This is a genomic window from Bacillus sp. YP1 (assembly GCF_000877815.1).
GTDB classification, from domain to species: domain Bacteria; phylum Bacillota; class Bacilli; order Bacillales; family Bacillaceae; genus Bacillus; species Bacillus subtilis.
Map to the genome: position 1 here is coordinate 2519313 of NZ_CP010014.1, position 230686 is coordinate 2749998.

General features: G+C 44.7%; 224 protein-coding genes, 1 pseudogene, 2 riboswitches and 3 other annotated features (2 of these 230 only partly in view). Of the genes and pseudogenes, 49 read left to right on the plus strand and 176 right to left on the minus strand.

What is annotated here, in order from left to right:
- The 3 genes in view from sdhB to sdhC are tightly spaced (at most 33 nt apart) and all read right to left on the minus strand, a layout consistent with a single transcriptional unit that may run on beyond the window.
- A protein-coding gene (gene sdhB / locus QF06_RS12420) for a succinate dehydrogenase iron-sulfur subunit (RefSeq protein WP_014477584.1) crosses the window boundary here: on the minus strand, positions 1-348 show its beginning. The gene continues 414 nt to the left of window position 1, outside the view; the window shows 348 of its 762 coding nt (coding positions 1-348); it begins with the start codon at positions 346-348; the stop codon falls past the left edge of the window.
- Between the two features lie 2 nt (positions 349-350).
- On the minus strand, positions 351-2111 hold the full coding sequence (gene sdhA / locus QF06_RS12425; protein ID WP_003229567.1) for a succinate dehydrogenase flavoprotein subunit: 1761 nt from the start codon (positions 2109-2111) through the stop codon (positions 351-353).
- 33 nt (positions 2112-2144) lie between these two features.
- Positions 2145-2753 (minus strand): succinate dehydrogenase cytochrome B558, encoded by a 609-nt coding sequence (sdhC, locus tag QF06_RS12430; RefSeq protein ID WP_003222512.1) that lies wholly within the window; start codon positions 2751-2753, stop codon positions 2145-2147.
- 292 nt (positions 2754-3045) lie between these two features.
- Here sdhC and QF06_RS12435 point away from each other — a divergent pair, with 292 nt between their 5' ends.
- The gene (locus QF06_RS12435) at positions 3046-3492 is read left to right on the plus strand and encodes a YslB family protein (RefSeq protein WP_003222508.1); all 447 of its coding nucleotides are present in this window, start codon (positions 3046-3048) and stop codon (positions 3490-3492) included.
- A gap of 43 nt (positions 3493-3535) precedes the next feature.
- On the opposite strand, the gene QF06_RS12440 is transcribed toward QF06_RS12435, so the two are convergent.
- The 14 genes from QF06_RS12440 to zapA form a co-directional block, all read right to left on the minus strand.
- The gene (locus QF06_RS12440) at positions 3536-4762 is read right to left on the minus strand and encodes an aspartate kinase (protein WP_024572581.1); all 1227 of its coding nucleotides are present in this window, start codon (positions 4760-4762) and stop codon (positions 3536-3538) included.
- Positions 4763-4887: 125 nt separating this feature from the next.
- A riboswitch (Lysine riboswitch) is annotated at positions 4888-5067 on the minus strand.
- A gap of 64 nt (positions 5068-5131) precedes the next feature.
- Entirely contained in the window at positions 5132-6904 is a 1773-nt protein-coding gene (uvrC, locus tag QF06_RS12445; RefSeq protein WP_032726341.1) for an excinuclease ABC subunit UvrC, read from the minus strand.
- A 135-nt stretch (positions 6905-7039) separates the two neighbouring features.
- A complete protein-coding gene (gene trxA, locus QF06_RS12450) occupies positions 7040-7354 on the minus strand; it encodes a thioredoxin (protein ID WP_003222500.1) in 315 nt (104 codons plus the stop codon).
- Positions 7355-7676: 322 nt separating this feature from the next.
- The gene (abfB, locus tag QF06_RS12455; protein WP_015483534.1) at positions 7677-9164 is read right to left on the minus strand and encodes an alpha-L-arabinofuranosidase AbfB; all 1488 of its coding nucleotides are present in this window, start codon (positions 9162-9164) and stop codon (positions 7677-7679) included.
- 218 nt (positions 9165-9382) lie between these two features.
- The gene (etfA, locus tag QF06_RS12460) at positions 9383-10360 is read right to left on the minus strand and encodes an electron transfer flavoprotein subunit alpha (protein ID WP_041851065.1); all 978 of its coding nucleotides are present in this window, start codon (positions 10358-10360) and stop codon (positions 9383-9385) included.
- A 35-nt stretch (positions 10361-10395) separates the two neighbouring features.
- Positions 10396-11169 carry an electron transfer flavoprotein subunit beta gene (gene etfB, locus QF06_RS12465; protein ID WP_014477591.1) on the minus strand — a complete coding sequence of 258 codons (774 nt, stop codon included), beginning with the start codon at positions 11167-11169 and terminating at the stop codon, positions 10396-10398.
- A 14-nt stretch (positions 11170-11183) separates the two neighbouring features.
- Positions 11184-11960, minus strand: a complete 777-nt coding sequence (locus tag QF06_RS12470) for an enoyl-CoA hydratase (protein ID WP_041851066.1) — start codon at positions 11958-11960, stop codon at positions 11184-11186.
- Positions 11961-11974: 14 nt separating this feature from the next.
- Complete coding sequence (gene fadR, locus QF06_RS12475) at positions 11975-12559, minus strand: fatty acid metabolism transcriptional regulator FadR (RefSeq protein WP_014477593.1); 585 nt, start codon at positions 12557-12559, stop codon at positions 11975-11977.
- Between the two features lie 105 nt (positions 12560-12664).
- Positions 12665-14347 carry a long-chain-fatty-acid--CoA ligase LcfA gene (gene lcfA, locus QF06_RS12480; protein ID WP_041851067.1) on the minus strand — a complete coding sequence of 561 codons (1683 nt, stop codon included), beginning with the start codon at positions 14345-14347 and terminating at the stop codon, positions 12665-12667.
- 188 nt (positions 14348-14535) lie between these two features.
- Positions 14536-14940, minus strand: a complete 405-nt coding sequence (locus QF06_RS12485; protein ID WP_003237674.1) for a DUF350 domain-containing protein — start codon at positions 14938-14940, stop codon at positions 14536-14538.
- A gap of 14 nt (positions 14941-14954) precedes the next feature.
- Positions 14955-17312 carry an endonuclease MutS2 gene (locus QF06_RS12490; protein WP_041851068.1) on the minus strand — a complete coding sequence of 786 codons (2358 nt, stop codon included), beginning with the start codon at positions 17310-17312 and terminating at the stop codon, positions 14955-14957.
- Between the two features lie 20 nt (positions 17313-17332).
- Positions 17333-19045, minus strand: a complete 1713-nt coding sequence (gene polX, locus QF06_RS12495; RefSeq protein ID WP_015384310.1) for a DNA polymerase/3'-5' exonuclease PolX — start codon at positions 19043-19045, stop codon at positions 17333-17335.
- Positions 19046-19118: 73 nt separating this feature from the next.
- Positions 19119-19652 (minus strand): CvpA family protein, encoded by a 534-nt coding sequence (locus QF06_RS12500; protein ID WP_003229537.1) that lies wholly within the window; start codon positions 19650-19652, stop codon positions 19119-19121.
- A gap of 6 nt (positions 19653-19658) precedes the next feature.
- Entirely contained in the window at positions 19659-19916 is a 258-nt protein-coding gene (gene zapA, locus QF06_RS12505; protein WP_003229534.1) for a cell division protein ZapA, read from the minus strand.
- Positions 19917-20049: 133 nt separating this feature from the next.
- Here zapA and rnhC point away from each other — a divergent pair, with 133 nt between their 5' ends.
- Positions 20050-20988 carry a ribonuclease HIII gene (rnhC, locus tag QF06_RS12510; RefSeq protein WP_014480506.1) on the plus strand — a complete coding sequence of 313 codons (939 nt, stop codon included), beginning with the start codon at positions 20050-20052 and terminating at the stop codon, positions 20986-20988.
- Positions 20989-21023: 35 nt separating this feature from the next.
- Here rnhC and pheT read toward each other — a convergent pair whose 3' ends face one another.
- Positions 21024-23438 carry a phenylalanine--tRNA ligase subunit beta gene (gene pheT / locus QF06_RS12515; protein ID WP_041851069.1) on the minus strand — a complete coding sequence of 805 codons (2415 nt, stop codon included), beginning with the start codon at positions 23436-23438 and terminating at the stop codon, positions 21024-21026.
- A 15-nt stretch (positions 23439-23453) separates the two neighbouring features.
- A complete protein-coding gene (gene pheS / locus QF06_RS12520; RefSeq protein WP_004398818.1) occupies positions 23454-24488 on the minus strand; it encodes a phenylalanine--tRNA ligase subunit alpha in 1035 nt (344 codons plus the stop codon).
- An 82-nt stretch (positions 24489-24570) separates the two neighbouring features.
- Between pheS and QF06_RS12525 the strand changes: the two genes are divergently transcribed.
- Positions 24571-24777, plus strand: a complete 207-nt coding sequence (locus QF06_RS12525) for a hypothetical protein (RefSeq protein ID WP_004398812.1) — start codon at positions 24571-24573, stop codon at positions 24775-24777.
- A gap of 66 nt (positions 24778-24843) precedes the next feature.
- Here the strand turns inward: QF06_RS12525 and QF06_RS12530 are convergent, their stop codons facing one another.
- Positions 24844-25590: a TrmH family RNA methyltransferase gene (locus QF06_RS12530; protein WP_015714484.1), complete on the minus strand. Its 747-nt coding sequence runs from the start codon at positions 25588-25590 to the stop codon at positions 24844-24846.
- Positions 25591-25708: 118 nt separating this feature from the next.
- Here QF06_RS12530 and sspI point away from each other — a divergent pair, with 118 nt between their 5' ends.
- The 4 genes from sspI (at position 25709) to QF06_RS12550 (ending at position 29945) form a co-directional block, all read left to right on the plus strand.
- A complete protein-coding gene (gene sspI, locus QF06_RS12535) occupies positions 25709-25924 on the plus strand; it encodes a small acid-soluble spore protein SspI (RefSeq protein ID WP_021480275.1) in 216 nt (71 codons plus the stop codon).
- A 68-nt stretch (positions 25925-25992) separates the two neighbouring features.
- Positions 25993-27099 carry a CdaR family transcriptional regulator gene (locus QF06_RS12540; protein ID WP_041851071.1) on the plus strand — a complete coding sequence of 369 codons (1107 nt, stop codon included), beginning with the start codon at positions 25993-25995 and terminating at the stop codon, positions 27097-27099.
- A gap of 102 nt (positions 27100-27201) precedes the next feature.
- On the plus strand, positions 27202-28614 hold the full coding sequence (glcD, locus tag QF06_RS12545) for a glycolate oxidase subunit GlcD (protein WP_041851072.1): 1413 nt from the start codon (positions 27202-27204) through the stop codon (positions 28612-28614).
- Entirely contained in the window at positions 28611-29945 is a 1335-nt protein-coding gene (locus QF06_RS12550) for a (Fe-S)-binding protein (RefSeq protein WP_041851073.1), read from the plus strand. Before glcD ends, QF06_RS12550 begins: the two co-directional genes overlap by 4 nt.
- 38 nt (positions 29946-29983) lie before the next feature.
- Here QF06_RS12550 and QF06_RS12555 read toward each other — a convergent pair whose 3' ends face one another.
- The 14 genes and pseudogenes from QF06_RS12555 to QF06_RS12615 all read right to left on the minus strand — a co-directional run bounded on the left by QF06_RS12555 (position 29984) and on the right by QF06_RS12615 (position 45323).
- On the minus strand, positions 29984-30352 hold the full coding sequence (locus QF06_RS12555; RefSeq protein ID WP_015384319.1) for a VOC family protein: 369 nt from the start codon (positions 30350-30352) through the stop codon (positions 29984-29986).
- Positions 30267-30454, minus strand: a pseudogene (locus QF06_RS22155) (hypothetical protein). The gene QF06_RS12555 and the pseudogene QF06_RS22155 overlap by 86 nt, the downstream one beginning before the upstream one ends.
- Positions 30397-32193, minus strand: a complete 1797-nt coding sequence (cstA, locus tag QF06_RS12560; protein ID WP_041851074.1) for a carbon starvation protein CstA — start codon at positions 32191-32193, stop codon at positions 30397-30399. The pseudogene QF06_RS22155 and the gene cstA overlap by 58 nt, the downstream one beginning before the upstream one ends.
- Positions 32194-32344: 151 nt before the next feature.
- On the minus strand, positions 32345-33847 hold the full coding sequence (gene abfA, locus QF06_RS12565) for an alpha-L-arabinofuranosidase AbfA (RefSeq protein ID WP_041851075.1): 1503 nt from the start codon (positions 33845-33847) through the stop codon (positions 32345-32347).
- Positions 33848-33865: 18 nt separating this feature from the next.
- Positions 33866-34711 (minus strand): arabinooligosaccharides ABC transporter permease AraQ, encoded by an 846-nt coding sequence (araQ, locus tag QF06_RS12570; protein ID WP_003229508.1) that lies wholly within the window; start codon positions 34709-34711, stop codon positions 33866-33868.
- On the minus strand, positions 34712-35653 hold the full coding sequence (locus QF06_RS12575; RefSeq protein ID WP_014480514.1) for an arabinooligosaccharides ABC transporter permease AraP: 942 nt from the start codon (positions 35651-35653) through the stop codon (positions 34712-34714).
- A gap of 35 nt (positions 35654-35688) precedes the next feature.
- Positions 35689-36990, minus strand: a complete 1302-nt coding sequence (locus QF06_RS12580; protein ID WP_041851076.1) for an arabinooligosaccharides ABC transporter substrate-binding protein AraN — start codon at positions 36988-36990, stop codon at positions 35689-35691.
- Between the two features lie 30 nt (positions 36991-37020).
- Positions 37021-38205, minus strand: a complete 1185-nt coding sequence (gene egsA / locus QF06_RS12585) for a sn-glycerol-1-phosphate dehydrogenase (protein ID WP_041851077.1) — start codon at positions 38203-38205, stop codon at positions 37021-37023.
- Entirely contained in the window at positions 38202-39020 is an 819-nt protein-coding gene (gene araL / locus QF06_RS12590) for a sugar-phosphatase AraL (protein WP_077671574.1), read from the minus strand. Before araL ends, egsA begins: the two co-directional genes overlap by 4 nt.
- Positions 38998-39687 carry an L-ribulose-5-phosphate 4-epimerase gene (gene araD, locus QF06_RS12595; protein ID WP_003229501.1) on the minus strand — a complete coding sequence of 230 codons (690 nt, stop codon included), beginning with the start codon at positions 39685-39687 and terminating at the stop codon, positions 38998-39000. Before araD ends, araL begins: the two co-directional genes overlap by 23 nt.
- A 16-nt stretch (positions 39688-39703) precedes the next feature.
- Positions 39704-41386 carry a ribulokinase gene (gene araB, locus QF06_RS12600; RefSeq protein ID WP_043940174.1) on the minus strand — a complete coding sequence of 561 codons (1683 nt, stop codon included), beginning with the start codon at positions 41384-41386 and terminating at the stop codon, positions 39704-39706.
- 13 nt (positions 41387-41399) lie between these two features.
- A complete protein-coding gene (gene araA / locus QF06_RS12605) occupies positions 41400-42890 on the minus strand; it encodes an L-arabinose isomerase (RefSeq protein WP_041851079.1) in 1491 nt (496 codons plus the stop codon).
- A gap of 177 nt (positions 42891-43067) precedes the next feature.
- Complete coding sequence (abnA, locus tag QF06_RS12610) at positions 43068-44039, minus strand: arabinan endo-1,5-alpha-L-arabinosidase AbnA (protein ID WP_015251497.1); 972 nt, start codon at positions 44037-44039, stop codon at positions 43068-43070.
- Between the two features lie 198 nt (positions 44040-44237).
- A complete protein-coding gene (locus tag QF06_RS12615) occupies positions 44238-45323 on the minus strand; it encodes a M42 family metallopeptidase (RefSeq protein ID WP_024573509.1) in 1086 nt (361 codons plus the stop codon).
- 183 nt (positions 45324-45506) lie between these two features.
- Between QF06_RS12615 and ysdB the strand changes: the two genes are divergently transcribed.
- A complete protein-coding gene (ysdB, locus tag QF06_RS12620) occupies positions 45507-45899 on the plus strand; it encodes a sigma W pathway protein YsdB (RefSeq protein WP_029318219.1) in 393 nt (130 codons plus the stop codon).
- 15 nt (positions 45900-45914) lie between these two features.
- Here the strand turns inward: ysdB and QF06_RS12625 are convergent, their stop codons facing one another.
- The 4 genes from QF06_RS12625 to infC are packed head-to-tail and all read right to left on the minus strand — an operon-like array spanning position 45915 to position 47366.
- Positions 45915-46184, minus strand: a complete 270-nt coding sequence (locus QF06_RS12625; protein ID WP_003229490.1) for a DUF1294 domain-containing protein — start codon at positions 46182-46184, stop codon at positions 45915-45917.
- 56 nt (positions 46185-46240) lie between these two features.
- Positions 46241-46600 (minus strand): 50S ribosomal protein L20, encoded by a 360-nt coding sequence (gene rplT / locus QF06_RS12630; RefSeq protein WP_003222420.1) that lies wholly within the window; start codon positions 46598-46600, stop codon positions 46241-46243.
- Positions 46601-46631: 31 nt separating this feature from the next.
- The gene (gene rpmI / locus QF06_RS12635; protein WP_003222418.1) at positions 46632-46832 is read right to left on the minus strand and encodes a 50S ribosomal protein L35; all 201 of its coding nucleotides are present in this window, start codon (positions 46830-46832) and stop codon (positions 46632-46634) included.
- A 12-nt stretch (positions 46833-46844) separates the two neighbouring features.
- Positions 46845-47366, minus strand: a complete 522-nt coding sequence (gene infC, locus QF06_RS12640; RefSeq protein WP_010886591.1) for a translation initiation factor IF-3 — start codon at positions 47364-47366, stop codon at positions 46845-46847.
- 58 nt (positions 47367-47424) lie between these two features.
- Positions 47425-47555, minus strand: a sequence feature (ribosomal protein L20 leader region).
- Positions 47556-47812: 257 nt separating this feature from the next.
- Here infC and QF06_RS12645 point away from each other — a divergent pair.
- Positions 47813-48475: a hypothetical protein gene (locus tag QF06_RS12645; RefSeq protein ID WP_043940175.1), complete on the plus strand. Its 663-nt coding sequence runs from the start codon at positions 47813-47815 to the stop codon at positions 48473-48475.
- Between the two features lie 31 nt (positions 48476-48506).
- On the opposite strand, the gene lrgB is transcribed toward QF06_RS12645, so the two are convergent.
- The 4 genes from lrgB to lytS all read right to left on the minus strand — a co-directional run bounded on the left by lrgB (position 48507) and on the right by lytS (position 52282).
- The gene (lrgB, locus tag QF06_RS12650; RefSeq protein ID WP_003229482.1) at positions 48507-49202 is read right to left on the minus strand and encodes an antiholin-like protein LrgB; all 696 of its coding nucleotides are present in this window, start codon (positions 49200-49202) and stop codon (positions 48507-48509) included.
- Positions 49203-49223: 21 nt separating this feature from the next.
- The gene (gene lrgA / locus QF06_RS12655; RefSeq protein ID WP_041851082.1) at positions 49224-49664 is read right to left on the minus strand and encodes an antiholin-like murein hydrolase modulator LrgA; all 441 of its coding nucleotides are present in this window, start codon (positions 49662-49664) and stop codon (positions 49224-49226) included.
- 133 nt (positions 49665-49797) lie between these two features.
- Entirely contained in the window at positions 49798-50523 is a 726-nt protein-coding gene (lytT, locus tag QF06_RS12660; RefSeq protein WP_019712907.1) for a two-component system response regulator LytT, read from the minus strand.
- On the minus strand, positions 50501-52282 hold the full coding sequence (gene lytS / locus QF06_RS12665; RefSeq protein ID WP_041851083.1) for a two-component system sensor histidine kinase LytS: 1782 nt from the start codon (positions 52280-52282) through the stop codon (positions 50501-50503). The genes lytT and lytS overlap by 23 nt, the downstream gene beginning before the upstream one ends.
- A 166-nt stretch (positions 52283-52448) precedes the next feature.
- Here lytS and QF06_RS12670 point away from each other — a divergent pair, with 166 nt between their 5' ends.
- Positions 52449-53231, plus strand: a complete 783-nt coding sequence (locus tag QF06_RS12670; RefSeq protein ID WP_032726370.1) for an HAD family hydrolase — start codon at positions 52449-52451, stop codon at positions 53229-53231.
- A gap of 39 nt (positions 53232-53270) precedes the next feature.
- Here the strand turns inward: QF06_RS12670 and thrS are convergent, their stop codons facing one another.
- The 9 genes from thrS to QF06_RS12715 form a co-directional block, all read right to left on the minus strand.
- On the minus strand, positions 53271-55202 hold the full coding sequence (gene thrS / locus QF06_RS12675; RefSeq protein WP_014480529.1) for a threonine--tRNA ligase: 1932 nt from the start codon (positions 55200-55202) through the stop codon (positions 53271-53273).
- Between the two features lie 395 nt (positions 55203-55597).
- The gene (gene ytxC / locus QF06_RS12680; protein ID WP_021480288.1) at positions 55598-56443 is read right to left on the minus strand and encodes a putative sporulation protein YtxC; all 846 of its coding nucleotides are present in this window, start codon (positions 56441-56443) and stop codon (positions 55598-55600) included.
- A 78-nt stretch (positions 56444-56521) separates the two neighbouring features.
- Entirely contained in the window at positions 56522-57163 is a 642-nt protein-coding gene (locus QF06_RS12685) for a TVP38/TMEM64 family protein (RefSeq protein WP_032726573.1), read from the minus strand.
- 33 nt (positions 57164-57196) lie between these two features.
- Entirely contained in the window at positions 57197-58132 is a 936-nt protein-coding gene (dnaI, locus tag QF06_RS12690) for a primosomal protein DnaI (RefSeq protein WP_014480531.1), read from the minus strand.
- A gap of 27 nt (positions 58133-58159) precedes the next feature.
- Entirely contained in the window at positions 58160-59578 is a 1419-nt protein-coding gene (dnaB, locus tag QF06_RS12695) for a replicative helicase loading/DNA remodeling protein DnaB (RefSeq protein ID WP_015251489.1), read from the minus strand.
- 114 nt (positions 59579-59692) lie between these two features.
- Positions 59693-60151, minus strand: coding sequence for a transcriptional regulator NrdR (nrdR, locus tag QF06_RS12700; RefSeq protein WP_003223586.1), 459 nt, complete (start codon positions 60149-60151; stop codon positions 59693-59695).
- Between the two features lie 273 nt (positions 60152-60424).
- Positions 60425-60805, minus strand: coding sequence for an adenosylmethionine decarboxylase (speD, locus tag QF06_RS12705; protein ID WP_003223584.1), 381 nt, complete (start codon positions 60803-60805; stop codon positions 60425-60427).
- Between the two features lie 238 nt (positions 60806-61043).
- Positions 61044-62066: a glyceraldehyde-3-phosphate dehydrogenase gene (locus tag QF06_RS12710; RefSeq protein ID WP_003229459.1), complete on the minus strand. Its 1023-nt coding sequence runs from the start codon at positions 62064-62066 to the stop codon at positions 61044-61046.
- Between the two features lie 205 nt (positions 62067-62271).
- Positions 62272-62652 (minus strand): winged helix-turn-helix transcriptional regulator, encoded by a 381-nt coding sequence (locus QF06_RS12715; RefSeq protein WP_021480292.1) that lies wholly within the window; start codon positions 62650-62652, stop codon positions 62272-62274.
- Positions 62653-62835: 183 nt separating this feature from the next.
- On the opposite strand from QF06_RS12715, the gene QF06_RS12720 reads away from it, so the two are divergent.
- Together QF06_RS12720 and ytbE are read left to right on the plus strand one after the other, a co-directional pair.
- Positions 62836-64026, plus strand: a complete 1191-nt coding sequence (locus QF06_RS12720; RefSeq protein ID WP_015483547.1) for an MFS transporter — start codon at positions 62836-62838, stop codon at positions 64024-64026.
- 24 nt (positions 64027-64050) lie between these two features.
- Entirely contained in the window at positions 64051-64893 is an 843-nt protein-coding gene (gene ytbE, locus QF06_RS12725; protein ID WP_015714498.1) for an aldo/keto reductase YtbE, read from the plus strand.
- A 40-nt stretch (positions 64894-64933) separates the two neighbouring features.
- On the opposite strand, the gene coaE is transcribed toward ytbE, so the two are convergent.
- From coaE to QF06_RS12775, 10 genes are all read right to left on the minus strand, one after another.
- Positions 64934-65527, minus strand: a complete 594-nt coding sequence (gene coaE / locus QF06_RS12730) for a dephospho-CoA kinase (RefSeq protein ID WP_015714499.1) — start codon at positions 65525-65527, stop codon at positions 64934-64936.
- 15 nt (positions 65528-65542) lie between these two features.
- The gene (gene ytaF, locus QF06_RS12735; RefSeq protein ID WP_003229449.1) at positions 65543-66175 is read right to left on the minus strand and encodes a sporulation membrane protein YtaF; all 633 of its coding nucleotides are present in this window, start codon (positions 66173-66175) and stop codon (positions 65543-65545) included.
- 166 nt (positions 66176-66341) lie between these two features.
- Entirely contained in the window at positions 66342-67172 is an 831-nt protein-coding gene (gene mutM, locus QF06_RS12740; protein WP_015714500.1) for a DNA-formamidopyrimidine glycosylase, read from the minus strand.
- Between the two features lie 22 nt (positions 67173-67194).
- Positions 67195-69837, minus strand: a complete 2643-nt coding sequence (gene polA, locus QF06_RS12745; RefSeq protein WP_015714501.1) for a DNA polymerase I — start codon at positions 69835-69837, stop codon at positions 67195-67197.
- A gap of 243 nt (positions 69838-70080) precedes the next feature.
- A complete protein-coding gene (phoR, locus tag QF06_RS12750; protein WP_015714502.1) occupies positions 70081-71820 on the minus strand; it encodes a sensory box histidine kinase PhoR in 1740 nt (579 codons plus the stop codon).
- The gene (gene phoP, locus QF06_RS12755; protein WP_015714503.1) at positions 71813-72535 is read right to left on the minus strand and encodes a two-component system response regulator PhoP; all 723 of its coding nucleotides are present in this window, start codon (positions 72533-72535) and stop codon (positions 71813-71815) included. The genes phoR and phoP overlap by 8 nt, the downstream gene beginning before the upstream one ends.
- 211 nt (positions 72536-72746) lie before the next feature.
- A complete protein-coding gene (gene mdh / locus QF06_RS12760; protein WP_003237775.1) occupies positions 72747-73685 on the minus strand; it encodes a malate dehydrogenase in 939 nt (312 codons plus the stop codon).
- A gap of 43 nt (positions 73686-73728) precedes the next feature.
- Positions 73729-75000: an NADP-dependent isocitrate dehydrogenase gene (icd, locus tag QF06_RS12765; protein WP_014477637.1), complete on the minus strand. Its 1272-nt coding sequence runs from the start codon at positions 74998-75000 to the stop codon at positions 73729-73731.
- Between the two features lie 164 nt (positions 75001-75164).
- Positions 75165-76283, minus strand: coding sequence for a citrate synthase (citZ, locus tag QF06_RS12770; protein WP_004398810.1), 1119 nt, complete (start codon positions 76281-76283; stop codon positions 75165-75167).
- Between the two features lie 334 nt (positions 76284-76617).
- Complete coding sequence (locus QF06_RS12775; RefSeq protein ID WP_015251478.1) at positions 76618-77082, minus strand: DUF441 domain-containing protein; 465 nt, start codon at positions 77080-77082, stop codon at positions 76618-76620.
- A 96-nt stretch (positions 77083-77178) separates the two neighbouring features.
- Between QF06_RS12775 and ytvI the strand changes: the two genes are divergently transcribed.
- Positions 77179-78294 (plus strand): sporulation integral membrane protein YtvI, encoded by a 1116-nt coding sequence (gene ytvI / locus QF06_RS12780; RefSeq protein ID WP_004399115.1) that lies wholly within the window; start codon positions 77179-77181, stop codon positions 78292-78294.
- 32 nt (positions 78295-78326) lie between these two features.
- On the opposite strand, the gene QF06_RS12785 is transcribed toward ytvI, so the two are convergent.
- The 7 genes from QF06_RS12785 to dnaE form a co-directional block, all read right to left on the minus strand.
- The gene (locus QF06_RS12785; protein ID WP_015251477.1) at positions 78327-78710 is read right to left on the minus strand and encodes an FxsA family protein; all 384 of its coding nucleotides are present in this window, start codon (positions 78708-78710) and stop codon (positions 78327-78329) included.
- 92 nt (positions 78711-78802) lie between these two features.
- Positions 78803-80560: a pyruvate kinase gene (gene pyk / locus QF06_RS12790; RefSeq protein WP_004398560.1), complete on the minus strand. Its 1758-nt coding sequence runs from the start codon at positions 80558-80560 to the stop codon at positions 78803-78805.
- Between the two features lie 42 nt (positions 80561-80602).
- Complete coding sequence (pfkA, locus tag QF06_RS12795; RefSeq protein ID WP_003229420.1) at positions 80603-81562, minus strand: 6-phosphofructokinase; 960 nt, start codon at positions 81560-81562, stop codon at positions 80603-80605.
- 183 nt (positions 81563-81745) lie between these two features.
- Positions 81746-82723, minus strand: a complete 978-nt coding sequence (accA, locus tag QF06_RS12800) for an acetyl-CoA carboxylase carboxyl transferase subunit alpha (RefSeq protein WP_003229417.1) — start codon at positions 82721-82723, stop codon at positions 81746-81748.
- The gene (accD, locus tag QF06_RS12805; protein ID WP_003223544.1) at positions 82708-83580 is read right to left on the minus strand and encodes an acetyl-CoA carboxylase, carboxyltransferase subunit beta; all 873 of its coding nucleotides are present in this window, start codon (positions 83578-83580) and stop codon (positions 82708-82710) included. The genes accA and accD overlap by 16 nt, the downstream gene beginning before the upstream one ends.
- A gap of 334 nt (positions 83581-83914) precedes the next feature.
- Complete coding sequence (gene maeB / locus QF06_RS12810; protein ID WP_014664951.1) at positions 83915-85147, minus strand: NADP-dependent malic enzyme; 1233 nt, start codon at positions 85145-85147, stop codon at positions 83915-83917.
- A gap of 136 nt (positions 85148-85283) precedes the next feature.
- Positions 85284-88631 carry a DNA polymerase III subunit alpha gene (gene dnaE / locus QF06_RS12815; RefSeq protein ID WP_043940176.1) on the minus strand — a complete coding sequence of 1116 codons (3348 nt, stop codon included), beginning with the start codon at positions 88629-88631 and terminating at the stop codon, positions 85284-85286.
- A gap of 139 nt (positions 88632-88770) precedes the next feature.
- On the opposite strand from dnaE, the gene ytrH reads away from it, so the two are divergent.
- From ytrH to QF06_RS12830, 3 genes are all read left to right on the plus strand, one after another.
- Positions 88771-89112 carry a sporulation membrane protein YtrH gene (ytrH, locus tag QF06_RS12820; protein WP_003229410.1) on the plus strand — a complete coding sequence of 114 codons (342 nt, stop codon included), beginning with the start codon at positions 88771-88773 and terminating at the stop codon, positions 89110-89112.
- Entirely contained in the window at positions 89109-89612 is a 504-nt protein-coding gene (ytrI, locus tag QF06_RS12825; RefSeq protein WP_003229408.1) for a sporulation membrane protein YtrI, read from the plus strand. Before ytrH ends, ytrI begins: the two co-directional genes overlap by 4 nt.
- A gap of 101 nt (positions 89613-89713) precedes the next feature.
- The gene (locus tag QF06_RS12830; RefSeq protein ID WP_003229407.1) at positions 89714-89905 is read left to right on the plus strand and encodes a YtzJ family protein; all 192 of its coding nucleotides are present in this window, start codon (positions 89714-89716) and stop codon (positions 89903-89905) included.
- Between the two features lie 17 nt (positions 89906-89922).
- Here QF06_RS12830 and nrnA read toward each other — a convergent pair whose 3' ends face one another.
- Entirely contained in the window at positions 89923-90864 is a 942-nt protein-coding gene (nrnA, locus tag QF06_RS12835) for a bifunctional oligoribonuclease/PAP phosphatase NrnA (RefSeq protein ID WP_004398971.1), read from the minus strand.
- 130 nt (positions 90865-90994) lie between these two features.
- Between nrnA and QF06_RS12840 the strand changes: the two genes are divergently transcribed.
- Complete coding sequence (locus tag QF06_RS12840; RefSeq protein WP_003229401.1) at positions 90995-91297, plus strand: YtpI family protein; 303 nt, start codon at positions 90995-90997, stop codon at positions 91295-91297.
- Between the two features lie 18 nt (positions 91298-91315).
- Here QF06_RS12840 and QF06_RS12845 read toward each other — a convergent pair whose 3' ends face one another.
- From QF06_RS12845 to snaA, 13 genes are all read right to left on the minus strand, one after another.
- On the minus strand, positions 91316-92635 hold the full coding sequence (locus QF06_RS12845; RefSeq protein WP_004398641.1) for a CBS domain-containing protein: 1320 nt from the start codon (positions 92633-92635) through the stop codon (positions 91316-91318).
- Between the two features lie 175 nt (positions 92636-92810).
- Positions 92811-93713 (minus strand): sulfite exporter TauE/SafE family protein, encoded by a 903-nt coding sequence (locus QF06_RS12850; RefSeq protein ID WP_041851084.1) that lies wholly within the window; start codon positions 93711-93713, stop codon positions 92811-92813.
- Between the two features lie 18 nt (positions 93714-93731).
- On the minus strand, positions 93732-94982 hold the full coding sequence (sndA, locus tag QF06_RS12855; protein WP_041851085.1) for an S-alkyl-N-acetyl-metabolite deacetylase SndA: 1251 nt from the start codon (positions 94980-94982) through the stop codon (positions 93732-93734).
- Positions 94983-94999: 17 nt separating this feature from the next.
- A complete protein-coding gene (ribR, locus tag QF06_RS12860; RefSeq protein WP_043940177.1) occupies positions 95000-95692 on the minus strand; it encodes an RNA-binding riboflavin kinase RibR in 693 nt (230 codons plus the stop codon).
- Between the two features lie 46 nt (positions 95693-95738).
- Positions 95739-97067 carry an LLM class flavin-dependent oxidoreductase gene (locus QF06_RS12865; protein WP_041851087.1) on the minus strand — a complete coding sequence of 443 codons (1329 nt, stop codon included), beginning with the start codon at positions 97065-97067 and terminating at the stop codon, positions 95739-95741.
- Entirely contained in the window at positions 97064-97345 is a 282-nt protein-coding gene (locus QF06_RS12870) for a glutaredoxin family protein (protein ID WP_041851088.1), read from the minus strand. Before QF06_RS12870 ends, QF06_RS12865 begins: the two co-directional genes overlap by 4 nt.
- Before the next feature lie 14 nt (positions 97346-97359).
- The gene (locus QF06_RS12875; protein ID WP_041851089.1) at positions 97360-98364 is read right to left on the minus strand and encodes an LLM class flavin-dependent oxidoreductase; all 1005 of its coding nucleotides are present in this window, start codon (positions 98362-98364) and stop codon (positions 97360-97362) included.
- A complete protein-coding gene (tcyN, locus tag QF06_RS12880; protein ID WP_004398701.1) occupies positions 98361-99140 on the minus strand; it encodes a sulfur-containing amino-acid ABC transporter ATP-binding protein TcyN in 780 nt (259 codons plus the stop codon). The genes QF06_RS12875 and tcyN overlap by 4 nt, the downstream gene beginning before the upstream one ends.
- Complete coding sequence (gene tcyM / locus QF06_RS12885; RefSeq protein WP_017695743.1) at positions 99137-99844, minus strand: sulfur-containing amino acid ABC transporter permease TcyM; 708 nt, start codon at positions 99842-99844, stop codon at positions 99137-99139. The genes tcyN and tcyM overlap by 4 nt, the downstream gene beginning before the upstream one ends.
- 29 nt (positions 99845-99873) lie before the next feature.
- A complete protein-coding gene (gene tcyL / locus QF06_RS12890) occupies positions 99874-100593 on the minus strand; it encodes a sulfur-containing amino acid ABC transporter permease TcyL (protein WP_004399112.1) in 720 nt (239 codons plus the stop codon).
- A gap of 21 nt (positions 100594-100614) precedes the next feature.
- On the minus strand, positions 100615-101427 hold the full coding sequence (gene tcyK / locus QF06_RS12895) for a sulfur-containing amino acid ABC transporter substrate-binding protein TcyK (RefSeq protein ID WP_041851090.1): 813 nt from the start codon (positions 101425-101427) through the stop codon (positions 100615-100617).
- Between the two features lie 13 nt (positions 101428-101440).
- Positions 101441-102250 (minus strand): sulfur-containing amino acid ABC transporter substrate-binding protein TcyJ, encoded by an 810-nt coding sequence (gene tcyJ, locus QF06_RS12900; RefSeq protein ID WP_004399114.1) that lies wholly within the window; start codon positions 102248-102250, stop codon positions 101441-101443.
- 13 nt (positions 102251-102263) lie between these two features.
- Complete coding sequence (gene snaA / locus QF06_RS12905; protein WP_003245971.1) at positions 102264-102800, minus strand: N-acetyltransferase SnaA; 537 nt, start codon at positions 102798-102800, stop codon at positions 102264-102266.
- Positions 102801-102952: 152 nt separating this feature from the next.
- Here snaA and ytlI point away from each other — a divergent pair, with 152 nt between their 5' ends.
- The gene (ytlI, locus tag QF06_RS12910; RefSeq protein ID WP_041851091.1) at positions 102953-103879 is read left to right on the plus strand and encodes a LysR family transcriptional regulator YtlI; all 927 of its coding nucleotides are present in this window, start codon (positions 102953-102955) and stop codon (positions 103877-103879) included.
- Between the two features lie 50 nt (positions 103880-103929).
- Here the strand turns inward: ytlI and QF06_RS12915 are convergent, their stop codons facing one another.
- The 14 genes from QF06_RS12915 to sppA all read right to left on the minus strand — a co-directional run bounded on the left by QF06_RS12915 (position 103930) and on the right by sppA (position 115061).
- Complete coding sequence (locus QF06_RS12915; protein ID WP_003245964.1) at positions 103930-104613, minus strand: metal-dependent hydrolase; 684 nt, start codon at positions 104611-104613, stop codon at positions 103930-103932.
- Positions 104614-104674: 61 nt separating this feature from the next.
- Complete coding sequence (locus tag QF06_RS12920; RefSeq protein WP_041851092.1) at positions 104675-105442, minus strand: SDR family oxidoreductase; 768 nt, start codon at positions 105440-105442, stop codon at positions 104675-104677.
- 126 nt (positions 105443-105568) lie between these two features.
- A complete protein-coding gene (locus QF06_RS22255; protein ID WP_004399018.1) occupies positions 105569-105703 on the minus strand; it encodes a hypothetical protein in 135 nt (44 codons plus the stop codon).
- Between the two features lie 61 nt (positions 105704-105764).
- Positions 105765-107150 (minus strand): argininosuccinate lyase, encoded by a 1386-nt coding sequence (argH, locus tag QF06_RS12925; RefSeq protein WP_017695740.1) that lies wholly within the window; start codon positions 107148-107150, stop codon positions 105765-105767.
- A complete protein-coding gene (locus QF06_RS12930; RefSeq protein ID WP_041851093.1) occupies positions 107147-108358 on the minus strand; it encodes an argininosuccinate synthase in 1212 nt (403 codons plus the stop codon). The genes argH and QF06_RS12930 overlap by 4 nt, the downstream gene beginning before the upstream one ends.
- Before the next feature lie 169 nt (positions 108359-108527).
- The gene (locus tag QF06_RS12935; protein WP_004398479.1) at positions 108528-109040 is read right to left on the minus strand and encodes a MogA/MoaB family molybdenum cofactor biosynthesis protein; all 513 of its coding nucleotides are present in this window, start codon (positions 109038-109040) and stop codon (positions 108528-108530) included.
- A gap of 84 nt (positions 109041-109124) precedes the next feature.
- Positions 109125-110312, minus strand: coding sequence for an acetate kinase (locus QF06_RS12940; RefSeq protein ID WP_003223511.1), 1188 nt, complete (start codon positions 110310-110312; stop codon positions 109125-109127).
- Positions 110313-110484: 172 nt separating this feature from the next.
- Positions 110485-110688: a hypothetical protein gene (locus QF06_RS21410; protein WP_123372909.1), complete on the minus strand. Its 204-nt coding sequence runs from the start codon at positions 110686-110688 to the stop codon at positions 110485-110487.
- A complete protein-coding gene (locus QF06_RS12945) occupies positions 110660-111649 on the minus strand; it encodes a class I SAM-dependent methyltransferase (protein ID WP_015714514.1) in 990 nt (329 codons plus the stop codon). Before QF06_RS12945 ends, QF06_RS21410 begins: the two co-directional genes overlap by 29 nt.
- A gap of 60 nt (positions 111650-111709) precedes the next feature.
- Positions 111710-112213, minus strand: a complete 504-nt coding sequence (gene tpx / locus QF06_RS12950) for a thiol peroxidase (RefSeq protein ID WP_003223506.1) — start codon at positions 112211-112213, stop codon at positions 111710-111712.
- Positions 112214-112322: 109 nt separating this feature from the next.
- Positions 112323-112778 carry a GerW family sporulation protein gene (gene ytfJ / locus QF06_RS12955; protein WP_004398631.1) on the minus strand — a complete coding sequence of 152 codons (456 nt, stop codon included), beginning with the start codon at positions 112776-112778 and terminating at the stop codon, positions 112323-112325.
- Positions 112779-112791: 13 nt separating this feature from the next.
- The gene (locus QF06_RS12960; protein ID WP_004399127.1) at positions 112792-113472 is read right to left on the minus strand and encodes a DUF2953 domain-containing protein; all 681 of its coding nucleotides are present in this window, start codon (positions 113470-113472) and stop codon (positions 112792-112794) included.
- A 74-nt stretch (positions 113473-113546) separates the two neighbouring features.
- Positions 113547-114041 (minus strand): RDD family protein, encoded by a 495-nt coding sequence (locus tag QF06_RS12965; RefSeq protein WP_014477652.1) that lies wholly within the window; start codon positions 114039-114041, stop codon positions 113547-113549.
- Positions 114042-114053: 12 nt separating this feature from the next.
- A complete protein-coding gene (sppA, locus tag QF06_RS12970; RefSeq protein WP_041851094.1) occupies positions 114054-115061 on the minus strand; it encodes a signal peptide peptidase SppA in 1008 nt (335 codons plus the stop codon).
- A gap of 185 nt (positions 115062-115246) precedes the next feature.
- On the opposite strand from sppA, the gene QF06_RS12975 reads away from it, so the two are divergent.
- Positions 115247-116050 carry an NAD kinase gene (locus QF06_RS12975; protein WP_041851095.1) on the plus strand — a complete coding sequence of 268 codons (804 nt, stop codon included), beginning with the start codon at positions 115247-115249 and terminating at the stop codon, positions 116048-116050.
- A gap of 31 nt (positions 116051-116081) precedes the next feature.
- Here the strand turns inward: QF06_RS12975 and QF06_RS12980 are convergent, their stop codons facing one another.
- The 5 genes from QF06_RS12980 to QF06_RS13000 form a co-directional block, all read right to left on the minus strand.
- Positions 116082-117671, minus strand: coding sequence for an amidohydrolase (locus QF06_RS12980; protein ID WP_041851096.1), 1590 nt, complete (start codon positions 117669-117671; stop codon positions 116082-116084).
- A gap of 19 nt (positions 117672-117690) precedes the next feature.
- Positions 117691-119280, minus strand: a complete 1590-nt coding sequence (mbcS, locus tag QF06_RS12985) for an acyl-CoA synthetase MbcS (RefSeq protein WP_038827971.1) — start codon at positions 119278-119280, stop codon at positions 117691-117693.
- A 178-nt stretch (positions 119281-119458) separates the two neighbouring features.
- A complete protein-coding gene (gene sspA / locus QF06_RS12990; protein WP_003223491.1) occupies positions 119459-119668 on the minus strand; it encodes an alpha type acid-soluble spore protein SspA in 210 nt (69 codons plus the stop codon).
- 93 nt (positions 119669-119761) lie between these two features.
- On the minus strand, positions 119762-120967 hold the full coding sequence (gene thiI, locus QF06_RS12995) for a tRNA uracil 4-sulfurtransferase ThiI (RefSeq protein ID WP_003229326.1): 1206 nt from the start codon (positions 120965-120967) through the stop codon (positions 119762-119764).
- Between the two features lie 3 nt (positions 120968-120970).
- Positions 120971-122116, minus strand: a complete 1146-nt coding sequence (locus QF06_RS13000) for a cysteine desulfurase family protein (protein ID WP_038827967.1) — start codon at positions 122114-122116, stop codon at positions 120971-120973.
- Positions 122117-122310: 194 nt separating this feature from the next.
- Here QF06_RS13000 and brnQ point away from each other — a divergent pair, with 194 nt between their 5' ends.
- The gene (gene brnQ / locus QF06_RS13005; RefSeq protein ID WP_003229322.1) at positions 122311-123648 is read left to right on the plus strand and encodes a branched-chain amino acid transport system II carrier protein; all 1338 of its coding nucleotides are present in this window, start codon (positions 122311-122313) and stop codon (positions 123646-123648) included.
- Positions 123649-123743: 95 nt separating this feature from the next.
- On the opposite strand, the gene ezrA is transcribed toward brnQ, so the two are convergent.
- Positions 123744-125432, minus strand: a complete 1689-nt coding sequence (gene ezrA / locus QF06_RS13010; RefSeq protein ID WP_032726414.1) for a septation ring formation regulator EzrA — start codon at positions 125430-125432, stop codon at positions 123744-123746.
- 196 nt (positions 125433-125628) lie between these two features.
- On the opposite strand from ezrA, the gene hisJ reads away from it, so the two are divergent.
- A complete protein-coding gene (gene hisJ, locus QF06_RS13015) occupies positions 125629-126435 on the plus strand; it encodes a histidinol-phosphatase HisJ (protein WP_029318252.1) in 807 nt (268 codons plus the stop codon).
- Here hisJ and refZ read toward each other — a convergent pair.
- Positions 126432-127055 (minus strand): transcriptional regulator RefZ, encoded by a 624-nt coding sequence (gene refZ / locus QF06_RS13020; protein ID WP_014477663.1) that lies wholly within the window; start codon positions 127053-127055, stop codon positions 126432-126434. The genes hisJ and refZ overlap by 4 nt on opposite strands.
- 126 nt (positions 127056-127181) lie before the next feature.
- Here refZ and QF06_RS13025 point away from each other — a divergent pair, with 126 nt between their 5' ends.
- Positions 127182-127673, plus strand: coding sequence for a GAF domain-containing protein (locus QF06_RS13025; protein WP_041851097.1), 492 nt, complete (start codon positions 127182-127184; stop codon positions 127671-127673).
- Between the two features lie 37 nt (positions 127674-127710).
- Here QF06_RS13025 and QF06_RS13030 read toward each other — a convergent pair whose 3' ends face one another.
- Positions 127711-129450 carry a diguanylate cyclase domain-containing protein gene (locus QF06_RS13030; protein ID WP_041851098.1) on the minus strand — a complete coding sequence of 580 codons (1740 nt, stop codon included), beginning with the start codon at positions 129448-129450 and terminating at the stop codon, positions 127711-127713.
- Positions 129451-129744: 294 nt separating this feature from the next.
- On the opposite strand from QF06_RS13030, the gene rpsD reads away from it, so the two are divergent.
- The gene (rpsD, locus tag QF06_RS13035) at positions 129745-130347 is read left to right on the plus strand and encodes a 30S ribosomal protein S4 (protein WP_003229304.1); all 603 of its coding nucleotides are present in this window, start codon (positions 129745-129747) and stop codon (positions 130345-130347) included.
- A 21-nt stretch (positions 130348-130368) separates the two neighbouring features.
- Here the strand turns inward: rpsD and sr7p are convergent, their stop codons facing one another.
- From sr7p to acsA, 3 genes are all read right to left on the minus strand, one after another.
- On the minus strand, positions 130369-130497 hold the full coding sequence (gene sr7p, locus QF06_RS22260) for a small protein SR7P (RefSeq protein WP_015714524.1): 129 nt from the start codon (positions 130495-130497) through the stop codon (positions 130369-130371).
- A 129-nt stretch (positions 130498-130626) separates the two neighbouring features.
- Positions 130627-131895, minus strand: a complete 1269-nt coding sequence (gene tyrS / locus QF06_RS13040) for a tyrosine--tRNA ligase (protein WP_014480566.1) — start codon at positions 131893-131895, stop codon at positions 130627-130629.
- A 50-nt stretch (positions 131896-131945) separates the two neighbouring features.
- Positions 131946-132182, minus strand: a binding site (T-box leader).
- Between the two features lie 54 nt (positions 132183-132236).
- Positions 132237-133955: an acetate--CoA ligase gene (gene acsA / locus QF06_RS13045; protein ID WP_004399030.1), complete on the minus strand. Its 1719-nt coding sequence runs from the start codon at positions 133953-133955 to the stop codon at positions 132237-132239.
- A 160-nt stretch (positions 133956-134115) separates the two neighbouring features.
- Here acsA and acuA point away from each other — a divergent pair, with 160 nt between their 5' ends.
- From acuA to QF06_RS13060, 3 genes are read left to right on the plus strand one after another with little or no spacing between them, the layout of a single operon-like run.
- A complete protein-coding gene (acuA, locus tag QF06_RS13050; RefSeq protein WP_014480567.1) occupies positions 134116-134748 on the plus strand; it encodes an acetoin utilization protein acetyltransferase AcuA in 633 nt (210 codons plus the stop codon).
- A 26-nt stretch (positions 134749-134774) separates the two neighbouring features.
- The gene (locus QF06_RS13055) at positions 134775-135419 is read left to right on the plus strand and encodes an acetoin utilization AcuB family protein (RefSeq protein ID WP_003229294.1); all 645 of its coding nucleotides are present in this window, start codon (positions 134775-134777) and stop codon (positions 135417-135419) included.
- Positions 135416-136579 carry an acetoin utilization protein AcuC gene (locus tag QF06_RS13060; RefSeq protein ID WP_015714526.1) on the plus strand — a complete coding sequence of 388 codons (1164 nt, stop codon included), beginning with the start codon at positions 135416-135418 and terminating at the stop codon, positions 136577-136579. The genes QF06_RS13055 and QF06_RS13060 overlap by 4 nt, the downstream gene beginning before the upstream one ends.
- A gap of 10 nt (positions 136580-136589) precedes the next feature.
- On the opposite strand, the gene motS is transcribed toward QF06_RS13060, so the two are convergent.
- The 13 genes from motS to QF06_RS21890 all read right to left on the minus strand — a co-directional run bounded on the left by motS (position 136590) and on the right by QF06_RS21890 (position 148690).
- On the minus strand, positions 136590-137318 hold the full coding sequence (motS, locus tag QF06_RS13065) for a flagellar motor protein MotS (protein WP_015714527.1): 729 nt from the start codon (positions 137316-137318) through the stop codon (positions 136590-136592).
- The gene (motP, locus tag QF06_RS13070; protein WP_015714528.1) at positions 137308-138126 is read right to left on the minus strand and encodes a flagellar motor protein MotP; all 819 of its coding nucleotides are present in this window, start codon (positions 138124-138126) and stop codon (positions 137308-137310) included. Before motP ends, motS begins: the two co-directional genes overlap by 11 nt.
- Positions 138127-138188: 62 nt before the next feature.
- Positions 138189-139193 carry a catabolite control protein A gene (gene ccpA / locus QF06_RS13075; protein ID WP_003229285.1) on the minus strand — a complete coding sequence of 335 codons (1005 nt, stop codon included), beginning with the start codon at positions 139191-139193 and terminating at the stop codon, positions 138189-138191.
- A gap of 275 nt (positions 139194-139468) precedes the next feature.
- Positions 139469-140545 (minus strand): bifunctional 3-deoxy-7-phosphoheptulonate synthase/chorismate mutase, encoded by a 1077-nt coding sequence (locus tag QF06_RS13080; RefSeq protein ID WP_003223454.1) that lies wholly within the window; start codon positions 140543-140545, stop codon positions 139469-139471.
- A gap of 235 nt (positions 140546-140780) precedes the next feature.
- Complete coding sequence (gene ytxJ, locus QF06_RS13085; RefSeq protein ID WP_015714529.1) at positions 140781-141107, minus strand: bacillithiol system redox-active protein YtxJ; 327 nt, start codon at positions 141105-141107, stop codon at positions 140781-140783.
- A 23-nt stretch (positions 141108-141130) separates the two neighbouring features.
- Positions 141131-141586 carry a YtxH domain-containing protein gene (locus tag QF06_RS13090; protein ID WP_004398549.1) on the minus strand — a complete coding sequence of 152 codons (456 nt, stop codon included), beginning with the start codon at positions 141584-141586 and terminating at the stop codon, positions 141131-141133.
- A 30-nt stretch (positions 141587-141616) separates the two neighbouring features.
- The gene (locus tag QF06_RS13095; RefSeq protein WP_003229276.1) at positions 141617-142039 is read right to left on the minus strand and encodes a DUF948 domain-containing protein; all 423 of its coding nucleotides are present in this window, start codon (positions 142037-142039) and stop codon (positions 141617-141619) included.
- A 161-nt stretch (positions 142040-142200) separates the two neighbouring features.
- Positions 142201-143499 carry a UDP-N-acetylmuramate--L-alanine ligase gene (murC, locus tag QF06_RS13100; RefSeq protein ID WP_015714530.1) on the minus strand — a complete coding sequence of 433 codons (1299 nt, stop codon included), beginning with the start codon at positions 143497-143499 and terminating at the stop codon, positions 142201-142203.
- A 249-nt stretch (positions 143500-143748) separates the two neighbouring features.
- Positions 143749-146607 (minus strand): DNA translocase SftA, encoded by a 2859-nt coding sequence (sftA, locus tag QF06_RS13105; protein WP_015714531.1) that lies wholly within the window; start codon positions 146605-146607, stop codon positions 143749-143751.
- A 159-nt stretch (positions 146608-146766) separates the two neighbouring features.
- Positions 146767-147372 (minus strand): YtpR family tRNA-binding protein, encoded by a 606-nt coding sequence (gene ytpR, locus QF06_RS13110; protein ID WP_003229269.1) that lies wholly within the window; start codon positions 147370-147372, stop codon positions 146767-146769.
- A 15-nt stretch (positions 147373-147387) separates the two neighbouring features.
- Entirely contained in the window at positions 147388-148197 is an 810-nt protein-coding gene (locus QF06_RS13115) for a DUF1444 domain-containing protein (RefSeq protein ID WP_009967991.1), read from the minus strand.
- 14 nt (positions 148198-148211) lie between these two features.
- Positions 148212-148535 (minus strand): thioredoxin family protein, encoded by a 324-nt coding sequence (locus QF06_RS13120; protein WP_003229265.1) that lies wholly within the window; start codon positions 148533-148535, stop codon positions 148212-148214.
- Between the two features lie 38 nt (positions 148536-148573).
- Positions 148574-148690 (minus strand): hypothetical protein, encoded by a 117-nt coding sequence (locus QF06_RS21890; RefSeq protein ID WP_004399150.1) that lies wholly within the window; start codon positions 148688-148690, stop codon positions 148574-148576.
- 78 nt (positions 148691-148768) lie between these two features.
- Here QF06_RS21890 and QF06_RS13125 point away from each other — a divergent pair, with 78 nt between their 5' ends.
- The gene (locus QF06_RS13125; RefSeq protein WP_003229263.1) at positions 148769-149215 is read left to right on the plus strand and encodes a YtoQ family protein; all 447 of its coding nucleotides are present in this window, start codon (positions 148769-148771) and stop codon (positions 149213-149215) included.
- A 54-nt stretch (positions 149216-149269) separates the two neighbouring features.
- Here the strand turns inward: QF06_RS13125 and QF06_RS13130 are convergent, their stop codons facing one another.
- The gene (locus QF06_RS13130) at positions 149270-150343 is read right to left on the minus strand and encodes a M42 family metallopeptidase (protein WP_014480574.1); all 1074 of its coding nucleotides are present in this window, start codon (positions 150341-150343) and stop codon (positions 149270-149272) included.
- A 158-nt stretch (positions 150344-150501) separates the two neighbouring features.
- On the opposite strand from QF06_RS13130, the gene QF06_RS13135 reads away from it, so the two are divergent.
- Positions 150502-150819, plus strand: coding sequence for a PepSY domain-containing protein (locus tag QF06_RS13135; RefSeq protein WP_014477682.1), 318 nt, complete (start codon positions 150502-150504; stop codon positions 150817-150819).
- A 52-nt stretch (positions 150820-150871) separates the two neighbouring features.
- Here QF06_RS13135 and QF06_RS13140 read toward each other — a convergent pair whose 3' ends face one another.
- The 3 genes from QF06_RS13140 to trmB all read right to left on the minus strand — a co-directional run bounded on the left by QF06_RS13140 (position 150872) and on the right by trmB (position 154211).
- Positions 150872-152572, minus strand: coding sequence for an NAD-dependent malic enzyme (locus tag QF06_RS13140; protein ID WP_014480576.1), 1701 nt, complete (start codon positions 152570-152572; stop codon positions 150872-150874).
- Between the two features lie 82 nt (positions 152573-152654).
- Positions 152655-153500, minus strand: a complete 846-nt coding sequence (locus tag QF06_RS13145; RefSeq protein ID WP_032726424.1) for a YtnP family quorum-quenching lactonase — start codon at positions 153498-153500, stop codon at positions 152655-152657.
- A gap of 69 nt (positions 153501-153569) precedes the next feature.
- Positions 153570-154211, minus strand: a complete 642-nt coding sequence (gene trmB, locus QF06_RS13150; protein WP_021480321.1) for a tRNA (guanosine(46)-N7)-methyltransferase TrmB — start codon at positions 154209-154211, stop codon at positions 153570-153572.
- Between the two features lie 206 nt (positions 154212-154417).
- Here trmB and QF06_RS13155 point away from each other — a divergent pair, with 206 nt between their 5' ends.
- Positions 154418-154696, plus strand: a complete 279-nt coding sequence (locus tag QF06_RS13155; RefSeq protein ID WP_041851100.1) for a YtzH-like family protein — start codon at positions 154418-154420, stop codon at positions 154694-154696.
- Here QF06_RS13155 and QF06_RS13160 read toward each other — a convergent pair whose 3' ends face one another.
- The 5 genes from QF06_RS13160 to thpR all read right to left on the minus strand — a co-directional run bounded on the left by QF06_RS13160 (position 154697) and on the right by thpR (position 160325).
- The gene (locus QF06_RS13160; RefSeq protein WP_009967993.1) at positions 154697-155494 is read right to left on the minus strand and encodes a phosphotransferase family protein; all 798 of its coding nucleotides are present in this window, start codon (positions 155492-155494) and stop codon (positions 154697-154699) included. It lies immediately after the preceding gene.
- A 179-nt stretch (positions 155495-155673) separates the two neighbouring features.
- Positions 155674-157830, minus strand: a complete 2157-nt coding sequence (gene pulA, locus QF06_RS13165; protein ID WP_041851101.1) for a type I pullulanase — start codon at positions 157828-157830, stop codon at positions 155674-155676.
- A 25-nt stretch (positions 157831-157855) separates the two neighbouring features.
- The gene (locus tag QF06_RS13170) at positions 157856-158785 is read right to left on the minus strand and encodes a YegS/Rv2252/BmrU family lipid kinase (RefSeq protein WP_021480323.1); all 930 of its coding nucleotides are present in this window, start codon (positions 158783-158785) and stop codon (positions 157856-157858) included.
- A gap of 48 nt (positions 158786-158833) precedes the next feature.
- Positions 158834-159748: a hypothetical protein gene (locus QF06_RS13175; RefSeq protein WP_003229241.1), complete on the minus strand. Its 915-nt coding sequence runs from the start codon at positions 159746-159748 to the stop codon at positions 158834-158836.
- 25 nt (positions 159749-159773) lie between these two features.
- Complete coding sequence (gene thpR, locus QF06_RS13180) at positions 159774-160325, minus strand: RNA 2',3'-cyclic phosphodiesterase (protein ID WP_014480581.1); 552 nt, start codon at positions 160323-160325, stop codon at positions 159774-159776.
- Between the two features lie 148 nt (positions 160326-160473).
- Here thpR and cysK point away from each other — a divergent pair, with 148 nt between their 5' ends.
- Positions 160474-161409 carry a cysteine synthase A gene (gene cysK, locus QF06_RS13185; protein WP_003229237.1) on the plus strand — a complete coding sequence of 312 codons (936 nt, stop codon included), beginning with the start codon at positions 160474-160476 and terminating at the stop codon, positions 161407-161409.
- Positions 161410-161442: 33 nt separating this feature from the next.
- On the opposite strand, the gene pepV is transcribed toward cysK, so the two are convergent.
- A complete protein-coding gene (pepV, locus tag QF06_RS13190) occupies positions 161443-162834 on the minus strand; it encodes a dipeptidase PepV (RefSeq protein ID WP_029318264.1) in 1392 nt (463 codons plus the stop codon).
- 96 nt (positions 162835-162930) lie between these two features.
- Here pepV and pbuO point away from each other — a divergent pair, with 96 nt between their 5' ends.
- On the plus strand, positions 162931-164229 hold the full coding sequence (pbuO, locus tag QF06_RS13195; protein WP_003229234.1) for a hypoxanthine/guanine permease PbuO: 1299 nt from the start codon (positions 162931-162933) through the stop codon (positions 164227-164229).
- 38 nt (positions 164230-164267) lie between these two features.
- Here the strand turns inward: pbuO and QF06_RS13200 are convergent, their stop codons facing one another.
- Complete coding sequence (locus tag QF06_RS13200; protein WP_041851102.1) at positions 164268-165425, minus strand: ABC transporter permease; 1158 nt, start codon at positions 165423-165425, stop codon at positions 164268-164270.
- On the minus strand, positions 165422-166132 hold the full coding sequence (locus QF06_RS13205) for an ABC transporter ATP-binding protein (RefSeq protein ID WP_041851103.1): 711 nt from the start codon (positions 166130-166132) through the stop codon (positions 165422-165424). Before QF06_RS13205 ends, QF06_RS13200 begins: the two co-directional genes overlap by 4 nt.
- 289 nt (positions 166133-166421) lie before the next feature.
- Between QF06_RS13205 and QF06_RS13210 the strand changes: the two genes are divergently transcribed.
- Positions 166422-166643, plus strand: coding sequence for a DeoR family transcriptional regulator (locus tag QF06_RS13210; protein WP_003152337.1), 222 nt, complete (start codon positions 166422-166424; stop codon positions 166641-166643).
- A 121-nt stretch (positions 166644-166764) separates the two neighbouring features.
- Here QF06_RS13210 and QF06_RS13215 read toward each other — a convergent pair whose 3' ends face one another.
- On the minus strand, positions 166765-167484 hold the full coding sequence (locus tag QF06_RS13215; RefSeq protein ID WP_014480587.1) for a pseudouridine synthase: 720 nt from the start codon (positions 167482-167484) through the stop codon (positions 166765-166767).
- Between the two features lie 68 nt (positions 167485-167552).
- Entirely contained in the window at positions 167553-169187 is a 1635-nt protein-coding gene (gene murJ / locus QF06_RS13220; RefSeq protein WP_041851104.1) for a lipid II flippase MurJ, read from the minus strand.
- Between the two features lie 203 nt (positions 169188-169390).
- Between murJ and QF06_RS13225 the strand changes: the two genes are divergently transcribed.
- Both QF06_RS13225 and opuD read left to right on the plus strand, forming a co-directional pair.
- Positions 169391-170653: a BaiN/RdsA family NAD(P)/FAD-dependent oxidoreductase gene (locus tag QF06_RS13225; RefSeq protein WP_072173641.1), complete on the plus strand. Its 1263-nt coding sequence runs from the start codon at positions 169391-169393 to the stop codon at positions 170651-170653.
- 188 nt (positions 170654-170841) lie between these two features.
- On the plus strand, positions 170842-172380 hold the full coding sequence (gene opuD, locus QF06_RS13230; protein ID WP_003229220.1) for a glycine betaine transporter OpuD: 1539 nt from the start codon (positions 170842-170844) through the stop codon (positions 172378-172380).
- Between the two features lie 36 nt (positions 172381-172416).
- Here the strand turns inward: opuD and QF06_RS13235 are convergent, their stop codons facing one another.
- The 6 genes from QF06_RS13235 to rmgP form a co-directional block, all read right to left on the minus strand.
- A complete protein-coding gene (locus QF06_RS13235; RefSeq protein WP_003223398.1) occupies positions 172417-172599 on the minus strand; it encodes a sporulation protein Cse60 in 183 nt (60 codons plus the stop codon).
- A gap of 67 nt (positions 172600-172666) precedes the next feature.
- Positions 172667-173335: a YesL family protein gene (locus QF06_RS13240; RefSeq protein ID WP_038828869.1), complete on the minus strand. Its 669-nt coding sequence runs from the start codon at positions 173333-173335 to the stop codon at positions 172667-172669.
- A gap of 22 nt (positions 173336-173357) precedes the next feature.
- A complete protein-coding gene (locus QF06_RS13245; protein ID WP_021480330.1) occupies positions 173358-174644 on the minus strand; it encodes a Gfo/Idh/MocA family protein in 1287 nt (428 codons plus the stop codon).
- A gap of 11 nt (positions 174645-174655) precedes the next feature.
- Positions 174656-175159 carry a rhamnogalaturonan transport/degradation protein RmgS gene (gene rmgS / locus QF06_RS13250; protein WP_080332618.1) on the minus strand — a complete coding sequence of 168 codons (504 nt, stop codon included), beginning with the start codon at positions 175157-175159 and terminating at the stop codon, positions 174656-174658.
- Complete coding sequence (gene rmgQ / locus QF06_RS13255; protein WP_120363491.1) at positions 175156-176277, minus strand: unsaturated rhamnogalacturonyl hydrolase; 1122 nt, start codon at positions 176275-176277, stop codon at positions 175156-175158. Before rmgQ ends, rmgS begins: the two co-directional genes overlap by 4 nt.
- A gap of 7 nt (positions 176278-176284) precedes the next feature.
- Positions 176285-177250 (minus strand): polygalacturonan/rhamnogalacturonan ABC transporter permease, encoded by a 966-nt coding sequence (rmgP, locus tag QF06_RS13260; protein ID WP_043940178.1) that lies wholly within the window; start codon positions 177248-177250, stop codon positions 176285-176287.
- A 215-nt stretch (positions 177251-177465) separates the two neighbouring features.
- Between rmgP and QF06_RS13265 the strand changes: the two genes are divergently transcribed.
- Complete coding sequence (locus tag QF06_RS13265) at positions 177466-179784, plus strand: helix-turn-helix domain-containing protein (RefSeq protein ID WP_041851107.1); 2319 nt, start codon at positions 177466-177468, stop codon at positions 179782-179784.
- Between the two features lie 40 nt (positions 179785-179824).
- Here QF06_RS13265 and QF06_RS13270 read toward each other — a convergent pair whose 3' ends face one another.
- The 10 genes from QF06_RS13270 to QF06_RS13315 form a co-directional block, all read right to left on the minus strand.
- Positions 179825-181321 carry an extracellular solute-binding protein gene (locus QF06_RS13270; protein ID WP_041851108.1) on the minus strand — a complete coding sequence of 499 codons (1497 nt, stop codon included), beginning with the start codon at positions 181319-181321 and terminating at the stop codon, positions 179825-179827.
- A 24-nt stretch (positions 181322-181345) separates the two neighbouring features.
- Positions 181346-182206, minus strand: a complete 861-nt coding sequence (locus tag QF06_RS13275) for a carbohydrate ABC transporter permease (protein ID WP_010886597.1) — start codon at positions 182204-182206, stop codon at positions 181346-181348.
- Positions 182207-182412: 206 nt separating this feature from the next.
- Positions 182413-183174 carry an NAD-dependent epimerase/dehydratase family protein gene (locus tag QF06_RS13280; protein ID WP_041851109.1) on the minus strand — a complete coding sequence of 254 codons (762 nt, stop codon included), beginning with the start codon at positions 183172-183174 and terminating at the stop codon, positions 182413-182415.
- A 76-nt stretch (positions 183175-183250) separates the two neighbouring features.
- Positions 183251-184438: a biotin biosynthesis cytochrome P450 gene (gene bioI, locus QF06_RS13285; RefSeq protein WP_041851142.1), complete on the minus strand. Its 1188-nt coding sequence runs from the start codon at positions 184436-184438 to the stop codon at positions 183251-183253.
- 68 nt (positions 184439-184506) lie between these two features.
- Positions 184507-185514 carry a biotin synthase BioB gene (gene bioB, locus QF06_RS13290; protein WP_004398967.1) on the minus strand — a complete coding sequence of 336 codons (1008 nt, stop codon included), beginning with the start codon at positions 185512-185514 and terminating at the stop codon, positions 184507-184509.
- 2 nt (positions 185515-185516) lie between these two features.
- Entirely contained in the window at positions 185517-186212 is a 696-nt protein-coding gene (bioD, locus tag QF06_RS13295; RefSeq protein ID WP_041851110.1) for a dethiobiotin synthase, read from the minus strand.
- Positions 186209-187378, minus strand: a complete 1170-nt coding sequence (bioF, locus tag QF06_RS13300; RefSeq protein ID WP_041851111.1) for an 8-amino-7-oxononanoate synthase — start codon at positions 187376-187378, stop codon at positions 186209-186211. Before bioF ends, bioD begins: the two co-directional genes overlap by 4 nt.
- Positions 187368-188714 (minus strand): adenosylmethionine--8-amino-7-oxononanoate transaminase, encoded by a 1347-nt coding sequence (gene bioA, locus QF06_RS13305; RefSeq protein WP_021480339.1) that lies wholly within the window; start codon positions 188712-188714, stop codon positions 187368-187370. Before bioA ends, bioF begins: the two co-directional genes overlap by 11 nt.
- The gene (gene bioW, locus QF06_RS13310; RefSeq protein WP_041851143.1) at positions 188704-189480 is read right to left on the minus strand and encodes a 6-carboxyhexanoate--CoA ligase; all 777 of its coding nucleotides are present in this window, start codon (positions 189478-189480) and stop codon (positions 188704-188706) included. The genes bioA and bioW overlap by 11 nt, the downstream gene beginning before the upstream one ends.
- A 208-nt stretch (positions 189481-189688) precedes the next feature.
- The gene (locus QF06_RS13315; RefSeq protein WP_041851112.1) at positions 189689-190588 is read right to left on the minus strand and encodes a dienelactone hydrolase family protein; all 900 of its coding nucleotides are present in this window, start codon (positions 190586-190588) and stop codon (positions 189689-189691) included.
- A gap of 217 nt (positions 190589-190805) precedes the next feature.
- Here QF06_RS13315 and QF06_RS13320 point away from each other — a divergent pair, with 217 nt between their 5' ends.
- Genes QF06_RS13320 through melA form a run of 5 tightly spaced genes read left to right on the plus strand, consistent with a single transcriptional unit; the run spans position 190806 to position 196203 of the window.
- The gene (locus QF06_RS13320) at positions 190806-191840 is read left to right on the plus strand and encodes a LacI family DNA-binding transcriptional regulator (RefSeq protein WP_041851113.1); all 1035 of its coding nucleotides are present in this window, start codon (positions 190806-190808) and stop codon (positions 191838-191840) included.
- Between the two features lie 33 nt (positions 191841-191873).
- Entirely contained in the window at positions 191874-193154 is a 1281-nt protein-coding gene (locus QF06_RS13325; protein ID WP_041851114.1) for an ABC transporter substrate-binding protein, read from the plus strand.
- Positions 193147-194058, plus strand: coding sequence for a carbohydrate ABC transporter permease (locus QF06_RS13330; RefSeq protein WP_015251409.1), 912 nt, complete (start codon positions 193147-193149; stop codon positions 194056-194058). The genes QF06_RS13325 and QF06_RS13330 overlap by 8 nt, the downstream gene beginning before the upstream one ends.
- A complete protein-coding gene (locus QF06_RS13335; RefSeq protein ID WP_014480612.1) occupies positions 194055-194885 on the plus strand; it encodes a carbohydrate ABC transporter permease in 831 nt (276 codons plus the stop codon). Before QF06_RS13330 ends, QF06_RS13335 begins: the two co-directional genes overlap by 4 nt.
- A gap of 19 nt (positions 194886-194904) precedes the next feature.
- Entirely contained in the window at positions 194905-196203 is a 1299-nt protein-coding gene (melA, locus tag QF06_RS13340) for an alpha-galactosidase MelA (protein WP_003246000.1), read from the plus strand.
- A 21-nt stretch (positions 196204-196224) separates the two neighbouring features.
- Here the strand turns inward: melA and QF06_RS13345 are convergent, their stop codons facing one another.
- The 3 genes from QF06_RS13345 to QF06_RS13355 form a co-directional block, all read right to left on the minus strand.
- The gene (locus tag QF06_RS13345; protein ID WP_041851115.1) at positions 196225-196536 is read right to left on the minus strand and encodes a rhodanese-like domain-containing protein; all 312 of its coding nucleotides are present in this window, start codon (positions 196534-196536) and stop codon (positions 196225-196227) included.
- Positions 196537-196651: 115 nt separating this feature from the next.
- Entirely contained in the window at positions 196652-199066 is a 2415-nt protein-coding gene (gene leuS / locus QF06_RS13350) for a leucine--tRNA ligase (protein WP_041851116.1), read from the minus strand.
- Between the two features lie 109 nt (positions 199067-199175).
- Positions 199176-199390: a binding site (T-box leader), on the minus strand.
- 102 nt (positions 199391-199492) lie between these two features.
- Positions 199493-199828, minus strand: a complete 336-nt coding sequence (locus tag QF06_RS13355) for a DUF4257 domain-containing protein (protein ID WP_003246114.1) — start codon at positions 199826-199828, stop codon at positions 199493-199495.
- Positions 199829-200232: 404 nt separating this feature from the next.
- On the opposite strand from QF06_RS13355, the gene QF06_RS13360 reads away from it, so the two are divergent.
- Positions 200233-201018 (plus strand): YtvA family blue-light photoreceptor, encoded by a 786-nt coding sequence (locus QF06_RS13360; protein ID WP_014477717.1) that lies wholly within the window; start codon positions 200233-200235, stop codon positions 201016-201018.
- A gap of 236 nt (positions 201019-201254) precedes the next feature.
- On the opposite strand, the gene QF06_RS13365 is transcribed toward QF06_RS13360, so the two are convergent.
- Positions 201255-202448: an MDR family MFS transporter gene (locus QF06_RS13365; protein ID WP_041851117.1), complete on the minus strand. Its 1194-nt coding sequence runs from the start codon at positions 202446-202448 to the stop codon at positions 201255-201257.
- Positions 202449-202636: 188 nt separating this feature from the next.
- On the opposite strand from QF06_RS13365, the gene QF06_RS13370 reads away from it, so the two are divergent.
- Positions 202637-203383, plus strand: a complete 747-nt coding sequence (locus QF06_RS13370; RefSeq protein ID WP_014477720.1) for an LMBR1 domain-containing protein — start codon at positions 202637-202639, stop codon at positions 203381-203383.
- A 36-nt stretch (positions 203384-203419) separates the two neighbouring features.
- Here the strand turns inward: QF06_RS13370 and bceB are convergent, their stop codons facing one another.
- From bceB to QF06_RS13425, 12 genes are all read right to left on the minus strand, one after another.
- Positions 203420-205360 (minus strand): bacitracin ABC transporter permease BceB, encoded by a 1941-nt coding sequence (bceB, locus tag QF06_RS13375; protein WP_041851118.1) that lies wholly within the window; start codon positions 205358-205360, stop codon positions 203420-203422.
- Positions 205350-206111, minus strand: coding sequence for a bacitracin ABC transporter ATP-binding protein BceA (gene bceA / locus QF06_RS13380; protein ID WP_003229137.1), 762 nt, complete (start codon positions 206109-206111; stop codon positions 205350-205352). The genes bceB and bceA overlap by 11 nt, the downstream gene beginning before the upstream one ends.
- A 101-nt stretch (positions 206112-206212) precedes the next feature.
- Positions 206213-207217 (minus strand): two-component sensor histidine kinase BceS, encoded by a 1005-nt coding sequence (bceS, locus tag QF06_RS13385; protein WP_041851119.1) that lies wholly within the window; start codon positions 207215-207217, stop codon positions 206213-206215.
- Positions 207210-207905, minus strand: a complete 696-nt coding sequence (gene bceR, locus QF06_RS13390; RefSeq protein ID WP_041851120.1) for a two-component response regulator BceR — start codon at positions 207903-207905, stop codon at positions 207210-207212. The genes bceS and bceR overlap by 8 nt, the downstream gene beginning before the upstream one ends.
- Before the next feature lie 96 nt (positions 207906-208001).
- On the minus strand, positions 208002-209312 hold the full coding sequence (gene ytrF / locus QF06_RS13395; protein WP_041851121.1) for an ABC transporter permease YtrF: 1311 nt from the start codon (positions 209310-209312) through the stop codon (positions 208002-208004).
- Complete coding sequence (ytrE, locus tag QF06_RS13400) at positions 209302-209997, minus strand: ABC transporter ATP-binding protein YtrE (protein WP_014477726.1); 696 nt, start codon at positions 209995-209997, stop codon at positions 209302-209304. The genes ytrF and ytrE overlap by 11 nt, the downstream gene beginning before the upstream one ends.
- Positions 209998-210011: 14 nt before the next feature.
- Entirely contained in the window at positions 210012-210989 is a 978-nt protein-coding gene (ytrD, locus tag QF06_RS13405; protein ID WP_043940179.1) for an ABC transporter permease YtrD, read from the minus strand.
- 29 nt (positions 210990-211018) lie between these two features.
- Complete coding sequence (ytrC, locus tag QF06_RS13410) at positions 211019-212005, minus strand: ABC transporter permease YtrC (protein WP_015483589.1); 987 nt, start codon at positions 212003-212005, stop codon at positions 211019-211021.
- Complete coding sequence (gene ytrB, locus QF06_RS13415; RefSeq protein ID WP_003229123.1) at positions 211999-212877, minus strand: ABC transporter ATP-binding protein YtrB; 879 nt, start codon at positions 212875-212877, stop codon at positions 211999-212001. The genes ytrC and ytrB overlap by 7 nt, the downstream gene beginning before the upstream one ends.
- Entirely contained in the window at positions 212870-213262 is a 393-nt protein-coding gene (gene ytrA / locus QF06_RS13420) for a GntR family transcriptional regulator YtrA (RefSeq protein WP_003229121.1), read from the minus strand. Before ytrA ends, ytrB begins: the two co-directional genes overlap by 8 nt.
- 33 nt (positions 213263-213295) lie before the next feature.
- On the minus strand, positions 213296-213433 hold the full coding sequence (locus QF06_RS21895) for a hypothetical protein (protein ID WP_003229119.1): 138 nt from the start codon (positions 213431-213433) through the stop codon (positions 213296-213298).
- 155 nt (positions 213434-213588) lie between these two features.
- Positions 213589-213861, minus strand: coding sequence for a YtzC family protein (locus QF06_RS13425; protein WP_003229117.1), 273 nt, complete (start codon positions 213859-213861; stop codon positions 213589-213591).
- 161 nt (positions 213862-214022) lie between these two features.
- Between QF06_RS13425 and QF06_RS13430 the strand changes: the two genes are divergently transcribed.
- Entirely contained in the window at positions 214023-214991 is a 969-nt protein-coding gene (locus QF06_RS13430; RefSeq protein WP_024572829.1) for a tRNA modification radical SAM protein MnmL/YtqA, read from the plus strand.
- Positions 214988-215578: a tRNA 5-(aminomethyl)-2-thiouridylate-methyltransferase MnmM gene (locus tag QF06_RS13435; protein ID WP_041851123.1), complete on the plus strand. Its 591-nt coding sequence runs from the start codon at positions 214988-214990 to the stop codon at positions 215576-215578. Before QF06_RS13430 ends, QF06_RS13435 begins: the two co-directional genes overlap by 4 nt.
- On the opposite strand, the gene tbcS is transcribed toward QF06_RS13435, so the two are convergent.
- Positions 215563-216666, minus strand: coding sequence for a tetraprenyl-beta-curcumene synthase (gene tbcS, locus QF06_RS13440; RefSeq protein WP_004399076.1), 1104 nt, complete (start codon positions 216664-216666; stop codon positions 215563-215565). The two genes, QF06_RS13435 and tbcS, sit on opposite strands and share 16 nt — an antisense overlap.
- A gap of 20 nt (positions 216667-216686) precedes the next feature.
- The gene (gene ytpA / locus QF06_RS13445) at positions 216687-217466 is read right to left on the minus strand and encodes a phospholipase YtpA (RefSeq protein ID WP_041851124.1); all 780 of its coding nucleotides are present in this window, start codon (positions 217464-217466) and stop codon (positions 216687-216689) included.
- A gap of 48 nt (positions 217467-217514) precedes the next feature.
- Between ytpA and QF06_RS13450 the strand changes: the two genes are divergently transcribed.
- Entirely contained in the window at positions 217515-218030 is a 516-nt protein-coding gene (locus QF06_RS13450) for a gamma carbonic anhydrase (protein ID WP_032726461.1), read from the plus strand.
- 245 nt (positions 218031-218275) lie between these two features.
- On the opposite strand, the gene alaP is transcribed toward QF06_RS13450, so the two are convergent.
- The 3 genes from alaP to metK form a co-directional block, all read right to left on the minus strand.
- Positions 218276-219667, minus strand: coding sequence for an alanine permease AlaP (gene alaP / locus QF06_RS13455; RefSeq protein WP_003229105.1), 1392 nt, complete (start codon positions 219665-219667; stop codon positions 218276-218278).
- Positions 219668-219802: 135 nt separating this feature from the next.
- On the minus strand, positions 219803-221701 hold the full coding sequence (gene asnB / locus QF06_RS13460) for an asparagine synthase (glutamine-hydrolyzing) (RefSeq protein WP_004398625.1): 1899 nt from the start codon (positions 221699-221701) through the stop codon (positions 219803-219805).
- A 149-nt stretch (positions 221702-221850) separates the two neighbouring features.
- Positions 221851-223053: a methionine adenosyltransferase gene (gene metK / locus QF06_RS13465; protein ID WP_003229102.1), complete on the minus strand. Its 1203-nt coding sequence runs from the start codon at positions 223051-223053 to the stop codon at positions 221851-221853.
- Between the two features lie 167 nt (positions 223054-223220).
- Positions 223221-223359, minus strand: a riboswitch (SAM riboswitch).
- Positions 223360-223555: 196 nt separating this feature from the next.
- On the opposite strand from metK, the gene pckA reads away from it, so the two are divergent.
- A complete protein-coding gene (gene pckA, locus QF06_RS13470) occupies positions 223556-225139 on the plus strand; it encodes a phosphoenolpyruvate carboxykinase (ATP) (protein ID WP_041851126.1) in 1584 nt (527 codons plus the stop codon).
- 38 nt (positions 225140-225177) lie between these two features.
- Here the strand turns inward: pckA and QF06_RS13475 are convergent, their stop codons facing one another.
- Both QF06_RS13475 and QF06_RS13480 read right to left on the minus strand, forming a co-directional pair.
- Entirely contained in the window at positions 225178-225420 is a 243-nt protein-coding gene (locus QF06_RS13475) for a DUF2584 domain-containing protein (protein ID WP_004398611.1), read from the minus strand.
- Positions 225421-225471: 51 nt separating this feature from the next.
- Entirely contained in the window at positions 225472-226245 is a 774-nt protein-coding gene (locus QF06_RS13480; RefSeq protein WP_029318292.1) for an alpha/beta hydrolase family protein, read from the minus strand.
- Positions 226246-226396: 151 nt separating this feature from the next.
- Between QF06_RS13480 and QF06_RS13485 the strand changes: the two genes are divergently transcribed.
- From QF06_RS13485 to QF06_RS13495, 3 genes are read left to right on the plus strand one after another with little or no spacing between them, the layout of a single operon-like run.
- On the plus strand, positions 226397-227401 hold the full coding sequence (locus QF06_RS13485; protein ID WP_041851127.1) for an ABC transporter substrate-binding protein: 1005 nt from the start codon (positions 226397-226399) through the stop codon (positions 227399-227401).
- A 12-nt stretch (positions 227402-227413) separates the two neighbouring features.
- The gene (locus tag QF06_RS13490; RefSeq protein WP_003229092.1) at positions 227414-228196 is read left to right on the plus strand and encodes an ABC transporter ATP-binding protein; all 783 of its coding nucleotides are present in this window, start codon (positions 227414-227416) and stop codon (positions 228194-228196) included.
- Positions 228171-228983, plus strand: a complete 813-nt coding sequence (locus tag QF06_RS13495; protein WP_003229090.1) for an ABC transporter permease — start codon at positions 228171-228173, stop codon at positions 228981-228983. Before QF06_RS13490 ends, QF06_RS13495 begins: the two co-directional genes overlap by 26 nt.
- Positions 228984-229010: 27 nt before the next feature.
- On the opposite strand, the gene ytkD is transcribed toward QF06_RS13495, so the two are convergent.
- The 3 genes from ytkD to QF06_RS13510 form a co-directional block, all read right to left on the minus strand.
- Complete coding sequence (ytkD, locus tag QF06_RS13500) at positions 229011-229487, minus strand: RNA deprotection pyrophosphohydrolase (protein ID WP_003229087.1); 477 nt, start codon at positions 229485-229487, stop codon at positions 229011-229013.
- Between the two features lie 208 nt (positions 229488-229695).
- Positions 229696-230100 (minus strand): phage holin family protein, encoded by a 405-nt coding sequence (locus QF06_RS13505; RefSeq protein WP_021480358.1) that lies wholly within the window; start codon positions 230098-230100, stop codon positions 229696-229698.
- 166 nt (positions 230101-230266) lie between these two features.
- Positions 230267-230686: the 3' portion of a Dps family protein gene (locus QF06_RS13510; protein ID WP_003229083.1), read on the minus strand. 18 nt of this gene lie beyond the right edge of the window; 420 of the gene's 438 nt are visible here — the last part of the coding sequence; its start codon lies off the right edge, out of view; its stop codon occupies positions 230267-230269.

Below are 230686 nucleotides of genomic sequence, written 5' to 3' on the forward strand. Positions count from 1 at the left end.
CATTCTGCTGCGATCAACCTGCAAATCACGAACGACTGGGAATGTTTTCATTGGTTTTAAACGGATCGGCTGTTCAAGCTGGTCGATAAGCGCCGTGCAAGATTGGCGGGGTTTTCCGTTTATGACCATTGAACATGCGCCGCATACTTCCTCAAGACAGTTCATATCCCATGTGACAGGGGTTGTCTTCTCACCTTTGACATTAACCGGATTCCGGCGGATTTCCATCAGAGCGGAAATGACGTTCAGATTCGGGCGGTATGGAATCTCAAATTCTTCATCGTAAGGCGTGCTGTCGGCTGTATCTTGACGTGTGATAATAAATCGTATGGTTTTTTGTTCACTCATGATTATTTCGCCACCTTCTTCTTCGAGTAATCCCGTTTCCGAGGCGTTATCAGTGATACATCGACATCCTGATACTCAAATTCCGGCGCTTCATACGGGCTTACATGTTTAGCCATTGTTGTTTTGAGCCATTCATCATCATTACGTTCAGGATAATCCGGTTTATAATGGGCGCCCCGGCTTTCATTACGGTTGTATGCGCCAAGGGTAATCACCCTAGCAAGCTGAAGCATGTTTGAGAACTGGCGTGTGAACATCGCTCCCTGGTTGCTCCATTTTGTCGTATCATTGATGTTGATCTTTTTGAAGCGCTCCATTAACTCCTGAATTTTGTCATCCGTTTTCAAAAGCTTGTCATTATGGCGGACAACCGTTACGTTCGCCGTCATCCACTCACCGAGCTCTTTGTGAAGAACATAGGCATTTTCGGTTCCGTCCATACTCATAATATCAGCCCATTTTTCTTCTTCTTTCTTAACGTGAGCGTCGAATAATGATGAAGACATGTCTTCCGCTGAAGATTCTAAGCCGTTTACATATTTCACCGCATTCGGTCCGGCCACCATGCCTCCGTAAATCGCAGACAGCAAGGAGTTCGCTCCCAAGCGGTTGCCGCCGTGCATAGAATAATCACATTCCCCAGCCGCAAACAGTCCAGGGATGTTTGTCATTTGATCGTAATCCACCCATAAACCGCCCATAGAATAATGGACCGCAGGGAAGATTTTCATTGGAAGCTTACGCGGGTCGTCTCCCATGAATTTCTCATAAATCTCAATGATGCCGCCAAGCTTAATATCAAGCTCTTTCGGATCTTTATGAGACAGATCGAGATATACCATGTTTTCACCGTTAATGCCGAGCTTCTGGTTCACACACACATCAAATATTTCGCGTGTCGCAATATCACGCGGCACCAGGTTTCCGTATGCCGGATATTTTTCCTCCAGGAAATACCATGGTTTGCCGTCTTTATATGTCCACACGCGCCCGCCTTCACCACGCGCTGATTCACTCATCAGTCTTAGTTTGTCATCGCCCGGTATGGCTGTCGGGTGGATTTGAATGAATTCTCCGTTTGCATAATACGCTCCCTGCTGATAAACGATTGATGCAGCAGATCCTGTATTAATCATGGAGTTCGTTGATTTTCCAAAGATGATTCCCGGTCCGCCCGTCGCCATAATGACAGCGTCTGAACGGAAGGATTCAATTTGCATGTTTGTCAGGTTTTGTGCAACAATTCCACGGCAGGTTCTGTCATCATCTAAAACAGCGCCAAGGAATTCCCAGCCTTCGTATTTTGTGACCAGACCCGCAACTTCGTATCTGCGCACTTGCTCGTCCAGTGCGTAAAGCAGCTGCTGTCCCGTCGTCGCACCAGCATAAGCAGTTCTGTGGTGCTGTGTACCCCCGAATCGGCGGAAATCAAGCAGGCCTTCAGGCGTCCGGTTAAACATGACGCCCATCCGGTCTAATAAGTGGATGATCGAAGGCGCCGCTTCACACATCGCCTTGACCGGCGGCTGGTTGGCAAGAAAGTCTCCCCCGTATACCGTGTCATCAAAATGTTCCCACGGAGAGTCACCTTCCCCTTTTGTATTGACCGCTCCATTTATGCCGCCTTGCGCACAAACTGAATGAGAACGTTTGACAGGAACGATGGAAAACAATTTAACCGCCATTCCTGATTCCGCTGCTTTAATTGTCGCCATGAGGCCGGCAAGACCCCCGCCGACTACGATAATGCTTGATTGACTCATGATAGCCCCTCTCCCTCTAGTAATCTAGTACTCTTAAACAAATGCGAAAATCGCTTTTAAGCCTACGTATGACAGTGCAACAAAAATAATCAGCGTAACGTATGTCGAAATTCTTTGAGAACGAGGCGTTACCGTGATGCCCCATGTAACAGCGAAAGACCATAAACCGTTCGAGAAGTGGAAAATTGTTGATAAAACACCGACAATGTAAAAACCAAGCATAGCCGGAGAGCTCAAAATATTCGCCATCATGTCGAAATTGACCTCAGCACCCATTTGTGCGGCAATGCGGGTTTCCCACACGTGCCAGCTGACGAAAATGAGGGTGATGATACCGGTTACACGCTGCAGGACGAATAGCCAGTTTCTCATGTAGCTGTATTGGCCTGCGTTATTTTTCGCAGTAAACGCTATGTACACACCATAAACTGCATGATAAATTAATGGTAAGAAGATAATAAAAATTTCCAAGGCATACCTGAAAGGCAGACTATCCATAAAATGAGCAGCGCTATTGAATGCTTCAGCGCCCCTTGCGGCAAACTGGTTGACGACTAAATGCTGAATGAGAAAGATGCCGACCGGTATGACGCCAAGCAAGGAATGCAATCTTCGAAAATAAAACTCTCTGTTCCCAGACATTACTTTACCCCCTGTTTGATAAGTGCGAAATGTGCTAAATCTCTTCCCCCACTTCTTTCAATTGTAAGCACTTTATTAAGATTTATTGACAATTTCATTTTACTCCTCCCTCAAAAGGGCGTCAAGAAAACGCGTACATAAATTATAATTTTCCGAATTGATTAGTTGATTGAAAAATTTTATTTTATCAATATATATTTCTTGCTTAATTTTTCATAAGAATTACAGGATCATTCTGTAATCCTCCCCCCTGTTTGAGCTATAATATACGCAGGAGAGAGGGGAGACAGATATGAAGTCTAAATTTGAAGCATCTATTGACAACCTAAAAGAAATTGAAATGAACGCCTATGCCTACGAACTAATACGAGAGATCGTTCTCCCAGATATGCTTGGCCAAGATTACTCTTCCATGATGTATTGGGCAGGAAAACATCTCGCCCGTAAGTTTCCTCTTGAATCATGGGAGGAATTTCCGGCCTTCTTTGAAGAAGCGGGCTGGGGAACCCTCACCAACGTAAGCGCTAAAAAACAGGAGCTTGAATTTGAACTTGAAGGGCCGATCATTTCCAACCGGCTTAAACATCAGAAAGAACCTTGCTTTCAGCTGGAGGCTGGTTTTATCGCTGAACAAATTCAATTGATGAATGATCAGATTGCCGAATCATATGAACAAGTGAAAAAGAGAGCCGATAAAGTGGTTCTGACTGTGAAATGGGATATGAAAGACCCAGTGTAATCAAAAAGGCGGTGACTGCATAGTCCCGCCTTTTTGATTGTCATTACACAGCTGAAGGGTGTTTTGAAAGCTCAAATGCATCGTGAAGCGACTCGACTGCTTTCACCATGTCATTTTCGCTTACGACTGTTGACACTTTGATTTCAGATGTGCTGACCATTTTGATTAAAATATTTTTTTGCGCCAGTACAGCAAACATTTCAGCCGCTACACCAGGATTTGAGACCATGCCGGATCCAACAATGGATACTTTAGCCAATTTGCTTTCTGTCTCGATTTTCTCAAATTCTAGCGCGTCTTTATACTCTTCAAGCACTGCAACGGTTTGGTCTGCATCTTCTGTTTTGACAGAGAAGGAAATTCCAGTCTTGTCCTCGGCCTGCGTTTGGATAATGATATCCACATTTATGTTTCTTTTGGCAAGTGTCGTAAAAATAGTAGACAAAGTTGTCAGGCCGCTAGTCAGCCCGTAAATGGTTACTCTTGTGATTTGATCTTCAAATGCAATGCCTCTGACAATTAAATTCTGTTCCATGGATGATTCCTCCTCAATTAATGTTCCCGCTTCGGTTTCTGTACTTGAACGCACTTCTAACGGCACTTGGTAATTTTTCGCGAACTCAACTGCTCTCGGATGAAGAACACCGGCGCCTAAATTGGCAAGCTCAAGCATTTCATCGTATGAGATGCCCGCAAGTTTTCTCGCTGATTTCACATAGCGCGGATCGGTTGTAAACACGCCTGGCACGTCTGTGTATATGTCACATTTATCAGCTTTTAAAGCGGCAGCCAAAGCAACTGCTGTTGTATCTGAACCGCCCCGGCCCAATGTCGTAATTTCACAATCCTCTGTCATGCCTTGGAATCCTGCGACAATGACAATTTTTCCCTTTTCGAGCTGGTCTGCTAAAACCGATGTGTCGATATCTGTAATTCTGGCGTTTCCGTGAATGGCCTCTGTACGGATTCCCGCCTGCCAGCCAGTATAAGACACAGCGTCATAGCCTTTTTCCTGCAATGCCATTGAAAGGAGTGAAATCGTGACCTGCTCGCCTGTCGCCAGCAGCATATCCATTTCGCGTTTGCTGGGCTGGTCAGAAATAGCTTTTGCAAGGCTGACCAATTCGTCAGTGGATTTTCCCATTGCTGAAACGACGACAACGACTTGATGGCCTTTCTGTTTTTCTGCAATTGCGCGGTTTGCCGCATTTTGAATTTTTTCGACTGAGCCGACGGAAGTGCCTCCGAATTTTTGTACAATAAGACCCATGTATTACCACCCTTTACATTTTGGTTCGTGCGGGTGAGGAGAAAGAGCGCTTTGTCCACAATAAAAAAAGCAATGAGAGGAATACTCTCATTGCTTATCAATTAATCATCATAAATGATTATGAACAACGAGATAGCCCTCCAAGAAAATGATTTCTTGACAGCCTTACATTTATTCAATGCACGGCCAGCAAATAATACCGATGGGGTTTTATTTGCTTCGGCGACGCTCCCCTTTCAGCCTTTTTCACAGAATCCATCTTTCTCCAAAGGCATACTCTTGAAGTTCGCACCTCTATCTTCACCATATAACACGATCTAACTATGAAATTAGTTCACATTTTATCAGATCTTATTTAAAAGGACAACATTATTTTTGCAATTTGTCGTAAAGGAGCTGAGCCGCCGCTGCGGGAACACCGGCTTTTTTGATGTCCTCAAGGCTTGCTTCCTTCATTTTTTTAACGGAACCGAAATGCTTTAACAGCATTTTCTTTCTTTTCTCTCCGATACCCGGGATGTCGTCCAAAACGGATTGAAACGCGCTTTTTCCGCGGATTTGCCTGTGAAAACTGATTGCAAAACGGTGCACCTCGTCCTGGATGCGCTGCAGGAGGTAAAATTCCTGGCTGTTTCGTTCCAGATACACCACCTCCAGCGGCTCACCGATCAGTAAATTTGAGGTTCTGTGTTTTTCATCTTTCGCTAAACCGGCGATCGGGATATCCAAGCCGAGTTCATTTTCAATGACATCCCTTGCTGCGTTGATCTGCCCTTTTCCTCCGTCAATGATAATCAGATCAGGCAGCGGCAGATTCTCACGAAGCACTCTCGTATAGCGTCTTCTGACAACCTCTCTCATAGAACCGTAATCATCCGGCCCTGTAACGGTTTTGATTTTATATTTGCGGTATTCCTTTTTGTATGGTTTGCCGTCGATAAACACAATCATCGCGGAAACCGGGTTTGTCCCCTGTATGTTTGAGTTATCAAACGCTTCAATTCTGTGCGGCGTATAAATATTTAATGCCTCACCTAGTTTCTGCACAGCCCCGATTGAACGCTCCTCGTCGCGTTCGATTAAAGAGAATTTTTCTTTCAATGCGATTTTCGCATTTTTATGGGCAAGCATGAGCAGTTCTTTTTTCGGGCCTTTCTTCGGCTGGTGAACGTTTGTTTCCAGCAGCTGCTCGATCATGGATTGATCTACGCTGTCCGGAACTAAAATCTCCTTCGGAAGGAAATGGTTGTTTTTTGAATAGAACTGCCCGATGAACGTGAGGAACTCTTCATCTGCTTCCTGATAAAGCGGGAACATGCTGACATCGCGTTCAATGAGCTTCCCTTGGCGGATGAAAAAGACCTGCACGCACATCCAGCCCTTATCGTACGCGTACGCGAATACATCACGGTCGACTAGATCGTTCATCGTCATTTTTTGTTTTTCCATCGTTGATTCAATATGGGCCATTTGGTCACGAAGCTCTTTTGCTCGTTCAAACTCAAGATTCTCAGCAGCTTCATGCATTTTCTCTTCAAGCTCTTTTTTGACCTCATTATAGCCGCCCCTTAAGAAACGTGTAATGCTTTCAACCAGCTCTCTGTTCGTCTCTTCGGAAATATCCTTTACACACGGAGCGAGGCATTGGCCCAGATGATAGTAAAGGCACACTCTGTCCGGGAGCTTGGAGCATTTTCTGAGAGGATACAGACGGTCGAGCAGTTTTTTTGTTTCCCTTGCTGCCTGTACATTCGGATACGGCCCGAAATAGCGCCCTTTGTCTTTTTTGACATTGCGGGTGACAATCAGCCTTGGGTGGCGTTCATGGGTGAGTTTTATGAAAGGATAGGTTTTGTCGTCTTTGAGCATGACGTTGTATTTCGGATCATGCTTTTTGATCAGATTCATTTCTAAAATAAGCGCTTCAAGATTGGAGGACGTCACGATATATTCAAAATCCTCGATTTCCGTCACAAGCCTTTGGGTTTTCGCGTCGTGAGAACCGGTGAAGTAGGAGCGCACTCTGTTTTTCAGCACTTTTGCTTTCCCTACGTAGATCACAGTCTGCTGCCGGTCCTTCATGAGATAACAACCCGGTTGATCAGGAAGGAGGGCGAGTTTTTCTTTCAGTTGTTTGTTCATATGTTACCCTTCCTTATGTTTAATCCTTTATTTCCAGTTTAACACGAACGTTTGTTTTTCTCTATGGTTCACAATTGGCGAATAAAAAAAGCGATCCCTCAATCGGAATCGCTCTGGCATGTAAGCAGCGGAAAATTAAAGATGTTTGTTTACAAGCTCTTGAAGCGCTTCTTTTGGTTTGAAGCCGACTGAAGTTTCAACTACTTCGCCGTCTTTTAACACAAGAAGAGTCGGGATGCTCATAACGCCGTATTTTCCGGCAGTTTCTTGGTTTTCGTCTACATCGATTTTTACGATTTTCAGTTTGTCTCCCATTTCTTGATCCAATTCTTCAAGAACAGGTGCAATCATTTTACAAGGTCCGCACCAAGGAGCCCAGAAGTCTGCCAGTACGACGCCTTCGCTTGTTTCAGCTGAGAAAGATTGATCAGTTGCTTTTACGATAGCCATTATTGAATTCCTCCAATGTGAAATGATGATTTTTAGTATAGCATCTCCCATTCGTTCACGCTATTTTAATGCTTACAAATTATTTTTTCCTGATCACAGCCGGTTTACTCATTTTTATATGGTTGAATGGGATATGCTCTTTTTTTAAAACACAAATCTGATAATGGCCCCGATCACTACAATTGCCCCAATAATCATTAAAATGGTACGAAGCATAGGATCACATCTCCTCTTCACTGTCATGTACTTTACCATGCCCTGCCGGAGCTGTTTTAAAACCTGAAAAAGAGCGCCGGCATGAAGCTCCGGCGCTCTTGCGCGATTAAGAATCAGCACGCAGCGTAAGTAAGACGACTGACATTGGCGGGAGTTTTACTTTCAGTTTGTTTTTGCTGAGCGTGTATTGTCTGAAGGATTCCGGTTTGACATGATGAGGATCGTCAAACGTGTTATGCGCATTCATTTTTTCTGCCGTAAGAATGACTCCGGAATGGTCCGCTGCCTTGTGTAGGCCCCTCAGCTCGATTTCCGCCTCCGCTTTGTTTTGGTGATCGATGTTGCAAATTGTGATATTGATATCGCCTTCAGCTTGTTTCGACGCTGAAATGCTGATTTGCGGAAGCGTTTCACCGTTCCATTCATAGTCGGCAGACATTGTCTCTGTGGCTAAAAGAGAAGCGTCCTGGTGCACCTTAAACATATTGAATACATGGTACGTCGGTGTCAAAAGCATCCGCTCTCCCTCAGTCAAAATCATCGCTTGAAGAACATTTACTGTTTGGGCGATGTTGGCCATTTGCACCCGGCGGCAATGTTGATGGAAAATGTGGAAATGAGAAGCCGCCACCAGTGCATCACGAATGGTGTTTTGCTGATATAAGAAACCGGGATTCGTGCCTGGCTCGGGATCAAACCACGTGCCCCATTCATCAATAATCAGCCCGACCCGCTGCTCCGGATCGTACCGGTCCATAATCGTGCCGTGTTTTTGAATCAATTCATCGATGTATTTGGCTTTTTTCATCGTAATAAACCATTCATCTTCCGTGAATTCTGTGGCTGATCCTTTGCCCTTCCAAAAATCCCCCGGAATCGTGTAATAATGAAGACTCAACCCGTCCATCAGGCCAGCGGCTTTTTTCATAAGCACGTCCGTCCAATTAAAATCATCCACATTTGCGCCGCCTGCAATTTTATAAATGTCATTCCCGCTGTAATTGCGGACATAAGTCTGAAAACGCCGGTACAGATCTGCGTAGTATTCGGGATGCATGTTGCCGCCGCAGCCCCAGTTTTCATTGCCCACGCCGAAATATTTCAGCTTCCAAGGTTCTTCTCTTCCATTTTGCTTTCTCCAGTCTGACATCGGCGTGCCTTCTTCAAATGTCATATACTCAATCCACTCCGCCATTTCCTGAACGGTTCCGCTTCCGACATTGCCGCAAATATATGGCTCGCATTCAAGCAGCTCGCAAAGCATCATAAATTCATGCGTTCCGAATTCATTTGATTCAATTGTACCGCCCCAGTGAGTGTTCAGCATTGTCTTACGGTCACCGACACCGTTTGCCCAATGGTATTCGTCCGCAAAACACCCGCCCGGCCACCTGAGGACAGGAATGTGCAGCTGTTTGAGCGCCTCCAGCACGTCCTTTCGTATCCCGTTGATATTGGGGATGTCTGAGTCCGTTCCGACCCAGATCCCCTCATAAATCCCTCTTCCTAAATGCTCAGCAAAATGACCGTATATATTTTTGTTAATGGTTCCTTTTACGATATCTGTTTGAATCACTGCTTGATGTTCAGACATGCCTCTGATCATTCCTTTCATACGGATATGAAAAGCACCACAGTCAAATATGTGATCTGTCTTTTTGCCTGAGGAGTCAGCATGAATGTAAGCGCTTTTAAAGTAACCATATTATATATGTTCGTACATGTCAACGACATTTTCTATTGGTTTTATATTTGTACGTATGTATTTATAAATATGAAAAAATCCCGAACTTTTAAAGTCCGGGATTTCCTTTATGAGTGTATATTCAATTGTTTGAATTCCTCAGTTAATAACGGGACAACTTCAAATAAATCACCGACGATGCCGTAATCCGCTATTTTAAAGATATCGGCTTCAGGATCTTTATTGATGGCGACGATCACCTTGCTGTTTGACATGCCGGCCAAATGCTGGATGGCGCCGGAAATGCCGCATGCAATGTACAAATCCGGAGTGACGACTTTCCCGGTCTGCCCGATTTGGAGAGCGTAATCGCAATAATCAGCGTCACATGCCCCGCGAGAAGCCCCGACTGCGGCCCCTAGCACCTCTGCAAGCTTCTGCAGCGGCTGAAATCCTTCCATGCTTTTGACTCCTCGGCCGCCCGCAACGATAATTTTTGCTTCGGAGAGATCAACGCCGTCAGCTGTTTTTTTCACGACCTCTTGGATAACAGTGCGGAGGTCAGTAAGAGAAACATCAATGCTTTCGATGCTCCCCGATCTGCTGGTGTCTTTTTCTGAAGCTTGAATGTTATTGGGGCGAATTGTTGCAAAGATCATCGGATCGGTTGAAATGACGCGTTCAAAAGCTTTCCCCGAGTAAATCGGCCGTGTGAACACAACATTTCCTCCGGTAACGCTTACATCTATAGCATCAGAAATTAAGCCTGTTTGCAGCCGGGCAGCAAGCTTCGGTGAAAGATCCTTGCCCATTGCCGTATGCCCGAAGATGACTGAATCAGGATTTTCTTGCTCGATAACACCTCTCATGACCTGACTGTACCCGTCTGCCGTGTATGTTCTCAGCTTCGGGTCCTCAGCGGTAAGAACTTTATCTGCTCCGTAATGAATAAGCTCTTGTGCAATGCTTTGTACATTTTCACCGATGAGAACACCGATGACTTCCCCATCTCCTGATATGGTTCTTCCTGCAGCTATTGCTTCAAAGGTGACATTCCGCAATTCCCCATCGCGTATTTCTCCAAGCACGATCACTTTTTTTCCCATTCTAACATCCCCCTGTTTCTTTGAATGTCCAAGCTTTAAATGACTTTAGCTTCGCTGCGGAGCAATGAAACAAGCTCTTTTGCCTGTTCAGCAGGCTCACCTTGGAGAAGCTTCCCGGCTTCTTTTTTCGGCGGCAGAAAACGTTCAATGGTTTTCAGCTTTGGTTCAGCATCCTCTTCGTCCAGGTCAAGATCATCAAGTTCAAGCTCTTCAAGCGGCTTTTTCTTAGCCTTCATAATTCCCGGAAGCGATGGATAGCGCGGCTCGTTTAAGCCCTGCTGAGCTGTGACAAGCAATGGGAGCGTCGTTTTGATTTTTTCAACATCCCCTTCGACGTCCCTTTCTGCTTCTGCATCAGTGCCGTTGATTTCGAGTTTGGTGATCGTAGTGATACACGGAATGTCCAGTAGCTCGGCAAGCCGAGGCGCCACTTGTCCTGATCCTCCGTCAATGGCAACATTTCCGCCGAGAATCAAATCAAACTCCTGATTCTTCATATAGTGGTATAAAACTTGAGAAATGGAATATTGGTCGGGTTCTTCAAGATCATCTTCTATGTTGATTAAAACAGCTTGGTCACAACCCATGGCAAGCGCCGTACGCAATTCTTTCTCCGCTTCTTCACCGCCGACCGTGACGGCGGTGATCGTGCCGCCATGCTTTTCCTTCAGCTGGATGGCTTCTTCTATCGCGTACTCATCATATGGATTAATGATCCATTCCGCTCCGTCATCCTGAATCTTTCCTGTTTCAATGACGATTTTTTCTTCTGTGTCAAACGTCCGTTTCATCAGTACAAATAGATTCATGATCATATCCCCTTTTATTCGCCTTTGAACTGAGGCTTTCTTTTTTCGAGAAATGCCTGGATGCCTTCCTTGGCGTCCTCTGACTCAAATGCTTCCCCAAATCGCTTTGCTTCAAGCTTTAAGCTGCCTTCATAGGAATACACCTTGTTGGAATAAAGAAGTTCAAGCAAAGATGCCAGCGTTTGTGGGCTTTTCTCTGCAAACTTAGCGGCAAGTGCTTTTGCTTTTTCAATCACTTCTGCCTCATCTTTCGCTCCAATTGAGACAAGTCCGAGATCAAGCGCTTCTTTTCCGGATATCGGTTCTCCTGATCCGATAAGCTCTAATGCTTTGGCTGTACCGACATATCTCGGAAGGCGCTGTGTCCCCGCAAAACCTGGAATGATACCGAGATTAAGCTCCGGGAGCCCCAGCTTAGCATCTTCTGTTGCGATTCTGATATGACAGGCCATCGCAAGCTCCAGCCCGCCTCCGAGAGCAGCGCCGTGAATCGCTGCGATAATCGGTTTTGGAAAGCTTTCGATTCTCTCCATTAACTGCTGGCCGCGCTCAGCGAGCAATGAGGAATCCTCATTGCCTTTAAGCGATGTAAATTCTTTAATATCAGCGCCGGCTGAGAAAAATCTTCCCTCGCCGTGAATGATAATGCTTCGAACGCCTGCATCTGTCTCACATTGATCAAGACAGGAAGACAGCTCTTCTAATATCCGGCTGGAAAGCGCATTTGCCGGCGGATTGTGAATCGCCAAAACTGCCACAAATTGATCAACTGCCAGTGATATTGCATTCATAGGACAGAACTCCTTTACTTATTATGAATTCCGGACACCAATAATTCTAAAACGCTGTCTGAAAGCGCAGCAAGATCGTACTTTTGGTCATTCATCACCCAAGTTGTCACGGTTTCGTCAATCGTTCCAAAAATCATCTGCCGGGCGAGGCGGACGTCGAGGCCTTCTTTTAATTCGCCTGATTGTATGCCTTCCGTCAAAATGCCATCCAAAATATTTAAGTAGCCTTTTAATATTTCGTTGATTTTTTGGCGCAGCTCCAAGTTGGATTGGCGGAGCTCAAGCTGCGTGACAATTGCGAGATTATGGTCACCCGCTAAAAGGGAAAAATGCTTTGAAATCACAAGCGCCAATTTCTCTTTCGCTGTTGCTTTTTCTTTAATGTCCTCTTCCATCCGCTCAATAAATTGACCCATTTTTTCTTTGAAAAGAGAAATTAAAATATCTTCTTTGTTTTTAAAATAGAGATAGATGGTGCCGTCCGCTACCCCAGCTTGTTTGGCAATTTTGGATACCTGTGACTGGTGGTAGCCGTTTTCTGCAATGACTTCTACTGCTGCATCAATAATCTGCATATACTTTGGCCGTTTTTGCTTCAATGTTCATCGTTCCTTCCTATAGAAATGAATGACTATTCATTCATAATTTCATGATAAGAAGGATTTTCAGGTTTGTCAAGTTTATTCATAGGCGTTCTCTTTTTTTTATTTGATATGATGATTTTCGGTTTCTTCTTCAAGTAAACGCCTTCTTAAAATTTTTCCCACCGCCGTTTTCGGCAACTCCTTTCTGAAGTCATAGGCTTTCGGCACCTTATAGGGAGCTAGACGTGATCTCGCAAAAGCGTCCAGTTCTTCTGCATCGGCTTTTGCGCCTTTCTTTAATACGACAAATGCTTTTACTGTTTCTCCCCTGTAGGAATCGGGAACGCCTGCAACAACAATTTCCTGTATGGCTTCATGTTCATAAAGCGCTTCTTCTACCTCACGCGGGTAAATATTGTAACCGCCGGCAATGATGATATCCTTCTTCCTGTCAACAATATAGAAAAAGCCTTCTTCATCCATATAGCCCATGTCCCCGGTGAACAGCCAGCCATCTCTCAGCACTGCGGCTGTTTCCTCTGGTTTATTCCAGTATCCTTTCATGACTTGCGGACCTTTTACAATGATTTCTCCATGCTCATACGGAGCGGCAAGCTCACCCGTCTCTTCAGAATAGATCGCAGCGTCCGTACTTGGCCAAGGACAGCCGATACTGCCCGGCTTGTTTTTTCCCCAGATAAAATTGGCGTGCGTCACTGGGGATGCCTCAGACAAACCATAGCCTTCCACAAGCTTTCCGCCAGTCACCTTTTCAAATTTCTGCTTTACCTCCACAGGGAGCGCGGCTGATCCGCTAAGACAGCTTTTAATGGATGACAGATCATAATGCTGCAATTCGGGGTGATGCAAAAGGCCAATGTAAATTGTCGGTGCGCCAGGAAAGAGCGTCGGTTTGTGTTTGTCGATGATTTTAAGTGTTTCGAGCGGATCAAACTTAGGAAGAAGAATCATTTCGAAGCCTAGTTTAATCGAATAGTTCATGACTGCCGTCAGTCCGTAGACATGAAAAAACGGGACGATGCCCAGCACTTTTTCAGCGCCTTCTTTCACGTCATACATCCAAGCGGCGCACATTTCAGTATTTGCCAAAATATTTTGGTGCGTGAGCATGACCCCTTTTGGAGCTCCGGTTGTTCCTCCGGTATACTGGAGGACAGCGATATCATGCTCAGGATCGATCTTCGGGATTGTCAGGAGTTCAGTTTTTTCCTGCTTCATACTGGAAGCGAACGTGTGAATGTTAGCTGTTTTGTCAAAGTCGATATGCACTTTTTGTTTTTGCGTCAGCGGGTAAAGAATATTCTTCGGAAAAGGCAAATAGTCTTTTACGCTGGTTATCAAAATCTGGTCGACTATTGATAACGTTTTCATTTTTATTGCCTTCGGGAAAAGCAAATCTAAGGTGATGATTACACTTACCTGAGCATCTCTAAGCTGGTATTCAAGCTCGTGCTCGGTATAAAGCGGATTCGTCTGCACCACGATGCCACCGGCAAACAAGACGCCATAATAAGAAATCACTGTTTGCGGGCAATTGGGCAGCATAACAGCCACTCTGTCTCCTTTTTGCAGGCCATTGCACTGCAAAAAAGCTGCAAGTTTAAGAGCATCCGTCAGAATGTCATGAAAGGTGAGTTTTTTTCCATAAAACGATATTGCGGTTTTATCAGGGAATCGTGCGGCGGAGTCTGTCAGGATGGATTGCAGGGTTTTATTCGGCAACGGAAGCTCATGCGGGATATCGTTGGGATACTCGGCAAGCCACGGCTTTTGAGACTGCATAAAACCTCCCCTTTCGATTTTAGAGATCCACCTTATCATTATAGCAGATGGACGGCAAAAAAAAGAAAAAGAAAGGTAAATCTTTCTTTTTCTCATAATATGAACAGATATATAAGACCAATTAACAAAAAGATTCCCGCTGCGGCGAGCAGTATTTTCGCAAGCTTTTCCATCTATTCTCCGTCCCCTTATATTCCGGCTGCCACTACAAATGAAAGCCCGACAGAAATGACAAATGAAATAAAGCCGACAGCCCGGTTATCATTTTCGATTTCCTGATCAATTTTAAACCGCGGAGTCAAAAACTCAAAAATAAAGTAGCTGATCAGAAGCATAACAAACCCGTAAACGCCCCAGCCGATCATTTGCAGCAGCGAATTATGCTGGGAGATGGAATGCTGAAATACGTTTGCGATTCCCAAAATTTTTCCGCCGGTCGCCATTGCCACCGCAAGATTTCCTTTTTGAATCTCTTCCCAGTTTTTATAAGCCGTCACCAGCTCAAACACAGTCAAAAAGAGGACGAGGCAGAGAACCGCGACACTGTAATATGCCGCGATTTCCACAAGCTCGTTTTCCCAAAAATCACTCATGGCCATACTCCCTTTTATTTTAGTTCAACAACCGTAACGCCTGATCCTCCCTCACCTGCTTCACCGAAACGGGAACTTTTGACGCTGCGGTGGTTTTTCAGAAGATCCTGTACGCCTTTTCTTAAAGCGCCGGTTCCTTTTCCGTGGATGATTGACACTCTTGGATATCCGGCTAACACCGCATCATCCAAGTATTTTTCAACCCGGCTGAGGGCATTTTCATAGCGTTCGCCGCGGAGATCAAGTTCAAGAGATACGTGATAGTCCTTTCCCTTGACCGCTGTAATGATTTTTTCTTTTTTTGGCTCCGGAGCTGATTTGATAAACTCCAGATCTTTTTCTTTTACTTTCATCTTTAAAATACCGATTTGAACATTCCATTCATTGCCGCCTGTTTTTTCGAGCAATGTTCCTTTTTGCCCGAAAGTGAGGACTTTCACCTCGTCGCCAGGCTTAAAGTCGCGTTTTTGCGCTTTCGGCTTTTCCGGTTTCTTGGACTTTTCAAAAGCCGGCATAGCGCCTTCTAACCGTTTCTTCGCGTTAATCAGCTCGTGATCCTTGAAGGATTTGTGTTCTTCTTTTATGGAGCGCAATTCATGAATAATGTCCTCGGCTTCTTTCATTGCCGCTTTTACTTTTTCAGCAGCCTGCTGTTCTGCCTCTTCAAGCATTTTGTCTTTTTTGCTGTTAAGCTCGATGATTTGCTGCTGCAGCTCTTTATGCAGTTTTTCCGCTTCTTTTCTGATTGATTCTGTCTCAGAAAGCTCTTCTTCCGCACGTTTTTTGCTTTGTTCCAGCGACGCAATCATCGTATCGACTTCGTTATGCTCGGCCGTCATTTCTGACTTCGCCTGCCCGATGATATGGTCCGGGAGCCCGAGGCGTTTTGAAATTTCGAAAGCATTGCTTCGACCCGGCACACCAATTAAAAGTTTATAGGTCGGTGACAGCGTTTCGATGTCAAATTCAACGCTGGCATTCATGACGCCTTCTCTGTTATAGCCGTACGCCTTCAATTCCGGATAATGCGTCGTAGCTAACACTCGTGCATTGGTGCGATGCACGTCATCCAAGATGCTCATGGCGAGGGCCGCCCCCTCCTGCGGATCTGTCCCTGCACCAAGTTCATCGAAAAGCACAAGGCTGTTTTCATTGACCTGTTCTAAAATGCCGACAATGTTCACCATATGGGATGAGAACGTACTTAAACTTTGCTCAATCGACTGTTCATCACCGATATCAGCGAATACGTGCTCAAATACTGCCGCTTCTGACCCTTCATCTGCCGGGATATGAAGACCTGATTGCGCCATTAAGGTTAGCAGGCCTAACGTTTTAAGGGTGACTGTTTTCCCCCCGGTGTTTGGCCCTGTGATGACAATGGTTGAAAAATCGCGGCCAAGCTCGATGTCATTGGCAACAACCTGGTCAGGCGGAAGCAATGGATGGCGGGCTTTTTTCAAACGGATAAAGCCGGTGTCGTTCATAATCGGTTTTGTCGCTTTAACCGCTTTTGCATATCTAGCTTTTGCAAAAATAAAGTCAAGCGTCTGCAGCACTTGCAAATCTAGAAATAGCTCCTCTGTATACTCTGCCGTTTTCTCTGTCAGCACACGCAAAATCCGTTCAATTTCTTGCTTTTCTTTCACTTTCGCCTGCTGAAGGGAATTGTTCATATCTACAATCGCCTGCGGTTCAATGAATAATGTCGCACCAGAGGATGAGGTGTCGTGCACAATTCCTCCATAGCTGGATCTGTACTCCTGTTTGACCGGGATCACAAAGCGGTCATTCCGAATCGTAACAATCGTATCAGACAGCATTTTCGAAGCGGAAGAGGAACGCAGCATCGACTCTAACCGGTCTCTGACTCTTGATTCGAGTGTTCTGAGCTGTGTGCGGATTCCTCTTAATGTTTCCGATGCATGATCAAGCACTTCTCCGTGATCATCAATGCAGGAATTAATGTCCCGCTCTAAATCGGACAGCGTGATAAGCTGTTCAGCATGCTGATGGATCAGCGGAATGTCGACACCGTCTTCAGCCATTTGGGTGATAAAACGTTTCATTTGTTTAACTGCATAAAGCAGGCCTGAGATTTCAGTGAATTCAGAAGGACTGAGAACGCTGCCGATTTCCGCCCGTCTTAACGCTCCTCTGATATCTACAAGGCCGCCAAATGGCGCTTGGCCTCTCAGCCGGATAATGTCAGAAGCTTCGTCTACTTCATCCAGCTGTTTTTTGATTTCGTCTATAGAAGCAGAAGGCTTAAGCTCGAGAAGCATTTCTTTTCCGAGCGATGAAGCGGCATGCCCAATAACCTGTTCTTTCACTTTATGAAATTCAAGAGCTGATAATACTTTTTGCTGCACGATTGTGTGAGCCTCCTTACTTAATCGTTGCGCTTCAGAAATGCCTCTACGTCTTTAAGCGACCGGGCATTCAGAACGTTTTTCGTTTCCGTCCATCCTTTGCGCGCGGCAGTAACGCCAGTTTTCATATCGTCTAACATCTCAATATTATGGGCATCAGTATTAATCACCAATGTAACCCCTTGTTCGTTTGCTTTCATTAAATGCTCTGTGCGCAGATCAAGGCGCGCAGGGTTGGCGTTGAGTTCAAGCGCCGTATTTGTTTTCCTCGCAAGCTCAATCAGCTGATCAATATCGATTTCGTAACCGGCCCGTCTGCCGATAAGGCGCCCGGTCGGGTGTGCGATAATGTCAACATGCTTGTTTGTCAGTGCCGTCTCAAGCCGTTTCATAATCACGTGTTCCGGCTGATTAAAACTGGAATGAATCGATGCAATAACGATATCCATTTCCGCAAGCACATCGTCATCATAATCGAGCGTACCGTCAGGCAGGATATCCATCTCAACGCCTTTCAAAATACGGAAGTTTTCAAACTCTGCATTCAGTGCGTCAATTTCTTTTGCCTGCTGCTTAAGTCTTTCTGCAGTAAGGCCGTTGGCGACCTTTAAATATTGTGAGTGATCGGTGATCGCCATGTATTGATAGCCTTTTTTGATGCAGGCTTCAGCCATCTCTCTGATTGAAAATGCACCATCGCTCCACGTTGAGTGCATGTGGAGATCACCTTTGATTTGCCCGGGTTCTATCAGTTCAATGCTGTCGCTGTAGGTTTCCACTTCCTGTCCGCTTTCACGAATTTCCGGCGGAATCAGCGGCAGGCCGAAGTGCGCATAAAATTCACGTTCACTCGGAAATGTTTTGATCTCTCCGGTTTCAACTGTCTCAACGCCGTATTCACTGATCCGCTCGCCGCGTTCTTTGGCGATTTGGCGCATTTTAATATTGTGATCCTTTGATCCCGTAAAATGATGGAGTGTTGTCGGAAACTGCTCTTCCGTCACAAGACGGAAATCGACGCTTGTTTCATATTCAAAGGAAAGGATGACGGACACCTTCGTATCTCCGCTTGCGATCACGCTTTTGATGTTTGGCAGCTCAAGAAGCTGCTCTCTTACTTCAGCCGGATGATCTGTAGCAATGATATAATCCAGATCCTTCACCGTTTCCCGCGCTCTGCGGAGACTTCCGGCACGAGAAAATTTGATGATATGCGTAAATTGAGAAAGATGCTCCTCAATTTCCCGCGCGATCCGGAGGGCGTAGCCGATCGGGAACCGTTCAGGCTGTTTTCCGGCTTCCCCGAGCGCCTGTAATATTTTTTCTTCCGATTTTTTGCCGAAGCCCGCAAGACCTTGTACCTTTTGCTGTTCACAGGCTTCCTTCAGAGATTCTGCATCATGTACGCCGAGCTCTTTATATAGCTTTGCGATTTTTTTGCCGCCGAGCCCCGGCAGCTTCAATAAAGGCACGAGTCCTTCCGGCACTTCTTTCTGAAGCGATTCGAGCGTGCTTGACTTTCCTTCATCTATATACTCTTTAATGACGCTGTACGTTCCTTTTCCAATGCCGGACAGCGACATCATATCGTCCATTTCTGATAAGCTTCGGTCGTCCTGTTCCAGGGCTGCCGCCGCTTTTCGGAAGGCGGATACTTTAAACGGGTTGTCCCCTTTTAGTTCCATATAGACTGCAATGGTTTCAAGCAGCCGGATAATATCTTTTTTATGCATATCATAACCCCCAGACGTTCACATATGTTTCCATCATACTTGAAAAAAACTTCTCCGGACAAGAGAAGTTTTTTTATGCCCCGTACTGTGTCCACAGCTCTTGTAGGAGCCCTGACAAGTATGGTGTATGGTTAATGATCACATTTGCGAGGGACGATTGCCCCATCATTTGCTGCAGTGCATCTACCGGCAGAACGGATGCGACATACAGCAGCACAAATGTAAATAAATAGACTTCTAGAAAACCGAGAACGGCGCCCAGCATCTGGTTGATTTGTTTAATCACCGGAATGCCGGCTACAATACTCAGGAACGAGCCGATGATTCTCAGTAAGATTTTAGCAATGATAAATAAAACGATAAACGCAATCGCATTATAGTACGCTGCTTCCAAATTCCCCGTAAAAAAAGAAAGAGCCGGCTGTCCCGCTGAAAAATCGGGTGCGGGAATCCAATGTAAATGCGGTGCCACGTTTTTATAGAATAAAGCCGCAAAGGCAATTGATAAAATAAAGCTCGTCAAGCGGATAAACTGCAGGATAAAACCGCGTTTTAACCCCAGTAAAGTCCCCATCAGGAGCAAGATTAAGATGATGATATCTAGCATAGTTGTTCAATCCTTTTCTTTAAGCTGACGCTCCAGTTTTTCACATTTCTCTTGTAATTTGACATAATCGTGCACCACATTTACCGCTGTCAGCACTGCAAGTTTATTTATATCAAGGTATGGATTTTTTTCATTGATTTCTCTCATTTTATCATCAACAATTCCGGCGACATACCTCATATGGGCTCTGCTTTCTTCACCGACAATCGTGAAGTGCTGGCCGTAAATGTCAACGGTTGTTTTTGTTTTTTTGCCGTCAGACAACGTTTCTCCTCCATTCCGCGAGAATCCTAGTTCTTATCATAACACGTTTATTAAATGAATGGAAAGACGAGCCTCCCGCTGTTATGATACACTGGTATATACAGCGAAAAGTGTAAAAAAAGGAGATTATTACGTGTCCCATTCAGTGATAAAAGTATCGTTGTCTGCTATTGACCAAATGAAAATGACATACAGCGGTTCGCTTACAGCCTCTGTTCCGCAGGGAGCCGTTTTTCAGGCGAAACCGCCCGGCTGTACCATTACAGCATATAAATCAGGCAAGGTCTTGTTTCAAGGCAAAAACGCAGCGGCAGAATCCGCGCGCTGGGGAACAGCAGAGCCGGAAAAGAAGAAAATGGCCAAAAAGCCGGCTGATCCCCGCTATGCCCCTCCGGCAGATATCGCCGGAATGTCTGTTATCGGTTCTGACGAAGTCGGAACCGGAGATTACTTTGGCCCAATGACGGTTGTATGCGCGTACGTCGACAAAACCATGCTTCCTTTAATGAAGGAACTCGGTGTTAAGGATTCTAAAGATTTAAAAGATCCGCAAATCATCGAGATTGCCCGAAACCTGATCAAAACCATTCCATATAGCCTGCTGGTTTTAAAAAATGAAAAGTATAACAGCATGCAGGAAAAAGGCATGAGCCAAGGGAAAATGAAAGCTTTGCTGCACAATCAGGCGATCACACATTTATTAAGAAAATTGGATGGAGTAAAGCCTGAAGCCATTTTGATTGACCAATTCGCTGAGCCAGGCGTCTACTTCAATCATTTAAAGGGCAGAGACATTGTGAAGGAGCGGACCTATTTTAGCACAAAAGCTGAAGGTATTCACCTGGCTGTCGCCGCTGCTTCAATCATTGCAAGGTATTCGTTTTTAATGGAAATGGATAAACTATCACGCGAGGCAGGAATGACGCTTCCAAAAGGGGCCGGTCCTCACGTCGATGAAGCGGCCGCCAAGCTGATCCTCAAAAAAGGGGCATCTGCACTCAGGACCTTTACAAAACTCCATTTCGCCAATACGCAAAAAGCGCAGCGCCTTGCTGATAAAAAACGCTCATAGAAAAAAGCTTGCAGATTTCTCTGCAAGCTTTTTTATCAGCCTCTTAAAACAGCTTGATATGTGTCTTCTAACGCTTTCAGCACTTTGCTGTGCGCCTTTGTCACTTCTTCTTCAGTCAGTGTTTGTTCAGGGTTGACATACTGGAGTGAGAAAGCGACTGACTTCTTGCCTTCCTCCATATGTTCGCCTTCGTATACGTCAAAGACGGTTACCTCTTTCAGAAGCTTTCCGCCAGCCTCTTTAATGACGCTCTCGAGCTGTCCGCTTGTGACGGTTTTATCTGTTACAAGGGCGATATCACGTGTCACAGACGGATATTTCGGAATCGCCGTGTAAACAAGAGGTGCTGTTTCTGCCGCGAGCAACGCATGAAGATCGAGCTCAAATACGTATGTTTCCTTTATATCCAGTTCTTTTTCCAATGAAGGATGGACTTGGCCGATGAAGCCGATCAGAGAACCATTCAATAAAATGTTCGCTGTTCTGCCCGGATGCAGCTGTTTGCGTTCAGACTGTACAAATTCAATGCTGTCTAGGACGTTGAGTTTGTCTAACAGCCCTTCTACAATTCCTTTGACAACAAAGAAATCAACTGGTTTCTTTTCACCCTGCCATAGCTGCTTGCGCCATAATCCGGTAACAGCTCCTGCTACGCGTTCTGTTTCAACAGGTTTTGTGTCCTCTTCCTTCGTCAGGAAAACGGAGCCGACTTCGTACAGTGCAACTGAGTCAGTCTGCCTCGCGAGGTTGTAAGAAACAGAATCAAGCAGATTCGGAACAAGACTGTGTCTGAGAATGCTTCTTTCTTCACTCATTGGAAGCGCAAGCACAGTATTCAGTGATTTTTCAATCGCAAACGCTGCCGCTTTCTTCTCGTTTGTCAGTGAGTAAGTGATGGCTTGTGATAAGCCTGCGCCTTCAAGGAAGCGTCTGACTTTACGGCGTTTTGCCTGGTATGGCGTTAATCCGCCTGTAGTTCCCGCTGTCTCAGGAAGCGTAGACGGAATGTTATCGTAGCCGTACAGTCTTGCCGCTTCTTCGATTAAATCCTCTTCTATTGTAATGTCGCCGCGGCGTGATGGGACGGTCACAACGAGAAGTTCACCCGCTTCACCGACCGTAAAACCGAGACGTTTATAAATGCTGATCAGTTCTTCTTTACTGATCGTCAGGCCTAGAACGCTGCTCACTTTGTCAGCAGATACGTGAATGTTATTTGCTTCGATTGTCAGGTGATCTTCCTCAACTGTTCCTGCAAGCACCTCACCGCCGGCATACAGATGGATCAGCTGCGCAGCCCGTTCTGCTGCAAGACGTACGCGCGCCGGATCAATTCCTTTTTCAAATCTTACGCTTGATTCACTTCTCAAACCAAGGTCTTTGGAAGCCTTGCGAACCGTCTGCCCGTTGAAATACGCAGCCTCAAGCAAAATCGTTTTCGTATCTTCCTGAACCTCTGACTCTGCTCCTCCCATGACACCCGCAACGGCATGCGCTTTCGTTCCGTTTGTAATGACAAGGTGATCGGCGGACAGCTTACGTTCTTGATCATCAAGAGTTACGATCATTTCATTCTCAGCTGCTTTTCTTACTACGACTTCCTTAGAGCCAAATCTGTCATAATCAAACGCATGAAGCGGCTGTCCGTATTCCAACAGGACAAAATTTGTGATGTCAACGACGTTGTTGTGCGGACGAATGCCTGCATTCATCAGCTTTGTCTGCATCCAAAGCGGTGACGGAGCAATCGTGACATTTTTAATGATTTTTGCAGTGTATAGCGGGTTCGCTTCTTGATCTTCAATTTTGACTGAAATGTAATCAGACGCTTGTTCTGAAGCAGCCGGGTAATCCGTTTGCGGAAGCTTTACCTCAGTGTCTAAAATCGCGGCAACCTCGTAAGCAACACCAAGCATGTTCATGGCATCGGCGCGGTTTGGCGTTAAACCCAGCTCAAGAATCGCATCGTCAAGCTGTAAAGCCGCTAAGGCATCGCTTCCTGTTTCAGCGTCATTCGGGAATACGAAAATGCCTTCTGCATACTCCTTCGCCACAAGTTTGCTTTCAATACCAAGCTCCTGTAAGGAACAGATCATGCCGTTTGATTCTTCACCGCGAAGCTTAGCTTTTTTGATTTTGAAATTGCCCGGCAGCACCGCTCCGACTGTTGCAACCGCGACTTTTTGTCCTTTATCCACATTCGGCGCACCGCAAATGATTTGTACAGGGGCTTCAGCTCCAATATCCACAAGGCACTTATTCAGTTTATCAGCATTCGGATGCTGCTCGCGCTCCAGCACATGGCCGATGACAACGCCTTTGATGCCTTCTCCTTTGTATTCAATTCCTTCAACCTCAATACCGGCTCTTGTAATTTTTTCAGCAAGAACAGCCGGGTCCATGCCTTTTAAATCAACATAATCCTCTAACCATTTATAAGAAACAAACATCCTTGCATCCTCCTCTTACGCCTGTTTAAACTGCGAAATAAATCTGACATCGTTTGTATAGAAGTGGCGAATATCATCAATGCCGTATTTCAGCATCGCGATGCGCTCAACACCCATTCCGAATGCGAAGCCCTGATATTCCTTCGGATCAAAGCCAGCCATTTTAAGCACGTTCGGGTGAACCATGCCGGCGCCGAGGATTTCAATCCAGCCTGTTCCTTTACATACTGAGCAGCCGTTCCCACCGCATTTAAAGCATGTCACATCCACTTCTACTGAAGGCTCAGTAAACGGGAAGAAGCTTGGGCGGAGTCTGATCTCGCGGTCTTGCCCGAACATTTTTTTCGCAACGAGTTCAAGCGTTCCTTTTAAATCACTCATGCTGATGTTTTTGTCAACGACAAGCCCTTCAATTTGCATAAATTGGTGAGAGTGCGTCGCATCATCGTTATCACGGCGATATACTTTACCCGGGCAAATGATTTTAACGGGACCTTTGCCTTCATGCTTTTCCATCGTACGTGTTTGGACAGGAGAAGTTTGCGTTCTCATCAAAGTTTCCTCTGTGATGTAAAAGCTGTCCTGCATATCGCGCGCAGGGTGTTCTTTCGGAAGATTGAGCGATTCGAAGTTGTAGTAATCCGTTTCAACCTCTGGCCCTTCCTCGACTGTGTAGCCCATCCCGATAAATAAATCTTCAATTTCTTCAATGACAACAGTGAGCGGATGGCGGCCGCCGACTGCAACAGGGTTCCCCGGCAGCGTGACGTCAATTGTCTGCCCTGCAAGCTTCTGTTTCATTTCCTCTTCTTCAAGCTTCTCGTTTTTGTCAGCAATCGCATTGGCAATACGCTCCCTTACTTCGTTCGCGAGCGCCCCCATTTTTGGACGTTCCTCAGCAGAAAGCTTGCCCATTCCGCGCAGCACTTCTGTAATCGGCCCTTTTTTTCCGAGATATTGCACCCGAATATCATTGACAACCTTCAATGAGCTTGCCGCTTCTACTTGTTCTAAAGCTTCTTGTTCCAGCTGTTTTAGCTTTTCTTCCATTTTGCATCCTCCTTTTATGTAAACAAACCGTCATATGTCTTTGGAAAATAAAAAAAAACCCGTCCCTTGTACAAGGGACGAGTTGTGGCCGCGGTACCACCCTTATTTCAGACAGACTGATGCTGTCGTCAGCTTCATTGACATAACGGAATCAGATTCCGGTTCACCTTTACGCGCAGTGTACGCGGTCCCGGCGACAACTCAAGAGGTGAAGCCAATTTCCGGCTGCGTTAAAAATGCTCTCAGTCAGCGGCATTTTCTCCCTGGAAAGCAGTTGATCAGAAATTGAGGTCCTCTGTCACGGTTTTTGAAATATTATGTTCTATTATAGAGAAATCCAACACTTGGCGCAACACTATCCTCGCAAGTGATACACGAGGATGGCAGCCGCAACCGCAACGTTTAGTGATTCAGCCTGTCCGTAAAGCGGCACGTACAGGTTCAAATCCGTTTTTTCCAGCAATGCAGCATCCACCCCTGCACCTTCATTTCCTACAATGAGCGCAAAGGATTCAGACTGAGGAATCTCCTGGTAAGGCGCTCCGTTTTGCAGCGCCGTGCCGTATACTTTTACGCCCTCTGCCTTCAATTCGTCCACATATGAAGGCAGGTTTCTTCTCACAACAGGAATATGGAAGTGAGATCCTTGAGCAGATCGCAGTGTTTTTCCGTTAAAGGCGTCCGCCGTGCCGTCACCGAGTACAACCGCATCCAAACCGGCCGCATCAGCCGTTCGAATCATTGTGCCAAGGTTGCCCGGATCTTGAACAGCGTCAATCAGCAGCACCTTGCGTGCCGTTGCCAGCTTTTCTTCAGGCATATGGCACACAGCGGCAATCTGCTGCGGCGTTTCGGTTTCAGTCACAGCTGAAAACGCATCTTCACTCAGCATATAGCACTGGATACCAGTCTCAAGATCTGAAGGAATCTTCGTTTCATCCTTTACAAGGATTTCTTTCACAATGCCCGGGCTTTTCAACGCCTCTTCAACGAGGTGTTCTCCCTCTATCAGAAATGTATTTGTTTTTGTTCGTTCTTTTTTTGTGTGAAGCTTTTTCCAATCCTTCACTTTTTGATTTTTTGCCGATTCTATTTGTTTCACTGTCTATGTGGCGCTCCTTTTTTTAACATGATGTTATTATATCGCAAGAACAGCACATAATAAACCAGGTGCAGGGTTAGAATATACGTATTACATTTTAGAAAAAGGAGCGTTTTACATGGATCTTAATTTACGTCATGCCGTCATCTCCAATGTCACCGGCAATAATCAGGAGCAGCTTGAGCATACAATCGTAGATGCGATTCAAAGCGGTGAAGAAAAAATGCTTCCAGGGCTCGGCGTTTTATTCGAAGTCATTTGGCAGCACGCATCCGAAAGTGAGAAAAACGAAATGCTGAAAACGCTTGAAGGCGGATTAAAACCCGCCGAATAAGACATGAAACCGGGTGACAGCACCCGGTTTTTTTCTTATATAATAAAAACATGATGAGGGGGAACGCCATGTTTTTACAGCCGTTATTAGCGAAAAAAATTATTGCTGAAGTTAAAAAAATGTACGAACGTGAAGTCATTATTGTAAACACGGACGGTCTTATTATGGCAGGCACAAACGATGAGCGTGTCGGACAATTTCATGAGGGAGCGCTTATCTGCGCAAAAGAAAGACGCAGCGTGATTATTACAAAAGAAGATGAAACAAGGTTAAAAGGAGTGAAAGCAGGCATAAACCTCCCTGTATTTTTTGACCATGATGTGATCGCCGTCTTCGGGCTGACAGGTGAGCCTGCAGAGATTCAGCCATTCGGAGAACTGCTTCGAAAAATGACAGAGCTGTTCATTAAGGAATCGCGGCACTTAGAGCAATCCCAGTGGCGTGAGAGAATGCTGGAGTCCTTTATGATCGATTGGCTGCAACTAAAGGAGTGGTCTCCCAGTTTTCTTGAGAAAGCTCAACTTCTTGGTGTTGACCTTTCCTCCCGGCGCCAAATGATTCTTATTCAGGGGTATGAGTGGTCACGTCATGATATTGAAAAAATGGCACGCATATGGAAATCATCGTACCCTGCGGATTTGTTCATCAGGTGGGGAAATGAACGGATTTTGATTAATCATGAAGTGCCGCAGCATGAACAAAGGGATCGGCTTTTACGGAAAATCCTTCACATTTGTTTGTTTGCCAATACCGCAAGCAGCCAATATACAGCAGCTGGCGCCGGAAGGGCTGTCGCAAGCTCCAGCCTGACAGAGTCATACGAGCAAGCGGAAAAAGCGCTGGCTGTCAGCCTTAAGCGAAAAACGCCCATATTTGAAGAGGATCTGAAGCTTGATATGTGTCTGACGGAGATCAGCCCGGGAACCCGAAACGAATTTCCGCAAAGAGTATTAGGAGAGGCGCTAGAGCATCAGGAACTTATGAATACGATACGGACTTTCTTTCATCACGATTTGTCTTTGAAACAAACCGCTGAAGACATGCATATACACATCAATACATTGCGTTATCGTCTGTCTAAGGCTGAACAGCTGACGGGTTTACGTTTTGACCGTACCGAGGACGTCGTCACGATGTACGTCGCACTCTATTTTTTAGATCAAGATACAAAATAGAGAGAGTTTCAGTTTCATTTTTTGTATGTTTCTCCATGGAAGGCTTTGCTTTTTTTCTTTTACAATAGATTGAAAGCGTTTTTTGACAGGGGGATGGGTGAAATGATCACCAAGGATGTAAAGGAACAGCTGATTCGGGTCTCCGGACCAGAAAACTTTGATGACTCGAATGCCGGCCGTCTCGTCTATTCATATGATGCGACGCCTCAGTATCAGTCTATGCCTGATGCCGTGATTGCTCCAAGGAATACTGATGAAGTATCACGCATTTTAACAATTTGCAGCGAACATCGAGTGCCGATCGTTCCAAGAGGATCAGGGACAAACCTGTGCGGCGGCACGTGCCCGACTGAAGGCGGACTTGTGCTTCTCTTTAAGCACATGAACCGAATTCTTGAAATTGATGAAGAAAATTTAACTGCCACAGTTCAGCCGGGCGTTATTACGCTGGATATGATCAAGGCAGTTGAAAGCAAAGGTTTGTTTTATCCGCCCGATCCGAGTTCTATGAAAATCTCAACTATCGGCGGCAACATCAATGAAAATTCCGGCGGGCTCCGCGGATTAAAATACGGCGTCACCCGCGACTATGTTATTGGACTGGAGGTTGTGCTCGCAAATGGTGACATCATCCGCACCGGCGGAAAACTCGCAAAGGATGTGGCCGGATACGATCTCACACGTCTTTTTGTCGGCTCAGAAGGAACACTCGGCATTGTGACAGAGGCAATCGTCAAGCTCGTTCCAAAGCCTGAAACAAAAAAGACGCTGCTTGCCCTATATGAAAATATCGATGCCGCTGCTCAAACGGTATCAGACATCATTGCCGCAAAAATCATACCCGCCACGCTTGAATTTCTCGACCAGCCTACACTTTTGGTGATTGAGGATTATGCCAAAATCGGACTTCCGACAAGCGCAAAAGCAGTTTTGTTAATTGAACAAGACGGGCCATATGAAACTGTTGAACGGGATATGGAAAAGATTGAGGCGATCTGCAAAAAAGGCGACGCCGTATCCGTTCAGACCGCACAAACGGAGGAGGAGGCATTCGCCCTGACTGAAGCACGGCGATCTGCACTTTCTGCCCTAGCCCGCCTCAAACCGACGACGATTTTAGAGGATGCGACCGTTCCTCGCTCAGAAATCGCCAATATGGTTAAAGCGATTAATGATATTGCTGCTAAATATGATATTTCCATCTGCACCTTTGGTCATGCGGGAGACGGGAACCTTCACCCGACATGCACGACAGACATAAGAAATAAGGATGAAATGGAACGTGTCGAACAGGCTTTTGCCGAGATTTTTGAGAAAGCGATTGAACTTGGCGGGACGATAACCGGAGAGCACGGAGTCGGGGAAATGAAAGCGCCTTACTTGGAAATGAAGCTGAAAAAAGAAGGCATTGATGCGATGAAAGCGTTGAAAGCGGCATTTGACCCCCTGAACATATTAAATCCGGGCAAAGTGTTTGCGAAAGATGCCAGAAAACGTGTGGTGGCGGAAAGATGACAACAGAAAAAGAAATGAAACAGATCCAAAATGAATTTAAAGAGCGTATGGATGAAGGCGAGTTATTAAATTGTATGCGCTGCGGTTTCTGTCTTCCTTCCTGTCCGACCTATATCGAATCGGGATTTCAGGAAACACACTCTCCGCGCGGGCGCATCGCCTTAATGAAAGCCGTAGCCGACGGTATGATTGAACCGGATGAAGATGTCGAACGGTCGCTGTCACTTTGCCTCGGCTGCCGCGCCTGTGAGCCTGTATGCCCGTCTGGCGTGAAATACGGGCAGCTGCTTGAGGAAGCCAGAGATATTATCCACCAAAATAAAAAACACTCGCTTGGTGAACGTGTCATGCGAAAGACGGCTTTTCACGAGCTGTTTCCGCATCAAAACCGCATGTGCTCAGCTGTAAGCCTTATCGGTTTGTATCAGCGTTCAGGACTGCAAACCGCTGTGCGAAAATCAGGCATGCTTCGGGTCCTGCCTGAGCATTTGCGGACGATGGAAGCTGTTCTTCCTGATGTTCCAAAAAGCAAAGACATGAAACATCGGCCGCGTTTCCTGCCGTCCATTGGCCCCATGAAAAAACGGGTCGCCTTTTTTTCGGGCTGCTTAATGGATACAATGTTTTTACCGACCAACAACGCCACATTGAAGCTTTTACAGCTGGCAGGCTGCGACATTGTCATTCCGCCTGAACAGGCTTGCTGCGGGGCGCTTCATGGACACAGCGGTGAAAAAAACACAGGGAAAGAGCTCGCGAAACAAAATATCGCTGCTTTTGAAGCGTTAGACGTGGATGCTGTCATTACAAACGCAGGAGGATGCGGAGCCTTTCTTACCGAATATGATCATTTGCTGAAGGATGACCCGGAATGGTCGGAGCGGGCCGTCGCTTTTGTTCAAAAGCTGAAGGATTTTTCTTCAGTTTTGGTTGAACTCGATTTCCATCAAATGGACTTAGCGCTCGAGACACCTCAGGTCGTTACCTACCAAGATTCATGCCACCTAAGAAATGTAATGCATACGTCGCTTGAGCCCCGCCAGCTTCTTAAAAGCATCAAAGGGGCGGAATTCAAAGAAATGGAGAAAGCAGACAGCTGTTGCGGGTCAGCGGGAATTTACAACATCGTCGAAGCTGAAATGTCTATGAAAATACTGGACAGCAAAATGGCTGCCGTCAAAGCAACCGAAGCGATCCTCATTGTAACAGCAAATCCCGGCTGCCTGCTGCAGATGAAGCTCGGGATTGAACGCGAAGGACTAAGCGGTAAAGTCAGAGCCGTTCACCTGGCTGATTTGCTATTGGAAGCAGCCGGGCACAAAACATCATGAGAAAGCCCAAAACAGACATTGTTTTGGGCTTTTGTGCGTTATTCCATCGGACTGCAAATTTCGATATAATGTCCATCCGGATCAGCGATATAGGCGACCGTCTGCCCCCATGGTTTCACTTTTGGCTCCCCGATAATCGATACGCCTTGTTCTCTCATCCTTTTGATGACCGCTTCTACATTTTCAGTAACAAACCCGATTTCAAATGTGTTTGAAGCAGATGTATCCGGAATGTCCAGCGCCGTGATGTCTCTGGCGCTTTCCCGCGTATTAAGCGCCAATATCGTAGACCCTGTATCAAATTCGATATACGTTCCGTGTTCAGCACGAATCGGCAGTCCTAAAATATCCCGGTAAAAATGAATAGCCCGCTTGCTGTCCGATACGTATAGAATAAGATATTTCATTGATAGATTCATTGAAAACCCCCTCAACATTTTCAATAGTCCTTCTAGCCCGGTATAGACGCTTCCATCCTTAAGCTCGGATCTTTCCACATCTGCGCCCATTTTTTCACAGCCGCCACGATAATAATGAAGCCTAACACCAGCATGATGATAGATAATACGCCATTCAATACACTATATCCTGCTGCTTCAGGATTGAGATACACATTGCGCACCATCCAATAGCCCGCATAATTGACAGTGACATATAAATAGGCAAGCGGGATAAGGCAAGTCAGAATGTATCGGCGTTTATCAGCGATTTTCAGCACGATGGTCGCTCCGATAATCAGCCCCACTGAAGCCATCAGCTGATTAGAAACGCCGAACAGCGCCCAAATGGAACCGATATCTCCTGAATACAGCAAGTACCCCCACATCAAACAGGCAAGCGCGCTGGCAAATACAGAGCCCGGAATCCAGTCTGTTTTCTTCAGCGGCTTATACACCTCCCCGAAGAAATCCTGGATCAAATAACGGGCGACGCGTGTGCCGGCGTCAATCGCTGTTAAAATAAAGACCGCTTCAAACATAATGACAAATTGGAAAAAGTATGAGGCCAAATGGCTGAAAAACGGCATTCCGGTAAAAATATAAGTCATTCCCACCGCAAGTGTGACGGCTCCCCCTGTTCTTCCTTCTAAGTCCAAACCGATTTCCCTGCTCAATTCAGGCAAATGTACGACATTCATGCCAAGCGTACGGAAAACCTCAGGCGTGCTGTTAATCGCAAAGTAATCAGCAGGCTGTAAAGCGGTCGCTGCAATCAGCGCCATGATGCCGACAAGACACTCAACAAGCATTGCGCCAAACGCAACCGGCTTCATATCACTCCATTTATTCAGCATTTTCGGTGTCGTTCCTGAGCCGACAAAGGCATGGAACCCAGAGATCGCCCCGCAGGCGATGGTTATTGAGATGAACGGCCAGACAGGTCCTGCCAGCACCGGCCCGCCGCCTTTTACGAATTCTGTAAACGCAGGGAACGGAATGGACGGATTGACGACAAACACACCAACAATCAAAGCGATAAAAACACCGATTTTCATAAAGCTGCTTAAATAATCACGCGGAGCAAGAAGCAGCCAAACGGGAAGCGCAGCCGCAAAAAACGCATAAACAGGAAGCGCTATTGCAAGCGTTTTCGTATCTAGTGTTAAAAAGTCACCGAGCGCTGTAGTCTGTACCCATGGACCGATAAAGACTCCTGCCATTAAAAAGAGAAAGCCGACCGTTGAAGCGAGCTTTAAATTTCCCGTTTTCTTATAAAATAAGCCCACACCCATCGCAATCGGTATCGTAATCCCTACCGCAAATGTTCCCCATGGATTACGTTCAAGCGCATGCAAGACAACCATCGACAGGCCCGCCATTGTGATCGTGATGATAAACAGCATGGACAGTCCTGTACAAAATCCTGCAACAGGGCCAAGCTCATCCTTCGCCACTTCCGACAGCGATTTTCCGTTTTTGCGCATCGATGCAAACAACACCACAATATCATGGACGGCTCCCCCAATTACCGCCCCGATTAACAGCCACAATAATCCCGGCAAATAGCCAAACTGCGCCGCCAGAATTGGTCCAACCAGCGGCCCGGCCGCTGCGATCGCGGCAAAGTGGTGGCCGAACGAAACCCATTTATTTGTAGGCACATAGTCTTTCCCATCCTCAAGCGAATGAGCAGGTGTTGGCTTGTCATCATTCACTTTGAGAACCTTCACCATCATAAATGTTCCGTATAAACGATAGGCAATAGCCAAAATACACATTGATGCTATCACAATTGTAACCGCATTCATTTTCTCCCATCCCCTTTGCTGTTTTTCATAAATATATCATAATTTCATGGTGAAAAGCGGTCATTTTTTCCTATACAAAAAGCCGGCTTGAACGGGCCGGCTCGTGGCAGTTGAAAGACAAGCCGGAGAGAAATCTCCGGCTTAGCTTCTCTTATGACTGTTTTTTCAGGCGGATCACATTCCAGGAAAGCGGCGTGAAATGAGCAGTTAAGCCGTTTTCGCTGACAGACGATGTTCCGTTGGAATGCGGAACGACATTTTTTCTGTTATGCTGGTTTGTCGCTTTGATATCCTGATGCTCAAGTACGATGTGCTCTGCGATTTGGTAGGATTCAAAGCCTCTGAGCGAAATCTCCGTCTCCATCTGATCCTCAGCCTTGTTTACCGCAAAAATAGTGAGGGTTTCTTCCTCTTCAGAGTACACAACAGCAGCATCAACATATGGCACATCAGTGAAATCAGAACAGTCGTACTTCGGAGAAGAAATAAGCGGTTTCAGTGACTCGCCCCTTCCATAAACAGAAGCATGCATGTATGGATAGAAAATCGGCTGTCTCCATGCTTCACCGCCTTTTTCCGTCATGATCGGCGCGATGACATTGACAAGCTGTGCAAGACACGCAATTTTCACACGGTCTGCGTGCTGCAGCATCGTAATGAGCAGAGAGCCGACTAATAAGGCATCTTCAAAATTGTAAATATCCTCTAAAATCGGACGCGCAGTGATCCACGGTTCGACTTTTTTATCAGCCTCATTTGAGTGATACCATACGTTCCATTCATCCAGAGATAGATTGATTATTTTCTTGCTGCGTGTTTTTGCTTTTACATAGTCACAGGTCGCAGCGACTGATTTGATAAAATGATCCAAATCCATGGAACGGGCCAAGTAGTTTGGCAGATTGTTATCCCGGTTTCCGTAGTAGGTGTGAAGAGAGATATAGTCGACATGCTCATACGTATGCTCAAGCACCTTCGCTTCCCAATCGATAAAGGTCGGCATGCCGCTGTTTGAGCTGCCGCAGGCAACGAGTTCAATTGATGGGTCAACCCACTTCATGACCTTTGCTGTCTCTGCAGCAAGCCGTCCGTATTCATCAGCTGTTTTGTGGCCGATCTGCCACGGTCCATCCATTTCGTTTCCTAAGCACCATGTTTTGATGCCATACGGCTGTTCATAGCCATGCGATCTTCTTAAATCACTCCAGTAAGAGCCTTTCGGATGGTTGCAATATTCAACGAGATTACGAGCGGCATCTATGCCCCTTGTGCCAAGGTTGACGGCCATATTGACCTCAGTGTTCACCTTTTTTGCCCAAGATAAAAATTCATTTGTTCCCACTTCATTGGTTTCTGTCGTTTGCCATGCCAAGTCAAGCCGTCTCGGGCGGTTTTCGACTGGTCCGACACCGTCCTCCCAGTTGTATCCGGATAAAAAGTTTCCGCCCGGATAGCGGATGATGGGAACCTGTAATTCTTTGATCAGCGACTGGACATCTTTTCTAAATCCATCTTCATCCGCTTCAGGGTGATCAGGCTCGTATATGCCTTCATATACCGCACGACCCATATGTTCGATAAACGAGCCATAAATCCGTTTATCTACTTCACCGATTTTATATTCTTTGTCTACAATCATTCGCGCTTTTTTCATCACACGTTTCCTCCTTCATTAACCTTTGACTCCCCCTACCGTCAGGCCGGAGATAAAGTACTTTTGGAAAAACAAGAAAATGATAATCACCGGCAAAATCGCAAATACTGAGCCGGATATAAGCATGTCGTAATTATTTCCATAAGGGCTCAGCAAGCTGGACAGCCCTATTGGAAGCGTAAACATTTCTTTCGACCGAAGCACAATCAGCGGCCATAAGAAGTTGTTCCAGCTGTTTAAGGACTGGAGGATAATCATCGCGCCGAAAGCCGGTTTCATCAGCGGTGCCATAATCCTGAAAAAGATGCCGAATTCCGTACAGCCGTCCATCCTTGCAGAGTCCAGCAGATCTCTTGGTAGGCCAAGGGCATATTGCCTGAAAAAGAAAACGGCAACAGGTGAAACGATAAACGGCAATATGACACCCGTATATGAATCGATCAAGTGCAGTCCGACGGTAAGCTTAAACAGAGGAAGCATCATCACTTCCAGCGGAACCATCATAATAATCAGCACAAGAACAAAGATGATATTTCTGCCCTTAAAATCATAAACCGCAAGCCCGTACCCGATCATCGAAGAAAAAAACAGGGTGAGCACGGTTGTGAAAAGCCCGAGTACAAGACTGTTAAAAAACCATTTGAAATAAATGCTGCCGCCATTAAACAGAAATGTGTAGTTATCAAAACTCATCACTTTTGGATCAATATCAAGATTCAGCCCCACACGCAAAAGCTCAGATGACGGCTTTAATGATCCTAAAAGCAAACAGAAAATCGGAAAAAGATACAATAGGCTCAGCATCATAAAAAACAGGGTCAGCGCAATTCTATAAACGCTAAACTGAGGACTGTGCCGCAACATTTATCCCTCCCCCTTAAACGAGCCTGACAGCTTTAATGAAATCAGGCTGACAACAAGGATCACAATCAAAAGCACAATGCCGATGGCCGCTCCGTATCCCATTTCATTGTAGGCAAGTCCCTGCTGATACAAATATCCGACAAGCGTCAGACCAATATTACCCGGGGAATTATTCTGCCAAAGGACGTAGCTTTCCTCAAACATTCTGAAGCCGCCGATGATGCTGATGGTCAGCACATATACGGTTACAGGCTTGAGAAACGGCAGCGTGATGTGCAGAAATTTTTTCATTGTATTCGCGCCGTCTATATCAGCGGCTTCGTACAGCTCTTTCGGCACATTTTGCAAACCGGCTAAAAAGTAAAGGATGTTGATTCCCATCCATCTCCATGAAGCAAGCAGCACCATCAAAAACATGCCGGTATGTTCATTGTTCATCCAGTTCTGAGGTGAAAAGCCGAGTTTGAGTAGGATGGAATTGGCCAGAGACGTTTCCATTTCTCCGAAGATCAGCCGAAAAATGATCCCCGCGACAATGGTTGAGGTCAATGCCGGGATAAATAATGCTGATTTAAATATATTTCTAAATTTGACCAGCTTTGAATTCAGGAATATGGCCAGAAGCAATGGAACAGGAATCAGCACGATCAGCGTCCAAAAGGTGTATTCCAGCGTATTCCAAAGGGCGGTATAGAACGTCGGGTTGTTTAGCGCTGTATAATTAGACAATCCGACAAAGGACACCTCTCCCGGCAAAATTCTTTGGAAGCTCATGATGAAGACACTAATGATGGGGTATAGAAAAAATACGAGAAAGGATAAAACGAATGGTGCTGTAAACAGATAGGGCGCCGCTTTTTTCGAATAAAATACATCTCGCCAGCCTGATTGTTTCGCAGCTGAAGGAACGGGATGAACCGTTCCTGTTTTCACAGGTTTCATGAGAACCTCCCCGCTTTCACTTTTTGAATGGGATTCTATTTCTGTTTCAGTTCACCTGCCGCTCTGTCCAAGGCTTGTTTAGGCGTTTTTTGCTGAGATTTAAGTGCGTCGAACAACACGCTTCTGTTGACAAGGTCTGAAGCCTTGGCAAAATCCTCATGTAAATAAATCGGATTGATTTCATCCTTGATATCGAGCAGCACAGAAAAAATGCCTGTTCCGTTTTGGAAGTAATCCGTGTATTTGTTTTTCTCTTTCAATTCCTTGGAGCTCCAAACATCCCAGCGAAGCGGGTCAAAGCCGAGTACGCTCCAGAGTTTTTTATTTCCTTCTTCAGAGCCCTTCGCAAAGGCCAAAAACTCTTTTGCTAACTCAACATGCTTGGATTGCTTCGGTACAACAGTTGCCGTACCGCCCAAACCTGCCGAGCGGTCGCCCCCCTCTTTCCATGCCGGGAGCGGTCTGATGGCAATCTTCCCTTTCAGATCAGGCATATAATCGATAAATCTTCCCATATACCAAATCGGCATGAGGACTGAAGCAGCTCCTCCTTGGTTCATAAAGCCGTAGTATTCTTCACTGTGATGCCCGCCGCCCGGCGCAGGAATCATCGTTTTATCATTGATCATGTCTTTTAAATATTGAAGTGTTTTTACGTTGGTGTCATTATTGAGGATCAGCTTGCCGTTTTTATCATAATAGCCTGAGTTTTGCTGTGAAATCATAGATAAGAACGTTGCGGAATCATTTGTTTCCACCGTTCCCATCGGCTTCCCGGTCACTTTGCGCACTTTCTGTCCGGCTTTATGGTAATCATCCCATGTTTTAATATCGTCAGGATTGACGCCGGCTTTTTTCATCACATCCATGTTATAAAACATGACCGTTGTCCCTACATGTGTATCGAGTCCGTAAAGCTTTCCGTTTTTGCTGTACAATGTCAGCCGCGCCTCAACGAATTTATCGCGATCCTTTTCAATCAGCGGAGTCAAGTCGGCAAGCGGTATGTCAGAGCCCTTCAAAAAGTTTGAAAAACGGGCCAATTCGACATCTGCAATATCAGGAACGCCTTCTCCCGCTATTAGGGAGATAGATAAGTTATCGTGCATTTGTCCATATGGATAAACGACCGTATTCAGCTTAATTTTGCGGTCAGGATATTTTTTGTTCCATTCCTTCACCATTTCCACATAGAACTGCTCATGAAGCCCGTTAAATGTCCAAAAGGTCAGCTCGGTTTCACCCGACTTCCCGGATGATCTTTCTACTGAACACCCAGCAATGACTAATGTCAGCAGCATCATGAGCACAAGAAAACAGACAGTCATTTTTTTCATCTGCGTTACCCCTTCCATTCGAGGTGCGGGCTATTCATATAGACCATGGTTGATCAGCGTTTTGTTTTCATTAATGATTCTTAATCCGGTGCAGCGGTCTCTTAAGGTGTGCGCATGTCTGAAGGCATTCTTGACGGAATCCTGCCCGACACCGATTTCGTCAAAATTCGCAGGGCCTCCGGCTGATCTCAGCCAATCAGCCAGCACTTCTCCTTCCGGGAGAGTTTGATAAGCCGATTGGATGGCTTGCCGCCGGCTCGGTGAAAATTCGTTCAGCCCGTCATCCTGAGCGAGCTTTCTGTATGTGTCAGTTAATAAAACAGCTGCACAGCCCACCTTTGCCCCATGAAGAATCTGTGGCCGTTTTTTCTCCATTAATTCCATCTCAATCCAATGTGAAATATGATGCTCTCCGCCTGATGCCGGGCGGGAATGATCTAATGCCAGCATGACAAGCCCCGATACAAGTAAAGACTCCATCAAAACCCGTATGCCTGTTTCCGTTTTCATCGCAATGTCTTCTGTGTGTTCAATGCAGGCAGCAAGCGCCTCCTGAACGATCTTAGCTCCTGCAGGCGAATAAGGCTCACCGGCAAGATGCCGGGATATTTCCCAATCTGCTAAAGACGTGATTTTACCGAGCATGTCACCAAAGCCAGCCGCCACCATTGACTGCGGTGCCGCTTTTAATAGATCCAGATCAGCGAACAGCGCAGATGGGGCCTTCGTTTGAATGGTTGTTTTCGTGCCGTATAAAATAATCGGCGCCCCTGCTGATGTAAAACCGTCTACAGATGGAGCAGTCGGATAAGAAATAAACGGCAAATCTCTTTGAAACGCCGCAAAGCGGACGATATCATGAATCGTGCCCGAACCGACTGCGATCATGACATCCGTTGGTTGTTTCGTATGGATCAGCACATGAATGAGCGATCGTTCATCAGCTGTCACATCTCCGGCTTCATTTTCTGGAATGATCAGGCACTCGGCCTGAAATCCTGCTTGATTCAGTCGGTTTTCTAAATCAATTCCTGCAATGCAGTGTGTATTCGCGTCGCAGACAAGGACAATATGTTGATTGTTTTTTCGTTTTACATAATCCAAAAGCGAATCAGCTGCTTGCTTACCGAGAACAATTTCTTCAACTTTTATAGGTAACGTCTTTTCTCCGGCGTGTTCAAAAGCACGCTGAACGTCAGCTGCGATACGATTCATATCAGAATCCCCTCCTCAGCCAATTTGGTTACATCTTTAATAGAATCCAGCACATAATCCGGCGTGTACAAACGCTGTTCACCCTGTTTCGCAGAACCAGTTAGCACTAAGGCGCTTTTCATGCCATAAAGCTTCCCCATCGCAATGTCAGATTCAATGCTGTCTCCTATAATCATGCATTCATGTGCGGACAGCCCCATTGCTGTACAGGCAGCCTCCACCATCAGCCATGACGGTTTTCCGACAACAAGTTCAGTCTTCGCTTGTGCGGAAGCCTCTATCGCCCCAATCATTCCAGCCACATCAATGGCATTTCCGTCTTCGTTCGGAAAAGAGCGGTCTTTGTTTGTAGCGATAATACGAGCGCCGCCGGCAGCCGCTTGAAAGGCTTGATTTAAATCTTCGTACGTGAGCGTTTCATGAAGGGAGATCACGAGCCAATCCGCTTCCTTCGGTTCGTTCGCGTTCTGCACACCGGCCAGCCTCAGCTCGTCAACCAAGCCTTGCTCCCCAAGCACCCATACCTTTGAAAAACGATAATGTTTTTTCAGAAAAGCCGCTGTCACGCTTGATGACAGAACAATGTCGTTTACGTCCGTTTCAATCCCCGCGCCAAGAAGTTTTTTTCTGCACATGGCACGGGAGATATTCCCCCGGTTGCTTAAAAAGACGATTTTCTTTCCCATTCTCCTAAGCGTTTTGATCGCTTCTCTTGCTCCTTCGATCAACTCATTTCCTCTGAATACAGTACCGTCCAAGTCAATTAGAATGCCAGCCGGTGACACAGGCGTATCATGACTGGCCATAATACGCATTTGCTCCGTGTTTTCGATAAAAATGCTTTTCATGCAGGACTGTATTGATTGGGGTTACATCCTTGTTCAGCATAATGGAGTGATAGGCCATTTCGGCAACCGTTTCTAATACAACTGCGTTATGAATGGCATTTAAGGCGTCAGTGCCCCAGCAGAACGGTCCGTGATTATTCACGAGCACACCCGGCACCTGTTCGTAGTTATGATGCTGAAAGGTTTCCGCTATGACTTTTCCTGTATTCAGTTCGTAGTCATGAATGATTTCTTCATCGTACATTTCTCGAGTACATGGAATCGCACTGTCAAAATAATCAGCATGGGTCGTGCCTAACGGAGGGATGTCTCTACCCGATTGCGCCCAGCTTGTCGCCCATTGAGAATGGGTATGGACAATTCCCCCGATATTCGGAAAGGCTTTATATAAATAAACATGGGTAGGTGTATCTGAAGAAGGCTTAAGCGAGCCTTCGACGACCTCTCCATCAAGGTTCAAAACAACCAAGTCATCGGCTGTCAGGTCGCTGTATTCGACTCCGCTAGGTTTGATGACAATTCTTTCTTTTTCACGGTCAATGCCGCTGACATTTCCCCACGTAAAGGTTACCAGCTGATGCTCTTGAAGCTTCAGGTTGGCAGCCAGCACTTCTTTTTTTAATGTTTCAAGCATGCTCCATCACCCTTTTTCAATTCTTTTTGGCGGCAGATGAAAATTGAAGATTTTTGATCGTTTTCAGACGTTTCATGACATGGTTTTCTTTTCCGAAATAATGAACCAGCTCTTTATATTCAGCGTACAATTTTTCATAAATCGCGGCGTTTTCGGCATTTGGCGTATAAGTTATATCTTTCAGTTTTCCCATGTTCGCCGCTGCCTCTTTGATGTCATCGTAGCCGCCTTTTTCTTTGCCTGCTGCAAGCGCGCCGAAAATGGCAGATCCTAAGGCTGGTGCTTGCGGTGAACCAGAGATTTTAATGTCCATGTTTGTCACATCCGCATAAATCTGCATGACAAACGGGTTTTTCTCAGCTATTCCGCCGGCTGCGTATAGTTCCTCAATCGGAACACCGCTTTCTTTGAATGTTTCGATAATCATCCGGGTTCCGTAAGCTGTCGCTTCAACTAACGCTCTATAAATCTCTTCAGGCTTCGTCAGCAGGGTCATGCCAAGCAGCATCCCTGTTAAATCCGCATCGACAAGAGTTGAACGGTTTCCATTCCACCAATCTAAAGCAAGCAGGCCGCTTTCACCTGGTGCTTGATGGTTTGCTTTCTCACTCAGCAGCTCATGAACGCCAATGTTTTTTTCCTTTGCTTCCTCTTGATAAGCTGGCGGGACACATGTTTTCACAAACCAGTCAAAATGATCGCCGACACAGGACTGCCCGGCTTCATATCCCGCATAGCCCGGGAGAATTCCATTGTCCACAACGCCGCACATACCTGGAACGATATGCACCTCTTCACCAAGAAGAACATGGCACGTTGAGGTTCCCATAATCATCAGCATTTTCCCTGGCTCTGTAATGCCGACCGCCGGTACGGAAACATGAGCGTCCACATTGGCAACCGCAACAGCCGTTCCCGGGAGAAGCCCTGTCAGTTTTGCCATTTTTTCAGTCAGACTGCCGGCTTTTTCTCCTACCGAATGAATAGAACCTGCCAATTTGTCCTTTGTAATCGTTTTCATTGAAGGGTTTAATTTCTCAAAGAAATCATCTGACGGATACCCCGCTTTTTCACTCCACATCGCTTTATACCCTGCGGTACAATTGCTTCGCTTGAGCGAGCCGCACAGCTGGTACACGATCCAGTCCGCAGCCTCGATGATCCGGTCAGCCGCTTCATAAATGTGAGGCGCTTCCTCGGCAATTTGCATGACCTTTGGAATCATCCATTCTGATGAAATTTTTCCTCCGTACCGCTGTAAAAAAGCCTCTCCTTCTTCTTCCGCGATTTGATTGAGCCGATCAGCATGTTTTTGGGCCGCATGATGCTTCCAGAGCTTCACATAGCTGTGCGGCTCCTCTTCATATTCAGGCAGCATGCATAACGGCTGCCCGCTGCTGTCAATAGGAAGGATCGTACATGCCGTGAAATCAATTCCAATCCCGATAATGTCTTTCGGTTCAACGCCCGTCTGTTCGAGTAAAGACGGAATGGTTGTTTCCAAGACTTCGAGGTAATCAGCAGGGTGCTGCAGCGCCCAGTCGCGCGGCAGCTTTTGACCGGTTTTTGGAAGGACGGTATCAATGACAGCATGCCTGTATTCTTTTACAGCAGCCGCAAGTTCCTCCCCTGTTTGGACATGAACGAGCACTGCTCTTCCTGATAAAGTTCCAAAATCAACCCCTATTGTGTAAGCCATGTGACATCCCCCTCTACTTTTGAAGCCGGTAAAGCGCCTCGTTCCATTTTAACTCGTGTTTCAGTTTATGAATTGTCGTATCACGGGAAATGAGAACACTTTCGATCCCCGCCATTTCCGCCCAATCAAGCATTTGCTCCGCTGTCAGTTCATAAGACAGGCAGGTATGATGTGCACCGCCGGCTAAAATCCATGCCTCCGCTGCTGTTTTCAATGACGGCTCCGGCTTCCAGAGAACACGGGCAACCGGTAAATTCGGCATGTCTTTTTCAATTTCCTGGCCGTTGACTTCATTCAGCACAAGGCGGAAACGCCCGCCAATATCAACAATGCTAGCTTGAATGGCAGAACCGCTGATGCCGTTAAATACAAAACGCGCAGGGTCCTCTTTGCCGCCAATCGAAAGCGGATGAACCTCGATTTTCGGCTGATCCAAAGCGACAGTCGGACACACTTCAAGCATGTGAGAGCCCAGAATCATTTCATTTCCCGGTTCAAAATGGTACGTGTAATCTTCCATGAAGGAAGTTCTTTTTCCTTTAGCCATGATTTTCATCATCCGTACAAGGGCCGCTGTCTTCCAATCTCCTTCACCGGCAAACCCGTAGCCTTTCTCCATCAGGCGCTGAACGGCAAGTCCCGGCAGCTGTTTCATTCCGTGCAGCACTTCAAACGATGTCGTAAACGCTGTGTATCCGCCTTGCTCAAGAAAAGCGGTTAAGCCAAGTTCAATTTTCGCCTGTTCTTTAATGGACGCTACCTTTGCTTCGTCACGTTTTGTTTCCTCACTGATCACATATAGTCTGTCATACTCGGCATAAAGCGTGTCAACCTCGTCGTCCGTAATGCGATCCATCACTTCAACGAGATCCCCGATGCCATATCCGTCAACCTGCCAGCCAAATTGAATATGCGCTCCCACCTTGTCTCCGTCCGTTACCGCGACATGACGCATGTTGTCTCCAAATCTGGCAACCTTAATATGTCTGCTTTCATTTAATGCAGCCGCCGTATCCATCCACTGGGACATTTCTTTTTTCACTTCTTCATCATCCCAATAGCCGGCAATGACTTTTCGGCTAAGCCCCATTCTCGAGTTGATGTAACCGTACTCACGATCGCCATGCGCGGATTGGTTGCTGTTCATAAAATCCATGTCAATCGTACCCCACGGGATATCGCGATTATATTGGGTATGCAAATGCATAAGCGGTTTTTGATAAGAGGAAAGGCCTTCTATCCACATTTTTGCAGGGGAAAATGTGTGCATCCATGTAATAATGCCAGCACATGTCTCACTGTACTCCGCTTCTCTTAACAGCTCTCTAATGGTTTCCGGTGAAGTGACGACGGGCTTATGAGTGATTTTATATCTGGAAGAAATCCCGCTGAGCCCCTCACAAATGCTTTTAGCATGCTGATCTACGAGTTCCAGCGTCTCTTCCCCGTATAGGTGCTGGCTTCCTGTCACAAACCAGAATTCATAATCCTTTGTCTGAAGCATGTAAACTGCCCCTTTCTCATAAAATAAAACGCTTTCAAATACAAAAGATACGTACTAATAATAGAAAATAAACCTATAAATAAATATTTGTACGAACAATTTAATTATAGTAATTGACTATTATACTGTCAATCTTTTCTTTTAAAAAAAGCCGGGGGCAGAGCCCGGCTTTTTGATTCAATAGGACGGCCAGCCCGAACTCCAATTCAAATCATTGATAAGAAGCTTTGGAATGCCGTTGTCATTGGCATCATAGGCATGGCGAACAAGAATGTTTCCGTTCACAATATCCTGGCCTCCAGGTCCTTTCCATTGGTCATTGCCCGAATCCAAAATGGTGCCTCCGCCTTCAAGCATGCTTTTTCCGCTTTTATCAAGATAAGGGCCTGTAATGTTTTTGGACCTTCCGTAAGCAATTTTGTACGTACTGTTTACCCCGTCACAGCATTTATCAAATGAAACCATTAAATAGTAATACCCATTTTGATACGTAAGAGTAGGAGCTTCTAAGGCACCTCCATTATTCGGTCTAGCTGCAATCGAATAGAGCGAGCCTGTAGGCTTCATCGTACTCTTATCGAGCTTAGTCAGCTTAATGCCGCTCCAAAACGAGCCGAATGCAAGCCACGGGTTGCCATCCTTGTCGAATGTCAGCTCCGGATCAATGGCGTTATAATTATTTGAGCTTGTCGAACGAATCACCAAGCCCTCGTCCTTCCAGCTCCCCGAACTGATGCTTGTTGAAGATGCCAGGCCAATGGCAGATGTATTGCTTCCAAAAGAAGAAACGGAATAATACAGCCAGTACTTGCCGTTATAGTATTGGATGTCCGGCGCCCACTGGTTTTGGCCATAATTCGGCACATAATTGGACCACCACGATAGCGGTGTAGTGAAAATGGATTTTTGTACGGTCCAATTTTTAGCGTCTGAAGACTTCAAAACCCGCAGTCCCCGTTCTTCAGTAAGCCCTGTTCCGAGCGCATACCATGAGCTCCCCTCTTTAATCATAGTCGGGTCATGAAGCAGTTCATTGGATGCACCCCAAAACGCTGCCTCTGCGGGAGCAGCAGAAGTGAATATCAAACCTGCAGCCAGAGCTGCACTCGAAAAATGTAAGAAGCGTTTCCATGTTTTTTTCTTTTTCAATTTTGTTTAACCTCCTTTATATTAGAAAGCGCTTACAAATTAGATTGTTTATCCTCCCTTCCTATCAAATCGAGCTGCGTATCGTATATCGTCATGTTCAGGAAATTTTCGGTATCCCCTTTATTGTAGTCACTATGCTGTAATTTGTACAGACAAAAAAATAGAATCCGCCTCAATAGGCGGATTCTTCCGTATCTTTTATTGGTACGTAATTTCGTCAACCGTTTTTCGGTCTAACTTCTTAATGACTTCTGTAATTAACTTTACCGCGTTTTCATAATCATCACGATGCAGCATGGCCGCGTGCGTATGAATGTAGCGGGTTGCAATGGTAATGGACAGCGCAGGAACGCCATTTGCCGTCAAATGGATGGCACCCGAATCAGTTCCGCCGCCGGCAATGGCATCAAATTGGTACGGAATGCCGGCTTCCTCTGCAGTTGCCACAACTGCATCGCGCAAACCTTTGTGAGAGACCATAGATGCATCATAAACGATAATCTGCGGGCCTTTGCCCATTTTGCTCTGCGCTTCCTTCTCGGAAATGCCAGGCGTGTCTCCTGCTATCCCTACATCAACACCAAACGCAATATCAGGCTGAATGGTGTGTGCAGCCGTTTTCGCTCCTCTCAGCCCGACTTCCTCCTGCACGGTTCCGACGCCATACACTATATTTGGATGGTCTGTGTTTTGTAAGTTTCTTAACACATCAATTGCAATCGCACAGCCGATGCGGTTGTCCCAGGCCTTTGCGAGTAGGAATTTTTCATTGTTCATGACCGTAAACTCAAAATGCGGAACGACCATATCTCCCGGGAGTACACCCCACTCCAAGGCTTCTTCCCGGCTTGAAGCTCCAATATCAATAAACATGTCTTTTATTTCCACTGATTTTTTTCTTGCTTCAGGAGACAAAATATGAGGCGGCTTAGATCCGATAACCCCTGTGATTTCTCCTTTTTTTGTGACAATGGTGACGCGCTGGGCAAGCATAACCTGAGCCCACCAGCCGCCAACGGTTTGAAAACGGATAAAGCCTTTATCGGTGATTTGTGTCACCATAAAGCCGACTTCATCCAAATGTCCGGCGATCATAATTTTCGGGCCGTTTTCTGCACCAGTTTTTTTGGCAATTAAACTGCCCAGGCGATCTGTTGTCACCTCATCAGCAAATGGTTCTATGTATGATTTCATCACTTGCCTTACTTCTCTTTCATTGCCCGGTATGCCTTTTGCATCTGTTAAATCTTTCAGCATGGTCAATGTTTCATCTAATTTTGCCATGTTCCAAACCCTCCTTCATCAGTCCTGCATTCTTATTATACAAAACATAGCGCTAACCATACGACTATTTCACTTGAAAATCGGGTATATGTTTTTACAGCTTTCTTTTAGAAAAAGTGAAACCTTTTTCTATGCTTTTCGTATTACATCAGATCATCACCATAAGGGAGGTGCCTTCACACAATGTTTGTCATGGTTCTAAGGATTATTTTGCTTGCACTTTTTGCTTATTGTATTTATGCCGTGGTCAAATATGTCGCGAATCCTAAGAGAAGGCTTAAGCTGGCCCAATCAAAAGAACATTTTTATATTATTGATGAACAAAACAATACCCGGAAGAATTTTCAGCTGACGTATAAAGGCGTGCTTTTTGAGGGAGAAAAGCATATTCCTTCCAAGGATCATCCGCTGTTTATTCACACGATCTTTGTCTGGACAGAATCTCCTGAGAAGCTGAAGCATTTCTCTGCAAAAGATTTTGAGAGCATTGAAGAAAAAGTGCTGGAACGATATCCAAATTGTAAGATTGACTGGGACCAGCCCATTAAACTCGCAAAAAAAGCAGAAGAGCGTTAAACGCTTTTCTGCTTTTTATAAATCAAACGGGCTGTAGTAAATAGCGATGAGAATCGCTTCAATTACCAGAAGAAGCGGTACTCCGTACTTAAAAGAAGCGTGTTTCGTTTTATGTCTGAAGGTTTGCATGCCAAGCCAGACACCGAGCGCTCCAAACACGATGGCTATCAGCCACAGCCGGTCTTCAGAAATTCTCCACTTGTGCTGCTGCGCTTTGCGTTTGTCAATGCCCATCACCCAAAAACCGCACAGATTAATCAACACCAAATAAGCAGCAATAATCATGTTGCCTCATCCTTTATATAGAAAAAGCCGCTCTGCTGGAGAGCGGCTCTATATGATTACTTGTTTAATTGAGCTTTAGCAGCATCAGCAAGCTGATTGAATGCAGTAAGATCGTTTACAGCAAGATCAGCAAGCATTTTACGGTTTACTTCGATACCAGAAAGCTTAAGACCGTGCATTAAACGGCTGTAAGAAAGGCCGTTCATGCGAGCAGCTGCGTTGATACGAGTGATCCAAAGTTTACGGAAATCACGTTTTTTCTGACGACGGTCACGGAAAGCATAGTTTCCAGATTTCATGACCTGCTGGTTAGCTACTTTGTATAATGTATGTTTTGAACCGAAATAACCTTTTGCTAATTTAAGAACCTTTTTACGACGCTTACGTGTAACAGTTCCGCCTTTTACTCTTGGCATTGAATTTCCCTCCTAATTGTTCCTTATCCGATTACTTGATGTTAGCAAGCATTTGTTTGATACGTTTGAAGTCTCCTGCGCTTACAACAGCACTCTTGCGAAGCTTACGCTTTTGCTTTTGAGATTTGTTGGCGAATAAGTGACTTGTGTACGCGTGAGAACGTTTTAACTTCCCAGAACCTGTCTTTTTAAAACGTTTAGCAGATCCGCGGTGAGTTTTCATTTTTGGCATGGGATTTCCTCCTTATTGCTTTTCGTTTTTCGGTGCGAGCATTAAGAACATGCTGCGGCCGTCCATTTTTGGTTTTGTTTCGACTGTCGCAACCTCAGCACATGCTTCGGAGAAACGGTCTAATACACGCTGACCGATTTCTTTATGAGTGATTGCGCGTCCTTTAAAGCGGATAGAAGCTTTCACTTTATCGCCTTTTTCAAGGAATTTAATCGCATTGCGCAATTTCGTGTTAAAGTCATGCTCATCGATTGTCGGACTTAACCGAACTTCTTTTAAGTTAATGATTTTTTGATTCTTGCGTGCTTCTTTTTCCTTTTTCTGCTGCTCAAATCGGAACTTACCGTAGTCCATGATTCGGCAGACAGGCGGTTTTGCATTCGCTGCAACTAACACAAGGTCAAGATTTGCGCGGCCGGCGATTTCAAGTGCTTCCTGACGGGACTTGATTCCAAGCTGGTCGCCATTTTGTCCGATTAAACGGACCTCACGTGCACGGATACCCTCATTAACCAATTGATCTTTGCTAATAATGAGCCACCTCCATAGTTTCTTCGAATTGATTCACAACTCATTTTGAATGCATTTTGCAGGCAAACAAAAAGTGTGGGCATTATAAAACACCCACACTACGAACATCTGTATCAATAAAAATGTACGGTCAACCTGCCAACTACATGCATGTGTCAATCAGGTGAGAAGCGGGTGCTTCTGCTTGTGATTTATATTCAATTCAATAACTATTCTACACAATACCGGATCTTTAGTCAAGGACGACTTATCCGGAACAACTTTTACATTGTAACATGGGTTTTCTATGAGCGCAAGAGAGAAAAAGAAAATCTTTCATCCCCACCCAGAATGCAAAGAACCAACAATTCCCCCCTTATTTCGCAATTTACAACAAAACCACCGACAGGAAGAAATGTAAAACAAAGTTAATCTCTGACCGATATAAGAAGCAGAAAGGAGCCTGACACATGAACAAACTGATACAGCTTGCTTTATTTTTCACATTGATATTAACCGGTTGCTCGAATAGCAGCACATCTTCCGAATCAAAAGTCGAAACTGTTAAGACAACTGCAGCATTTCCTCAAAAGGGGCTGGAGAAAGAGCTAAAAAAACTAAAACCCGTTTCATTGGACATGAAGTTCGAGAGTCCACTTGCTACTGAGTTAGGAAAGCGGAAGGCAAAAGAAGAAGCTGAAAAGCAAAGACAAATCGCCGCAGAGAAAAAGCTTGAAAAAGAGCGGGAGGCGAAACGAAAGAAACAGCAGGAGGAAAAAGCAGAGAGACAGCGATTAGCAGAGCAGCAGGCGGCAGAGAATCAGCGATTAGCGGAAGCAAAAAGACAAGCTGAACTTGAAAGACAGCGGCAGGCAGCAATCCAAAAAGAGCAGAAAGCGAACGCTGAGAAAAAGCGGCAATCACAGACACAACGGCAGCAGACCGAGGCACCCTCATCTAATAGTAAAAATCCACCATCTTCCTCGAGTCAGACAGATAAAACCATTCAACAGCCAGCTTCAGAGCTTCCTGATGACGATGGTTATGGTTATGAAGAACGAAAAAAGTGGCATGACGATCAAGTAGAATGGGGCATTAAACAAGGGTATATCGATCCCGAAGACGCACCATAAAATAAAAAAAGCCAAGGCATTCAGCCTTGGCTTATCCTCCGATCAGCTGCACGAACACAGGGATGACCAGAACCGTTACCACTCCTACTACGACAACAGCAATACTTGCCATCGCAGCTTCAACTTCTCCCATCTCAATCCCGACCGCTACACCAAGTGCATGTCCGGATGTTCCAAGAGCCAATCCTTTAGAAATCGGATTTTTCACTTTAAACACCTTCAAGAACAATGCTCCGAGCGCATATACGATGACAGCGTTAAAGATGACCGCAAAGGCTGTGATGTCGCTGATGCCCCCGATGCCTTTTGATAAAGGAAGCGCAATTGCCGTTGTAGCCGCCTGCGGAAGCATGCTTTTCATTACGGCCGAATCGAGATGAATGCCTTTAGCGAGCAGATAAACAATCGTGACAGAGCAGATAGAGCCGGCAATAATGGAGGCCATGATTTGCCACCAGTATTTTTTAAGCTTATCTCTTTGTTTGTACAAAGGAATTGCAAATGCGATCGTTGCCGGTTCAAGGAAAAACTTAATGATCTCTCCCCCGTTATTATAATCCGCGTAGGAAAAACCGCCGATTTTTAAAAATGCGATCCCCAGCACCATGGCAACAAACAAAGGAGTGAAAAGGAAGAAGCCTTTTGTTTTCTTAAATAAAAAGGTGCCGATGCCGAATGCAGCAAGTGATACGACAATCCCAAAATAAGGACTCATTGTGCTTTCCATTTGAAGAACCTCCTGTTTCCCTTAATGGTGAACGAGTTCGTTATTGTTCTGCGGGCTTTGTACTGTTTTTGTTTTCATGTCCGCTGCGGTCTTGTGTTTTCCGCTCAGCGAAAGAATCAGCTGAGAAAACAATCCCGTAGCCCCCAGCAAAATAATCGTTGCGAGCAGAATGACAAGAACAATTTGCAGGCCGTATTGCTGCATCACACCAAGCGAATTCATAACAGATATACCTGACGGAACAAATAAAAATCCGATCAGAGAGGTTAAAGACGTTCCGAGCGTTTCCACTTGTTCCAGTTTAATGACTTTCAAACATAATAGGAGAAATAATAAGACCAACCCTACAACCGATGCCGGGATAGGTATTGGGACAATAGCGGCAATCATATTTGAAACCAGCATAATGACGGCAAAAATAAATGCTTGTGTTAAAAACCCGTACACTTTTTTAGCACTCATTTTCTTCACCTCTTTCTCTTTGGTACCCTCATTATAAATAAGAATCCCCTGTTATAAAGCGCTTACAAGATAACATGCCGAATAGCGGGGCTGAGTTGCAGAATCAAATGGCTGAAATGCAAAAAGCCGCCCATCAAATATGGAGCAGCTTTTTCAATTCCTTCGCATATGTCCGGCTGACCGGTATTTTCGATCCGTCTTTCATGATCAGATTATACGTTGAATTAAACCATGGCTGAATTTCTTTAATATATTCGGTATTCACGACAAAGCTCCGATGGACGCGGATAAAATCAGAATCCGGCAGCTTTTTCTCAATCACAACGAGTGTATCGCTGACCGTATAAGAATGATCGAAGGTTTTTACATTGACATGACCATCTTCTGTTCCGGCATAGATAATGTCCTTCGTATCCACAATCACAATCGATTCCCCCACAGATAGCGCGAGCTTGTGCTGGCCCGCATGGCTGTTTTGCTCTATTTCTACAATATCCCGATTGACTTTTTTATATTTTTTCAGCGTTTGCTGAATTCTTTCTTCATCGAAAGGCTTGGTTAAATAATCAAGAGCGTCCACCTCAAACGCTTTGAGCGCATACTGGTCATACGCTGTCGCAAACACAACAGCAGGAGGATGCTTCATTTTCTTCAATCGCTTTGCGATATCAAAACCGTTTTCTCCGGATAAATCAACGTCTAGAAACAGCAAATCAGGTTTTTGATCCATCATTTGGTCAAAAGCGGATTCGATATTTTCCGCTTCATTGATTTCCATTTCCTCATTGGTCCGCTTAAGCAAGTAAGCCAGTTCATCTCTTGCCAGCATCTCATCATCAACTATTAACACCCTGAGCATGTTCTTCTCCCTCTTTCATCTGTTGCATTGGCACTTGAAAGGAAACCTCTGTCCCTTTATGAACCTCACTGCTGATATGCAGTGCAGCCTGCTGTCCGAATAAACCGATCAGCCGCTGATTTAGGTTATAAAGCGCTGTACCGGTTCCCTCCTTAGACGGAAACGGTTTCTTTCCCAGTTCCGGCAAGACGTCCGGCGGAATTCCGCGTCCGTTATCCGCCACCTTCATATAGACGGATGCATCATCAGATAAGACACAGACTGTAACCTTGCATATGTCTTGTTTTTTCGGAAACGCGTGCCGAAGCGCGTTCTCGACAAGCACCTGCAAAACAAACGGAGGGATTTCAATCTGCTCCAGTCTTGTGTCGATCTTAAGCTCAATTTTATATTTCCCGGGAAAACGCGCCTGTTCTAATGACAAATAGGCGTTAAGATGGTTCAGCTCCTTTGAGAGCGGAATCAGCAGCTGTCTCGCTCCTTGAAGGTTTGAACGAAAATAAACACTGAGCTGCAATAGGAGCTTACGGGTTTTTTCAACATCTGTACGGCATAGCGCAGAAATCGTGTTGATCGCATTAAATAAAAAATGCGGATTCACCTGTGCTTGAAGCGCTTTAATTTCAGCATCCTTGAGAAGTTTGCTTTGCAGCTCTGCTTCCCCAAGCTCAAGCTGTGTCGAAAACAGCATGGCCAGCCCCTCGGCAAGTTCCTCCTCTACCTGACTCAGGCCTGCCGGGCTTTTAAAGTACATTTTCAAGGTGCCGATTGTATTGCCGTTCGATGTCAGCGGCAGAACAATTGCAGCGTGCAAAGGGCATTCAGCATGCGTGCATTCAATCTCTTCCTGCGAAATCGCCTTCATAATATGCCCTGTTTTAATCACCTTTTTGGACAGGCCGGTGATCAAACTTTTCGATGGGATGTGGTGATCCATTCCCGCACCGACATGCGCAAGGATCTTTTCTTTATCAGTGAGAGACACCGCATCTGTTCCTGTCAGCTTATGGATAATAGCCGCTACACTTTTACAGGAGTTTTCATTTAATCCTTGGCGAAAAAATGGAAGTGTCTGATCAGCAATCGTCAGCACTCGATGCGTTTCGAGAGCTCTTGCCTGTTCTTCCTTGCGAATGATCGCTTGAATAATAGACAGAAAAATAAAACTGCCTGTTCCATTGATGAGTATCATCGGAATTCCGATCATGCTGACAAGCTCCCAAGCGTCACTGAACGGCTTTGCCATCAGCAAAATAATGATCATTTGCAGTGACTCCATGCCGATTCCCACAAGAGCGGCGATACGCGGTGTCGGCATTCGATATCGCTTCGTAAAATACCGGCCGATCAAGCCTGCAAGAACACCCGCTAAAATAGATGATACGGCACAGCTTAAAGCCGTGCTGCCACCGAGTGAAAAACGATGCAGGCCCGACAGTATGCCGATCCCAGCCCCTACAAACGGACCTCCGAGAAGGCCCCCGATTTCCACGCCCAAAATACGGGTATTCGCGATAGAGCCCGATGGATCTATCGTAAACACCCAGTCATTGTTTACAATCATATTTCTTTGAATTTCGATGCCTGTATAATTGCTGATGATGCTGAAAAGAGAAAAAATTGAAATTAAAATCGCTTTTCCTTTATAGCCGTCCTGATTCTGAAGAGCTTGTCTGAAAAGTTTCGTATGGGCGAGAATAAACCCTAATATAACAATAATCCCCACTCTCTCCAGCATCATAATCATTAAATGAATCATTCATGTCACCTGTTCTTTCCGTTTTCATTCTAGCATGTTTTCGTTTTACGGCTGACTGTTTTTTTAAAATCGTCTGAAAACATATTTCACAAGGCTTTTATCTATTGTAAAATAAAACATGAGCCTTTTGGCAGAAAGATTTGAATCTGAAGCAGAGGAGAAGATCATGAAAGCCGTATTTTTTGATTTAGATGATACACTACTTTGGGACGAAAAAAGCGTCAGAACAACATTTGCAGAAACTTGCTTACAGGCGGAGAAAAAATATGGCCTTGACCCTGAGGAATTCGAAGCAGCTGTTCGCGAAGCGGCGAGAGAATTGTACATGTCATATGAGACGTATCCATATACAGTGATGATCGGCATTAACCCGTTTGAAGGACTGTGGTCCAATTTCTCAGAGCCAATCAGTGAAGGCTTTCAAAAGCTGAACAAGATTGTGCCGGAGTACAGAAGAAATGCATGGACAAACGGACTGAAAGCGCTTGGGATCGATGATCCTGCATATGGCGAATACTTGGGAGAGTTTTTTGCGGCAGAGCGCAGAAAACGCCCGTTTGTATATGATGAAACTTTTGCTGTACTCGATCAATTAAAAGGCAAGTATGAATTATTGCTTTTGACAAATGGCGATCCGAGTCTGCAAAAGGAGAAGCTTGCCGGCGTACCTGAGCTCGCTCCTTACTTCAATGAAATCGTCATCTCGGGCGCATTCGGCAAGGGCAAGCCGGATGTTTCAATTTTTGAACACTGCCTTAAGCTGATGAATATTGAAAAAGACGATGCCATCATGGTCGGCGATAATTTGAATACTGATATTTTAGGCGCTTCAAGAGCCGGAATCAAAACCGTTTGGATCAACCGGACTGATAAGAAAAACGAAACTGACGTAACGCCTGATTACATCATCAGCAGCCTTCATGATTTGTTTCCTATATTAGAGAAATAAAAAAGCATGATCTCTTCAAACGAGATCATGCTTTTTATTTTATTTTTTCGCTTCAGCTACTGCCTTTTTCACAAACTCATCAAGTGAAATGGTTTCAGAGTTCTGTTCTCCGTATTTACGCACGTTTACCGCTCCGTTTTCTGCTTCTTGGTCACCGACCACCAGCATGTACGGGATTTTTTGCATTTGCGCTTCACGGATTTTGTAGCCGATTTTTTCATCGCGGCTGTCGACTTCAACACGCAGGCCTTCACGTTGCAGGCGTTCCTGCACTTTTTTCGCGTAGTCTAAATGCACAGCCGGAGAAACCGGGATGACTTGGAACTGAACCGGTGCAAGCCATGTCGGCAGCGCGCCTTTGTGTTCTTCGATTAAGAAGGCAACAAAGCGTTCCATTGTTGAAACGACACCTCTGTGAATGACAACCGGACGGTGCTGCTTGCCGTCCTCACCGATGTATGTCAGGTCGAAACGTTCCGGCAATAAGAAATCAAGCTGAACCGTAGACAGTGTTTCTTCTTTTCCAATCGCAGTTTTCACCTGAACATCAAGTTTAGGGCCGTAGAATGCCGCTTCACCTTCTGCTTCGTAATAGTCGTGGCCGATTTCGTCCATTGCCTCTTTCAGCATGGATTGCGCTTTGTTCCACATTTCATCGTCATCAAAATATTTCTCTGTATCTTCCGGATCGCGGTAAGACAGACGGAATGTGTAATCACTTAAACCGAAGTCTTCATAAACATCCTGAATTAAACGGACTGTACGGATAAACTCATCCTTAATTTGATCCGGGCGCACAAAGATGTGTGCATCATTTAACGTCATTCCGCGTACCCGTTGAAGCCCTGACAGCGCACCTGACATTTCATAGCGGTGCATCGTTCCAAGCTCTGCAATACGAATCGGAAGCTCGCGGTAACTGTGAATGTCTTGTTTGTAAATCATCATATGGTGCGGACAGTTCATCGGACGCAATACAAGTGTTTCATTGTCCATTTCCATCGGAGGGAACATGCCTTCCTGATAATGATCCCAGTGTCCTGATGTTTCATACAGCTCTTTGCTGCCTAGCACAGGTGTGTATACGTGCTCATAGCCGAGGCTGATTTCTTTATCAACAATGTAGCGCTCGATGACGCGGCGGATTGTCGCGCCTTTTGGCAGCCAAAGCGGCAGGCCTTGTCCGACTTTTTGAGAGTTCGCAAACAGCTTTAATTCTTTGCCGAGCTTTCTGTGGTCGCGTTCTTTCGCTTCTTCTAGCATACGAAGATGCTCTTCAAGATCAGCTTTTTTGAAGAAAGCTGTGCCATATACGCGCTGAAGCATTTGGTTTTTGCTGTCACCGCGCCAGTATGCGCCTGCAAGGCTTAACAGCTTAAATTCTTTGATTTTTCCGGTTGAAGGAACGTGGACGCCGCGGCACAGGTCAAAGAATTCGCCTTGCTCATAGATCGAAACGGTTTCTCCTTCAGGAATCGCATCCAATAGTTCAAGCTTCAGGTCGTCGCCGATTTCCGCAAAACGGGCTTTCGCTTCTTCACGGCTGACTTCTTTTCGAACGATCGGAAGGTTCGCATTAACGATTTTTTTCATTTCTTTCTCGATTTTCGGCAGATCCTCCGGTGTAATCGCTTCGTCCATTTCTACATCGTAGTAAAACCCGTTTTCGATAACCGGACCGACGCCGAATTTAACATCCTTGTAGATGCGTTTAATCGCTTGAGCCAGCAAGTGAGCCGTACTGTGGCGCATAATTTGAAGACCTTCTTCTGAGCCTTCTGTAATGATTTCCACTGTACCGTCTTCATTGATCGGCGTTCTCAAATCGATTTCTTTTCCGTTCAGTTTTCCGGCTAATGATTTTTTCTTTAATCCCGGACTGATGGATGCCGCGATATCTTCTGTTGTTGTTCCTTTCGCAAACTCCTTGACTGCTCCATCAGGAAATGTGATTTTTACCATATCTGACATCTTTGTCACTCCTTTTTTTGCATATAAAAACCCCGCCCCCTATGAAAGGGACGAGGTTGAATAAACGGAATCGTGGTTCCACCCTTTTTTCCGCAAAGCCAATACGGCACCTGCGGCTCTAAGCTCTGTAACGGGAGTTCCCGTCAGCCATTACTGTTCCTTTTCAAGAGGTTCACAGCTGAAGTTCAAAGGCGGTAAAGCGAATGGTCCTTAGCTGGGAAGCTTGCAGCCAGGGCTTCCCTCTCTTTGAGCCGGTATCATTCCTTCGTGTCCTTATCAATACGTGTGTCTTTCTTAATCTCCTATGTATTATAAATTGTTCAATCCAAAAAATCAACACGATCGCGTTTCCTTTTTTTTAAACCGACAGCCTTATATAGACAGGCTGCCGGCCCTCATCCTTCCGAGTGCTTCACCGGTATTTCTGCATCTGTAAAAGCATGCAGCGGGAGCATTTCCACTCTCTCTTGAAATACGTTTTGAATGGTCCTTGCCATCATGTGCTCGGGCTGGTCGGTATAAAGCACGACTTCATCAGGCGCAATGGAAATCAGCGGCGCGAGCAAATGAGAATCAATATACATAGGATGATCCCGGACAAATCTTCTGTCTATGTATTTCATTTTTTCCCGTTCCGGCACATAGCGCAGCTCCCATAATGTAAAGGAACCATCATGGACAATATGCACTTTTTTGATTCGCGGCTGTTTGGCGTTCACATAGTCTCTGAGTGTTTGAATAAAGTTTTGATATTCCTGTTCCATCTTATATTCATCAATCGCTGCTTCTGTAATATCTCTCAGCTGCTTATAGTATGATCCAAGTCGGAAGGTCTGAAAGGAGCGAATGTAAAATACTCCTTCCTCTAAACAGATCGTTTGGAGTTCATCCAAAATAGATTGTTTCCGTGAAAGCTTCAGCGGCTCAAACGGAAGATCGTCTGCTTCACCTTCAATAATACTGTGTGCGAGCTGAAGGATTTGCTGCTGTTCATCCTGGTCCGTGAAACAATAAGTTTCCTCAATCAATGACAGCATATGCTCGTCTTCTTTGCATTCCAAAAAAAATTTGACCAGAATCGGCTCCATAAAACGCTGAATAGGAAAAGCCGGATTCGCTTTTTCAATCCCGATTTTTCGTATGCCTTCACGGACAATGATATTGTTCCGATCGTCCGAATGCTGAATGAGATGTAAAAAAGCGGCTGCATCATGGTCATCTTCAAAGATTATTTCAAGCATGTTTGTCCCCCCTTACGGCATCTGTTACAAGTATATGGGGGATGTTTTTAAAATAGACGTAAAGGTCATTGGCAAATCTTAATTTGATTCTTGGAACAAGTTTTGCATTTTCTTTCTGAGGATGAATGGCAGCGAGATAAACACGATATACAGAGCTAGGACAAGAAAGAAAGCGGGCAGATTGCCAGCCAAAAAGCTCGCACCCAGCACATTAAGCGCAATCGTCCCAGGAATGATACCCACAGCCGTCGCCGCAAAATACGGCAGCGCTTTGACATTGGAAAGGCCTGCCGCATAGCTGACGAAATCAAAATTGATCGGCAGGATTCTCAAAAAAAAGATATAGAAAAATCCGTTATCCTCCATTTGCTTCTGTATGGCTTCAAGCCTTTCGTAATGCCCGTTCTTTTTCGCCGAAAACAAACCGGCCGCAAAAAACGAAACAGCTGAAGCGCACATCGAACCGAATAACGTATAAAGCGTGCCGAGAAGCGGGCCAAACGCAAGTCCGCCAGCTATTGAAATAACAGACACCGGAAATAAAACAAGTGGCCTGACGATGGATATCCCGATAAACATCAGAGGTGCAAAGACTCCGAACGACAATACCCATACCCTGATTTCTTTCGGCGATACATTCAAATACGTTTTATTTCCCCAATAGAGTAAACCAGCACCTGCAAGCATTGCCAGCCATTTGACAGCGGTTTTTCGTTTCATACCCTCAGTTCCTTCCCCTTTGAACCACAGCAATTATGGATGTCGGCGGTTTTCTCCGTCAAGGCGGATCGGAGCAGCCAAATATAATATCCGCTCCATTAATCTTGCAGCTTTTACTTCTTCTTTTTCTCCCCTCTGCGAATACGTAAAATGATGCTTCAGCTCGTCAGGTGAGAAATTAGAAGAAAAGAACGTTGGCAGCTGCTGGGACATTCTGTGCTGAAGCACCGTTCCGATGACTTCATCCCTTACCCAGCTTGTCATTGATTCTGCTCCGATGTCATCAAGCATCAATACGGGTGTGGTCTTTACCATATTGAGCTTCTCTTCCAATGTCTGGTCTTGCAGCGAATTTTTAAGCTCTCTCACAAATTCAGGCACATAGACAATCATGGAGGAGTACTCTTTTTCCGCCAGCTCATTGGCAATTGCAGCGAGCATAAACGTTTTTCCTACCCCAAATTTCCCGTATAAATATAATCCTTTCCCTTTTCCCGTCTCATTATAGCTTTTCAGGAAGTCTGTAACATGCTGAAACATCGCGAGCCTGCTCGGGTCACTGATATCAACTTGTTGGAACGTCGCTCCGAGAAGATCCTGCTGGATATACATGCTTTTCATAAGAGACTTTTGTTTCTTCTGCTGGTCGAGCTTCCGTTTGACTGGACATTCATAATACTCGATATCAATAGACCGCCCATTGACAACAAGTTTCGGATGGTAGCCCTCCAACAAATTGTTGCAGTTTTCATCTTCCGAACAATAGGAGCAATTCTTGCTTTGTTCAATATATTCATAAAGCTTATTTAAGCTCTTTTCTATCATTTTTTGGTCAATCACTTCTTCGTTTTCCTTCAAAAATGCTTGAACATCTTGATCTTTCATGACTTTTTCCTTCATTTGTTCAAGACGTTTTTGGAAATCCGGCCTGCCGGTTACGCCCTGCAGGGAACGGCCGATTGGTTCCATCTATTCCTTCACCCCGCATCTCTGTCTTTAATAGGCAGAGTATTTTTTCAGTTTTTGCATTTCTTCCATCATCTTTTTCTTCTGTTCTTCCAAATCCTGCGGATGCAGCTTCTGCTGTCCGGATTCTGAGTCAGACGCTGTTTCCTTTTCTGTCATCCAATCAGGAAGCTTTTCTTCACGAATCACTTTTTGGTTTCGTTTCGAAGACTTTGTTTTTCCTTCAGCCCATTCAAGATACTGGCGGTTTTCTTCTATTGCGAGCTTCATCGCTTCCCTGACCGTTTTTACCTTTTTGCGTGCCCAATGCGAAGCGATTTTTTGGATATAGTTTTTCGACAGCTTCATGTCGGTTTTCAGCATGACATAATAAATTAACACATTTGTGACGCCTGGCTCGAGCTTCTGTTCGAACATAATTTCTTCTATGATCTTCAGATCAGCTTTTGACGGCTCTGTTCCGTCAGCAATGTCCTGCAGAAGCTTCTTCGGGGAAATCGCCTCCAGCAATGCGATCAGCTTCCCATCCAGAGAATCCTCTTCTGCCGGTTTTTCGCCTTCACGCAGATGCACCGGCTGTGTTTTTTCCACCAAATCGGGCAGCTGTCCGTTTCTTTCAATTTGATACCAGTCGCTCGCCGCTTTTCTTAATGCCTCCGTCGTAATGACGTCACGCTCATCAATTGCGCTCATTACAACATTTTGCATTTGCAAAGGGTCAATTCCGTACAGATAAGAAAGCTTTTTGATTGTGTCCCGCACCTGCTGGGTCATCGCTTTTCTCGGTATCATCGTCTCAGAAAGTCCCGCTAAAAACAAATCAAAATCAAATACATCCTCCGTTATGGTGTAGGACGGAGACTGTCCGACAGAAGTATACTCGGACCCCTCGGCAAGCCTTACCGTTTCCTCCATATCGGATGTGAGCTTCCATTCACTCGGCTGCAGCGATTCAAACGCATGATTAAACGGACGCGTAATGTCCTTCGCATCTTCTGAAATGGCCGGGTGCGTAAAAAATTGTTTTAATTGCTGATATTTCGTTTTTCCGACTCTATTATACAGAAAAACATTCAGCATTCCGTCTTCAAAAAATTCATTCGGTCTGAGCGGCGGAAGGAGTTCATATATAAAGAGGCGCTCCTGCCGCTCGGATTCTTTCATATATACTTTCAGCAATCCGATGCCCTCGAGCTTCCCCTGTTCCTGATGGATCGTTTTTAAGTTGGACTGTGTCATCCCCATCAGCTGTCTATGTGTGGACTCTCCGCCCCACAGACGGTTTTGTTCAAGCTCTCCCCACAATGTCATATAAAGAGAGAATGCAACAGGGCCGATTAAGGGCTGGTACAGTTGTGTAATAATTTGTCTGTCAATATCCTGCAGCATCGATCTGCTTTTAACCACATACGGGTCTACAGGCAGTACATCTTTCCAATAGTCAGCCATACATTCTCAAACCTTCCGAATTTGTTTCTACCTTTCATTTTACACCGTTTCTTATATCTATCAAATGCCAATTTTGCACATGAGAAAAGAGCTAGAAGAATCCTCTTAGCTCTTTTAACGCTCTTTCTTTATTAAGTCTTTTAATTCGTCGATAAAGACGTTTATATCTTTAAACTGCCGATAGACGGACGCGAACCGCACATATGCGACTTCGTCAATCTTAGCCAGCCGGTCCATGACCATTTCTCCGACGAGCTCACTCTTCACCTCAGAGCAGCCTTGATTGCGAAGCTCTTTTTCAATATCAAAGCACATGTCTTCAAGCGTTTTAAGTGAAACAGGCCTTTTTTCACATGCTTTTATGAGGCCGCGCAGCATTTTTTCTCTGCTGAATTCCTCACGCACACCTTCTTTTTTCACAACGATGAGCGGGGTTTCCTCCACTTTCTCAAAGGTCGTAAACCGGTAGTGGCAGGATTCGCACTCGCGTCTTCGGCGAATCGACTTTCCGTCATCCACAGGCCGTGAATCAAGGACTCGTGTTCCGTTATGCTGGCATGAAGGACATTTCAATAAAATCAGCTCCCAACTATATCGTTCCCTGCAATGTATTTTCGGCAGCCTCCGCCTTTTAAAAATAGATGTGACAGCATCTGTCGGGAGAGCCGTTGTTAAATTTGTTTCTATAGCATTAGGTGGTTTGTGAAAATCTCCTTCTTATTTTACAAAAAAAATGAAAAAAGAAAAAGCTGACACTCTCGTTTCTTTATAAAAATAAAAGGAGCATAAGCTAAAAAGCGCATAATGGCTTTCTAGCTTCAGCTCCCTTTGTGTTCGCAATTTACTTTATAGTACTTTCGCTTGCGCCTGTTTAATTTGCACAGGCCCCATTCCTCTTGGTATTTCAATGTTTTCTCTTGTATCAGCATGTAATGCCTCTGCAATGTAATCAGCAGCGACATTAGGATCTAAGTCTCCACAAGTATAAACATCAATGCTCGCATATCCGTGCTCAGGAAAACTGTGAATCGTTAAGTGTGATTCAGAAATAATCACAACTCCGCTTACGCCTTGCGGTGCAAATTTGTGAAATGCAACCTCGCGCACCTCAGCACCTGATTTTAGAGCAGCATTTACAAACGTTTTTTCAATAAAATCCATGTCATTCAGCTTATCAAAATCGCATCCCCATAGCTCGGAGATAACGTGACGCCCCATTGTTTCCATAGTCATGGACCCCCCTTAACAAGAATTAAAAAGTGAAATTCCAACAACTGGGTCGGCCATTTACCACGGGGGAAAGTTAGTCCGGAGAGGTCCTAACCCTTTAAGTAATTCCGAAACAGTCTCAAGCAAGAAGTTCACGAAAAATAGTATACTGTGTTTAAGTCTAATTTGCAAGGTGCGTTTTTTCAGAAATATGCTGTTAAGGGTTTTTTCTTTAAAATGTGTCCATGACCTTATTTTATACAGCAGACGGATGTTTCATTCGTGCCGCTACATGGCGGATCAGATCAACAACTCTGCAGGAGTAGCCCCATTCGTTGTCATACCACGCCAGCACCTTTACTTTCCTGTCTTCCATTACCATTGTTGTAAGCCCGTCAATGACCGCTGAATGCGGATTCGTATTATAATCAGTCGAAACGAGCGGTTCATCTGAGTAATCAAGTACACCGTACATCGACGTTTTGGCAGCGCGTTTAAATGCCTCGTTTACTTCTTCAGCCGTAACATCCGTTTTCAGATCAACAACGAGATCAACCAATGAGACGTTCGGAACAGGGACACGCAAGGCGAGGCCGTGAAGTTTTCCTTTCAGATGCGGCAGCACAAGCGAAAGCGCCTTTGCCGCTCCTGTTGTCGTCGGAATGATGGATTCACCGCAAGCCCGCGCCCGGCGCAAATCTTTGTGCGGGTTATCAATATTTTTTTGGTCATTCGTATACGCATGAACTGTAGTCATCAGACCACTCTCAATGCCAAACTCTTCATCCAGCACTTTTACAACAGGCGCAAGGCAATTTGTCGTGCATGACGCATTTGAAATAATGACATGGCGCTCAGCGTCGAATTGGTCCTCATTTACGCCCATCACAATGGTAACGTCTTCATTTTTTCCCGGAGCGGTCAAAATCACTTTTTTTGCGCCTGCTTCTATATGGCCCATCGCTTTATCTTTAGCATTAAACTTCCCTGTTGCTTCGACAACTATGTCAATATCATATTCCCGCCAAGGCAGCTGTTTTGGATCACGGCTGTTTAACAAAAGCACTTTCTTTCCATTTACGATCAGGCTGTCTTCACCAGCCACAACTTCTTTGTCGTATCTGCCGTGAATTGTGTCATACTTTATTAAATGAGCCAGCGTTTCTGCGGAATAGCTGGCGTTAATGGCCACTACTTGAATTTGATCGTCTAACATCGCTTTTCTAAAAACCATTCTTCCGATTCTTCCAAACCCGTTGATCGCTACTTTTACCTTCATGTTGGACACCCCTTATCAATTATGCCATCCTAATTTGTTACTATCTAAAATTAGTATAACACATTAAAACAAATTCGCCAGTACATATTGATAAAAATCAACGATTATAACGCTAATTTATGATGCATCTTATGTTTTCTTGCACAGAATATCAGGCGTAAGAACCAAAAAGCAGCCAGCGCTCCGCACTGACTGCCCTCATGCTTTATGATTCCTGTTTTAACTTATCATTGAGCACACTTTCTTCTAGCACAGAAAATGTATCCCCGTACACTCTGTTAATATGATTCGCTCCCCAAGCACACAGCATATCTAAAATTCCTTCTAAGCTGCGGCCGTATTCGCTGAGCTCATATTCCACTTTGGGAGGAACTTGATTATATACGATTCGTTTAATGACACCGTCCGCTTCCAGCTCGCGCAGCTGCTGAGTCAGCATTTTTTGCGTGATGTTGGGCATTAGGCGTTTTAATTCGCTTGTGCGTTTTTTTCCGTGCGTCAGATGGCATAAAATGACGCATTTCCATTTCCCACCGATCACTTCAAGAGTCGCTTCAACAGAAATGTTATATTTTTTCTTCTCCATACAATCCATTCTCCTCACAGGCACCAAAAAGTGACTATAGCACTTCAAAGTACGTACTTTTATTTCTTAACGATATGTTTCATAATCACATTTGCCGGCTGATTTGAATCTGCTCTTTTTTATTTATATAGCTTACTCGGCAGAATTTCAATCATACAACACATCTTACAAAGGAGGAACATCATGACTTCAGCCAATAAAAGTAGTATTCCTGCACTACTGGCTTTGGCCGTAAGTGCATTCGCAATAGGGACAACTGAATTTATCAGTGTCGGCCTTTTGCCGCTCATTGCTGATGACCTGGATATTCCCGTCACGACAGCAGGATTGACCGTTTCCCTTTATGCGCTCGGCGTTACATTTGGGGCACCTATATTAACTTCATTGACCTCAAGCATGTCACGTAAGACATTATTGCTTTGGATCATGTTTATTTTTATTGCCGGTAATACGATGGCAGCAACCGCTTCAAGCATCGGGATTTTACTAGCAGCACGTGTGATATCGGCATTTTCGCACGGTGTGTTTATGTCGATCGGTTCGACAATCGCAGCGGATATTGTCCCGGAAGATAAAAGGGCTAGCGCGATTTCAATTATGTTTACTGGCCTCACTGTGGCAACTGTAACCGGAGTTCCTTTTGGGACATTTATCGGCCAGCAGTTCGGCTGGCGTTTCGCCTTTATGGTCATTATCGCCGTCGGAATCATTGCTTTCATTACAAATGGCATTCTTGTACCGTCCAAATTACGAAAAGGGACGAAAACAACGATGCGGGATCAATTGAAGCTTGTGACAAACAGCCGGTTATTGCTTTTATTTGTCATTACAGCGCTTGGATACGGAGGAACATTCGTTGTGTTCACGTATCTGTCTCCCCTGCTTCAGGAAGTAACAGGCTTCAAAGCCGGGACTGTTGCAGTGATTCTGCTCGGATACGGAATAGCTATTGCTATCGGCAATATGATTGGCGGAAAGCTGTCAAACCGAAATCCAATTGCCGCTTTATTCTATATGTTTATCGTACAGGCAATTGTTCTATTCGTACTGACATTTACAGCCCCGTATCAAGCAGCTGGGCTCATTACCATTCTCTGTATGGGATTGCTGGCCTTTATGAACGTGCCCGGCCTTCAGGTGTATGTCGTCATGCTGGCTGAGCGTTTTGTCCCGAGTGCAGTTGACGTCGCATCCGCGATGAATATCGCTGCCTTTAATGCAGGGATCGCGCTTGGGTCATACCTTGGCGGTGTGATCACCGATTCAATCGGATTGATTCATACCGCTTGGATAGGCGGATTAATGGTGGTCGGTGCAGTCATTTTAACAGGCTGGAGCCGCTTGATGGAAAAACGAGATCGGCAGGAAGCCTGACAATTTTAAAAGGAGGAAATGAACATGACAACACATTTACAAGCAAAAGCAACACTTCATAATGGGGTAGAAATGCCTTGGTTCGGCCTTGGCGTGTTCCAAGTGGAAGAAGGATCTGAACTGGTAAACGCAGTTAAAACTGCCATTGTTCACGGGTACCGCAGTATTGATACTGCAGCAATCTATGGAAATGAAACTGGAGTCGGAGAAGGGATTCGGGAAGGCATTGAAGAAGCAGGCATTTCAAGAGAGGATCTGTTTATCACATCGAAAGTATGGAATGCGGATTTAGGCTACGAAGAAACACTCGCCGCGTTTGAAACAAGTCTGTCCAAACTCGGTCTGGATTATTTGGATCTATACCTCATCCACTGGCCTGTAGAAGGAAAGTATAAAGAAGCTTGGAGAGCGCTTGAAACGCTGTATAAAGAAGGCCGCATCAAAGCGATTGGCGTAAGCAACTTCCAAATTCACCATCTTGAAGATCTGATGACGGCAGCTGAAATTAAGCCTATGATTAACCAAGTGGAATTTCACCCGCGCCTCACACAAAAAGAGTTGATAAGATACTGCCAAAATCAGGGCATCCAGATGGAGGCTTGGTCACCTTTAATGCAGGGACAGCTGCTGGATCACCCTGTATTGGCTGACATCGCTCAAACATATAATAAATCTGTCGCACAAATTATTTTGCGCTGGGATCTGCAGCATGGCATCATTACGATTCCTAAATCAACGAAGGAACACCGCATTAAAGAAAATGCAAGCGTATTTGACTTTGAATTAACGCAGGATGACATGAACCGAATCGATGCACTGAATGAAAACTTGCGCGTCGGTCCTGATCCGGACAACTTTGATTTTTAATGGCAAAAAAACACCGTTCAATATGAACGGTGTTTTTTGATTATGCCCAGCTGTTCATGATTTCATCAAGCTGCCTTTTGGTCTCTTCAAACGTGCCGCTGTTATCAATGACTTGATCTGCTCTTGCTGTTTTTTCCTCTAAGGGCATTTGAGAGCGGATACGGCTGACTGCTTCTTCTTCCGTCAGCTGATTGCGCTTCATCAGACGTTCCAGTTGAAGATCTTTTGTCACACTGACCACAATAATTTTATCAACCAATGATTCCAATTTGCTTTCGAACAATAGCGGGATATCCAATACAACAAATGCCTCCCGATTTGCAACGGCTTCATCACGGCGATTGAGCATTTCCTGCCTGACTGCGGGATGAACAATTGCATTTAAAGCGAGACGTTTTTGTTCATTTGTAAATACCAGCGCTCCAAGCTTTTTTCTATCTATATCGCCATTTGAGAGCAGTATGTCTTCACCGAATTCGTCAATGATTTGCCGGTAGGCCGGCATCCCTTTTTCTACCGCTTGTTTTGCAATGATATCTGCATCTATAACTGTTATTCCTTTTTCAATCAGCATATTGGCTACCGTGCTTTTGCCGCTAGCTATTCCTCCCGTTAAACCAATGACTAAGGTCAAGAGATCCACTCCTTTTTACAATTTCCAGAGCCCAATCGTGATTAATAGAAGCCCCGGCAAAAACGCCATTTTATCGATCCATTTCCACTTAGACAGAAAATGGCCGGCATTGATTCCAATTGATACAAACAGCGAGCTCATGATTGCCACGGCGATGCTCATCACAATCGGCGAAAAACCAAGAATGGCTGCGCCTATACCTGCTCCAAAGGCATCAATCGATAAGGCAAATCCCAATAAGACCGCCTCAATTCCGTTGATCACACCCGATTTGTCGATATCCGCACTCATGGGTTTTCTCAAAATATGAATCACAATTCCTAATGACCGAACCTCTAAATTAAGCAGTGTTTTTTCATGCAATAGGTATTCTTTATCTTTTGCCGGTTTGAAAAATTGATACAGAACCCACGCACCGATTCCAACCAATATCAAACCGCCAAGCTTCTCCGTCACATATACAGGAAAAAACTTCGTGAGAAAGCTTCCGATCAGCATGGATATAAACATGACAGCACCGGAACAGCAGGCGATAACCAAAATCGCTTTAAACGGTATTTTCATTTTTCTCAATCCGTACGTAAATCCGACTGAAAAACTGTCCAAGCTGACAGCCAACGCCAGCAGCAGTATAGAAACCATTTGCATATCCGTTTCTTCCTTTCTGTTGGTGCTCTTGTATCAGATGTGAAATGCCCGGGATTCATCACAATCATATATATGGGAAAGTGAAAAATCCGTGTTTCGAAAATGGCATCCTCAATTACAGAGTTACTGATATATGCACCGACAGCTTGGACGATGAAGCATTATGCTACTTTTTTTTCTGGCACTTTGCGCAAAAATGCGTGCCTCTTCCTCCAACGACAATTTTCGAAATCATCGTTCCGCAATTTTTGCATGGCTCGTCTTTTTTTCCGTACACAAAATGCTGCAGCTGGAACATTCCGATTTCCCCTTGGGAGTTGATATATGAACGGACTGTGCTTCCGCCCGCATCAATCGCCTCCTGCAGAGTGTTTTTGATTTCAGCGTGAAGGGTTTTGATTGTTTTATCTGATAATTGATTTGCTTTTGTCTCGGGATGGACACCCGCTCTGAAAAGAGCCTCATCCACATAAATGTTCCCGAGTCCAACTACCGTTTTTTGATCCAGTAGGGCAGTTTTGACAGCGCGGTTTGTTTTCGCAAGCCGTTCTTTTAAATACGCACTTGTAAATTCTTCTGCATCCGGCTCCGGCCCTAACTGAGAAAGCGGGAGCTCGCCCGCTTCTTCTCCCGGTTTAAATAAGTGCATGGTTCCAAATTTCCGCACATCCCTGTACCGGAGCTGGGTTCCATCCGTCATCGTGAATATGACATGCACGTGTTTATCGTCAGGCTCCTCGGCTTGATGAAGACCGTATTTTCCTTCCATTCGAAGGTGAGAAACCATAACATAATGATCTAAATGAAACAGTAAAAACTTTCCCCGTCTTCCGATGGACTGTATCGTTTCTCCTGCTAGTTTTCGCGCAAATTCCTCCGGTTCGGCAGGCCGTTTGATGATATTCGGCCATCTGATCTCTACCGATTTGATTGTTTTTCCCTTTACAAGCCCGGTCAGAGTGCGCCGGACCGTCTCAACCTCTGGTAATTCCGGCACATCCATCACTTCCTATCTCTGTTTATTTCGCATCGTACCAAGATGGGCCTGATGCAAAGTCCACCTTTAACGGCACATCTAATGCAAGCGCATGCTCCATCACTTCAGGAACAAGCTTTTCAAGAATTTCAATTTCTTCCTTTGGCGCCTCAAAAATCAATTCATCGTGTACTTGAAGCAGAAGCCTTGCTTTCAACTGTTTTTCTTTCAGCTTGGCAGCCATGTCAATCATGGCTTTTTTGATAATATCAGCGGCGCTTCCTTGAATCGGCGTATTCATGGCCGTCCGCTCCGCAAAACTTCGGATATTAAAGTTCCGGCTCGTCAGCTCAGGGATGTAGCGGCGGCGATGCATAAGCGTTGTTACGTATCCTTTTTGTTTCGCTTCCTGTACTGAATCTTCCATGTACGCTTTTACGCCTTGGAAGCTTTCCAGATAGCGGTCGATAAATGCTCCCGCTTCCTTCCGGGTAATGCCGAGGTTCTGTGACAGACCGTAATCGCTGATCCCGTAAACAATGCCAAAGTTGACCGCTTTCGCCTGGCGTCTCATCGCAGATGTCACTTCATCCTTAGCGACATGGAACACATCCATTGCCGTTTTCGTGTGAATATCCATATCATTTGTAAAAGCTTCGATCAGATTTTCATCCTTTGAAATATGGGCAAGCACCCGCAGCTCGATTTGTGAATAATCGGCTGCAAAAATGAGCCAGTCTTTTTCAGACGGCACAAAAGCTTGGCGAATTTTCCGCCCTTCCTCAAGCCTGATCGGAATGTTTTGCAGGTTCGGATCAGTCGAGCTGAGACGGCCAGTTTGCGTTAAGGCCTGGTTAAATCGCGTGTGCACTTTATGCGAATCCGGTCTCGTCACCTTTAAAAGCCCTTCGATATATGTTGATTGAAGCTTGCCAATTTGTCTGTACTGTAAAATATAGTCGACAATATCATGCTTGTCAGCCAGCTTTTCAAGCACATCGGCAGACGTAGAATAGCCTGTTTTCGTTTTCTTTACGACAGGAAGGCCGATCTTTTCAAATAAGATGACGCCTAGCTGTTTCGGAGAATTGATGTTAAACGGCTCTCCCGCAATCTCATGGATTTTTTCTTCATATTCCTTCAGCTTCGTACCCAGTTCTTCACCCATCCGTTTTAAACGGTCAACATCGACTTTGACGCCAGTTGATTCCATTTCGCCGAGAATAAGCGCAAGAGGCATTTCCAGCTCTTCAAACAGTTCAAGCTGGTCGTTGTTTTCCAGCTCCTGAACGAGCTTTTCCCGAAGGCTTTGAATCGCTAACGCTTTGCGGCCAAGGTGCTCAGACAGTACGTCTTCTGACGGCACTGCTCGTTTTGCTCCTTTTCCATAAACTGATTCATCACTTGAAACGATATGCAGGCCGTAATCCTTAGCCACACTCGCAACGTCGTCATATGAATTGCCCGGGTTGATGATATAAGCCGCAAGGAGCGTATCAAACTCGGCTCCTTTCAGCTCAATGCCCTGCCAGCGCAAAGCGACAACAGCCCGCTTGCTGTCGAAGACCCATTTCTTCTGATCGTCATTTTCCACCCATTCTTTAAACACCTCAGACTCAACGGCAATGTCTTTCGGAATGAAATAAGCTCCCGTTTCATTTACGATCGAAAATCCGAGGATCGGCTCTTCATGATAATTATCGCCAATCTGTTCAACGACAAATGCGGATGGAGAAACCAATATATCGCTTGTCACGTCTGTGACTGTTTTGACATTAATGTCTTCCAACGATTGATCCTGTTCTGCTTCTGCACTGCCTTCTCCAAGCCGTTCAAGAAGCGTGTTGAAGCCAAGATCTTTAAAGATGGCAATGACCTGTTCACGATTAAAGCCCTGATATTCCAGGCCGGAAACAGATACCTCAATCGGAGCATCCGTCATAATTGTCGCAAGCTCCTTGCTCATCAATGCCTGATCCTTAAACTCCTCAAGCTTTTCCTTCAATTTCTTTCCGCTCACCTCGTCAATGGACTCCAGCAGCTTTTCAACCGAATCAAATTGTTTTAAAAGCTTAATCGCAGTCTTTTCTCCGACGCCGGGCACACCCGGAATATTATCTGAGGAATCGCCCATCAGACCCTTCATGTCAATGATTTGTTCAGGCGTAAGCCCATATTTCTCTTTGACATGCTCCGGTGTGTAAAATTCAACATCGGTAATTCCCTTTCTCGTAATGGCAACTGTCGTTTTGTCCGTTGCCAGCTGGGTTAAATCCTTATCTCCTGAGAAAACCTTAACTTCAAATCCGTCTTTTTCAGCCGATTTGGCCAGTGTGCCGATAATATCATCCGCTTCATATTGTTCCAGTTCATAGCGGCTGATCTGGTAGGCATCAAGCAGCTCGCGGATAAACGGCATTTGTTCGGAAAGCTCAGGCGGGGTTTTCTGTCTGCCGCCTTTATATTCTTTAAATGTGCCGTGACGAAATGTTGTTTTCCCGGCATCAAACGCAACCAGCATGTGCGTCGGTTTTTCATCCTCAAGCATTTTCATCAAAATCATCGCAAAGCCGTATACAGCATTCGTATGAACACCTTTATCATTGCTTAACAGCGGCAATGCAAAAAACGCCCGGTAAGCCAGACTGTTTCCGTCTACAAGCACTAATTTTTTTCGTTCCGTCATTCAATTTCCTCCTAAGAAGCCTCAGGCTTCCATTCATCTCTTACATAGTCATTAGCTCCTCTTATTTTAACAAAGTTCAATTTGAAAGGAAAATACGTGAACTATAAGAGAAGACACAAAAAAGGACGGGAACACAAATAGGTTCCCGCCGTCAAAATTGGCTCCTTGGATGAAGGGGTTCTACTACATCCTACCAGCATAGGTTTAACAGTGCATGAAGATATTGTTAAACCTTTGTAAACATTAGGCGGACTTTTCAGCGGCCCGTTTCAGCGTCACGGTAAAGACAGTTCCCCGTCCAAGCTCGCTTGTGACATCAATTTTCCCTTCATGAGCCTCTATTAAATGCTTGACAATCGCAAGGCCCAGCCCTGTTCCGCCCGAATTCCTGCTTCTGTCTTTATCTACGCGGTAAAAGCGTTCAAAGATTCGCGGAATTTCTTCTTTCTGAATTCCGATTCCAGAATCGGCAACCTCAATCTGAATGTCTTTTTCTCTGGGTTTTACATTGATAGCCACGGAGCCCCCCTCAGGCGTGTAGGTTAACGCATTGTTTACGAGATTAAGAAATACCTGTTTCAGCCTGTACGGGTCACCAGATACATATTGAGGGTCTTTCGGGACATTCAGGTGCAAGGAGATGCCTTTCTCATCCGCTTTATGCTTCAGAAGCGTTTCTATCTCACCAAGCATTTTGGCCGGTTCAAACGTTTCGATACTGAGCGTGAAATTTTGCTGCTCGATTTTTGAGAGATCGAGCAAATCCTGAACCAAAGACTGAAGCCTTTCGCTTTCCTTAAGAATAATAGAGAGAAATTCAGAAAGCGCCTCTTTGTCCTCCATCGCCCCATCCAATAACGTCTCCGTAAACCCTTTTATGGACGTAATCGGTGTTTTCAGCTCATGAGAAACATTGGCCACAAAATCCTTCCTCATCTGCTCTAATTTCTTTGTTTCCGTCATGTCATGGAAAACGAGCACAATTCCTTTCCATTCATCATCCGGCCCCATAATCGGAACGCCGTCCACTTCAAAATAACGCCGTTCTATTTTGATCGGCAGTCTTAACAGCTTGCATTTCTTTGTCTCCGTCATAAAAATGTCTTCGACAAGCTGGATCACTTCTTCATGTTCAAATGCATCGTGATAAAGACGGCGCAGCATATGATTCGGATTGATATGAAACTGCTTGGCGTAAGACCTGTTTACGAGATTAATAAAGCCTCTTCCGTCGATCATAATCAGCCCGGAGCCAATGTTTTCAATGACTGTCAGCAGCCGATCCCGCTGCATTTCCTGCGTTCGCGTCATTTCCATCAGATCAATGGCAAGGCTGTTCATCGCATGTCCTAGCTTATCAGAACGCCTAATATAGCCGCCGTACGTCCGTGCATCGTAGTTGCCCTTAGAGAGTTCTGTGGCTACATTTGTCGCTGACTTAATTGACCTTTTATAACGTGAGGTCATGCTGGAATAAAAATAAACAATGACGATAAATGCGGTACAAAGACTGGCCGTCAGCATTCCCCACAATTCGCCTTTTAAGCCGTCGCTTTTTTCAGAGGCGGAAAGCAGCACATATCCTGTTTTTTCCCCTTCGCTTCTAAGTGAAAGTCCGTAATAAAGCTTGTTATCTTTTGTTGACAGAATACCCTCATGGCCAGAAACAAGCGCCTGCACCTTTTGGGAATCAGCCGCTCTCCCGTTTGACCCATACAGCACCTTGCCGTCTGTATCGATAACGGATGCGCTCACATCAAGCGCGCCGCCTGCATCTTTAATGATTTTCTCATTTGCTTGATTATTCAGATTGCCGGCATCAAGAAGCGAAGCCAAGTATTTTGCTTCTTTTTCAATGTGTTCCTCTGCTTTCCTTTGATCAGATGTTTCAAAAAGCTGCTGTAAAAACAGCCCGAGGACACAAAACACCAGAATCATACAGACAACGAATACAGAAAAAAGGCGCACACGGTATTTATTCATTCATTTTTGGCTCCTCCAGTTTATACCCCAATCCCCTAATCGTTTTAATGTAGACCGGTTTTTTGGTATTGTTTTCAATTTTGTCGCGAAGATGGCTGATGTGCACATCAACAATTCTCGTATCTCCAGCAAAATCATAATTCCAGACTGCGCTCAGCAGCAGGTCTCTTGTCAGAACTCTGCCTTTATGTCTGCCTAAATAGAGCAACAGTTCGAATTCTTTCGGTGTCAGTTCAAGCTGACTTTCTTTAAAGTACGCTTCATAATGATCAGGCAGGATTTTCAGATCGCCGATTACGATCTGGCCTTCCATTTCATCGTTCTTCATCTCACTAGAGGGCGCAGCTATTTCCGAACGCCTTAAAATCGCTTTGACTCTCGCATTTACTTCCCTTGGACTGAACGGCTTGGTCATATAATCATCAGCACCGAGCTCAAGCCCTAATACTTTGTCGAATTCCTCATCCTTCGCTGTCAGCATTAAAATGGGAAACATCAGCTTTTGCTGTCTCAGCTGCTTGCATACTTCGATTCCGTCCAATTTTGGAAGCATCACATCAAGCACAATCAAATCAGGCTTCTCTGTTTCCGCTTTTTTGAGTGCTTCTTCCCCATCCGAGGCGGTAATGACATCATAGCCTGACCGTTCCAAATTGTACTGTAAAAGAGTAACAATAGATTCTTCATCATCCACAACTAAAATTTTCTTGTTCATGCTGTGCCTCCAGTATTATAATTCCCCGACATCCTATTTCTCTATTTTATGTCATCTTAACATGTTTCATGATTTTATTTTAGCGAAAGCAGGACATTCCGACAATTCGCCTTTTACATCATTTTTAAAAGAAATAAAGATGTGCATGATAGCGCTTTCATATATAGTAAAAAGAGAAAGGCTGTATTAAGCAAGCCTTTCTCTCTTTTTATTAGGATAATACTTTCATGACATTTTTGACAGATTCAACTGATTTATTCAGCTGCGCTCTTTCATAGTCTGTCAGTTCAAGTTCAATGATTTGCTCAAGACCGTTGCCGCCTACAATTGTAGGAACACCAAGGTAGATGCCTTCATAGCCGTATTCCCCTTCAAGATAAGCAATTGTAGGAAGAACGCGGCGCTGATCTTTCAAGATCGCTTCGACCATTTCAGTCAGAGAAGCCGCAGGCGCATAATACGCGCTTCCGTTTCCAAGAAGATTCACGATTTCGCCTCCGCCTTTTCTAGTGCGCTCCACAATTGCGTCAATCCGTTCTTTCGGAATAAGAGTTTCAAGCGGGATACCGCCAGCATAAGAATAACGCACAAGCGGAACCATATCGTCACCGTGTCCGCCGAGTACGAAACCAGTCACATCTTTCACTGACAGGTTTAATTCCTCTGCCACAAATGTTCTGAATCTTGCCGTATCAAGCACACCGGACTGGCCGATTACGCGCTCTTTAGGGAAGCCTGATTCTTTGTACACCGCGTATGTCATTGCATCAACAGGATTTGTCAGCACCACAATAATAGAGTCAGGAGAATATTTCACGATTTCCCGCGTAACGCTTCTCATAATCTTTTCGTTTGTAGAGACCAGATCATCTCTGCTCATACCAGGTTTTCTTGCGATACCGGCTGTAATGACAACAATGTCAGAGCCAGCTGTATCCTCGTAATTAGATGTTCCCGTAATTTTTGCGTCAAAGCCTTGAACTGGGCTTGCTTCAAGCATATCAAGCGCTTTTCCCTTTGTCGGGTTCTCCAATTGCGGAATGTCAACAAGAACAACGTCTGCCAGCTCTTTTTGAGCGATTAAAAATGCAGTTGTAGCTCCGGTAAAACCTGCTCCGATAACAGAAACTTTTTTACGAGTATTTCCCATGTCTCTCTTCTCCTTTATGGCTAGTTTTAGGCTTTTTCCTTGCTTAGTCCATGTTTTTGATCAGTTCTTCTCCGAACTCTGAGCATTTCACTTCAGTCGCCCCGTCCATTAATCTAGCAAAATCGTAAGTTACGACTTTGGAAGCGATTGTTTTTTCCATAGATTTGATAACCAAATCAGCCGCTTCGTTCCATCCTAAATGCTCAAGAAGCAGAACGCCTGAAAGAATAACTGAAGATGGGTTTACTTTATCAAGGCCTGCATATTTAGGAGCCGTTCCGTGCGTCGCTTCGAAAATCGCATGTCCTGTTTCGTAGTTGATGTTCGCTCCAGGAGCAATGCCGATTCCGCCGACTTGCGCAGCAAGAGCATCAGAAATGTAATCTCCGTTCAAGTTCATTGTCGCAACGACATCAAACTCGTTTGGACGCGTTAAGATCTGCTGAAGGAAAATGTCAGCAATGCTGTCTTTGATAATGATTTTTCCTGCTGCTTCCGCTTCGCTTTGCGCTTTGTTGGCAGCGTCTTTTCCTTCTTCTTCAGCAATGCGGTCATATTGAGCCCATGTGAAGACTTTATCTCCGTATTCTTTTTCAGCAAGTTCATAGCCCCAGTTTTTGAACGCGCCTTCTGTGAACTTCATGATGTTTCCTTTGTGAACAAGCGTTACAGATTTGCGGCCATGCTCGATCGCATAATCAATGGCAGCTCTGACCAAGCGGCTTGTTCCTTCTTCTGAAACAGGCTTAATGCCGATACCTGATGTCTCAGGGAAACGGATTTTGTTGACGTTTAACTCATTTTGAAGGAAGCTGATAAGCTTTTGCACTTCTTCAGAGCCTTTTGCATACTCGATGCCTGCGTAAATATCTTCTGTATTTTCACGGAAGATGACCATATCAGTATCTTCAGGGCGTTTTACCGGTGACGGCACTCCAGTAAAGTATCTTACAGGTCTTAAGCAGACGAATAGGTCAAGCTCTTGTCTGAGCGCTACGTTCAAAGAACGGATACCGCCGCCGACAGGTGTCGTTAACGGGCCTTTAATCGCGATGAAATATTCGCGGATCACATCTAATGTTTCAGCAGGGAGCCACTCACCTGTTTTATTATAAGCCTTTTCTCCGGCGTAAACTTCTTTCCATGTAATTTTCTTTTCGCCTTTGTATGCTTTTTCTACTGCTGCTTCCAAAACCTTCGAAGCCGCGTTCCAAATATCAGGACCGGTTCCGTCTCCTTCGATAAATGGGATAATCGGGTTGTTTGGTACGTTTAATACTCCGTTAGAGACTGTAATTTTTTCACCTTGTGCCACAATAAAAACCTCCCAGTATGTAATTCATATTTAGAAAACATTTTATTTTTCTTATATAGAAAATAAAATGATTTTTCCTAACATTCAATTTAAAGTGTAACCCAATTTTGATGTTCTGAACAAGAGGCTAACCTCATTGACGCAAGCCAGCCTCCAATGGTTCTTTAGGCTCTTTCTTCAATCGGAACGAATTTTTGTTTGTCAGGGCCTGTGTAATCTGCCCGCGGGCGGATCAGACGGTTGTTGTCATACTGCTCAAGAATATGAGCGAGCCAGCCGGACATTCTGCTTACAGCAAAAATCGGTGTAAACAAATCATGGTCAATACCGAGGCTGTGATATACAGAAGCCGAATAGAAATCAACGTTAGGCGGAAGCTTTTTCTCTGATGTGACGATGTCTTCTATACGAATCGACATCTCATACCATTTGCTTTCGCCTGTCAGGTTGGTCAGGCGCTTGCTCATTTCTTTCAGATGCTTCGCGCGCGGATCACCATGCTTATACACACGGTGGCCGAATCCCATGATTTTTTCTTTCTTTTCAAGTTTAGCGCGGATGTACGGCTCAGCGTTTTCCACTTCACCGATTTCTGTCAGCATTTTCATAACGCCTTCATTCGCTCCGCCGTGAAGAGGCCCTTTCAGCGCGCCGATTGCTGCAGTAATGCCTGAATAGATGTCAGAAAGTGTTGCGACGCAGACCCTCGCTGTGAACGTTGACGCGTTCAGCTCATGGTCAGCATGTAAAATCAATGCTTTGTTGAAGGCTTCAACTTCAATTGGTGAAGGCTCTTCACCGTTTAATGTGTAAAGAAAATTCTCCGCAATACCGTAATCTTCTCTCGGTTCAACAGGCTCAAGACCCTTGCGAATTCTGGAAAACGCTGCAACCAGGCCAGGCACCTTTGCCTGAAGGCGGATCGCCTTTCTGTAGTTGGCTTCCGGGTTCATGGTATCAGCCTCGCTGTCAAGCAGGCCTAGTAATGAAATTGCTGTCCGAAGAGCAGCCATGGGATGAACATTTTCGAGGGAATAAGATTTGAAGTGCTCAATAATTTCTTGCGGAACGGCAGCTTCCTTTGCAAGCTGCTGCTTTAACTCTTCAAGCTCTTTTTTGTTTGGCAGCCTTAGATGCCAAAGCAAGTAGATGATTTCTTCAAAACTTGCATTCTCTGTCAAATCATCGATATCATACCCCACATATGTAAGGGTATCATCAATAATAGAACTAACAGATGATGTTGTTGCTACAACCCCTTCAAGACCGCGTGTCGCTGTCATATATAACATCTCCTTTTCAATAAATTTCCCCTTTAAGAGTGTTGTAAAAACATGAGGCTTACTTAAAAAGCACGATGCAAGTATTTCTCTCCCCCAAAAAGAAAATGCTTACATTTTACTGGCTGCTGGAACTAAAACCCTTTGCTTATGAAAGAACATAACAAATTCTTATAAGCTTATTTAAGTTTAAGCCTATTCTCATTATAAACAATAATCAGACATTTGTTAAATGTTTACCTATAATTTTTTTTTTCATTCTGTGATTTCCCCGAAAAAACGCCTTTATTTGCGGGTTTTTGCATACAAAAAAAAGCGGCTTTAAGGCCGCTTTTTGTTATGAAGTGAACAGTTTTACGATCTGCATGGCTAAATAAGCAATCCCCGCTCCGATCAGCGGCCCCACCGCAACTCCTCCAAAAAGCGCGACTGCAAGAATGGTCCCGATCACGAGAGCAGTTGTAATATGCGGATCATTTTCAAGCAGGGCCAGGCCGTTTTTTGCAATCAGCGCCACTGCGATCCCCGCTCCAAGGGCGATCCATGCGTAGGAAGACCGCATTGCTTCTCCAAGCTGCTTAAATCCGATTTCTCCCGTGGCAATCGGGACAAGAACGGCGATGGTAATAATGGTCACACCCCAGTTAATGCCTTTTGACTGGATGGTCGGAAATAATTTCTGATCAAGCCCAACGATTTTGATGATCAAAAGGACGGATACAGCAAAGAGCAATGATTGGTTTTTTGCGATAAGTGCGATAGCCAAGAGTAAAATTAAAAATAAATTCGCTTGTGTAAACACATGCCATCCCTCCTTTAAGATGAATGTATTCATATTCAGCCGCAGCGTGAATACATATAAAAAATAGGACATGCTGACGAGAGGAGGACCGTTTTCGTGAATCAATCTTATATCACTATTTTTTTCAGAACCCTCTTTGTCATATCAATGACCGCAGGGTCGATAGCTGCGGCCTATTATTCGTTTCCGTTAACTTATCCGTTCCTGATCGCCCTTATTCTTTCTTCAGTGATTCATCCTGTTGTCGATTATTTGGACAAAGTGACAGGATTCCCCCGAACGATAAATGTTCTGGGCGTTCTTGCTTTTTTTCTGCTCGCAGCCTTCGGCGTCCTCACCATTCTGGTAGCCGAAATCGTAACGGGAACAGCCTATCTAGCAAAAACGCTGCCTCCGCATATCAGCACGTTTATTTCATATTGCGAAAAATTGTTTACAACTCATATTCAGCCGCTCTATAACGAGTTAACTCTTTTGTTTCAAGAATTGGAAACGAACCAGCAGGCTTCCATCGTCACTCATATCCAGACACTCGGTGATTCTGCCGCTAAAAATGCCGGGCTCCTGCTGTCCCACATTCTAGAGATGATCCCGAGATTTTTCGCTCTTCTTCCCAATACGGCGGCGGTTCTGATTTTTTCTCTTCTGGCAACCTTTTTTATGACAAAGGATTGGCACAAGCTGAAAGCCATGCTTGTTTTAATTCTGCCGGATCGTGTGACAGCTAACAGCAAAGCGATCAGCAGCGAATTAAAAAAAGCAATGACTGGTTTTATCAAAGCACAAGCCGTCCTCGTTTTCATCACGATGGTGATTGTATTTATCGGCCTTTCTCTCTTAAAGGTTGAACACGCCGCAACAATTGCTTTTTTAATCGGGCTTGTAGATCTTCTCCCTTACTTAGGTGCCGGCTCCGTATTTGTGCCCTGGATTTTGTATTTATCGATTACGGGCCAGCTGCCCCAAGCGATCGGAATTGGTATCCTGTACCTCGTCGTTCTTATTCAGCGGCAGCTGACAGAGCCCAAGATACTAAGTAAATCTATCGGGATCGATCCGCTGGCAACACTCATCGCCCTGTTTGCCGGCTTTAAATTATTCGGGTTTTTAGGACTGATTGCGGGACCGGCTGTACTCGTCATCATCCAAGCTTTCATCACAACAGGCGCATTAAAAGAAATATGGTCCTATATCACCGTTCAGCAAAAATAAAACGGCAGCCGTTTTTTCATGGCTGCCGTTTTTTATTTGATGATGATCCGCTTATTCTTCGACATACCTCTCAGCCATTTGAACAGAATCGGCTTACACCAGCCGCGGGTAAACGGGATAAGAAGACAGGCGCCGGCCAAATCTGATAAAAAGCCCGGAAGCATCAGCAATAGACCGCCAATGAAAATGCACAGACCGTCAGCAATCGCTTCTCCCGGCATTTTGCCATATTGAAGATCACGCTGAACCTTATAATACACTTCGGTTCCTTGTTTTTTTGCAGCTGCTGCGCCGATAATGCCAGTCAGAATCATGAATAGAACTGTCGGTAAAATGCCAATCAGCTTGCCTAAAAATAGGAATATACCGATTTCTATTGCCGGAAACACAATAAAAAGCAAAAACAAAAATCTCATATCCAAGCCCCCCACACGTGTAACACGTTCTGTTCAACAAAAGGCATGATAAAGAGAAAAGGAAGGGATTCCCCTTCCATTTTCACCTGTAATTAAAGAACGCTCGCACGGCCTTGATAGACTGCACCTCTGGAAGCGTCAACTGTAATATCCTGGCCATCTGTCAAAATAGATGTCGCATTTTCCAGACCCACGATAACCGGGATGCCAAGGCTTAATCCGACTACCGCAGCATGGCTAGTCAAACCGCCTTCTTCTGTAATAAGAGCAGACGCTTTTTCAAGGGATGCAATCATATCACGGTCAGTGCTTTTGGTAACAAGTACCGCACCGTCAGTCATTTTTTGCTCAGCTTCTTTTGCATTTTGTGCAACGACAACCGGACCGTAAGCTGATTTGCGTCCAATGCCTTGGCCTTTAGCGATGATATCGCCGACAGTATGAACCTTCATTAAGTTCGTAGTGCCGGACTCACCGACAGTGCCTGCTGTAATAACGATAAGATCGCCGTGTTTTACAATTCCGCTGTTCAATGATTTTTGGACAGCATCCTCAAGCATCTCATCTGTTGAGCTCGCATTTTGGCCGCTTTCCGCGAATACGCCAGATACGAGGGCAAGCTTTCTGGAAATAGAGTCATTTACAGTAACCGCAACAATCGGAGCCTGCGGACGGTATTTTGCAATCATACGTGCTGTATGGCCGCTTTCTGTCGGCGTTACGATCGCAGCAGCATTCAGGTTAATCGCCGTATGTGCGACAGATTGTCCAATTGCGTCTGTAATTGTCATACCCACTTGATCTCTGCGTTTTGAGAGAATTTCTTTATAATTTAAAGCTTCTTCAGAACGGGACGCGATGTTATGCATTGTTTGAACTGCTTCAACCGGGTAACTTCCGGCAGCAGTTTCACCTGAAAGCATGATCGCATCTGTTCCGTCGAAGATCGCGTTTGCAACGTCACTTGCTTCCGCACGAGTCGGACGCGGGTTGCGCTGCATGCTGTCAAGCATTTGTGTCGCTGTAATAACAGGTTTGCCCAGCGCGTTGCATTTTTTGATCAGTTCTTTTTGCACAAGCGGCACTTCTTCAGCTGGAATTTCCACACCTAAGTCTCCGCGTGCAACCATTAAGCCGTCAGACACTTCGAGAATCGCATCGATGTTGTCAACGCCCTCTTGGTTTTCGATTTTAGGGATGATTTGAATATCCTGAGCGTTGTGCTCTTCAAGAAGCTCACGGATTTCGAGCACATCCGTGGAACGTCGAATGAAAGATGGTGCGATGAAGTCTACTCCTTGCTCAATACCGAAAACGATGTCTCGCGCATCCTTTTCAGTAATCCCCGGAAGATTGACACTTACGCCCGGTACGTTAACACCTTTTTTATTTTTGAGTGTTCCGTTGTTTAATACTTTTGTTTTGATTTCGCGTTTAGCGGCATCTACATCAAGTACCTCAAGACCGATTAGGCCGTCATCTAACAGAATCGTTGAACCTTGTTCAACGTCATGGACTAAACCTTCATATGTCACTGAAATTTTATCTGTTGTTCCTACAACCTCGTCCATTGAAATAATGAGCTCTTTGCCTGTTTCAAGCTCAATACCGCCGTTTTCCATTGTATGTGTGCGGATTTCAGGACCTTTTGTATCAAGCAGAATTCCAACGTTCTTGCCAAGTTTTTTGCTTGCTTCGCGGATATTTTTAATTCTTGCACCGTGCTCCTCAAAATCTCCGTGAGAAAAGTTTAATCGAGCCACGTTCATTCCTGACTCCATTAATTTCGTAAGCATTTCAATACTTTCACTTGCCGGACCGATGGTACAAACAATTTTAGTTTTTCTCATTTGGTTCACTTCCTTCTGAAATCTTCAGCCTTCAGCTGTACATTAGATAGACAGTTCTTTTGAAAGCTGATACATGTTTTGCTCAACTGTGTGTTTTGTCTCAAGTATTTCTATAATATCATGGTCTACAAGCTTATTGTTTTGTATACCTACACAGCGTCCGCCTTTTCCTTCAAGCAGCAGTTCAACTGCATATGCGCCGAGACGGCTTGCTAACACACGGTCAGCAGCACTCGGAGAACCTCCGCGCTGGATATGGCCCAATACAGATACCCTAGTTTCAAGATTTGTTTCTTCTTCAATGCGTTTCCCGAATTCAACACCGCTGCCTACACCTTCGGCAACAATAATAATACTGTGCTTCTTGCCGCGTTCGTGGCCGCGTTTTAAGCGGGCAATGATTTCGTGCATGTCATAGTCTGCCTCAGGGATTAAGATCGATTCTGCGCCCCCTGCAAGACCGGCCCACAATGCGATATCGCCGGCATGACGGCCCATTACTTCGATTACATATGTACGTTCATGAGAAGTCGCTGTATCACGAATCTTATCAATTGCGTCAATTACTGTATTTAAAGCTGTATCGAAACCGATTGTAAAATCAGTGCCCGGAATGTCATTATCAATTGTACCCGGTACACCTACACATGGAAACCCGTGTTCCGTTAATTTTTTCGCACCCATATAGGAACCGTCTCCGCCGATAACAACAAGGCCTTCAATACCAAGCTTCTTCAAGTTTGCTATCCCTTTTTCACGGCCTTCAACTGTTTTGAATTCAGGACATCTCGCCGTATAAAGCTTAGTCCCTCCACGATGTATAATATCGCCTACTGATCCGAGTTCAAGCTTTTCAATCTTTCCGCTGATCAATCCCGCGTATCCGTTGTAAATACCGTAAACTTCAACGTCATGATAGATCGCTTTTCTGACTACTGCGCGAACTGCTGCGTTCATTCCCGGGGAATCCCCGCCGCTCGTTAATACCCCTATACGTTTCATTCTCCATTCACCTCAGCAACATATATGATTAAACATAACATGATCATTGCCCTAAAAACAATGAAAAGGGATCTCCATCCTCCCTATGAAACCTTACCTATTATACAATTAAATAAATTGTTTTTAAATAAAATTTAAGGAATGTCACAAAAAATAAACGTGAGCCAAAGGCTTCACGTTTATTTAGTTTACCCCGATATATTGATCTTCAACCGAGACTTTGCCAATTGCTTTATATTTTTCATAGCGCTGCTGAACTAATTCTTCTTCGCTCAGCTTCAGCAAAGTTTTTAACGATTGTTTAAGGGTTTCGTCCATATAGCTTGCCTGCAGCTTCACATCATGGTGCGCTCCGCCTTTTACTTCTTTAATCATATGATCTATAATACCTAATTCTTTTAAATCCGGCGCAGTGATTTTCATTGTTTCTGCTGCTTTTTTAGCAAGACTGGAGTCCTTCCATAAAAGTGCCGCGGCACCTTCCGGAGAAATAACAGAATAAGTAGAGTTTTCCAGCATATGCAAGTGATTGCCTACACCCAGACCAAGGGCTCCGCCGCTTCCGCCTTCACCAATGACGATGCAGATAACAGGCACTCGAAGGCCGGCCATCTCAAACAGGTTTTTGGCAATAGCTTCACTTTGTCCTCTTTCTTCAGCTGCTCGTCCAGGGTATGCCCCCTTCGTATCAATAAAACAGATAATTGGTCTGTTAAATTTGTCAGCCTGTTTCATCAGACGAAGCGCTTTTCTGTAGCCTTCTGGATGCGGCATCCCAAAATTGCGGACTAGGTTTTCCTTCGTGTCTTTGCCGCGCTGATGCCCGATTACCGTTACAGGGAGGCCGTGGAACTTCGCAATCCCGCCGACAATGGCTTCATCGTCCCCGTACGCTCTGTCTCCGTGACATTCAAAAAAGTCGGTAAACAGGTGTTCGATATAATCAAGAGTTGTCGGACGGTCCGCCAGACGCGCGATTTGAACCCGGTCCCACGGCTTCAAATTTTTGTAAATATCATCCTGAAGCTTAGCGAGACGGTCTTCGAGCCGTTCGATTTCCGCACTTAGATCCATATCGGAATCTTGGGTGAATTTTTTTAGTTCGGCGATTTTGGTTTGCAGTTCAATCACCGGTTTTTCAAATTCTAATCTTGGAGCCACTCAATGTCACCTCCTGTTTGATGCATATCCAGCAGATTTTCTAACGTTTTTTTCATATCGTCGCGATGAATAACCGCATCAAGCTGTCCATGTTTTAATAAAAACTCAGCCGTTTGGAAGTCCTCAGGCAGTTTTTCTCCTATTGTCTGTTCAATAATCCGTCTTCCAGCAAAACCGATCAGCGCGCCAGGCTCAGCGAAATTGTAATCGCCAAGGGATGCAAAGCTTGCTGATACGCCCCCGGTAGTCGGATGCGTCATTACTGAAATAATAAGACCCTGTTCTTCACTGAACAGTTTTAACGCAGAGCTTGTCTTTGCCATCTGCATCAAACTTAATACGCCTTCCTGCATTCTAGCACCGCCTGAAGCCGTAAAAATAATAAACGGAACTTTATCAGCTTTTGCTTTTTCAATCGCAAGCGTGATTTTTTCACCGACGACTGAACCCATGCTGCCCATTCTGAATGAAGAGTCCATGACGGCGACAACAGCCGGGTGTCCGCCGATGGTGCCCTTGCCTGTCACAACAGCCTCGTTTAAGGATGTTTTCTCGCGATCTTTTTCAAGCTTTTCCAGATATCCCGGGAAACCAAGCGGATTTTCCGAGAGCATTCCCTGATTAAATTCCTCAAAGGATTGTTCATCCATCAAGCTTTCGATACGCTGTTTTGCGTTCATTGGGAAATGATAATCGCAGTTCATGCATACCCGCATATTTTTATCCAACTCTTTAGTGAGCATGATTTTTTTACACTTAGGACATTTTGTCATAATGCCTTCCGGAACATCGTGCTTCGCTTGATCAGACGGTACGGAAGCATACTTTTTCTTTTTCGTGAATATATCCTTTAACAAATGATTACCTCCCTTTTGTGAAGGGTTCTCTTCACCGCATGTCATCAAACAGATAGACTTGCTAATAACTTTACCGAAACTATTGTACTTTTTTTGTCAAACGCTGTCATCCTCAATTCGACAACTTTTTATTCGATGACGTGCTCGGAAAGGCTTGTATGAAATCAGATAAGGTGTTGAAACGACAAGGTTGACAGCGTATTCAAAAATAATGTTAAACCCGGCTGAAATTTTTTTAAGGCTAACCCCCTAAAAAAATTTCAGCCGTCAGTTTAACTTGAGAACAGCGCGTCGGTCTCCGCCAACGCGCTGCCATTTTTGGAATGAATTAAAATTATTCACCAATAATCGTAAGTTTTCTTGTTTTTTCTGCGACTTCCTCAGGGTCAACAGTGATTCTTGCAACACCTGTTTCCATCGCAGCTTTTGCCACAGCCTTCGCAACAGCAGGCGCAACACGTTTATCAAACGGTGCAGGGATGACATAGTCTGCGCTAAGCTCATCTTCTGAAACCAGTGAAGCAATGGCTTCAACCGCTGCGATTTTCATTTCCTCGTTAATATGAGTGGCACGCACATCAAGCGCTCCGCGGAAAATACCTGGGAATGCAAGAACATTGTTTACTTGGTTCGGGAAGTCAGAACGGCCAGTTCCGATAACGCTTGCTCCGGCTTCACGCGCATCTTCCGGCATGATTTCCGGATTTGGATTTGCCATTGCAAAGATAATTGGATCTTTTGCCATGCTTTGAACCATTTCTTTTGTTAACGCGCCTGCTACAGAGACACCGATAAATACGTCAGCATCAACGATGACATCTTTCAGAGAACCGTCTTTGCGATCTTGGTTCGTGAACTTCGCCACTTCATTTTTGACATCGTTCATGCCGTTCGGGCGCCCTTCATAAATGGCCCCTTTGGAATCGCACATCACAATGTCGCGAACGCCATAATGATGAAGAAGCTTGATAATCGCAATGCCAGCCGCACCCGCGCCGTTTGCGACAACTTTAATGGATGACATGGATTTTCCAGACAGTTTCAGCGCGTTCACAAGACCTGCTACGGTTACAATGGCAGTACCGTGCTGATCATCATGGAAAACCGGGATGTTTGTTTCTTTTTTGAGGCGCTCTTCAATGATAAAGCAATTTGGCGCTGCAATATCTTCAAGGTTGACGCCGCCAAATGTCGGTTCCAGCAATTTTACAGTTTCAACGATTTTATCAACATCGTTTGTGTTTAAAGCAATCGGGAACGCATCTACGCCCGCAAAGCTTTTGAAAAGAACTGCTTTCCCTTCCATAACAGGAAGCGCCGCTTCAGGGCCGATGTTTCCAAGGCCAAGTACAGCTGTACCGTCAGTTACAACTGCTACCATGTTCCCCTTCATTGTATAATCATATACTTTGTTAATGTCTTCATGAATATCCTTACACGGTTCTGCAACACCCGGAGAATAAGCGAGGCTTAGATCTTTCGCATTTCTGACCTCTACTTTTGATTTAGACTCCAGTTTCCCCTGGTTGACTTTATGCAGGTGTAATGCTTCTTCTCTTAATGACATTCTACTAAACACTCCTTATGGATATTTTTTGATTCGTATACTGCTGCGTTGATTGCTGCATTCTGCGGAGTAAATCTATCTGAATATTTAAACAGGATCACATAATTGCTCCAATTGTATAACAAAAAGCGAATCGTTACCACTGTTTTAAAACGACGTTTTTTTGACCCAACAGCTCTTTTAAGCGATATAACACCTGGTGATCTGCATTGATATGGAACGACTCAGGTAGCTTAATCGTCTGTTTTTGCCTTTCATAATAGAGATAAACGCCTGTTTCCCCTTTATGCTCCAGCAAAATGCGCTTAATCTTTGCCAGGATCTCCTGGCTGTGCTGACTGCTTTCTATTTTTATATAAACCGATGGCGCTTTTTCTGCATCCATATTTTCTAATAACTCTGCCCGGGACATGATGAATTGGATCTTATCTTGTCTAACTTCACATTTCCCCGCAGTGAACAAAAGAGCGCCTTCTCTTAAAACGGGAGAAAGCTGTCTGAATTGTTCAGGGAAGACTACGGCTTCCATCTCGCCGGTTTCATCACTGAGCGTTAAAAACGCCATGTTTTGACCTGTTTTCGTCCGAATCGTTTTGATCTTCGACAGCAGAACGCCTAGTGAAAGCTGTCTTTTGACTGCACGCTGAGCCTGCAGAATGGAGACTGCTCCTTGCGCAGTGAGCTGTTTTCGGAAGGCGGAGAGGGGATGATTTGAAAAATAAATGCCAAGCGTTTCCTTTTCAAACGCAAGTAAATCCACCAGAGGAAGCTCCTCCGTCTCCACATACTTCGGCTTAATTGAAAACGATTCATCTAAAAACAATCCCATTTGGTCATCGTCCGCGGCGAATAGCTCAGCATGTTCCAAAGCAACATCAATGGATGCGAGCAGCGTGGCCCGGTTTTGGCCGAATTCGTCCATCGCACCAGAAAAGATAAGTGCTTCAAGCATTTTGCGATTTACGCTTTTTGACGGCACGCGAAAGCAGAAATCGAAAAGATCTTCAAATGGTTTCTCTTTTCTTGCTTTATATATATCTTTGACTGCTGAGACGCCTACACTTTTTATCGCGCGGAGGCTGTATCTGACAGATCCGTTTTCAACTGTAAACGGAAAACTGCTTTTATTCACTGACGGAGGAAGGATACGAATCCTGCTCCCCTTTGCTTCGTAAAGATATTGAGAGATTTTATCCTCATTGCCAATGACGCTTGTCAGCAATCCGCACATAAAATATAACGGATAATGAGCTTTCAAATACGCAAGCTGGCACCCGATCATGCTGTATGCCACCGCATGGCTTCTGTTAAAGCCATAGTTTGCGAATTTGACGATTAAATCGTAGACCTCATTTGCAGTGTCTACAGAATACTCCTTTTTTAAGCACCCTTCAACAAAATGGCTTCGCTCTCTGTCCAGGATTTCTTTTTTCTTTTTGCTGACCGCCCTTCTCAATAGGTCCGCTTCGCCTAAAGAAAACCCCGCCATACGGGAAGCAATCATCATAATTTGTTCCTGATACACAATGACGCCATATGTATCTTCCAAAATGCTCCTTAAATCTTCATGAAGATAGTGAACAGGCGCCCGGCCGTGTTTACGGTCGATAAATAACGGAATATTTTCCATCGGACCCGGCCGGTACAGTGCATTGACCGCCACAATATCTTCTAGGCCCGAAGGTTTCAGCCGTTTCAAGACGCTTCTCATCCCTGCAGATTCAAGCTGGAAAATGCCTGTCGTATCCCCTTTTGACAGCAAGGAGAACGTTTTGTCATCGCTGTAGGAAATACTTGAAAGGTCTATTTTAATATTTTCTTCTTTTTCAATCATTGAAGTGATAGATTCAATAAGTGTCAGATTCCTCAAACCTAAGAAATCCATTTTTAAAAGGCCCAAGTCTTCAAGATGGTCCATCGCGTATTGCGTTAAATAGATCCCTTCATGCCCTTCTTGAAGCGGAACAACATCTGTTAACGGTTCTTCACTCAGGACAACGCCCGCTGCGTGGGTTGATGCATGCCTTGGCAGCCCTTCTATTTTCCGGGCAATTGAATAGACTTGCTGAAGCAGGCTTGACTCCCGAAGCCGCTTATCCAGCTGCGGTGACTGCTGTCTCGCTTCATCCAGCGTCATTCCCGGTCTTGAAGGAATGAGTTTTGCAAGCTGATCTGCCTCCTTCGGGCTGACGCCGAATACTCTGCCGACGTCCCGGAGCGCCGCCTTTGCCGCAAGTGTTCCAAAGGTGATAATCTGTGCGACGTGCATTGCACCGTATTTCTGCTGAACATATTGAATGACTTCATCCCTTCTAGTATCGGGAAAGTCAATATCAATATCCGGCATGCTGACGCGCTCGGGATTTAAAAATCTTTCAAACAGAAGGTGATGCTTAATCGGGTCAACATCTGTGATATACAGCACATATGCCACAAGAGAACCCGCCGCAGAACCCCTTCCCGGTCCTGTAACAATCCCTTTTTCATGGGCGTGCTTCATAAAATCCCACACGATCAGAAAGTAATCGCTGAACTTCATCCGCTTGATGACATCAAGCTCATATTGAAGACGGCGAAGGTATCGTTCATCAGGCTTGCCGAAACGGCTGCGGAGTCCCTCCATACAGATATCCGTTAAATAATCATCAGCGGACGTTCCGTCTGGGGTCGGAAAAGACGGTAGACGGGTCTGCCCGAGACTGACGTCAACCCGGCATTGTTCCGCGATCTCTACAGAAGCTTGCAGTGCCTCGGGATGCTCTCGATAAATGTTTTGCATTTCTTCGAGTGGTTTCAAATCGAGATCAGGCAAATCTTCAGCGGGTGCATCCGTCAGTTTTTCCCCCGCTTTAATCGCTTTCAGACAACGGTAGGCAGCCTTATCTTCCTTCCTTATGTAATGCACATCGCCTGTGGCCGTAACAGGGATACCCGTTTCTTCTGACAGCTTTAGAATCTGCTCAGACAAGACTTGATTCCCTTTAAAAGGCTGATAGGAGAAATAAAAAGCTCCCTTTCCGAATATAGACTGAAATTCCAGCGAGGCTTGAGCAGCCTGTTCGAACAGCCCTCCTTCAAGAAGCGTTTCAATATATCCTTTTTCGCCGGGCGTTATTGCGATAATCCCTTCTCGATAACTGTGAAGCCATTTCGGCTTCAGTCCGCCTTTTGATTTAGATTGCAGAACGCTGCTGATTTTCAGCAGGTTTTGATAGCCTGTATTTGATTTTGCCAGCAGGACGAGCGGGTATGCTTCAAGCTCGCTGTCATCCGTAAAAACAGAAGCCGTCAAACCGATTATTGGGTTGATCCCTCTCGCCTTGCAAGCTTTATAAAATTGAATAGCTCCGTACATGACATGATCATCTGTCAGCGCCAAAGACGCATATCCGAGCCTGTCAGCTTCACTGACGAGCTCTTCCACAGCCGCGGCGCTGTTTAGCAGGCTGTACCCGCTATGCACTTGCAGGTGAACAAAAGACATGCTATCACCTCTTTCTCATTACGATTCATTTCTTCCCTCATTATAAGGCCGGTTTCCAAAAGAAACAAATGTTCTTTTTTGACTCATCATCATACTTGTCCTGAAAGCTCAATATGATATAAAAGGTGAGGTGATAAAGATGGATCAGGAAGCAGGATTTATGGTGAATTTTATCAATAGCTACTTCATTGCGTTAGGGGTGCTGATCGGGGGCGCACTCATTGGAGGGCTCGGAGCATATTTGGCAGGCGAACCCCCGCTTACAGCCATTACAAAGCTTGCCAACCGGTTAAAAATATGGGCGCTTGTCGCAGCTATCGGAGGCACCTTTGATGCGGTATACAGCTTTGAACGCGGCATACTCGAAGGCAATACGAGAGATATCTTTAAACAGCTTCTTTTAATTATTTCGGCCATGGGAGGCGCGCAAAGCGGCTGGCTTATTATATCATGGCTGACCCAGGAGCATCTTTCTTCATGAGGGTCCCCCAGCATTACAAAAAACCGGGATGGCAGCGTTTTTTCGCGGGAATGATGTGCGGAGCCGTAATTAGCTGGTTCTTTTTCCTGTTTACTTACGGAACATTCCAAGAGGAGCAGGTCAGCCTCATCGAAAAGCAAAAAGAGCATGTAAAAGACTTGAACAATCAAATTTCGATCTATCAGGAAGATCTCCATAAACTGAATGAAGATAATAAAAGAAAACTGCTGATTCAAAGCGTCAGCGTCAAATTGCTGAATGGGGATAAATATAAAATATCACAGCCGGATAAAACGAAATTCGAGGAGCATGTAAAGGATGATATTTCAGAGGTGATTACAAAAGACATAGAGAGCGTCTATCAAACAAAGGATCTCTTGAAGCGGACAATTGAAAATAAAGTCTATATGATCAATGAAAAAAAATACGAGGCAACCGTCAGAGAATTGATTATTTATACGAGGCTGACAGTGGAACTTGAAATATCTTTCGCCACATAATTATGGATTTTTTTTAAATTCTCCAAACTTCTGTCGCTTTTTCCCATTCTTTTTTATAAACTATATGTGAGGCTTAATGGCGAAAGGAAGGAGGAAGGGAAATGGAGGTTTACAGTGACCGTCAGTTAGCAAAAGATCAAGCAGCCCGTCTCAGACAAGGTTTTTCTGCATATGCCGAAACAAACTCACTCGCTTCCCTCATCAAAAAAGAACTTCAATCACACAATCTCCAAGTCTACGAGGACCTTACTGATTTCGGCTGCTGGTTCATCCCCGTCACAGATGAACACTAAGAGAGAGGGTCTCCCCTCTACTCGTGTTCTTTACATAATGTTTCCAGATCAGCTAAAATCCGATCAGCTTCATCCCAGCTGTAAATAGAGGCGCCTGAAGCTAACGGATGCCCTCCGCCGTTATATTTCCGGGCAAGTCCGTTAATGACAGGCCCCTTCGAACGGAATCTGACTCTGATTTGATCGTCTTCTTCTACGAAAAACACCCAGGCGCGAATACCTGAGATATTGCCGAGCGTCCCGACAAGCTGCGACGCTTCAGAAGCCGTTGTGCCGAATTTTTCAAGCGTATCCTTTTTGATGAAAACAGAAGCCGCCCCGTTTTCGGACAAAGACACATTTTGAAAGATAAAGCCGTTAAGCTTCACCACATTCAGTTTTGTTTCATACAATTGATTAAATAACTCTGAGGAAGAGAATGGATACTGAATGAGCTCGCCTGCATATTTTAATGTTTTTTCCGTGGTATTCGGAAATAAAAAGCGTCCGGTATCTCCAACAATGCCGGCGTAGATCAGCTCTGCCGCTTTCGTATTCAGCTTCCAGCCGTGCTCTTTTCCTTCTAAATACAGCTCGTAAATCATTTCACTTACTGAGCTGGCGCTTGTATCGACCCAGAGAAGGTCACCGTATGGATCTTCGTTCGGATGGTGGTCGATTTTCATTAGTTTGGCGCCTGAAGGATAACGCTGATCGTCGATTCTTTCCTGATTTGCCGTATCGCAGACAATGACAAGTGCGCCTTCATATGTTTCATTGTCCACCTCATCAAGGGAATATAAGAAAGAGAGGGACGGTTCAGGCGTGCCGACCGCAAAAATATTTTTTTCAGGATATGTTTCACGCAGGATTTCCGTAAGCCCGCACTGTGATCCGTAGGCATCCGGATCAGGACGCACATGTCTATGTAAGATAATCGTGTCATATAATGATATGGTTCTGATCAATTCTGTTTTCATTTGATACTCCTTTATTGTTTTTATTCATTAAATCACATTCTCTGCCGACGGAAAAGAAAAATAACGTCAAAACCAAGCCCGTTTTTGTATAAAATGGGTTTGTAAACTTTTACGATGGAGGATTTCATTTATGCTGGTTCTTGTTTTTTTGATTGGGCTTTCAGCCTGCTTTTATGTGTACTATAAAGTAAAAGGCGTACGGGCAAAGCCATCTTTGGCAAAAGAAATATGTTCAGCAAAATCAAGCATGGCCTTAGGGTCACTAGTCCTGTTCTACGGGCTCAACCAAATGATATTATTCCATTCAGTATTAACGTTAGTAATCGGCGGTATCTTTATCGTCATAGGAGCAGGAAGCGCTTGGGCAGGTTATAAAGCCTTCAGGCATTACAATCCCCTTCACGCCAAAGAAGCTGAAAGAGATCACGCGTAAGGGGCGCCTGAACGTCCCTTAGCTTCTTTCCATCAGCTGAACCATCAGCATCGCTTTAGACACGATATGACCTTGGCTGTGCACTTCCACTTCCATTTTCCCGAACTTTCTGCCAGCCTCCAAGATGCGAGGTTTGACTTCGATGACTGATTCCATCTGCACAGGCTTCAAAAAGAAGATGGTGATGCTCTCTATGACGAGTTCGCCGCGCTTTTTCGAGCGCAAAAATCGGTTTGCCGCTTGCGTCAAAATGGTCGTAAATACGCCATAAGAAATGGTTCCAAGCTGATTTGTCATTTGCGGCGTGACTTCATACTCGTAAACCGTTTGATCTTCTTTATCATCACCCTCATCTTTAAACCCCCTTGAAACGATATCATCAAGCTTCTCCCCGACCTGCGGCTGCTTTTGAATCATTTGAAGAGCTTTCAATACGTCTTGGCGGCTGATCATGCCGATGAGTTTTTGGTGGCCGTCAGTGACGGGAAGCACTTCGATCCCTTCCCATACCATCATTTGCGCAGCTGAAGCGACAGATGTTTTCCCAATAACCGTGACGGGATTTTTGGTCATAACTTTTTCTATAGATGCATTTCGGTCATGGCCAGCAATATCTTTTGATGTCAGAATGCCATGGATTTTCATTTGATCGTCGACAACCGGGAAGCGGCCGTGCCCCGTTTCAAAATTTTTCTCATACCATTTTTCAAGTTTATCCTTAGGCGAAAGATATACCGTGCGGTCAGCAGGTGTTAGGATGTCCTCCACCAAAACAATTTCTTTTTTGATCAGCTGGTCATATATTGCCCGGTTAATCATCGCGGCAACTGTAAAGGTGTCATAGCTCGTGGATAAAATCGGCAGTTCAAGCTCATCTGCCAGCTGCACAATGCTGTCATCCGTGTTAAAGCCCCCGGTCACCAATACGGCCGCGCCCGCTTCAAGCGCCTGCCTGTGTGCATTGATTCTGTTTCCGACAATCAAAAGATTCCCCGCTGCGGTGTAACGCATCATCGCGTCAAGCTCCATCGCGCCGATGACGAATTTATTCAATGTCTTATGGAGCCCTGCCCTGCCTCCGAGCACTTGTCCGTCTATAACATTTACAACCTCTGCATAGGTAAGCTTTTCAATGTTCTCTTTTTTCTTTTGTTCAATTCTGATTGTGCCCACACGTTCAATCGTGCTGACAAACCCTTTATTCTCTGCTTCCTTGATCGCTCTGTACGCGGTTCCTTCGCTTACTTTCATTTCCTTTGCAATTCTTCGGACAGAAATTTTTTCACCGACAGGCAGTGAATCGATATACGTTAAAATTTGTTCATGCTTCGTTGCCAAGCCTTTCACCTCTAAGGACAGTCTTCTTGTTTTTATTATAAGGTTTCAAAGGATTTATACGCAATGAGGCTGGAAAATAAAAAAGAAGCCCGACCGGCTTCTTACAGCGTTGATTTCGTTCCAGTCAAGCGCAAGGACCCCGTGGCTCCTTTTACATCGTAAAGCGGAAAAACCTTTATTTTTCTTTTAAATGGACATCAACCGCTGTCTTAACAATATTTCGATTCCCTATTTTAGATAAAACAAAGAAAACTGCGGTTAGCCATATCGCCCCTATGGCCGTATAGATCAATGGATGAACAGCTGTGTTTGCGATCCATTCATTTATTAATGTTCTGGCATTTACCAGAATAATAAACCCTCCAACAAGCACACCCATCAATTGCGGATGAAACTTCTGCACCAGCCATGCTGCGATAGGGGCAGCGATAATTCCGCCGGCCATTAGTGAAAACACCCATAACCAATTGACGTCCTCCCATCCTAATGAAATAAGAAAACCGGCAGTTGCAGATACCGCGATGGCAAATTCACTTGTGTCTACAGTCCCGACAACTTTCCTCGGGCTCAAGCCTTTGCGGGATAATAAAATCGGAGTGGTCACCGGTCCCCAGCCGCCTCCGCCTGTGGCATCTGCAAAACCAGCGATCACTCCCAATGGGATGGATTGTTTTCGGTTTAACGGCACATGCTTCTTCTCAAGAGCCGGCTTATATTGAAATAAAAACCTGATCAATACATATCCGCCCAGAAGGAGCAAAAACAAAGAAATATAGGGTTTCGCCACATCTCCAGGTAATTGGCTGAGGAATGCCGCGCCTAAAAAAGCGCCTATAGAGCCGGGAATGACAAGCTGATAAACGGTTTGTTTGTCAACATTGCCAAATTTAATATGCGACACTCCCGATGCGGCAGTCGTTACGACTTCCGCTAAATGGACAGAAGCCGAAGCCACAGCAGGTGTGATGCCAAACGCCAATAACAAAGAAGTTGAGGTAACCCCATAAGCCATACCTAACGAACCGTCTATTAACTGCGACAATAAACCAATAAATGCAAAAACGATTAATTTCTTCATCAGAACACCCCATCTATATCAATCAGATATTTTTGACTCTTCATTCGAATCTAACAATCTCTTGGCGCTTTCATATAAAAAATAAGAGGCTTTGATAATGGCAGTTTCATCAATTGTAAATGCAGGGTGGTGCCAATCATGATCACCGTCTGTTCCAAAAAACGCAAAGGATCCCGGAATATGCTCAAGATAATAAGCAAAATCTTCCCCCGCGGTTGATGGGGCGGGATCAATGACTTGAAGTTTCGCTTTATACGCAGCGTCTCGCACCAGCCCCGTAATTGCCTCATCATTACAAAGCGGCGGCGGTCCGGAATGCCACTTCACAATTGTCTTTAACGAGAAAGCGGCAGAAATCTGCTCTGTGACTTCCAAAAAACGCTGTTTCACTTGATCCCGAACCTCTGAATCAAATGTACGAACAGTGCCCTCAATGACAACTGTATCCGGAATGACATTCCAAGTGCTGCCGCCGTTGATTTTCCCTACGGTTAAAATCGCGCTTTGCAGCGGGTTTACATTTCTGCTTACAATCGTTTGCAGGGCGACAATAAGCTGAGAGGCGCCGACAATTGGATCAAAACCATTATGCGGCAATGCTGCATGAGCACCTTTCCCTTCTATCTCTACTTTAAATCGGTCAACAGCAGCCATAAGCGGGCCTGTTTTTAACCCTACAGTCCCAACCGCGATATCCGGTTTATTGTGAAGGCCAATAACCGCATCAATGCCATCCAGTTGGCCGTCCTCTATCACTTTTGCAGCGCCGGCACCCGCTTCCTCTGCCGGCTGAAATAATAAACGAATCTTCCCTTTCAGACTGTCTTGATTTTCCTTCAATAAAAAGGCCGCACCAAGAAGCGCTGCCGTATGAAAATCATGACCGCACGCATGCATGATCCCTTTATGTTTAGACGCATAAGGCAATCCTGTTTTTTCTTCAATTGGCAAGGCGTCAATATCAGCCCTCAAAGCAATCGCCGGACCTTCTGACTCCCCTGCTATGTCTGCGAACACACCCGTTTTTAGAGCAGTAGGGCGAATCTGTATCCCCTTTTCTTTAAGGCATTTTTTTATAAAAGCAGTTGTTTCAAATTCTTCTTTTGACAGTTCAGGATATTGGTGCAGGTGCCGGCGAATGCCGATGAGCTGCTTTTCTAGCGTTGAGAGATTTACGGGATTAGACTCCTCTTTCAACGTCAGGATGTCATTTCCTGTAGTCTGATATGGATAGGAGCCTTCTATATTTCTCCAATAATCCAAAGACATATGTACCGCTCCTTTCCCTATCCCAATATATTTTCTTCAGACTCTTCAACATAAGATAAAATAAATCGGTTCAATTTATCAGCAAGACCGCCCGCCCCAAATCTTATATACTTGCTGGAAACTTTCGGATTATCTTCTTTCAAAAAGCTTAAAAAAGATAAAATATAAATGCGCCTGTAAGCTACTTGTGTAATTCCGTACTCAAAAAACCAGTTATCAATGACATTGTATACGCCTCGGTTGACGCCATATAGGTTGTTACATTTTTTGTAAAAGCAGAGATCCGGAAGATTTAACTCCTGATGGGAAAGCAGGCTTTCTTTTTTGTTCGGTGCCATAATCCCAATCAGCTCAAAGCGTTTTGCAACGCACGAAATATCCTTTTTAATTTGCTTTGTTAAAGACTCCAAAGAATCAAACCTTCTTTCTTCTCTAATTTTAAAGAGAATGCTGCATTCGATTTTTTCTCCATAGATGTCTCTATGAAAGTCAAACAAAAAAATCTCCAATGTCTTTTTAAGGTTAGAGCCCACCGTCGGTTTCACACCGATATTCATAACCCCTAAATGAAATTGGTGATTGACTGTCGCCAGAACTCCATAAACTCCATTACGCAGCCCATGCATTTTTGCATCTACATTTGCCGTGGGGAATCCAAGCTTTCTGCCTAATTGTTTTCCTTTCACAACCGTACCGGCAATGATCGTCAAAAAAGTCAGCCCCCTCTCTCAGCTTCCGCATTCGATCAGACGAAACCTAATGATGTGATGAATGTAAAACGGATTGATGCTGCGGAATGCCAAGGCCGAGATTTTCCCGCAAGGTCCCGCCGCGATAATCTTGACGATAAAGCCCTCTTTCTTGAAGAATCGGAATCACCTTTTCTACAAAAGCATCAAGTGTACCCGGTATATCCGACCCAATGATAAACCCATCCGCCGCCTCAGCGTTGAACCAAGTTTCAATTAAGGATGCGACACGCTCTGGTGTGCCGATGAATAGAGGCCGTGGAAAAGCCATTTCCTGTGCTACCTCCCGCAATGTCAGATTTCTGGCTTTTGCTTCTCTCTTAATCCGGTCTGTTGTGCTTTGAAACGCATTCTTTCCCACATCGCCAATATCGGGAAATGGCTCATCCAACGGGTAAACACTCAGATCATAATCATCAAAAAAGCGGGCCAAATACGTAACAGCATTTTCAATCGGTATCAATTCTGCAAATTCTCGATACTTCTTTTCCGCCTCTTCTTCCGTATCTGCCACAATCGGGCTGATTCCTGGAAAAATCCGCACACTTGAAGGATCACGCCCTTTATCAGCAGCTCGCCTTTTCACATCCGCATAAAACGCTTTTGTCTCTTCTAATGAATTGGAATGGGTAAAAATCGCATCCGCATTTTTAGCAGCAAACTGCCGGCCTGTTTCTGATGAACCCGCTTGAAACACTACAGGCTCTCCCTGCTTAGAGCGCCCGATATTCAAGGGCCCCTCTACTTGAAAATACTTTCCTTTATGATTCAGGCGATGAAGCTTCGCCGGATCGAAAAACTGCCCTGTTTTCTTATTGTGTATAAATGCGTCATGCTCCCAGGAATTCCACAGCCCGCGCACAACATCCAAATGCTCTTGTGCGATCTCGTAACGTTCAGTGTGTTCTGGCAAATTTGACTTACTATGGTTGCGCGCCGCTCCTTCCTGCGGAGAAGTAACAAGATTCCAGCCTGCCCTGCCCCCGCTGATATGGTCCAGCGACATCAATTGTCTGGAGATAGTGAATGGCTCAGTAAAAGATGTAGAGAACGTCCCTACTAAACCAATATTTTTGGTAACCGATGCCAGCGCAGATAAAATGGTGATCGGTTCAAAACGGTTTAAAAAATGAGGAATCGATTTTTCAGAAATAAATAAGCCGTCTGCAATGAAAATAAAACTAAACAAACCTTTTTCAGCTGTTTGCGCCTTTTTCATGTAAAATTCAATATTCGTGCTGGCCGAGGGATCAACATCGGGATGACGCCAGCCGTCAGTTGTTCCCCCGACACCGTGAATCATGGCTCCAAACTGAATAAAATCTGAACGTGTCATCTTTTTACCTCCTTTATCTGTGCATGATTAGCAAGTGCAAGATCAAGGTGTTCAATGCCGATTTCAGTTATCCCTTGATACTGATTGCCGCGCCCGATTTCGACCACAGGCACATGGCGTACCCCATATTTCGCCTGTAAAATATCTCGAAGTTCCTCTTTCTCTGAAACATCGATATTTTGGAACGGGAACCCTTTTTCATTCAAATAATTCTTGACTTCCTCACAATACGAACAGCCTTTTTTACTCCAAACCACAATGTTCAAAACATCACTCATTCTTCTGTCCCTCCTTAACGTTTTGCAGCTAAAACTGCATCGCTCAGCAGCTGATAAGACAGCTGTTTTTCTACAGCATTTTTGATAGGTGTAAAAATAACAAAATCATTGATTTTGTATGTGTCTGATAAACGTGTTAATTCTTCTGCCACTTCTTCCTTTGTTCCGGCAATAATCCCGGTTTTTTGCACGATGATGTCATATGGCTCTGTGACGTTTTCCAGATAGGCCTCAGCCTGTTCGCGGGAACCGACGTTGACCTTACGCCCGTCTTTCAAAACCACTTTTATCGATTCACGCGACACAATATGTTTTTCCGCTTCTTCTTTTGTATGTGCCGCAAAAACAGCGGGAGCAAGATGAAATTCAGCCTCAGATCCTGGGGGGAGATGCGCGTCAAATGCTCGGCGGGCTTCCTTCAGCACTTCCTCTTCACCGTTAATAAAGTAAGCAAAGACAAAAGAGATTCCCAGTTTTGCAGCCGAAATGGCACTCTCTGCGCTTCCTCCCAATAGAAAAATACCCGGCTTCCGATCAACCTGCGGCATAGGACGCAATGCGGCATAGTGGTGGGTATCAGGAAAATCATCCCGAACGAAATGAGTAAGCTCCTCCAGTTTTTCATCAAACTGACGCACCGGTTTTTTATATTCGGCCTGCAGCGCGTCTGTGGACAGCTGAAACCCGCCGGGCGCTTTGCCCACTCCAAGATCTATACGGCCGGGAGCTAACGCTGATAGAAGATGGAATTGCTCCGCTACTTTATAAGAGCTGTAATGCTGCAGCATCACTCCGCCTGATGCTAAACGAATTTTTCTTGTGCTTGCAGCAAGATAGCCTAAAAGAACCTCGGGTGCAGACCCTGCAATCTCATCATTGTTGTGATGTTCGGCCACCCAAAATCGGTGATATCCACACTCTTCAGCCATTTGTGCCAAGTTCACTGTATGCTGTAATGTATCAGCTGCTGTCTCCCCTTCACCAATCAAGCTTTGGTCTAAAATACTTAAGCGGATCATATCACCGGCTCCTTTATGTGTTCTTTTGGTTCAAATAAATATTCCGGCGAAACACGGCGGAGAAACTGCCTCGTTCTGTCTTTTTTGGTATGGCGGAAGACTTCCTCCGGGGTTCCTTGTTCAACAATGACTCCTTCATCCATAAAAACAACTTGATCAGAGACCCTTCTTGCAAACTCCATTTCATGTGTAACAACAATCATGGTGGCTCCGGTTTTCACGATTTCCAGCATTACCTCAAGCACTTCACCGACCAGCTCCGGGTCAAGCGCTGCCGTCGGCTCATCGAACAGCAGCACATCAGGATGAATGGCAAGCGCCCTTGCTATCCCTACCCTCTGCTTTTGTCCTCCCGATAACTGACTCGGATAAGCGTTCAATTTATCTTGAAGCCCGACCTTTCTCAGTTCATTTTCCGCTACGGCATACGCGTCTTGTTTTCTCATTTTCCGGGCAATCGTCAAGCCCTCCATGACATTTTCAATCACCGTTTTGTGAGCAAACAGGTGGTATTGCTGAAATACCATTGCCGTCTGTTTTCTGAGCCAGTGAACCTCTTTTTTGGACGGAAAGCGGCAATTAATCACTTTGTCATGTATAGAAATGATCCCTTCGTCTGGACGTTCTAATAAATTCAGGCACCGTAAAAAGGTGGTTTTCCCTGATCCGCTCGGCCCGATAATCGTCACAACTTCTCCCTTGCGTACCGTGAGATTTATCCCTTTTAATACATGGTGGATGCCAAACTGTTTATGGATATTTTTAATCTCAATCATAAAGTGCCTCCTTGAAATCTGGCTGCCTTTCTCTCTAATACTCCATTTGCGGATTCTAGGATTAGAGTCAGCACCCAATAGATAATCGCTGCTCCAATAAACGCTTCTAAAAATGCATAATTATCAGAAGCAACGATAGTCGCCGTCCCTGTAATCTCTGGGACAGCCACTATAGCCGCGATAGAGGTGGTATGCAAAAAGCCGATACCCAAATTTGTGAAGTTTGGGATGGAAACCATCAGCGCCTGCGGCAATATTACACGCCGAAAGGTTTGGCTGTATGTCAAGCCGATTGAATAAGCCGCTTCGACCTGTCCGGTATCCATCGCCAGAATGCCCGACCGGATGATTTCTGTGAGATAAGCTCCGGCAGTTAAAGACAAGGCCATGATGACAAACATGGAGACCGGTATCTCATTAGCGGACCAGCCGAGATGAAAAAAACTGCTGACTTGATCTGCAACAGGCGGTATCCCTAAATAAATCAACATAATGTGAAGAATTGCAGGTGTACTTCGAAAGAAAGACACATAAAACCTTGAGCAAGCCACCAAGCCCTTAATTCTAAAAATTCTAACAATTATATTTCCAAGAGCCACGAGAAATCCAAACACAATCGGCAAAACAGCCATCATCAATGTCAGAGGAATGGTCTTTACCATTTCTTTCATGGCGGAAACGATAAATGGAAAGTCAAATTGCAATCTTCTCCCCCCTCATCCGAAGAAATATATCAATGTATGTTCATGTCAAAAACAGTAACAATCCTTGTTTGATTCTTCTTGATTCGTTTTTCTGCCACTCGAAAGAACCATTCGAATAAAACCGCTACAGCATAATAAACAATCGATAGCGCAATGTAAACTTCAAGAGAATGGTTGCTTGAGGTAATCAGTGTTTGGCCCCTTCCGGACATATCCATAACACCTATTGAAAAGGCTAGAGACGTATCTTTTAAAGAACTGATCACCATGTTTCCCATATTCGGAAACGCCTGGACAAGTGCCTGGGGCAGAACGATTCGCCTGAAGGCCTGACTACCGCTTAAGCCAATACTGTACGCCGCTTCCGTTTGGCCTTTATCTACACTGCCCACCCCCGCTCGAATGATTTCTGCGGCTGCCGCTGCATTGCTTAACGCGTAGGTTGCGACAGCAGCATAAAACGGGTCCATTTTTGATGTATCAATCCCGATAAGCCCCGTAAGCGCCGGGATCCCGTAAAACACGATGAAAAGCTGCACCATGATAGGCGTTCCCCTGAAAAACGAGATATACACTTTTGCCAATTGATTTACAATTGGAATATTATAGATGCGGGGCAGTGCCAGAAAGAGTCCTAATACAAAACCGAAAAGCAAGGACAGTGTTAAAATGTATAATGTAACCGGTAAATAAGCGGTTAACGTCGGCACAAAATCTCCAATCATGTTCATATCAAACGCTTTTTCCATCACTGCTCCCTCTCTTTTTACCTAATACTGCTCTTTGGAATAGTCGTCACCAAGCCATTTCAAACTGAGCCTTTTCAACGTTCCGTCATCAATGATTTCCTGTAAGGCTTTATCAATATCGTCACTTAACGTTTGTTCATTTTTGTTAAACATAAAATACACTTTGGCATTTGAAAGCACATTACCGACGGTTTTTTCTTTAATAGCGCTCGTCTTGTTTTGAAAGTCTACTGCAAAAGGCGTTGAGATCGTTGCGTCCGCACGCCCCGATTTCAGCTGATTCGCAGTCTCATTTGCGCCTTGGCCCTCATAGGCAATCTCAAACGGCCGTCCATTATCCTCATTCCATTTTTTCAGTACAAGCGCTCCGTTGGAGGTTGCACTCGTAATCACCCGTTTTCCTTTTAAGTCTTCAATTCCACGGATCGTATCGTTATTTTGAAGCACAGTAATTTTTAAAGGAAAATGGTTGTAAGCAACCTTGTTAAACAGAAATTTTTTCTCACGCTCTTTGCTTTTCTCCATTTGATGTGCCACGATATCGACTTTATGCTGTCCGAGGCTGACAAGCAGGTTGGAAAATTCCATCGTTTTAAATGTGAATTTATAATGTGGCAGGCGCTTATCAAGCTCTTTGATCAGTTCGACATCATAACCGGTTAAATCGCCTTTTTCATCAATAAAGCAAATATTCGGAAATTGGGTTCCAGTTCCAACCGTGATCGTCTGTACCTTCTTTTGCCCGGCTCCCGTCGTTTGACTGCCTGCACCGCAAGCTGACAGAACTGTTATAAGCGAAAATAATATTGCCATGAATGCTGTTTTCGTTTTCATCTCATCGCCCCATTTATTTTTCAAAACTTGATTTTGAATAATCTGCCCCGAGCCATTTTCGGCTTAGTTTTTTTAGCGTTCCGTTTTTCTCCAGCTTTTTAATCGCTTGATCCGTGTCATCCGCCAAGGTTTGGCTGCCTTTATTAAACATAAAGTACACCTCGGTATCTAATAACACGTCACCGACTGTCTTTTGGCGGAAGGCGTGCGTTTTATTCTGAAAATCGACGGCAAACGGTGTAGCTATCGTTGCATCTGCGCGCCCGGTTTCAATTTGATTGGCGGTATCATTGCTTCCCTGTCCCGCATATTTCAAATGAATTGGGCTGCCGTGCGTTTTGTTGTACTTTGTAATATAATCTGCCGCATTTGACGTGGCGCCAACTATGACTGTTTTTCCGTGTAAGTCTTTTAATGTATGAATCTTGTGATTATCCTCTTTCACCGTGATGTACATCGGCGAGTAGTTATATGGGACTTTATGATACAAAAAACGCTTTTCTCGTTCTTTATTTTTGGCCATATTGTGCGCAATCACATCAATTTTTTTATTTCCGAGACTCGTCAGCAAATTTGAGAAATCCATCGTTTTAAATTCAAATGTATATTGAGGCAACTCCTTATCGATGGCTTTCATCACTTCAATGTCATACCCGGTCAATTCACCTTTTTCATTTAAAAACGCAATATTCGGAAAATCTGTTCCAGTGCCGACTATGACCGTTTGAGCCTGACGATCTGTTTTGTTATTTGTTTGCGAACATCCCCCGCCAAGTAATGCAAACACTGACAGCAGCAAAACCAATCCTTTACGCTTATTCATAGGCTGCCTCACATCATGCCCAGCTGGGCGCACCTAAAAGCGTTGGGTTAAATCGTTCCGGAATCAGAACCTTGTGCATCATCACACCTATGTCCCCGTCTTTTTCCTGCTCAAAATACACTTCATACCCTCTCCTTCTGTACATGTCAGCAAGCCAAGGATGCTTGCGCGCCGATGTGCCGAGTGTCAGCGCAGGAGCCTTCAGCATATCTCGAAGCACTTTTTCTTCAACATACGTAAGCAGCTTACTTCCGGCGCCTTGCCCTTTATATTCCGGCAGTGTCGCAAACCACCACACAAATGGATATTTTGAAGGAGGCGTCTCACTCTCCCACGGGAACCTGATTGTAATCGTTGAAATCAGCTTCCCATCCCGCTCCAGCACAATCGCTGAATGATGTTCAATATTTTCTGATACCATTTGGATATCAGCTCTCGTGGATGGCCAATCAATATCCAGCTGCCGAATGGGCTGAAATGCGCTGTTAACCAGTTTCAACAGCTCCGATGCATCTTCAACAGTTGCCAGTCGAAAAATATCATCACTCATTTTTGTCACTCCTCTTCACAAAATATATAATTCCTATTTGTTTACTAAGCTTTTATTGTTTATACTATAAAGCATACTCTGATCTTTGACTAATCAAAAAAAGTAAACCTTCACTTCAGTAATTTTAATGATGAAAAACAGGAGGGAGCACATTGGAGTTACGCTCAATCAAAACGTTTCATACGATTGTAAAATTTGGAAGCTTCTATAAAGCTGCAGAAATACTCAACTACTCGCAGCCGACGATATCGATGCGTATGAAGCAATTGGAGCAGGATTTAGGCGTACTGCTGTTTGAAAGAGGAAAAAGCCTGCAGTTGACAAAAGCAGGGAAACTTTTTTATGAACGAACAGGAGATCTTTTGATGCAATACGAGGCGCTTAAACACAACCTCTCCGACTTAAAGGAAGAAGAGGCAGGCATTATCAACATAGGGGTTTCAGAGCCAACCGCCAGTCTGATATTCCCCGAGATTTTAAAGGATTTCTTAAAGGATTACCCAAAGATAACAGTTAATATCAAGGTTGATGACGCCAATACCTGCAGTCAAAAGCTCTTAGACGGGACGATTGATTTTGCAGTCTGCGGCGAGCCGGAGCTGATTCTTGAAAATTACTACCATCCATTTTTTTATGACACATTAAATGTGATTGTATCTGATCAACATCCGCTCGCTGAGAAGAAGGCTGTCCATTTGTCTGATTTAGCAGAAGAGCGCTTCATATTTACGCCCGCCAATTGCCCCATTCGCTTACAAATTGAACAGCACTTACATAGAGAACTCGGGAATCGCTACAAAAAAATGGAGCTCACAAGCAGCATGTCACATGAATATTACGTACGTGAAAACATCGGAATTTCAATCTTTACCAGCACCGCACATTCTAAACCGTTCAACGGCACTAAAGTTATTCCAATTCTGAACCTGGATATCACTCCGCCCATAGGGCTGTTGACAAATCAAAAAGAAGTTCATTTTGACCGCGCCACGAAGGACTTGATCGCCCGGATAACCAAACGTTTTCAGCAGCGCAGCAAAGAATTGGAAGGAACCTCTGATAAGACCATTACAGGATAACTGAAAAAATAAAAACCACCTCCTGATTCATCAGGAGATGGTTTCACGGTTTAAAGCTCGATCGTCTCACCGACCGACATGACTTTGCCGACTCCGCCCGGCAGGCTGTCAGCGAATGCTTCTGGGTCTTGTTCGATGACCGGGAATGTATTGTAATGCACCGGCACGACCTGTTTTGCGCGCAGCCATTCAGCAGCAAGCTTGGCGTCTTCAGGCCCCATCGTAAAGTTATCGCCAATCGGAAGGAAAGCAAGGTCGATATGATTCAATTCCCCAATGAGTTTCATATCAGAGAAAAGAGCCGTATCGCCCGCGTGGAAAATCGTTTTATCTTCTACAGTCAGCAAAATACCGGCAGGCATGCCTGTGTAAGTGATCGTTTTGTTTTCTTCATCTGTGATGGCTGATCCATGAAAGGCCTGTGTGAGCTTCACTTTTCCAAAATCGAACTGGCGGGAGCCGCCAATATGCATTGGATGAACATTCAAGCCTTTCCAGCCTAAGTACACAGCGAGCTCGTTCGGGGCTATAACCAACGCGTTATTTTGCTTGGCGATTTGTTCAGTATCACCGACATGGTCATTGTGGCCGTGCGTTAGTAAGATGACATCCGCTTTTACATCCTCCGGCTTTATATCCGTTAATGAATTCCCTGTTAAAAACGGATCAAAAATAATATGATGGTCCTTCGTTTCCACTGTAATTACAGAATGTCCATGATATGTCACTTTCATTTCTTTCACCTCGTCACGTGATTTTGTTTTTTTATTTTCCCTTTTTAAAAAGCTGAAAAACTTATGTTGTTTGATTCTTGTTAATAACATTGAGGCCTCCGGTGGCTTCAATGACAGTCCCTGTTACAAGGTCTGAGTTCTCCTCACACAAGAAAGCGATAATCCGGGCGATATCCTCGCCTGTACCGGATCTTCCTATCGGCGTTTTTTCTTTGCCAATTCGCATTCTGGCTTCCTCTATCGATGCTTCTTTCATGTCGCCGACAATGTCTCCCGGGCAAACCATGTTGGCGGTTATGCCGAATTCGGCTTCTTCAATGGCAATTGTCTTCGTCAAAGAAGCCAAGCCCACTTTCGCAGCGCCAAATGCCGATCGGTGAAGCCAGCCGGGCGCGTGAGCCGCACCTTGGAATCCGTACGTAATGATGCGTCCAAATTGCTGTTTTCTCATAATAGGAATAACCGCTTTGAATAAATGAAAGACGGCGCTTAAATTTCCTTCCAGCATGCCATACCATTCATCATCAGTATAATCGGCTAACTTTTTACGTTCAAATATGTATGGTCCCGCGTTGTTAATCAAAAAGTCGATCCTTTCGAAGCGGTTTAAGGCAGCCTCTGCAATACGCAGCAGATCTTCTTTTTTGGTGACATCACCTTTTACAAATTGCAGCCGGTCAAGACAATCGGGACAGGCTTCCTTCAGGCGGCTGACTGCCTCCTCATCCTGTCTGTAATTGACTGTTACTGAATACCCCTTTGCAAGCAACGTTTCAGTCACTTTGCGGCCTAAACCCTTCGAACCGGCAGTAATTAAAGCATGTCGCACATGAATACCTCCCAAAGCAACGTCGCCGCTTTCAATAAAGTGTTTCTTCTTCTACTTTACTATAAAAGGCTTACAATATCACTTTTTACACTTTGGCATACAAAAAAAGCTGCCTGTACAGACAGCTTATTCTGCAGGAGATGAAGACTCCTGATCAGGCATATCGACATAACCGCTTTGATATGCTTCTGAAATGAGCCTTGTTGTCTCCTGGCTTTCTTGTTCATCATAAATATAGCGTTCCGGTTCTTTTTTCATCATTCTGCCTCCCATCATTATAGAGGTAGGTTGGCTATAATGACGGGATTTTATGAAGGAAATTTTAACAAACTCCTGCTGCCACGCAAGCTTTCGCTTTTTCAAGCGCCTGCTTTACCTGTTTGAATCCGGTGCCCCCGGCGCTCATTCTTTTTTCAACTGCGTAGTAAGGGTCTAACACAGTGTAAATATCTTCTTCAAATAGTGTGCTCGCCTGCTGAAACTCGCCAAACGGCATATCGCTTAAATAGATCCCTCTTTCGATGCATGTGTACACAAGTTTCCCGACCACTTCATGCGCTTCTCTGAACGGCATTCCTTTTTTAGCTAAATAATCGGCCAGTTCCGTCGCGTTTGAAAAGTCTTGTTTTGTTGCTTGCTTCATGACGTCTTTGTTTACAGTCATTGTTTGGATCATGCCTGTGAAGATTTGCAGGCTGCCCTCCACCGTTTTCACCGTGTCAAACATGCCCTCTTTGTCTTCCTGCAGATCTTTGTTGTAAGCGAGCGGAAGTCCTTTCATGATCGTAAACAGCCCCATCATATCGCCATATACGCGCCCTGTTTTGCCGCGGATCAGCTCCGCCATATCAGGGTTTTTCTTTTGCGGCATCATGCTGCTTCCTGTTGCGTACGTATCGTCAAGCTCGATGAATTTAAACTCCTGCGAGCACCATAAAATGATTTCTTCAGAGAAACGGGAGAGGTGCATCATCAGCATACTGCTGTTGCTTAAAAACTCCAAAATGAAGTCTCTGTCGCTGACGCCGTCCAAGCTGTTTTCATAAATGGCATCAAAGCCGAGCAGTTCCGCTGAATAATCACGGTCAATTGGGAAGGTTGTTCCCGCGAGCGCCCCGCAGCCGAGCGGAGATTTGTTAATCCGCTTCATTGAATCCTGAAAACGCTCCTTGTCGCGCTCAAGCATCCAGAAATACGCAAGCAGATGGTGAGCGAATGAAATCGGCTGGGCGCGCTGCAGATGTGTGTAGCCCGGCAGAATCGTTTCAACGTTCGCTTCCGCCTTTTCAATCAGCGCACTTTGGAATGCCTCAATCAGCTCGATGATGTGGCCGACATGATTCTTCAAGTATAAATGCATGTCAGTCGCCACCTGGTCATTCCGGCTTCTGCCGGTATGCAGCTTGCCGCCAAGAGGACCGATTTCGTCAATGAGCATTTTCTCAATGTTCAAATGAATATCCTCATAATCGACTGAGAATTCCAATGCTCCCTCCTCTGCTTTTTGCAAAAGGGTATTCAGGCCCTCTCGGATTTTCAGCTCTTCTTCAGCTGTCAGAATACCGCATTTTTTCAGCATGGCAGCATGTGCGAGAGACCCTGTAATGTCTTCAGCAACTAAATTTTGGTCAAATGATATGGACGCGCCGAACTCGTCGACCCATTTTTCCGGTGTTTTTTGAAATCGGCCTCCCCAAAGCTTCTTCATGCTTTAATCTGCTCCTTCTTTTTCACGATGCTGTTCACTTTTGTCGGAAGTCCCCAAAGCTCGATAAATCCGATTGCTGCATGGTGATCAAATGCATCGTCTTTTGTATATGTTGCAAGTTTTTCATCATATAGAGAGTATTCCGATTTACGTCCTTCTACAATTGCATGGCCTTTAAACAGCTTCACGCGGACAATGCCTGTGACATGCTTTTGCGTTTCTTTCAAGAAAGCGTGCAGCGCGTCTTTTAACGGTGAGAACCATAAGCCGTTGTAAATGATTTCTGACATTTTTTGCTCGATGATCGGTTTAAAGTGGGCTACCTCTTTCACCAGTGTCAAATCTTCTAATTCTTTATGCGCTTTGATCAGTGTCATCGCACCAGGGCATTCGTATATTTCCCGGGATTTAATGCCGACGAGGCGGTTTTCCACGTGGTCGATACGTCCGACACCGTGCGCGCCCGCCATTTCATTCAGCTTCAAGATCAGCTCAGAAAGCGAGTAGGAAACACCGTCAATGGAGACAGGCACGCCTTGTTCAAATGCAATTTCAATCACTTCCGGCGTGTCCGGCGTTTTTTCCAGCGGAGCTGTTAAATCGTATGCACCTTCTGGCGGCGCCGCCCATGGATCTTCTAAAATGCCGCACTCATTGGCGCGTCCCCAGAGGTTTTGGTCGATAGAATACGGGCTGTCAAGATTGATCGGAATCGGAATGCCGCGGCTAGCCGCATATTCAATTTCTTCTTCACGTGACCACTGCCATTCGCGAACCGGCGCGATGACTTCAAGGTCAGGGTTTAATGATTTAATGGAGACTTCGAAACGAACCTGGTCATTTCCTTTCCCTGTGCATCCGTGGGCAATCGCCTGTGCATCTTCTTTTTCCGCAATTTCAACCAGTTTTTTCGCGATCAGCGGCCGAGATAATGCCGAAACAAGCGGGTATTTTCCTTCATACATCGTGTGGGCCTGCAAAGAAATAAGCGCGTAATCCTGTGCAAATTCTTCTTTTGCATCGATCACGTAGGAGTTTGTCGCGCCGACTTCAAGCGCTTTCTGCTGAACAAATGCCAAATCTTTGCCCTCACCGACATCCAGGCAGCAGGCGATGACATTATATCCTTGCTCCTGAAGCCATTTTATTGCGACGGAAGTATCAAGACCCCCTGAGTATGCTAATACGACTTTTTTCTGTTCTGACATGATAAAAATCCCCTCTCAACCGTGTTTCTATTTTGTATAAAAATAAATTATATTTAATAAAAATACATTTTGTATGTATACACTTTAACAAGTACGTTTCGTTTTTTCAAGCCTTTTATAAAAAAAACTTCACCTAAATTTCAGGTGAAGTTTCGTAGTATTTATTCATTTACTTGTCTTTTCTGATTTCTCTGACCACATGTGCAAGTTCGGGAATAATCAGCTTATTCATTGCCAGCTTTACCGCGCCGCTTGAGCCTGGCGTTGAGAAAACAGCGGTATGCTGAATGACGCCGGCAGTTGCTCTCGACATGATTGCGGCAGAGCCGATATCCTCTGTATAACTCAGCATCCTGAATATTTCTCCAAAGCCGGGCAGTTCTTTCGAAAACAGCGGCGTTATGGCTTCAATTGTGACATCCCGATCTGCTATGCCTGTCCCTCCGTTTAAGAGTACCGCGTCTGTCTGTTCATCCATGCAGCCCGCAAGCACTGACCGTTGCAAAGCATCCTTTTCGTCTTTTACAATTTCATATGCGGCAATATGATGACCGGCTTCTTCTAAAAATGAGATCATCAGCTTGCCGCTTTTATCGGTTTCATCTGTCCTCGTGTCACTGACAGTAATCACTTTGCACCGAACGATATCGGGAGCTTCTTGTTTATGCTCTTGAACGCTCATTGGCCCACCTCTTTTATGTTTTCTGTCTGTCACTAACATGCATCAACAAAAAAGCACATTCAAGAGAATGTGCTTTCATGCGATTTATTTTGCTAAACGAACAACGTCGCGCGCAATCATGACTTCTTCATCAGTCGGAATGATCATGACTTTTACTGGAGAATGCGGATAGCTGATGAAAGCTTCCTCGCCGCGCACGTTATTAAGCGCAGGATCCCAGTATACGCCCATGAATTCTAAACCGCGAAGAACGCGTTCTCTGACTTCCACACTGTTTTCACCGATACCGGCAGTAAAGATGATCGCATCTACACCGCTCATTCTTGCAGCGTAAGAACCGATGTATTTGTGGATTCTGCTTGCGAATACTTCAAGAGCCGTTTCCGCGCGCTCATTTCCTTCTTTCGTTGCTTCCACGATGTCACGAAGATCGCTTGAGAAACCGGAAATGCCGAGCAATCCGCTTTTTTTGTTTAATGTATTCAATACTTCGTCAGCCGTTTGGCCTGTTTTCTCCATGATGTATGGAATCAGGGCAGGGTCGATGTTTCCAGAACGTGTACCCATTGCTACACCGGCAAGCGGCGTAAAGCCCATGGATGTGTCAATTGATTTTCCGCCTTCAACAGCCGCAATACTTGCTCCGTTTCCAAGGTGGCAGGAAATCAGGCGCAAGTCTTTTAACGGACGGCCGAGAAGCTCTGCCGCACGCTCAGTTACATATTTATGTGAAGTGCCGTGGAAGCCGTATTTACGGATGCCGAATTTTTCATAGTATTCATACGGCAAGCTGTACAGGTAAGACTGCTCAGGCATTGTTTGGTGGAATGCCGTATCAAATACAGCTACAGCAGGAACATTTGGAAGCACTTCTTTGAACGCTTTAATTCCAACGATATTTGCCGGATTGTGAAGCGGTGCCAATTCAGAAATATCTTCGATTTCCTTAATGGTTTCATCCGTTAATAAAACAGAATCGCTGAATTTTTCTCCGCCGTGAACGACACGATGGCCAATTCCGTCAATTTCATTCAAGTCTTTAATAATGCCGAATTCCGTTAACTTATTCAGCAGCATTTTAACAGCTACCGCATGATCCGGAATATCAGTTACTTCTGTATTTTTTTCGCCGTTCACAGAAATTGTGAATACGCTGTCGGCGATACCGATTCGTTCAACTAAACCCTTCGTTAAAACGGTTTCTGAAGGCATTTCGAAAAGCTGAAATTTCAAAGACGAGCTTCCTGCGTTAATTGCAATAATTTTGGACATGATTGACGCTCCTTTATACTCTGTATCAACAACTTCGTTTTTCGTACTTTTTTCCCGGTGAATATCAACATCTTCTCCGAAAAATATCTGACTTTTCCATTTAAACATTGTCATGTCGGCTTTTCAAGTCAACTTGCGTATTGATAACGCTTACAATAAGAAGTCGTTATTTTCAGACACATTCCCTATAGGTTTTGTATTGATGAACGCTTACAATTTGCGGTTTTTCCCTCTGTATTTTGTGTTTCAAAGCTGGATTCAATTCGTCAAGTCCGGTCTTCAAAAGCATAAATAAAAGCAGCTTAGGCATCGACCTCATACGGCTGCCTAAGCTGCTTTTAAAACACTTACTTTTCTTTTTTAAACCATTCATCAAATTGAGCCATCATATCAAGCATCGCCTTTTGATTGGAGAAAGACGGAAGATTCGCAAGCAGAATTTGCCCCGGCGCTTTCGTATACTCTCCTTGTTTCTGAAGCACAAGGATGCTTTTGGCATGAGCTTCGTCTTTAAAAATAGATTTTGGCAGCTGCAACAGTGCGTTGATATGAACCTTATCTTTGAAAAACTGTTTCAGCTTGCCGCTTTGGGAGCTCTCAAACAAATGATTCGGAATCATAAAAAATAAGTAGCCGCCCGGTTTGGTATGCTTGACGCTCTGTTCAATAAACAGATGATGAGCGAAGGAATGGCCTTCGTCAGCTTTAAGCTCAAACGCTTCTGCTCCTTCGTCATTCGGATAATAGCCGACTGGCAGATCACAAATGACCGTGTCAACTGGATCGATAAACAACGGCTCAAGGCTGTCCTGGTGGAAAAGCTCAAGCTCTTTTTTCAGAAGGTTCGCTTGGGCATAGGCGATCTTCAAGAGCACATCATCAATTTCAATGCCAAAGCTGTTTGCCGTTTTTTCAGACAGCTGGTTCAGCACGGTAAACAGAAGGTTCCCAGTTCCCAAGGCTGGATCAAGAATGGACAGTTCCTTTTTGTCCGCCATAAACTTATTCACCAAATAGCTGATGAAAAGCCCGATCGTATCCGGCGTCATTTGTCTGTTTGGATGGGAGATATCTTTCATTCCTTTAAGGACGGCAAGCTGAAAAGCCTTGCGTACCCACTCATGCTCATACGTGCCGAATTCCGCTTTTTCAAGCAGAGCCTGAAGTTGTTTGGTTTTCTGATCAGCAGGCAGTTTCAGCTGATCCGTTTTTTCAAGAAAATACATTTCTCCTGCTTCGGCCAGCGCCTCTATATATGAAATCTGCAATTCATTCTTTATCATAATCGCTGCTTCGTTTAACAGCTCATATACCGCACCTACATGGTCTTTTTGCATATTGTGTTCCTCCTTGCCATGAAAAAAGCTCCGGCGGCAGCCTGGAGCTTTTTTCCCTGCTTACTTCACTAATGCCTTAGCAGCCTCAATTGGCTTTTCATAGTTCGGGTGGTTTGTTGCTTCGCTTACATATTCAGCGTAAACGACTTTTCCGTTCTCATCAAGGACAAATACGGAACGCGCAAGCAGACGAAGTTCTTTAATATACACACCGAACGCTTCGCCAAATGACATATCTCTGTGGTCAGACAGTGTTTCCACTTTGTCAATTCCGTTAGCGCCGCACCAGCGCGCTTGCGCGAATGGAAGGTCTGCACTGATTGTGTAGACGTTGACATCTCCAAGCTTTGCAGCTTCTTCGTTAAAACGGCGTGTTTGTGCATCACAAACACCTGTATCAATTGAAGGGATAACAGAAATAATCGTTACCTTTCCTTTCATGTCAGCTAACGATTTTTCTTCAAGGCTGTTAGTCAGCACTGTGAAATCAGGAGCTTGATCTCCTACCTTCACTTCTTGTCCGACAAGTGTAACCGGACCGCCTTTGAATGTAATTTCAGCCATTATAATTCCTCCCTTTTGTATGTATGTCTCTATCATAGTAAAGTTTCCTGCAAACTGCAAAGTTTATGCCAAAAAAAAGTTAACTGCGGCCAGCGCAGTTAACCTTTTTTTAATAATTCATATTGTTCATTTGGTTTTGATTTTGGCCTTGGCTTTGGTTTTTGTTATTTTTCTTGAACATTTGCTGGATGCGCTCGAGTGTTTGAGGGGCTGCGTCTAAAATTTTCTCTATTAAATGGGTATTTTCATCTAAATGAAGCATTCTGATGCCTGTCGATCCGACAATTAAAAACGCGATCGGCGTAATGGACACACCGCCCCCGCTTCCGCCTCCGAAAGGAAGTTTCTGTTCTCTTGTCTCATCGTCTTCCGATTTCTTTTCGGCCGGCTTTCCGCCAAACTCGCTTCCGCCTGCGGCGAATCCGAATCCAACTTTAGAAACAGTTAAAATCACACTTCCATCAGGCGTTTCTACTGGATCTCCGATGATGGTGTTAACATCAATCATTTCCTTCAAGTTTTCCATTGCGGTTTTCATTAACCCTTGGATGGGATGGTCTGCCATATACGCTTCCTCCTTAAACTGATGAATCATTCTTTGAAGTCATTCTAGCCGACGGATTCTTCTTTAATACGGATAGCTCCCGTCCGTATTTGACGAATTTGAAAGCTGCAAGCATAGCATGTCCAAAGCGAAAAAAGAATATACACTGAAAATGGGTCTTGGAAACAGGGACTTGAAACGACGGGATCACCTCATAGACAGGTTTATTCACAAAGTCCAGGTGGTCGTAGAGCATTGCTGCGATACCGCCCTTCACACCCCATACAGCACCTGTTAACACACCTGTCACTGCCGCGTCCTGAATTCCGATTACTGTAACCCATTCTAGTTTTGTGATATGTAAATGCGCGAGAAAAGACGCGCTGATTTTCCGTAGTCTGGTGACCTGATGCAAAAGCATTTCGATTTTATTAATGCTTTGCTGCACATCGTTTTGTGTAATTTTTTTCTTTCCGCTGCTTTTTTTCATTTTGGATTCAGTTTTTTGTTTGATATCCACTGTTCCGTCTTCTTTGTTCACCTTAATCGCCGGGATTGTTTTTTTGATCCTTATAAGGCCAAACAGCGCCGTAATCTTCAAGGTCAATTTGTCATTATCATCGGCATGAAGATACTCCAGCGCGACATGGATTTTCATTCTGAGAAGCAGTACGATCCCTATGAGAATAAGAATGGCTGTCAGTACATACACCATATTCTTCACTTCCTCTAGGAGCATTATCGCCAATTCCTAAAAAAATAAACCCGGACGGAGGTCCGGGTTTTCGGTTATTTGCGGTATAATTTTTCATGCACCACGGTGGTATCCGCGATGTAATCATGAATCCCTTGTTTTGTAGGTGAAAAAGCAACAACGATATATAAAATCCAAATCTTATCAATATACCGTCCAACCACTTCACGAAAAATCACTGTACTCCATGTCAGCTTGCTATCTTGCTTCACAGAAACCACTTTGAGGCCGAACACCATTTTACCAAGCGTCTGCCTGAAGTATTTTGTCATTAGTGCGAAATAGGCAAGATACACAATAAGCGTTGTCACACTGTAGGCCGAGAAGGTAAACATGCCGGATGTTTTCGGCAGATCCAATACGGTAAAGAGGGGAGAAACGAGCAAATGGTTTAATCCCCATATCACGAGCCAATCAAGCAGGAAAGCCCAGAAACGAACCCAAAAGCCAGCATAGGCATGTGTCAGCTGCTCCGCTTCTTGCGGGCCTTTGATGTCATTGCGCTCTAACTCTTCATATGTCGCGTCCATTATTGTTCCCTCCTACTTCGCATAGAGATACATCATTCTCGGCGAACCGGATTGCGATAGAATTTCTCTCATATTCAAAAAATCAATTTCACTTTTAAACATTTTGTTCGCGCCCATGGAAAACAGTGAGCCTAATCCGAAGCTTTCCTCATAAGAAATGACAGAGGCGTTTTTCAAATCCTTGTGATCCTTTTTCATGGCCGTAATGGTATCGTCATAAAAACCAAGCTCATCAACGAGGTTCAGTTTTTTCGCCTGCCGTCCGTCATACACGCGGCCGTCCGCAATTTTCTTTACCTCTGCTTTCGACATGCCGCGCCCTTTTGAAATGACATCAACAAAGCCTTCATACGAATTATCAACCATCGATTGCATGATGTTTTTTTCTTCTTTCGTCATCTCACGGGAAGGAGACATAATGTCCTTATGGGTCCCGCTCTTAATCGTTTCAAAAGAAATGCCAAGCTTATCGGCAAGCTTTGAATAATTGACGCTTTCCATAATGACGCCGAGTGACCCGGTCAGGGTTTCCGGTGTCGCAAAAATCTTATCAGCCGCTGTTGAGATGTAATAGCCTCCTGATGCTGCCATCGAACCCATTGACACGTAAATCGGTTTTTTCGTTTCTTTCTTGATTTCTTCCAGTTTCTTATGTATTTCAGCACTTTCATACACTCCGCCACCCGGAGAATTCACCTTCAGAACGATACCTTTGACCGCCTTGTCATCTTTTGCGCGCTCAAGGTTTTTTAAGAACGTTCTGTGGTTATATCCGTCTGCACCAAGCAGACTGCTTGAGTCCCCATTATCCTGAATGGTGCCGCTGACCTCTAATACGGCAATTTTACTTGAGAGACTGCCGTTTTCCAGCGTCTTTTCCTGCGATTCATCTGTCAGTGATGTGAGATCCGTTTGAGCGCCTTTGACGCTTTCAAAGAAACTCATAGAGATGCTGACGATAATAGACACGCCGAAAATCCCCAGAGCAATCACTAATGCAATCCATCTTTTTGCATTCATTTTTTCTCCTCCTTTTTCCTAAACTCTCTCATTATACGATTCAATATGAAAAATGTTTCACTTCATGAGAAAGCTCCGGCTTAACGGGCTGCCGGCAAACGTGGTACACTTATGACCAAAGGTATTTTATCACAAATACTGGATGGCAGAAAAACTTAAATATGACAGCAAAGGGGAAATGGGATATGACCGATCAACGCCGTAATGTTTATTTTTTTCACAAACAGGATCAGGAAACGAACGAACAAGCCCGCTCGTTAACACAATTAGCGGAAGAGCATGGATTTACCGTTGTGAACCAGCACTCAGACGCCAATATTATCGCTAGCATTGGCGGGGACGGCACATTTTTGCAGGCAGTCCGAAAGACAAATTTTCGTGACGACTGCTTGTACGTCGGCATTACCAAAAAGGGGAAAGCTCATTTATATTGCGACTTTCATAGTGATGAGCGAGAAAAAATGGTCGATGCAATGACGTTCGAACAAATTGAAGTGAGAAAATACCCGCTGATTGAAGTGACAGTGGATCAAGCCAGTCCTTTTCACTGCTTAAACGAGGTATCCATCCGCTCAAGCATCATCAAAACCTTTGTGATGGACGTGCTGATTGACGATCTGCACTTTGAAACGTTTAGAGGTGACGGAATGATTATCTCAACGCCTACAGGGAGCACCGCCTATAACAAGTCTGTTGCAGGAGCGGTTGTTGATCCATTGCTTCCATGCATGCAAGTATCTGAGCTTGCATCCCTTAACAATAATACCTACCGGACACTCGGCTCGCCATTTGTCCTCAGCTCTGACCGAAAGCTGACCCTTCGTATGGTGCAGGACGGCAACGAACACCCAATCATCGGCTTGGACAATGAAGCACTCAGCACGAGAAATGTGAAAACGATCGAAATCAAACTGTCTAATAAGAAAATCAAAACAGTCAAACTAAAGGACAATTCATTTTGGGAAAAAGTGAAGCGTACTTTTTTATAGAAAATAAAAGGACAGGCTGCTGCCTGTCCTTTTATGATTTCTCATATACAATCTGGCCGTTAATCACGGTTTTTTTAATATCTAAAAGATGAAGCTGTGCGGGGTCAATGGCAAACGGATCACCACTGAGAACTGTAAAATCCGCATCATAGCCTTCCGCAATTTTTCCGCGTGACTTCTCTTTATAAATGATACCGGCACTACCTTCTGTATAAAGCTTTATCGCTTCATATACAGGTAAACATTCACTTTCATTATAGCTTGGCCCGTTTTGCTCATGACTGCTTTTCCGGAGGACCGCGGACTGGATCCCTAGAAGCGGGTCAACAGGCTCAATCGGGGCATCTGAACCGCCCGCGCATAAAATGCCTTTAGATATGAGGGTTTTCCAGGCAAATGCAGTCTTCATCCGGTCTTTTCCGAGACGGTCAATGACCCACGGAAAGTCGCTTGCAACGAAGTGCGGCTGAAGGTCAAGTGCGATCGGCATGCGTGCTGCTCTCTCGATTAATTCGTTATCAAGCACTTGAGCATGAATAAGCCGATCATGCCGGCCGTTTTTGGGCGGATGCTTTTCTATTGCGTTCAGCACTTTTTCAAAAGCAAGATCGCCGATTGCATGAACAGCAACCTCCATCCCTTTTTCTCTCGCTTTGCGAATGAGCCGGCCAAGGGTTTCGTCATCGTGAACCTGAACACCATTTGTTGATGGATCATCCTGATATGGTTCTTTCAATAAAGCCGTTCTCCCGCCAAGCGCCCCGTCCGCAAAGATTTTCATAGCACCGAACTCCACATACGGGCCCGACAGCTTCTCCAGCTGCTCCCATCGATCGACAGCTTCATGATGAACGAGCAAATGGCAGCGAAACGGATACTTTCCGCCAGCGGCAGCTTTCTCATAAGCTTTCATCGGCACCGAAACATCACCATAATAGGACAAGTCTTCCGAATGACCGCCCGTCAGGCCTTTTGTCCAGCAATCCTTTATTGCAGCCGTTAATGCCTCATCAACATAGTGCTGAGAGACTGGCGGGACAGCCTTCAGAATCAAATCCTGCGCCTTATCAAACAGGAGTCCGGACGGCTCGCCATTTGCATCTTTTACGATGACTCCGCCGTCAGGATCAGGAGTATTTCTTGAAATTCCAGCTGCTTGAAGAGCCGCAGAATTGACAGCTATTGCATGCCGGCATATACGCTTGAGCAAGACAGGCCTGTCAGGAAACAGGCGATCAAGATCATGCTTAGTCAAGTAGTCAGGTGTCTCAAACAGATTTTCATTCCAGCCTTCTCCAATGAGCCAATCGTTTTTAGGAAGCTGCCGCTCTCTTTCCTTCGCAGCCTGTAAAATTGCATCTTTCGACGTCAGTGCGGACAGATCGAGCTGAAGCTGTTTCTCACCGTGGCCGATCAAATGTAGATGGCTGTCAACAAAACCGGGGAACATCACTGCTCCGTTCAGGCTGATGTCTTCTGTTTCCGGCGACCCGTACTTTTCCTTCAAACGTTCATAGCTGCCGGTGCCTTTTATGACACCATCCTCAACATAAACTGCCTCAGTCCGATCGCCTTCTTTGAGCATCGTATAAATGAAACCGCCGTGCCATATCGCCTTCATTCACGTTCACTCTCTTTCTTTACGCCTTTTTATTGGCTTTGAGCTGTTCTTCACGTTTTCTTAATTCCACTCGTCTGATTTTTGCAGAAGCCGTTTTCGGCAGGCTTTCCACAAATTCAATTTCTCTAGGATATTTGTATGGAGCGGTAATCGTCTTCACATGGTTTTGCAGCATTTTGACAAGCTCATCACTGCGTTTTTCATGATTTTGCAGGACAACATATGCCTTTACGATGGAGCCTCTGATTTCATCAGGGCTTGCGACAACAGCACATTCTTTTACTTCTGGGTGCTTAACAAGCGCGTCTTCCACCTCGAAAGGCCCGATCGTATAGCCGGAGCTGATAATAATATCGTCATTTCGGCTTTCAAACCAGAAGTAACCTTCCTCATCTTTTCTTGCTCTGTCTCCCGTTAGGAAATAATCGCCGCGAATTTGTGTTTTCATTCTTTCCGGATCTTTAAAATACTCTTTAAAGAGCGCAGGCGTACTGAGGTGAACAGCGATATCGCCAACCTCACCAGGTTTGCAGATTTCACCGTCTTCATTTATGATCTCCACCTGATTTCCCGGTGTCGGTTTTCCCATGCTTCCCGGTTTAATAGGCGTATCTTTCAAAACACCAACCAAAAGCGTGCTTTCTGTTTGGCCATATCCGTCCCGTACCTTAATGCCAAAGTGCTTTTGGAAAACATCAATGACTTCACGGTTGAGCGGCTCACCTGCGGAAACAGCGCTGTGCAGGGCAGAAAGATCAAAGCGGTCCAAGCCTTCAACCTTCGCCATTAAGCGGTATTCTGTCGGCGTACAGCAGAAAACATTGATTTTGTAGCGATTTAAAAGCTCTAGATATTTTTCTGCTTTGAATCTGCCGTGGTACACAAAACCGGTTGCTCCGCTGCCAAGCACCGCTAAAAACGGACTCCATACCCACTTTTGCCAGCCAGGGGCAGCAGTTGCCCAGACGATATCCTTTTCAGAAATGTCAAGCCAAGCGCCGGCAGAAGTTTTTAAATGAGCAAATGCCCATCCATGTGTATGTACAACACCTTTTGGCTGACCTGTTGTCCCGGATGTATAAGATAAGAAAGCCATATCATCTCTTGTTGTGTCAGCTGTTTTAAATTGGCTTCCGTCCGCTTCAATTGATAAGAGGTTTTTCCAGCCGGCATCATTTTCACCAATAGACAGTGTAATCAGTTTGTCAGTCGTACTGACATCCCGGAAAGCGCCAATAAATTCTGAGTAGACGATAGCGCCTTTTACCTCTGCATGTTCAATCCGGTATTCAAGATCTTTCGCGCGAAGCATTTCTGAGCACGGAATGACAACCATTCCTGATTTCAGGATAGCCAAATAAACAGCATAGGCTTCAAGCACCCGCGGAACCATTACAATCAGCTTGTCTCCCTTTTTAAATCCAAGATCAGCTAAGGCCGCTCCGATTTTATTTGTTTCTTCCATCAGCTTTTCATACGACCAAGATTCTTGCTTGCCCGACTCGTCCTCCCACAGAAGAGCGGTTTTTTGTCCAGCAGCACTGAACTTTTCCATTTCATTCACTAAATTATATTGCACAGGGGCAATTAAATCTTCACGTTTTAACACGAACAACTCCTCACTTTCTCCACCCATTATACATAAATACAGGCTCTTTCCGTAAGGATATGCCTAAAAGCAACCTCTGTAAACATAGATTTTATAGGCCGCTGGTCCTTTTTTATATGTAAAAAATGAAAAAGAGTGGGGATACCCCCACTCCTAAGCCATTATGTGAAATTGTAAATTAGAATTGTCCTCCGCCCATGTTTTGTTGAGCAAAAGATACAAGACGTTTTGTGATCTCTCCTCCAACAGAACCGTTAGCGCGAGAAGTTGTGTCTGCTCCAAGGTTTACACCGAATTCAGAAGCGATTTCTAATTTCATTTGGTCGATCGCTTGAGCAGCTCCTGGTACTAAAAGGTTGTTGCTGTTACCTGAGTTATTGTTAGCCATGTGTCTCACCTCCTTGTGAGTATAGAATGTGTCAAAACACATGGCTTCATTCAGAAAAACTTTGGTAATTGTATACAGGAGCTGAAAATTGATTTAAAAGAGTTCAGCGAATTTATCGTTAGCTTCTTGTTCGCTATACAGGGTCATTGTCTCAATGTTATCTACCGCTTCTTGAATATACGGCTCGAAATCAACAAAGCTTTCAAAGTGTTCAATTTTCTCTTTTTTAGGGCGTGTTTTCGGGCTTGGCGGTGTAAAGATCGTGCAACAGTCTTCAAACGGCTGAATGCTTGTCTCATATGTGCCAATTTCCCGTGATTTTTCGATGATTTCTGTTTTGTCCATGGCGATTAGCGGACGCAAAATCGGTGTTGACGTCACCGCATTAATTGCATACATGCTTTCAAGCGTTTGGCTCGCTACCTGACCGAGGCTTTCTCCCGTAATAATGGCAAGCCCGTTTCTCTTTTCTCTGATTCTGTCGGCTATCTGAAGCATGAGGCGGCGGGTTGCCGTCATTGTGTAATTTTCAGGAATTTGTTTTTGGATGAGCTCTTGCGTTTTTGTAAATGGAACAATATGAAGTGTCATGCTTCCCCCAAAACGGGACAGACATTTCGCCAGATCCATTACCTTTTGCTTTGCGCGCTCGCTTGTGTATGGCGGACTGAAGAAATGAACAGCTTCTACCGACAATCCCCGTTTCATCGCATAAAAACCGGCCACAGGGCTGTCAAAACCGCCAGAAAGCATCAGCATCGCTTTTCCTGCTGAACCAACTGGCAGCCCGCCTGCACCTTTTTCATCACGAATTGTCAAAAATGTTGCTTCTTCCCTGATTTCGATTCTGAGCGGGATGTCTGGGTTGCGAACATCGACCGTCAATCCTTCTGTATTTCGCAAAATATGGCCGCCGATTTCAGCGTTCATCTGGTTTGTATCTAATTCAAATTGCTTATACGCTCTCTTTGTCGCGACTTTAAACGTATCACCTGGTTTATACTGATCTTTGATAGCCTTTAGTGCGGTTGCCTTAATATCATCAAGGCGGCTGTCACATTTAATTGCCAGGCTGAAGCTTTGAATCCCAAACACTTGCTTTAAATGAGGAAAAAGAGCCTCAGGATCCTCTCCATTTAATGTAATCGTCATACGATCCCTGTTGGAAAAGTATTTTAAATTCGGATAGTCTTTCAAAACGAGTCTGATGTTTTGTTTTAAGCGCTCAATAAAGCTTTTTCTGTTTTTGCCTTTGGTCGAAATTTCCCCAAAACGAATTAATATATGATCGTAATTCATGTTCTACCTCATCATTTTCCTTAATTTTTTGATGCCAGGACGAAGCGCGTTCATAAACGGTTCTGCCACATCGCTTGTCTGGCTGTAATTTAAACTGATTCTGATGCTGCTTCCGGCAATCTGCTCTCCTTTGCCCATCTCTAAGAGAACCTTGCTGGGCTTATGTTCTTTTGCCGAGCAAGCCGATGTTGTGGAGACGAAAATATCCTGTTCCTCAAGCATGTGTAAAAGCACTTCCGCTTTAATCCCCGGTACAGAGAAATTAATAATGTGCGGCGCGCTATTCATTTGAGGCGTGTTGATAACGACGCCCTCAATTTCACTCAGCCTTTTCATAAACAATTCCTTTGCGGCAGTCATCGTGTCAAGCCGTGTGTCAAAATCAGCAGAGGCAAGATTAATGGCCTTGGCAAGCGAAACCGCTCCAGCAGTATGTTCTGTTCCGGCTCGTATGCCTTTTTGCTGAGAGCCTCCCGTTATGAGCGGAATAAGGGGTGTTCCCTCTTTTACAATAAGTGCGCCTGTCCCCTTTAGGCCGTGAAATTTATGCCCCGAAATTGAACATAGATCAATGCCGGCCTTTTCAATTGCCAAGGGCACTTTATAGATGCCCTGCACATAATCGACGTGGAACAAAATGTTCGGGTGCTTCTTCAGCACTTCCCCTGCCGCTTCAATCGGCTGCACGGAACCGACTTCATTGTTCACATGCATCATGCTGACAAGCACGGTATCGGGACGGATGGCTGCTTTTAGATCTTCAATAGAAACAAATCCGTCTTCATTCACAGAAAGATAAGTGATATCAAACCCGAACAACTCTTTCAGCTGTTCTAACGATTCCGTAACGGATGGATGTTCAATAGAAGTGGCAATGATATGTTTGCCTGTTTTTATCTTTGACAAAGCCGCTCCTTTTAAAGCCGCATTATTGGCTTCTGTGGCGCCTGACGTAAATACAATATCATATTTTTTTAGGCCTAAGGACCTTTTGATTTGATTTTTGGCTGCTTGAAGCAGCTGTTCCGTTTCGGCTCCATATCGGTGCAAAGATGAAGGATTGCCAAAGTATCGGCTGCTTGTCTGTTCATATACGTTCAAGACTTCATCGTAAGGCTTAGTCGTTGAACTATTATCTAAATATATCATCTTTTTTACTCCTTTATGAAAGCGGTACAAGGTATGATATTTATGTTACCATAACAAAATTTAATAGAAAATTACGAAAAACTAGTATTGACTTCTAATTTTTTTACCATATAATAAGATTTGTTCGTTTCGTCATATTATCTGACAATTAATTGACAGAATATTTTAACATAATTATTAGGAGGATTTTTTTCATGAAACACTCACTGCCTGTCAAAGATACCATTATTATTGGTTTCATGCTATTTGCGTTATTCTTTGGAGCAGGAAATATGATTTATCCGCCGGAACTTGGACAAGCAGCCGGACACAACGTCTGGAAGGCCATCGGCGGATTTTTACTGACAGGGGTAGGCCTGCCGCTTCTCGGCATTATCGCCATCGCATTAACCGGTAAGGACGCTAAAGGCCTTGCTGACAAAGCGCACCCTGTTTTCGGCACAATCTTTACTGTGGTGCTTTATTTATCAATCGGACCATTATTCGCCATCCCGAGAACAGGAACTGTTTCATATGAAATTGGCGCTGTTCCGTTTTTGACTGGCGTACCAGAAAGACTTTCTTTATTAATATTTACACTTATCTTTTTCGGCGTTACGTACTATTTAGCGTTAAACCCATCCAAGGTTGTCGATCGAGTCGGAAAAATTCTGACTCCCATCAAATTCACAATTATTTTAATCATTGTTCTCAAAGCCATCTTCACGCCGATGGGCGGATTGGGCGCCGTGACAGAAGCATATAAAGGAACACCGGTTTTTAAAGGATTTTTAGAAGGCTATAAAACAATGGACGCACTTGCTTCAATTGTATTTGGCGTTGTCGTTGTAAATGCTGTAAAAAGCAAAGGCGTTACACAGTCTAAAGCTCTTGCTGCAGCCTGCATTAAAGCAGGTGTGATTGCCGCTTTAGGGCTGACTTTCATTTATGTATCCCTTGCTTATTTAGGTGCAACAAGCACAAATGCCATCGGTCCTGTTGGTGAAGGAGCTAAAATTTTATCTGCGTCTTCCCATTATTTATTCGGTTCATTAGGCAACATCGTACTCGGAGCAGCGATTACAGTCGCATGTTTAACAACAAGCATCGGCCTTGTCACATCTTGCGGCCAATATTTTTCAAAACTTATTCCGGCATTATCATATAAAATTGTCGTTACGATTGTCACGTTATTCAGCTTGATCATTGCGAATTTCGGACTCGCGCAAATTATCGCGTTTTCTGTTCCTATTTTATCAGCTATCTATCCGCTTGCCATTGTCATTATCGTTCTTTCCTTCATCGATAAGATCTTTAAAGAAAGACGCGAAGTGTACATCGCATGCTTGATCGGTACAGGACTTTTCAGTATTTTAGACGGTATCAAAGCAGCCGGTTTTTCACTTGGATCTTTAGATGTGTTTCTAAATGCGAATCTTCCTCTTTACAGCCTCGGCATCGGCTGGGTGCTTCCAGGAATCGTCGGAGCGGTTATCGGCTATGTGCTGACCTTATTCATCGGACCATCCAAACAGCTTAATGAAATAAGTTAATGTCACAGAACGCCTGCGTTATTGCGCAGGCGTTTTGTAATGAAAAAAAGAGCCTGCTCATTACACTGCGGGCTCTTTTTCATGGTCGTGATTATCTAAGCGGATATGTCAGCTTTGATTTTTTCAACTGCACCTGGCGCAGCCTTTTCTACAGCGGCAGCTGCAATTTCATAAGAGTCGTCATAATCAAAAGCATAAAAACGTCTTTCCGCTTCTTTCAGCTGTTCAGATAAAATGTGATTTTGGCTTCTGAACCGGTTTCCGAACTGAATGATTTTTTCAATGAGGATGACCTGCTCGACAAGTTCCTCTGATTCCCTGCTTGCCCTGTTGACGATTTCTTCTGCTTGCTTCAAATGGGCTCCGGCTTCTTCCATATTTAATGGAAGTTCGTTTAGTTGATTGACTGTTTCTTGAATGTGATGATGCGCGTTCTCCAGCATTTCTTGAATATGGCTCGGGATGCCTGGAATGTTGCTAGTCTTCAGCAGTCTTGCTGTCTCAGAAATTGTTTTTTTCAAATTGCTGAGCGTCTCCCTCGCCTGAAGCTCTTCTTTTCTCAGCGCTTGCAGATTTTCACGATACTCGTCATGCTCTTTTTTCACTTCTTCAATTTGCTTCTCTATTGAAGCAACTTCTTCTACTAAAAGTGAGTAGGCGACATGCTCTGCATCGAGCTTATCTTTAACGGATGATAGCAGCTTCCCAATTTCATCAAGGCGCTTTTCAAAAGCCTGCTGTTTGCCGAGCTCACCGGCTGTCAGCCTGTAGCTTTCCTTCACCAGTTCAGTTTCCGCCTTCGTATGCTCTTTCTCTTCTTTAAGCTTGTCGTAAGCAATAATCAATTCAGGCATTTTGCTTAGTACGGATTGACCGGCTTCAACTTCGCCCTCCAGCTGCTGATAAACAGATTGAATATTTTCGTCAATGAGCTGCAGGATTGCGGACGCTTCATCAATATCCAGCTCAGTCATCAGGACATGTTCCGCTCGTTTCAGCTGGTTTGACAGATTTTCTAATTCCTTATCAAGCTGGATATGCTCAAGCTTGTACCCTTTTTCTTTCATTTCGCCATAGCCATCCTTGAGCTTTGCAATCTGTCCGGGCACCGTCTGTTTACAGTCAGCTAACAGCTTCGGCACATCATCTATGTATGACTGAAGCCGTTCAAGATTGCGGTCCTGCTCAAGCAGTACTTTTCGTGCAGTAATATAGTTTCCGCCTTCTGTTTCTTCTTCAAATTGTTTGATGCCGCTCCAAATTTCGTCCAGATCCTTTTCAAGGCTGTCATAAAGCTCCCCGTAAAGGTGGCTGTAAGCCAGCAGGTTTTTTCGAGATTTCGAATAGCGCTCCCTCACCTGTTCAATCTCTTCACGACTCTTTTCCTCACTTGTGACAAGATCGCTGATTTCCCGAAGAATCTTTTCAATGCTTGATTCAGCCGCTGTCAGCAGGTCGTCGATATGAACGAGCACTTGATTGGCCTTTTTAAACCGGTATTTGTCTGCATTTTCCTCGGCATCATAAAGGAGCTCTTCAACTTTCGGCATGTGGGCTGTGACAATCTCGTCCCATTCTTCACGCCACTTCTCAAAGAACTCTTCTGTCTGACCCGTCATTTTTAAATGTTTTATTTTAGACATTTCTTCCACGATCGACCGATTCAGAATTTCAATCTTCCACGATTCCAGCCGGTCGATTTCGGCGTAGATTTTTTTCCTGAAAAAGTAGCCTGCCGCAAACAGCGCAAGCAGTACAATTAATAATCCAATGACAAACTCCATAATGAGCCCCCTTGCTGTTTACCTTAATCTGTCAGGGTGTTTTATTTATTCAGAAAGATTTCAGGATATGTATTGAGAAAAACTGTCGTTTTCATTGTTATTATGATACCATGTAACAAACATTTTTTGACCAGAAATCAAAAACTTTTTGTGCAAAATCGGCAGGATTTGACTATTTTTTCATGGGGTGACATCAATGCAAAAGCGAGACGGACATATTCACACACCATTTTGCCCTCACGGCTCCAATGACACACTCAGACAATATGCAGAAGAAGCCTTAAAAAAAGGGTTCGAATCGATTACTTTTACCGAACACGCCCCATTGCCGCCCTCTTTTACCGATCCCACGCCGCTGAAAGACAGCGCGATGGCGCAAGCTTCTTTGGAACGCTATATTCATGAAATTTCCGGATTAAAAAAAGAATATCGCGGACAGCTTAGCATACGGACAGGGCTTGAAGTCGATTATATCGCTGAATTTGAAGACGAAATTACATTATTCCTGGACACATACGGGCCATATTTAGATGACAGCATCTTATCCGTTCATTTTTTGCGCACAGACTCTTCCTATCTATGCCTTGATTATGACGAGCATACCTTCAAAGAGCTGATTTCAGCCTGCGGAAGCATTGAAGCGGTATATGAACAATATTACCGGAGTATCTATTCTTCCATTGTAGCATCTCTCGGCGTTTATAAGCCAAAAAGAGTCGGTCACATCACACTCGTCCAAAAATTCATCAAGCTGTTTCCATACAGCATGTCAGAGCATATTCGCGGCCTCGTTTCCCTGTGCTTAAATGCCATTGAAGAAAACGGAATGGAGCTCGACTTCAATACTTCCGGCTTAAGAAAAACTTACGCTGGCGGTATTTATATCGAGGATTGGATGCTGAATGAAGCGAAGCAAAAGAAGATCCCGCTTGTGTTTGGGTCTGATGCCCATCAAGCGGGAGATGTCGGATATGCGTATGAGACGTTTTTGGAACGGTGCTAATTGGTGAGCGCCACGTCTCCTGTCCGGAAGACGCTTCTGATCCAAATCTTGATTTCTTCAAAATACATTTTATAAAAATACGGCTCGTGCGGCTGCATGTAGAGTACTTCTGAAATATATTGAGGCTGGAGATAGGGCATCATCAAGAGAGATTTTAATTGGAGAATAAAATGAGGCAGCGGCAGCGTTAAATATTCACGCTGTTTTTCTCCTTCCTCAATGATCAGCTGGAAGATATACTTTTCCTTCATTAGATATGTCGACATAATTTCCCTGATTAATGTGGAGTCAATTGTGACTTCCCGGTAGACAAAACGAGTTAATTGACGATGATTATGCTGATAGGATAAAATATCGAAAACCAATTGAAGAAGCTGTTCCTGCGTGCTTTGAGAAGAGATATTGCTTGCCGCTGTTTCAAGCGTTTTGCTGTAGCCTTCGTAAAACTCTGAAACTAAGTGTTCCATCAAACCTCCTTTGCCTTTAAAATAGTAGGAGATGTGCGCAACATTTACATCAGCTGACTTTGCGATTTCACGGACAGACGTGCCAGAAAATCCTTTTTGGTTAAAAAGCATGACAGCAGATTCAATAATTTTGTCTTTGGTGCTTACTTTCATACGGCTCACTCCTTCCTCTTGATATTATTCAAGCAGGAAGCCGCTGTTCCTGTAAGAACTTATCGACAAATGCCGGCAGAAAAGCCGGAACTTTGTTTTATATTATAGAAAAAGTGAGGGTTTTCCATGTTCCATGTCGAAAAACAATCTGGAGATAAAGAAAAAGACTATCAGCTTCTGCTAAAACAGCTCGAAGCCATGACCGAAGACGAAACAGACCAAATAGCTAACTATGCAAATGCCTCAGCACTGCTGTATCATTCGCTGCCTGAAGTCAACTGGGCGGGTTTCTATTTTGCCAAAGAAGAGGATGGACAGCTTGTGTTAGGTCCGTTCCAAGGCCTGCCGGCATGTGTTCGGATTCCTTTCGGCAGAGGGGTTTGCGGCACAGCGTACGCAAACGGAAAAGTGGAACGTGTTGAGGATGTAAACGCGTTTCCGGGACATATCGCCTGCGATGCAGCGTCTCAATCAGAAATTGTGCTTCCGATTCGAGTAGACGAAAAAATTGTCGGCGTCTTAGACATCGACAGCCCAGTGAAAAACCGTTTCGACGAAATTGATGAAAAATACTTAACTCAATTTGCCGAAACGCTAGAAAAAGCGTTAGCGCAGTAATATAAAAGCCCAAAACTGATATCGTTTTGGGCTTTTTTTATTTTATTGAGTCATGAACCATCAAGCGGTTTTTCCCGCTCCGTTTCGCGCTGTAGAGCGCTTCGTCTGCCTCATGCACAAGCTCTTTCAGCGATTTTCTTGTTTCTGTCGTCCAGCAGGAGATACCGCAGGAAATGGTTACCTCGGGTTTCGTATTTTTTCTGACCGCGTAAACCAGTCGCTCAGTAATCCGTTTCCCCACTGCAACCGGCACATTTGGCAAATAAATCGCCAGCTCCTCGCCTCCCCAGCGGGCACCGACATCATGCTTTCGGATGTTGCTTTTAATCACTGAAGCGACTTGAATTAAAATCTCGTCCCCAGTCTGATGGCCGTACGTATCATTTACATTTTTAAAATTATCAATATCAACAAGAATAAAAACACCCTTTTGGTGGATTTTCATGCTGTATTGAATTTTTTCATCTAAATACACTCGTGAATACAGTTCAGTCAGCTGATCTGTTTTCACAAGGTGCTCAAGACGGTCGCGAAGCATTGAATTGGTTACAGCCAGTGTCGCGTGATGAATCAGCGCCTGAAACAGCTTGTACATTTCAAATGTAAAAGCGTACAGCTCCTGTTTCAATAAAACCGCAAAGCCCAGAAGCCGGTCGTTTTGAATCATCGGAGCAGCCATCAGCGAGCCGTACCCCGCCTTCCCAAAAACAGACTGGCCATTCCCGATGAAAACCCCTTTTTCACCTTCATACAGCTTTTCTTTCAGCTCATTATAAAAATCTGACGGTTTCGCTTCTTTAAAAAATGCTGTGCTGCCTGGAAGCAATGTTAGGTTTTCAAAATGGTCTATATGAAAAAATCCCACTTCTTCTGCCTGAAACGATTCTGCCATTCTCACAGCCAGATCATTCATTGTATCAGTCAGTGTCAGCCGCTGATTCAGGCGGCGTGATGTTTCATTAATCAATTCCAAATTTGCGATGCTTGCTTTGGATTGTTCGTAGAGCTGGGCATTTTCAAACGCTTTTCCCGCCGCGTTTGCTAACAGCGACATTTCATCAAGGCAGGCATCAGTAAGAAAGCTGTCACCCGTTCCCTCAGCCTTCAACACCCCGTATGTGCCCTGCTGTCCTTTGATCGGAATATAGGCGACAGATTCATTTTTCCGCAAAATGTCTCCGGACAAATACACTTTGAGCGCAAAGGAATCGGATTTTTCCCCTTCCATATACAGCTCTTTTGCAGGTATCCCTAAACATTGGTCTTGATCGTGCGATATAAATAAAGAAAACTCAAAAAGAGAAAATGTGCTGGTCAAGCTTTCTAAAAGCTGCTTCAGCACATCTGTCTGATCAAGCAGTGAATGGAACAGCTCTGTCATTTTGTATATCTTTTTTTGGTAGATCGTTTTGTTATAGAGTCTTTCCTGTTTCATCGACTGGTTTAAAAATGAAGCAACCACGTCCGGAAGCCCTTCAGGAATCTCTTCATCCTGCCTGCACGCAAGATGAAAACGCCTGCCGGAGCCGTCCTCAATCAGATAACATGAAGCGTTTATTTTTGAAGCGGAAAAACGCGCTTCACCATCTGCCAATTTTGTCACAAAGCCTGATGGTGACGGTGTAAGCGAAACACAAAGGGTTGAAAAATAGGTTTGAATAGCCGAAGTCAGCCATATGAAAGAGTCGGTGAATGTGACTTTTTCAGATTTGGTTAATAAAAAATCGAGCATATGATAATGAAAGGCGGATAATTGATCTTTAGTTTGTTCTACCATATTTTTATCACCTAAAAGTTTACCACTAATTTTTGTTTATTATATCATAAACGGTGAAGCAATAATGGAGGAATGGTTGACTTCAAAACAAATAAATTATATAATGACCTTTGTGTGAAATATTGCAGCCTTTTTGTTCAGCTTCTATGTTTTCATTTTGTTCCTTATCAATAAGGTGTATCGTGTAACTCTCTGCTGCTGGAGCGAGGATACATGAAAACAAAATGTGCATGGTCGAATAGAGCAGACGGTTTTTATTTTCCACAAAAATAAAACCAAAGGAGGAGTCACATTATGGCTCGCTATACAGGTCCATCTTGGAAACTGTCCCGCCGTCTAGGAATCTCTCTTAGCGGTACAGGAAAAGAATTAGAAAAACGCCCTTACGCTCCAGGTCCACACGGTCCAGGACAACGTAAAAAATTATCAGAATACGGTTTGCAATTGCAAGAAAAGCAAAAGCTTCGTCACATGTACGGTGTAAACGAACGTCAATTCCGCACTTTGTTTGACAAAGCTGGCAAACTAGCTGGTAAACACGGTGAAAACTTCATGATTCTTTTAGATTCTCGTCTTGATAACGTTGTGTACAAGCTAGGTTTAGCACGTACTCGCCGTCAAGCTCGCCAATTGGTTAACCACGGTCACATTCTTGTAGACGGAAGCCGCGTTGACATCCCGTCTTACCTTGTGAAACCTGGTCAAACAATCGGTGTTCGCGAAAAATCAAGAAACCTTTCTATCATCAAAGAATCTGTTGAAGTGAACAACTTCGTTCCTGAATACCTTACTTTCGACGCTGAAAAGCTTGAAGGTACTTTCACTCGTCTTCCTGAGCGTTCTGAACTTGCTCCGGAAATTAACGAAGCGCTTATCGTTGAGTTCTACTCTCGTTAATCGTTTTAAAAACCCCTGCCGCTATGCGGTCGGGGTTTTTTTATCGTCTGTTTCGTCATTCGCCTCTTGCTGGCCAACACTATCTTGCGCCTGCTGATCCCAGTAATCCTGCTGCAGCCGTTCTTTTGCAATCGTACACATGAGATTCACACTTTAGCGCTCCTTTCATTTAAAAGGTGGTGATTGGTCGTGTTTGCCCTATCTAATATACTCTTTTCCTTTCATTCCTATGCGGTAAACAAAAAGATCCTTTGCCTTCAGTGGCAAAGGATCTTTTTCTTATTTATACGTCACAAGGAAGTATTTTTTCTTCCCGCGGCGCAGAACAGTAAATTGATTTTCGATACGGTCTTCTGCTGATAGGGTATAATTTATTTCCGTCTGGCGTTCGCCGTTAATGTAAACAGCTCCATTTTGGATGTCTTCACGCGCTTGGCGTTTAGAAGGAGATAATTTAGATTGCACCAACACATCTACAAGTGAAAGCTCTTGGGTGCTGTCAACTTCCATAGAAGGAACATCTTTAAAGCCTACCTTTACATCTTGAGCGGAAAGCTCTTTAATATTGCCGCTGAACAGCGCTTGGGAGATGTTGATGGCTTGCTCCAGCGCCTCGCGTCCGTGAACAAGCGATGTCACTTCTTCTGCCAGGCGTTTTTGCGCTTCACGTTTTTCTGGCGCCGTTTCTGTTTTTTCAGCGTACGCTTCAATTTCCTCTTTTGAAAGGAACGTAAAGTATTTCAAGTATTTGACAACGTCACGGTCGTCTGTGTTGATCCAGAATTGATAGAATTCATATGGCGATGTTTTTTCTTTATCAAGCCAGATCGCACCGCCTTCCGTTTTTCCGAACTTCGTGCCGTCTGCTTTTGTGACAAGCGGAATCGTAAGACCGAACGCTTTTGCTCCTTCTTCTTCCGATTTTCTGATCAGTTCAAGACCGGCTGTGATGTTGCCCCACTGATCGCTTCCGCCGATTTGCAGTTTACAGTTTTTGTCTCTGTAAAGATTTAAGAAATCATAAGATTGAAGAATCATGTAGCTGAATTCCGTGTACGAGATGCCGGATTCAATTCTTGAGCTGACCGTATCTTTTGCCAGCATGTAATTGATGCCGAAATTTTTACCAACGTCACGAAGGAAATCGATCACATTCATTTTGCCGATCCAGTCAAAGTTGTTCGCGATGACAGCTGGGTTTTCTGCTGCTTCAAAATCTAGAAATCTGGACAGCTGGTTTTTGATTTTTTGGGACCATTCGGATACGATGTCAGCAGTGTTTAATGTACGCTCTGCTTTTTTTCCGCTTGGATCACCGATGAGGCCCGTCGCGCCCCCCACAAGCGCAATCGGATGATGCCCTGCAAGCTGAAAACGGCGAAGTGTTAAAATAGGCAGCAGGTGTCCGATATGCAAGCTGTCTGCTGTCGGGTCAAAGCCTGAGTACAAGCGGATTTTTTCTTCATTCAGCTGTTTATTTAACCCTTCTTCATCTGTCATTTGCTGAATCAATCCGCGGAAGGATAAGTCTTCAAGTAAGTTAGTCATAAGATAAAGCTCCTTTTTTGATTAAAATAAAAAACGCCCCTTCGTTTACACGAAGGGACGATTGATTATCGCGGTACCACCCTACTAATAAGAGAATGCAAACATTCGTCTTATCACTTTGCCTGATAACGGATCAGGTCCGTTCTTTCACTACTGAAAGCCTGGCCGGCTTTGTTTGCAAAAGCGGTTCATGAGTGTATTCGATATATCCGTCTGTGCTGATTTTCACCGGCCATCAGCTCTCTGGAACGTAAGGATATTCTACTTGTCTCAATCTTTACCTTTTCATATGAAGCTATATCATTTTTAACATAAATAAAATCCTGTGTCAACGCCGCCTTTTAATCCTCCATTGTTGACAGATCTCCAGCCGGCAGATTAAGCTCCCATGCCTTCAGCACGCGCCTCATGATCTTTCCGCTTCGGGTTTTCGGAAGCTTATCTTTAAATTCGATCTCACGCGGAGCCGCATGGGCTGCAAGACCCTGCTTTACAAATAGGCGGATCTCTTCTTTCAGTTTATCAGACGGCTCAAATCCTTCCCTGAGTGCAATAAAAGCTTTAATGATTTCTCCACGCACCGGGTCAGGCTTTCCGATTACGCCTGCTTCTGCAATAGCCGGATGTTCGACAAGCTTGCTTTCCACTTCAAATGGGCCGACGCGCTCACCGGAGGTCATGATGACGTCATCAACTCTGCCTTGGAACCAAAAGTATCCCTCTTCATCCATGTAAGCAGAATCCCCAGACACATACCAGCCGCCCGGCATGAAATACGATTCATACTTTTCAGGGTTATTCCAAATGGTATGCATCATGGAAGGCCAGCCCTTTTTGATGGCGAGATTGCCCATTCGGTACGGCGGAAGCTCGTTGCCTTGATTGTCAACGATCGCTGCCTCCACTCCTGGAATCGGCTTACCCATTGAACCCGGTTTAATATCCATGCAAGGATAGTTGCAGATAAGCTGACTGCCCGTTTCTGTCATCCACCATGTATCATGAATTCGTTTGTTAAAAACTTTATGTCCCCATCTGATGACTTCCGGATTTAGCGGCTCACCGACACTGAGCACATGCCGGAGTGAAGTTAGATCATATTTCGCAGCCATTTCATCTCCCGCTCCCATCAGCATCCGAAAAGCGGTCGGCGCGCTGTACCAGACATTGACGCCAAGCTGTTCAATCGTACCATACCAGCTTTCCGGGCTGAAACGTCCGCCGACGATGACATTTGTCGCTCCGTTCAGCCACGGTGCAAAAATGCCGTATACCGTACCTGTCACCCAGCCTGGATCAGCCGTGCACCAATAAATGTCTTCTTCCTTTAAATCAAGGACCCACTTTCCTGTTTGATATTGCTGAATCATCGCTTCATGGACATGCAGCACGCCCTTTGGCGTACCAGTGGAACCTGATGTATAGTGAAGCAGAAAGCCGTCTTTTTTATCCATCCATTCGATATCCAGTCTTGTGCTTTCCTGTTTCGCTGCTTCATCATAATTGATGATATTCGTGCCGCTCTCAGCCTCTCCCCCGACTACGAAGACATGCTGCAAGTGAGGCAGTTTGTCTACCGGTATTCTCTCCAGCAGCTCAGGTGTTGTGACAACAACCTTTGCCTCACTGTTTTCAAGCCGATCTTTCACCGCTCCCTCCATAAATGCTTCGAACAGCGGCCCGGCGATGGCGCCAATTTTGATTGCGCCAAGCATAATAAAATAAAGCTCGGGTGATCTCGGCATAAAAATAAAAACGCGGTCCCCTTTTTCCACATTTCCATACCGTCTCAGCACATTCCCGGCTCTGTTTGATTCTTCCTTCATTTCTTTAAATGTGTATTTTTCATCCCTTTTTGCGTCTTTATAATAAAGCGCTACTTTGTTTTTTCGAAACGATTCGGCATGGCGGTCAATCGCTTCATACGCCGCATTCAGTTTCCCTGTCTCATGCCAAGAGAAATGTTTCTCTGCCTCGGCCCAATCAAAATGCCGGTACGTTTCTTCATAGTTTTTTAAGTTATGATCCCCCTCTATTGCTGGTAACGCTTTCAAATTCATGCCCAAACATCCCCCTTTGCTGAAGTTGTCACAATTATTATAGTATATATTCATATTCTTCTCAATTTTTAAAATATAAACCATGTTGAAAACGCTTTATAATTTGGTATTCTTAAAGAAGGCATGTATTTTTGATAAGAATTGATGGGACGGTGAATTAGTGGAACATCATAAAACATACCATTCAGCAAACATCAAAACAGCAACCGGCTCTTTACTGATAGAAGGGCCTGTCTCTCCAGAGGATTTGGCAGGTTATGAGTTTCATAAAGATTTAACCGCATTTCGCCCGCCTCGTGAGCAGCATGAAGCGCTAGTCGACATTGCAGGCCTTCCCGAAGGGCGCATTATTATTGCCAGAGATGGCCGAACCATTATCGGCTATGTCACGTATTTATATCCTGACCCGCTCGAAAGATGGTCTGAAGGAAATATGGAGGATTTGATTGAGCTCGGAGCCATCGAAGTAGCGCCGGACTATCGGGGATGCGCTGTCGGAAAGACGCTCCTGACCGTCAGCATGATGGATGAACAAATGGAAAACTACATTGTGATGACGACAGAATATTACTGGCATTGGGATTTAAAAGGGATGAAAAAAGATGTGTGGGAATACAGAAAGATCATGGAAAAGATGATGAATGCAGGCGGATTGGTCTGGTTTGCAACGGATGAGCCGGAGATCAGCTCCCACCCTGCAAACTGTCTGATGGCCCGCATTGGAAAAAACGTCAGCCAAGAATCAATTGAGCAATTTGACAGGCTCCGTTTTTATCATCGTTATATGTATTAACTGACACTGGCAAAGGGGAAAAAATAATGATTGTTGAGCAAATCATGAAAAGAGATGTCATTACATTAACGAAGACGGATACGCTTGAAACAGCAATATGCAAACTGAAGGAATTCCATATCAGGCATCTGCCTGTTGTAGATGAAGAACGACACGTGATCGGCATGATTACAGACAGAGACATGAAACAGGCCAGCCCGAGTATTTTTGAAGAAAACAAACGAAGCCTATTTCTCACACGAAGCGTAGATTCAATTATGAAAAAGGATGTTGTCTGCGCCCACCCGTTAGATTTTGTCGAAGAAATATCAGCCGTGTTCTACGAGCATGGCATCGGCTGCCTTCCAGTGGTGCACCATCAAAAATTAATAGGCATTTTAACAAAAACCGATTTGCTGCGGACGTTTGTCAAATTGACAGGCGCTGACCAGCCGGGATCGCAAATTGAGATAAAAGTAAACGACATCACCAAAAGCCTCGCTGAGATCAGCAGTCTTTGCCAAGACCTTCAAGTGAAAATATTAAGCGTGCTTGTTTATCCGCATGACGATCCCGGTGTAAAAGTGCTTGTCTTCCGTGTAAAAACGATGAATCCGCTGCCGTTTTTGCAGGCATTACAAAGAAATGGACACCACGTCGTATGGCCGTCAGAGCAAAGGGACCTGCTATGAGAGACAGTGTATTTATCTATTCTCCATCCTACCAAACCTATATGTTTCATCAGGAGCATCCCTTTAATCAGCAGCGGGTTCTGTTAACATATGATTTGCTTAAGACGATCAATGCCTTTGATGATGGAGACATTGTCACCCCCAGACTCGCTTCAGAAGAGGAGCTTTCCCTTGTCCACACGGACGATTACATTCAGGCCGTAAAGCTTGCGGGCGCCGGAAAGCTTCCCGCTGAAGAAGGAGAAAGCTACGGGCTCGGCACTGAAGACACACCCGTCTTTGCCGGCATGCACGAAGCGGCATCACTCTTGGTCGGCGGCACTTTAACGGCCGCAGACTGGGTCATGTCAGGACAAGCCCTGCATGCGGCAAACCTTGGCGGAGGGCTTCATCACGGCTTTCGTGGGAGAGCTTCAGGGTTTTGCATATATAATGACAGCGCTGTGGCGATTCAATATATCCAGAAAAAATACAGATCCAGGGTACTTTATATTGATACCGACGCCCACCACGGGGACGGTGTGCAATTTACATTTTACGATAATCCTGACGTATGCACGCTGTCCATTCATGAAACAGGAAGGTATTTATTCCCTGGAACCGGTCAGATCCAAGAAAAAGGAAGCGGAAAAGGATATGGCTATTCCTTTAATATCCCGCTTGACGCTTTTACAGAGGATGATTCTTTTCTTGAGGCTTACCGGACAGCAGCTTCAGAAGTCGCCGCTTATTTCAAGCCCGATGTCATTATCAGCCAAAACGGCGCCGATGCCCATTACTACGACCCGCTGACGCATTTATCAGCAACAATCAATATATACGAAGAAATCCCCCGTCTTGCACACACTTTGGCTCATCAATATTGCGGAGGGAAATGGATTGCAGTCGGAGGCGGCGGATATGATATTTGGCGTGTCGTGCCCCGCGCCTGGGCCAGAATATGGCTTGAAATGAAGGGAATTGACCCGGGACACGAGATCCCGCCGGAATGGATTGCTAAATGGCAAAAACAATGCCCCGTGGCCCTTCCGTCGAGCTGGAGCGATCCGGCTGATTTATATCCTCCGATTCCCCGCAAGCCTGAAATTACAGAAAAAAATGCCCAAACTGTCAGCAAAGCATTATATGCGATACGTTCTGAACAGCAAAGAACAAAGTAAAAAACGACCTTTACGAAGAGGTCGTTTTTGATTTTTTGATCACTATTTCCACACGCCGATTTTCCTTCATGTGTTCATTTGTCTTGTTATCCTTTACCGGCTTTGTATCCGCATAACCGACAGCAATAAAGCGCTTGGAGGGAAGCTTCTCTTTAGACGTGAAGTATTGAATAACTCCACTCGCCCGTGCTGCTGATAGCTCCCAGTTCGACGGGTATCGGTATGTCGAAATGTTTCGGCTGTCTGTATGTCCCTCCACCTGAATGTCATTTGGAATGGTTTGAAGAAGAACGGCAATTTGGTGAAGAAGTGTTTCGGCATTTTTCAGCACCTTTGCCTCACCTGTATCAAACAGCACAGCCTCCTGAAGAACGAGCACGACACCGCGTTCATCCCGTTTGGCTGTCATTTGGGCCTTCAAATGATTGTCTTTTATATATGTATTTACTTTCTTGAGAAGCTGATCCTGCTGATCCTCTTGCTTCTTCGTATCAGATGGGGATGTATTCTTTTTTTCTATGGATGTTTGGTCCGGCTGAAGCCCGTTGCCTTCCTTCTGGATCGAGTCCACCGCCGCTTTAAATTTTTGCAGATCGATTTGGGACATCGAAAAGAGTAAAATAAAGAACACAAGGATCAAGGTGATCAGATCTGTAAAGGTTACCATCCAGCTGGATGAAGATTGACTGTTTTTTCCGCTTCCATTCCTTCTGCCAAAACGTTCTCTTCTAAGCTTCATGTACAGATCCCTTTTTTGTTTTTACTTGTTTTGGCTGCTTCTTCCATTCTTCCCGTGAGCTGAAAACGACCAGCTGGCTTTCAAGGTTGCGCGGGTTTTTTCCGGATTGAACACCGATAATCCCTTCCACCATTACCTGCTTGATGAAAATTTCACTTTCTGTTTTCTCTTCAAGCTTAGCCGCGATCGGGTTGAAGACCATATTTGCCAGTAATGAACCATATAAAGTCGTCAGAAGCGCAATGGCCATGTTTGGTCCGAGCATATGCGGGTCGTTTAAGTTTTTGAGCATCAGCACAAGCCCGACGAGTGTTCCGATCATTCCCCACGCCGGAGCGAATTCTCCCGCTTTTTCAAAAACTCGCCGCCCTTTTCGGTGCCGTTCCTCCATTGCTGCGATTTCTGAATCCATGACGAGCCGAATCGTTTCTTCATCCCAGCCATCAATCGCTAAAAGCAGCCCTTTTTTCAAGAATGGATCTTTGATTTCCCGAGCCTGATCATCCAATGATAAAAGCCCGTGTTTTCGCGCGTGATCGGAAAGGGAAACAAAGGTTTTCACAAGATCTTTCACATTGTCTTCCTGGCGGATGAATGCCTGCTTTAACACAGAGGGCGCTTTTTTCAGCTCTCTTGGCGGAAAACTGATAAAAACAGCGGCGCAAAGTCCCCCTGTTACGATGAAGAAAGAGGTCAGATCAAGAAAAGAGCGGAAACCGCTTACTCCAGATCCCGAAATAATCCCGATAACAATAATAATCGTTCCTAACACAAATCCAACAGGTGTAAGATAATCAAAACGTTTCATCATTTCTCCCCATGAAAAAAGCAAGAATTCACCATAAAGGTGAAGCTTGCTCTTAGTTTTTCTTATGACTTGGTTGACTTTCTTAGCTCTATACGGTGCGGCAGTTCGACGATATGCTCTTCAACCGGCTCTTTATTCATGAGCTTCGTCAGCAGTCTCATCGCAACGGCGCCAATATCATATGTCGGCTGAACAACTGTTGAAAGCTGCGGACGAACCATGAGGCTTAATCTTGTATTATCAAAGCCGATAATGTCGAGATCCTCCGGAATGGATAAGCCCTGATCCTGAGCGGCATGGATAATGCCGAGTGCCATTTCATCAGTTGCAGAAAGAATGGCTGTCGGTTTTTTATCCAGGCTCATCAGATGCTGCAGTGCTTCGAGTCCGGAATCATATGTGTAATCCCCTTCAGCTACAAATTGTTCATTAAACGGAAGGTTCGCTTCTTCAAGCGCACGTTTGTAGCCTTGGAGTTTTTTTGAACGGTTGATCGGTTCTGCCATTGGTCCGGAAACGAATGCGATGTCTGTATGTCCTTTATCAACCAAAAGCTTCACAGCATCATAAATCGCCTGTTCGTAATCGATAGCGACTGACGGTGTTTCCTCCTGCTCTTCTACAGAAGCGGCAAGTACAATCGGCACTGGGGAACGCTTAAATTCCGCCACATGCTCGTCCGTAATGTTTCCGCCCATAAACACGATGCCGTCCACTTGTTTGCCGAGCATTGTGTTTAACAAGTGCAGCTCTTTCTCCATGTTTTGGTCAGAGTTGCTCAAAATAATATTGTATTTATACATTGTCGCGATATCTTCAATTCCGCGTGCAAGCTCTGAATAGAAAATGCTTGAGATATCGGGAATGATGACACCTACAGTTGTTGTTTTTTTACTTGCCAGCCCTCTTGCCACCGCGTTTGGACGGTAACCGAGACGTTCAATGGCTTCCAAGACTTTTTTCCTCGTTGTCGGTTTTACATTCGGGTTGCCGTTCACGACACGGGAAACGGTTGCCATGCTTACATTAGCTTCTCTCGCTACATCGTAGATCGTAATATTGCTCATCCTAAAACCACTCCTTTTACTGGATACACTTATCCTTATCTATAGCATAAACACTTTATGTAGAGAAATGTCATAATGTCCGAATTTATGTCGTTTATGATTTGTAAGCGTAAGTCAGTAGTGTACATTATTTTTCATTATTCATCAAATTTAATTACTTCTCATGAAATTATACACGTTTTTATAGATGATGAAAACGTATACTTGGTTTTTATAACTAAATAAACGAGAAAGCATAAAAAAAGGCCGCAGGCGCGGCCTTTTGGATTGTTCAATTAAGCGTTGACTTTCACCATTGGCTTCAGTTCATTCAGCCATTTTTCGAATTCAGGAATCGCCATTTGCTGAGCAGAGTCAGAAAGTGCGACCGACGGATCAGGGTGAACCTCAGCCATTACGCCATCTGCACCGATCGCTAAAGCGGCTTTAGCTGTCGGAAGCAAGAGGTCACGGCGGCCTGTTGAATGCGTAACATCAACAAAGACTGGCAAATGCGTTTCTTGTTTCAAAATCGGCACAGCTGAAATATCCAGCGTGTTTCTCGTTGCTGTTTCATATGTTCTGATTCCGCGCTCACAAAGGATAATTTGGTCATTTCCTTGTGACATGATGTATTCAGCAGCATTGATGAATTCAGAGATCGTTGCAGCAAGACCGCGCTTCAGAAGCACTGGCTTTTTCACGGCGCCGGCCGCTTTCAGCAATTCGAAGTTTTGCATGTTGCGCGCTCCGATTTGAATGACATCAATGTAGTCCAGCGCTTCTTCGATATGAGCCGGAGTTACGATTTCACTGATAACCGCCAGATCAAATTCATCCGCTACACGTTTTAAAATTTGAAGGCCTTCAACACCAAGCCCTTGGAAATCGTATGGGCTCGTACGAGGCTTAAAGGCTCCACCGCGCAAAATTTTAATCCCTTGTTTTTTCGCAGCCGCAGCGACTTCAGCTACCTGCTCATAGCTCTCTACCGCACATGGGCCTACAATGAATCTTTGCTGGCCGTCTCCGATTTTTTCGCCTTTGATATCAACAATTGTATCTTCAGGTTTTTTCTTGCGGGAGACAAGCAGCGCTTTGCTGTGATCTTCTTCCTGAAGCTCTAAACCGGCTTTGAATATCTCTTTAAAAATGTGCTGGATGGTTGAATTTTCGAACGGCCCGTCATTGTTTTCAATGATATTGTTTAACATTGTGCGTTCTCTGACAGGGTCAAATCGGTTGACACCCTGTGCTTCCTTCGCTTTACCGATCTCTTTTACAACATTGCCGCGTTCGTTGATTAGTTTTAAAATTTGTAGGTTTAATTCGTCTGCTTTCTGCCTTAAAAGCTCTAACTCTGTGTTGCTCATTTTTTTCATCCTTTCCCTGCACATTCATTTTTTATTTTGTAGTTATCATGCATCTTACTATAAGTAATTCCAAATGGAAATACTGAAATACAAAAAATTTTATAAAAACTCTACTTTATTACCCAAACGCTTTTAAGTGATAAAGTAATCTATGAAGCTATCCTACATGATGTGAGGGCAATGTTCAAGGGTTTTTTACAAAAAAAAGCGCCAGATGATATCTGGACGCTTTTTTCTATGACAAATGCTGCTCAATAGCGGCTTCTGTAATTTGTGAATGTGAGGTATGCCATTTCACTTCACCGTTCTGGATGATGAATACCTGAGGGCTTTCATGCTTGACCCCATATGTTTCTGCAATGAAATTGGACAGCGGCCGGGCTTCTTGTACTTGAAGATAGTAAGCCGGCACATCCTCATGCTGATTTGCAAAGGCATCAAACTCATGAAATGCTGCCTGGCTGATCGGGCATGTGGTGCTGTGTTTAAAGAAGACGAAAACGCCTTCCTGTTCTGCAATCCGTTTAAATTCTTCCTCAGATTGAATAAGCTGTTTAGCCATGACTCAAGCTCTTCCTTCCCTGCTCAGCGATTCAACTGCTCAGCCTGTTTTTGTGCATCTTTCAGTTCGTCTTTTACATCTTCTTTCGTCTGGAGGACTTGATCTTTTGTTTCATCGGCTGCCTGCATTGCTTCTTCCCTCATATCCTGCATTGCAGTCGATGAATCCGTTTTGTCAGATTTGGAACGGTCTCTTAAATCCTTTACCTTGTTCATGATCTGCCCAGACTGATCCGCTACAAGCTGTGTGATGTTGGAAGTTTTGTCTTTTGCGATGCTGACATATTGCGTGCCTTTTTCCTTCGCATCTGCCGTCATTTTATCAGTTTTGTCCCGTAAAGCAACAGCTTGGCTGCCAAGATCGTCGCGAAGTTCTTTGCCTGATTTAGGCGCTAGAAAAAGAGCTGTAGTGGCACCGATGATTCCCCCGATTAAAGTTCCGATTAAAAAATCTTTACTATTAATTCCATCTTTGCTCATCATTATTCCTCCTCTTAGTATTTTTTTCTCTTACAGGGCTGATTTTTTCTTTTGCTTCCATTTCTCCCAAATTTCCATTGCTGCTTGACTCCATGTGACAACTTGATTGATCTTATCTTGATTTTCTCTAACTGATGCCGATACAGACCCTGCCGCTTGTTTCATGGATGTATTGAACTGCTGTACAGAAGCTCCCACTCCTTGAACAGCATGAACGACCGTGTTCAGCTTTTCTGATTTTTCCTGAATATCTTCAGCCAGGCGGTTGGTCTTATGTAAAAGCTCGGCTGTTTCAGTTGTGATGCCCTTCATTTGTCCCTCCAGCCCTTCAAGAGTGGATGCGACGTTTTTTAGTGTCAGCTGCAATGACTTCAATGTTTTAGACAAGTAGATCACTAATACGAGAAATGCAACTGCGATGAGTGCAACGCTCAAATAAAGAATAATAATCATCTCAAACCTCCTTGCTGCAGGATATACTGCTGTTTACCCGTTTTCTTCAATCATAAACATGTGTACTGGGCTGTATACATACTATTCTCCGTTATGTAAGAAAATCCTTTAATAAGCTTTCCCATCAGATAAATAAAAAGCAGTGAGATCACTGCTTTTTATTATGCCATGACGTTTTCGTAGGCTCTCATATATTTTTGGATATCTCCTGCTCCCATGAAGATGAGAACGGCTTTATCATGAGCTTTTAAAACAGATGTGTCATCTTCTTCAATCAGCTTGGCATTATGAATTTTTCCCTGGAGATCGCCGATCGTCAGCTTTCCGGCATTCTCACGGGCTGAGCCGAAAATATCGCATAAATACACACAGTCAGCGCCGCTCAGGCTTTCTGCAAATTCGTCAAGGAACTGCTGCGTCCGTGTAAATGTATGAGGCTGAAATACCGCGACAATTTCCCGATCTGGATACTTCTGTCTTGCCGCCTCGATTGTCACTTTTATTTCTGTCGGATGATGGGCATAGTCATCAATCAGCACTTGATCCCCAAGCTGCTTCTCATTGAATCTGCGTTTGACGCCCCCAAAGGATTTGAGAGCATGCTTAATGATGCTGGAATCAATTTCTTCATAATGGCATAACGCAATGACCGCCAATGAGTTTAATACATTGTGGTGGCCGTACGCAGGAATATAAAACGTATCATAGAACGTATTGCGGACAAAGACATCAAAAGTTGTCCCTTCCGTGCTTTTTACGATGTTTCTGGCTTGAAAATCATTTTCTTCCCCCGTGCCGTAATACACAACCGGGACGTTCGCATGGATTTTCGGCAGATGCTCATCGTCTCCGCAGGCAATAATGCCTTTGTTGACTTGAAGAGCCATCTCTTGGAAAGCGTCAAATACATCGTCAATGCTTGAGAAGTAATCAGGGTGATCAAAATCAATATTCGTCATAATCGCATAATCTGGCTGATAGCTTAAGAAATGGCGGCGGTATTCGCACGCTTCAAACACAAAGTATTCGCTGTTTTCATTTCCCTGGCCTGTTCCGTCTCCGATTAAGAAAGACGTCGGTTTTGCGTTTTGGATCACGTGAGCCAGCAGACCCGTAGTCGACGTTTTGCCGTGTGCACCCGTAACGGCAACACTCGTGAATTTTTTCATGTAGTCGCCTAAAAACTTATGATAACGTATCACCGGAATTCCCTCAGACATCGCTTTTTCTATTTCAGGATGCGTGTCTGGGAATGCGTTTCCGGCGATGACTGTCATGCCGGGTTTAATATTTTCCGCTCTAAAAGGAAGAATCGTAATATTTCTTTTTTCAAGCGCTGTTTGCGTAAAAATAAATTTTTCGATATCCGATCCTTGGACAGTATATCCATTATCATGAAGTATTTGGGCAAGCGGACTCATACCGGTCCCTTTTATTCCAACAAAATGATAAACAGTCATAATTGTACCTCCAACAAACGTCTATCTGTTCCCCAGTATATGACGCTCATTTCAATTTGCGACCGCGGCGGCTGAAAAGCCTCCCTTAGCGGCGTATTTTATATGTTTTGTTATGTTTAGTATCAGGTTATTTCTTTCCGATTAAACCCAGATATCAAGATTTGTCTATGCACAGCTGCTGTAAAGCGGCATAGCTGTTAAATGCTCTAAACACTATCATACCATGTTTGGTGTGAAAATGAACCCATATTATTCGTTTATTAAATCACTTGCTGTGATCAGCACCTCTCGAGGCTTGCTTCCTTTTGCCTCAGAGATCATGCCTTCCGCTTCCATCATGTCGATCAGCCTTGCCGCACGATTGTAACCGATTCTGAATCTTCTTTGCAGGCTTGAAGTGCTCGCACTGTTTTGCTCTACAACAAACTCACACGCTTCGTAAAACAGTTCGTCCTCTTCTTTCAGGGCTGATCCTTGTCTTACGAGCTCTTCTTGTTCAAATAAATAGGTCGGCGGCATTTGGCTTCTGACGTGGGAAACGACGCGGTCGATTTCCCGGTCTGACACAAAGTTACCTTGCAGACGGACCGGTTTTCCCGATCCGTTTTCCAAAAAGAGCATATCCCCTTTTCCGAGAAGCTTTTCTGCACCGGCTATGTCAATAATTGTTCGGGAATCAACCTGGCTTGAGACAGAAAAGGCAATTCTCGTCGGGATATTCGCCTTAATCAGACCTGTTATGACATCGACTGACGGACGCTGAGTTGCGACGAGAAGATGGATACCGCACGCTCTGGCTTTTTGGGCGATCCGCGCAATGCTTTCTTCCACATCGTTTGGAGCCACCATCATCAAATCTGCAAGCTCATCAATAATGACAACTAAATATGGCAGCTTTTCACCCATTTGGTGTTCAGCGGTTAATTGATTAAAGCGGTCAATGTCGCGAACACCTGAATGGGCAAAAAGCTCATAGCGGCGCTCCATTTCCTCAACGACCCATTTCAAAGCAGCTGTAGCCGCTTTAGCATCAGTAATGACCGGGCTGACGAGGTGAGGAATTTTATTGTAAGGGGCCAGCTCTACCATTTTCGGATCAATCAGCAGCACCTTTACCTCACTCGGGTCAGCTTTATAAAGCAGGCTGACTAATATTGTATTGATGCATACGCTTTTTCCGGAGCCTGTAGCGCCGGCAATCAAGCCATGCGGCATTTTCTTCAAGTCGATAACAACAGGATTTCCTGAAATATCTAATCCCAGCGCAGCTGTGAGCGGTGACTTGCTTGTCCTGAAAGCTGAGCTGCGAATCATTTGGCGCAAATCAACCACCTTGCTCGTGCGGTTCGGCACTTCAATTCCGATCGTATTTTTCCCCGGAATCGGCGCTTCAATCCGAATATCTCTCGCTGAAAGACTAAGTTTAATATCATCAGACAAGTTGGTGATTTTATTCACCTTTACACCTGGTTCAGGATGCACTTCAAATCTCGTGACAGACGGACCCTGGGTTACATGGACCACATTGGCGCGGACATTGAAGTTTTTCAAGGTCAAATCAAGAAGCTGACGCTGTTCTTCGATCCACGCAGCATCATCTTGAACCTGCGCTGGCGGGACATCAAGCAGTGCAACATTCGGAAATACATAGCTGCCGCGGCGCTCCTCTGCTTTTTGCTGTTTATGCGTATCTCTTTTCAGCATCATCACATTAAAAGGAACGGATGGCCCTTTTTGAGAAGATGCGCTTTGTTCAGTCCTTTTCTCCTGTACACCAGGCCTTTTTTTCGGCTCTTCTGAAGCTTCGCGAGGTTTGTCTGCGCGAATTTCCTGCCGGTTTTCAAGAGTTGCAGTAAACGATTTGGAACCCTGCTCCAAGCGTTCAGTTTTCTCAAGCTCTGTATGGCTGTCTGGCTGAACATCTATCTTCGTTTCCTGAGCCTCTCCCAGGGTGTCATAATGATTATTTATTATGCTTTCTGATGGCTCTTCTGATTCTTTTGCCACAGTTTCTGCTTGAGCCAGAGCCTCTGATGAATACTCATGATCAGTAAATAAAGGCTCTTCCTGACGAATGTCCATTTGTTCTTCTTGAACGAACGGGGACTCAGCACCTTCTGCCGCGTTTTCATGGTGATTGTATACTGGGCTGTCTGACGGCTCTTTTGCTTTTTCATCCTCAGATACTGACTCAGTCTGAGATTCAGGAGCTGTTTGCTCTTCATCATGTTCAGCGGAGAAAACAGGCTCTTCAATTTTCTCTGGCTGCTGCTCCCTTTGTTCTTCCTTAGCCGTTGCAGGCTCTTCGCGGCCTACTTCACTGTCTGAAAGCCCTTCAGCCGCCGTATCTGTGAGCATCTCAGGCGGTGTTTGCTTTTCGGCATGTTCAGCTGGGAAGGAAGGCTCCTCTTTTTCCGGCTGTTGAACGCCTGACTCAAATGGCACTTTGTTACCTGACGGCTCGGCTGGCCGTTTCGCCAGCGCCTCATCATGCTCCGTTTCCTTTCTGTTTAAAACGCCAGAAGGCTGTTTTTTAAATTGGGTATCCGGGAAGAAAGGACTTTCTTTTTTGGAATGCGCCTGTGTGTCTGAAGCAGGATAGCCGCGTTCACGTTCGATCTCTTCTGACAGCAGTGTTACCTTCTCTTTTACCGATTTATCCGGTTCGTTCAATGTTTCAGAAGGCTTTTTCGGCACATCCTTTTTAACAGATGGTTTTTGATTGAATCCATAGACAGGCGAAGGGATATTTGTCGGTTTAAACGGTTTCTTCGCCGGCTCTGCTGCTTGATATGTATGCTGCTCTTCTTCATTTCTGGGACGCTCTCTGTAAGGTGCAGCACTTGGACGAGGCGCGGATTTCGGTTCGTCCGATGGTGTGCGGCGCCTTCTCAGGTCATGATTTTTGTATCCGTCAGGCACGACTGGAAAACGGAATTTGCCTTTTGGATATTCATAATATATTTTAGGATCTTCCAATCTTTTTAATTGTCCTTCAGGATGATGTACTTCTTGTTGCTGCGGAATTTGAGCGGGTTTTGTCTCCCGTTCAGCATCCTCTTCGCTTTCGCCTAAAAACAAATCAAAAAATTTATGAAGCCAACTCATAATTTATCTCTAACTCCCTTATAGTTTTCTGGGACGGTTTTTAGTATACCACTGCTGGTCGGCCCAGAAAAGATTAAGCTATCAGCAGAAACAAAGCCGCTAAACAAGGGCTTAGCGGCTTTTCACATGATTCGTTTTTTTTGGCGGATTTATGGGAGTCTAAAACTGAAATGCGTCTCCCGCCTCATAGTCTCCTTCTAACACAAGGATTCCTTTTTCAGCAGGGGCATCCGGCAAATCAAGCTCTTTCGCTGAGCAGATCATCCCGCTTGACGGAACGCCGCGAAGCTCTGCATCCTTAATGACAAGTCCGCTAGGCATCACAGCACCGACTTTGGCAACGACAACTTTTTGGCCTTGGTCAACGTTAGGCGCGCCGCAGACGATCTGAAGCGTTTCTTCTCCTACGTTGACTTTACATACGCTTAATTTATCCGCATTCGGATGTTTTTCTTTTGATTCTACATACCCCACAACAAACTTCGGAGATAAATCAACGACTAATGTTTCTTCAACGCCGTTTCTGTTTAAAATCTCATTCACATCTTGCACGAATGTTTCTGAGAGCGCAACAGGGCCGTTTTCATCAATGGTCAAGTAAGAAGACGCGTTGAAAATGTTGAAGCCCGTTGTTTCTTTTGTTTCGTTATTGAAAATTTTGACGACGTCGCCGTGTTTTTCATAGCCTAATTGTTCGCGTGTCACATCTTGAAGAGAGATCAGGAGCGTGTCTCCCACACCTTCTTTATTATAAAAAGCGTTCATAAGTAAAAATCCTTTCTAATCCTTTTTCGGACGGCTTTTCGCCAGGATAAACACCGGTTCCAGCTTTCCTTCATTGTACAAAAATGAAAGGGCGGTAATCGGGACGGTGCCGCCTGCAAAGAAGCTCATCGACATTTGTCCTAGAATATCATACCCCGATTCATTCCGGATGTCAGCAAGAATCAAAACGTCCTGATGAGGAACAGAGATCGCCAGCTCCCCTTCTGCATGCTGCTTATACTCATTTAAGATCGCTTCGTTCAAAATCCGGCTTGCGTCGTATCCGTCGTTTGCCCTGAAGAAATAAAAGTAATTGCCGGCAACCGTATCCTCTTTGACAACCGTCGGCAGGGAACGGAGATTAAATGCTGCCGTCTCTCTGATCCGCTCTTTTGTCCAGTTTTCTTTCTCAAGCATGCGCTGGTCAATTAAACGGTAGGTTTTCCCGAGATCGAGCGCGTAATAAATTCTTGTCTCTGCGGTATGATCGTCATAAATGAGCGGGATATCTTCGCTGGACTTGTCCGGGAAGGAAGTCGAGCGGATGACCGGATAAATGCGAGTTTCTTTCCCGGTCATTTCCTGAGCCTTCCCTTCCATTGCCGTCATCGCTTCGGAGACATAGTACACGATCTCATCAATGGCTTCGTCTTTTTTCAGTTCCCATTTTGCAATAATCGGCGGCAAATCGAGTGTAATCCCTTTTTTAGTCGTTTGATCCTCAACACGGAGGGTGTCTTTTTCTCTGTCAAACAGAAAGGAGCGATTCTCGTGCTGAAGGCGCTGCTTCAGTATATCTGACAGCTTCCTTGAGGTCATTTTCAAACCGATGTCCTCCTTTACGCTTTAGCGAGAGAGTCTGTTAAAAACTGTTCAATTTCTTCTTTTGTTTTGCGGTCTTTGCTCACAAAACGATTTACTTCTTTTCCTTCATTAAACACCACAAAGCTTGGGATTCCGTAAATTTCCCACTCTGCACATGTATCAATGAATTTGTCACGGTCTACGTAGTAGTAGGTGAATTCAGGGAAATTCGCTTCCAATTCAGGCAGGAAAGGCTCTACAAAACGGCAATCCGGGCACCAATCGGCTGAAAACATAAATACAGACCAATCATCCTTTACCGCTTTTTCCAGCTCTTGAGTTGATTCAATTTTTTTCATTTCATATCCCTCCAGTTGTTTATGTTCTTACATGTTTTTTATCGATACTCGTCCATTTGGATCATACCAAACTGCTTGAGGCAAAACCACTTATATGCAACGAATGAATATGTAAGATTGGCTTTCCCATTATCATTATCATATTTTATTTGCATTATCAAGCTCGTTTCGTTTAACATCGTGTACATGAGGGTAAAATTTACAGATGGACATACATAAGGAGGGATTTTTATATGGAGTTTATCGTCTATTTAGCAGGAGAAATCCACAGCAATTGGCGCGAGGAAATTAAAGAAAAAACAAAATCACTGAAGCTCCCGATTACGTTTGTTGGCCCAATGGAGAATCATGACCGCTCAGACAATATTGGTGAAGAAATTATGGGCGTACAGCCAAATGCCGTTTTAAAGGATGACAAAGCCTCTGACATCAACAACTTCAGAACCGCCGTCCTGATGAATAAAGCAGACTTTGTGATCGCCCTGTTTGGCGAAAAGTACAAACAGTGGAACACGGCAATGGATGCATCATATGCGATCGCAAAAGGAAAACCCCTGATTATCATCCGGCCGGAATCGCTCCACCATCCTTTAAAAGAGCTTTCCAATAAAGCGAATATTACGGTTGAAACCGTTAACCAAGCCATTAAGGCCCTTTCCTATCTATTTGAAACAGAATAAGAAAAAAGCTTGTCGATCCGAGCTTACTGCTCGTTCAACAAGCTTTTATGAAACCTACATATTTTCTTTAATCGCATCCACCGTCTGCTTATCGCAGGCTGTTACAAGTTTGATGAGCATTTCTTTAGCAGCAGCATAATCATCAATATGAATGATAGAAGCGTTTGTATGAATATAGCGGGAACATATTCCGATAACCGCTGACGGCACACCGCTGTTCGAAATATGAACCTTGCCTGCGTCTGTTCCCCCGCCGGATACAAAATATTGATATGGAATATCATGCGTTTCAGCCATATCAAGAACGAATTCCCTCATTCCGCGATGCATGACTGTCGTTCTGTCAAGAATGCGCAGCAAAAAGCCTTTTCCAAGCTGGCCGAATTCATTTTTGTCTCCGCTCATATCGTTTGCCGGGCTGGCGTCAAGGGCGAAAAACAAGTCCGGTTTAATCATATGAGAAGCCGTCTGCGCACCCCTTAGCCCTACTTCTTCCTGAACCGTTGCACCCGCATAGAGTGTATTCGGAAGCTCTTTACCGTGTAATTCCTTCAGAAGTTCAATGCTTAAGCCGCATCCATATCTGTTATCCCATGCTTTTGATAAAATTTTCTTTTCATTCGCCATTGTCGTAAACGGACAAACAGGCACAATCTGCTGTCCCGGTTTAATGCCGATTTTGATGGCGTCTTCCTTATCATCCGCTCCAATGTCGATCATCATGTTTTTGATATCCATCGGACGGTTTCGCTGCGCATCTGTCAATAAATGCGGCGGTATGCTTGAAATCACACCCGGAACCGGCCCGTTATCTGTTTGAATTTCAACCCGCTGCGCAAGCAAAACCTGGCTCCACCAGCCTCCGAGCGTCTGGAATCTGAGCAGCCCGTTGTCTGTAATGGATGTCACCATGAAGCCGACTTCGTCCATGTGCCCGGCTACCATAATTCTCGGTGCGTCCTCTGCGCCTCGTCTGACTCCGAAAACACTTCCCAGTCTGTCCTGAACGATGTCATCGGCATATTTGGCTAGCTCCTGCTTCATAAAAGCACGAACCTGATGCTCATTGCCCGGCGCGCCGGGAAGCTGCGTCAGTGTTTGGAAAAGCGCTTTCGTTTCTTGATTCATGTTTTCCCCTCATTTCTATGTAGTCCTTTTATTTTATTAGAAACAATGAAGTTTTCCAAGCACCCTGACCCAATCTGCTCGATCAGCCGCGTATTGCTTAACAGGATTTGGCTGTTTCTGTATAATGAAAAGTACGATCAACCAGGAGGTGCTTTATTTTGAAATTGCGTCATCTTCTTTTAGGAGCAGGACTTGGAATTTGTACGGCTGTCGTTGTGAAACAATATGTGATGAAGCCTTATATTTCTTCAGAAAAAGCGCTTCGAATTGTAAAATCTGCTTTTAAGCAGCGGGGCCCGATTGACGGATCATGGATTTACACCCAGCCGGAGCCTTACAATATTAACGGAGAAACGGTACAGGTATACAAAACCGGCATTACACGATCAGCTTTCGGAGAATTAGAACAGTATGAAGTCATGGTGGATGCGAAAACGGGAGAAATTGTTGATGTCATTGATACAATCGCCTCTTAACACCGGACAAGCAAAAAATAGAAGCCGCTGCCTATGCAGCGGCTCTTTTTTATTATATCGCGCGAATCGGTTTGTATACCGGATACCACATCGCATCCTGCACTGCCTGTATAATGTCTTCAGGCTCTTCCGTAGCGACGCCTTCCTTCATTGCGGTTTTTGCAACTTCAACAGCAACGGTTGCCGAAACAGTGCGCAAATCTTCAACTTTTGGAAGCATCGGCGCGCCAGGCACCCCGACATTGACCATACCTGCGATTGCCCGGGCACATGCTTCAAACATGCCGTCGGTAATTAATTTTGATTTTGTAACAATCGTTCCAAGACCGAGACCAGGGAAGACAAGCGCGTTGTTTGCCTGCCCGATATGATACGTAACTCCGTTATATTCAACTGGCGGGAACGGGCTCCCTGTCGTGATCAGCGCACGGCCTTCTGTCCATTCGATTAAATCCTCCGGTTTTGCTTCAGAAAGAGTTGTCGGATTTGACATTGGCAAAATCGCCGGCCGTTTCACATGTGACGCCATTTCTTTTACAATTTCTTCAGTGAAAGCGCCGGAAACTGTAGATGTGCCGATTAGGATCGTCGGTTTCGCCTGCCGGACCACTTCAAGAAGATCAATGCCTCCACCGTCTCCGTTCCGCTGATAATCCTTCACTTCATCAGCCGAACGGGCATACGGCTTTTGGAAATCAAGAAGCTGATCCATATCATCTGTTAACAGCCCGTTTCTGTCTATGCACCAGAAGCGCTTGTATGATTCTTCTTCACTCAGCCCCTCGCGCACCAATGCTTCCCGCAGCTGTTCGGCAATTCCGATTCCTGCCGTTCCCGCTCCGAATATAACAACTCTGTGATCTCTCAGCGGAACTTTAGACGCTTTTGCACAGGATAAGACTGCGGCCAAAGAAACAGCGCCAGTTCCTTGGATATCATCATTGAAGGTACACACTTTATCTTTATAGCGTTTCAAAATGCTTCGCGCGTTTTTCGCCCCGAAATCCTCCCAATGCAGCAATGCATTCGGAAATGTTTCTCTCGCCAGCGCAACGTAGTCGTCAATAAATTGGTCATAACGTTCTCCGCGCACTCTGGAATGCTGGTTGCCGACATAAAGCGGATCGTTCAAGAGGCTCTCCTGATTTGTCCCCGCATCTAAAACAACAGCCAGCACTCTGCTCGGATCAATGCCCGCAGCCGCTGTATAAACCGCCAGCTTGCCAATAGAGATCGCGATTCCTCCGACGCCCCAGTCACCGATTCCTAAAATTCCTTCCGCATCAGTGGCAACAATTAAATCGATCGTATCGCTTTGATCTTTATACTGTTTAAATGCTTCTTTCATACCGTCCGGGTCATCGATTGACAGATAGAGCCCTCGTGGTTTTCTGTATTCATGGCTGTATCTCTGGATTGCCGTTCCGACTGTCGGTGTGTAGACAATCGGGAGCATTTCCCCTAAATGGTCATTTAACAGGCGATAAAACAGCGTTTCATTCCGATCGTGCAGCGCCGTTAAATAGACATTTTTGCTCAAATCGTCAGGCTGTGCGGAATATTGTTCATACGCTCTTTTCGCCTGATCATCAATTGTTAATACCTTGGGCGGCAGAAAGCCTTTTAAACCAAGTTCTTTTCTTTCTTCCTCAGTAAAAGCAACACCTTTGTTCAAAAAAGGAACAGAGAGCACTTCAAGGCCTCTTAATGTTGTTTGAATGTCTCCTTCGTTTGTTACTTTGAATTGTTTCACCCTGCCTCTTCCTTTCTGAGCATAATTAGTACTAGGTTTGCATTATTAGCCGGAAAACATGCAGGGTAAACATAAAAATATGCTATTGCTTCATTCGCTTGACTGAATCTTTGATGCTTCCGTCCTCCTCCCATTGAAGGGCGCGATACTCGGCATCATGATAAAAAATAAACCAAGCGTCTTTTTCTGCTGCGAACGCCTGCCATTTCTGCTTTTGCGGGATAGAGGTCATCGGATAATCATCGTAAGCCAGCACCCATAGCGGATTGCGGTGGGCATGTGTCGGCATCAGATCTGCCATATGTACGGCAGTTTCACCCGCATCCTCGCATATCAGGACACTGTGTCCGTCGCTATGGCCTCCGGTGTGATGCAGTGTAATACCCTCTGTGATCGTTAAGGTGTCTTCAAAGGTTTTGACTTGGCCAGCTACAGCCTCCCAATTTTCTTTCCAATACGTATTTTTCGACCTGATATTCGGATGGCGCATTTCGTCCCATTCAACAGCAGATGTATAAATCACTGCATTCGGAAAGACAGAGACGAGCCGTTCACCTTCATACTCCGTTAAACCGCATGCATGATCAAAATGAAGGTGTGTCATTGCGATCACATCTATATCGGCAACCGTTAATCCGAGTGCAGCTAATGAGGGTTTCACATTCGACTCTTGTGTCACGCCATAGTTTCGTTTTTGTTTATCAGTCAGCTTGCCGGACCCAATTCCGGCGTCAACGATGATATTGAGCCCATCCTTTTGAATCAAAATAGGGTCTGTCCTTAGTTCAATCTGGTTTTTTTCATTGACTGGATATTTTTTAGACCAAAGCGGCTTTGGCACAACGCCGAACATGGCGCCTCCGTCCATATGCGTCACGCCTCCGTCAAGCCAGGTCAACGTGATGTTTCCAATTTTCATTGTTTCCATTTTCATCCCCCCTGTCATCATGGTAGCAAACGGTCCATAAAAAAAACAGACTCCTGTCAGAGTCTGTCTTTACGTTCTCCATTCAACCTCAGCCCGATAGATCGGCTGGCCGAGTGCAGAGAATTTTTCTTCATATTCTGTCATAATATTGCCTTCGAGATTGCTGTTATGCAAATCAAGACTGACGTATGTCAGTAGGAGGCCGTACTCAGAGAAGCTCTTCAAAGAGTACTCAAACAAACCTCGGTTGTCCGTTTTAAAATGAATCGCTCCGCCTTTGCCCATTACTTCTTCATATTTTTTGAGGAAGTGGGAATATGTCAGGCGGCGTTTTTCATGCCGTTTCTTCGGCCAAGGATCAGAAAAGTTCAAGTAGACCCGTTTCACTTCCCCCGGCTCAAACACATCCGTCAGCGTGTCCGCATCTATATTCAGAAGCTTTACATTCTGCGCTTCGCTGTCTTTTACTTTTTGGACGGCTGTCACGATGACGCTTTTAAATAACTCAATACCAATATAATTGATGTCGGGATTTTGTTTGGCCATACCAGAAATAAATTGGCCTTTTCCTGTACCAACCTCGATATGGATCGGATTGTCGTTGCCAAACACTGTGTTCCATTTCCCTTTATAATCAGCAGGATTGCTGATGGCAATATCTGCGTTTTCAGCCAAAAAGTCATCAGCCCAAGGCTTGTGGCGCATTCTCATATGATTGACACCTCTATCTATTATTTCGACTAACAACATACCATGAATTAAAAAGACCCGCAAGCTCGTTTTTCCAGTGTATCTCTCTTAAGGCCGAGCGCATAAAAAAAGAGGGTCCCGTCTGCTGGAACACTCCTTTCACATGTATAAAAACGCTCTGTTTTGAACAATTTAACCCGTATGATACTGAAGGGATGTGTACCGTTATGGGTTTACATTATGAGCATCAAGTTCATTTATTGAAGGATATATTGACTGACCATCAATTGGACTGCTGCGGAACAGTCGCAGAGTACGAGCAGCTTGAGCGTGTGATTAAATCACTGATGGCAAACACCGAGCTTGATTCAAATTTCAAAAACGTACTTGAAGATGTTTACCGCTACAGCCAATCAGGAATATCGTCCAAATCCATCGACTCACACATACAAGAGCATCAGAACAGCCTGTCTCAATGGGTAGAGCAAATGGAGTCGTATTCCTGATTAATCAACAATTCGTTTCATGAGGATATGCAGCTCTTCCATTGCATCATGAAATTCCTTATCATTGCCTTTTGCTTTATGCCAGGCAATGAAAGTAATTGTTTCAGATAACACATACCAAGCCATTCGCAACCGAAGGCTTTCTGTCAGCTCTATGCCGTACATGCTCAGCCAGCTCTCCCAAGCTGGCTTTTCGACGTAGTGGTACAGCAAAGGTCCGAGGTCCATCGCCGGATCAGCGATCATGGCGCCGTCCCAGTCAATTAAATACAGCTGGTTGTCTTCAGACAATAGCCAGTTATTATGATTGACATCACAATGGCAAACGACTTTCTCACCGAAATGCACTTCATGCAGGTGTTCTTCCAAATACTTGATCCCTTCTTGAATCAGCGGCGAAGATTGCTGCACAGCAAATACAGCCTGCTTCAGCTGAGACAAAAGAGCCCCCGGGTTCAGCGGTTCTTTTCCAAGTCTCTTCAGCATGTCCAGCAAGGCTTTTGATGTGTGTATTTTACGAAGCAATTCAGCAACGGGCCGTCCGCTCATGTCTTTAGGCTTCAGCTCTCTGCCGGTCATCCAGTGCTGGGCCGTAATGACGTCCCCATTTTCCATCCGTTTTGTCCAAACCAGCTTCGGAACAATGCCTTCGGCGGATAAAACAGCTAAAAAAGGTGAGCTATTACGTTTTAAAAAAAGCTGCTGCCCGTTATGTTTCGCATAATATGCATCTCCTGTAGCTCCTCCGGCGGGGAAGATCTCCCAATCGCTACCTAGTAATTGTCCCAACCAGTTCATATCAATGTTCAACCCATCATTTCTTAAAATATTTTAGAATTAAGGCTAATCGTTTCTAGTCTATCCAGCGAATGCCTTTTTCGTACGAATCGTATAAAAATAAAAAAGACAGCTATTGAGAGTCTCATATGCTAATCAATAGCCGTCCTTTAAATTTTAGCGCTATAGCACAAACTTCGTCAAGCAAAACTCTTAAGATCTGATGCTAAATATAAGATAACTGTTCCGATGCCGTTTACTGCAACCGTTTTCTTAATTTCTGCCGGGTCTTCCTGAAATCCTGATGGATCACATAAAAGCCGATAAGGTATGTCGTTTGGCAGCCTCCACTCGACGGAGTCAGGACTCGCGTGATGGATAACAATGATATCTTTCCATTCGTCAACCTCGTCAAGATCATAAAGCCTGTATGCGATAAGGTGTTCTTTTAGCGTCAAGCATTCAAGATGGCGCCGGATGTCTGCAGCGGACCTAAGACGGAATGCAGGATGCGCTTTTCTCAGCGAGATCAGCCTGCGGATATAGTGAACATCTTCTTTGAATGTTTCACGGCGATCCCAGTCGAGCTGGTTGATGCTGTCACTGGATTGATAGCTGTTTTCCACTCCCTGCTTCGTCCGGAAAAATTCCTGGCCGCTGTGAATAAACGGCACCCCTTGGGCAAGCAAAATAATCGCGGCTGCAAGCCTTTGCCTGCTTCGCTTTCGGCTGTCATTTTCTTGAGGAAGCGCGAAGCTCATTTTATCCCAAAAGGTGTGATTGTCGTGTGATTCGACATAATTGATGGACTGGCTTGGTTCCGGAACAATCGGTGCTAATGCCTTCCATCCGGAAGACCCGGCAATTCCATGCATCACAGCTTGTGCTGATTCACTGCCGCCAAGCGCAAACCCTGCTGCCTTAAGGTGAAAGGTGTTCCCTTTTACAGCGTCACGAAACATATCATTAAAAAAGCCGATGCCCGGCATTCTTGGCGCGTTCGCCAAAGCAGCTTTCTGTTCATGCGGCAGCGGTGTAGCCAGATCCCACCCTTCTCCAAAAAGCAGGATTCCGGGCTTTGCCTTAGTTGCTTTCTCTTTCATATAAAGCACGGTGTCAATATCTAAAATCCCGAGGAGATCAAAGCGGAAGCCGTCAACATTGTATTCTTCAAGCCAATAGACCACGCAATCCGCAATGAATTTTCTTGCCATCCTTCTTTCTGATGCAATATCATTGCCAACGCCGGTGCCGTTTGACGGCATCCCACATTCGTCGTGCCGGAAAAAATAACCGGGCACTGTCTTTTCAAAGGGGGAATTCTCCCTCTTATACACATGGTTAAAAACAACATCCAGAATGACTCGCAGACCGTGCTGATGCAGGGTATTGATCATTTGTTTCAGCTCTGTTTTTCTCGTTTGAGGATCATGAGGATTTGAGGCATAGCTTCCCTCCGGGGCAAAGAAATGAAGCGGGTTATATCCCCAATTGTATGCATCAAGCGGCTTCTCTTCATCAACTCCGGCAAAATCATTCACCGGCAGAAGCTCCACATGTGTCACACCAAGCTCTTTTACATACGCTAATCCCGAAGAACTGCCATTTGCGGTTTGTGTATCAGTTTCCGTCAGCGCTAAGTATTTTCCCTTGTTTATCATGCCGCTGTTTTCATGGATGGAGAAGTCGCGAAGGTGCGTCTCATAGATGACGGCATCCACAGGGTGTGAGAATGGTTTAAGAGGAGCAGTCCATTTCATTTGATCCGGGCGCAAGACGACGCCCTTCTCTCCATTTACAGTCACAGCCTTGGCATACGGGTCAACTGTTTCCATCCATTCTGAATTGTTGCAGATGCAAAACAAATACTCATATCCGTGAAGGTCACCTGTGACCGTAACGGCATAGACGCCTTTTTCCAACCGAGTCATTTGGAATGTGCACCCGCTTTTATTGGGGTGTGAAAGCTTGACAGCAGCTGAGGTTGCAGCAGGCGCCCATACTTTAAATACGGTATGATCCGCGGTATAAACGGCGCCCAGCTCTCCGTCATAATAAAATTCGTCATCAAACGCAGACGTCCGGATGACCGCGCCAATTTGGAGATCCGTTTTGTGGCCGCTGGATGCTCTGACGCAATGGATTTTTCCAAATGTCACAGGATGGTCGGATACGCAGACGTACTTGTATTTTGCTTCAAGGGAGTATTCCTCCCTGACAGCCAGAGGAAAAACTGTTGTTTCTGTCTCAAGCCGAAACGGCGGTGTCATGATTCCCTTTTGTTCAGCAGGAATCAGAACAGTAATGATATTCATGTCATCGACATACGCTTCGAAGCTGCGGCGGATGCTGACCATCGGAAGCTCTCTCCTTCAAACACGTTTATGTTTTGATCCTTAGGGGTGAAGGACTAGAAGCCAGACGAAACGGGGTAGTGCCCATGATTTCTCCGTCAGCATGGAACGGGATTTTGTCCTTCGTGTAAAATGTAATGTCCTTCGCTTTAAACATCGTAACGCCATCCATCTTTGTATGTTTTCCAAATGCCATGAGACATAAAAGCCAATATTTTTTCAAAAACGGCTGGTTTTCAACGATTACAATATCAAATGTCTTCTCGCGCGGATTTGCTAGGGGCGCCGCCTTCATGCCTCCCCCGTAAAACGGATGGTTGGATACAACGGCAAACCAGACATCATGAAATTCGAGCGTCTCGTCTTCCGTCGTACAAGCTAACGTAAACGGCTTAAAGGTTGCCGAAGCGTGCAAATGAGAAAGCGGATACACAAGAAATCGAAGGCGGAGAAAAAGAAAAACCCGTCTCAACGGAAATTCCATCGCCTTTTTATTGACATATGCGTCAAACCCGATCCCGATATGATTCATAAAATAAAGAATCTGTGATTTATCCTGAAGGAAATTGACGCTCCCTAAATGAAAGGTTCTTGTTAACGGGCGCTTTACCTTCTTGATTTCCTGTATCAGATCGATTTTTTTAATAGAGAATCCTCGCGAAAAATCATTATATGCGCCCGCCGGCACAAAGCTCAGCTCAATATCGTCAACATCTTTCAGCCCGTTGACAACTTCATGCATGGTTCCGTCTCCGCCAATGACGATCAGGCGCTTCAGCTTATATTCTTGTATCGTTGAAATCTGTCTGGCGAGCACCTCGGCGTGTCCCGGATGTTCAGTTAAAAATGAACGGTGCTCAACCTTTCGTTTGATCAATTCTTTTTGAATGGACTTCCAAACACGCAGGCCGTTTCGATGTCCTGCTGTCGGGTTAATAATAAAAAACCAATGGCTCATCTTTCTCACCTGCTTATGTTATGAGAAAACCGCTCAAATCGTTCTCTTTTACTCCAGCCACTCCTGTCTGCGATAGGAGTCAGACATGCAGTAAGACAATAGAGCCTTTGCAGCCTTTACCTGATGATGTTTGATCGGAGCAGTGTTTTTCTTCTGCCGCTCAATCCATTCTTCCGCGCTCCGCTTATCCGCTATTTCTAAGCCGTATGGCGGCTCCGGGTAATCGATGTACGACGTTCTGCTCAGAAGCAATTTTCGAACCGGAATCTCAGCCTGTTTTTCCTTTACGATCTTTGACACAACCGAGTCCGTACGAAACAGGCTAAGCCCTGGATTTAACACTGATGCAGTCTGAGAGGCTGTTTTCTTGTCCCAAAAACGATTTTTAGACCCTATGTAGACACTGTCTTCCTCAGCCTCTAAAAAAGAAACGCAATAAATTTCCAGAGGAGAAATAATCACAATGCTTAATTCAACCGCCGCCTGCTGAATTTTCAGCACAGGCTTATACATAATAAAATAAGAATCAGGCAGCTGCTGGGTCAGATAACGCAAAATGCGGTCCTGCTTCACCTGGTTTGAGAGTTGAGATATTTCTGAAAGAGTAGAGCTTGCCCATTTGAGCTGAAAATCATATAAATGTCTTTTATAAAAAGAAGCAAGCGCCACCCTGCTCTTCGGGAGCCTTACATGAATATCTTCTTCGTCCTCAAACCATTGGTGTCTCTCTTCTTGTATATCGGCTTTTATCTCTTCTTTTCTTCTTTTCAATGAAAATTTTTTTCGTTTCTGCACCGGTTCCGGTTCTTCAGCACTGGCTTGCCTTTCTTCATGCTGTCGCTCCGCTGCTTCTACTAGTGAAAGCCAGCGCTCTTTTTTCAGACGTACAAACTGGTTGATATAATGGTACGGATCAAGCTCATATCTTGATATATAATCATGAATTTTGATGATTTGTGCCATGTTTGTTTCTCCACTCCGCAATGAATTAAGATAATTGAAATTTGAATATTTCCTCGTATTTTGGTGATTGGTTCAAGTGTATTTGAAAGAGCGAAAATCGTTCAGCCATCATCGAAACTTCGCCGCTTTCAAACGGAACATGAGCTGGAAATCCATTTTCGCCTGTCCATTTTCTTGCCAGCGTCATATGAGGATGATACGGTCTTTTTTCCACTTGAAAGCCGGCCTGAAGTACAGCCTGCTTCGTATGTTCCCGCAGTCTATCAAGCGTTTTGTTTTTCTTTGGCTCCAGATGTAAAACGCGCGGCCTTCTGCGGTCGCCGAATACATCTATCTTGTCAAACTCAATTGAAAATGGGTCAATTTCTGAAGCAATCTCTGCTAGCGAACCTTCAAGCTTCTTTATTTGTGTCTCATCCGCCGCTCCGAGAAAAATTAACGTGATATGATAGTCAAGCGGGTGCACCCATTTTTGAAACGTCAATATCGGTTCGTTTTTCGCAGCCTGGTAGATCGGATTTGCAATTCCCTCAGGTATGGGAACGCCGATGAAATAATGAGGCCGTATATCTGGCATCCGTCTGACACTCCCTTCTTTGACAGCTATTATTTTATCAATAAAGAGGCTGTGCGGATAGAGGAACAGTGTATGAAAACACTCTCGCACAAACGTTTATTATGTTAGGATATTATATGACACTTGTTTTATTCAGAAAGGAATGACAATGTTGAAAATCGTTGCAAACACAGCTGATCTGATAGGAGATACACCGCTAGTGAGATTGAATAGGCTTCAGCCGGAAAATGCGGCACAAGTCTATTTGAAGCTTGAATTTTTCAATCCGAGCGGCAGTGTGAAAGACAGAGCCGCTTATCAAATGATCATAGAAGCTGAACAAAACGGTTTACTCAAGCCGGGATCAGTTATTATAGAGCCGACAAGCGGAAATACCGGAATCGGGCTCGCCATGAATGCGGCAGCACGCGGATATAAAGCAATCTTAGTTATGCCTGATACGATGACGAAGGAACGGATCAACCTACTTAAAGCTTACGGTGCAGAGGTTGTGTTAACTCCCGGAGAGGAAAGAATGCCGGGCAGCATCAAAAAAGCGAAGGAGCTTGCCGAACAAATTCCGAACAGCTATATTCCAATGCAGTTCGATAACACTGCTAATCCTGATGCGCACCGGAAAACAACAGCGCCTGAAATCGCCCGGGCAATAGAGGAAATCGGAAAACCGCTCGGCGCTTTTGTCGCCTCCTCTGGAACGGGCGGAACCATTACCGGAACAGGTGAGGCGCTCAAAGAGCTTTTTCCGGATATCACGGTTCATGTTGTTGAGCCAGCGGGTTCGCCTGTATTATCCGGCGGAAAACCTGGCGCGCATAAACTTGTAGGAACGAGCCCAGGCTTTATACCGCCGATTTTAAATGAAGACGTTTATGATGAAATTATCAAAATCTCTGATGAAGACGCGTATACGACGACAAGACGGCTTGCTGCTGAAGAAGGAATTCTTGTCGGTCCTTCATCAGGCGCTGCCTGCTTCGCGGCAATCGAAACAGCGAAACGCCTCTCTCCTGACAAAGTTGTGGTCTGCATGACAGCTGATACAGGAGAACGGTACTTATCAACTGATTTATGGTCATTTATTTAAAAAAAGGACTGGCTTCAGCAGAAGCCGGTCCTCTTATTTTGCAAGCTCGTAAATGGCCTGAGCATATAACGCTGTCGATCTCAGCAGGTCATCAATTTCGATATATTCATCCTTTTGGTGTGCGCTGTCAGGACGTCCGGGGAACAGCGGGCCGAACGCGACACCGGCTTTTAAGGATCTCGCATATGTCCCCCCGCCGATTGAGATTAAGTCAGCTTTTTTACCCAGCTGGCCTTCATAAACCTTTTGCAGGGTTTTGACTAACGGATGATCTGCGGACACGTGATGCGGCTTGCTGTCTTTGAATTCTCCCAGATCAAATTCAGATGCACTTTCGAATGCATCGCGAATCGCTTTGCTTTCTGCTGTCACAGGATAGCGGATATTGATCCCGAGCTCGCCTCCTTGCCCTTCTTTATAGCGCAGTGTTCCGACATTTAATGTCAGCTCACCGCTGATTTCATCCTCACAGTCGATGTCCAGTTTTTTTCCTCTAGTATCACCTGAGAACTTATCTGTCACAACTTGCACAAACCGCTTTCCTGCATCGTCAAGCTCAGTCTGCTGGAGAAATTCGCACAATAAAATACCGGCATTGATCCCATTGTTCGGTTCCATCGCATGGCAGGAAAGACCGTACATACGCAAAATGAGCTGTCCGTTCTCTATTGCAGCTTCCCCTTTTTGGTCCGTCGTGCGGAGCATGTCTTTAAATGAAGACAGAATCTCTTCATTTTTCGGCCCTTCAATGACAGCTTCCGCAGCATCAGGCACCATGTTCAAACGAAGGCCTGATTGAAACGAGACAAGCACTGCCTTTGGTTCTGCTTGATTTGGACGGTGTGGAATAAGTAAAGAAGCATCGATGATCCCTTTTTCCGCATTAATGATCGGAAAATCGGCGTCAGGCGCAAAGCCCATTGTTGGCATTTCTTCATGCTTGAAATAATGCTCTACGCATCTCCAATCACTTTCTTCATCTGTTCCGATAATCATTCTGACTCGCTTGGACAGGGGCAGATTCATGTCTTTCACGATTTTCAGCGCGTAGAATGCCGCCATTGTCGGGCCTTTGTCATCAATGGCGCCCCTTGCATAAATCCGTCCGTTGCGGATTTCAGCTGAAAATGGATCACTCGTCCACCCATCTCCCGGCGGCACGACGTCAACATGGCAAAGTACGCCGATAATGTCATCGCCCTCCCCCCATTCAATATGACCTGCGAAGCCGTCAAGATTTTTTGTTGTAAAGCCTTCTTTTTCTCCAAGCTCCAGCAATGAAGTCAGGCTGGCGTTTACCCCTTCTCCAAACGGTTTACCGGGTCCGGCGGTTGTTTCGTCCATGACACTATTGATTCTCAAAAATTCCTGCGTATCACGAATTAAATCCTCTTTTTTTCTGATCACTTCAACTTCCCAGTTCATAATGATCCCCTTTCCGCAAGAAATGACTTGCAAAAACCAAATAAAACGAATAATATTAATGGTGTTTTGTTAAAACGTTCGTAATTGGAGGATACTATGTTTCATCTAAAAGAGCAGCAAACATCCATAAAGCAAGAAATCATAGCAGGGCTGACGACCTTTTTCACAATGGTCTATATCGTCGTGGTCAATCCGGTCATTCTGGCTAACGCCGGGGTTCCTTTCGACCAGGTGTTCACCGCAACGATTATTGCCTCCATTGTCGGAACGCTGTGGATGGCCCTGGCAGCAAATTATCCGATTGCTATTGCACCCGGCATGGGCTTGAACGCTTATTTAGCCTTTCATGTCGTAAGCGCAAGCGATGGCGGCATCACGTACGCAACAGCTTTCAGCGCAGTATTTACAGCAGGGGTTCTCTTCATTATTCTATCGTTAACGCCTTTAAGAAAACAACTTATAGAAGCGATTCCAAACAATTTAAAATACGGGATCACAACAGGGATCGGGCTGTTTATTGCTTTTATCGGTTTGCGTCAAGCGGGCATTGTGGCAGCTGATGAGTCAAACCTGGTCACTCTCGGCAATCTGCATTCACCCGGTGTTATCTTAACGCTGGTTGGCCTTTTGATCAGTGTGGTCCTGATGGTGCTGAATGTTAGCGGCGCTTTATTTATCGGAATGGCAGCTACCGCTTTGATCGCCTTTTTCACCGGTCAGCTCCATTTTTCAAAGGGATTTATGTCACTTCCTCATTTGCCGGAAGGATTGATGATCTCAAATCCATTTACCGCTTTTGGCGATGTCATTCATCACGGCCTGTACGCTGTCGTCTTTTCTTTTCTATTAGTCACCATTTTTGATACGACAGGCACGATGATCGGAGTTGCCGAGCAAGCCGGGCTGATGAAAAACAACAAGCTGCCTAACGTGCGAAAAGCGCTGCTTGCTGATTCAACAGCGACGACAGTAGGAGCTGTTTTCGGCACAAGTCCGACAACCGCATTTATCGAATCTTCCGCCGGTGTCGCAGCCGGGGGAAGAACGGGGCTTACGGCTTTGACTGTCGCGGTGATGTTTGCGGCTTCAATGTTTTTCAGTCCGCTTGTCAGCGCCTTGTCCGGTATAGCCGCCATCACCTCACCTGCTTTGATTATCGTCGGCAGCTTGATGATGGGCTCGGTTTCCAATATGAACTGGAAAGAGATGGACGAGGCATTTCCAGCGTTTCTCGTCATTCTGGCCATGCCTTTGACATCCAGCATTTCTACAGGAATTGCGCTTGGCTTTATTTCATATCCGATCGTAAAAGCGGCGCGGGGAAAATGGAGAGAGATTCATCCGCTCGTCATCGTTTTCGCCATTCTGTTTTTCATCCAGCTGTTTATTTTATAACATAGACCAAAAAACCCAAACGTCGTCGTTTGGGTTTTTTATGTAAACAATAAAGAGACAGCGGCCGCTAAAAAACAACAGGCGGCAAACGCATAGTGCAGGATGTTGATACAGTTTTTTCTGGCCCAATAATATTCATCACTTTCCTTATCGGTGCCAATTAAAAAAGGGGCATCCATGACCTTGTCAAAAATAAGCGTCAGGATATAACGGCAAACCCCTGTATATACCAGCAGCGCAATCACCTTCAGCCAAATTGGGGAAACAAATATGAGAACGGTGAAAGCTGACAATAGCATGTACATCTGCCTCGCATACTCGCCATTCCTCAGCATGACTTTAAAAAACAATTCCTTATAGCCTGTGCAGATCGTTCGCCTTTTAAATATCCTTTTTGAATTTCGGTATAATAACGGTTTTCTTCTCATCCTGTCTTTTACTTTTGGCATTCCCGCCTCCTGACTCATCATCATCACAAGTCCTGCAAGGGCAAGCCTGCTTTTTTTCTCTTCAGTCACCTCAGCTTCAAAAGCCGTGAACGAAGCCGTCTTTTTCAAACTGCGGATAACTGAGAAAAGCAAAAATAAAATGCCAAAAAGCGCAAGCAAGTGCCACTGAGTCAAAACAATCAGGATAGCAGAACCAGCAAAAAATATAGCTCTGACAAGGATATCACCAATCCATCTCGAAATGGAGCGCGGCTTTCTGATCCTGTCTTGCTTTAAGGATAAAAAGAATATATGAAGGCCAAACAAATAACACAATAGAGCAGTGCTTTCTGTGAATGTGATGTGAACAGAATGACTGATAAGGGGAAGGACAATAAAAAAGAGAAGCAGCCATTTAGCCATCGTGACGAGAAAAGAATACAAAAGCGCGTACCGTTTGAGCTGATAGATGATTTCTTTCTTTTGCAGCAAAAACACTTTGTCCGCTTCCATTAAAAATGTACGAATCGAGCCTGTAAACATGATCAGCCCACACACAGCGTACAGCCATCTCCACTCCGCCACTTCAGACCACTCATAAAGAAGGCCTCTTCCATTCATCAAATCAATATACTGATAGATGACAAAAGCAATCGCCGGCAAAACAATATATAGAGCGACTGTCCAGTCAATGACCGCATGCAACACTTTAAACTGATACTTGTAATAGTCAAACAGCCTTCGAAAAAAGAGCGTACGCCCGTTCATAGCCGATCACCTTGAACTGCCTTATAAAAACAGTCAAGCAATGACTGCCCCTCTAATCCGGTCTTGTCCTGAATATCTTTTAACGTGCCTTGGAGAAATAATGAACCTTTCTCAATCATATAAAACCGGTCACAGATTTTTTCCGCGGTATCGAGTACATGCGTGCACATAAGAATTCCGGCTCCACGTTCTTTTTCAGCCTTAAGCATGTCCACAAAGCGTTTCGTCGATATCGGATCAAGGCCGATAAACGGTTCATCAATCACATACATATCCGGCTTAGAGAGAAAGGCCTGGATAAGCATTAGTTTTTGCTGCATGCCCTTCGAAAAGGTGACAGGTAGCTCATGTTTGACATGATCAAGCGAAAACGTCTGCAGCAGGCTTTGGGCCCGATGCGCAAATTCTCTCTCTTCAATGCCGTGGAGTGTGCTGATCAGATCCAAATGCTCCCACAGCGTCAGTTCTTCGTAAAAGGACGGATGCTCCGGAATATATGCAAATGAACAGTCGTTCCAGGCAATATGCCCTTTAAAATCTTCTGAAAGGCCGAGTATCGCCTTGATTGCGGTGCTTTTTCCGGCGCCGTTAGCTCCGATCAGTCCAACTAGTTCCCCTTTTCTGACTTCCAGAAAAACATCGGTGAGCACTTTATTTCGGCTTGTATACCCGGCCTGTTCTATTGAAGCTTCAAGCAAATTTGTCAAAACTCACCCACCTCCAAAATTTACTACGAAACAGAATAAAAAAAGTTTCTTTAACCATAATAATATTGAGCCGAAATACATAGTAATCCAACAAGGATGGCTGCCCAACGCGAATTGGAAAAAATTAATAGGAGTTATCCCTAGATTCATCACTGCAATATCGTGTATAATGAGGGCGAATTATTTTAACAATTACAGATGTCTGCCTTTGTTGCTATTTCGTACGCAGTTGATAGTCGTGAGTTGTGGTTAGTCAAGTCCATCCGATCTTATGATAGGGAGTGGTTTTTTGAAACCTTCAACAAACCGTATGCTAACTCGAATCAAATCAGTTTACATGTTTATCCAAGAAAAAGGTCTTGTGACAACACAGGAACTGGTTGACGAATTCGGCATTACACCTAGAACGATTCAAAGAGACTTAAATGTGTTGGCATATAATGATCTTGTTCATAGTCCAAGCCGTGGCAAGTGGGAGACAACGAGAAAGAAAGTAAAGATTACCTCATAAATTGAAAAATTACATAGGGCCGCCTGAGAGCGGCCCGATAGATAATAGGGCGCAGAAACTGCTGAGCCTTGTTTTTGTGTGCTTATAAATAAAACCCCGCATTCGATATGCGGGGTTTTTGTCATGCTTGCGGCTCATTGAGCAAATGAAGCTCTTCCTCTGTCAGCTCACGGTATTCTCCGGGTGCCAGAGCGGGATCTAGGGAAACGCGTCCCATCGAAAGCCGCTTCAGATAAACCACTTCATTGCCGACTGCCTTTGCCATTTGCTTGACCTGATGGTATTTTCCTTCTGTAATTGTCAGGTATATCACGGTATTGCCACTGTCGTTTGTTTTGATTTCCGCTCTTGCCGGCTTTGTTTTATAGCCGCCCTCTATGTAGACACCCGTTTCCAAATCGGAGATGTCTTCCCGAGAAATCTGTGATTTTAAATGGACTTCATACGTTTTTGGAACATGCTTTTTAGGAGAAAGGAGCCGATGTGCGAGCTGGCCATCATTTGTGAGCAGCAAAAAGCCCTCTGTATCTTTATCAAGCCTGCCGGCTGGAAATGGCTCAAATCTCATCTCCTCCGGCGTCAGCAGATCGACAACTGTTTGCTGCCGGCTGTCCTCAGTCGCCGACAGCACGCCCTGCGGTTTATTCATCATAAGATAAATGAACTCTCGATAATCAACCGGTTCCCCGTATACGGTCACCTCCTGCGTATCAGGATCAACGTGCGCCTTTACATCTTTGGCAGGTTTGCCGTCGATCATCACGGCTCCAGCCTTCACAACGGCTTTGACTTCTTTTCTGGAACCATACCCGCTGTTGGCAAGCAGCTTATCAAGTCTCATTCCCAATCTCTCCTTTATAAAAGAAAGCCCGCAGCATGCGAGCCCTCAGTTTCATCATATCTAGTTCATCAGCCTGCATGTCTGCCTTTCCTTAAGAAACCTGGCAAACGGCGGCCTAAAATTTTCTGTAAAAATCCTAATCGGTAGCCGCAATACAGGTAGACAGCTCCGCCAACAGCGGCCGCGATCACCACAACAATCGCAGCTTGCAGCTGGCCATCCTGATAGGAAATAAAGAAGCCTAATACCCACTGCACGATTTTCACGGCAATACCCATAATGGCTGATAAGACAAGCATCAAAACAGTTCGTTTAACTAGTATCTTATACGAATAGCCTGCATGGCGCTTAATCATGATAAACCCATATAAAAGTGAAGCGATATATCCAAGCGCCGTCGCTAAAATCGCTCCGTCAGCCTGCATCAGCTCGATCAGCGGAACATTCAGCACAAGCTTGATCACGACACCGATCACAAGGCTGACAACCGCAAATTTTTGCTTATTGATGCCCTGCAGAATGGCTGCGTTGACTGTAAACAAAGAGAACAAAATCGCGACTGGCGAATACCATAGCAAAATATTTGCCCCCAGTTCAGGGTGAAGGCTCTCTGACCCGTAAAAGAACGTATACGTCGGTCCTGACAATAGAGAGATCCCGACAACAGCCGGAATAATTAAAAACAGGATCGTCTGCATCGTTTGATTAATCTGCTGATTTAACAGCTTATAGTTTCCGCTTGTAAACGATTCAGTAATCGTTGGAATTAATGTCAGTCCGAAAGCAGTTGCTAGGGAAACCGGGATCATCACGAGCTTCTGAACATACAGGGTTAGAATCGCAAGCATGTCTTGGCTGATGGCTTGATGACCGGCTTCAATCATCGCTTTGTTAAACGTATTTGTATCAATATAGTTATACAAAGGGATGGCTAGTCCGACAAAAACGTACGGAGCAGCATAGCTGAACAGCTCGAAAAACATTTTCTTGTAGCTTAGGTTTGCTGTCGGACCCGTATTCGGCATCATCGCCAGCAGGCTGCCCTTCCGTTTGTTCCAATAAATATAAAGCACGACCAGCCCTCCGAAGGCACCGATCAGCGCTGCGAAGGTTGCATAGCCCACAGCGATGACAAGGCCGCCGTTGAAAACCTTCAAAATCAAGAATGTCGCACTCAATAGAAAGATGATGCGGACAATCTGTTCAACGACTTGGGAAACAGCTGTCGGACCCATCATTTGGTGCCCTTGAAAGAATCCGCGGACAAGGCTCATAATCGGTACGACCAAAAGCGCTAAGCTGACCATGCGGATGACATAAACGACATGATCAATTGTCAAGCCGTTATTATCCTTGCCTCCCAGCGATATTTCCGCAAACATCGGAGCCGATAGATACAGAATGAAAAAGGCTATCATTCCTGTGACGAGCATAACCGACATGCCCGCCTTGAGCATTTTCCTGCTTGTCTCATAATCCCCTTTTGAATTATATTTGGAAACAAATTTAGAAACAGCGGCCGGAAAGCCCATCGTAGCAATATTCAAAAATAAAGTGTATTGGTTGTATCCGTATTGAAATAATGCACCGCCTGTCGCCCCGACCATAATGCTGAAGGGAATTAAATAGACCATCCCCAGAATCCGCGATATATATGTACCGAGCGTTAATACAAACGTGCCTCTTAACAGTTTGCTTGACATGTTTCTTCATCACCATTTTCTACGAAGATTCAACTTTTCTATTTTACCACAACTGGGCATTTAGACGGTAATAAATACAAAAGCAATCCTGTGAACATTCATGTCCGCGGCAAAAGACGTTTAAGGAGCGGCTTTCTTTCGCTATAATAGTACTGCGGACGGGGGTGTCCGCACACGAAATGAAAAGAAAGTTGATGATAAAGATGAAACAATATGACGTAATCGTAATCGGCGGAGGCCCTTCAGGCTTGATGGCTGCGATTGCAGCAGGAGAACAGGGCGCTGGCGTGTTGCTGATAGATAAAGGAAATAAATTAGGACGGAAACTCGCGATTTCCGGGGGCGGCCGCTGTAATGTGACGAACCGTCTTCCTGTGGAAGAAATTATCAAGCACATCCCCGGCAACGGGCGTTTTTTATACAGCGCGTTTTCTGAATTTAATAATGAGGACATTATCAAGTTTTTTGAAAACCTCGGCATTCAATTGAAGGAAGAGGATCACGGCCGGATGTTCCCTGTGACCGACAAAGCCCAAAGTGTCGTTGACGCGCTGTTAAACAGGCTGAAGCAGCTCCGCGTAACAATCAGAACGAACGAGAAAATTAAATCTGTTATATATGAAGATGGACAGGCAGCAGGGATTGTGACGAATAATGGCGAAATGATCCATAGCCAGGCAGTCATTATCGCTGTAGGCGGTAAAAGCGTGCCTCATACCGGAAGCACGGGAGACGGCTATGAATGGGCTGAAGCCGCGGGCCATACCATAACAGAGCTGTTTCCGACAGAGGTTCCCGTCACTTCTGGCGAACCGTTCATTAAGCAAAAAACACTTCAGGGCTTATCACTAAGAGATGTAGCCGTCAGTGTGTTAAATAAAAAAGGCAAACCGATTATCACACATAAAATGGACATGCTGTTTACCCATTTCGGCCTCTCAGGACCTGCCATTCTCAGATGCAGCCAATTTGTCGTAAAAGAGCTGAAAAAACAGCCTCAAGTGCCGATCAGAATCGACTTGTATCCGGATATCAATGAAGAAACGCTTTTCCAAAAGATGTATAAAGAACTGAAGGAAGCACCGAAAAAAACCATTAAAAACGTGCTGAAGCCTTGGATGCAGGAGCGCTATCTCCTATTCCTGCTCGAAAAAAACGGCATCTCTCCGAACGTATCGTTTTCTGAGCTGCCGAAGGATCCTTTCAGACAATTTGTAAGGGACTGCAAGCAGTTTACTGTCCTCGCAAATGGCACACTGTCGCTTGATAAGGCATTTGTCACGGGAGGCGGGGTATCTGTAAAAGAAATTGACCCGAAAAAGATGGCTTCTAAAAAAATGGAGGGGCTTTATTTTTGCGGTGAAATTCTGGATATCCACGGCTACACAGGCGGATACAATATTACCTCCGCCCTTGTCACAGGCAGGCTTGCAGGGCTAAATGCCGGGCAATACGCCCGTTCTTAATCATTACTCTTTAAATCTCTTGCCGCCAAACTCACATTTGAACATTCCCCGCATTCATGTTAGGGTGAGACTTGTTTTGTTTCACCTGATTGCGGGGTAATTTTAAGAGAGGAATGAGCTGCCATCGTACGACCATACTAAGCCTGCGAGCAAGATATAGGCGTACACAAAAAATTAGAGGGTGAGAAATGTTGAAACATATATCTAGTGTATTTTGGATTGTGATTGCAATCACAGCTGCAGCTGTATTATGGGGTGTTATTTCTCCTGACAGCCTGCAAAATGTGTCTCAATCGGCACAAGCATTTATTACCGATTCATTTGGTTGGTATTATCTTTTAGTTGTCTCTTTGTTTGTCGGGTTTTGTCTCTTTTTGATTTTCAGCCCGATCGGAAAAATCAAACTCGGAAAGCCTGATGAAAAACCGGAATTCGGGTTATTATCATGGTTTGCCATGCTGTTCAGCGCAGGCATGGGAATCGGCTTAGTATTCTACGGTGCGGCTGAACCGATCAGCCATTACGCAATTAGCTCTCCATCAGGTGAAACAGAAACCCCCCAAGCCTTCAGAGATGCACTCCGCTATACGTTTTTCCACTGGGGTTTGCACGCTTGGGCCATTTATGCCATTGTGGCATTATGCATTGCCTATTTCCAATTCCGCAAAGGCGCGCCCGGATTAATCAGCAGCACACTGTCACCGATTCTCGGGGATAAAGTAAACGGACCGATCGGAAAGGCCATTGACTGTATTGCAGTTTTCGCCACTGTTGTCGGGGTATCAACTAGTCTTGGTCTTGGCGCAACCCAAATTAATGGCGGTTTGAATTACCTGTTCGGCATTCCGAATGCGTTTATCGTCCAATTGGTTTTAATCATTATTGTGACAGTGCTCTTTTTACTTTCTGCGTGGAGCGGACTCGGAAAAGGAATTAAGTATTTAAGCAACACAAACATGGTATTGGCCGGATTGTTAATGTTGTTTATGCTCGTTGTCGGGCCTACAGTGCTGATCATGAACTCATTTACAGATTCTATCGGACAATACATTCAAAATATTGTTCAAATGAGCTTCAGACTGACACCGAATGATCCTGAAAAACGCGAATGGATTAACAGCTGGACGATTTTCTATTGGGCATGGTGGATTTCCTGGTCTCCATTTGTCGGCATTTTCATCGCCCGTGTATCCAGAGGCCGGACGATACGCGAATTTTTAATCGGCGTCTTGGTGACACCTTGTATTTTGACATTTCTATGGTTCTCCATTTTCGGCGTATCAGCCATGGATCTCCAGCAAAAAGGCGCGTTCAATGTAGCAAAGCTGTCCACTGAAACGATGCTGTTCGGAACACTTGATCACTATCCGCTGACAATGGTGACATCGATCCTTGCATTGATTCTGATCGCAGTATTTTTTATCACGTCTGCAGATTCAGCTACATTCGTGCTGGGCATGCAGACGTCGTACGGTTCTTTAAATCCGGCGAATTCTGTGAAACTCAGCTGGGGCATCATTCAGTCTGCCATGGCGGCTGTGCTCCTATATTCCGGAGGGCTTGCCGCTTTGCAGAACACAGCGATTCTGGCAGCGCTGCCGTTTTCTATCGTTATCCTGCTGATGATTGCCTCTCTCTATCAATCGCTCTCAAAAGAAAGAAGAGAGATCAAAAAAGCGGAGAAACTCGATAAACCGAGAAGTCCAAGAGTGAAAAAAGCATATTAACAAAAAAGATCTTTCCGTGCCTGCGGAAAGATCTTTTTATTTGCGATATAAGATAAGGGCGGAAAAACAGTAAAGCTGCTCGCCGTCTGGGTCGCACGCTGCCGAAACCGTATATTTGATATCAATCAGCTGCTCCTCCGATATCCCTTTTAAAAATGAATTGATTTCCGTCTGTAAGTCTTTTTCATGCTCTTCATCAAATACCGCTACCTTCAGCATTTTATCCGCTCTCCTTTCTCTATCAATCTATTCCGTTTGGAACAGCCTTATGATAGAGAAATGATGATTATCTCGTTTCCGGATAAAAAGCTTTCCGTATATGGGATTCCCTCTGTGGCTCGCCGCCTTGCTGCTCCACTTTCAGCAGCACGGCATAAACAATCCGCATATGGCAGTAGCTGATAAGGCTGACGCTGAAAAAAGGGACAATGCCGGGCAGGTACGCAAGCAAGAAAAAGAGAGCAACAGTCAGCGCAAGCATAGTAAGCGTATATTGCAAATACGCCACACTGAGCAAGAGCGAAAATTTCACATACAGACGTTTTTTCCAGTCAAAATGGACAAGCAGCGGAAACACATAAAAAAGCATGGATACGAACAAAAAGCCAAATATCATAATGGCGAAGCGCAGGATGTGCAGAAGGAAATGACTTGGATAAATGAAGGCCAAATCAATATAAATGATCACTCCGATGAGCGCCAGTACAGCTCCGAGCAGATTTGAACGAAAAAATTCACCCTTGTATTCCTGCCAAAACGTTTTGAGCACCGGAACGTTGTCCTGCCCCTGAATCCACTTCCGCATGACAGCAAATAAAGCCGCGGTCGCGGGCATGATGCCAAACACGCCGAGACCGAGCAACGTAAAAAACAGCCACAGCAAGTTTGTATACGCAAATCTCATGATCCATTCGCAAAAACGCAGCATCCGTCCCAGTGAGCCATCATGTTCCATGGCGCCCCCTCCTTTTTTTGCATTATACATTCTGCATCTGAAAAAGCTCTTTCATGCCGATCGGCTTCTTTTCGGCAACCGAGCGCCACATTCCCTCACCAACCGCGATGGAGTAGGCTCCAGCTTCAGCCCCGGCTAAAATATCATAGCGGCGCAGCGGGTCTTTTCCTAAAAAAAGATCCTCAAGCAAAAGCGGATCACCTCCGCCATGCCCCCCTTCATTTTTGACTACTTGTATCGTCTGCTTTGATTCAAAAAGCGGATAGTATTCGATTGTCTGCTCAGGAAAAGCAAACGGAATTCTGGAAGGTTCGTGAAATTCATTTGATTCAATACGCCCTTTTGTGCCGTTGATCGTCAGCCGGTAGCCTTCATACGGGGCCGAAAAAACAATCGAGTAGCTTAACAGTGCGCCGCCATCATATTTGACTGCCGCTACGTACGTATCCTCGATGTCAATTTCCTCGTCAAAAATACACGCGTCAGGCCTGTATGCAGTATATAAGCTAGACTGGTCTCCTGCTTCGAGATGATCATCTTTTATAGAAGCTTTAGAGGAACGGGGATGCCACCTTGAATAGTAGTGGCATTTTTCTTTAACACGGCACGTCCCGCAAAAACGCCCGTCTTCTTCGGGCAAGGGGTTCCACTCACTGTCCGGCCCATAGTAATTCAAGGCGCCATAAGCAAATACCTCTTCCGGGTTTTGTCCGAGCCACCAATTGACGAGATCGAAGTGATGTGTTGATTTATGGACAGAAAGACCGCCGGAAAACTGTCTCGACCTGTTCCAGCGTTTAAAATAGCTGGCGCCATGATACGTATCAATATACCAATTTAAATCAACGGAGGTGACCCTGCCTATTTTTCCGTCCAGAATCATTTCTTTTATTTTCCGATGAAACGGGCTGTAGCGATAGTTAAACGCGACGGTGACTTTTCCTTCGCTTTTGGCCTCCGCTTCAAGCACCCGATTCGCATCCTGCACTGTTGTCACCATTGGTTTTTCAGTAATTACATCTGTATCCCACTGAAGGCTTTTCACAATATATGTGACATGCGTATCGTCCCTGCCTGCCACAATGACGATATCAGGCTTTGACACGCGCATCATCTCGTCAAAAGCATCTTCGCTAAACTCGGGCACGTGGGCCAGCTCGGGAAATTTCTTTTTGCAAACGGCAAAACGTTTCGGATCGGCATCCAGCAATCCCGTAATCTCATAATGAGTTGAAAACCGCTCCAACAGCGGTTTGATAAACATACTGAATGCTCTGCTGCTCAATCCGCAAAAGACGATGTTCTTCAATATCCTCACCTCTATCGGGCTTCAGTTAGTTGAGAAATCAGCTGCAGCGCTTCCTCTGTTTTTTCAGCGTACACAGGGATAAACGCCGCCATATCGCGATTCAATCGAAAAGAATAGCCGTTCAGCTGTTTTTTCCCTTTTTCGATCTGAACGGCATAGATCGTTTTTTCTCCTGTTTTTTTATTAACAGTTGTATAAGGAGATGTTTTTTTAGGAGGCAATCCGTTTAACGGCTGAAAATTTTCCGGATCATCGTAAGCTTGAAACATGTCTTCAGGCACGATGAAAACATCTCCCTCATGGGCGGTAATTTCAGTCAGCAGTTTTTCCTGAAAAGCTGGAAAGATATCGACCTTCCCGGCATTCTGCTCGGCGGCCTTTTTTATTTTTTCCTGTACGCCAGCCTGCATATCAGAAAAGAGAATGACATGCATTCCGTCCGGCCTGCTTGAGCATGATGCCAAAAAGAGCACTGAGACGATCACACACAAAGCCGTACGTATCTTTTTTGTCATTTCCCCGCTGACCTAAAAAGAGGCTCCAGCTCTGTCATAGCTAAAATAAACGCGCCGGCTCCGTGCAGGTCGTTTGTGCTTCTTTCGCGGCTGACATAATAGTCATAGAAACCGGCTGACGTTCCGACACATATGTCTTTGACGAGAAACGCGCCGTCTTCTGATGTTTCGGTTTTATGCTGAATCAAGCCTTGATACGCTTTTAGCAGTGTTGTTTCGTAAGCTCTGTCTAAATAGCCTTTATTGATTCCCTTCGCAAATGCGTACATGTACAGGCAGGATCCTGAGCTTTCCAGCCAGTTATCAGACCTGTCACCCTTATCAACGATCTGATACCATAACCCGGTCTCCTTGTCTTGATAGCGGCAGATGCTTTCCATCATGTCCTGCAGCGTGTTTTTCCACACATGACGGTTTGGATGCTTCTTCGGCAGCTCTTCAATCATGTCAGCAAGAGACATGACGTACCAGCCGATGGAACGTGCCCAAAATTCCGGTGAACAGCCTGTCTCTTCATTGGCCCAAGGCATTTTTTTCGCTTCATCCCAGGCGTGATAAAAGAGTCCGGTTTTTGCATCCTTCGTATGCTTTCTCATCAATGACTCCTGCAGCACGACCTGATCAAACAGCTCCGGCTCCTGCTTCAGATTGGCATATTTCAGTGCGAACGGCCCCCCCATGTATAAGCCGTCAAGCCACATTTGGTATGGATAACTGTCTTTGTGCCAAAAACCGCCCTCAGACGTCCGGTTTAGTGTTCCATATAAGCCGCGCAGCCTTTTTGCCGCTTTGACATACCGTTCATCCTTCGTCTGCTCGTATAATGGAAAAAGAATGAGACCCGCTTGAATGGCGTCCAGTTCATCTCTTCTAAATAATAGATTGCCATAATCATCGATTAAGAGATCTGCATAAGCCTTCGCATACTCAAAATACCGCTTTTCCCCGGTTGCTTCCCACAGCCGCAATACACCGCATAAGAAAACACCCTGATGGTAGTGCCAGCGGTTTGCAGGAGGCAGCTCCTCGACTGTGTACGTATTCATAATGGTTTTTGCCAATGCCTCCGCGTACGTAAGAGGCGATTTTACAGCGATTGATTGATCCATTGATCCCATCCCTTTCTTAATAAATTCCTTCCTCGCCAAATTTCTTCGCCAAACGATTCGCAAGCATGACCAAAATCAGCCCGACCGCCGCTTTAAATACGCCGACTGCTGTACTGTAGCTGAATTGGCCCTGTTTCAGCCCTGCAGTATAAACGTACGTATCAAAAATTTCCGCCACTTCCCTGTTTGTCGCATTTAACAGCAAATACACATGCTCGAAGCCAAGCTCCAGCGTGTCTCCGATTTTCAAAATCAGCAAAACGACGATAACGCTTTTAATGGCGGGCAGCGTAATATGCCACATTTGCCGCAGCCGTCCCCCTCCGTCCATTTTCGCCGCTTCATACAGCTGGGGGTCAACCGCTGTAATGGCCGCCAGATAAATGATCGTCGACCAGCCCGCTTCCCTCCAGATAACCTGCAGAATATACAAGGGCCGGAACCATTCTTCGTTCAGCAGAAAATTGATTTTTTCACCACCAAAAAACACAATCAGTTCATTAATCAAGCCTCCGTCTACCGTTAAAAGCACAAACGAAAGCGATACAACAATGACCCAAGACATAAAATGCGGGATATAAATCAGCGTCTGAACAAATTTTTTAAACAGAGCAATCCGCACTTCGTTCAATAGAAGCGCCAGCAGTATCGGCACCGGGAAAAATATGGCCAGGTTCAAAGCAAATAACACGAGCGTGTTTTTTAACAAGAGAAAAAATGTAGGCTCAGTAAACAGCCTGATAAAATGCTTCAGCCCCACCCACTCACTGCCCAAAATGCCGAGGAACGGCTGATAATCCTGAAACGCAATCACAATTCCCCACATCGGGACATACTTAAAAAGCAAAAAATAAATACACCCTGGCAAAATCATCAAGTACAAATATTTTTGCTGAATCAGCTTACTTAGTAAGCGCTTTCTTTTTTCTTTTTTAAAAATGACTGCATCAACAGCCGGCGCTTGCGCTTCTGCTGTTTTCATTTTTTCCTAGCCTCCTTTCACGGGTTCTTGCATTCACTGTAGCGCAGCAGGCAAAAGTCCGTCTACAATCATATGATCACATCCTGTTTTATCCCTTTATAATCAAGGGTTCAGCAGGTCCACCTGAAAAAAAGACACCGATATTAGAAAATGATTATTGACAATATCTATCAATCTTTGGATTAATTGTATTAAGGTGAAGTGGATGTTATGAAATGGGGGGTTTTATGAAAAGAAGCCAATACAAGTTTTACTACAAACTGATCACGTTTTTCTGCCTGCTCAGCACCATTCCGGTTATTTTGGTCGGATTGTTTTCGTACGAGCACTCTCAGAAAACGGCTATTTCCAACGTTTCGGAGGAAAAATTCGACACACTCCAGCAGACCCAGCAAAGCATCGAGCATATATTGAAAACCGTTGATCACTCTTTAACCCACTATGTGAGTTCGCCGCCTCTCCTTCGCACATTGTCCGAGCCTTTGCACTCAGACCAATTTCAAATCTATAACCAAGTGAACCAAGAGCTCAATTATCTGCAAAGCTTTGATACCGATCTGTCCAACATGACGTTAGTCAGTTATACGAAAAAATGGTACATGAACAATTCCGGTTTGTACCGTTTGAATACAGACACTCTTCATGAAGCAGCCTCAGCGTACACGAAACACAAAGCGAGCCGCTCCTATTGGACGCTTGAGGAAAACAATCATTTGATTTCAACCAAAGAAAGCACAGCAGAAAACTGCCGCTACAATATCAATTTAATTAAGCAGCTTCCTTTGAACAGCACAAATACAAAAGGATTGGCCGCCGCAAGCATTCCGAGCTGTTCGCTTGTCAAAAATATGCCTGGCTATTCAAACGCCAACAACCTGTTTATCATCGATGAAAAAGGCCGCATTATCCTTCATAACAACATGTCTGATGTCGGTGAATCTCTTCATAACGACGGCTTTGTCCAAAAAGTGCTGGCGCAAACCGCCAATAGCGGACAGTTTGAAACAGTGATTGACCGGATTCATTATAAAGTCACCTATCAAAAATCTGACTATAATACATGGACTTATTTTTCTCTCGTTTCCCTGCCCGAGCTAAAAAAAGAAGCCAAGTCAATTGGCTGGATCACTTTTGCAGTATGCCTTATTTTGTTAACGCTTTCATTATTGTTCTCTTGGCTGGGCTCCCGCCATTTTTACAAGCCGATCAGGATGCTTTACGAATCATTCGCAAGACATGGAGCCATACAAGAGAAACAGCAGCCTCCTCAAAATGAATTTGAGTTAATTGAACAGAGCTTTAAGCAGCTGAAGGACAGAAATGACGACCTTGAGGAAACGATGAAGCAGCAGGCCACTCACCTGCAGCAATATTTTATGGTCAGGCTTATGCTTGGAAAACTGACGGATGAGGAGGTTGATAACCGTTTTGAAAGCCTCGGCTTAAAGCAAAATTGGCGGCACCTTGCCCTGCTTGTGCTCCAAATTGACACACTGAATCATACGCCTTATGAGAAAAAAGATATGGATCTGCTTTTGTTTGCCGTCAACAGCCTGATTGAGCGCAGCATCCCGACTGACAAACATCTTGCCCCCGCCGTAGTTGACAAACAGCAGGCGACGATTTTGATCAACCAAAGCGGGACAAAAGAAGAATTCATAGCTGAGCTGAATGAGACTGCAAGGATGATTCAGGAAAAAGCGGTAGCTGAGCTGCAGCTGTCTGTCAGCATCGGCATCAGCCAGCCGTTTGATGTGCTGACAAAAGCGAAAACAGCCTATGCGGAAGGCTCAGAAGCGTTGAAATACCGGCTTAAAGCGGAAAACAAGTCGATCATCTTTTACGAAGACCTTGACCAGAAAAAAACCTTCAAAACCCATTTTCCAAAGCAGCTTCAGCATGAGCTGTTCGATGCCGTTAAAGCAGGAGACAAGGAGAAAGCGGATAAATGCCTGCACGCGATTTTGCAAGCCATTTTCACCCAGAACACCAACCCGTATCAATTTCAAATCGCCATCGCCCGTTTTTTGAACCATGTGATTGAGCTGATGCATGTGCTTGGGATCGAATTGTTTGAGCTTGAAGAAAACAAAATGCTGTATGACCAAATTTTTGAGCTGAAAACGTTCGAGGATACCGAAAACTGGCTAAAAAATGAGTTTATTGATCCGATGACAGACAAAGTGAACGCCCGCGCGGATGCCCAGTACAAAAATATTTCCGACAACATCATTCATATCATCCATCATGAGTTTGAATCCGAATTGACACTGGACGAAATCGCGCGCAGGCTGCATTACAACCCAAATTATTTAAGCAGCATTTTCAAAAAAGAAATGGGTATTTCATTCAGCGAGTATGTCTCAAGCTACCGACACCATATGGCAAAAAGCTGGCTTGCCGAAACAGACATGGCGGTCAAGGACATTGCCGAAAAGCTGAAATATAAAAACTCCCAAAATTTCATCAGATCATTTAAAAAGCTGGAAGGGATTACACCGGGAAACTACCGCCAGCAAAAAAGAAGCATGTAAAAGACCCAAAACTGCTTGCGCGTTTTGGGTTTTTCCAATGTTATTTTGCTTGTTTAAACGCTTCTTCGTATTCCCGAATAATTTGTTTTCCTCCGCTTGACTCCCATTTTTCCACTTCTTTATCGAACTGGCTTTCTGTGATGTCTCCAATCATATATTTGTAGGTCGCGTCATCAATGATTTTCTTCAGTTCATCACCCCGTTCCGACTCCGATGCGGAATACAGGCTTTCAGCCGGGTTTGAGACGATAATCTTTTCATTGTCCTCGGTCAGCTCCTCGTACGCCGTCCGAAGCGGATCTCCAGTGTTTTTTAAGTAGGCTTTATCAATGGCAATTAAAGCGGACAGCGGCTGAATATCAGTCTGCCAGTCTTTTACCTGGCTTTCTTTGCGTGTGAACGTTTTGTCCTCACCTTTGTTGTAATGAACGCCGTCAATGCCATAAGTCATCAGGCTATAGACATCTTCTTCGGCAATTCGGTCAAAAAACGCCAAGATCCGTTTAAGCTCAGCTTCCGTTTTCACACTCGTTTTCGGGAAAGCAAACACGCCGTTATGGCCTCCTGATGCCCATATCCGCTCTTTCCCATCTGGGCCTTTTATGCGGTTGATGATCTCAAGCTTCATCGATTTATCAGAGGCATGGTCGCGCAGATTGACCGCATCTACCATATTGCCAATATAAATTCCGGCTTTTCCTTGCGAAAACAGCTCCTGCTGCTGGGTTTTGCTTGTGACGGGAAAATCCTTATTCATATACCCGTTATCACGCAGCTTCTTCATATAGTTCATCGTGTCTTTGTATTCCTGTGTCATGAAATCAGGCGTGAATTTGCCGCCTGATTCCTTCCAATCTGTAGGCATGCCTTCATACGAGCCAATCGTTTTAAACGCGCCGTAAATCAAGTCATTACGGTCTGCCAGCCCGAATGTATCATCTTTCCCATCCTTGTCCGGGTCGTCCTCCGTAAATGCTTTGGCCACTTCATAAAGCTCATCCAACGTTTTCGGGATTTTCAGATTTAAATTGTCCAGCCAGTCCTTCCGAATGACAATCCCCTGTCTGGAAAGCGGGCGCTCTCTGTATATCCCGTAGAGCTTGCCGTCAATTGTCACATTTTTATTAATGAGTTTGTTCATTTTGTTTAAGTTGGGATAATCCTTGATATAATCACCGATTTCCCAGAACATTCCTGACCGGAAGGCATTCATGACGGAAGAATTTTTAATATCCTGGATCGTCACGATTTGCGGAAGATTGCCCGCTGCAAGCGCCGCATTCAGCCTGTCTTCTTTCACCGCGTCTGGAACCCAGGTGATGTCGAGTTCTGTATTTGTCAGCTTTTCAATTTCTTTAATCGCCCTGTCTTTCGGCGGCTGCTGGTGATACAAAATCGCCATCCAAGACAGCTTTACCTTTGAATCCGGGCCAGCTTTGCCTTCAGCCGAAGACTGATCAGCCCCTTTACAGCCCGCCAGCACTCCTCCGAGTGCCAGTACAAGCACAATCAAAAGCACCCTCCATTTGTTTCCCATCGTACCCCTCCGTTTCATATTTCTTTATCCTTTGACAGATCCCAGCAAAGCTCCTTTTGCAAAATGCTTTTGTATAAACGGATAGACAAGCAGAACAGGGATGGTCGCCACCACTATGACCGCCATTTTAATGGTTTGCTCAGGCGGCGGGCTGCCCGACCCCATTTCAGACATATCCCCCTGCATACCGCTTGATACAATGACGATTTGGCGCAGAAGCACCTGAATCGGCCATTTTGCTGAATCATTTAAGTACAAGATCGCTGTCATATACGTGTTCCAATACGTGACCGCATAAAATAGTGAAATCGTTGCGATCGCAGGAAGAGACAGCGGCAGCACAATTTTAAAGAATATGCCCAGATCATTGCACCCGTCAATTTTCGCGGACTCTTCCAGGCTTGACGGGATATTTTGAAAGAAGTTTTTCAGAATGATCAGGTTAAAGGCATTAATGGCTGTCGGCAAAATAAGCGCCCAGTAAGAATCGAGCAATCCAAGCGATTTGACCACAAGGAAAGTCGGAATCATGCCGCCGCTAAACAGCATCGTAAATACGACGAGAAACATGAGCGGCTGCCGGCCGATTAAATCACGGCGGGATAACCCGTAAGCCATCAGTGAAGAAAGAAACATGCTGACCGCAGTGCCTATCACTGTCACAAACACAGAAACAAGCAAACTCTTATAAATAATATCTGTTGAAAAAATGTAGCGATAAGCATCTAGCGAAAAAGTGGTCGGTATTAAAATAAATTTTTTCGACACGACTTCTTCTACTGTGGCAAAGGATGCTGCGATGACATGAATGAACGGAAGTACGCATATTAAAGCGAACATCAGCAAGAAACCATAAATCAACATATCAAACAGACGGTTTTTCAGTGAATGTGCGATAGCTCCCACCTCTCTTTGTAAGCGTTATCATATTTTTGAAAACCGAGCTCAGCATGTGACGATATCGTGTCTAAAATGTAGCAAATCTGTGATTGCCATGTCTATAATCATTTGAACAGAGTCCCCGGCCGGGCGGGGGCTTCCGCGAATTGAGACCGATAACAAAAGAAAAAGAGCATAATCTTAGAAAATGATTATGCTCCGTTCTCCTCCCCGTTCAGAAGTTCGGCCGTATTGATTTGTGGCGAAAACCCAAGTTCATTCACGGCAGATTCAATGGACCATGGCCGGCCCGGATTATCAGAGACGGCGTAATAAGTGCCGTACCGGATATTGGTCTCAATAGCGGCTTTAAAAATCGACAGCAGATCGGGGTGAGAAAGCAGTGTCTTTTTCGTCCGTTCTTTTTCATGCAGCGTATCCATTTCATCTGTCACGACTGTTCCGATTCGAAGGTTGATTACTGATAGCTTATTTTCCAAATAAAACAAATGGCCAATCTGTTCAGAGGTCAGCTTTAATACACCGTACAAGTTTTTTGACAGCGGATAATCGCTTGTTGTGATTTCCCGTCCTAAGAGCGAGCGCCCGTCTTTTTCGTATACATCTGTGACATGATTGCTGCTGGCGAACACGAGCTTTTGAATGCCGAGCTCCGCTGCCGCACGGCACAGATAATAGCTTGCCCTATAGAAAACATCCGTCATTTTTTCAAACTCAGCGATGTCCATAATATCGTATTTGATTTTAACAGCGAGTAAATTCAAGATGGCATCGATATCTTTTGGAATCTTCTTCAACAGCTCCTCATAATTTGCCGCGTCAGCCTGAATGGAAGAGGCTTTGCCATCGAAATGATCTTTATCAAGCACTGTCACTTCATAGTCTGAAATAAGCCCTTCAGCAAGCAGTCTCCCAATCACACCATTTCCGCCGGCGATCAGCACTTTTTTCACGATGTTCACTCCCCTTTTTTATAGATTGCCCATTTTCGGCGGGGCTGACACTTTTTTGGCACTCATATTCTTAGGCTTATTCAAAAGTCACCGGCAGCTCCTCAAGCGCCCGAAATCCAAAAAGCGGCCGATACCGCCATTCAAAATCCGCGAGCTTAAGGCTGGGCATCCGCTGCAGAAGAGTGTTAATCGCAATTTGCGCTTCTAATCGTGCCAGCGAGGACCCTAAACAAACATGATGGCCATGACCGAATGAAAGATGCTGATTAGGACTTCTCGTAATATCGAAGACATCGGGGTTCGTGAAAATGCTTGGGTCTCGATTAGCCGCTCCTAACAAAAGATAGACTTGTTCTCCTTGACGAATCGTCACCCCGCTGATGTCAATATCCTCTGACGCAACTCTGGCTGTCATTTGCGTGGGGCTTTCATAGCGTAAACATTCCTCAACTGCGGTACCAATAAGATCTGGATTTTCTCTCAGTTTCAAAAGCTGTTCTGGATGCTGCAGCAGACAAAGGACTGAATTGCTGATGAGATTAACCGTTGTCTCATGTCCGGCGATCGCCAGCAATATGCACGTAGATGCCGCCTCCTCTTCCGTCAGCTTATCATTTTCTTTCCCCTTCAAGAGCATGCTGATCATATCCTGTTGAGGGTGGCGTTTTCGCTTTTGAATCAGCTCTTTGAAATATGCCATAGCCTGCACAGCCATATGATTGCCCTCTGTTAATGCCTTTCTTGACCGGGTAAAATCAATCGTTTGAATGAGACTCGCAGCCCACTCCTTTAATTGCTCCCTATCTTCCTCCGGTACACCTACAATGTTAGCTATGACAAAGCTTGCTAAAGGAAAAGCAAAGTCCGAAATGACCTCCATCTTTTTTTCACCTTGCACTTGATCAAGCAAATGATGGACAGTTTCAATGATATACGGCTGATAACTCTCTGTCGCTCTCGGCGTAAACGCTCCGCTGGCAAGCGTCCGCAATCGTCTATGATCAGGCTGGTTCTGAAACAGCATCATTTGATTTTGCACATGTGAAAGGTCCTGATATTTGGTCGAGCTCTCAGGCAGCGGGGTGCGGACTTTGAATCTCGCATCTTTCAAAATAGTAGCCGTTTCTTCATATCCTGTGACATACCAGCCCGGGTATTTTAAGAAACTCCCTTTATAGATAGGATGAACAGCTCGCAATGTGTCGTAAAAAGAATATGGGTTTTTCAAAAACTCAGAAGATGCAGTTGACGATGCAATTGTCACGTGATTTTCTCCTTTCTGTTCAAAAATAAAAACAATCGACATCATACCGATTGCTTTTATTGATTCTTTCAGCTTTTCGCACTTAAACTAGCCTTCATTTCTTCGACTGATTCAACTTCAAAGCCTAAATCACTCAGCATTTTATGATCCTCCGTCTCCTCTTGCCCGGCAGTTGTTAAGTAGTCTCCGACAAAAATGGAGTTTGCGGCGTAAAGCCCTAATGGCTGCAATGTGCGGAGATTGACCTCTCTTCCTCCGGAAATGCGAATTTCTTTTGATGGATTGATAAAACGGAACAGCGCCAGCACTTTTAAACAATACAGCGGGTTTAATTCGTTGACGCCTTCTAACGGCGTGCCATCAATTGCATGCAAAAAATTCACCGGAATGGAATCCGCGTCAAGAGCCTTCAAGCTTTTGGCGATGTCAATGACATCCTGTTTCGTCTCCTTCATCCCGATAATGGCGCCTGAACACGGAGACAACCCCGATTCTTTTGCGATTTCAACCGTATTGACTCTGTCATCGTATGTATGTGAGGTCGTGATGTTTGAATGGTTCCTCTGTGACGTATTCAAATTATGATTATAGCGGTCTACTCCGGCATCTTTGAGCCGCTTCGCCTGCTCTGGCTTCAACAGTCCGAGACACGCACAAATCTTCAATCCATACGTCTCTTTAATTTCCTGAACCGCATCTACGACCTGATCCACTTCTCTGTTAGACGGCCCTCTGCCGCTTGCCACGATACAATATGTGCCGATATTCAGATCGTGCGCCCGCTTCGCGCCTTCAAGCAGCGTTTCCTTATTCACCATCCGATAAGACTCAATCGGCGCTTTCGAAATCGCAGACTGTGAACAATAGCCGCAGTTTTCCGGGCAGAGCCCGGATTTCGCATTCATAATCATATTGAGCTTTACTTTTTTTCCATAAAAGTGTTTTCTGATATGAAAAGCTCCATGCATTAATAGCAAAATATCTTCATCAGGACAATGTAATATTGAAAGCGCCTCTTCGTCAGTCACTTCTGCTCCAGCCAGCACCCGGTCTGCAAGTTCCATCCATTGATTCATTCTCATACCCCCACTTGATTCATCAGTAATGATAGATTGATATGGTCTTTTACCATATGTAGAACCGTTTCTTTCGTCACGTTGGCAAGCTTTGGCGTAACCCCTAAAATCGGAACACCGCATAAGCGCTCAATCATCTCAGGATTGGTTTTTTCATCTTCATCAGGAGAGTCACTGATTCCATTGATGATAATTCCGGCAATTGGAAGCCCCATGCTTTCTGCATATTTGACAGTTAAAAAGGTATGATTAATGGTTCCAAGGTGAGGACGTGCCACAATAATCATGGGAAGCTGCAACGCTTTTATGACATGACTGACCAAATAGTCCTCTCCCAATGGCACAGAAATACCGCCCGCACCTTCTACGATGAAGCATTCATGTTTTTCTCTAATCCGCCCCCAATGGCTTAAAACCTCTTCCATGGTGACAGTCTTTCCCTCAAGTTTCCCTGCAACGTATGGTGCAAGCGGCGCCTTGAAGGCAAAAGGCGTAATGTCTTCATGGGAGAGACTGGTCTGCGACATGTCTTTCAGCAGACTAGTATCACTATCTGGATGATGACGCGATATCCCGCTTAAAAATGGTTTATACACCCCGACATCTTTGTTATGTTCTCGCAATAAAGCGGCGATTCCGCTGGATATAACCGTTTTCCCCACTTCTGTATCTGTTCCTGTCACAAAAAAACCCCTCAAATGATGTGCAGCTCCTTTCCGATTGAATGAAATGTTTGCAGCAAATGATCAATATCACCCGTACTGTGATCCGACGTGATTGTGATTCGAATCCGGCTTTCACCTGGCGCAACGGTCGGCGGCCGAATGGCAGGAGCAAAAATTCCCTTGCCCTGCAGTTTTTCAGCAAATAGGACCGTTTTATGGGCATCGCCAATGACCACGGGAATAATCGGTGTGTGATCTCCTTTCACGACATAACCCATATTCTTCAGACTGGTTCTGATCATGCTGATATAAGAAAATAAAAGCTGTCGTTTTTCCCTGCTGGCTTCAATGATGTTGAAAGCCTCGTGAGCAGCCGCACAGCTGGCTGGCGGAATAGCGGTTTGAAAGATAAATGTTCTGGCATGGTTCAGCAAAAAGTCGATGAAGACCGCTGATCCTGCCGCAAAACCTCCTTCCGCGCCAACAGCCTTGCTTAAGGTGCCGATCACAATGTCAGGACAAACACCAAAGTATTCACTCGTTCCTCGTCCCGAATCACCCAAAACTCCTGTTGCATGGGCATCATCAACGACCACGAAGGCATGATAGCGTTGCGCAAGTGAGATGATCTGATCAAGAGGGGCGATTGTGCCATCCATGCTGAATACCCCGTCTGTTACGATAAAACGGCGCTGATAACGCTGTGTTTCATTCAGCTTGTTTTCAAGATCATTCATATCAATATGCCGATAAACAACTGTATCAGCCTTACAAAGTCGGCAGCCGTCGATAATACTTGCATGATTGAGCTGGTCACTTAAAATGACATCTTCCTTTTCTGGCAAGGATGAAAGGACACCGACATTGGCCAAGTAACCGCTCGAAAACAGCAGGGCCGCTTCTGTCCGCTTAAAGCTGGCAATCTTCTTTTCTAGCTTTTCATGCCAGACCGAATTGCCTGTCGTTAAACGTGAACCGCTGCTTCCTGTCCCAAATTGCTGCAATGCTGTTTGGGCTGCATCGATCAAACGTCTATCGCTTGCGAGCCCTAAATAATTGTTTGAGGACCAGACCGTTTGATTTTCGCTATCAATGTTCCTCTCTGGAACCGGTGCCCCATTCATTGACCGCAGGTTACGGTGTACGCCGGCTTCCTTTACTATGTCTAACCGCTCGTTTAACCAGGAATCAATCTTCAAGGCTCGTAACCTCGTGGATCGCTTGTTTCATAATGGCAACCATTTCCGAGAGCTCTTCAGCTGTGCTGGCAAGAGGAGGAAGAAATGCAATCACGTCCCCAAGCGGCCTTGTCAGCATTCCTAACTCTCTCATTTTTAAGGAAACTTTGTATCCAATCCGCCGATCAGCCGGGTAAGGTTCTTTGGTTTCCTTTGACCGGACAAGCTCTGCACCGCACATAAAGCCAAGCTGCCGAATATCCCCAACATGAGGAAGAGCGTGCAGATCTTGAAGAAGAAAATGGAGCTTTTTACTTTTTTCCGCTACTTGTTCCACAATGTTTTCAGATTCAAATAATGCCAGATTTTCAAGCGCAACCGCACAGCCAAGCTGATTGCCTGTATAGGAATGGCCATGGAAAAAGGTTTTTAGGTTTTCATAATCATCATAAAATGCCTTATAGATGTCTTCAGTGGCAAACGTAACGGCAATTGGCAAATAGCCTCCTGTAATGCCTTTACCGGCAGCCATCAGATCAGGCTGGACATTCTCGTGCTCGCACGCAAACATTTTTCCTGTACGGCCAAAGCCTGTAGCGACTTCATCAACGATCATTAAGACATCGTATGTTGTACATAGCTCGCGCACCCCTGCCAAATATCCTTCCGGCATCACGATCATACCGGACGCGCCTTGTACTATTGATTCAATGGAAAGCGCGGCAATTCCCTCGTGATGTTCCTTAAGCAGCTGTTCAAGCTCTCGGAGGCACTGATCACGGCACTCATCAGGATCACCGCTTTCAGAGCGATACACATAAGGAATCGGAGCCTTGTAACTCTCGAACATCAACGGGCCGTATACGTGGTGAAAAAGCTCAATTGAACCGACACTGACGGCGCCAATCGTATCACCGTGATACCCGTTTTTCATTGCGATGAATTTTTGTTTCTCGGGCTTCCCGATGTTCTTCCAATACTGAAACGCCATTTTTAGGGCTATTTCCATCGCTTCTGCGCCGCTGTCTGAATAAAAGACCCGCGTGAGCTTTTTTGGGCTAATATCGATTAATGTCTCGGCAAGCTGGGTTGCTGGAACATTGGTCATGCCCAATAACGTGGAGTGCGCAATTTTTCCGAGCTGTTTTTTTATGGCGTCATCTAGTTCTTTTTTGCGGTGTCCGTGGACATTAAGCCAAACTGATGAAAAACCGTCATAGTATTCCTTGCCATTTATGTCTTTGACTTTGATTCCAGTCCCGCTTTCGATGATTAAGGGGTTTTCATCATAATCTTTCATTTGGGTAAATGGCAGCCAGAGGTGCTTTTTACTTTTTTCTATCAAATCATGAGTCATGGTCTTCCTCCCACTCGATTAAAATAGGCTGCTTCTCCAGATCATGTATGTACGTGTTTACATCATTGGATCCATCAATAAAAAAGACTCGGCAGCCCTCTTCAGTCCCGTATTCTTTCATTGCTGTAATACGCTGATAGCCCATTTTCTTACCCGCAACATAGCCTGTTATGTAATCCGGATCGTCCGACCAGCATAATTCTGCAACGGCTGCCGGGTGCCAGCTTACCTTTGAAGCGAGCGCAAGGGCCTCTTTTATTCTTGAATGAGCTGGCACGTGACTGTGAAGCGCCCATTTTTCAAAATTAGCGTCCGGCCAATCCATTCTGGAGACCCGCACCCCTTTTTCTTTTGTTTGATCCATTCGCTTGCCTGTATGAATATCAAACAACACCGCACCCCTGACATCTGACCATTCAGGGATTTGTTCATATGCTTTTTCAATCACGTCTCGTGAAACGCCTTCTTTTTCCAATAACAATCGGGCAAGCTTTTGTCCTTCTTCCGGGCAGCTCACTTCATTCGTATACACAAGCAATGGCTGAATGGTTTTTATCGATTCATGTACCTCTTCAAATTGAATTTGCATAAAATCAGGTTTTCCTCTTGAATGGGATAACCCTTTTTCTAATAAAGCATTGACTGTATGCTTCATCTCATGGAAAGGAATAAGCCGTTCTCCGCCGGATATATGCTTTCCGCCGTCTTCATGAGATCCATTCATAGAAGCCCTCATTCTGACACTATAAAAAGTTTCTTCTTGCATCATTTCTCGCCCTTTCACTGAAACTGAAGAACGTGTAGTGCTTCTCACCTCAATTGTTAACCAATTATATTTAAAGGTTAACAATTAGAATATATTATTCTCTCCTGTTTCTGTCAATAGAAGAAAGGATCGATTTATGGCAGTTGGTTAAAAGGAAACAAAAAGACCGTTTTCACACAAAACGGTCTTTTTCGATTTCTTTTTACAGTCACAGCCACTTTTGCAAAAACCGGACAGCTTCATGCCTCATAACTGCTGTTTCGAAATGTCCCGAAGCAGAACGGACCACTCGGTAGCAATCAGAAGCTCCCTGTCCAGCATAGACAGCTGTCAATTCTTTTTCGATTTTGTCCACGCCCTCGGCCGGCGTTAACCGATCGTGTACACCAACAAGACTAAGGTGCGGGCGCGGCGCGATCAGGCCTTGGATCTCCGATGCGGAAAAATGCTTTGCAAGCGATGGGACGTAATAATAAAAGCCGTGCCTATCAAGATTCTGTGTTTTGATCAGCACGTGATGATCCACCTGGCTGCACAAATCCACACACACCTTAATCCGGTCATCGAGCGCCGCTGTCCACCACGCCATCAAACCTCCCATAGACATGCCGATGGTTCCGATCCTGTCAGGCTGAACATCAGAGCGTGACTGCATATAGTCCAACGCACTTAAACTGTCATAAATCATCATCCCCCACATCACTTTTCCGGTGAGAAGCATTTCTTTAAATATCTCGCTTTCCGCTTTTCCCCGCCGATCTCCAAATCCCCAATGATCAATCGCAAGAACGCCGTATCCGAGTGAAGTAAGCTCATCAGAAAAAGAAGGCGTTTTCAAATAATCCGCTCCCTCAATCAGCTCACTTTTTCCCCTATCATACTGGCCCCCATGCGAATGCTGAAACAATACGGCTGGGCACGGTCCTTCTGTTTTCTTCGGCTTCACAAAATAAGCGGGCACCTTTTCATGTCCATTTAAATCGAGCAGGAGCGTTTCAACAATATTTTCTTCTCTTTCTTCAATACGTAATGTCTCAACACTGATTGGCCTCCGATCAGGCAAATCACCAAGCAAACGAAACAGTTGCTTTCTTCTTTCGACTCTCATCCCATCACCCTTCCTTTTTCGCTTACTTCACATTTACGAGACAGATCTGGGTTCCCCTTTATTTTTCCAACATAAATCACATCATTTACTAAATATTTAGTAAATATAACGAAATATTCCGAAAACAATTATTGTAACCGCTTACTTTTATATGATAGTATCAATTTATCAAAAACAGATGAGTTAATATTTTACTAAATAGATGAGAGGGATACCCATGGTTCGTATTAAAGATATCGCCTTGAAAGCTAAAGTTTCCAGCGCAACTGTGTCCAGAATTTTAAATGAAGATGAGTCGCTTTCTGTTGCGGGCGAAACGAGACAAAGAGTCATCAACATCGCTGAAGAGCTTGGTTATCAAACCGTTGCCAAACGCCGAAAATCCCGCGGGCAAAAACAGCGGGCTCAGCCGCTGATCGGTGTGTTGAGCTGTCTGTCCCCTGATCAGGAAAGGCAGGACCCTTATTTTTCTTCCATTCGGAAAGGGATTGAAAAGGAATGCTTTGAACAGGAAATTTTCATTACAAATTCGATTCATCTCGGCTCCTTTCAGGAACATATCTTTCGGGAATTGGATGGTGTCATTGTCATCGGCCGTGTTCATGATGAAGCGGTTAAGCATATCAGCGGGAGGCTGGAGCATGCCGTATTTATCAATCATTCACCAGATCCGCAAGCATACGATTCGATTGGAATCGATTTTGAATCGGCTTCACGCCAGGCGATTGATCACCTTCTCGACTTAGGCTACAAACGGTTAGGCTACATTGGCGGACAAGAAAAAGAGCATACGCTGAAGGACGGCCAAAGCATTCGCAGAACGATTGAAGATAAACGCCTGACCGCTTTTTTGGAGTCAGCCGCCCCCCAGCCTGAGCATGTGCTGATCGGAGAATACAGCATGCGTGAGGGCTATCGCCTGATGAAGAAAGCAATCGATCAAGGCCATCTGCCGGAAGCATTCTTTATTGCCAGCGATTCTATGGCGATCGGCGCATTAAAAGCGCTTCAGGAAGCCGGACTGCAAGTGCCGCGGGATACCGCAATCGTCAGCTTTAACGGCATTGAGGAAGCTGAATTTGCCAGCACGCCTTTAACGACGGTGAAGGTATACACAGAGGAAATGGGCCGGACAGGCGTAAAACTGCTGCTTGACCGTCTCAATGGCCGAACGCTTCCTCACCATGTCACCCTGCCTACAACATTAATCGTAAGACAAAGCTGTGGATGTACAGCAAAGGAGGTGACATAAGCAAAGATTCATCACGATGATAAGGAGGAAAAGATGAAACACACTTTTGTTTTATTTCTCTCTCTTATTCTGCTTGTTCTGCCCGGGTGTTCAGCAGAGAAAAGCTCAGCAGATACCGCAAAAAAGACGTTAACCATTTATTCTACAATGTCAACCGACAGTGAAAGAGATACGTTCAGAAAACTAGCGGCAGCATTCGAAAAGGAACACAGTGACATTCATGTCAGCCTTCATTTCCCAGGCAATGACTATGAAAATATGATGCGTGTCAGAATGGCGGCCAATGATTTGCCAGATCTATTCGATACACATGGCTGGGGGAAAATCAGGTACGGTGAATATACAGCGGATCTCCGGGATATGGAATGGACTCAAGATCTTGATCCCAATTTAAACAGCATCCTCAAAAATAAAAGCGGAAAGGTGTATGCCTATCCGATCAATCAGGCAAAAGACGGTCTGGCGTATAACCGCAATATTTTAGACCGTTACGGCATTGCTCCGCCGGAAACCATGGATGACTTTATCAAAGCACTGAGAACGATTAAAGAAAAAAGCAAGGGAAGCATTGTTCCCTTCTGGTTTGCCGGCTATGACAAAAGCTCATTTGCACAATATTACGACCAATTCGCTACACCTCTTCTCATCACAGACCCTGCCCATAATGAAAAAAAACAGCTCATCAACGGCACTTTTCAATGGAGTAAATTCACTTATTTATCAGAAATCCTCAAACAAATGCAGAAAGAAAAATTGATTAACATCGACGCCGTCACGGCAAAAAAATCACAGCTCATTGAATTAATGGCCCAAAACAAAATCGCCTTTACAATGCAAGGCGGCACCCTCGGCCAAGACGTTGCCCAGATCAATCCGAACGTCAAGGTCGGCATTATCCCGACACCCGCCATACATCCCGGTGATAACCCGATATGGATCGGCGGTGAACGCTACACCCTTGCAGCATGGAAAGATTCGCCTCAATTAAAAGAGGCAAAAGAATTTATCGCATTTATGGCCCGCCCGGCCAATGCCAAACAAATGGCTGAAGCCACATCGCTTCCTTCAGGGCTGACCAATGTGAAAGCTAATATTTTCTACGCAAACGATTATGAGCATTATCAAGATGTCAAAGTCGAGCCTTACTTCGACCGTTTATACTTGCCAAACGGAATGTGGGATGTCTTGGGCACGGTTGGGCAGGAGCTGGCGGCTGACATTATGGCGCCTCAAGAAATTTCGCAGAAACTGGGAAGAGAATATAAACGACTCAGGGAGCAATCGGAAACACAGGGAGCTGAAAACAATGAGTGAGATCGCAAGGGACGTTCATGTGAAACAGGTTAAGCCAAAAAAGCAGTCCTCACTTTGGTGGATGTACATTCCTGCTTTGCTCTCCGTTCTGGTCTTTATGATTTATCCGTTTGTGAAAGGCACATTGATTACCTTTACAAACTGGAACGGCTTTTCACAAGTTTACCAATGGGTTGGATTCGCGCAATATGAAAGGCTGTTTTCTGATCCTGACACTTGGCATATCTTAAAAAACACTCTGCTTTACGGGCTTGGGAGCACCTTTTTTCAAAATGTGGTCGGGCTTCTGTACGCTCTGCTCTTAAATCAAAGCATTAAAACGAAAGCGGTAACAAGAACAATTGTGTATTTGCCGGTGATGATCAGCCCGCTCATTATGGGCTACATTTGGTACTTTTTCTTCTCCTATGACGGAGGCGCGCTCAACGATTTGCTCGGGGTCTTCGGCATCAGCCCTATTAATGCGCTCGCCAGTCCCTCGCTCAATCCATGGATCATTGTCATGATTAACACCTATCAATATGTCGGGATCGCTATGGTTGTCTACTTAGCCGGTCTGCAAAGCATTCCGAAAGACTACTATGAAGCGGCGCAAATGGATGGCGCGAAACAAGGCCAGCAGTTTTTTACCATCACGCTGCCGCTGTTAATGCCCTCCATTACCATTAATATGGTCATCAACATTATCGGAGGCTTAAAGCTGTTTGACGTCATCATTGCACTCACCGCTGGCGGCCCCGGAAATGCGTCACAATCCATGTCCACATTTATGTATGATTTGTATTTCAAACGGCAGGATGCCGGCTATGCCGCAACGCAAGGCATATTTATGGCATTTGTCATTTTGATCATCAGCTTTTGCGCGCTTGCGTACTTTAAAAGAAAGGAGACGGAAATGTCATGAGAGCCGCCCGTACAAAAAGCATGCGGATCATTACGCTTCTTGCAGCCATTGTGGCCTGTGCGCATTTTATTCCTTTTTATATCCTGCTGACCACTTCATTGAAAGCAAAAGGAGACTACAGTTCGAAATGGATATTTCCAGCCGACATCTCCTTTCATAATTTTTCAGAGGCGTGGGAGCGCGCTTCGCTAGGAAACTCTTTTATAAACACCATGATCATCACAGGTTTTTCTGCCTTGTTATTAATTATATTCGGCTCACTTGCCGCCTACCCGCTTGCCCGGCGGGAAACGAAACTGAATAAAGCCGTTTTTGCCTTGCTGATTTCCATTATGATCATCCCTCCGTTAACGTCCATGGTTCCTTTGTACCGAATGGTCGTGGACGCCGGAATGGTCAATACACACGCAATCGCCATTTTCATCAATACAGCGGCTTACATGCCTTTAACCGTATTCTTATATTCAGGCTTTATCCGATCGACCATTCCAAAAGAGCTTGAAGAAGCCGCAAGAATTGACGGCGCAGGCATGCTGAAAATCTTTTTTACGATTGTGTTTCCTCTGCTGAAGCCGATCACTGCGACCATCTGTATTATTTCTTGTGTCTTTATTTGGAACGACTATCAATTTGCCATTTTCTTTTTACAAGATCAAAAGGTTCAGACATTAACAGTAGCCATGGCAGGTTTTTTCGGAGAAAACGCAAACAACCTTCATTTAGTTGCCGCAGCGGCACTTATGGCAATGCTGCCGATGGTTGTTCTGTTTTTGGCGCTGCAAAAATACTTTATTGCCGGCCTGTCTTCCGGAGCGGTAAAGGGTTAACATTAAAGGAGGAAGCAATATGAAAAAGATTACATTTATCGGTGCAGGGAGCACGATTTTCGCCAAAAATGTTTTGGGAGACTGCCTGTTAACAGAGGCACTGAATGGATTTGAGTTCGCTCTTTACGACATTGATCCCAAACGCCTGCAGGAATCCCAGCTCATGCTCGAAAATCTAAGAGACCGTTATAACCCAAGTGTGGCCATCAACAGCTATGATGACAGAAAACTCGCCTTGCAAAACGCAGGCTATGTCATCAATGCGATTCAGGTTGGAGGATACAAACCGAGCACAGTCATCGATTTCGAGATTCCTAAACGGTATGGGCTGCGCCAGACGATCGCCGATACAGTCGGCATCGGCGGGATATTCAGATCTCTCAGAACAATCCCGGTCTTATTTGATATCGCAAAAGATATGGAGGAAATGTGCCCTGACGCATGGTTCTTAAACTATACAAATCCAATGGCCACTCTTACAGGCGCCATGCTCCGCTATACCAATATCAAAACAATCGGGCTCTGCCACAGTGTTCAAGTGTGCACGAAGGATTTATTTAAAGCTCTCGGAATGGAGCATGACGGAATTGAGGAACGCATCGCAGGAATCAATCATATGGCTTGGCTTTTGGAAGTCAAAAAAGACGGCACAGATTTATATCCAGAAATCAAAAGGAGAGCGAAAGAAAAACAAAAAACAAAGCATCATGATATGGTGCGGTTTGAATTAATGGATAAGTTCGGCTATTATGTCACGGAATCGTCCGAACATAACGCAGAGTATCACCCATACTTTATTAAACGGAATTACCCTGAATTGATCAGCGAGCTGCAAATCCCGCTCGACGAATATCCGAGAAGGTGCGTCAAGCAGATTGAAAATTGGGAGAAAATGCGGGATGACATCGTCAACAATAAAAACCTTACGCACGAACGCTCAAAGGAATATGGTTCAAGAATTATAGAAGCAATGGAAACAAACGAACCATTCACCTTCGGAGGAAACGTCTTGAATACAGGGCTGATCACCAACCTTCCTTCAAAAGCGGTTGTGGAAGTGACATGCGTCGCCGACAGAAAAAAAATTACACCGTGCTTCGCCGGAGAACTGCCTGAGCAGCTTGCCGCCTTAAACCGCACGAATATTAATACACAGCTGATGACAATCGAAGCGGCTGTCACACGGAAAAAAGAAGCGGTTTACCAAGCTGCAATGCTTGATCCGCATACAAGTGCGGAGCTTTCCATGAAGGACATCATCTCCATGTGTGACGATTTATTTGCAGCACACGGCGATTGGCTTCCGGAATACAAATAAAAACTAGGGGACCGCTCTCCCCTAGTTTTTTGGTTTTGTTTCGCCTTCCCATGCCATCATGCCGCCTTCAACATTGACTGTTTTAAAGCCTTGCTCATCCAGGTACTTGCAGACGTTCATGCTGCGCATTCCTGAGCGGCAGATAAATACGTACTCTTTGTCTTTATCAAGGCTTTCCATTTTTTCAGGAATATCCCCCATGCGAATATGAACGGCTTGCGGGATCATGCCTTCCGCTACCTCTTCATCTTCTCTGACATCAATTAAATATAATTCTTCGTCCGCCTCAATTTTTTCTTTCAAAGCGGCTGTGCTGATTTCTTTTATTTCCAAAGAAAACACTCCTATTCACAGTGATCATGTTCAGTATATCAAAGTCAGCTGAACGATTGCTATTCTGAGACTGATGAAAAAAATCCCCTTTTGGCAAAGGGGATTTTTTCTAGGCTTAGTTTGCCACAATATTGACAAGCTTGCCAGGCACCGCGATGATTTTCCGAATCGTTTTGCCTTCAAGCTGCTCTTTGACCTTTTCATCTGCTTGAGCAAGCTGTTCCAGCTGTTCTTTCGTTGCATCGGCAGGAACCTGTAATTTCGCTTTTACTTTTCCGTTTAGCTGAATAACGATTTCAACTTCATCATCCACAAGTTTTGTTTCATCATATACAGGCCAAGCTTCGTAGGCAATTGTGCCGGAATGGCCAAGCTTCTCCCAAAGCTCTTCCGCTAAGTGTGGCGCGATAGGAGAAAGAAGCTTCACGAAGCCTTCCATATATTCTTTCGGCAGTTCTGTTGCTTTATAAGCTTCATTAATAAAGACCATCAGCTGGGAAATACCTGTGTTGAAACGAAGGCCTTCATAATGGTCTGTGACTTTCATAACCGTTTCATGATAGACGCGCTCCAATGTTTCACCAGCGCCTTCAACGATTTTGCCACTAAGCTCACCGTTTTCTTCAACAAATAGGCGCCATACACGGTCAAGGAAACGACGCGCACCGTCTAATCCTGATTCAGACCAGGCGATTGAAGCATCAAGAGGTCCCATGAACATTTCGTACAATCTCAGCGTATCAGCACCGTGAGAGGACACGATTTCGTCAGGGTTGACAACGTTCCCTTTAGATTTACTCATTTTTTCGTTATTTTCGCCGAGAATCATTCCTTGGTTGTACAGCTTTTGGAACGGTTCTTTCGTCGGCACTACGCCGATATCATAAAGGAACTTATGCCAGAAGCGCGCATACAGAAGGTGAAGCACGGCATGTTCTGCACCGCCGATATACATATCGACCGGAAGCCATTTTTCCAATTTTTCTGGTGATGCCAGCTGATCCGGATTGTGCGGATCAATATAGCGCAAGAAATACCAGCAGCTTCCCGCCCATTGCGGCATTGTATTCGTTTCTCTTCTTCCTTTTTTCCCTGTCTCAGGGTCTGTGACTTCCACCCACTCTTTAATGTTCGCAAGCGGTGATTCGCCCGTTCCGCTCGGTTTGATTTCATCCGTTTTCGGCAAAATCAGCGGCAGCTCCTCTTCAGGGACAGCTGTTGACGTTCCGTCTTCCCAATGAATGACCGGAATCGGCTCGCCCCAATAACGCTGGCGGCTGAAGAGCCAGTCACGAAGACGGTACGTCACTTTCTTCTCACCGTTTTTCGTTTCTTCCAGCCAAGCGATCACTTTCTCAATCGCTTCCTGTTTGTGAAGGCCGTTCAGGAAATCAGAGTTCACGTGCTCGCCGTCGCCAGTATAAGCTGCTTCCTCAACGTTCCCGCCTTTTACGACTTCCTTCACCGGAAGGCCAAATGTTTTGGCGAATTCAAAATCACGCTCGTCGTGGCCTGGAACTGCCATGACAGCACCTGTTCCGTATGATGCAAGAACATAATCCGCAATCCAAATCGGCAGTTTTTCTCCGTTTACAGGATTGATCGCATACGCTCCTGTGAATACGCCTGTCTTTGTTTTCGCAAGATCTGTGCGTTCAAGGTCACTCTTTGATTGAATTTCTTTGATATAAGCTTCAACAGCTTCTTTTTGCTCAGCCGTTGTGATGTTTTCCACCAATACGTGTTCCGGGGCAAGGACAGTGTATGTAGCGCCAAACAGCGTATCTGGTCTTGTTGTAAACACCGTAAAGGAATCATCATGTCCATCTATAGCAAAATGAACGTGAGCGCCTTCCGAACGGCCGATCCAGTTGCGCTGCATATCTTTAATGCTTTCCGGCCAATCAAGCTCTTCCAAATCCTCAAGGAGCCTGTCCGCATAAGCGGTGATTTTCAGCATCCACTGCTTCATTGGGCGTCTCTCTACCGGATGGCCGCCGCGTTCGCTCTTGCCGTCAATGACTTCTTCGTTGGCAAGAACAGTACCGAGCGCAGGGCACCAGTTTACAGGCACTTCGTCAACGTAAGCAAGGCCTTTTTCGTATAGCTTTAAGAAAATCCATTGCGTCCATTTATAGTATTCAGGGTCAGTCGTATTGATTTCGCGATCCCAGTCATATGAGAAGCCAAGCGCTTGAATTTGGCGGCGGAAGTTATCAATATTCTGCTTCGTAAACACAGCAGGATCGTTCCCTGTGTCAAGGGCGTATTGTTCAGCTGGCAGGCCGAATGCGTCCCAGCCCATTGGATGAAGGACATCATAGCCCTGCATGCGCTTCATGCGGGACAGAATATCCGTAGCTGTGTATCCTTCAGGATGGCCGACGTGCAACCCAGCTCCAGACGGATAAGGAAACATGTCCAGCGCGTAAAATTTTTGTTTTTCATTATTATCAAGAGTGGCAAATGTTTTGTTTTCAAGCCAATATGTTTGCCATTTCTTTTCTATCTCTTTGTGCTGAAAACTCAAAGTAAAAACCTCCTTCTGATTGAATACGGCGTGTATGGTTCAAGTATTGACGGGAAGGAGAGGATTATATTCAGAATATTCCCAAACTAAAAAAAACTCCCTCATCCCAAAAAGGGACGAGAGACTTTCGTTTTCCCGCGGTACCACCCTCGTTAGCGCGGCATACGCCGCACTCACTTGATACTTTTAACGCAGTTATGCGTCAGCGGCTTTTCACCGCTGCAACTCTGAGGTGAGTTCGGAAACAAACTTGATTGACTTTCACCAGCCGTCAACTCTCTGCAACAATATCTGTTTCTTACTGCTCCTCTTCATTGTTCTTATCGCAACCGTAATCTAACTGTATTTTATAGAATTCTGTTCATAAGTGCAAGCAGGTTTGTATACAATGGGAATGTACCCTGAACGGGCGAAGATTGAGGACAATTATTCGGGTGGAGTTTTGGTTTGACGTTTGGACTCGGCCGGTTCGCCGCCGCTGTTCAGTTCTCTCACAAAGTCAAAACTTCTGAGAACAGCTTCACCGCCGTAGCCTGAGATAATGGATAAGATGACAAGTTGAATTCCTGAATCGGGGTCAGCGGATAATACAAGTAAAATGGAAGCTGTCATTCCGATAAACCAATCTTCCAAAAATCCAAGGTAGATAAACCGCTTCGTCATTCTGGGCTTCTCCAGTCTGCCTCTCTTTTTCACATGACCGAGAATCCCCATGATTCCTCCAATTACACAAGCAATAAGTACCTGATGCAGCATCTTCATCATCACCTTCCTAAAGCCCTTATTTCGTAAAGCGACTTCAGGCCATCCAGCCCCCTTAAACGATTCCGATGATTTTCGATATCTACATACCGGCAAATCTGTAAAAAGCTTGTTTCTTCCATTATATGTGAACACATGATCGGTAAGCTTGATGCATTGGATTCATTTTTCACCCAGTGACATTTACCTAGTCACCTATTTAGCATGTAGAAAACCTTTCCGTTCATATGTTCATATTCTGTTCTTATTTTTAGTGTATACGAGGACAAGCCCTAATGACAAACAACAAACTGCACTTGCTTGAATCAGAACATGTGTTGTGCTACGGTTACTGTAGAATTCATTTTAAAAAAGGGGAATATCAGGCTTTCGCATAGCAAGCTGACGGCCTAAGGGGGATTTATATGGCTAGTTTTCAATCATTTGGGATACCAGGACAGCTGGAAGTCATCAAAAAAGCGCTTGATCACGTGCGAGTCGGTGTGGTAATTACAGATCCCGCACTTGAAGATAATCCTATTGTCTACGTAAATCAAGGCTTTGTTCAAATGACCGGCTACGAAACCGAGGAAATTTTAGGAAAGAACTGCCGCTTCTTACAGGGGAAACACACAGATCCTGCAGAAGTGGACAACATCAGAACCGCTTTACAAAATAAAGAACCGGTCACCGTTCAGATTCAAAACTACAAAAAAGACGGAACGATGTTCTGGAATGAATTAAATATTGATCCAATGGAAATAGAGGATAAAACGTATTTTGTCGGAATTCAGAAAGACATCACCAAGCAAAAAGAGTATGAAAAGCTTCTCGAGGATTCCCTCACGGAAATTACTGCACTTTCAACTCCTATTGTCCCGATTCGCAATGGCATTTCAGCTCTTCCGCTAGTCGGAAACCTGACAGAGGAGCGATTTAATTCCATCGTTTGCACATTGACGAATATCTTATCAACATCCAAAGATGATTATTTGATCATTGATTTATCCGGATTGGCCCAAGTGAACGAACAAACGGCCGACCAAATTTTCAAGCTGAGCCATTTGCTGAAATTGACTGGAACTGAGTTAATCATTACCGGCATTAAGCCTGAATTGGCCATGAAAATGAATAAATTGGATGCCAATTTTTCGTCGCTGAAAACATTTTCAAATGTAAAGGATGCCGTTAAAGTGCTTCCGATTATGTAAAAAGATCCCGCTTATCCGGCGGGATCTTTCAGATTGTTGACAAAATCCTAAAATGGTTTTCATTTTAAGATTTTGTCATCTTTTCAGCGTGATTGAAAACCCTTGAAGTCTAGGAAGGACGAGCATAGGAGCGGAGCGAATGTTCTAATTCGTGAGCACCGAAGCGCAGGCCTGACAACGAATGCGAGGGTTTGTCGACACGCTGAAAGATCCCGCTCATTCGGCGGGATCTTTTATTATGAAGAGATTGATGCCTGCTTATTTGTTTCTTTAGCTGATTTTATCCGTTTGTCATATAGAAGCGTTGTGGCAATACTGATCAGCAGCAATACCAACAGAGATAAAACAAGGGCCTTAATGCCGTAATGATCGACAAGCACTCCTCCGAACAGGGGACCAATCATTCTGCCGCCTGTCGCCGCACTGTTGACAAAGCCTTGATAAAAGCCTTCTTTCCCTTTAGGGGCGAGCTGATTGGCAATTGTCGGCACAGCAGGCCAAACAAGCATTTCTCCGATCGTCAGGATCACCATCGCAGCGAGAAACATCGGAAATTGCTTTGCAGTCAGCAGCATGCTGAAAGACACAATAAAAATGATAAAGCCGATGACCATTTGCGCTTTTAGCGACTCGGCCCATTTTTTCACCACAAAACTGACGAGCGGCTGGCCGAGCACAATTAGAATTCCGTTAACCGTCCAGAGCACGCTGTATAAGGAAAGAGATATTCCAATGCTTTGTGTGTACGAAGCAATTGTGGTGGACCATTGAGAATAAGCCAGCCATCCGAGTACATAGCCTCCGCTTAAAATGATCAATGCGGCAAATTTTGCTTTGCTGTTCACAGCATCATAATCAAGCACGGATGTTTGGGATGCATCGCCCGTCTGAATATTTCGAAATCCGAAATATACAACAAAGAAAAAGATCAGATACAATACGGCATTTGCCAAAAATACATATGAAAACGAGAAAGATGCCACGACACCGCCAAGTGCTGAACCGACGGCCACACCCGCGTTTTGCGCGACATATATCGCATTAAATGCCTTCCTTCCCCCTTCAGGCCATACCGATCCCGCCATTGCGTAGCTGGCCGGAAAAACTACACCGGAGCCAAAGCCCACAATCGTCAGCAGCACAATATAGGCTGGCCAATCATGAAAAAAGACAAGACCCATCAGGCTTGCTAACGTAATGGCTATCCCAAGCATAATCGATTTAAAACCGCCGATTTTATCAAACAAAAAACCTCCGCATAAATTACCAGCCACACTGGCGCCGGAATTCAGCATCAGGACAAGTCCGGCTACTGTTAACGACTTTCCTAAATGATTATGGATATAAATCGTATTCAGCGGCCATAAAAAAGAAGCACCCGTCACATTGATAAACATTCCAATGACTAAAATTTTAAGAGCACGCGGCATACTTATCCCCCTTTCTTACCTAAAAAAGCTCATGAAAAAAACGAAACCTAAAACGGCTCCGTACGAATCCAGTTATCATAGCACATTCATTCTATCTGTCTCTCTCACATTTTTCAACTGATGAGCGTGAAAAAATCTAACAAATATTGTTTGAAAAATGTAAAATAAATAGAAAAAGGGGTCATATTATGGAAATGGTATTAGCATTCTTAGGTTTTCTGGCATGTCTCATTGCACTGGGCTATGGATTATATCACTTTGTCAGATATGTACTGAAAAAGGAAAAACGTTTCTCCAAGAGACTTTTTTGGCCGCTTTTCATTGGAGGCCTTGTGCTGCTCTTTACCGGGGCAGCATTGGCAGAACCTGACACTTCCGCAGCAAATGCCGAGAAAAAATATTCAGCGCTAAACGCCGAATACAAAAACCTCACAAAAGAGCATGAAGAACTTGAGAAAGAATATAAATCTGTCAGCTCTGAAGCAAAGAAATTAAAAGACAACAAAGAAGATCAAGACAAGCTTGAGAAGCTTAAAAACGAAAATAGCGATCTAAAAAAGACTCAGAAATCATTAAAAGCTGAGATTAAAGAGCTTCAAGAAAATCAAAAGCAGCTCAAAGAAGATGCAAAAACGGCAAAGGCTGAAAATGAAACACTCCGACAAGATAAAACAAAGCTTGAAAATCAATTAAAAGAGACGGAAAGCCAAACCGCCAGTTCTCATGAAGACACTGGAAGTTCTTCAAACAATACGAGTAAAAGTGATGAAACCAAAACAGCTGACAAAGCAGAAGGCTGTAATATCAAAGGAAGCAAAAACGGCATCTACCACACGCCAGGCAGTACATACTATGACCGGACAACCGATCCGGCTGAAATGTTTTGCTCAGTTGAAGAAGCTGAAGCCGCCGGTTATAGGGCGCCAAAACGATAAACAAAAAGCTCCAGAATGTCTGGAGCTTTTTCTGTTTCACAACGACGATTTAATGACCTTCTTATAATAAAGAACTGACAGAAAACCAAAAATGGAGTAGAGCGCAGTATATAACACCATCACCATAATCATAGGCGCCCATACCTCTGATCCGAATAAGAACCAGCCGGATTGGACGGCAAAGTAACTGTGGAAGAGGCCGACAACGAGCGGAATGCCGAAGTTGTACATTTGTTTGATGCGTATTCCCTTTATCAGGTCGCCCTGCGTAAAACCGAGTTTTCTTAAAATCGTATAGCTCGGTTTTTCATCTTCACTTTCACCCATTTGTTTAAAATAAAGGATACAACCTGATGTAATCAGGAACGTTAACCCTAAGAAGCCGACGATGAACATCACCATACCAAACAGTGATTTTTGCGCAGCGCTTGTATCCAGTCTTGATAAATGCTCGTTTTTCTTGTTCACCTGTTGAAAAAGCTCATTTGCTTTTTCCATTTGATCGTCATGTTTCACATTGACGCCGATAAATGTAGATTGCGCCAGCTGAATGCGGGGGTCCTTATCCTTGTTCAGCTGTTGAAACAGGCTGTCATCCACAATGACAGCGGGCATGCCCCCGCTTGTAAACGTGTAGGATACAAGAAACTCTTCTCTTAATCCTTTATATTTTAATGGCTGCGTCTCATGTTTGCTTTTTATTTTAATAACACCAGAGTCCTTGAAAACCATTATTTTTTGCAGCAAGTCGGTGTATCCTGAGAAAACGGCTTCTCCAGCCGCCACATCGACTCCTTTTACATCTTTGTCGCTAACAACAGCAAGCTGCATATTGCTGGGATCGCCCTGCATCTCTTTCGGATTTCCATCCATGATATTTGCAATGTCAACATTTGCTTGCAGGACAGGTGTTGCCTTTTTTACAAACGAGATGTTGCTTTCCCTCAATCTGTTTTCAAATAACTTGGCATCTTTCTCATTCATGAATGAAAAATCAGCCGCTACATTTTGTTCAGCGGTCTTTTCTGACGAGTAATACGAGATGTAAGCAAGAGATAACAGCCCGATGGCGAGCGCTGAAACGGTTGTAATAATCGTCAGCAGCAAGGCGTTCGATTTCATTCTGAACATGATCGATGACAGTGACAGGACCTCAGAAATATTTAAGTAGCCGCCCTTGCTTTTTCGAATGATATTCGAGATAAACGTAACTGATCCTTTATAAAACAAAAACGTCCCGATAATGACGCTCCCCAGAATGAAGCTCATCGCACCAAACAGTTCATTAATGGTCTTAAATTTTCCGCCAAACAGCTCAGAAGACACATAGTATCCTGTCAAAATCAACACGATGCCTAAAGCGCCGATTATCATTTGGAAAAATGATATTTTCTTTACTTTGTCTTCAGTGGAGGACGTTACTTTAAACAAAGATAAAATACTCTGTTTTTTGATAAACGTATAATTCATGATCATGATCAAAAGGTAAATGCCGCAGAACACAATGACCGTTTGGACCAAGGCCTGCTCAGAAAAATGCAGTTTCGCATCCGCTTTGACATCGACAATTTTGAACAGAATCATCAAGACCAGCTTCGATATCGAAAACCCGGCCGCTACCCCGATCGCTAATGAACCGAAATACAGCATGACATTTTCTGCACTTAAGATGCGAAAAATTTTATGCTTCGTCATTCCAATTAATTGAAACAGCCCGATTTCTTTACTCCGTCTCTTAATAAAAATCGTATTGGCATATAAAATGAAGATCGCGACCACAGCCACAAGCAAAATCGAAGCGGTTTTAATAGCCGCAGCTCCCTTGATCGAAGCCTTCACTTCGTTAATTGCTGGGTCATACTGCAGCGTGACAAAGGCGAAATAAAGCGCCACGCTAAAGATGAGCGCAAACACATACAGATAGTAATTACGAAGATTCTTTTTCAAATTTCGCAGGATGAGCTGATTAATGTTCATGCTGCACCCCGCCTAACACGCCTTGCGTTTTCATAATATCCTGGAAAAACGTCTGCCTGTCCTGGCCCCCTTTATTCAGCTGTGTATACATTTGCCCGTCCTTAATAAAAATGACTCTGCCGCAGTAGCTGGCAGCGACGGGATCATGGGTAACCATAATAATCGTGGCGTTTCGTTTTTGATTGAGCTGGCTCAGCTTATTTAATAGATCAGAGGCCGATTTCGAATCAAGCGCGCCGGTCGGTTCATCAGCGAAAATAATGCTCGGGTCATGAATAAACGCTCTTCCGGCGGATGTTCTCTGCTTCTGGCCGCCGGAAATTTCATTCGGGTACTTATCCCGCAATTCATATATTCCCAGTTCCTTTGCAACTTCCTCAAACTTGCGATTGGCTTCCTTTTTTGATAGTTTCGTGATCGATAAAGGCAGAAGGATATTCTCTTTCACTGTCAATGTGTCTAACAAATTGTAATCCTGAAAGATAAAGCCTAAATGCTGTTTTCTAAATTCAGCCAGCTGCTTTTCCTTCATAGCCGTCATGTCATTTCCATTAATGTGAATGGTTCCGTGACTGACCTGATCGATTGAGGACAGAACGTTGAGCAAAGTGGTTTTTCCCGACCCGGAAGCACCCATAATACTGACGAATTCGCCCTTTTCAATGTGAATATCGATGCCCTTCAGCACTTCCTGTTTATTCAGCTTGTTTCCATAACTTTTTCGAATTTTATTCGCTTCTAAAATCACCATTTACGCAGTCTCCTTTATATTGGATAATCTCATTATAAAAAGGAATGCCGGGCTTTTCCTTCGATACGGCGAACAAAAAAGAAAAGCATGTGACATTTTCGTCACATGCTTATGACATGTTCAAATTGATTCCGTCTTGGAAAGGTTAATGTAAAAACTGTCCCCGCACCGAACTCCGACTCAACATCAATAAGGATCAATAACGGCGCCGCTGCTTTTTTTGCCAAGTACAGCCCCATGCCAGTTGACGCTTGATCATGGTGATCCGTTGTGGATGTAAACCCTTTATCAAAAATACGCGGTACATCTTTTGGATCAATGCCCCTGCCACAGTCTTTCACTTGGAGCTGCGTCTGTTCCCCTTTTTGAAAGCTTTTGATCTCGATTTCAGAGGCTTCGCTGTATTTCACCGCGTTTGTCAGCAGCTGCCTGATGATAAACGCCAGCCATTTTGCATCGCTCAGCACTTCTTTGGCATCGAGCTGTATGTCAAAACCGATCCCTTTTTGGATACACCACGATTGTAAATCTTTGATTTCTTTAAAGATCAAAGGCTGAAGCTGAATGAATTCTACAGACAGATCGTTTTCAATAAATGATATCCGTTTTTGATGAAGCTGCTGATCAAGAAGCAGGTGAATTCGCAGCCATTCATATGACAGCTGGGATTTCAGTGCTTTTTCTTCCATTCTATCAATGATTAAATGCATCGCTGTTAATGGAGTTTTGACCTCATGGATCCATGCCATCAGCTCATCTTTTTCATTTTCCAATGCTAAGCGATGCCGTGCTGCGGTCTGCTTCAAGTGTTCTGTTTGCCCGGCAATGCTTCTTTCAACCATTGCTTCAAACGGCGTTTCCGGTTCATTTATGGCTGTCACATCGAGATTGTTCTCCCATGTTTTCAAGCTTTTATAAAACGCTGTTTCTTTCCGATAGCGGAACCAAAGGAATATGATAAAAAACAAGATGCACAAATACACCATATAAAGTACATTCCCAAATGATATGGAAGGATCGACAAAAGCAATGAACAGCATCAAAGCCTGCTGAAACAAAAACGCGGCAATCCAGCTCCGCCTTTCGATAAGGAATGCTTTAATCATAGAACTTGTCCTCTTCCTTCGCGATGTAGCCCTGGCCCACCTTTGTCTCGATATATGCACCTAGCTGCAGGACCTCCAGTTTTTTTCGCAGGCGATTGACATTGACGGTCAGCGTATTATCACTAACAAAACGCTCATCGTTCCACAAGCTTCTGATCAGCTCTTCCCGGCTGACGATCTTGTTTTTTTGCTCTATTAGTTGTTTAAGAATGAACATCTCATTTTTGGTCAGTTCAACAGATCCTTTGTCATTGCTGACGAGGTTCTGCTCCGCGTCTACAGCAGCGCCGCACCACGTTTTAATCGTACTCGGCTCCGTATTATAATGGTGCACACGCCGGAACATCGCTTGGATTTTCGCAATCAGCACATCAAAATGAAATGGCTTTTGGATAAAGTCATCTGCCCCGAGCTGCATGGACATCACCATATCAGCAGGATGATCTCTGGAGGATAAAAAGAGAATCGGAACATTTGACCGGGAGCGGATCAGCCGGCACCAATGAAAGCCGTCAAATTTAGGCAGCTGTACATCAATAATGACACAATCAGGATTAACTGCCGCAAATTCCTGCAGCACCTGACTGAAATCCTGAATGCCGTATACATCATAGGACCATCCCGTTAAACGATCCTTGATTTCATGAAACAGCGATTCATCATCTTCAATCAGCAAAAGTTTAAACAATCAACTCACCGCACTTTTTCCTTTTTTATCAAGTGTATAGCAAAACGCCAGCATGTGCTATAGAAAAAGCCGGCTGTCTCAGCCGGCTCGTTCACATTATAGTTCTCTTCTCAAGGCTGTAAGCACGTTGGTTTTTGTTGCTTTTCTCGCCGGGTTCATTCCGGAAATGACTGCGACCCCTCCGCAAATCACAACGGCAATGATCACAAGACTCGCCGGGATGTAGGAGAATGTGTAATTCAAGTCCCCCGCATCGCTTCCGCTTGTGGCCGCAAGAATCATCGGAACGGCCAGGTTGACAAGGTAGCTCACGCCGTAAGAAATGATAATCCCAATCACACAGCCTAAAATTCCGATATACGCGCTTTCCATCAAGAACATTCGGCGAATGATTGACGGGCTCGCCCCAATCGCTTTCATAATGCCGATCTCTTGCGTTCTCTCTGTCACCGCCATCGTCATCGTGTTAAAAATGCCGATCGCTGAAATGATAACTGCGATACATCCGACAAAGATCAGTCCGATTTTGAAGACCATGAAGAAGGTATTGGCTCCCTCAAGTTCGGTAGTCACAGATGTGACATAGTACCCGTCATCTGTTAGATCATTTGTCAGCTGTTCCACATTCTCAAACTTATCAGCAAAAACACCAATGTTCGTTTCAACATTTCCGCCTTTGAAATCTAAGAATTCCGAAAAATCTTTTTTGAATTGATCACTGATAAAAATGTTTGAGTCCTCCATCCAGTCTTGAGATGGTTTTTTTGTAATACCGACAATTTTAAAGTCATATGTTTTTGTTTTTGTAACATCCCCTGTTTTAGGATCTGTCTTCGATACACTTAGTTCTATTGTTTTGTTCAGAATATCTTTCGTATAGCCCTTTGGTTCTTTTATATCTTCTGGATTTCCTTTTGCTTCTTCGATTTTTTTGTTATATTCTTCCGATTCTTTTTTCGTCAATAATCTCTTTGCGAAGTCGTATCCTACTACGATTTCATTTTCTGACTTTGCGACTCTTCCCTTTTCCAATTCCATATTGGCCTTTAATTCATCATTCATATTAGTAAAAATGAGATTTGAGCTTTCATTTGTACGATTGCCTAAAGTAGCTTTGTTTGGTTCATACACTTGCGTTCTTTCTACAACTGACCTTACGTGATCATACTTCTCTAAATCAGCTTTTTTAAGAGGCTTGTCTCCTTCCTTGCCCATTACACTGACTTTCGTTACAATCTGCTGGCTCATTGTCATATCTGTAATTGTCTTTTGAATCCCAAATCCAACGGACGACAGCACAACCAAAAACGCACACGCCATTGTTGTCGCAAGAATCGTCATAAAGACGCGAAGTCTGTTTTTCTTCATATTTCTTCTGATAAAATGAACCTGATCCTTAAACCTCAACGGTAATTCCTCCTTTTAGCACACCATCATGAAGCTGAAATTTTGAATGTCCGATAGAAGCGACTTCATCATCGTGAGTAATGATCACAAATGTAATGCCACGCTCACGATTCAGCTGCTGGATCAATTCCAGCACTTCATGTTCCGTTTCTGAATCAAGGCTTCCCGTCGGCTCATCCGCTAAGATAATCGAAGGATTTAAGATCAACGCTCGAGCAATACTGACACGCTGCTGCTGGCCGCCTGACAGTTCATTCGGATAATGAGCGGCGTGGTTTTCCAGACCGACGCGTTTCAGCATGTCCTGCACCTTTTGCTTCCGCTCAGATGGCTTGATTCCTTTTAACGCCAGTGGCATTTCCACATTTTCATACGTCGTTAAGCCCGGGATGAGCTGAAAGCTTTGGAAAATAAACCCGAAATGATCAAGCCGAAATTGCGCCCATTCCTTTTCATTAAACCCCGTAACATCAGTGCCATTAATGACAATCCGCCCTTTTGTCGGCGATATGTAGCCGGAAATCAAATTCAAAAGCGTTGATTTCCCTGAGCCACTTCGCCCGACAATACAGGCGATCTCACCTTTCGCCACACGTAATGAAACATCCTTCAATACTGGAACTTCATTCTCACGGCCCTTTTTTCCGATCGTGAAAGAATGGTCGATATGCTGAACATCTATCATATGTTCTCTCTCCCTTACAAAAGTTTCATTTTTTTATAAATCGCAAAATAACTAATCAAGAAACCGATTACCGCGCCGGCAGCCATGCCAATGAGATAGCCTGCAAAGCTTTCGCTGGCAGAAAATCCAAAGTAGCCGAAGCCCTTGATTCCTATGATAATCACGATCATCTGCACCGGACGGTCAAGCGGCTTCCATAAGAAGAAGTACCCGTTTCTTTCATTAGATAGTTTGACAAAACTAATATAGCCGATGATGTAGAAGATGATAGTCATGATAGCCGGAATCACTAAATAATATGGTGAATTCTCAGCCCATTTCGAGTCTATATAAATTATCGGAATGAAATACTGCACCCATTTGGGTACTGGACCATGGATAAAATCGATTGATCCGCCAAAAAGGATCTCCAGGTTGATCGCAGGCAGGCTGATGAGTAAAAACGGCGAAATCGCTACGGTAAATGAGACTAGAAGCTGTGCGAAACTATTGCCTGTCAAAGCTCCTCCGGCCATAACCAAAGAATAAGCCAGCATGCTAACAATAATCATTCCCAAGCTGTAATTGTGAAAATAAACGGCCTGATCAGGCTTCAAAAACAAAATCAGTAAAACAGATAAAACATAACCGATGAGCTGCGGGATCACAATCACCATTCCGCTAGTAAAGAACTTCGCGTTAAATATCTGCCCTCGTGTATAAGGAAGGCTTAATGTAAAATCAAAAAAGCCCTTGCTTCGTTCAATCCCTAGCTGGCTGACCGCCAAAACGACTCCCCAAATCCAAAACAATGAGATAAATGAGCTGTTTAAATAATCAACGCTGAATACGCAGGGGCCGACCCAATTTTCTTTTCCAGTGACACAGCCTTGATAGATGAGATACATATTTAAAATTGATAATGGATTACCTAATATAAAAACCAAAATGGTGATAACTAAGGCGACTTTATTCTGCCGCCACTCTTTGTAAAGCAGTCCGGAATCCGGCAACTCACTTCCCTCCAAACCTAAGGCATTTCTTACACTTTTGTTTTCTTATAAATAGAGAAGTAGCTCACAAAGAATCCAGCCACTGCCCCAATGATCATACCCAAAATATAACCAATAATGGAATGTCCGGTATAGTATCCAAATAAACCAAATCCAAGGATGCCGAAAGCCATAACCAGAATTTGCACCGGACGGTCTAATCTGTTCCATAAGAAAAAGTGTCCGTTTCGTTCACTTGGATGCTTTTTGAAGCTTATCAAACCAATCAAGTAAAATAGAATGCTCATTACGGCTGGAATCAATAAAAGATATTTACTGTTAGTCATCCATTCATTTACAACGTAACTAATCGGTACTAGGTTCGATAAATTGCTTGCCAGAGAGAAATAACTCTCAGGGGAAGGGAACATTTCCCATATACTCACACCAAAAACAACTTCAAGGTTTCCAACCGGCAATGCAATAATTAAATACGGCAATATAGCTGCAGAAAACGCCGTTAACAGCTGGGCAAAAGCATTTCCAGTTAACGCTCCGGCGGCCATCACCAGTGAAAAAGCCATAAAACTAATCACAATTACTCCAACGCTGCTGTGCTCAAAAAAGTAGACGTGTTCAGGGTTATAGACAACAATCAGCAGCCATGCGAGTAAAAAGCCAATCAATTGCGACAGCACAATCACAAAACCGCCTAACCAAAATTTCGTCTGGAAAATTTGGCTTCTGTTATATGGAAGGCTTAATATAAAATCCATCGTGCCTTTCGAACGTTCCATTCCTAGGAAGCAGACCGCCAAAATGACACCCGGCACCCAGTTGAGATCTATCAGATTGCTTATGGAATAATTCACAATAAAATCACAATATTGCGGGTCTTGGCGATCAAGACATCCTTGATAAGACAAATACGTATTAACGATAGAAAGCGGATTTGCCAGCACTAAAAACGCGATACTTAACAAAATCACCACTTGATTCTGCTTCCACTCTCGATAGAGGAGACCTCGGTCTACCATCTCCGCTTCCCTCCAAACTTCGCAATGAACACTTCTTCCAGGTTGACAGGAAGCTCATTCCATACTTTTGGCTTCAGCTCTCTCAAAAAGCTCTTTTTCTCCTCATCGCTTTTCGGAATCAGCACTGTGTAAAACACGCCGGCCTGATCGAGCATCGGAATGTTTTGCTCTCTGATGGCCAGATTGACATCTGTGTCAAACGCCATTTGTATTTTGATGTATTCTTCTTTTAATTCATCAAGATCCATGACGTTGGTCAGCCTGTTATCTTCAAGAAAGCCAATTCGGTTGCACATCCGCTCTATGTCTTCAAGCCGGTGGGACGTAATCAGGATACTCGTATCACGCTCTGCCACTTCATCGACCATCAGCTGCAGCACATCATGTCTAGTTACCGCATCAATACCATCCGTCGGCTCATCAAGGAGGATCAGCGCCGGTCTCGCCGCAAACGACAGAACGAGCGATAGCTGCTTTTTTAAGCCTGTCGACAGCTCACGGTATTTTTTCGTTTCCGGAATTTCGTATCTGTTCATCAGCTCATTCGCGTACGTGACATCAAATTTCGGATATATTCTTCTCAAAATATCGACTAACTGCTTGTATGTATACTTATCGTAAAACGGATTTTGAACAGGCATGTAGATGATATTTTGTTTGACTTTCGGGTGCTTTTTGATTTCTACGCCGTCAAATAAAATCGTTCCGCTGTCAGCGAAAATGATTTGCTGGATTAAGCGAAGCATCGTCGTTTTGCCCGATCCATTGCGTCCAAGCAATCCAAAGATTTCTCCTTTTTCGATTGTTAATGAAACATCTTTTAATACTTGATTGCCGTCAATCGCTTTTGACAGCTGCCGCAGTTCAATCATTTTTTTTGCCTCCCTTCACATCAGCGCTGATTTCCTTTATCCATTCGTGCAGTTTTTCCAGCTCAACCCCTGCATAGTGTGCATCGATGATGAGCTGTTTGAGTTGCTCTTTAATCATCGTCATCTTCCCTTCAACCAGTGTCGTTTTTGCATTCTCCGATATATAGGTCCCTCTGCCCCGCAGCGTCTCAATAATCCCCTCTCGCTCAAGTTCTTTATACGCTTTGCTGACAGTGTTCGGATTCGCAATAATGATCGTTGCCAATTCTCTGACAGAAGGAAGCTTATCACCAGGCTTCATGATCCCTTTCAAACAAAGCTCTTTCATTTGCTGAATAATTTGTTCGTAAATGGGTGTTGAGCTTCTTGGATCGATTTGAATCATTTACTTCCCTACTTTCTATACGATCTGAACCTTTTATAGATAAAAATGATCAATTATACTTTTTTGCCATTCAAAACCGATCATCACGAGAACAAGAAAAAAAGAACAAGCGATCACAGATGCCGCAATCAGCATTGGCACGTTACGTTTGTTTCGTTTTTTATGTTTCATAACTGCCTCCCTTTAATGTCAATATATAAATGATTTTATATTAGTGTCTACAGTGTATTACTTCAATTAGTACACTTAATACAATAAATACTTTGACTCACAAAGTCAATCCTTTTTTTACAAAAAAACGGACCCTTTTAAAAGGGTCCGTTTTCCTACACATCAAGAGGGTGCTGCAGGATCATATTATTTTGCAAAGATTGAAGCTGAAGTCTCATTCTGTACAGCTGTTCTCTCTGCTGATCATTTGACGACAGCCATAGTTTATTCAAGGCATTTACCGCATCTTCTAGCTGCATTTGTGCATCACTATATTCTTGATCGTTATAATGCTCTTGTTTAGAAGCGATTTTCAGCTGTTCTTCAGCATAATCATAGGCCTGCATACATTGCTGGAGATGTTCATCTACTGATTGTCTTGTTGCCACAGTAACCCCTCCTCTTGGTAATGGAATTCATCCATCATTCATATTGTAGCCTCATCTGACTTTATTCAATAAAGTAATTTATGGTCGATATTCATTTGTTCTCTTGTGAAATGCGTGCTACAATTTTAGGATGCAATCGTACGCAAGGAGGCACATGAATTGTGATGCAGAACAATCCTTTTCCTTATTCAAATACGGAAAAACGCTATCATACATTGAATTATCATCTCAGAGAACATTTCGGCCATAAGGTGTTTAAAGTAGCGCTTGACGGCGGTTTTGACTGTCCGAATCGGGACGGCACCGTAGCCCACGGAGGCTGTACGTTTTGCAGCGCAGCAGGCTCCGGCGATTTTGCCGGGAACCGGGCCGATGATTTAATTACGCAATTCCATGACATCAAAAACCGCATGCACGAAAAATGGAAGGACGGCAAGTACATCGCTTATTTTCAGGCTTTCACAAACACTCACGCCCCGGTTGAGGTGCTTCGTGAGAAATTCGAATCCGTCCTCGCTTTAGATGATGTGGTCGGCATTTCGATCGCCACACGCCCGGACTGTCTGCCTGATGATGTCGTTGATTACTTGGCAGAGCTGAATGAACGCACCTATTTGTGGGTGGAGCTTGGGCTTCAAACAGTTCATGAACGGACTGCACTTCTGATCAACCGCGCACATGATTTTAACTGCTATGTGGAAGGCGTCAATAAATTAAGAAAACACGGCATACGTGTCTGCTCGCATATTATCAATGGGCTGCCTTTGGAAGACCGGGACATGATGATGGAAACGGCAAAGGCCGTCGCAGATTTGGATGTCCAGGGCATTAAAATCCATCTGCTTCACCTACTGAAAGGCACGCCGATGGTCAAGCAATATGAAAAGGGAAAGCTGGAATTTCTTTCTCAAGATGATTATGTGCAGCTCGTGTGCGATCAGCTTGAGATCATTCCGCCTGAAATGATCGTCCACCGCATTACAGGTGACGGACCGATTGAGTTGATGATCGGGCCAATGTGGAGCGTCAACAAATGGGAAGTGCTTGGCGCCATTAATAAAGAGCTAGAAAACCGAGGCAGCTATCAAGGAAAGTTCTTTCAGCGGCTTGAGGAGGAATCAGCGCTATGATTTTGAAGAAAATTCTTCCTTACAGCAAAGAACTGCTGAAAATGGCCGCGGGAGAAGGAGATATTGTCGTAGATGCGACAATGGGCAACGGACATGATACACAGTTTTTAGCGGAGCTTGTTGGTGAAAACGGTCATGTGTACGCATTCGACATCCAAGAATCAGCCGTGGCCAATACAAAGGAACGGCTCGGTGACATGTATCAAGCGCGAACAACGTTATTTCACAAAAGCCATGACAAAATCGCTGAATCCCTTCCGCCTGAAACACATGGCAAAGTGGCGGCCGCGGTATTTAACCTCGGCTATTTGCCTGGCGGGGACAAATCAATTACGACAAACGGCAGTTCTACGATCAAAGCCATTGAACAGCTTCTCAGCATCATGAAAGACGAAGGTCTAATTGTTCTCGTCGTCTATCATGGCCACCCGGAAGGCAAAGCTGAAAAAAACGACGTGCTCGAGTTTTGCCGGGACTTGGACCAGCAAACAGCGCGTGTATTAACATACGGATTTATCAATCAGCAAAATGACCCGCCATTTATTGTCGCCATCGAGAAAAAAAGCTCAGATCAGCAAATGATTTGAGCTTTTTTCTTTGAGTTTTTCATCCAGGACATTTTTTGAAATTTCCGGTAGGCTCTGCCGTTGATATAAAAGAAAAGGGAGGTTTTTCCGCTGGCTTTGATCAGCTTCTTTGCGAGCCGGCCCATTTCCTTTTGGCCCGCCACTTTATCATCTGACAAATAAACGCCAAGCAAGCCGCGATTGATTAAACGATGGAAGTTTTCATGCGGAATGCCTTGTAAATGCTCGTCGGCTTTATGGATAAAGTGTTCAAGCCGGTCCATCATCTCTTCATGAGACTGATAATACGAGCAGAAATTCAAGTCTCCTTCCAGCAAGTCCTCCTCTTGATCAATCAAATAATCAAGAAGAATATGAAGGCCCTGTATGTAAGGAAAATAACTGTCGCGGATTTTTTTAGCGGTGCTTTCTGTGAAATCAGGCTGGAACGAATACGCAACCAGACAGAAAATGCCTAACGTTGAGCCTGCACAGGCTGAAAATTCATACCATTCCATCTCAGGCAGCTCTGATTCATATTGAGTAAACCACTTTTCAAGCCGCGGAACACGCTCATGCTCAATAACGTGCTTATGCACCTGCAAATCGCAATAATAGCCGCACAGTTCAAGCAGATAAGGTTTAATCATGTCATAGTGCTCAATGGAGCCGAGAACACGCTGGCACGTTTTGACCAGTTCATGCAAATATCCGCTGTCATCCTGTTCTTCCCTGAATTGATAATAGTTTTGCAGTTCCGCCCCAACTGTCAGTGCGTCCTGCATTGAGGCATGGAGCATCCGAAAATCCTGCGGGTCCAGCGAGGTGCTGCGGTCACACAGATTGTCCAAATAATCACTAATCGTTTGATACGCGATGATAAACTCGACACATTTCTGCTTTTGGCTGCCTGACAATAAGGCCAGTATGCCGCCGCCTTCACAGTGAAACGTTTTGTCCCGAATACTTGCGGTTGCCTGTGCTTTCAATTCACTGTTATGAATCGATTCTGATTTTTGCTTCCATATGTCCAGCTCTTGATGAACGAGCGGAAAAATATCTCGATATACCTTTGCCATCAATCCAAAAGGATGTTCCGGTACTGTCAACACATGCACCCCCTACTAGTTCAAATATATTGATCAGTAAACGCTCTTGCTGCTTTAAAAACATCTTCTCTCTCGGGTTCATTGAAGATCTCATGGTAAAGCCCTTCCCACTCTCTGTATGCTTTATTATGAGAAGCAACACCATTAAACCACTTGATGACCATCGTTTTGTCAACAAGCTTGTCATCACCGGCTTGCATCACAAGAAGCGGAACTTTCAAAAATGCCTCTGTCGGCACCATTGCCGATTCAATTGTCTTTAAAAGCTCTCTGTACCATCTGACAGAAACTTTCCTGACGTATAACGAATCATTTTGGTCAGCCTCGATGACGTCCTCATTGCGCGTCGCCATATCAATTGATAATCCCGAATCAACCTTAAGTGACGGAGCGATGACATTCAGGCCTTTTGATGCAAGATCAAGCGCTTTATTCACTTTAATTTGCAGTCCGAGACACGGTGATGATAAAATAATTCCCGTAATCTTGGGATTTCTTTGCTGTTTAATCCATTCAATCGCGACCAGACCGCCCATGCTGTGACCTAGAAGAAAAACCGGCAGATCAAAAGTTCGCGCTTTATCTATCCAAGCATCTACTTCATCAATGTATTCTTGAAACGAGCGAATATGCCCTCTCGCTCTTGTCGTTGTTCCCTGTCCAGGCAAATCGCCCATGACAACGTGATAACCCGAGGACCGCCACATTTCAATCAGCCATTTATATCGTCCGTGATATTCACTTGCCCCGTGAATGATTACAATCACGGCAGCAGGTCTGTCTGCTTTCCAGGTCCACATGCTCTTCACCTCATACGAAATTTAAATAGAGAAAGAAGGATGAATCTTATGATCTACCCTTATAAGGAACACAAGCCAGATATCCACCCAACAGCCTTTATAGCTGATAATGCAACAATTACCGGTGATGTCGTGATCGGAGAACAGTCCAGCATTTGGTTTTCTGTTGTCATAAGGGGAGATGTTGCGCCGACCAGAATCGGAAACAGAGTCAATATCCAAGATTTAAGCTGCCTCCATCAAAGCCCGAACCAGACGCTGCTCATTGAAGATGACGCCACGATAGGCCATCAGGTTACACTTCATAGCGCTGTTATCCGCAAGAACGCCTTAATCGGCATGGGCTCAATCATTTTAGACGGAGCCGAAATTGGCGAAGGCGCTTTTATTGGTGCCGGCAGTCTTGTCCCGCCTGGAAAAACCATTCCGCCTGGCCATCTCGCCTTTGGCCGCCCTGCAAAAGTCATCCGCCCTTTGACGGAAGAAGACCGAAAAGATATGCAAAGAATACGGTCAGAATATGTAGAAAAGGGCCAATATTATAAATTTCTTCAACAAACATAAGACCTGCTTCGTCTTACTTTACCATTTTTCAAATTATATTTGAAAGCAATAACCATCGTTAACCCGGACGTCATCACAGTTCGAGTTTCAATTTTTCCATAAAACGTTCACATATAGCATGAAACGTATGACTTTTATCTTATCACAAAACTATAAACAGCCTCTGCAAACACACATACCTATTCTTTCCTGTTCTCTATTTTCTATGAGCACACACAAAAAGAGCCCACTGGGAGCTCTTTTTGTCAGCTGATATTTCGTTCGCTGGCAGCAGCCGCATTTTTTTTGTGAAACCCTTTTCCATAGTACACAGCCAGCAAGATGAGAAACCATATCGGCCCGATAATCACGGCTACTCTTGTATCAGGGCTGTAAGCCATAAGAATGACGACGAATGCTAGAAATGCCAATGACACATAAGACGTAAACGGAAATAAAGGCATTTTGTACTTTAATTGTTTCTTTTCTTCCGGCTTCAAACTTTTCCTGTATTTTATTTGAGAAAGCAAAATGATTGCCCACGTCCAAATCGCTCCGAACGTCGCAATACTTGTAACCCAAGTAAATACCTTCGCAGGGACAACATAGTTTAACAGCACTCCGACTAATAAAGCCCCCGCTGAAGCTAGAACAGCTTTACCCGGGATGCCGCCTTTCGTCAGCTGACCGTATGCTTGTGGCGCCTCTTTCTGTTCCGCCAAGTTAAACAGCATCCGTCCTGTGCTGAAAATACCGCTGTTGCATGAAGACAGCGCGGCAGTCAACACGACAAAGTTAATGATACCTGCCGCCGATGGAATGCCCACTTTTTGAAATGTGAGAACAAATGGACTTCCTTGAGAGCCAATTTCCTGCCACGGATAAATAGACATAATGACAAATAAAGCGCCTACATAAAAAATCAAAATCCTCCAAAATACTGTATCGATTGCTTTGGCTAACGATTTTTGCGGGTTTTTTACTTCGCCAGCCGTCACCCCGATCATTTCAATCCCTAAATAGGCGAACATGACCATTTGAAGAGACAATAGAACCCCTTTTAAACCATGAGGGAAAAATCCTCCGTTGTTCCACAAATTGCTGATTCCGGTTGCAATGCCCCCATTGCCGACTCCTGCAATAATCATCAATAAACCGACAGCAATCATGGATAAGATCGCAACAATTTTAATCAATGCGAACCAAAATTCCAACTCACCGTAAGCTTTGACAGCCAGGAAATTAACACCCGTCATAATGACCAGCGCCGATAATGCCCAAATCCAGTTTGGCACGTCAGGAAACCAGAACCCCATATAGATGCCGACAGCAGTGATTTCGGCCATACAGGTGACAACCCATAAAAACCAGTAGTTCCACCCTGTTAAATAGCCTGCAAGCGGTCCCAAATAATCACGCGCATACCTGCTGAAGGAGCCTGCGACCGGTTTTTGAATGGCCATTTCCCCAAGCGCTCTCATAATAAAAAACATGACCAGGCCGCTTGCGGCATACGCTACCAAAATACCAGGCCCTGCTAATTGAATAGCTGATGCGGAGCCGAGGAACAACCCTACTCCTATAGCAGCTCCTAAAGACATTAAAGAAATATGCCTTTCTTCGAGTCCGCGGTGCAGCTCTTGTTTTTGTTTTTGCATGCTTCTTCTCCCCTAGAAAAAAATATCATTATATCATTTTTCTGAATATTCCGTACGGATTGGGTAAATCAATGATGATGGAGAAATAAAAGGATAACAACAAGGCTTTCGACTACTCGAAAGCCTTGTTGTCTGTTACACAAAGATGACTTCTTTAGGCTGATGGCTCAGCTCTTCAGGCATATACCGTTTTTCAATATTGATGCTGTGCCAGATCATAAAGATTAGCACAGTCCAGATTTTACGGCTGTTATCAGCCTTGTCCGCACAATGGTCTTCAAGAAGCTGAAGGACATAATCCTTATGGATATAAGCATCCGTTTGGCTTTCTTGAATAATATTCCGCACCCATTCGTTCATTTCGTTTTTCAGCCAATGACGGATCGGTACAGGGAAACCGAGCTTTTTGCGGTTTAATACGTGCTCAGGCACAATTCCTTCAGCGGCTTTGCGAAGAAGATACTTCGTCGTGCCGTTCTTCGTTTTCAGCTCATCAGGAATTTTTGAAGCGACGTCGAATACGACTTTATCCAAGAACGGCACACGCAGTTCCAAAGAATTCGCCATCGTCATTTTATCCGCCTTTAACAAAATGTCGCCGCGCATCCAAGTGTGGATATCGACATACTGCATTTTGTTGATATCGCTGTACGAGCTGCTTTCTGTAAAGTAAGTCTTCGTCACATCGCGATATGAAAGGTTCGGATTATAATGCTTCAACAGCTGCTTTTTGACAGACTCTTCAAAGATTTTCGCGTTACCGATATAACGATCTTGAAGCGGAGTACAGCCGCGCTCAAGCAGGCTCTTTCCTCTCATACCTTCAGGCATAACGGCAGCGACGTGCAGAAGCATCTTTTTCAAGCCGGACGGGATCCGTTCAAACGGTTTAAGCGAAAGCGGTTCACGGTAAATGTTATATCCGCCGAAGAGCTCATCCGCTCCTTCACCTGATAAAGCAACCGTAACATGTTTTTTCGCTTCTTTTGCAACAAAGTACAACGGAATCGCTGCCGGATCAGCTAGCGGGTCATCAAAATGCCATACGATCTTCGGAAGCTCATTCATGTATTCCTCAGGCGAAATGACTTTGCTGATATTTTCGATGCCCAGCGCCGCTGCAGTTTCTTTCGCTACATCAACCTCACTGAAGCCCTGCTGTTCAAAGCCGACAGAGAATGTTTTTAAGCTTGGATGAAATTCCTTCGCAACAGACACAATAAAGGAAGAATCAATCCCGCCAGACAGAAACGAACCGACAGGAACGTCACTTCTCATATGAACGTTTACAGAATCATAGATCGCGTCTCGGACTTCTTTCACAAGCTTGTCTTCTTCAGTCTGAACCGGCTTGAAGTTCGCTTTGAAATACGTTTTGAATGTGATATCGCCGTCCGGGCGGATTGTGAATTGTGAACCCGGCTCTACTTTTTTCACATGGGCATCAAGCGTGCTTGGTTCAGGAACAAATTGGAAAGACATGTACTGCTGCAATGCCTCTTTATCTATTTCAATATCATTCTGAGCAACCATTAAACTTTTTCTCTCTGAGGCAAAATAAACCTGATCATTGATCGTTGTGTAGTACAACGGTTTAATGCCGAATGGATCTCTTGCCCCATAAAGCACATGATCGTTTTTATTCCAAATCAGAAAGGCAAACATACCGCGCAGTTTGGACGCCGCTTCTTCTTTATAGTGACGGTAAGTCGCAAGAAGAACCTCTGTGTCCGAATCCGTGTTGAATGTGTACCCCTTTGCTTCAAGCTCTTCTCTCAGTTCAATATAGTTATAGATTTCTCCGTTAAAGATAATCCAATATGTTTCATCTTCATATGATAAAGGCTGTCCGCCATTTTCTACATCAATAATGCTGAGCCGTCTGAATCCGAAGCCGACGTGCTCATCATGGAAATATCCATCACTGTCAGGACCGCGGTGAACGATCATTTGGTTCATTTGTTTGATTAGTTCTTCTTGATCAGCGGTTTGAGCTAACGGATGCTTGTTAAAAACCCCGACAAATCCACACATAGTATTGCCTCCATAATTAAAATTGTCATCATTGAACCCCTATTTATAGACGCTGTGAATAGTATTTGGTTTCACAGTTATGTAAAAAAATAAACATGAATACAACGATAAAAAAGGGAAAGCCGCTTAACCAGTAAGCGGCTATAAAATTATTCTCCTAACGCTTCTTTACGCAGCTGCTCCGCTTTGTCTGTGCGCTCCCATGGAAGGTCAACATCGTGACGTCCAAAGTGGCCGTACGCAGCAGTTTGTTTGTAGATCGGACGGCGCAAATCAAGCATTTTGATAATGCCGGCAGGTCGTAAATCAAAGTTATTGCGAACAACTTCAATCAGTTTTTCCTCAGAAGCTTTTCCTGAACCGAATGTGTTGATTGAGATTGACACAGGCTGTGCAACACCGATCGCGTAAGCAAGCTGTACTTCGCAAGAATCAGCAAGCTCAGCCGCAACGATGTTTTTCGCAACGTATCTTGCCGCATAAGCTGCAGAACGGTCTACCTTCGTCGCGTCCTTACCTGAGAACGCGCCTCCGCCGTGGCGTGCATAGCCGCCGTACGTATCAACGATGATTTTGCGTCCTGTAAGTCCCGCATCCCCTTGAGGGCCTCCGATTACGAAACGTCCTGTAGGGTTGATGAAATATTTTGTTTCTTCATCAATCAGCTCTTCAGGAACAACCGGATTGATGACATGTTCTTTAATGTTGCGCTGAATTTGCTCAAGTGTAATTTCAGGATGATGCTGAGTTGAAATAACAATCGCGTCAATGCGGACTGGTTTGTTATTTTCATCGTACTCAACCGTTACCTGTGTTTTGCCGTCAGGGCGAAGGTACGGAAGAATATCTTCTTTACGGACTTCACTTAGGCGGCGGGCTAATTTATGGGCAAGTGAAATTGGAAGAGGCATAAGCTCTTTCGTTTCGTTGCACGCATAACCGAACATTAATCCTTGGTCACCCGCACCAATCGCTTCAATTTCTTCGTCGCTCATTGTGCCTTCACGGGCTTCAAGCGCTTGGTCTACGCCCATCGCGATATCAGCAGACTGCTCATCAATTGATGTTAAAACCGCACAAGTTTCCGCATCAAATCCGTATTTTGCACGTGTGTATCCGATTTCTTTAATGGTTTGGCGAACCGTTTTCGGAATGTCAACATACGTAGAAGTTGTGATCTCTCCGCTTACAAGAACCAAACCTGTTGTCACAGATGTTTCACAAGCAACACGCGCGTTAGGGTCTTTCTTTAAAATTTCATCTAAAATGCTGTCAGAAATCTGGTCACAGATTTTATCCGGATGCCCCTCCGTAACAGATTCTGATGTAAATAAACGACGATTTTTACTCATGATTTGCTTCCTCCTGCACAAGGCCTCCCGAAAGACCTTGTATATATGATACGGAACTCGCTCCCTCTTATACAATGTACAGTTATATTAGAGAATGTTAATTGGCATATTTATGAAATAAAAAAACCTTTTCCATCGAGGAAAGGGTTTGGTCTTTGTGCCTTTCACTCTTATCGCTCAAGGAATCATACAACCTTGCAACAGGTTAGCACCTTGGTTGTCTCACTCAGTTGAACATAATAAATAACAGAGAAACCGGTTGCTGGGCTTCATAGGGCCTGTCCCTCCGCCAGCTCGGGATAAGAGTATCCGCTCAATGAAATATCTTATCGTAAAAGGGTTTGCAATGTCAATATGATTCAGAAGAAATAGGCACCTATATTGAGGGAAAACAATGGAAATGCACACACAAAAAATAATAAATAGTATAGACTATTTGAAAATATATGTTATACTAATTCACAATTAGCAAAACACAAAAAACGATAAAGGAAGGTTTCATATGAACTCAGTTGATTTGACCGCTGATTTACAAGCCTTATTAACATGTCCAAATGTGCGTCATAATTTATCAGCAGCACAGCTAACAGAAAAAGTCCTCTCCCGAAACGAAGGCATTTTAACATCCACAGGTGCTGTTCGTGCGACTACAGGCGCTTACACAGGACGCTCACCTAAAGATAAATTCATCGTGGAGGAAGAAAGCACGAAAAATAAGATCGATTGGGGCCCGGTGAATCAGCCGATTTCAGAAGAAGCGTTTGAGCGGCTGTACACGAAAGTTGTCAGCTACCTGAAACAGCGAGATGAGCTGTTTGTTTTCGAAGGATTTGCCGGAGCAGATGAAAAATACAGGCTGCCGATCACCGTCGTAAATGAGTTCGCATGGCACAACTTATTCGCCAGACAGCTGTTTATCCGCCCGGAAGGCAATGATAAGAAAACAGTTGAACAGCCGTTTACCATTCTTTCCGCTCCGCATTTCAAAGCGGATCCACAAACAGACGGCACACATTCCGAAACGTTTATTATTGTCTCCTTCGAAAAGCGGACGATTTTGATCGGCGGAACCGAATATGCCGGAGAAATGAAGAAATCCATTTTCTCCATTATGAATTTCCTGCTCCCTGAAAGGGACATTCTATCCATGCACTGCTCCGCCAATGTTGGTGAAAAAGGCGATGTCGCCCTTTTCTTCGGACTGTCTGGAACAGGCAAGACCACACTGTCAGCCGATGCTGACCGCAAGCTGATCGGCGACGATGAACACGGCTGGTCTGACACAGGCGTCTTTAATATTGAAGGCGGTTGCTACGCCAAGTGCATTCATTTAAGCGAAGAAAAGGAGCCTCAGATCTTTAACGCGATTCGCTTCGGGTCTGTTCTAGAAAATGTTGTTGTTGATGAAGATACACGTGAAGCCAATTACGATGATTCCTTCTATACTGAAAACACGCGGGCGGCTTACCCGATTCATATGATTGACAACATTGTGACTCCAAGCATGGCAGGCCACCCGTCAGCCATTGTATTTTTGACGGCTGATGCATTCGGAGTCCTGCCGCCGATCAGCAAATTGACGAAGGAGCAGGCGATGTACCATTTCTTGAGCGGTTATACGAGCAAGCTAGCCGGAACCGAACGCGGTGTGACGTCTCCTGAGACGACGTTCTCCACATGCTTCGGCTCACCGTTTTTGCCGCTTCCCGCTCACGTCTATGCTGAAATGCTCGGCAAAAAGATTGATGAGCACGGCGCAGAGGTTTTCTTGGTGAATACCGGCTGGACCGGCGGCGGCTACGGCACAGGCGAACGCATGAAGCTTTCTTACACAAGAGCGATGGTCAAAGCAGCGATTGAAGGCAAATTAGAGGATGCTGAAATGATGACTGACGATATTTTCGGCCTGCACATCCCAATTCACGTACCTGGCGTTCCTGATCATATTCTTCAGCCGGAAAACACGTGGACCAACAAGGAAGAATACAAAGAAAAAGCTGTCTACCTCGCAAATGAATTCAAAGAGAATTTTAAAAAGTTCGCACATACAGATGCCATTGCACAGGCAGGCGGCCCTCTCGTTTAAAAAGCAAAAGCCAAGAGCGATAACGCTCTTGGCTTGTTTTAATTGACAGAATGCAGAGAAGTCAGCTTGTACGTAATGATGGTCCGGCCTTCTTCCCATTGAAGCTTCTGCACTTCAGCTGTGCCTGACTTTTCGCCAAACTTTGTTTTGCGTACATCCATTGGAATCTCCATCGGATATACTCGGTATCCGTCCTTCTCTAACGTGAATATATTTTCATCTATGCGAACTTCTTTTCCTTTTGTCACAATCAGTGTATTAAATTCAACAGGCATTCCCAAAGTGAAATCCCCTTTCGTTCTCTTTTTTCTTTATCATAACATATTTCACTGTCAGCGGTTTTTCATCCATTGTGTGAGCTGCCGCACGATACGCCGGTTTTCTTTTGGCGGGAAATAATGTGTGAATGTACTATAGTACCACGTCTCCACCGGCTTATGCAGTTGTTTTAACTTCTCTTCAAATAAATAGGAATGCTGAATCGAAACATTTTGGTCTTTTTCTCCATGGATTAACAGCACGGGTGCCTGAATTTTATTTACTTGGTCAAACGGTGTCCTCCATTGATATTCCTCAGGCACCTTTTTCGGTGTTCCGCCGATGACTCTTTTCATCATTCGCCGCAAATCCTGCCGCTCCTCGTATGTAAGAATCATATCACTGACGCCTCCCCAGGAAACAAATGAAGCTGCCTGCCCGCCCATTTCGATCGCAGTGAGCATTCCCATAATTCCGCCGCGGGAAAAACCGAAGATGTGGATTCTATCCTTCTTGACATTTGGGTGCTGCTGAAGCAGGCGAAAAGCAGAAAATGCATCCTCCCTGTCTTCTCCTGCAAAATCCTCATTGCCTTCTCCTCCTTGATTTCCTCTGTAAAAAGGAGCAAACACCACAAACCCTTGGGATGCAAACTGGATAATCCGGCCCGGCCGAACCATGCCCACGCTTTTAATCCCGCCGCGCAAATATAAAAATCCGTCATATTGTCCCGGTTCCGCCGGCTCAGCCAGAAGCCCCTTAACCCGTAATCCATTTGACAGATAGCAGATCGTATACAAACGCACATGCTGGCTTGGCGACGGAAATCTTCTTTTCTCTACAATCAAAACAGCCGCCTCCTTTTTTTCTATATGCTTTCCTTACTCCAAAATTACATCCGGAGAACCTGATTAGGCATTCACACATTTTTATACCCATCATACGATATGTAAAGCAAAAAAGGATATTAACTTGATGCGAAATAAGGAGGTTGTCTATGTGAACAGATGGTTAAGGCTGGGCTTCGCCTGTGTCTGCAGTATCTTTCTGATGATCGCCCTGGCGGCTTGCAAGCAGGAAGAAACGCTCACAAAAGTCAAAGTAGCTGAAGTGACCCATTCAATTTTTTACGCACCTTTATATGTTGCTGAGTCTAAAGGGTTTTTTAAAGAAGAAGGGCTTGATGTCGATGTGAATACGACCTGGGGCGGAGACAAAACGATGACATCGCTTCTTTCCAACGGCTCCGACATCGCGCTTGTCGGGTCAGAAACATCTATTTATGTCGAAGCGCAAGGGGCTAAAGATCCCGTCATTAATTTCGCCCAGCTGACTCAGACAGACGGAACGTTTCTTGTCGCGAGAGAAGATGTTGAACACTTCGACTGGGATCAGCTGAAAGGAAAAACGTTTCTCGGTCAGCGAAAAGGCGGCATGCCGCAAATGGTCGGCGAGTATGTACTGAACAAACATAAGATTGACCCGCATAAGGATATAGACCTCATCCAGAACATAGACTTCGCCAATATTGCCAATGCGTTTGCTTCTGGAACCGGTGAGTATGTACAGCTCTTTGAACCGCAGGCTTCTCTCTTTGAGAAAAAAGGCATCGGCCATATCGTGGCTTCATTCGGAGAAGAATCAGGAGAGGTTCCTTATACGACTTTTATGGCGAAACAAAGCTATTTGAAGAAAAATGAAGACACAGCCGTCAAGTTTACAAAGGCCATTTATAAGGCGCAGCAGTGGGTTGAAAACCATTCTGCGAAGGACATCACAGATGCCATTAAAGATGAATTTGATGATACCGACCCAGACGTCATCGAAACATCCATTGAACGCTATAAAAAACAGCATTCATATTCACCAGACCCTCTGCTTAATGAAAAAGAATGGGAGCTTCTCCAAACCATTATGGATCAATCGGGAGAACTGCCGAAGCACATTCCATACAATCAGCTTGTAAATAAAGAAATTGCTGAAAAAGTCACCTCGGAGAAATAGGAGGCGCCATCTATGTCTTTCTTACATGTCGACCATGTAACCCATACTTATTTTTCTATTAAAGAAAAAACAACGGCTGTGCGGGATATTCATTTCGATGCCGAAAAAGGCGATTTCATCTCATTTCTCGGCCCAAGCGGCTGCGGAAAAACAACATTGCTTTCCATTATTGCCGGTTTGATTGAGCCATCAGAAGGCAGAGTTCTGATTGAAGGCCGTGAGCCGAATCAAAAAGAACATAATATTGGCTATATGCTTCAGCAGGATTACTTATTTCCCTGGAAATCTATCGAGGAAAATGTGCTTCTCGGTTTAAAAATCGCCGACACGCTGACAGAAGAAAGCAAAGCCGCTGCACTCGGTCTATTGCCGGAGTTCGGCCTCATAGATGTGGAGAAAAAATATCCGAAAGAGCTGTCAGGCGGGATGCGCCAGCGGGCTGCGCTTGCAAGAACACTTGCGCCTAACCCTAGTCTGCTTTTGCTGGATGAGCCATTTTCCGCGCTTGATTTTCAGACAAAGCTGTCTTTGGAAAACCTGGTATTCCGCACATTAAAGGAATATCAAAAAACAGCAGTGCTTGTCACTCATGATATAGGGGAAGCGATAGCGATGAGCGATACGATCTTTTTATTTTCAAATCAGCCGGGCACCATCCATCAGATTTTTACCATTCCTAAGGAATTGGCCGCGATGTTGCCTTTTGACGCCCGTCAGGAACCTTCCTTCCAGACACTGTTTCAAACGATATGGAAGGAGCTGAATTCTCTTGAGAAACAGCAAAGAAACCATTGATCTGCTTCACGAGCAGTATCAATTCAAACAGAAAAAGGAAAAGTGGAAGGTCCATTCCTTTCAGCTTGCCATATTTATTCTCTTTTTCTCGGGCTGGGAAATCTCCAGCAGGCAGGGCTGGATCGATCCGCTGATCTTCAGCTCTCCATCAGCTGTGTGGCGATTATTGCTGGAGAAACTTGGTGACGGTTCTTTACTGTCACACATCGGCGTCACTTTATTTGAAACGGTGCTTGGCTTTTTGCTTGGGACGTTTATGGGCACGTGTCTCGCCGCTTTGTTATGGTGGTCTAACCGACTTGCCAGAATTTTAGATCCGTATCTTGTGATTTTGAATGCAATGCCGAAAGTGGCCCTAGGCCCGATCCTGATTGTCGCGCTCGGTCCCAGTTTTATCAGCATCATTGCGATGGGAGCCATCATCAGCGTCATTATCACAACCATCGTTGTCTACACCGCCTTCCAAGAGGTCGACGAAAACTATACGAAAGTCATGAAAACATTCGGCGCAAAAAAGTGGGTTATTTTTAAAGAAGTCATACTGCCTGCATCCTCCCCCGCGATTATTTCAACACTAAAAGTGAACGTCGGTTTATCATGGGTTGGCGTCATTGTAGGGGAATTCCTCGTTTCGAAGGTCGGATTAGGATATATGATTATTTACGGATTCCAAGTCTTCAATTTTACACTCGTATTCTTAAGCCTGCTGATCATCGCCATCTTCGCCACTCTGATGTATCAGGGCGTCGAGCTGCTGGAAAAGAAATGGACGAAGGGGAGGACATAAAAAACCCGGCATATGTGCCGGGTTTTTTTATTCAATCCATCCAGATTCTTTCAGTTTTTTCAAGCTGATCGGAAGTACGGAATCCTTCATAATAAAGCTGAATTTTTTATTGCGGGAAAGGTTCTCCGGAAGCTCGTGAAACAAAACCGGGCCTTTCGTTTCAAAGTAATCAGCCTGCTTTTCAAGCTTTTCTATATCTGCAAAATATATATTTTTTACAATCACTTTTTCTTTTCCGAGAACTTTATACTGTCCGAGATACTTGAGGCTTTTGACTCTCGCGCCCGTCTCTTCCTTTACTTCCCGGAGCGCAGCCTCTTCTGCGCACTCCATCGGCTCTACTTTCCCGCCTGGAAACTCATAGCCTCTGTCCTCATGTTCTGTTAAAAGCCATTTGCCGCCAAAACGGCAAATCACCCAGACATGCTTCGGGCTGTCCGAGAAAGGCTGATCGTCAAAGGAAAGCTGAACAGTATTCTGATAATAATCTTTAAACTCGTACATGTTTATCCCTCAAATCCGTTCCTAGCTATCTTCCATACATCATACCACAGTTACGTTTCTTCGGAAGCCTTTTATCAAAAAATAAGGGAAACCCAGCACGCCGTCAGGTTCTGAATGCAGACTAGCTCGTACAGTTTTTTGCGATAGCTTTTGCCGAAAAGTGCGGCCGACGCTCTGGGCTTTATTATGACCCTCGAACAGAGAAAAGTTACGGTTTGCGCTTAAATTTATTTTTTAACGTTTCTAAAAGATCGACAAGCATCTGAGGAACCGGTATGCCAAGAGAGCTGGCTGTCACAACAATTTGCACAGATTCATAAAGAATATAAAACATAATAGCCAAGTCACGAATTGATCCCTGTGTATTCAGCAGCTGATCAAAAAAGTGGCATACAGAGATCAGAGCCAGCGTGACTAATTTTTTGACAAGCCGGGCAAATATCTTTTTAAATGACAGTTTGTGAATAATGGTTTCCTTCAAAGTCGTACTGATAAATTCAATTGCCATAAGAGAGAGCAAAATCAGAAATGAATACTGAAAACCTCCAAAGAAAAAACCCGCTGCTGAAACGCTGACTGCTAAAAACGAAAAGATGCCAAAGTCTCTATCCATTTATCCCAACATCCTTTCACAGAAACGGCCTTACGATATTCTATGGTAAACAAGCCGAACGGATTGGATTTTTCAGAAAAATGGACTGGTTGTCGCCTATTTTTAAGATACAAAAAGAAAAGCCGGACGTCTTTTTTTAAGACATCCGGCCGTTCTATTTTTGAATTTAACCTAGGTAAGCTTTTAGCATCCAGTTATGTTTTTCAATATTTTGATGGATCGCAAGAAGCATGTCCCCTGTTGTTTCGTCACCGACTTCATCAGCTAAATCCATGCCGTTTTTCAGTTCTTCCGCGATGACTGTGAAATCATCATATACGCTTTGAACCATTTGTTCAGCTGTTTCATTTCCAGCAGCTTCTTTGACAGAAGCCGTTTCTAAGGATTCCTTCATTGTTGCAATCGGTTTTCCGTTCAGCGCCAAAAGACGTTCTGCTAAGTCATCAATATAAGTTGCCGTTTCATTGTACAGCTCCTCAAACTTTTCATGAAGAGTGAAGAAATCTTTTCCTTTCACATACCAGTGATAATTATGTAGTTTCACATACATGACTGTCCAGTTGGCTACTTGTTTGTTCACTGCTTG

Excerpts from the sequence above, each read along its gene's own strand:
- sdhA (WP_003229567.1), bottom strand. The coding sequence starts at position 2,111 with ATGAGTCAATCAAGCATTATCGTAGTCGGCGGGGGTCTTGCCGGCCTC.
- sdhC (WP_003222512.1), bottom strand. The coding sequence starts at position 2,753 with ATGTCTGGGAACAGAGAGTTTTATTTTCGAAGATTGCATTCCTTGCTT.
- QF06_RS12435 (WP_003222508.1), top strand. The coding sequence starts at position 3,046 with ATGAAGTCTAAATTTGAAGCATCTATTGACAACCTAAAAGAAATTGAA.
- QF06_RS12440 (WP_024572581.1), bottom strand. The coding sequence starts at position 4,762 with ATGGGTCTTATTGTACAAAAATTCGGAGGCACTTCCGTCGGCTCAGTC.
- uvrC (WP_032726341.1), bottom strand. The coding sequence starts at position 6,904 with ATGAACAAACAACTGAAAGAAAAACTCGCCCTCCTTCCTGATCAACCG.
- trxA (WP_003222500.1), bottom strand. The coding sequence starts at position 7,354 with ATGGCTATCGTAAAAGCAACTGATCAATCTTTCTCAGCTGAAACAAGC.
- abfB (WP_015483534.1), bottom strand. The coding sequence starts at position 9,164 with ATGTCTGAACATCAAGCAGTGATTCAAACAGATATCGTAAAAGGAACC.
- etfA (WP_041851065.1), bottom strand. The coding sequence starts at position 10,360 with ATGGGAAAAAAAGTGATCGTGCTTGGAGAAATACGCGATGGGGAATTG.
- etfB (WP_014477591.1), bottom strand. The coding sequence starts at position 11,169 with ATGAATCTATTTGTACTGATGAAACGGACGTTTGACACAGAAGAAAAA.
- QF06_RS12470 (WP_041851066.1), bottom strand. The coding sequence starts at position 11,960 with ATGAATGCAATATCACTGGCAGTTGATCAATTTGTGGCAGTTTTGGCG.
- lcfA (WP_041851067.1), bottom strand. The coding sequence starts at position 14,347 with ATGCAGTCTCAAAAGCCGTGGCTTGCCGAGTATCCCAACGATATCCCG.
- QF06_RS12485 (WP_003237674.1), bottom strand. The coding sequence starts at position 14,940 with ATGAGTGATTTTTGGGAAAACGAGCTTGTGGAAATCGCGGCATATTAC.
- polX (WP_015384310.1), bottom strand. The coding sequence starts at position 19,045 with ATGCATAAAAAAGATATTATCCGGCTGCTTGAAACCATTGCAGTCTAT.
- QF06_RS12500 (WP_003229537.1), bottom strand. The coding sequence starts at position 19,652 with ATGCTAGATATCATCATCTTAATCTTGCTCCTGATGGGGACTTTACTG.
- pheT (WP_041851069.1), bottom strand. The coding sequence starts at position 23,438 with ATGTTTGTTTCTTATAAATGGTTAGAGGATTATGTTGATTTAAAAGGC.
- pheS (WP_004398818.1), bottom strand. The coding sequence starts at position 24,488 with ATGGAAGAAAAGCTAAAACAGCTGGAACAAGAAGCTTTAGAACAAGTA.
- sspI (WP_021480275.1), top strand. The coding sequence starts at position 25,709 with ATGGATCTTAATTTACGTCATGCCGTCATCTCCAATGTCACCGGCAAT.
- QF06_RS12540 (WP_041851071.1), top strand. The coding sequence starts at position 25,993 with ATGTTTTTACAGCCGTTATTAGCGAAAAAAATTATTGCTGAAGTTAAA.
- glcD (WP_041851072.1), top strand. The coding sequence starts at position 27,202 with ATGATCACCAAGGATGTAAAGGAACAGCTGATTCGGGTCTCCGGACCA.
- QF06_RS12550 (WP_041851073.1), top strand. The coding sequence starts at position 28,611 with ATGACAACAGAAAAAGAAATGAAACAGATCCAAAATGAATTTAAAGAG.
- QF06_RS12555 (WP_015384319.1), bottom strand. The coding sequence starts at position 30,352 with ATGAAATATCTTATTCTATACGTATCGGACAGCAAGCGGGCTATTCAT.
- cstA (WP_041851074.1), bottom strand. The coding sequence starts at position 32,193 with ATGAATGCGGTTACAATTGTGATAGCATCAATGTGTATTTTGGCTATT.
- abfA (WP_041851075.1), bottom strand. The coding sequence starts at position 33,847 with ATGAAAAAAGCGCGAATGATTGTAGACAAAGAATATAAAATCGGTGAA.
- araQ (WP_003229508.1), bottom strand. The coding sequence starts at position 34,711 with ATGTTGCGGCACAGTCCTCAGTTTAGCGTTTATAGAATTGCGCTGACC.
- QF06_RS12575 (WP_014480514.1), bottom strand. The coding sequence starts at position 35,653 with ATGAAACCTGTGAAAACAGGAACGGTTCATCCCGTTCCTTCAGCTGCG.
- QF06_RS12580 (WP_041851076.1), bottom strand. The coding sequence starts at position 36,990 with ATGAAAAAAATGACTGTCTGTTTTCTTGTGCTCATGATGCTGCTGACA.
- egsA (WP_041851077.1), bottom strand. The coding sequence starts at position 38,205 with ATGAATCGTATCGCAGCTGACGTTCAGCGTGCTTTTGAACACGCCGGA.
- araL (WP_077671574.1), bottom strand. The coding sequence starts at position 39,020 with ATGCGTATTATGGCCAGTCATGATACGCCTGTGTCACCGGCTGGCATT.
- araD (WP_003229501.1), bottom strand. The coding sequence starts at position 39,687 with ATGCTTGAAACATTAAAAAAAGAAGTGCTGGCTGCCAACCTGAAGCTT.
- araB (WP_043940174.1), bottom strand. The coding sequence starts at position 41,386 with ATGGCTTACACAATAGGGGTTGATTTTGGAACTTTATCAGGAAGAGCA.
- araA (WP_041851079.1), bottom strand. The coding sequence starts at position 42,890 with ATGCTTCAGACAAAGGATTATGAATTCTGGTTTGTGACAGGAAGCCAG.
- QF06_RS12615 (WP_024573509.1), bottom strand. The coding sequence starts at position 45,323 with ATGGCAAAATTAGATGAAACATTGACCATGCTGAAAGATTTAACAGAT.
- ysdB (WP_029318219.1), top strand. The coding sequence starts at position 45,507 with ATGTTTGTCATGGTTCTAAGGATTATTTTGCTTGCACTTTTTGCTTAT.
- QF06_RS12625 (WP_003229490.1), bottom strand. The coding sequence starts at position 46,184 with ATGATTATTGCTGCTTATTTGGTGTTGATTAATCTGTGCGGTTTTTGG.
- rplT (WP_003222420.1), bottom strand. The coding sequence starts at position 46,600 with ATGCCAAGAGTAAAAGGCGGAACTGTTACACGTAAGCGTCGTAAAAAG.
- rpmI (WP_003222418.1), bottom strand. The coding sequence starts at position 46,832 with ATGCCAAAAATGAAAACTCACCGCGGATCTGCTAAACGTTTTAAAAAG.
- QF06_RS12645 (WP_043940175.1), top strand. The coding sequence starts at position 47,813 with ATGAACAAACTGATACAGCTTGCTTTATTTTTCACATTGATATTAACC.
- lrgB (WP_003229482.1), bottom strand. The coding sequence starts at position 49,202 with ATGGAAAGCACAATGAGTCCTTATTTTGGGATTGTCGTATCACTTGCT.
- lrgA (WP_041851082.1), bottom strand. The coding sequence starts at position 49,664 with ATGAGTGCTAAAAAAGTGTACGGGTTTTTAACACAAGCATTTATTTTT.
- lytT (WP_019712907.1), bottom strand. The coding sequence starts at position 50,523 with ATGCTCAGGGTGTTAATAGTTGATGATGAGATGCTGGCAAGAGATGAA.
- lytS (WP_041851083.1), bottom strand. The coding sequence starts at position 52,282 with ATGATTCATTTAATGATTATGATGCTGGAGAGAGTGGGGATTATTGTT.
- QF06_RS12670 (WP_032726370.1), top strand. The coding sequence starts at position 52,449 with ATGAAAGCCGTATTTTTTGATTTAGATGATACACTACTTTGGGACGAA.
- thrS (WP_014480529.1), bottom strand. The coding sequence starts at position 55,202 with ATGTCAGATATGGTAAAAATCACATTTCCTGATGGAGCAGTCAAGGAG.
- ytxC (WP_021480288.1), bottom strand. The coding sequence starts at position 56,443 with ATGCTTGAAATAATCTTTGAAGATGACCATGATGCAGCCGCTTTTTTA.
- QF06_RS12685 (WP_032726573.1), bottom strand. The coding sequence starts at position 57,163 with ATGAAACGAAAAACCGCTGTCAAATGGCTGGCAATGCTTGCAGGTGCT.
- dnaI (WP_014480531.1), bottom strand. The coding sequence starts at position 58,132 with ATGGAACCAATCGGCCGTTCCCTGCAGGGCGTAACCGGCAGGCCGGAT.
- dnaB (WP_015251489.1), bottom strand. The coding sequence starts at position 59,578 with ATGGCTGACTATTGGAAAGATGTACTGCCTGTAGACCCGTATGTGGTT.
- speD (WP_003223584.1), bottom strand. The coding sequence starts at position 60,805 with ATGGAAACAATGGGGCGTCACGTTATCTCCGAGCTATGGGGATGCGAT.
- QF06_RS12710 (WP_003229459.1), bottom strand. The coding sequence starts at position 62,066 with ATGAAGGTAAAAGTAGCGATCAACGGGTTTGGAAGAATCGGAAGAATG.
- QF06_RS12715 (WP_021480292.1), bottom strand. The coding sequence starts at position 62,652 with ATGGAGAAGAAAAAATATAACATTTCTGTTGAAGCGACTCTTGAAGTG.
- QF06_RS12720 (WP_015483547.1), top strand. The coding sequence starts at position 62,836 with ATGACTTCAGCCAATAAAAGTAGTATTCCTGCACTACTGGCTTTGGCC.
- ytbE (WP_015714498.1), top strand. The coding sequence starts at position 64,051 with ATGACAACACATTTACAAGCAAAAGCAACACTTCATAATGGGGTAGAA.
- ytaF (WP_003229449.1), bottom strand. The coding sequence starts at position 66,175 with ATGCAAATGGTTTCTATACTGCTGCTGGCGTTGGCTGTCAGCTTGGAC.
- polA (WP_015714501.1), bottom strand. The coding sequence starts at position 69,837 with ATGACGGAACGAAAAAAATTAGTGCTTGTAGACGGAAACAGTCTGGCT.
- phoR (WP_015714502.1), bottom strand. The coding sequence starts at position 71,820 with ATGAATAAATACCGTGTGCGCCTTTTTTCTGTATTCGTTGTCTGTATG.
- phoP (WP_015714503.1), bottom strand. The coding sequence starts at position 72,535 with ATGAACAAGAAAATTTTAGTTGTGGATGATGAAGAATCTATTGTTACT.
- mdh (WP_003237775.1), bottom strand. The coding sequence starts at position 73,685 with ATGGGAAATACTCGTAAAAAAGTTTCTGTTATCGGAGCAGGTTTTACC.
- citZ (WP_004398810.1), bottom strand. The coding sequence starts at position 76,283 with ATGACAGCGACACGCGGTCTTGAAGGGGTTGTAGCAACAACATCATCT.
- QF06_RS12785 (WP_015251477.1), bottom strand. The coding sequence starts at position 78,710 with ATGAGATTTTTGTTTTTGCTTTTTATTGTGTTTCCGGCAATAGAAATC.
- pyk (WP_004398560.1), bottom strand. The coding sequence starts at position 80,560 with ATGAGAAAAACTAAAATTGTTTGTACCATCGGTCCGGCAAGTGAAAGT.
- pfkA (WP_003229420.1), bottom strand. The coding sequence starts at position 81,562 with ATGAAACGTATAGGGGTATTAACGAGCGGCGGGGATTCCCCGGGAATG.
- maeB (WP_014664951.1), bottom strand. The coding sequence starts at position 85,147 with ATGTCATTAAGAGAAGAAGCATTACACCTGCATAAAGTCAACCAGGGG.
- dnaE (WP_043940176.1), bottom strand. The coding sequence starts at position 88,631 with ATGTCTTTTGTTCACCTGCAAGTGCATAGCGGGTACAGCCTGCTAAAC.
- ytrH (WP_003229410.1), top strand. The coding sequence starts at position 88,771 with ATGGATCAGGAAGCAGGATTTATGGTGAATTTTATCAATAGCTACTTC.
- ytrI (WP_003229408.1), top strand. The coding sequence starts at position 89,109 with ATGAGGGTCCCCCAGCATTACAAAAAACCGGGATGGCAGCGTTTTTTC.
- QF06_RS12830 (WP_003229407.1), top strand. The coding sequence starts at position 89,714 with ATGGAGGTTTACAGTGACCGTCAGTTAGCAAAAGATCAAGCAGCCCGT.
- nrnA (WP_004398971.1), bottom strand. The coding sequence starts at position 90,864 with ATGAAAACAGAATTGATCAGAACCATATCATTATATGACACGATTATC.
- QF06_RS12840 (WP_003229401.1), top strand. The coding sequence starts at position 90,995 with ATGCTGGTTCTTGTTTTTTTGATTGGGCTTTCAGCCTGCTTTTATGTG.
- QF06_RS12850 (WP_041851084.1), bottom strand. The coding sequence starts at position 93,713 with ATGAAGAAATTAATCGTTTTTGCATTTATTGGTTTATTGTCGCAGTTA.
- sndA (WP_041851085.1), bottom strand. The coding sequence starts at position 94,982 with ATGTCTTTGGATTATTGGAGAAATATAGAAGGCTCCTATCCATATCAG.
- QF06_RS12865 (WP_041851087.1), bottom strand. The coding sequence starts at position 97,067 with ATGACACGTTCAGATTTTATTCAGTTTGGAGCCATGATTCACGGTGTC.
- QF06_RS12870 (WP_041851088.1), bottom strand. The coding sequence starts at position 97,345 with ATGAGTGATGTTTTGAACATTGTGGTTTGGAGTAAAAAAGGCTGTTCG.
- QF06_RS12875 (WP_041851089.1), bottom strand. The coding sequence starts at position 98,364 with ATGATCCGCTTAAGTATTTTAGACCAAAGCTTGATTGGTGAAGGGGAG.
- tcyN (WP_004398701.1), bottom strand. The coding sequence starts at position 99,140 with ATGATTGAGATTAAAAATATCCATAAACAGTTTGGCATCCACCATGTA.
- tcyL (WP_004399112.1), bottom strand. The coding sequence starts at position 100,593 with ATGGAAAAAGCGTTTGATATGAACATGATTGGAGATTTTGTGCCGACG.
- tcyK (WP_041851090.1), bottom strand. The coding sequence starts at position 101,427 with ATGAAAACGAAAACAGCATTCATGGCAATATTATTTTCGCTTATAACA.
- tcyJ (WP_004399114.1), bottom strand. The coding sequence starts at position 102,250 with ATGAATAAGCGTAAAGGATTGGTTTTGCTGCTGTCAGTGTTTGCATTA.
- snaA (WP_003245971.1), bottom strand. The coding sequence starts at position 102,800 with ATGAGTGATGATATTTTTCGACTGGCAACTGTTGAAGATGCATCGGAG.
- QF06_RS12915 (WP_003245964.1), bottom strand. The coding sequence starts at position 104,613 with ATGAAAGTGACATATCATGGACATTCTGTAATTACAGTGGAAACGAAG.
- QF06_RS22255 (WP_004399018.1), bottom strand. The coding sequence starts at position 105,703 with ATGATGAAAAAAGAACCGGAACGCTATATTTATGATGAACAAGAAAGC.
- argH (WP_017695740.1), bottom strand. The coding sequence starts at position 107,150 with ATGAAGAAGCTTTGGGGAGGCCGATTTCAAAAAACACCGGAAAAATGG.
- QF06_RS12930 (WP_041851093.1), bottom strand. The coding sequence starts at position 108,358 with ATGTCAGAACAGAAAAAAGTCGTATTAGCATACTCAGGGGGTCTTGAT.
- QF06_RS12935 (WP_004398479.1), bottom strand. The coding sequence starts at position 109,040 with ATGAGCGTTCAAGAGCATAAACAAGAAGCTCCCGATATCGTTCGGTGC.
- QF06_RS12940 (WP_003223511.1), bottom strand. The coding sequence starts at position 110,312 with ATGTCCAAAATTATTGCAATTAACGCAGGAAGCTCGTCTTTGAAATTT.
- QF06_RS12945 (WP_015714514.1), bottom strand. The coding sequence starts at position 111,649 with ATGCAAAAAGACCATGTAGGTGCGGTATATGAGCTGTTAAACGAAGCA.
- tpx (WP_003223506.1), bottom strand. The coding sequence starts at position 112,213 with ATGGCTGAAATTACATTCAAAGGCGGTCCGGTTACACTTGTCGGACAA.
- ytfJ (WP_004398631.1), bottom strand. The coding sequence starts at position 112,778 with ATGGCAGACCATCCCATCCAAGGGTTAATGAAAACCGCAATGGAAAAC.
- QF06_RS12960 (WP_004399127.1), bottom strand. The coding sequence starts at position 113,472 with ATGGTGTATGTACTGACAGCCATTCTTATTCTCATAGGGATCGTACTG.
- QF06_RS12965 (WP_014477652.1), bottom strand. The coding sequence starts at position 114,041 with ATGGACGCGACATATGAAGAGTTAGAGCGCAATGACATCAAAGGCCCG.
- sppA (WP_041851094.1), bottom strand. The coding sequence starts at position 115,061 with ATGAATGCAAAAAGATGGATTGCATTAGTGATTGCTCTGGGGATTTTC.
- QF06_RS12975 (WP_041851095.1), top strand. The coding sequence starts at position 115,247 with ATGACCGATCAACGCCGTAATGTTTATTTTTTTCACAAACAGGATCAG.
- QF06_RS12980 (WP_041851096.1), bottom strand. The coding sequence starts at position 117,671 with ATGAAGGCGATATGGCACGGCGGTTTCATTTATACGATGCTCAAAGAA.
- sspA (WP_003223491.1), bottom strand. The coding sequence starts at position 119,668 with ATGGCTAACAATAACTCAGGTAACAGCAACAACCTTTTAGTACCAGGA.
- thiI (WP_003229326.1), bottom strand. The coding sequence starts at position 120,967 with ATGAATTACGATCATATATTAATTCGTTTTGGGGAAATTTCGACCAAA.
- QF06_RS13000 (WP_038827967.1), bottom strand. The coding sequence starts at position 122,116 with ATGATATATTTAGATAATAGTTCAACGACTAAGCCTTACGATGAAGTC.
- brnQ (WP_003229322.1), top strand. The coding sequence starts at position 122,311 with ATGAAACACTCACTGCCTGTCAAAGATACCATTATTATTGGTTTCATG.
- ezrA (WP_032726414.1), bottom strand. The coding sequence starts at position 125,432 with ATGGAGTTTGTCATTGGATTATTAATTGTACTGCTTGCGCTGTTTGCG.
- hisJ (WP_029318252.1), top strand. The coding sequence starts at position 125,629 with ATGCAAAAGCGAGACGGACATATTCACACACCATTTTGCCCTCACGGC.
- refZ (WP_014477663.1), bottom strand. The coding sequence starts at position 127,055 with ATGAAAGTAAGCACCAAAGACAAAATTATTGAATCTGCTGTCATGCTT.
- QF06_RS13025 (WP_041851097.1), top strand. The coding sequence starts at position 127,182 with ATGTTCCATGTCGAAAAACAATCTGGAGATAAAGAAAAAGACTATCAG.
- QF06_RS13030 (WP_041851098.1), bottom strand. The coding sequence starts at position 129,450 with ATGGTAGAACAAACTAAAGATCAATTATCCGCCTTTCATTATCATATG.
- rpsD (WP_003229304.1), top strand. The coding sequence starts at position 129,745 with ATGGCTCGCTATACAGGTCCATCTTGGAAACTGTCCCGCCGTCTAGGA.
- tyrS (WP_014480566.1), bottom strand. The coding sequence starts at position 131,895 with ATGACTAACTTACTTGAAGACTTATCCTTCCGCGGATTGATTCAGCAA.
- acsA (WP_004399030.1), bottom strand. The coding sequence starts at position 133,955 with ATGAATTTGAAAGCGTTACCAGCAATAGAGGGGGATCATAACTTAAAA.
- QF06_RS13055 (WP_003229294.1), top strand. The coding sequence starts at position 134,775 with ATGATTGTTGAGCAAATCATGAAAAGAGATGTCATTACATTAACGAAG.
- QF06_RS13060 (WP_015714526.1), top strand. The coding sequence starts at position 135,416 with ATGAGAGACAGTGTATTTATCTATTCTCCATCCTACCAAACCTATATG.
- motS (WP_015714527.1), bottom strand. The coding sequence starts at position 137,318 with ATGAAGCTTAGAAGAGAACGTTTTGGCAGAAGGAATGGAAGCGGAAAA.
- motP (WP_015714528.1), bottom strand. The coding sequence starts at position 138,126 with ATGAAACGTTTTGATTATCTTACACCTGTTGGATTTGTGTTAGGAACG.
- ccpA (WP_003229285.1), bottom strand. The coding sequence starts at position 139,193 with ATGAGCAATATTACGATCTACGATGTAGCGAGAGAAGCTAATGTAAGC.
- QF06_RS13080 (WP_003223454.1), bottom strand. The coding sequence starts at position 140,545 with ATGAGCAACACAGAGTTAGAGCTTTTAAGGCAGAAAGCAGACGAATTA.
- ytxJ (WP_015714529.1), bottom strand. The coding sequence starts at position 141,107 with ATGGCTAAACAGCTTATTCAATCTGAGGAAGAATTTAAACGGATTGCA.
- QF06_RS13090 (WP_004398549.1), bottom strand. The coding sequence starts at position 141,586 with ATGAGCAAAGATGGAATTAATAGTAAAGATTTTTTAATCGGAACTTTA.
- QF06_RS13095 (WP_003229276.1), bottom strand. The coding sequence starts at position 142,039 with ATGATTATTATTCTTTATTTGAGCGTTGCACTCATCGCAGTTGCATTT.
- murC (WP_015714530.1), bottom strand. The coding sequence starts at position 143,499 with ATGACTGTTTATCATTTTGTTGGAATAAAAGGGACCGGTATGAGTCCG.
- sftA (WP_015714531.1), bottom strand. The coding sequence starts at position 146,607 with ATGAGTTGGCTTCATAAATTTTTTGATTTGTTTTTAGGCGAAAGCGAA.
- ytpR (WP_003229269.1), bottom strand. The coding sequence starts at position 147,372 with ATGAACGCTTTTTATAATAAAGAAGGTGTGGGAGACACGCTCCTGATC.
- QF06_RS13120 (WP_003229265.1), bottom strand. The coding sequence starts at position 148,535 with ATGAAAAAAATTGAATCAACTCAAGAGCTGGAAAAAGCGGTAAAGGAT.
- QF06_RS21890 (WP_004399150.1), bottom strand. The coding sequence starts at position 148,690 with ATGCAAATAAAATATGATAATGATAATGGGAAAGCCAATCTTACATAT.
- QF06_RS13125 (WP_003229263.1), top strand. The coding sequence starts at position 148,769 with ATGGAGTTTATCGTCTATTTAGCAGGAGAAATCCACAGCAATTGGCGC.
- QF06_RS13130 (WP_014480574.1), bottom strand. The coding sequence starts at position 150,343 with ATGAATCAAGAAACGAAAGCGCTTTTCCAAACACTGACGCAGCTTCCC.
- QF06_RS13145 (WP_032726424.1), bottom strand. The coding sequence starts at position 153,500 with ATGGAAACAATGAAAATTGGAAACATCACGTTGACCTGGCTTGACGGA.
- trmB (WP_021480321.1), bottom strand. The coding sequence starts at position 154,211 with ATGAGAATGCGCCACAAGCCTTGGGCTGATGACTTTTTGGCTGAAAAC.
- QF06_RS13155 (WP_041851100.1), top strand. The coding sequence starts at position 154,418 with ATGGGTTTACATTATGAGCATCAAGTTCATTTATTGAAGGATATATTG.
- QF06_RS13160 (WP_009967993.1), bottom strand. The coding sequence starts at position 155,494 with ATGAACTGGTTGGGACAATTACTAGGTAGCGATTGGGAGATCTTCCCC.
- pulA (WP_041851101.1), bottom strand. The coding sequence starts at position 157,830 with ATGGTCAGCATCCGCCGCAGCTTCGAAGCGTATGTCGATGACATGAAT.
- QF06_RS13170 (WP_021480323.1), bottom strand. The coding sequence starts at position 158,785 with ATGAGCCATTGGTTTTTTATTATTAACCCGACAGCAGGACATCGAAAC.
- QF06_RS13175 (WP_003229241.1), bottom strand. The coding sequence starts at position 159,748 with ATGGCACAAATCATCAAAATTCATGATTATATATCAAGATATGAGCTT.
- thpR (WP_014480581.1), bottom strand. The coding sequence starts at position 160,325 with ATGCCAGATATACGGCCTCATTATTTCATCGGCGTTCCCATACCTGAG.
- cysK (WP_003229237.1), top strand. The coding sequence starts at position 160,474 with ATGTTGAAAATCGTTGCAAACACAGCTGATCTGATAGGAGATACACCG.
- pepV (WP_029318264.1), bottom strand. The coding sequence starts at position 162,834 with ATGAACTGGGAAGTTGAAGTGATCAGAAAAAAAGAGGATTTAATTCGT.
- pbuO (WP_003229234.1), top strand. The coding sequence starts at position 162,931 with ATGTTTCATCTAAAAGAGCAGCAAACATCCATAAAGCAAGAAATCATA.
- QF06_RS13200 (WP_041851102.1), bottom strand. The coding sequence starts at position 165,425 with ATGAACGGGCGTACGCTCTTTTTTCGAAGGCTGTTTGACTATTACAAG.
- QF06_RS13215 (WP_014480587.1), bottom strand. The coding sequence starts at position 167,484 with ATGAGACTTGATAAGCTGCTTGCCAACAGCGGGTATGGTTCCAGAAAA.
- murJ (WP_041851104.1), bottom strand. The coding sequence starts at position 169,187 with ATGTCAAGCAAACTGTTAAGAGGCACGTTTGTATTAACGCTCGGTACA.
- QF06_RS13225 (WP_072173641.1), top strand. The coding sequence starts at position 169,391 with ATGAAACAATATGACGTAATCGTAATCGGCGGAGGCCCTTCAGGCTTG.
- opuD (WP_003229220.1), top strand. The coding sequence starts at position 170,842 with ATGTTGAAACATATATCTAGTGTATTTTGGATTGTGATTGCAATCACA.
- QF06_RS13235 (WP_003223398.1), bottom strand. The coding sequence starts at position 172,599 with ATGCTGAAGGTAGCGGTATTTGATGAAGAGCATGAAAAAGACTTACAG.
- QF06_RS13240 (WP_038828869.1), bottom strand. The coding sequence starts at position 173,335 with ATGGAACATGATGGCTCACTGGGACGGATGCTGCGTTTTTGCGAATGG.
- rmgS (WP_080332618.1), bottom strand. The coding sequence starts at position 175,159 with ATGACAAAAAAGATACGTACGGCTTTGTGTGTGATCGTCTCAGTGCTC.
- rmgQ (WP_120363491.1), bottom strand. The coding sequence starts at position 176,277 with ATGGGATCAATGGATCAATCAATCGCTGTAAAATCGCCTCTTACGTAC.
- rmgP (WP_043940178.1), bottom strand. The coding sequence starts at position 177,250 with ATGAAAACAGCAGAAGCGCAAGCGCCGGCTGTTGATGCAGTCATTTTT.
- QF06_RS13265 (WP_041851107.1), top strand. The coding sequence starts at position 177,466 with ATGGGGGGTTTTATGAAAAGAAGCCAATACAAGTTTTACTACAAACTG.
- QF06_RS13270 (WP_041851108.1), bottom strand. The coding sequence starts at position 181,321 with ATGGGAAACAAATGGAGGGTGCTTTTGATTGTGCTTGTACTGGCACTC.
- bioB (WP_004398967.1), bottom strand. The coding sequence starts at position 185,514 with ATGAATCAATGGATGGAACTTGCAGACCGGGTGCTGGCTGGAGCAGAA.
- bioA (WP_021480339.1), bottom strand. The coding sequence starts at position 188,714 with ATGACTCATGATTTGATAGAAAAAAGTAAAAAGCACCTCTGGCTGCCA.
- bioW (WP_041851143.1), bottom strand. The coding sequence starts at position 189,480 with ATGCAAGAAGAAACTTTTTATAGTGTCAGAATGAGGGCTTCTATGAAT.
- QF06_RS13315 (WP_041851112.1), bottom strand. The coding sequence starts at position 190,588 with ATGAGAGTCGAAAGAAGAAAGCAACTGTTTCGTTTGCTTGGTGATTTG.
- QF06_RS13320 (WP_041851113.1), top strand. The coding sequence starts at position 190,806 with ATGGTTCGTATTAAAGATATCGCCTTGAAAGCTAAAGTTTCCAGCGCA.
- QF06_RS13325 (WP_041851114.1), top strand. The coding sequence starts at position 191,874 with ATGAAACACACTTTTGTTTTATTTCTCTCTCTTATTCTGCTTGTTCTG.
- QF06_RS13330 (WP_015251409.1), top strand. The coding sequence starts at position 193,147 with ATGAGTGAGATCGCAAGGGACGTTCATGTGAAACAGGTTAAGCCAAAA.
- QF06_RS13335 (WP_014480612.1), top strand. The coding sequence starts at position 194,055 with ATGAGAGCCGCCCGTACAAAAAGCATGCGGATCATTACGCTTCTTGCA.
- melA (WP_003246000.1), top strand. The coding sequence starts at position 194,905 with ATGAAAAAGATTACATTTATCGGTGCAGGGAGCACGATTTTCGCCAAA.
- QF06_RS13355 (WP_003246114.1), bottom strand. The coding sequence starts at position 199,828 with ATGAAGATGCTGCATCAGGTACTTATTGCTTGTGTAATTGGAGGAATC.
- QF06_RS13360 (WP_014477717.1), top strand. The coding sequence starts at position 200,233 with ATGGCTAGTTTTCAATCATTTGGGATACCAGGACAGCTGGAAGTCATC.
- QF06_RS13365 (WP_041851117.1), bottom strand. The coding sequence starts at position 202,448 with ATGCCGCGTGCTCTTAAAATTTTAGTCATTGGAATGTTTATCAATGTG.
- QF06_RS13370 (WP_014477720.1), top strand. The coding sequence starts at position 202,637 with ATGGAAATGGTATTAGCATTCTTAGGTTTTCTGGCATGTCTCATTGCA.
- bceB (WP_041851118.1), bottom strand. The coding sequence starts at position 205,360 with ATGAACATTAATCAGCTCATCCTGCGAAATTTGAAAAAGAATCTTCGT.
- bceA (WP_003229137.1), bottom strand. The coding sequence starts at position 206,111 with ATGGTGATTTTAGAAGCGAATAAAATTCGAAAAAGTTATGGAAACAAG.
- bceS (WP_041851119.1), bottom strand. The coding sequence starts at position 207,217 with ATGATTAAAGCATTCCTTATCGAAAGGCGGAGCTGGATTGCCGCGTTT.
- ytrE (WP_014477726.1), bottom strand. The coding sequence starts at position 209,997 with ATGATAGATGTTCAGCATATCGACCATTCTTTCACGATCGGAAAAAAG.
- ytrC (WP_015483589.1), bottom strand. The coding sequence starts at position 212,005 with ATGGTAGACCGAGGTCTCCTCTATCGAGAGTGGAAGCAGAATCAAGTG.
- ytrB (WP_003229123.1), bottom strand. The coding sequence starts at position 212,877 with ATGATTGAACTGCGGCAGCTGTCAAAAGCGATTGACGGCAATCAAGTA.
- ytrA (WP_003229121.1), bottom strand. The coding sequence starts at position 213,262 with ATGATTCAAATCGATCCAAGAAGCTCAACACCCATTTACGAACAAATT.
- QF06_RS21895 (WP_003229119.1), bottom strand. The coding sequence starts at position 213,433 with ATGAAACATAAAAAACGAAACAAACGTAACGTGCCAATGCTGATTGCG.
- QF06_RS13435 (WP_041851123.1), top strand. The coding sequence starts at position 214,988 with ATGATTTTGAAGAAAATTCTTCCTTACAGCAAAGAACTGCTGAAAATG.
- ytpA (WP_041851124.1), bottom strand. The coding sequence starts at position 217,466 with ATGTGGACCTGGAAAGCAGACAGACCTGCTGCCGTGATTGTAATCATT.
- QF06_RS13450 (WP_032726461.1), top strand. The coding sequence starts at position 217,515 with ATGATCTACCCTTATAAGGAACACAAGCCAGATATCCACCCAACAGCC.
- alaP (WP_003229105.1), bottom strand. The coding sequence starts at position 219,667 with ATGCAAAAACAAAAACAAGAGCTGCACCGCGGACTCGAAGAAAGGCAT.
- asnB (WP_004398625.1), bottom strand. The coding sequence starts at position 221,701 with ATGTGTGGATTTGTCGGGGTTTTTAACAAGCATCCGTTAGCTCAAACC.
- metK (WP_003229102.1), bottom strand. The coding sequence starts at position 223,053 with ATGAGTAAAAATCGTCGTTTATTTACATCAGAATCTGTTACGGAGGGG.
- pckA (WP_041851126.1), top strand. The coding sequence starts at position 223,556 with ATGAACTCAGTTGATTTGACCGCTGATTTACAAGCCTTATTAACATGT.
- QF06_RS13490 (WP_003229092.1), top strand. The coding sequence starts at position 227,414 with ATGTCTTTCTTACATGTCGACCATGTAACCCATACTTATTTTTCTATT.
- ytkD (WP_003229087.1), bottom strand. The coding sequence starts at position 229,487 with ATGTACGAGTTTAAAGATTATTATCAGAATACTGTTCAGCTTTCCTTT.
- QF06_RS13505 (WP_021480358.1), bottom strand. The coding sequence starts at position 230,100 with ATGGATAGAGACTTTGGCATCTTTTCGTTTTTAGCAGTCAGCGTTTCA.